191 protein-coding genes and 1 other RNA gene (2 of these 192 only partly in view) are annotated in these 230,686 nt (G+C 32.3%); 75 read left to right on the top strand and 117 right to left on the bottom strand.

Annotated features, from left to right (window positions below; translation table 11 throughout):
• The 3 genes in view from U0D62_RS09575 to U0D62_RS09565 are tightly spaced (at most 4 nt apart) and all read right to left on the bottom strand, a layout consistent with a single transcriptional unit that may run on beyond the window.
• Positions 1-765, bottom strand: the 5' portion of a protein-coding gene (locus U0D62_RS09575; protein WP_322287050.1) for a hypothetical protein. 396 nt of this gene lie to the left of the window's left edge; the window shows 765 of its 1,161 coding nt (coding positions 1-765); it begins with the start codon at positions 763-765; the stop codon falls past the left edge of the window.
• Positions 762-2,678, bottom strand: a complete 1,917-nt coding sequence (locus U0D62_RS09570) for a vanadium-dependent haloperoxidase (RefSeq protein WP_322287049.1) — start codon at positions 2,676-2,678, stop codon at positions 762-764. The genes U0D62_RS09575 and U0D62_RS09570 overlap by 4 nt, the downstream gene beginning before the upstream one ends.
• A gap of 4 nt (positions 2,679-2,682) precedes the next feature.
• On the bottom strand, positions 2,683-4,827 hold the full coding sequence (locus tag U0D62_RS09565) for a tetratricopeptide repeat protein (RefSeq protein WP_322287048.1): 2,145 nt from the start codon (positions 4,825-4,827) through the stop codon (positions 2,683-2,685).
• Positions 4,828-4,987: 160 nt separating this feature from the next.
• Here U0D62_RS09565 and U0D62_RS09560 point away from each other — a divergent pair, with 160 nt between their 5' ends.
• The 5 genes from U0D62_RS09560 to U0D62_RS09540 are packed head-to-tail and all read left to right on the top strand — an operon-like array spanning position 4,988 to position 10,591.
• Entirely contained in the window at positions 4,988-7,093 is a 2,106-nt protein-coding gene (locus U0D62_RS09560) for a tetratricopeptide repeat protein (RefSeq protein ID WP_322287047.1), read from the top strand.
• A complete protein-coding gene (locus U0D62_RS09555; RefSeq protein ID WP_322287046.1) occupies positions 7,077-7,949 on the top strand; it encodes a UbiA prenyltransferase family protein in 873 nt (290 codons plus the stop codon). The genes U0D62_RS09560 and U0D62_RS09555 overlap by 17 nt, the downstream gene beginning before the upstream one ends.
• On the top strand, positions 7,946-9,253 hold the full coding sequence (locus U0D62_RS09550; RefSeq protein ID WP_322287045.1) for an FAD-binding oxidoreductase: 1,308 nt from the start codon (positions 7,946-7,948) through the stop codon (positions 9,251-9,253). Before U0D62_RS09555 ends, U0D62_RS09550 begins: the two co-directional genes overlap by 4 nt.
• 25 nt (positions 9,254-9,278) lie before the next feature.
• Positions 9,279-10,010 carry an SDR family oxidoreductase gene (locus U0D62_RS09545; protein WP_322287044.1) on the top strand — a complete coding sequence of 244 codons (732 nt, stop codon included), beginning with the start codon at positions 9,279-9,281 and terminating at the stop codon, positions 10,008-10,010.
• Entirely contained in the window at positions 10,007-10,591 is a 585-nt protein-coding gene (locus U0D62_RS09540) for an HAD family hydrolase (RefSeq protein WP_322287043.1), read from the top strand. Before U0D62_RS09545 ends, U0D62_RS09540 begins: the two co-directional genes overlap by 4 nt.
• Positions 10,592-10,594: 3 nt before the next feature.
• Here U0D62_RS09540 and U0D62_RS09535 read toward each other — a convergent pair whose 3' ends face one another.
• Positions 10,595-12,538, bottom strand: coding sequence for a tetratricopeptide repeat protein (locus U0D62_RS09535; protein WP_322287042.1), 1,944 nt, complete (start codon positions 12,536-12,538; stop codon positions 10,595-10,597).
• 164 nt (positions 12,539-12,702) lie between these two features.
• On the opposite strand from U0D62_RS09535, the gene U0D62_RS09530 reads away from it, so the two are divergent.
• The 4 genes from U0D62_RS09530 to U0D62_RS09515 all read left to right on the top strand — a co-directional run bounded on the left by U0D62_RS09530 (position 12,703) and on the right by U0D62_RS09515 (position 21,839).
• Positions 12,703-15,927: a T9SS type A sorting domain-containing protein gene (locus U0D62_RS09530; protein ID WP_322287041.1), complete on the top strand. Its 3,225-nt coding sequence runs from the start codon at positions 12,703-12,705 to the stop codon at positions 15,925-15,927.
• A gap of 444 nt (positions 15,928-16,371) precedes the next feature.
• Complete coding sequence (locus U0D62_RS09525) at positions 16,372-20,127, top strand: beta strand repeat-containing protein (RefSeq protein ID WP_322287040.1); 3,756 nt, start codon at positions 16,372-16,374, stop codon at positions 20,125-20,127.
• Between the two features lie 68 nt (positions 20,128-20,195).
• On the top strand, positions 20,196-21,209 hold the full coding sequence (locus U0D62_RS09520; protein WP_322287039.1) for a hypothetical protein: 1,014 nt from the start codon (positions 20,196-20,198) through the stop codon (positions 21,207-21,209).
• Positions 21,210-21,410: 201 nt separating this feature from the next.
• Positions 21,411-21,839: a hypothetical protein gene (locus U0D62_RS09515; protein ID WP_322287038.1), complete on the top strand. Its 429-nt coding sequence runs from the start codon at positions 21,411-21,413 to the stop codon at positions 21,837-21,839.
• A gap of 67 nt (positions 21,840-21,906) precedes the next feature.
• Here U0D62_RS09515 and U0D62_RS09510 read toward each other — a convergent pair whose 3' ends face one another.
• Together U0D62_RS09510 and U0D62_RS09505 are read right to left on the bottom strand one after the other, a co-directional pair.
• Positions 21,907-22,518, bottom strand: coding sequence for a hypothetical protein (locus U0D62_RS09510; protein WP_322287037.1), 612 nt, complete (start codon positions 22,516-22,518; stop codon positions 21,907-21,909).
• Positions 22,519-22,523: 5 nt separating this feature from the next.
• On the bottom strand, positions 22,524-23,012 hold the full coding sequence (locus U0D62_RS09505) for an RNA polymerase sigma factor (protein WP_322287036.1): 489 nt from the start codon (positions 23,010-23,012) through the stop codon (positions 22,524-22,526).
• 200 nt (positions 23,013-23,212) lie between these two features.
• Between U0D62_RS09505 and U0D62_RS09500 the strand changes: the two genes are divergently transcribed.
• The gene (locus U0D62_RS09500) at positions 23,213-24,493 is read left to right on the top strand and encodes an MFS transporter (RefSeq protein WP_322287035.1); all 1,281 of its coding nucleotides are present in this window, start codon (positions 23,213-23,215) and stop codon (positions 24,491-24,493) included.
• 5 nt (positions 24,494-24,498) lie between these two features.
• On the opposite strand, the gene U0D62_RS09495 is transcribed toward U0D62_RS09500, so the two are convergent.
• Positions 24,499-25,152, bottom strand: coding sequence for a hypothetical protein (locus U0D62_RS09495; RefSeq protein ID WP_322287034.1), 654 nt, complete (start codon positions 25,150-25,152; stop codon positions 24,499-24,501).
• A gap of 402 nt (positions 25,153-25,554) precedes the next feature.
• Here U0D62_RS09495 and U0D62_RS09490 point away from each other — a divergent pair, with 402 nt between their 5' ends.
• The gene (locus tag U0D62_RS09490; protein ID WP_322287033.1) at positions 25,555-26,784 is read left to right on the top strand and encodes a response regulator; all 1,230 of its coding nucleotides are present in this window, start codon (positions 25,555-25,557) and stop codon (positions 26,782-26,784) included.
• Here U0D62_RS09490 and U0D62_RS09485 read toward each other — a convergent pair.
• On the bottom strand, positions 26,777-27,727 hold the full coding sequence (locus U0D62_RS09485) for a peptidoglycan DD-metalloendopeptidase family protein (RefSeq protein WP_322287032.1): 951 nt from the start codon (positions 27,725-27,727) through the stop codon (positions 26,777-26,779). The two genes, U0D62_RS09490 and U0D62_RS09485, sit on opposite strands and share 8 nt — an antisense overlap.
• A 342-nt stretch (positions 27,728-28,069) precedes the next feature.
• Between U0D62_RS09485 and U0D62_RS09480 the strand changes: the two genes are divergently transcribed.
• The 3 genes from U0D62_RS09480 to U0D62_RS09470 all read left to right on the top strand — a co-directional run bounded on the left by U0D62_RS09480 (position 28,070) and on the right by U0D62_RS09470 (position 30,036).
• On the top strand, positions 28,070-28,903 hold the full coding sequence (locus U0D62_RS09480; protein ID WP_322287031.1) for an OmpA/MotB family protein: 834 nt from the start codon (positions 28,070-28,072) through the stop codon (positions 28,901-28,903).
• Positions 28,904-29,095: 192 nt separating this feature from the next.
• A complete protein-coding gene (locus tag U0D62_RS09475) occupies positions 29,096-29,542 on the top strand; it encodes a hypothetical protein (protein ID WP_322287030.1) in 447 nt (148 codons plus the stop codon).
• Between the two features lie 83 nt (positions 29,543-29,625).
• Positions 29,626-30,036: a DUF2541 family protein gene (locus U0D62_RS09470; protein ID WP_322287029.1), complete on the top strand. Its 411-nt coding sequence runs from the start codon at positions 29,626-29,628 to the stop codon at positions 30,034-30,036.
• 60 nt (positions 30,037-30,096) lie between these two features.
• Here the strand turns inward: U0D62_RS09470 and U0D62_RS09465 are convergent, their stop codons facing one another.
• Positions 30,097-31,311, bottom strand: coding sequence for a class I SAM-dependent rRNA methyltransferase (locus U0D62_RS09465; RefSeq protein WP_322287028.1), 1,215 nt, complete (start codon positions 31,309-31,311; stop codon positions 30,097-30,099).
• A gap of 173 nt (positions 31,312-31,484) precedes the next feature.
• Here U0D62_RS09465 and U0D62_RS09460 point away from each other — a divergent pair, with 173 nt between their 5' ends.
• From U0D62_RS09460 to U0D62_RS09440, 5 genes are all read left to right on the top strand, one after another.
• Entirely contained in the window at positions 31,485-33,029 is a 1,545-nt protein-coding gene (locus U0D62_RS09460; protein ID WP_322287027.1) for a M20/M25/M40 family metallo-hydrolase, read from the top strand.
• A gap of 506 nt (positions 33,030-33,535) precedes the next feature.
• The gene (locus tag U0D62_RS09455; RefSeq protein ID WP_322287026.1) at positions 33,536-33,847 is read left to right on the top strand and encodes an ArsR/SmtB family transcription factor; all 312 of its coding nucleotides are present in this window, start codon (positions 33,536-33,538) and stop codon (positions 33,845-33,847) included.
• 40 nt (positions 33,848-33,887) lie between these two features.
• Entirely contained in the window at positions 33,888-34,487 is a 600-nt protein-coding gene (locus U0D62_RS09450; protein WP_322287025.1) for a short chain dehydrogenase, read from the top strand.
• A gap of 40 nt (positions 34,488-34,527) precedes the next feature.
• On the top strand, positions 34,528-35,313 hold the full coding sequence (locus U0D62_RS09445) for a PhzF family phenazine biosynthesis protein (protein WP_322287024.1): 786 nt from the start codon (positions 34,528-34,530) through the stop codon (positions 35,311-35,313).
• 15 nt (positions 35,314-35,328) lie between these two features.
• The gene (locus tag U0D62_RS09440; RefSeq protein WP_322287023.1) at positions 35,329-36,021 is read left to right on the top strand and encodes an aspartate/glutamate racemase family protein; all 693 of its coding nucleotides are present in this window, start codon (positions 35,329-35,331) and stop codon (positions 36,019-36,021) included.
• Between the two features lie 4 nt (positions 36,022-36,025).
• Here U0D62_RS09440 and U0D62_RS09435 read toward each other — a convergent pair whose 3' ends face one another.
• Entirely contained in the window at positions 36,026-37,546 is a 1,521-nt protein-coding gene (locus U0D62_RS09435) for a DEAD/DEAH box helicase (protein WP_322287022.1), read from the bottom strand.
• Positions 37,547-37,720: 174 nt separating this feature from the next.
• On the opposite strand from U0D62_RS09435, the gene U0D62_RS09430 reads away from it, so the two are divergent.
• The 5 genes from U0D62_RS09430 (at position 37,721) to lpdA (ending at position 41,723) form a co-directional block, all read left to right on the top strand.
• A complete protein-coding gene (locus U0D62_RS09430; RefSeq protein ID WP_322287021.1) occupies positions 37,721-38,590 on the top strand; it encodes an alpha/beta hydrolase in 870 nt (289 codons plus the stop codon).
• Between the two features lie 67 nt (positions 38,591-38,657).
• Entirely contained in the window at positions 38,658-39,149 is a 492-nt protein-coding gene (gene msrB, locus U0D62_RS09425) for a peptide-methionine (R)-S-oxide reductase MsrB (RefSeq protein ID WP_322287020.1), read from the top strand.
• A complete protein-coding gene (gene msrB / locus U0D62_RS09420; protein WP_322287019.1) occupies positions 39,150-39,545 on the top strand; it encodes a peptide-methionine (R)-S-oxide reductase MsrB in 396 nt (131 codons plus the stop codon).
• 114 nt (positions 39,546-39,659) lie between these two features.
• A complete protein-coding gene (locus tag U0D62_RS09415) occupies positions 39,660-40,133 on the top strand; it encodes a hypothetical protein (protein ID WP_322287018.1) in 474 nt (157 codons plus the stop codon).
• 198 nt (positions 40,134-40,331) lie between these two features.
• Entirely contained in the window at positions 40,332-41,723 is a 1,392-nt protein-coding gene (gene lpdA, locus U0D62_RS09410; RefSeq protein ID WP_322287017.1) for a dihydrolipoyl dehydrogenase, read from the top strand.
• Positions 41,724-41,806: 83 nt separating this feature from the next.
• On the opposite strand, the gene U0D62_RS09405 is transcribed toward lpdA, so the two are convergent.
• From U0D62_RS09405 to U0D62_RS09390, 4 genes are all read right to left on the bottom strand, one after another.
• Complete coding sequence (locus tag U0D62_RS09405) at positions 41,807-43,642, bottom strand: hypothetical protein (RefSeq protein WP_322287016.1); 1,836 nt, start codon at positions 43,640-43,642, stop codon at positions 41,807-41,809.
• A 33-nt stretch (positions 43,643-43,675) separates the two neighbouring features.
• On the bottom strand, positions 43,676-44,092 hold the full coding sequence (locus U0D62_RS09400; RefSeq protein ID WP_322287015.1) for a hypothetical protein: 417 nt from the start codon (positions 44,090-44,092) through the stop codon (positions 43,676-43,678).
• A gap of 196 nt (positions 44,093-44,288) precedes the next feature.
• A complete protein-coding gene (aroQ, locus tag U0D62_RS09395; RefSeq protein WP_322287014.1) occupies positions 44,289-44,705 on the bottom strand; it encodes a type II 3-dehydroquinate dehydratase in 417 nt (138 codons plus the stop codon).
• Between the two features lie 2 nt (positions 44,706-44,707).
• Positions 44,708-45,334 (bottom strand): porin family protein, encoded by a 627-nt coding sequence (locus U0D62_RS09390; RefSeq protein ID WP_322287013.1) that lies wholly within the window; start codon positions 45,332-45,334, stop codon positions 44,708-44,710.
• Between the two features lie 241 nt (positions 45,335-45,575).
• Between U0D62_RS09390 and xerD the strand changes: the two genes are divergently transcribed.
• The 3 genes from xerD to U0D62_RS09375 are packed head-to-tail and all read left to right on the top strand — an operon-like array spanning position 45,576 to position 48,364.
• Positions 45,576-46,472 (top strand): site-specific tyrosine recombinase XerD, encoded by an 897-nt coding sequence (gene xerD, locus U0D62_RS09385; protein WP_322287012.1) that lies wholly within the window; start codon positions 45,576-45,578, stop codon positions 46,470-46,472.
• A gap of 1 nt (position 46,473) precedes the next feature.
• Positions 46,474-47,430: a hypothetical protein gene (locus U0D62_RS09380; protein WP_322287011.1), complete on the top strand. Its 957-nt coding sequence runs from the start codon at positions 46,474-46,476 to the stop codon at positions 47,428-47,430.
• Complete coding sequence (locus tag U0D62_RS09375; protein ID WP_322287010.1) at positions 47,423-48,364, top strand: leucine-rich repeat domain-containing protein; 942 nt, start codon at positions 47,423-47,425, stop codon at positions 48,362-48,364. The genes U0D62_RS09380 and U0D62_RS09375 overlap by 8 nt, the downstream gene beginning before the upstream one ends.
• A 75-nt stretch (positions 48,365-48,439) precedes the next feature.
• On the opposite strand, the gene U0D62_RS09370 is transcribed toward U0D62_RS09375, so the two are convergent.
• Positions 48,440-49,303, bottom strand: coding sequence for an anti-sigma factor (locus U0D62_RS09370; protein ID WP_322287009.1), 864 nt, complete (start codon positions 49,301-49,303; stop codon positions 48,440-48,442).
• A 111-nt stretch (positions 49,304-49,414) separates the two neighbouring features.
• Positions 49,415-50,950 carry an NAD(P)H-hydrate dehydratase gene (locus U0D62_RS09365; protein WP_322287008.1) on the bottom strand — a complete coding sequence of 512 codons (1,536 nt, stop codon included), beginning with the start codon at positions 50,948-50,950 and terminating at the stop codon, positions 49,415-49,417.
• A gap of 427 nt (positions 50,951-51,377) precedes the next feature.
• Between U0D62_RS09365 and thrA the strand changes: the two genes are divergently transcribed.
• The 3 genes from thrA (at position 51,378) to thrC (ending at position 56,266) form a co-directional block, all read left to right on the top strand.
• Positions 51,378-53,822, top strand: coding sequence for a bifunctional aspartate kinase/homoserine dehydrogenase I (thrA, locus tag U0D62_RS09360; RefSeq protein ID WP_322287007.1), 2,445 nt, complete (start codon positions 51,378-51,380; stop codon positions 53,820-53,822).
• A 61-nt stretch (positions 53,823-53,883) separates the two neighbouring features.
• On the top strand, positions 53,884-54,807 hold the full coding sequence (locus U0D62_RS09355; protein WP_322287006.1) for a homoserine kinase: 924 nt from the start codon (positions 53,884-53,886) through the stop codon (positions 54,805-54,807).
• A 169-nt stretch (positions 54,808-54,976) separates the two neighbouring features.
• Positions 54,977-56,266 carry a threonine synthase gene (thrC, locus tag U0D62_RS09350; RefSeq protein ID WP_322287005.1) on the top strand — a complete coding sequence of 430 codons (1,290 nt, stop codon included), beginning with the start codon at positions 54,977-54,979 and terminating at the stop codon, positions 56,264-56,266.
• A gap of 37 nt (positions 56,267-56,303) precedes the next feature.
• Here thrC and U0D62_RS09345 read toward each other — a convergent pair whose 3' ends face one another.
• A complete protein-coding gene (locus U0D62_RS09345; protein WP_322287004.1) occupies positions 56,304-57,203 on the bottom strand; it encodes a M28 family metallopeptidase in 900 nt (299 codons plus the stop codon).
• A gap of 81 nt (positions 57,204-57,284) precedes the next feature.
• Here U0D62_RS09345 and U0D62_RS09340 point away from each other — a divergent pair, with 81 nt between their 5' ends.
• On the top strand, positions 57,285-57,863 hold the full coding sequence (locus U0D62_RS09340; RefSeq protein ID WP_322287003.1) for a hypothetical protein: 579 nt from the start codon (positions 57,285-57,287) through the stop codon (positions 57,861-57,863).
• A 317-nt stretch (positions 57,864-58,180) separates the two neighbouring features.
• Here the strand turns inward: U0D62_RS09340 and U0D62_RS09335 are convergent, their stop codons facing one another.
• From U0D62_RS09335 to U0D62_RS09300, 8 genes are all read right to left on the bottom strand, one after another.
• Positions 58,181-59,305, bottom strand: coding sequence for a hypothetical protein (locus U0D62_RS09335; RefSeq protein WP_322287002.1), 1,125 nt, complete (start codon positions 59,303-59,305; stop codon positions 58,181-58,183).
• Between the two features lie 18 nt (positions 59,306-59,323).
• Complete coding sequence (locus tag U0D62_RS09330; RefSeq protein ID WP_322287001.1) at positions 59,324-60,721, bottom strand: RagB/SusD family nutrient uptake outer membrane protein; 1,398 nt, start codon at positions 60,719-60,721, stop codon at positions 59,324-59,326.
• 10 nt (positions 60,722-60,731) lie between these two features.
• Complete coding sequence (locus U0D62_RS09325) at positions 60,732-64,082, bottom strand: TonB-dependent receptor (protein WP_322287000.1); 3,351 nt, start codon at positions 64,080-64,082, stop codon at positions 60,732-60,734.
• Positions 64,083-64,164: 82 nt separating this feature from the next.
• A complete protein-coding gene (locus U0D62_RS09320) occupies positions 64,165-65,139 on the bottom strand; it encodes a FecR family protein (protein WP_322286999.1) in 975 nt (324 codons plus the stop codon).
• A gap of 67 nt (positions 65,140-65,206) precedes the next feature.
• Positions 65,207-65,779, bottom strand: coding sequence for an RNA polymerase sigma-70 factor (locus U0D62_RS09315; protein ID WP_322286998.1), 573 nt, complete (start codon positions 65,777-65,779; stop codon positions 65,207-65,209).
• 312 nt (positions 65,780-66,091) lie between these two features.
• On the bottom strand, positions 66,092-67,216 hold the full coding sequence (locus U0D62_RS09310) for a metallophosphoesterase family protein (RefSeq protein WP_322286997.1): 1,125 nt from the start codon (positions 67,214-67,216) through the stop codon (positions 66,092-66,094).
• Between the two features lie 183 nt (positions 67,217-67,399).
• Positions 67,400-67,804, bottom strand: coding sequence for a lipocalin family protein (locus tag U0D62_RS09305; RefSeq protein WP_322286996.1), 405 nt, complete (start codon positions 67,802-67,804; stop codon positions 67,400-67,402).
• A gap of 94 nt (positions 67,805-67,898) precedes the next feature.
• Positions 67,899-68,309, bottom strand: a complete 411-nt coding sequence (locus U0D62_RS09300) for a DUF3052 domain-containing protein (RefSeq protein WP_322286995.1) — start codon at positions 68,307-68,309, stop codon at positions 67,899-67,901.
• A gap of 276 nt (positions 68,310-68,585) precedes the next feature.
• On the opposite strand from U0D62_RS09300, the gene gcvT reads away from it, so the two are divergent.
• From gcvT to U0D62_RS09285, 3 genes are all read left to right on the top strand, one after another.
• Complete coding sequence (gene gcvT, locus U0D62_RS09295) at positions 68,586-69,668, top strand: glycine cleavage system aminomethyltransferase GcvT (protein WP_322286994.1); 1,083 nt, start codon at positions 68,586-68,588, stop codon at positions 69,666-69,668.
• 127 nt (positions 69,669-69,795) lie between these two features.
• Positions 69,796-70,611, top strand: a complete 816-nt coding sequence (locus U0D62_RS09290; RefSeq protein ID WP_322286993.1) for a sugar nucleotide-binding protein — start codon at positions 69,796-69,798, stop codon at positions 70,609-70,611.
• An 86-nt stretch (positions 70,612-70,697) separates the two neighbouring features.
• On the top strand, positions 70,698-71,111 hold the full coding sequence (locus U0D62_RS09285; RefSeq protein ID WP_322286992.1) for a thiol-disulfide oxidoreductase DCC family protein: 414 nt from the start codon (positions 70,698-70,700) through the stop codon (positions 71,109-71,111).
• 22 nt (positions 71,112-71,133) lie between these two features.
• Here U0D62_RS09285 and U0D62_RS09280 read toward each other — a convergent pair whose 3' ends face one another.
• Complete coding sequence (locus U0D62_RS09280) at positions 71,134-71,319, bottom strand: hypothetical protein (protein WP_322286991.1); 186 nt, start codon at positions 71,317-71,319, stop codon at positions 71,134-71,136.
• Between the two features lie 235 nt (positions 71,320-71,554).
• Between U0D62_RS09280 and U0D62_RS09275 the strand changes: the two genes are divergently transcribed.
• Positions 71,555-73,426 carry a mucoidy inhibitor MuiA family protein gene (locus tag U0D62_RS09275; protein ID WP_322286990.1) on the top strand — a complete coding sequence of 624 codons (1,872 nt, stop codon included), beginning with the start codon at positions 71,555-71,557 and terminating at the stop codon, positions 73,424-73,426.
• A gap of 89 nt (positions 73,427-73,515) precedes the next feature.
• On the opposite strand, the gene U0D62_RS09270 is transcribed toward U0D62_RS09275, so the two are convergent.
• Together U0D62_RS09270 and U0D62_RS09265 are read right to left on the bottom strand one after the other, a co-directional pair.
• On the bottom strand, positions 73,516-73,920 hold the full coding sequence (locus U0D62_RS09270) for a hypothetical protein (protein WP_322286989.1): 405 nt from the start codon (positions 73,918-73,920) through the stop codon (positions 73,516-73,518).
• Positions 73,921-74,040: 120 nt separating this feature from the next.
• Positions 74,041-75,510: a pyridoxal phosphate-dependent decarboxylase family protein gene (locus tag U0D62_RS09265; protein ID WP_322286988.1), complete on the bottom strand. Its 1,470-nt coding sequence runs from the start codon at positions 75,508-75,510 to the stop codon at positions 74,041-74,043.
• A 66-nt stretch (positions 75,511-75,576) separates the two neighbouring features.
• Here U0D62_RS09265 and U0D62_RS09260 point away from each other — a divergent pair, with 66 nt between their 5' ends.
• Positions 75,577-76,458 carry a LysR substrate-binding domain-containing protein gene (locus U0D62_RS09260; RefSeq protein WP_322286987.1) on the top strand — a complete coding sequence of 294 codons (882 nt, stop codon included), beginning with the start codon at positions 75,577-75,579 and terminating at the stop codon, positions 76,456-76,458.
• Between the two features lie 3 nt (positions 76,459-76,461).
• Here U0D62_RS09260 and U0D62_RS09255 read toward each other — a convergent pair whose 3' ends face one another.
• The 5 genes from U0D62_RS09255 to U0D62_RS09235 form a co-directional block, all read right to left on the bottom strand.
• Positions 76,462-77,787 (bottom strand): dicarboxylate/amino acid:cation symporter, encoded by a 1,326-nt coding sequence (locus U0D62_RS09255; RefSeq protein ID WP_322286986.1) that lies wholly within the window; start codon positions 77,785-77,787, stop codon positions 76,462-76,464.
• Positions 77,788-78,012: 225 nt separating this feature from the next.
• A complete protein-coding gene (aroC, locus tag U0D62_RS09250; protein WP_322286985.1) occupies positions 78,013-79,083 on the bottom strand; it encodes a chorismate synthase in 1,071 nt (356 codons plus the stop codon).
• A 138-nt stretch (positions 79,084-79,221) separates the two neighbouring features.
• Entirely contained in the window at positions 79,222-80,568 is a 1,347-nt protein-coding gene (locus tag U0D62_RS09245; RefSeq protein ID WP_322286984.1) for a GntP family permease, read from the bottom strand.
• A gap of 4 nt (positions 80,569-80,572) precedes the next feature.
• A complete protein-coding gene (gene gndA, locus U0D62_RS09240; RefSeq protein WP_322286983.1) occupies positions 80,573-82,495 on the bottom strand; it encodes an NADP-dependent phosphogluconate dehydrogenase in 1,923 nt (640 codons plus the stop codon).
• A gap of 5 nt (positions 82,496-82,500) precedes the next feature.
• Positions 82,501-84,768, bottom strand: a complete 2,268-nt coding sequence (locus U0D62_RS09235) for a glycoside hydrolase family 3 N-terminal domain-containing protein (RefSeq protein WP_322286982.1) — start codon at positions 84,766-84,768, stop codon at positions 82,501-82,503.
• A gap of 320 nt (positions 84,769-85,088) precedes the next feature.
• On the opposite strand from U0D62_RS09235, the gene U0D62_RS09230 reads away from it, so the two are divergent.
• Both U0D62_RS09230 and U0D62_RS09225 read left to right on the top strand, forming a co-directional pair.
• Positions 85,089-85,931 (top strand): UDP-2,3-diacylglucosamine diphosphatase, encoded by an 843-nt coding sequence (locus tag U0D62_RS09230; RefSeq protein ID WP_322286981.1) that lies wholly within the window; start codon positions 85,089-85,091, stop codon positions 85,929-85,931.
• A 224-nt stretch (positions 85,932-86,155) separates the two neighbouring features.
• Positions 86,156-87,445 carry a hypothetical protein gene (locus U0D62_RS09225; protein WP_322286980.1) on the top strand — a complete coding sequence of 430 codons (1,290 nt, stop codon included), beginning with the start codon at positions 86,156-86,158 and terminating at the stop codon, positions 87,443-87,445.
• 1 nt (position 87,446) lies between these two features.
• Here U0D62_RS09225 and U0D62_RS09220 read toward each other — a convergent pair whose 3' ends face one another.
• Both U0D62_RS09220 and U0D62_RS09215 read right to left on the bottom strand, forming a co-directional pair.
• Positions 87,447-90,371 carry an FAD-binding and (Fe-S)-binding domain-containing protein gene (locus U0D62_RS09220; protein ID WP_322286979.1) on the bottom strand — a complete coding sequence of 975 codons (2,925 nt, stop codon included), beginning with the start codon at positions 90,369-90,371 and terminating at the stop codon, positions 87,447-87,449.
• The gene (locus tag U0D62_RS09215; protein WP_322286978.1) at positions 90,364-90,846 is read right to left on the bottom strand and encodes an Lrp/AsnC family transcriptional regulator; all 483 of its coding nucleotides are present in this window, start codon (positions 90,844-90,846) and stop codon (positions 90,364-90,366) included. Before U0D62_RS09215 ends, U0D62_RS09220 begins: the two co-directional genes overlap by 8 nt.
• Positions 90,847-91,005: 159 nt before the next feature.
• Between U0D62_RS09215 and U0D62_RS09210 the strand changes: the two genes are divergently transcribed.
• The gene (locus tag U0D62_RS09210; protein WP_322286977.1) at positions 91,006-91,818 is read left to right on the top strand and encodes a DUF1338 domain-containing protein; all 813 of its coding nucleotides are present in this window, start codon (positions 91,006-91,008) and stop codon (positions 91,816-91,818) included.
• Between the two features lie 138 nt (positions 91,819-91,956).
• Positions 91,957-92,445, top strand: a complete 489-nt coding sequence (locus U0D62_RS09205; RefSeq protein ID WP_322286976.1) for a hypothetical protein — start codon at positions 91,957-91,959, stop codon at positions 92,443-92,445.
• A 53-nt stretch (positions 92,446-92,498) separates the two neighbouring features.
• Here the strand turns inward: U0D62_RS09205 and bshA are convergent, their stop codons facing one another.
• Both bshA and rnpB read right to left on the bottom strand, forming a co-directional pair.
• Positions 92,499-93,626 carry an N-acetyl-alpha-D-glucosaminyl L-malate synthase BshA gene (gene bshA, locus U0D62_RS09200; RefSeq protein WP_322286975.1) on the bottom strand — a complete coding sequence of 376 codons (1,128 nt, stop codon included), beginning with the start codon at positions 93,624-93,626 and terminating at the stop codon, positions 92,499-92,501.
• Positions 93,627-93,836: 210 nt separating this feature from the next.
• An RNA gene (gene rnpB / locus U0D62_RS09195) (RNase P RNA component class A) lies at positions 93,837-94,145 on the bottom strand.
• Positions 94,146-94,273: 128 nt separating this feature from the next.
• Here rnpB and U0D62_RS09190 point away from each other — a divergent pair.
• Positions 94,274-96,085 (top strand): DNA polymerase III subunit gamma/tau, encoded by a 1,812-nt coding sequence (locus U0D62_RS09190; protein ID WP_322286974.1) that lies wholly within the window; start codon positions 94,274-94,276, stop codon positions 96,083-96,085.
• Between the two features lie 322 nt (positions 96,086-96,407).
• Entirely contained in the window at positions 96,408-96,989 is a 582-nt protein-coding gene (locus U0D62_RS09185; protein ID WP_322286973.1) for a MiaE family protein, read from the top strand.
• Between the two features lie 82 nt (positions 96,990-97,071).
• On the opposite strand, the gene U0D62_RS09180 is transcribed toward U0D62_RS09185, so the two are convergent.
• The 3 genes from U0D62_RS09180 to U0D62_RS09170 all read right to left on the bottom strand — a co-directional run bounded on the left by U0D62_RS09180 (position 97,072) and on the right by U0D62_RS09170 (position 101,792).
• Positions 97,072-97,800, bottom strand: coding sequence for a DUF6733 family protein (locus tag U0D62_RS09180; RefSeq protein ID WP_322286972.1), 729 nt, complete (start codon positions 97,798-97,800; stop codon positions 97,072-97,074).
• 39 nt (positions 97,801-97,839) lie between these two features.
• Entirely contained in the window at positions 97,840-98,628 is a 789-nt protein-coding gene (locus U0D62_RS09175; protein ID WP_322286971.1) for an enoyl-CoA hydratase-related protein, read from the bottom strand.
• Between the two features lie 122 nt (positions 98,629-98,750).
• The gene (locus U0D62_RS09170; RefSeq protein WP_322286970.1) at positions 98,751-101,792 is read right to left on the bottom strand and encodes an amino acid adenylation domain-containing protein; all 3,042 of its coding nucleotides are present in this window, start codon (positions 101,790-101,792) and stop codon (positions 98,751-98,753) included.
• Positions 101,793-102,143: 351 nt separating this feature from the next.
• Between U0D62_RS09170 and U0D62_RS09165 the strand changes: the two genes are divergently transcribed.
• Positions 102,144-102,788: a Crp/Fnr family transcriptional regulator gene (locus U0D62_RS09165; protein ID WP_322286969.1), complete on the top strand. Its 645-nt coding sequence runs from the start codon at positions 102,144-102,146 to the stop codon at positions 102,786-102,788.
• A 76-nt stretch (positions 102,789-102,864) separates the two neighbouring features.
• Here the strand turns inward: U0D62_RS09165 and U0D62_RS09160 are convergent, their stop codons facing one another.
• The 4 genes from U0D62_RS09160 to U0D62_RS09145 all read right to left on the bottom strand — a co-directional run bounded on the left by U0D62_RS09160 (position 102,865) and on the right by U0D62_RS09145 (position 107,025).
• Positions 102,865-103,413, bottom strand: coding sequence for a porin family protein (locus U0D62_RS09160; protein WP_322286968.1), 549 nt, complete (start codon positions 103,411-103,413; stop codon positions 102,865-102,867).
• Positions 103,414-103,529: 116 nt separating this feature from the next.
• On the bottom strand, positions 103,530-104,429 hold the full coding sequence (locus U0D62_RS09155) for a Ppx/GppA phosphatase family protein (RefSeq protein ID WP_322286967.1): 900 nt from the start codon (positions 104,427-104,429) through the stop codon (positions 103,530-103,532).
• A 5-nt stretch (positions 104,430-104,434) separates the two neighbouring features.
• Positions 104,435-106,540: a polyphosphate kinase 1 gene (ppk1, locus tag U0D62_RS09150; protein ID WP_322286966.1), complete on the bottom strand. Its 2,106-nt coding sequence runs from the start codon at positions 106,538-106,540 to the stop codon at positions 104,435-104,437.
• Positions 106,540-107,025: a SixA phosphatase family protein gene (locus U0D62_RS09145; protein ID WP_322286965.1), complete on the bottom strand. Its 486-nt coding sequence runs from the start codon at positions 107,023-107,025 to the stop codon at positions 106,540-106,542. Before U0D62_RS09145 ends, ppk1 begins: the two co-directional genes overlap by 1 nt.
• Positions 107,026-107,418: 393 nt before the next feature.
• Here U0D62_RS09145 and U0D62_RS09140 point away from each other — a divergent pair, with 393 nt between their 5' ends.
• Complete coding sequence (locus U0D62_RS09140) at positions 107,419-109,608, top strand: OmpA family protein (protein WP_322286964.1); 2,190 nt, start codon at positions 107,419-107,421, stop codon at positions 109,606-109,608.
• A gap of 2 nt (positions 109,609-109,610) precedes the next feature.
• Here U0D62_RS09140 and pdxH read toward each other — a convergent pair whose 3' ends face one another.
• From pdxH to pyrR, 6 genes are all read right to left on the bottom strand, one after another.
• On the bottom strand, positions 109,611-110,261 hold the full coding sequence (gene pdxH / locus U0D62_RS09135) for a pyridoxamine 5'-phosphate oxidase (RefSeq protein ID WP_322286963.1): 651 nt from the start codon (positions 110,259-110,261) through the stop codon (positions 109,611-109,613).
• 59 nt (positions 110,262-110,320) lie between these two features.
• The gene (locus U0D62_RS09130) at positions 110,321-111,226 is read right to left on the bottom strand and encodes a ribonuclease Z (RefSeq protein ID WP_322286962.1); all 906 of its coding nucleotides are present in this window, start codon (positions 111,224-111,226) and stop codon (positions 110,321-110,323) included.
• Positions 111,227-111,290: 64 nt separating this feature from the next.
• Complete coding sequence (locus U0D62_RS09125; RefSeq protein ID WP_322286961.1) at positions 111,291-111,743, bottom strand: thioredoxin family protein; 453 nt, start codon at positions 111,741-111,743, stop codon at positions 111,291-111,293.
• A gap of 51 nt (positions 111,744-111,794) precedes the next feature.
• Positions 111,795-112,127 carry a ribonuclease Z gene (locus U0D62_RS09120; protein WP_322286960.1) on the bottom strand — a complete coding sequence of 111 codons (333 nt, stop codon included), beginning with the start codon at positions 112,125-112,127 and terminating at the stop codon, positions 111,795-111,797.
• Between the two features lie 3 nt (positions 112,128-112,130).
• Entirely contained in the window at positions 112,131-113,060 is a 930-nt protein-coding gene (locus U0D62_RS09115; protein WP_322286959.1) for an aspartate carbamoyltransferase catalytic subunit, read from the bottom strand.
• A 29-nt stretch (positions 113,061-113,089) separates the two neighbouring features.
• Positions 113,090-113,629 (bottom strand): bifunctional pyr operon transcriptional regulator/uracil phosphoribosyltransferase PyrR, encoded by a 540-nt coding sequence (pyrR, locus tag U0D62_RS09110; protein WP_322286958.1) that lies wholly within the window; start codon positions 113,627-113,629, stop codon positions 113,090-113,092.
• Positions 113,630-114,035: 406 nt separating this feature from the next.
• On the opposite strand from pyrR, the gene U0D62_RS09105 reads away from it, so the two are divergent.
• From U0D62_RS09105 to U0D62_RS09095, 3 genes are read left to right on the top strand one after another with little or no spacing between them, the layout of a single operon-like run.
• Entirely contained in the window at positions 114,036-114,566 is a 531-nt protein-coding gene (locus U0D62_RS09105) for an N-acetyltransferase (RefSeq protein ID WP_322286957.1), read from the top strand.
• A complete protein-coding gene (locus tag U0D62_RS09100) occupies positions 114,545-115,726 on the top strand; it encodes a Pycsar system effector family protein (RefSeq protein WP_322286956.1) in 1,182 nt (393 codons plus the stop codon). The genes U0D62_RS09105 and U0D62_RS09100 overlap by 22 nt, the downstream gene beginning before the upstream one ends.
• A 7-nt stretch (positions 115,727-115,733) precedes the next feature.
• Positions 115,734-116,789 carry a DUF2652 domain-containing protein gene (locus U0D62_RS09095; protein ID WP_322286955.1) on the top strand — a complete coding sequence of 352 codons (1,056 nt, stop codon included), beginning with the start codon at positions 115,734-115,736 and terminating at the stop codon, positions 116,787-116,789.
• Positions 116,790-116,917: 128 nt separating this feature from the next.
• Here the strand turns inward: U0D62_RS09095 and rpsA are convergent, their stop codons facing one another.
• The 5 genes from rpsA to U0D62_RS09070 all read right to left on the bottom strand — a co-directional run bounded on the left by rpsA (position 116,918) and on the right by U0D62_RS09070 (position 130,730).
• Complete coding sequence (rpsA, locus tag U0D62_RS09090) at positions 116,918-118,744, bottom strand: 30S ribosomal protein S1 (RefSeq protein ID WP_322286954.1); 1,827 nt, start codon at positions 118,742-118,744, stop codon at positions 116,918-116,920.
• Positions 118,745-119,040: 296 nt separating this feature from the next.
• Positions 119,041-127,956 carry a LamG-like jellyroll fold domain-containing protein gene (locus U0D62_RS09085; protein WP_322286953.1) on the bottom strand — a complete coding sequence of 2,972 codons (8,916 nt, stop codon included), beginning with the start codon at positions 127,954-127,956 and terminating at the stop codon, positions 119,041-119,043.
• A 12-nt stretch (positions 127,957-127,968) separates the two neighbouring features.
• A complete protein-coding gene (locus U0D62_RS09080; protein WP_322286952.1) occupies positions 127,969-128,514 on the bottom strand; it encodes a hypothetical protein in 546 nt (181 codons plus the stop codon).
• Positions 128,515-128,734: 220 nt separating this feature from the next.
• Entirely contained in the window at positions 128,735-129,706 is a 972-nt protein-coding gene (locus U0D62_RS09075; protein ID WP_322286951.1) for a hypothetical protein, read from the bottom strand.
• Positions 129,696-130,730 carry a hypothetical protein gene (locus U0D62_RS09070; RefSeq protein WP_322286950.1) on the bottom strand — a complete coding sequence of 345 codons (1,035 nt, stop codon included), beginning with the start codon at positions 130,728-130,730 and terminating at the stop codon, positions 129,696-129,698. Before U0D62_RS09070 ends, U0D62_RS09075 begins: the two co-directional genes overlap by 11 nt.
• Positions 130,731-131,646: 916 nt before the next feature.
• On the opposite strand from U0D62_RS09070, the gene U0D62_RS09065 reads away from it, so the two are divergent.
• Both U0D62_RS09065 and U0D62_RS09060 read left to right on the top strand, forming a co-directional pair.
• On the top strand, positions 131,647-132,261 hold the full coding sequence (locus U0D62_RS09065) for a Crp/Fnr family transcriptional regulator (protein ID WP_322286949.1): 615 nt from the start codon (positions 131,647-131,649) through the stop codon (positions 132,259-132,261).
• A gap of 144 nt (positions 132,262-132,405) precedes the next feature.
• Positions 132,406-133,023: a Crp/Fnr family transcriptional regulator gene (locus U0D62_RS09060; protein WP_322286948.1), complete on the top strand. Its 618-nt coding sequence runs from the start codon at positions 132,406-132,408 to the stop codon at positions 133,021-133,023.
• Positions 133,024-133,040: 17 nt separating this feature from the next.
• Here the strand turns inward: U0D62_RS09060 and U0D62_RS09055 are convergent, their stop codons facing one another.
• The 15 genes from U0D62_RS09055 to hisG all read right to left on the bottom strand — a co-directional run bounded on the left by U0D62_RS09055 (position 133,041) and on the right by hisG (position 149,037).
• Entirely contained in the window at positions 133,041-135,119 is a 2,079-nt protein-coding gene (locus U0D62_RS09055) for an OmpA family protein (protein WP_322286947.1), read from the bottom strand.
• 91 nt (positions 135,120-135,210) lie between these two features.
• Complete coding sequence (locus tag U0D62_RS09050; RefSeq protein ID WP_322286946.1) at positions 135,211-136,125, bottom strand: PorP/SprF family type IX secretion system membrane protein; 915 nt, start codon at positions 136,123-136,125, stop codon at positions 135,211-135,213.
• A 3-nt stretch (positions 136,126-136,128) separates the two neighbouring features.
• Positions 136,129-138,798 (bottom strand): gliding motility-associated C-terminal domain-containing protein, encoded by a 2,670-nt coding sequence (locus U0D62_RS09045; RefSeq protein ID WP_322286945.1) that lies wholly within the window; start codon positions 138,796-138,798, stop codon positions 136,129-136,131.
• Between the two features lie 310 nt (positions 138,799-139,108).
• Positions 139,109-139,675 carry a hypothetical protein gene (locus U0D62_RS09040; protein ID WP_322286944.1) on the bottom strand — a complete coding sequence of 189 codons (567 nt, stop codon included), beginning with the start codon at positions 139,673-139,675 and terminating at the stop codon, positions 139,109-139,111.
• Positions 139,676-139,903: 228 nt separating this feature from the next.
• Positions 139,904-140,500 (bottom strand): bifunctional phosphoribosyl-AMP cyclohydrolase/phosphoribosyl-ATP diphosphatase HisIE, encoded by a 597-nt coding sequence (gene hisIE / locus U0D62_RS09035; RefSeq protein ID WP_322286943.1) that lies wholly within the window; start codon positions 140,498-140,500, stop codon positions 139,904-139,906.
• 92 nt (positions 140,501-140,592) lie between these two features.
• A complete protein-coding gene (gene hisF / locus U0D62_RS09030) occupies positions 140,593-141,348 on the bottom strand; it encodes an imidazole glycerol phosphate synthase subunit HisF (RefSeq protein WP_322286942.1) in 756 nt (251 codons plus the stop codon).
• Between the two features lies 1 nt (position 141,349).
• Positions 141,350-141,691, bottom strand: a complete 342-nt coding sequence (locus tag U0D62_RS09025; protein WP_322286941.1) for a tRNA-binding protein — start codon at positions 141,689-141,691, stop codon at positions 141,350-141,352.
• Positions 141,684-142,415 (bottom strand): 1-(5-phosphoribosyl)-5-[(5-phosphoribosylamino)methylideneamino]imidazole-4-carboxamide isomerase, encoded by a 732-nt coding sequence (hisA, locus tag U0D62_RS09020; protein WP_322286940.1) that lies wholly within the window; start codon positions 142,413-142,415, stop codon positions 141,684-141,686. Before hisA ends, U0D62_RS09025 begins: the two co-directional genes overlap by 8 nt.
• Positions 142,416-142,461: 46 nt before the next feature.
• On the bottom strand, positions 142,462-142,806 hold the full coding sequence (locus tag U0D62_RS09015) for a four helix bundle protein (protein WP_322286939.1): 345 nt from the start codon (positions 142,804-142,806) through the stop codon (positions 142,462-142,464).
• Positions 142,807-142,825: 19 nt separating this feature from the next.
• A complete protein-coding gene (gene hisH, locus U0D62_RS09010; RefSeq protein WP_322286938.1) occupies positions 142,826-143,413 on the bottom strand; it encodes an imidazole glycerol phosphate synthase subunit HisH in 588 nt (195 codons plus the stop codon).
• A 185-nt stretch (positions 143,414-143,598) separates the two neighbouring features.
• Positions 143,599-144,735, bottom strand: coding sequence for a bifunctional histidinol-phosphatase/imidazoleglycerol-phosphate dehydratase HisB (gene hisB, locus U0D62_RS09005; RefSeq protein WP_322286937.1), 1,137 nt, complete (start codon positions 144,733-144,735; stop codon positions 143,599-143,601).
• A gap of 51 nt (positions 144,736-144,786) precedes the next feature.
• On the bottom strand, positions 144,787-145,833 hold the full coding sequence (gene hisC / locus U0D62_RS09000) for a histidinol-phosphate transaminase (protein ID WP_322286936.1): 1,047 nt from the start codon (positions 145,831-145,833) through the stop codon (positions 144,787-144,789).
• Between the two features lie 68 nt (positions 145,834-145,901).
• Entirely contained in the window at positions 145,902-146,756 is an 855-nt protein-coding gene (locus U0D62_RS08995; protein ID WP_322286935.1) for a DUF3667 domain-containing protein, read from the bottom strand.
• Between the two features lie 51 nt (positions 146,757-146,807).
• A complete protein-coding gene (gene hisD, locus U0D62_RS08990) occupies positions 146,808-148,094 on the bottom strand; it encodes a histidinol dehydrogenase (protein WP_322287605.1) in 1,287 nt (428 codons plus the stop codon).
• Between the two features lie 85 nt (positions 148,095-148,179).
• Positions 148,180-149,037 (bottom strand): ATP phosphoribosyltransferase, encoded by an 858-nt coding sequence (gene hisG, locus U0D62_RS08985; protein WP_322286934.1) that lies wholly within the window; start codon positions 149,035-149,037, stop codon positions 148,180-148,182.
• A 342-nt stretch (positions 149,038-149,379) separates the two neighbouring features.
• Between hisG and U0D62_RS08980 the strand changes: the two genes are divergently transcribed.
• Positions 149,380-150,306, top strand: a complete 927-nt coding sequence (locus U0D62_RS08980) for an OmpA family protein (RefSeq protein ID WP_322286933.1) — start codon at positions 149,380-149,382, stop codon at positions 150,304-150,306.
• Positions 150,307-150,318: 12 nt separating this feature from the next.
• Positions 150,319-150,822 (top strand): hypothetical protein, encoded by a 504-nt coding sequence (locus U0D62_RS08975; protein ID WP_322286932.1) that lies wholly within the window; start codon positions 150,319-150,321, stop codon positions 150,820-150,822.
• Between the two features lie 197 nt (positions 150,823-151,019).
• On the opposite strand, the gene U0D62_RS08970 is transcribed toward U0D62_RS08975, so the two are convergent.
• Entirely contained in the window at positions 151,020-155,621 is a 4,602-nt protein-coding gene (locus U0D62_RS08970) for a fibronectin type III domain-containing protein (protein WP_322286931.1), read from the bottom strand.
• Positions 155,622-156,236: 615 nt separating this feature from the next.
• Between U0D62_RS08970 and U0D62_RS08965 the strand changes: the two genes are divergently transcribed.
• Positions 156,237-157,172, top strand: coding sequence for a hypothetical protein (locus U0D62_RS08965; RefSeq protein WP_322286930.1), 936 nt, complete (start codon positions 156,237-156,239; stop codon positions 157,170-157,172).
• A 111-nt stretch (positions 157,173-157,283) separates the two neighbouring features.
• Here U0D62_RS08965 and U0D62_RS08960 read toward each other — a convergent pair whose 3' ends face one another.
• From U0D62_RS08960 to U0D62_RS08925, 8 genes are all read right to left on the bottom strand, one after another.
• Positions 157,284-158,099 (bottom strand): prohibitin family protein, encoded by an 816-nt coding sequence (locus tag U0D62_RS08960; RefSeq protein WP_322286929.1) that lies wholly within the window; start codon positions 158,097-158,099, stop codon positions 157,284-157,286.
• 83 nt (positions 158,100-158,182) lie between these two features.
• A complete protein-coding gene (locus U0D62_RS08955; RefSeq protein WP_322286928.1) occupies positions 158,183-160,213 on the bottom strand; it encodes a VWA domain-containing protein in 2,031 nt (676 codons plus the stop codon).
• A 78-nt stretch (positions 160,214-160,291) separates the two neighbouring features.
• Positions 160,292-161,038 (bottom strand): 3-oxoacyl-[acyl-carrier-protein] reductase, encoded by a 747-nt coding sequence (fabG, locus tag U0D62_RS08950; RefSeq protein WP_322286927.1) that lies wholly within the window; start codon positions 161,036-161,038, stop codon positions 160,292-160,294.
• A 123-nt stretch (positions 161,039-161,161) separates the two neighbouring features.
• On the bottom strand, positions 161,162-164,146 hold the full coding sequence (locus U0D62_RS08945) for a M16 family metallopeptidase (protein WP_322286926.1): 2,985 nt from the start codon (positions 164,144-164,146) through the stop codon (positions 161,162-161,164).
• A gap of 241 nt (positions 164,147-164,387) precedes the next feature.
• Positions 164,388-165,305 carry a hypothetical protein gene (locus U0D62_RS08940; protein WP_322286925.1) on the bottom strand — a complete coding sequence of 306 codons (918 nt, stop codon included), beginning with the start codon at positions 165,303-165,305 and terminating at the stop codon, positions 164,388-164,390.
• A gap of 164 nt (positions 165,306-165,469) precedes the next feature.
• On the bottom strand, positions 165,470-165,712 hold the full coding sequence (locus U0D62_RS08935; protein ID WP_322286924.1) for a hypothetical protein: 243 nt from the start codon (positions 165,710-165,712) through the stop codon (positions 165,470-165,472).
• Between the two features lie 172 nt (positions 165,713-165,884).
• The gene (locus U0D62_RS08930; RefSeq protein ID WP_322286923.1) at positions 165,885-168,626 is read right to left on the bottom strand and encodes a CHAT domain-containing protein; all 2,742 of its coding nucleotides are present in this window, start codon (positions 168,624-168,626) and stop codon (positions 165,885-165,887) included.
• A gap of 11 nt (positions 168,627-168,637) precedes the next feature.
• A complete protein-coding gene (locus U0D62_RS08925; protein ID WP_322286922.1) occupies positions 168,638-169,012 on the bottom strand; it encodes a hypothetical protein in 375 nt (124 codons plus the stop codon).
• Between the two features lie 111 nt (positions 169,013-169,123).
• On the opposite strand from U0D62_RS08925, the gene U0D62_RS08920 reads away from it, so the two are divergent.
• Both U0D62_RS08920 and U0D62_RS08915 read left to right on the top strand, forming a co-directional pair.
• The gene (locus tag U0D62_RS08920) at positions 169,124-169,687 is read left to right on the top strand and encodes an RNA polymerase sigma factor (protein ID WP_322286921.1); all 564 of its coding nucleotides are present in this window, start codon (positions 169,124-169,126) and stop codon (positions 169,685-169,687) included.
• The gene (locus U0D62_RS08915; RefSeq protein ID WP_322286920.1) at positions 169,684-170,475 is read left to right on the top strand and encodes a hypothetical protein; all 792 of its coding nucleotides are present in this window, start codon (positions 169,684-169,686) and stop codon (positions 170,473-170,475) included. The genes U0D62_RS08920 and U0D62_RS08915 overlap by 4 nt, the downstream gene beginning before the upstream one ends.
• Positions 170,476-170,562: 87 nt before the next feature.
• Here the strand turns inward: U0D62_RS08915 and sucD are convergent, their stop codons facing one another.
• The 8 genes from sucD to U0D62_RS08875 form a co-directional block, all read right to left on the bottom strand.
• Complete coding sequence (sucD, locus tag U0D62_RS08910) at positions 170,563-171,435, bottom strand: succinate--CoA ligase subunit alpha (RefSeq protein ID WP_322286919.1); 873 nt, start codon at positions 171,433-171,435, stop codon at positions 170,563-170,565.
• Between the two features lie 91 nt (positions 171,436-171,526).
• On the bottom strand, positions 171,527-171,934 hold the full coding sequence (locus tag U0D62_RS08905; RefSeq protein ID WP_322286918.1) for a nuclear transport factor 2 family protein: 408 nt from the start codon (positions 171,932-171,934) through the stop codon (positions 171,527-171,529).
• Positions 171,927-172,865, bottom strand: coding sequence for a UDP-3-O-(3-hydroxymyristoyl)glucosamine N-acyltransferase (locus tag U0D62_RS08900; protein ID WP_322286917.1), 939 nt, complete (start codon positions 172,863-172,865; stop codon positions 171,927-171,929). Before U0D62_RS08900 ends, U0D62_RS08905 begins: the two co-directional genes overlap by 8 nt.
• 39 nt (positions 172,866-172,904) lie before the next feature.
• Positions 172,905-173,471 carry an elongation factor P gene (gene efp, locus U0D62_RS08895; protein WP_109437552.1) on the bottom strand — a complete coding sequence of 189 codons (567 nt, stop codon included), beginning with the start codon at positions 173,469-173,471 and terminating at the stop codon, positions 172,905-172,907.
• A gap of 26 nt (positions 173,472-173,497) precedes the next feature.
• A complete protein-coding gene (lpxA, locus tag U0D62_RS08890) occupies positions 173,498-174,280 on the bottom strand; it encodes an acyl-ACP--UDP-N-acetylglucosamine O-acyltransferase (RefSeq protein ID WP_322286916.1) in 783 nt (260 codons plus the stop codon).
• A gap of 26 nt (positions 174,281-174,306) precedes the next feature.
• On the bottom strand, positions 174,307-175,710 hold the full coding sequence (locus U0D62_RS08885; RefSeq protein WP_322286915.1) for a bifunctional UDP-3-O-[3-hydroxymyristoyl] N-acetylglucosamine deacetylase/3-hydroxyacyl-ACP dehydratase: 1,404 nt from the start codon (positions 175,708-175,710) through the stop codon (positions 174,307-174,309).
• Positions 175,703-176,731 (bottom strand): UDP-3-O-(3-hydroxymyristoyl)glucosamine N-acyltransferase, encoded by a 1,029-nt coding sequence (lpxD, locus tag U0D62_RS08880; RefSeq protein ID WP_322286914.1) that lies wholly within the window; start codon positions 176,729-176,731, stop codon positions 175,703-175,705. The genes U0D62_RS08885 and lpxD overlap by 8 nt, the downstream gene beginning before the upstream one ends.
• 24 nt (positions 176,732-176,755) lie before the next feature.
• The gene (locus U0D62_RS08875) at positions 176,756-177,985 is read right to left on the bottom strand and encodes an HD domain-containing protein (RefSeq protein ID WP_322286913.1); all 1,230 of its coding nucleotides are present in this window, start codon (positions 177,983-177,985) and stop codon (positions 176,756-176,758) included.
• A 216-nt stretch (positions 177,986-178,201) separates the two neighbouring features.
• Between U0D62_RS08875 and porX the strand changes: the two genes are divergently transcribed.
• From porX to U0D62_RS08845, 6 genes are all read left to right on the top strand, one after another.
• On the top strand, positions 178,202-179,752 hold the full coding sequence (gene porX, locus U0D62_RS08870; RefSeq protein WP_322286912.1) for a T9SS response regulator signal transducer PorX: 1,551 nt from the start codon (positions 178,202-178,204) through the stop codon (positions 179,750-179,752).
• 82 nt (positions 179,753-179,834) lie between these two features.
• Entirely contained in the window at positions 179,835-180,239 is a 405-nt protein-coding gene (gene tsaE, locus U0D62_RS08865; protein ID WP_322286911.1) for a tRNA (adenosine(37)-N6)-threonylcarbamoyltransferase complex ATPase subunit type 1 TsaE, read from the top strand.
• Between the two features lie 265 nt (positions 180,240-180,504).
• Positions 180,505-180,693, top strand: a complete 189-nt coding sequence (locus tag U0D62_RS08860; RefSeq protein ID WP_322286910.1) for a hypothetical protein — start codon at positions 180,505-180,507, stop codon at positions 180,691-180,693.
• Between the two features lie 118 nt (positions 180,694-180,811).
• A complete protein-coding gene (locus U0D62_RS08855) occupies positions 180,812-181,141 on the top strand; it encodes a hypothetical protein (protein WP_322286909.1) in 330 nt (109 codons plus the stop codon).
• 160 nt (positions 181,142-181,301) lie between these two features.
• Positions 181,302-182,504, top strand: coding sequence for an alanine dehydrogenase (locus tag U0D62_RS08850; RefSeq protein ID WP_322286908.1), 1,203 nt, complete (start codon positions 181,302-181,304; stop codon positions 182,502-182,504).
• A gap of 281 nt (positions 182,505-182,785) precedes the next feature.
• Positions 182,786-183,160, top strand: a complete 375-nt coding sequence (locus tag U0D62_RS08845; protein ID WP_322286907.1) for a hypothetical protein — start codon at positions 182,786-182,788, stop codon at positions 183,158-183,160.
• Between the two features lie 34 nt (positions 183,161-183,194).
• Here the strand turns inward: U0D62_RS08845 and U0D62_RS08840 are convergent, their stop codons facing one another.
• The 7 genes from U0D62_RS08840 to U0D62_RS08810 all read right to left on the bottom strand — a co-directional run bounded on the left by U0D62_RS08840 (position 183,195) and on the right by U0D62_RS08810 (position 189,293).
• Positions 183,195-184,640, bottom strand: coding sequence for a pyridoxal phosphate-dependent decarboxylase family protein (locus U0D62_RS08840; protein ID WP_322286906.1), 1,446 nt, complete (start codon positions 184,638-184,640; stop codon positions 183,195-183,197).
• Between the two features lie 78 nt (positions 184,641-184,718).
• Positions 184,719-185,258 carry a hypothetical protein gene (locus U0D62_RS08835; protein ID WP_322286905.1) on the bottom strand — a complete coding sequence of 180 codons (540 nt, stop codon included), beginning with the start codon at positions 185,256-185,258 and terminating at the stop codon, positions 184,719-184,721.
• 138 nt (positions 185,259-185,396) lie between these two features.
• On the bottom strand, positions 185,397-185,924 hold the full coding sequence (locus U0D62_RS08830) for a GNAT family N-acetyltransferase (protein WP_322286904.1): 528 nt from the start codon (positions 185,922-185,924) through the stop codon (positions 185,397-185,399).
• A gap of 16 nt (positions 185,925-185,940) precedes the next feature.
• Positions 185,941-186,246, bottom strand: coding sequence for a DUF1272 domain-containing protein (locus U0D62_RS08825; RefSeq protein WP_322286903.1), 306 nt, complete (start codon positions 186,244-186,246; stop codon positions 185,941-185,943).
• Between the two features lie 50 nt (positions 186,247-186,296).
• Positions 186,297-187,025, bottom strand: a complete 729-nt coding sequence (locus U0D62_RS08820) for an alpha/beta hydrolase (RefSeq protein WP_322286902.1) — start codon at positions 187,023-187,025, stop codon at positions 186,297-186,299.
• A 117-nt stretch (positions 187,026-187,142) separates the two neighbouring features.
• Entirely contained in the window at positions 187,143-188,522 is a 1,380-nt protein-coding gene (locus U0D62_RS08815; RefSeq protein WP_322286901.1) for an exonuclease domain-containing protein, read from the bottom strand.
• A gap of 108 nt (positions 188,523-188,630) precedes the next feature.
• On the bottom strand, positions 188,631-189,293 hold the full coding sequence (locus U0D62_RS08810; protein ID WP_322286900.1) for a pyridoxamine 5'-phosphate oxidase family protein: 663 nt from the start codon (positions 189,291-189,293) through the stop codon (positions 188,631-188,633).
• Positions 189,294-189,383: 90 nt separating this feature from the next.
• Here U0D62_RS08810 and pdxR point away from each other — a divergent pair, with 90 nt between their 5' ends.
• Entirely contained in the window at positions 189,384-190,883 is a 1,500-nt protein-coding gene (pdxR, locus tag U0D62_RS08805; RefSeq protein ID WP_322286899.1) for a MocR-like pyridoxine biosynthesis transcription factor PdxR, read from the top strand.
• An 11-nt stretch (positions 190,884-190,894) separates the two neighbouring features.
• Here the strand turns inward: pdxR and U0D62_RS08800 are convergent, their stop codons facing one another.
• The 8 genes from U0D62_RS08800 to U0D62_RS08765 form a co-directional block, all read right to left on the bottom strand.
• Entirely contained in the window at positions 190,895-191,905 is a 1,011-nt protein-coding gene (locus tag U0D62_RS08800; RefSeq protein ID WP_322286898.1) for a S41 family peptidase, read from the bottom strand.
• A 129-nt stretch (positions 191,906-192,034) separates the two neighbouring features.
• Entirely contained in the window at positions 192,035-193,153 is a 1,119-nt protein-coding gene (locus U0D62_RS08795; protein ID WP_322286897.1) for a helix-turn-helix domain-containing protein, read from the bottom strand.
• Between the two features lie 27 nt (positions 193,154-193,180).
• Complete coding sequence (locus tag U0D62_RS08790; RefSeq protein ID WP_322286896.1) at positions 193,181-193,828, bottom strand: CPBP family intramembrane glutamic endopeptidase; 648 nt, start codon at positions 193,826-193,828, stop codon at positions 193,181-193,183.
• A gap of 51 nt (positions 193,829-193,879) precedes the next feature.
• Positions 193,880-194,371, bottom strand: coding sequence for an SLATT domain-containing protein (locus U0D62_RS08785; RefSeq protein WP_322286895.1), 492 nt, complete (start codon positions 194,369-194,371; stop codon positions 193,880-193,882).
• Between the two features lie 137 nt (positions 194,372-194,508).
• On the bottom strand, positions 194,509-195,249 hold the full coding sequence (locus tag U0D62_RS08780; protein ID WP_322286894.1) for a phosphodiester glycosidase family protein: 741 nt from the start codon (positions 195,247-195,249) through the stop codon (positions 194,509-194,511).
• Between the two features lie 94 nt (positions 195,250-195,343).
• Positions 195,344-195,913: a pentapeptide repeat-containing protein gene (locus tag U0D62_RS08775; RefSeq protein WP_322286893.1), complete on the bottom strand. Its 570-nt coding sequence runs from the start codon at positions 195,911-195,913 to the stop codon at positions 195,344-195,346.
• 87 nt (positions 195,914-196,000) lie between these two features.
• The gene (locus tag U0D62_RS08770) at positions 196,001-196,387 is read right to left on the bottom strand and encodes a VOC family protein (protein WP_322286892.1); all 387 of its coding nucleotides are present in this window, start codon (positions 196,385-196,387) and stop codon (positions 196,001-196,003) included.
• 107 nt (positions 196,388-196,494) lie between these two features.
• On the bottom strand, positions 196,495-197,667 hold the full coding sequence (locus tag U0D62_RS08765; protein WP_322286891.1) for a proline dehydrogenase family protein: 1,173 nt from the start codon (positions 197,665-197,667) through the stop codon (positions 196,495-196,497).
• Between the two features lie 167 nt (positions 197,668-197,834).
• Between U0D62_RS08765 and aroB the strand changes: the two genes are divergently transcribed.
• From aroB to U0D62_RS08750, 3 genes are all read left to right on the top strand, one after another.
• Positions 197,835-198,905 carry a 3-dehydroquinate synthase gene (gene aroB / locus U0D62_RS08760; protein WP_322286890.1) on the top strand — a complete coding sequence of 357 codons (1,071 nt, stop codon included), beginning with the start codon at positions 197,835-197,837 and terminating at the stop codon, positions 198,903-198,905.
• A gap of 140 nt (positions 198,906-199,045) precedes the next feature.
• Positions 199,046-199,978 carry a zinc metalloprotease gene (locus tag U0D62_RS08755; protein ID WP_322286889.1) on the top strand — a complete coding sequence of 311 codons (933 nt, stop codon included), beginning with the start codon at positions 199,046-199,048 and terminating at the stop codon, positions 199,976-199,978.
• A 121-nt stretch (positions 199,979-200,099) separates the two neighbouring features.
• A complete protein-coding gene (locus U0D62_RS08750; protein ID WP_322286888.1) occupies positions 200,100-200,813 on the top strand; it encodes a hypothetical protein in 714 nt (237 codons plus the stop codon).
• An 18-nt stretch (positions 200,814-200,831) separates the two neighbouring features.
• Here U0D62_RS08750 and U0D62_RS08745 read toward each other — a convergent pair whose 3' ends face one another.
• From U0D62_RS08745 to U0D62_RS08735, 3 genes are all read right to left on the bottom strand, one after another.
• Positions 200,832-202,274, bottom strand: coding sequence for an SLC13 family permease (locus U0D62_RS08745; RefSeq protein ID WP_322286887.1), 1,443 nt, complete (start codon positions 202,272-202,274; stop codon positions 200,832-200,834).
• Positions 202,275-202,799, bottom strand: coding sequence for a hypothetical protein (locus U0D62_RS08740; RefSeq protein WP_322286886.1), 525 nt, complete (start codon positions 202,797-202,799; stop codon positions 202,275-202,277).
• Positions 202,800-202,928: 129 nt separating this feature from the next.
• Positions 202,929-205,019, bottom strand: a complete 2,091-nt coding sequence (locus tag U0D62_RS08735; RefSeq protein WP_322286885.1) for a M12 family metallo-peptidase — start codon at positions 205,017-205,019, stop codon at positions 202,929-202,931.
• A 627-nt stretch (positions 205,020-205,646) separates the two neighbouring features.
• On the opposite strand from U0D62_RS08735, the gene uvrA reads away from it, so the two are divergent.
• The 5 genes from uvrA (at position 205,647) to U0D62_RS08710 (ending at position 215,900) form a co-directional block, all read left to right on the top strand.
• Positions 205,647-208,487, top strand: coding sequence for an excinuclease ABC subunit UvrA (gene uvrA, locus U0D62_RS08730; protein WP_322286884.1), 2,841 nt, complete (start codon positions 205,647-205,649; stop codon positions 208,485-208,487).
• A 13-nt stretch (positions 208,488-208,500) separates the two neighbouring features.
• Positions 208,501-209,190, top strand: coding sequence for an LOG family protein (locus tag U0D62_RS08725; protein ID WP_322286883.1), 690 nt, complete (start codon positions 208,501-208,503; stop codon positions 209,188-209,190).
• 27 nt (positions 209,191-209,217) lie between these two features.
• Positions 209,218-210,465 carry a hypothetical protein gene (locus tag U0D62_RS08720; RefSeq protein ID WP_322286882.1) on the top strand — a complete coding sequence of 416 codons (1,248 nt, stop codon included), beginning with the start codon at positions 209,218-209,220 and terminating at the stop codon, positions 210,463-210,465.
• The gene (locus U0D62_RS08715; protein ID WP_322286881.1) at positions 210,462-213,284 is read left to right on the top strand and encodes a gluzincin family metallopeptidase; all 2,823 of its coding nucleotides are present in this window, start codon (positions 210,462-210,464) and stop codon (positions 213,282-213,284) included. The genes U0D62_RS08720 and U0D62_RS08715 overlap by 4 nt, the downstream gene beginning before the upstream one ends.
• 201 nt (positions 213,285-213,485) lie before the next feature.
• Positions 213,486-215,900: an alpha-ketoacid dehydrogenase subunit alpha/beta gene (locus U0D62_RS08710; RefSeq protein ID WP_322286880.1), complete on the top strand. Its 2,415-nt coding sequence runs from the start codon at positions 213,486-213,488 to the stop codon at positions 215,898-215,900.
• 37 nt (positions 215,901-215,937) lie between these two features.
• Here U0D62_RS08710 and U0D62_RS08705 read toward each other — a convergent pair whose 3' ends face one another.
• The 5 genes from U0D62_RS08705 to U0D62_RS08685 all read right to left on the bottom strand — a co-directional run bounded on the left by U0D62_RS08705 (position 215,938) and on the right by U0D62_RS08685 (position 221,379).
• Positions 215,938-216,555 carry an SPOR domain-containing protein gene (locus U0D62_RS08705; RefSeq protein WP_322286879.1) on the bottom strand — a complete coding sequence of 206 codons (618 nt, stop codon included), beginning with the start codon at positions 216,553-216,555 and terminating at the stop codon, positions 215,938-215,940.
• Between the two features lie 32 nt (positions 216,556-216,587).
• The gene (locus tag U0D62_RS08700) at positions 216,588-217,412 is read right to left on the bottom strand and encodes a hypothetical protein (RefSeq protein ID WP_322286878.1); all 825 of its coding nucleotides are present in this window, start codon (positions 217,410-217,412) and stop codon (positions 216,588-216,590) included.
• Between the two features lie 23 nt (positions 217,413-217,435).
• Entirely contained in the window at positions 217,436-218,278 is an 843-nt protein-coding gene (locus tag U0D62_RS08695) for a 1,4-dihydroxy-2-naphthoyl-CoA synthase (RefSeq protein WP_322286877.1), read from the bottom strand.
• A gap of 100 nt (positions 218,279-218,378) precedes the next feature.
• Positions 218,379-219,491, bottom strand: coding sequence for an NAD(P)/FAD-dependent oxidoreductase (locus U0D62_RS08690; RefSeq protein ID WP_322286876.1), 1,113 nt, complete (start codon positions 219,489-219,491; stop codon positions 218,379-218,381).
• Positions 219,478-221,379 (bottom strand): LodA/GoxA family CTQ-dependent oxidase, encoded by a 1,902-nt coding sequence (locus U0D62_RS08685; RefSeq protein WP_322286875.1) that lies wholly within the window; start codon positions 221,377-221,379, stop codon positions 219,478-219,480. Before U0D62_RS08685 ends, U0D62_RS08690 begins: the two co-directional genes overlap by 14 nt.
• 245 nt (positions 221,380-221,624) lie before the next feature.
• On the opposite strand from U0D62_RS08685, the gene U0D62_RS08680 reads away from it, so the two are divergent.
• From U0D62_RS08680 to U0D62_RS08670, 3 genes are all read left to right on the top strand, one after another.
• The gene (locus U0D62_RS08680; protein ID WP_322286874.1) at positions 221,625-222,050 is read left to right on the top strand and encodes a hypothetical protein; all 426 of its coding nucleotides are present in this window, start codon (positions 221,625-221,627) and stop codon (positions 222,048-222,050) included.
• A 3-nt stretch (positions 222,051-222,053) separates the two neighbouring features.
• Positions 222,054-222,518 (top strand): hypothetical protein, encoded by a 465-nt coding sequence (locus U0D62_RS08675; protein WP_322286873.1) that lies wholly within the window; start codon positions 222,054-222,056, stop codon positions 222,516-222,518.
• Positions 222,519-222,864: 346 nt separating this feature from the next.
• Entirely contained in the window at positions 222,865-223,056 is a 192-nt protein-coding gene (locus tag U0D62_RS08670) for a hypothetical protein (RefSeq protein WP_322286872.1), read from the top strand.
• A 195-nt stretch (positions 223,057-223,251) separates the two neighbouring features.
• Here the strand turns inward: U0D62_RS08670 and U0D62_RS08665 are convergent, their stop codons facing one another.
• The 5 genes from U0D62_RS08665 to U0D62_RS08645 all read right to left on the bottom strand — a co-directional run bounded on the left by U0D62_RS08665 (position 223,252) and on the right by U0D62_RS08645 (position 227,919).
• Entirely contained in the window at positions 223,252-224,085 is an 834-nt protein-coding gene (locus U0D62_RS08665) for a CvfB family protein (protein ID WP_322286871.1), read from the bottom strand.
• A 102-nt stretch (positions 224,086-224,187) separates the two neighbouring features.
• On the bottom strand, positions 224,188-224,529 hold the full coding sequence (locus U0D62_RS08660; protein ID WP_322286870.1) for a DUF2853 family protein: 342 nt from the start codon (positions 224,527-224,529) through the stop codon (positions 224,188-224,190).
• A 106-nt stretch (positions 224,530-224,635) separates the two neighbouring features.
• Positions 224,636-226,360, bottom strand: a complete 1,725-nt coding sequence (menD, locus tag U0D62_RS08655) for a 2-succinyl-5-enolpyruvyl-6-hydroxy-3-cyclohexene-1-carboxylic-acid synthase (RefSeq protein WP_322286869.1) — start codon at positions 226,358-226,360, stop codon at positions 224,636-224,638.
• Between the two features lie 46 nt (positions 226,361-226,406).
• On the bottom strand, positions 226,407-227,492 hold the full coding sequence (locus tag U0D62_RS08650) for an isochorismate synthase (RefSeq protein WP_322286868.1): 1,086 nt from the start codon (positions 227,490-227,492) through the stop codon (positions 226,407-226,409).
• A gap of 1 nt (position 227,493) precedes the next feature.
• Entirely contained in the window at positions 227,494-227,919 is a 426-nt protein-coding gene (locus tag U0D62_RS08645) for a PaaI family thioesterase (protein ID WP_322286867.1), read from the bottom strand.
• 88 nt (positions 227,920-228,007) lie between these two features.
• Between U0D62_RS08645 and U0D62_RS08640 the strand changes: the two genes are divergently transcribed.
• The 3 genes from U0D62_RS08640 to U0D62_RS08630 are packed head-to-tail and all read left to right on the top strand — an operon-like array spanning position 228,008 to position 230,064.
• Positions 228,008-228,568 carry a TetR/AcrR family transcriptional regulator gene (locus U0D62_RS08640; RefSeq protein ID WP_322286866.1) on the top strand — a complete coding sequence of 187 codons (561 nt, stop codon included), beginning with the start codon at positions 228,008-228,010 and terminating at the stop codon, positions 228,566-228,568.
• A 5-nt stretch (positions 228,569-228,573) separates the two neighbouring features.
• Positions 228,574-229,422, top strand: coding sequence for an alpha/beta hydrolase family protein (locus U0D62_RS08635; RefSeq protein WP_322286865.1), 849 nt, complete (start codon positions 228,574-228,576; stop codon positions 229,420-229,422).
• 15 nt (positions 229,423-229,437) lie between these two features.
• A complete protein-coding gene (locus tag U0D62_RS08630; protein ID WP_322286864.1) occupies positions 229,438-230,064 on the top strand; it encodes an alpha/beta hydrolase in 627 nt (208 codons plus the stop codon).
• A 4-nt stretch (positions 230,065-230,068) separates the two neighbouring features.
• Here the strand turns inward: U0D62_RS08630 and U0D62_RS08625 are convergent, their stop codons facing one another.
• Positions 230,069-230,470, bottom strand: coding sequence for a nuclear transport factor 2 family protein (locus tag U0D62_RS08625; protein ID WP_322286863.1), 402 nt, complete (start codon positions 230,468-230,470; stop codon positions 230,069-230,071).
• A gap of 37 nt (positions 230,471-230,507) precedes the next feature.
• Positions 230,508-230,686, bottom strand: partial view of a DinB family protein gene (locus tag U0D62_RS08620; RefSeq protein ID WP_322286862.1) — the 3' portion only. It continues 334 nt past the right edge of the window; 179 of the gene's 513 nt are visible here — the last part of the coding sequence; its start codon lies off the right edge, out of view — the gene reads right to left on this strand; it ends in the stop codon at positions 230,508-230,510.

Below are 230,686 nucleotides of genomic sequence, written 5' to 3'. Positions count from 1 at the left end.
AAGAGCATTACCAAGAAAAGAATTAAAAGTAGAGGCTTTCATATGATCTGCAAGTTCTGGAGTAACATCATATTTCAGACTATCCTCAAGTCGTGACCAGGGATTTGTTTCATTTGGTACAGCAGGCAAATAAGGTTGTTTATTTTTAATCCATCGAAAACGTAGTGGACCATACTTTTTTGATTGGTTAATAATTTCGACCAATCTAGGAACGTAAGGATTAAAATACTCTGGTTCTAGAAAAAATTCAGGTATTTTAGGTGGTTTTTTACCTAAATCATTAGCATAAATACATAAAAAAGCTACATCTGGTTGGTATACGGGGATCATATCTGCAGCTAGCTGCAAGTAAGAATCCAGTCCGCATCCTAATAACCCACCATTTAGCGATTGATAAGTATTGTTACTGGCTTTTTCAAAAGCTCTTGGAATAGTTTCATCTTGTTGCGCCATTACTCCTTCTACAAAACTATCTCCTATAAAAAGAACTCGTTTTTTATTTTTTGGCTTTTCTATGTACCATTCATTATCTCTAAAACCATATAGATTCATTTTATGTTCAAAAGAGGCTGAAGTATCCGGAAAAGATCTCCACTCCCATGTTTGATCTCTAGAATGTGAAGAACCAGCACCATCAAAATATAACTTCATGAAATTGATCCGGTCAAAGTTCTGAATCTCTCTAGTTGGAAAGAAATATCGAAATACCATTTCCTGAAAAATGAATACTACAACAATATATAATATAACTTTTACTGGTTTCATTTATTAAAAAACTGTTTGGCAAACTCTATAGTATTTTGTGCAACCTTCTTCCCCATTCTTCTACCTTCAATATCATCTGCAGGAGGATGAATACCGCCCCATACACGAGACAAGCAAGTTTCTATAGCTGCGTCATAAAAAGTAGCCCATTGTAATGTGATTTCTTCTGAAGGGCCATCTTCAAAAAGAAGAAACTCATTTTTTTTAGCAGTAAATACTTCTAATCCATTTGGGAAATAAGGAGATCCAGTCATGTAATCCAAAAGAATTGCTCCTGTAGTTGAAAAAGTCGAATGTCCAGATGTATATCCTGCAAACGGTGGCGTCGCAAAAGTATATCGTTGGTAAGGCCACCAGTTTTCTGCCAAAACCCATCCCGTACCTGCGGTATCGTTATAAGGATCATTAACAGCATCAGGGCCTTTCCAAGAGTATATTTTTATTTTATTGAGGTGTTCATCATCTTTTCCAACAAGAGGGTCGTCTTTTTTTACCAAAGCAACACTTCCTTTTTGTAGTTTTAATCCTTGTGGATGATAGTTTGGTAACTCTGGATTTGAGGATTGTCCTAATCCACCAAGATATCGAATTGCAGAAATAGGACGAATATAATCATAATGTGATTTTACACTCCAACAAGCAATACCTGCATCATGCAACGCTCCTGTCATTAAAAAATAACTTTTGATATCCCATTCTAATTGTGATAATATTTCACCTTTTCCATTCCATTTTCTATTAAAATCAGGGTTATAAGAAACCTTATTTAGAAATTGCAACCAATGCCCTGGAGGAGATGCTGTATTTGGTCCATCCACCCAGAATTCTGCAATTACTCTACAATAATCCCCTTGCTTAACCAGGTTTTTGGGATATTTCTTTTTTGTAAATGGATTTTTTTCAACTTTACCTCGTTTGTTGTTTTTAATAGAAGAATAATAGTTCTGATATTCTTCAAAGGTAGTAGGTAAATGTTCCTCTATACTTGTTATACCTTTTGGAGAAGTATCCCAAATTTCAGGATTTTTTGGATCTAAATAACCAGACATGTTCTGTACTAATTGGAATCCCCATCGATATTCTTCGGTACTTATAGAATCATTTAAATCAAATAATGGTGGCGCTCCCGGATCAAAATGCAGGTTGTTTTCTGAAGGAGGTAATGCAAAAGGTAAAACCTCTCCCCAATAAGAAGTTAAAAACTGGGTATTTCCATCAATAAGTAAGTAATTCCATTCCTTTAAAGTTTTATCATACCCTTTAGAATCAATATAGTATTTAATATCTATAGGCTGCCAGCGATTGGGATCGTTTAATCCTTTTGCACCAGGCAGCTCTGGTCTCAGGTTTTTATTAACACCAAAATAATCTTCAGATTCATGACGATCATCTTCTCTGGAGTTATCATTTGCACCTAATTCAATAATATAATTAGCTATATAATTTCCAAGTGCTTCAGGAGAGCCACTTTGATAATCGTCTTTTCCTTTATGTATTCTATAACCTAAACTATCCAATTGATCGTGCAGATAATCAATAGTTCTTCCTTTACTTCCATATTGATTATAACGTCCAAATAACACTCCATAAGCAGCGTGGTAAATTGCAATTTCTCTAAGACTATCAATGTTTTTTGACACCTTTTTAAAATCAGGGTCAAAAGCAAGCTCAAATCCATGATAATTCTTACCCAAAAAATAAGTTTCCTGATTAGGATCATATGCAGCCCAAGCGTCATACATAGCTACTGAAGTGTGAAAAAAATTACGAGCCTGAACAGTTGGTCCTTGACCATCTTCAACAACCATCCCTAACATTATATCCACCATTTTTCTTGCAACGCTTCTAGAATCTTGTGCAATACCATAATGAACAGAAAATAATAGGAACAAGTAGAATAGTTTATGGTGCATGAATTTATTTTTTTGCAAATTTATATTTTAATTCTGATACAGAATCTTCATTTTTTAGACGATCATAAATCTCCTTCATAAATAGATCTTGAGTCCAATAATTAATGTATTCCTGTGCATATTGTAAAGCAATTTGATATTCTTCAGCTTCCAGTGCACAATGAACACCAAACCGTAACGCATTTTGCTTAGAAGGGTATTCAAGATCAATTAATCGTTCTGTTTGTACTAATGCTTTTTTATATTTTTTTTGAAAGAAATAGGTTTCCATCCTATATAAAAAAACATCTTTTGCATATGGGTTATAATAAGAAGCTCGCTGAAAATCTCGCAAAGCTTTATTGAAAAATTTGTTTTTTCTGGAAGCTTCAAGACCTCTGTTAATAAGAGAATCTGCGGTCATTTTGTTCTTATTAGAAATAGGTAGCTCCATCTCCATCCAAATAGGGTTAACTTTTTCGAGAAATTCATGAGTTAATTTTAAATATGGAGCATAAGATTCTGCAATAAGTAATAACTCTCTTGACTTTTTATAATTTTTATTTGCAAAAGCATTAATTCCTTCATCTAATAAAAGAGCTGCATAATTTTGGTCTATTCTCCCTCGTGTGTACGGTTTTAGTTTTTTAAGTAAGTTATTCTTTCTGGCAATATATCGGTCTTTTCCTTCCAACATCTGTAAGGCATATAACATAAACGAATCCGAATGTTGATAATATGTTTTATATACCCGTACTCCAACACTTTCAATACGATATGAATGCATTGTTTTATTCATTAATACTACAAAAATCGGAATCGATAATATCTGCAATAATAAAGAGAAGGATGTTATTTTCTTTGTCATCACAGTCTCTTTTTGTTGATTAAATATGAGTATCAACAACATCAATATCAAAGGGAATGATTGGGTGTATAAATCCCAATCCATTGGAAGAGACATCAATGGATTGATCATAAACAAAAAACCTGTTATCAAAATAAATGTAAATACTATTACATTAATCAACGGAGTATTCCATTTTAATTTCTTTTGGTACACTAAAACGATACTTATTAAGAACAATATACCTGGAGACCAGAAGAAAAAAACCATAAAGAAATCAGAAATATGATTCCAACTAAACAAATTATAGGTATCTAATGGAGGGTCTGGAGATAGTATAGGTAAAAACAAACGATCAATGTCCTGATCATTTGCATTTAATGATCTTGAATCATTATAGTCTTCTAAAACAAAAAAGTACATAAAAAACCCTATTAGGACTAATGGTATTAAAATGTAGAAGAATAGTTTTTTTGCAGTAAATAATGAACGAATCTTAGAGTTGTCATAAAAATAATGATGGATAAAACCCAAGATTAAGGCTGGAGCTAACAAAAAAGATGGAGTGTTATATCTTATGCATATAATAAGTAATGGTATAAGTACGTACAGAAGAATTACTTTTCTTTCCTGAAATGCTTTTACATATAAATATATCCAAGTTAATTGCAAAAAAAGCACAAGCCCATATGTCTCAATATGACCGCAAAAAATCACAAGCAAAGGAGCTGTACAAATTAAAAGAATTAATGTAATCGCCAATCTGGAGTTTTTAATATATGTTTTAATTGCAGTAATTGATATTAAAATAAAACCTGCCCCAAAAAGAGCATCCATTAACTTAAAAGTTTGAAACATATTAATTTTCAATATATATGCAATGGCACTATATAAATTGAAAACACCCCATCGAGCATGACCTGTTTTAAATTGAATAGAAAATAAATCTTTCCAAAAGCCTTCTTTAAATGAAGTTAACTTCTGATCCAAATAAGGAGCAAAATTCTTTGCATCACCATAATAATCATTAACAATATCCAAATTATAGAATATGATAAAACTTATAAGTGAAATGATTACTGTATAAGTATTAGTAAGTTTAAAACTCCTTATAGAATTTTTATCCTTTTTGAAGTAGATATAAAAAATTATAATAGCTACAACTAAAGGAATACCATATTTTAATCCTGAAGGAAGAAAAAATAAAAAATGTATACTCCAAAAAGTATCAGGCCATATCAATCCCAAAACATAGATCAACAAAAACCCTAGAGCTATAATTAGAGGTATATATATTGAAATTTTATGATTATGGAACTGCATATTTCGTTTTATGATTCAAAACTATTGAATACCAAAAGTAAGTTAAAATAGGTACTCATAACAAATTGAAAACGATCATATAAAAATATCTTTTCAAAACCAATAGGTGATTTTTATCAATTACTATTATTTTCGTTAGTATTACGATAAATATGAGTTAATGAGTAAGCCGTATAATTTCTTAGTATTAGTATTAGCAATCACCTTTTTGGTGTTGTTACCTACACTAAGAAATGACTGGACTAATCTGGATGATCCTGCCTATATCCTTGATAATCCCATCATTCAAGATTTATCCTGGAATGGTATACAAAAAATGTTTACTACACTACAAGTAAATGGTTCGTATAACCCAATTGTACTAATTTCTTGGGCAATAGATTATAGTTTTGTAGGGTTAGCTCCTTCCCTATACCATACAACCAATTTATTACTTCACTTAATAGTAGTTGCATTAGTTTTCTTTTTGGCTTTAAGGCTTTCTAAAAATAATTGGGTCGCTTTTGGTACAGCATTATTATTTGGTATCCATCCTATGCATGTAGAATCTGTTGCTTGGGTTACTTCTAGAAAGGAATTGCTTTATACGTTGTTTTATATTGGAGGATTAATTGCTTATCATTTTTACCTTGAAAAAAATACCAGGTACTCTAAGTTATATTATCTAGTACTATCTTTCATTTTATTTCTTTTGTCGTTATTCTCAAAAGGATCTGCCATAACGTTTCCTTTGATACTATGGGCTTTTGATTACTTATCCAAAAGAAAAGATATTACTAGATTACTAATTGAAAAAATCCCTTTTATACTATTAAGTGTAGTATTTACATATCTCTCAATTAAGGCTCAAGATGAAGGAAACGCCTTACTTTATAGAGAGTTTTATTCGGTTTTTGATTCTTTAAGTGTTGGTTTTTTTGGATACTTAACATACTTGATTAAGGTATTAATTCCTTATAACTTAAGTGGCTTACATCCGTATCCAACTCCTTCAGGAACTCCTGTGCCTTGGTATTTTTCGGTCGCTGCAATACCAGTATTGGCAATCGCAATCTATTGTTTTTATAAAATAAAAACTACCAGAAATCTGGTTTTTGGGTTTGGATTTTTCTTTATTACTCTTATTCCTGTAATACAGGTATTATCTTTTGCTGTTTCAGTAACTGCGGATCGATTTACATACTTACCATATTTTGGATTGTTTTATTTATTGTCTTTAGGGGTTTTTGGACTTATAAATCATAAACCAAAACTTAAAACTACAGTTAAGATAGTTTCTTTTGTTTTTATTATCACCTTTGGCGTTACAACCTTCTCTTATGCACAAACCTGGAAAAATTCAGAAACTGTATGGAGTCGGGTCATCAAATATTATCCTGAATATTTTATCTCTTACATAAACAGATCTGAATACAGAATTAACAATGGACAATTAGATAAAGCTCTACAGGATTGTAATAAGGCAATACGATTAAAAAAAGACTATTTTCTGGCTTACTATAACAGAGGATATATCTATCAAAAAAAAGGTGACATAACAAAAGCCATACAAGATTACACACTATCAATTGCATATAATGATCAATCTTTTCAAGCATATCAGAATCGTGGTATCTTATATGCTCAACTTAATCAATTGGATAAAGCTCTGAACGATTTTGATGTTTCAATAGCTATAAAACCAAAAGATCCCTACGCATACCTAAATAGAGCTTTTCTTTTTGAAAAAAAAGGAAAATATACAGAAGCCATATCAGATGCCACACAGGTAATTTCAATAAATAACAAAATAAACAGAGCTTATTTGTTACGAGGTTCATCGTATCAAGTTCTTGGGCAAACTAATAATGCTTTACAGGATTATACATCGGCTATTAAACTCAACCCAAAAATGGTAAAAGCCTATACCCAAAGAGGTTCTATTTATTTTAATCAGAAGAAAATTCCTGAAGCTACAGACGATTTTCAAAAGGCTATTCAAGTAGATAGGCATAACGTTGATGGTCATATTAATTTGGGGGTTATTTTGATGAATCAATCATTATATGATAAGGCTTTGTTTCATTTTAATCAGGCACATAGATATGACTCTACCAATTATCTAGTGTATTTTAACCGAGGAATAGTATATAAATTGATGGAAAATTATACAGATGCTTTAAAAGATATTGACAAATGCCTCGAGTTGCAACCAGGCAATAAAATTGCAAATGATCAAAGGGTACAAATATTAAAATTGATACAAGCTCTTGAAACAAACAATTAGAACATACTCCTCCTTGTTAAGGCTTGATAATTATATCAAAAACTTATTCGTTTTTGCTCCATTATTCTTTGATTTTCAATTTCGTAACGAACTGATAATAAATTCATTTATTTCCTTTATCCTTTTTTGCTTTCTGGCCAGTAGTATGTATATTTTTAATGATATTTTTGATTTCAAAGCAGATAAGCAACATCCTGTTAAAAAATTCAGGTCGATCCCTTCAGGAAAAATCTCTATTAACAAAGCAATAATAATCGGGACTGCACTTTTATTTATTGTTTTAGGTATTTCTTTTATAATTAGCCTTCAGTTATTTTATGTTTTTTTATCATATGTATTCATTAATATCTCATACAATATTGTTCTAAAGAAAATTCCGATAATAGATGTATTAGTGATATCATTTGGATTTGTTCTTAGGATTCTTGCCGGGAGTTATGCTACTCATATTCCAGCTTCAGGTTGGATATTGATCATGACATTCTTACTATCATTATTCTTAGGGTTTACAAAACGAAGAGCAGATATTGTTTTAGCTTCTAACAACGGAATAAAAGTATCTAACATTCAAATATTTTCTATTTCTTCTATCAATAAAATTGTTTATTTTTTATCAATTACAATAACAGTAGTTTATATAATGTATACCTTGAGTAAAGAAGTTGTAGAAAGGATTGGAAAACCCTACGTCTTTATAACTGCTATTTGGGTACTGTTGGGGATTATGCGATATTTGAAGATCATTATGTCTAGCAAAAACTATAAAGATCCTACTGCCATTGTTATCAAGGATTGGATATTGCAAAGTATTATTCTTTTATGGGTATTGACCTTTGTAATGCTTAAATATTTATGAGTACTATTCCAAAACATATGGTCCAATTAAGATCCTGGGGAAATTATCCTAAGGTGTTATCTCAATTACATTATATAAATTCTGAAAAAATCCCATCTTCGTTAAGTAATAAAGAGTATGTTCCTTATGGAAATGGAAGAAGTTATGGGGATTGTGCTTTGCAAATAGATTCAATACAAACGATAAAATCCAATAAAATCATTTCTTTTGACTTAGAAAAAGGAATTTTTAGATGTCAATCAGGGATTTTATTATCTGATATTTTAAAAAGAATAATACCTGAAAAATGGTTTCTACCAGTTACTCCGGGAACCAAATATATTACCATAGGAGGCGCTATAGCTTCAGATGTACACGGTAAAAATCATCATAAAAAAGGATGTTTTAGTGATCACATCATAAGCCTTCAATTATTGTTACCAGATGGCACTATTATTACTTGTTCTAAAACCAAAAATATTGAAATTTTCAAAGCTACTTGTGGCGGAATGGGACTTACAGGGATAATTCTGCAAGCTACTATACAGCTTATTCCGATCAAAAGTGCTTTTATAGATCAACAAGTTCTACAAGTCAAAAATTTAGAAAATATTTTTGAAACTTTTGATAAATATAAGAATGCCACTTATAGTGTTGCGTGGATAGATGCAACTACTAAAACTTCAGAATTAGGAAAAGGGTTGTTTTTCATAGGAGAACATGCTAACGACCAAAATTTTTCATTTTCGTTTAAACAAAAGATAAGTATCCCAAAGTGGTTTCCTTCATTTTTGTTAAACCCTTTTAGTATAAAGTTATATAATAAATATTATTATAGAAAATTTCTTCAGGTTTCTGAAAAAATATCCATAGATACATTTTTCTACCCTTTAGATGCTATTAAAAACTGGAATCGTATCTACGGTACAAAAGGGTTTTTACAATATCAGGTTATAATTCCTAAAGAGAATAGTTTTAAAGGAATGGGAGAGCTTTTATTGGCCGTGGCTAGTAGTCAACATACATCATATTTAACAGTACTGAAATCTTTAGGTAAGGAAAACGAAAATCTTTTATCTTTTCCTCTAGAAGGATATACCATTGCAATGGATTTTAAAATAAAGAAAGGATTATTAGAATTTTTGGAGCAACTAGATAAAATTGTTTTGCAATATGGCGGACGAGGATATATGGCAAAAGATGTTAGAATGAGTAAAGATTTTTTTGAAGCTGGATATTCGAAAATAAAAAAATTTAAAAACCTTAGAAAACAATACAACCTGGAGCAATTACAATCCTTACAATCAAAAAGGTTAGGCTTGTAATATCTGGAAGATTGGATTAATCAATATGAAACACATTCTTATTCTTGGAGCTAAAAGTGATATTGGCAAAGCTCTAGCAGAAATTTATGCCCAAAATGGGTATCATTTGATATTGGCTGGTCGTGAAATTGAAGTATTATCTCAATTCAAAACTTCTATTGAAGAAAAGCAAGGAGTCTCTGTTCAATTAGTTCATTTTGATGCTCTTAAATATGACACACATCAATCATTTTTTAGTAATTTAAAAACCAAACCCTTTGGGATCATATGCTGTGTAGGATATCTGGGGAATCAACAATTGGCTCAACAAGACCCCAAAGAAGCCAAACGAATTATAGATACCAATTACACGGGTTGTGTACATATCCTGGATATATGCGCAACATATTTAGAACAGGTTGGTGATGGGTTTATAATGGGAATCAGTTCTGTTGCCGGAGAACGAGGGAGAAAAAGTAATTATTTTTATGGTAGCGCCAAAGCAGGTTTTACTACATACTTAAGTGGTCTAAGAGCTAGATTTGTGAATAAAGGTGTACATGTAATTACGGTCAAACCTGGATTTGTGAATACCAAAATGATAGCACATTTAGAAACACCAAAATTGCTTTCTATTGAGCCTGAACGACTAGCAAGTATTGTTTTTAAAGCTCAACAACATAAAAGAAATGTGGTTTATGTTGGATGGAAATGGAAATATATTATGTGGTTGATTCGATCAATTCCTGAGTTTATTTTTAAAAAGACAAATTTATGATTATTGCTTTTTTTGATTTTGATGGTACCATTACAAAAAAAGACAGTTTTCTTGATTTTGTAAAGTTTACTCATGGCAAACGTAAATTACAACTAGGTCTACTATTATATTCGATTCATATACTATTCTATAAACTTAATTGGTTTCCTGGTCAACGTATGAAAGAATTATTTCTTAAACACTACTACAAAGGATTGTCAAAAAATAAATTTAAGCAATTAGGTGTGGATTATTGTAACAGACAATTACCTAACATTATACACGCTAAAGCTTTAAAAAGAATCCAATGGCATAAAGAACAGAAACATAAAGTAGTGGTTATAACCGCTTCTCTTTCTCAATGGATACAGCCTTGGTGTGATGATTTAGATATTGACCTTATCTCAACTGAAGCTGAAATCATAGATGGAAAAGTAACCGGTAAACTGAATGGTAAAAATTGTAATGGTCCTGAAAAAGTATCTAGAATCAAGGAAACGTTTGATTTCAAATCCATTACATACAGTTATGCTTATGGTAATAGTAGTGGAGATAAAGAGCTTTTGGCAATTGCCAATGAGAAGTTTTACCAATACTTCTAATTTTTATTTCCTAAAAGAATTTGCAAACAAAAACTTCAATTCTTTTATGCGATCATTACTTTTTAAACGTTGATATACTTCTTGAGAAGTTTCGTCATTTGGCCAATTTTTTAAAATTATGGTACTTGTTTCGAATGCTTCTTGATATAAATCTGCTTCAAGCGCACAATGCAAATTCATTTTCAATGCCTTTTTAGCATCAGGAAATTGCACTTTCACTAGTTCTTTAGAAATTTTGAAAGCTTCTTCATACTGATTAAGCATAAAATAAGCTTCTAATGATAATAATTTAGCATTGTTAGCCTTCGAATATTCCTGAGCTGATTTAAACAACTTAAGAGCTTCTCGAGGTTTCTTTTGAACTCTTAAAAGATATCGCCCCTGATCAATAAGAAGAGCACTGTATTCATAATCGATTCCTTTTTGAGCTTTGGAAGTTAGCTTGTTGATAAAAGCCTCTCCACGTTCTAATCGATTAATATTATGTTCATTATCAAGAGAAAAAGCATTGTCAACTGTTTGGGCTGTCCATTCATAATAAGTATTATACATTCGTACAGCTACACTTTCTAATCGATGAGATAAAGAACGTTCTGATTGATGTACCAAAAAAGAAGGAATACTTAACAATGCTATTATTCCAGAGGCATACAGTACTTTTTGAGGTCGCAAAGAACTTTCTAATTGAGAAGTTAAAACAACCGTAAACACAAGTAAATAAGGTGCTGGTAACGAAAAAAGATCCCAATCAATGGGCATTCCTAATAAAGGATTCACTACAAAAAAGAAAGCTATAAACAAAAATAAACAAAGCCCAGATATTAATATTTCAGGAGCCTCCCAGTCAATTTCATTTCGTTTTAACACTAAAAACAAGGTAATAATAAACAAAGCAATGGGAGACCATAACAGGATTACCTGGAAGTAATCAAAAAAATGATTAAAACTGAGTAAGTTATACTGATCCAAAGGTGCTTCAGGTGTAAACAAAGGAAGAAACATGTGCTCAAAAGCCATAGCCGTTCTTTGAAGACTTCGATCATCAATATGATCTTCAAAATAAAAGAAATATAGTATGGCTCCAATCACAAAAATCGGAACAATTATAAAATACCCTATCTGCTTCCAACTAGGATATGATTTTTTAAAATGCTTCCAAACAATAACTAATAGAGCAGGAATGCATAAAACTGCAATGGAGTGAAGTTTCAAGCTTATTAGTAGTATCAGAACCAATAGCCAGATCAACTGTTTTTTATCAGTTTTTATATATAGTAATGCAACATAAATCCAGAGTAAATTAATAAAAAATACTGGCGCATAAATTTCTATATGACCAAAGAAAACCAATACAAAAGGTGCAGAAAGACCTGCCAGGACTAAAACGATTTTCCATCCTTGATTAGTAACAAATCTACTAACAAAATGTAACCAGGTAAAGACAAAAAGACCTCCAAAAATAGCATCAAAAATTAAGAAAGCTGTTTTGTAGGTAACCTGAAAATAATATGATATATAAGTAATAATAGCTAAAACGGTTCCCTCACCTGCCCAGGGAGCTAAGCTGAAATTAAAAAACTTATCATGAGTGCCTTTAGGAATAACTGAAGGTATTTGAGGTAAAAAACTGTTGAACTTATACGCATCTCCATAAAAATCCTGAACCATGGCAAAAATAAGACAAGCCAAGGTAAAAGAAATACTTAGAAAAATAATCGATTTAGATTGAAGATGTAAAGTATATTTCTTAGAATGTTTTATTTCGTTGAATCTAATCAATTTAAATAAACACCAAATAACAGTAAATACAATTACTATTAGAAAAATTGGCGAAATAAATGCCGAAAAATTTGTGCTCCACCAATAATCGGGAAAAAAATAACCAAAAACATATACACTAACAAAAACAAATAAGAGAATAAGAGATGGTTTGGTTGGTATTTGCATCAGTTAAATTATTGGGTTGCCAATATAAGTTATAATTTGTAGAGACAAAAAACAACTTTAAGAAAAACAGGTATTTTTACCTATAAAATTGTTAATGCTTTATTAAAAAAATATATGTATTTTTACTTAAATTATAAATGCTGATAACCTAATTCCCCCTTACCATGAAAAAACAACTACTATGGAGTTTAGTTGCCTTGTTTCTTGTTGGCAACACTTTTGATTTACATTCTCAAACAGCAAATGAATCCCTAGGAACTGCCGCTGGAGGTAATATTACTTCTGGAGACTATAATGTAATGTTAGGAGATTCTGCTGCATATTCTACCTCTTCCGGTTCTAATAATACGATGATAGGAGGAGCTGCAGGATATAACAATACTTCTGGACAAGAAAATACTTTTATTGGTAGACAAGCCGGTTTTACAAATAGTACCGGGCAAGATAATACGGCTATTGGTGATGGTGCTGGATATTTTAATACAGATACCGATGGTACTTTTATTGGTACCCATGCTGGATATAATAATACTATAGGATCAAATGTAACCTTTATTGGTGAGGAAGCTGGTTTAAACAATACTACGGGAGATGATCTTACTTTTATTGGTGAAGATGCAGGATATAATAATACCACAGGTAGTGATAACACTTTTGTAGGTCGTACAGCAGGTAGGACGAATACCACTGGATATCGTAATGCTTTTTTTGGCACCGAAGCTGGATACGATAATCGTGATGGCCATCATAATACTGCTGTTGGAGATTCTGCAGGGATTGATAACTCTACCGGTCGATGGAATACCTTTATAGGAGCAGGTTCAGGAGCTGGATCTGAATATTCAACAGGCGTTACCTTTATTGGAGCTTACGCAGGATATGATAATAATAGAACGAATAATACATCTACAAATACAAGAGCTTGGTTTAATACCTATGTTGGAGTTGGAGCTGGATCTTCTAATCGAGAGGGGTCTTACAACACTGCTTTGGGATATGGAGCAGATCAATTAGCAAGTACAGGTTACTATCCAGGAGATGGAAATGGTCCTGTAGCTGGAGGAGGTTCTAATCGTAATTATGATCGAGGTACCTATATAGGAACATTTGCTAATAGTGGAGGTGATGATATTGTAGCACTTGGATACGACGCAGAAACATTTGGAGCAAGAGCTATCTCTATAGGAGCCTATGCTGATGCCGACAATACTGATGGTATAGCTGTAGGGTATTTGGCGGATGTAACAGGAAGTAATTCTATTGGAATAGGTAGAGAGGTTAATACAACTCATAACAATGCGGTTGCGATTGGCCGGGAATCCAGTACAACATATACCAATGCGGTTGCAATTGGTAGAACCGCTGTGGCAGATACCAGTTCAATTGCCTTGGGTTATGAAGCCAATGTTTTAGGGCAATATGGTTTGGCCATTGGAGAATCAGTAACCATTGGAGAAAATATTAAATACTCTGCAGCAATAGGATATGGTGCTAGTGCCACCACTAGCAATAGCATGGTCTTAGGAGGAGTAACCAGTACAGATCGTGTAAGTGTGGGGATTGGTACCACAGCACCTAATCAAAATGCTTCATTAGAACTAGCAGACACAGATAAAGGATTACAAATCAATAGACTTACCAATGCGCAACGTACTTCATTAGAAGGAAATCTTGGGACTACAGATGAGGGACTTATCGTTTATGATAACGAAGACAATTCTCTCTATACCTGGGATGGAGCAGCTTGGATAAGTAGTAACTCTGATAATCTGGGGAATCATACGGCTACCACTACTTTAGATATGAATACAAATAATATTGATAATGTAACTAGGTTAAGTCTTGAGCAGGGAGGAGATTTGGACGGAATTCGTTTTACTAGTAATAGTGTTTATAGAATTTCATTGAGCGATGGAGTTAATTTTAAATATGGATCAGTTACAGATTTAAGTATTAAGAACACTATGAGTGGCATTGCTGGAAGAGGATGGACTTGGGGTGTAAACAATGAACTTCCTATTGCCGCTTTAGACAATACAGGTAAATTACAAATTGCTAATAGCTTAAATATTGCAGGAGCGTACGAGTTCCCGATTACTGATGGTACTTCAACACAAGTATTAACCACAGATGGTTCTGGAGCATTGACCTGGGCCACACAAACAGATAATCAGGATTTGAGCCTATCAACCAACACCCTTAGTTTAACTAATGATGCTACTTCTGTAGACTTATCAGGATATTTAGATAATACAGATGCACAATCTATATCACTCGCTACTAACACTTTGAGCATATCAGGAAATGCGTCTACAGTTGATTTATCAGGATATCTAGATAACACAGATAGTCAAGAATTATCAATAGCGACGAATACATTAAGCCTTTCAGGAGGAACTAATACGATAGATCTTTCTGGGTATCTTGATAATACGGATGCTCAGGATTTAAGTTTATCCAGTAACACTCTAAGTCTAACTAATGATGCTACCTCTGTGGACTTATCAGGATATCTAGACAATACAGATAGTCAAGAATTATCTATTGCAACCAATACATTAAGTATCTCTGGAGGAACTAATACAGTAGACCTTTCTGGGTATCTTGATAATACCGATGCTCAGGATTTGAGTTTGTCTAGTAACACTCTAAGTCTAACTAATGACGCTACTTCTGTTGACTTATCAGGGTATCTCGACAATACAGATAGCCAAGAATTATCTATTGCGACAAATACATTAAGTATTTCTGGAGGAACTAATACAGTAGATCTTTCTGGGTATCTCGATAATACAGATGCTCAGGATTTACAGTTATCGGGCAATACTTTAAGCTTGACTAATGACGCTACAACCATAGATCTTTCGGCCTATGTAAATACCGATGGACAAAACCTTACTGCTGCTACCCTAGCTGGAACTGATCTTACAATAGAAATCCAGAATGGAACTTCTGTTTCAGTAGATTTAGCTCCGTTAATTTCAACACTACAATCAGATCTGAGTACAGCACAAGGCGAAGTATCAACTTTACAAACTCAGATGACCGATGTATTGACTCGATTACAGACATTAGAAGATTGTGCTTGTGATCCTTTAGGTGTAGAGGAAAACCCAGATCAAAAAGCCAATGTTCCTATATTATATCAAAACATTCCGAATCCATTTAACCGAACCAGTTCTATAAAATATTATTTACCGCTAGGAATAAGCAAAGCAGCGATTGTATTTAGTGATGGTAGTGGTAAAGTAATATCTAATATTCCTCTGGAGGATCGAGGAGAATCGGAGTTAAATATAAATAGCGATGGCCTCGCTACTGGTGTATATTATTATACATTATACGTCGAAGGTCAAAAAGCAACAACCAAACGGATGGTTATAGAATAAGTTAGAACAAGGAAAATGTACTAAAAGTGCCGTTTTTCGGTGCTTTTTCCTTTTTGTGCCACTTTTTGACACTCCTTCCATTGTGAAAATCGTTTGCAAATGATGTACTTTTGCCAAAGTAATACCAATTCTGATTTAAAAATACTCAAAATTAAAACGTGGAGATTGTTTTTGTTTAGACAAAAAAGAAGGCTTGTACTCAGCTTGACTGGGTACGTAGGTATTGTCTAAACTACAATAAAATTTTGTTTTGAAGCATTAGTGAAAAAGAACAAAACTTAGCGAATAATTTTAAGTCAGAATTGGTATTACTGATATGACTATTTTGAATTTGATATGTTGATTTTAGGCCTTTAAGATGGATTGTCCGGTTTTTGTCCGGTATTTTTTATCAGTTCTTTATAGCAAATCAATTTCTTTGTCAAAACTTTTAAAAGCCCCCTTATGAATAAACGACTACTATGGAGTATCGCTACCTTATTCTTTTTTGGTAGCATTTACACGCAAGCGCAAATAGCTAATACCAGATTAGGTACTGCAGCCGGAGCAGCAATGACAACAGGAGATTATAATACAATGCTAGGTGATTCTGCAGCATACTCTTTATCCACAGGTTCTTTAAATGTAATTATTGGGAATGCAGCGGGGTTTAATACAACTTCATCATCAGATAATGTATTTATCGGTAGACAAGCAGGATTTACGAACACTACAGGTACTGATAACGTATTTATTGGTAAATGGGCTGGTTATTATAATACTAATACCGATAATATTTTTATTGGTACAGAAGCAGGGCGTTATAATACTACCGGTAGGGATAACGTCTTTATTGGTGAAGAAGCAGGAAGGTATAATATAGATGGAGAAGACAATGTCTTTATTGGTGAAGATGCGGGGTATAACAATACAACCGCAGATGATAATACCTTTGTGGGGAACAATGCAGGTAGAACAAATACTACAGGCTTTAAAAATGCTTTTTTTGGAAACTTCGCAGGATATGATAACAGAAATGGATATAGAAATACAGCTATAGGAGACTCTGCAGGAGTGGATATTGGTGAAGGATATTACAATGTTATGGTTGGACAGGCATCTGGAGCAGCCACAGAATATGCAGATTTTAATACGTTCATAGGTACGAGAGCTGGTTATGATAATAACCGAACAAACAACCGGGATGATGCCAATCGTAATACCTATGTGGGAGTACTTGCGGGTTCCAGTAATCGTGAAGGAGAAGATAATGTTGGTATGGGAGCTTTTGCAAGTTTTGGAGCATCTGGACAACCTACCCCTACGGTATCAATCTCGGTAGGTTCTAGAACCAATACCAGTAGAGCTACTTTTATAGGTGCCAATGCAGATGCAGGTAATCATGATGTAACCTTGATAGGATATAGTACCCGAGTAGATGGTCAATATGGTATTGCTGTGGGTACAGAAGCAGATGTTGGTAATGCAACTGCGGCCATAGGAATCGGATATCAAGCAACTATAAATGCCGCAGGAGATAACTCTATATTGATAGGTAGGCAAGGAAATATGACCGATGATCTTTCTATAGGAATTGGATATCAAACCAATGTGAGTGGAAATCAAGCCATTGCCGTTGGAGGGAATACCATAGCCCAAAACCAAGGAGCCATAGTGATTGGAGAAGGAGCGCAATCCAACGATCTTATAGACAATACTAATGGAGATCCGGATGCAATTAATAATATAGCTATTGGTACAAATGCCATTGTAAGTGCAAACAATGCCATTGCCATTGGATATGGAGCTCAGGCTACAGAAGATGACACCATGATATTAGGAGGTGCTACTAACTCTGTAAGAGTAGGTATAGGGACCAATAGCCCAAACGCATATGCTTCATTAGACCTTACAGGAAATGATAAAGGTTTGTTTATAAACAGATTGACAACAGCCCAACGTACCGGGTTAGAACCTAGATTTCCTGATTTCCCATCATCTAGAGGTATTCGTGAAACCGAAGAAGGACTAACGGTATATGATACTGATGAAAAAGCGTTATATTTTTGGAATGGTACCGAGTGGAATAGCGCAATTAAAGATAACTTAGGAGATCATACAGCTACTACTACCCTAAATATGGGGGATAATATTGTACGCTTCAATTTTGGAGAATCTAATGGAATAGAATTTAATTCTAGTGAACGATATAAAATTTCATATGGTGGAGGAACCAATTTTGACTACGGACCTGTTACTGGGGTGAGTATTAAAAATACCATGAGTACTTCTACAAATAATGGTTGGACCTGGGGACCTTATAATGCTGCTCCGGTAGCTGCGATTAGCATAGAAGGAAAAATGCAAATTGCCAATAGCCTTAACATTGCCGGAGCCTATGAATTTCCGATTACTGATGGTACAACAACACAAGTATTAACTACAGATGGCTCTGGAGCATTAACCTGGACAACACAAATAGACAATCAGGAACTTTCTTTAGCAACAAATAGCTTAGGTATTTCTGGAGGGACAACAACAGTTGATCTTTCAGGATATCTTGACAATACTGATGCTCAAGATTTGAGTTTATCCAGTAACACATTAAGCTTAACAAATGATGCTACTTCTGTAGATTTATCAGGATATTTAGATAATACAGATAGTCAAGCATTATCGTTAAGTTCAAATACCCTAAGTATTACAGGAGACACTGGAACCATTGATCTTTCAGGGTATCTTGACAATACAGATAGCCAAGAACTATCTATAGCAACTAATACTTTAAGTCTTTCTGGAGGAACAAACACTGTTGATCTTTCAGAGTATCTTGATAATACAGATACACAAGATTTGAGTTTGTCAAGCAACACCCTAAGCTTAACAAATGATGCTACTTCTGTGGATTTATCAGGATATTTAGATAATACAGATAGCCAGGAACTATCTATAACAACTAATACTCTAAGTATTTCTGGAGGAACAAATACTGTTGATCTTTCAGGATATCTTGATAATACAGATGTGCAAGATTTGAGTTTATCAAGCAACACCCTGAGCCTAACAAATGATGCTACTTCTGTAGATTTATCTGGATATTTAGATAATACAGATAGTCAAGAATTATCTGTAGCTGCAAATACCCTTAGTATTTCAGGAGGAACTAATACTGTTGATCTTTCAGGGTATTTAGACAATACGGATGCACAAGATTTGAGTTTGTCAAGTAACACATTAAGCCTGACAAATGATGCTACTTCTGTGGATTTATCAGGATATTTAGATAATACTGATAGTCAAGAATTATCTGTAGCTGCAAATACACTTAGTATTTCAGGAGGAACTAATACCGTTGATCTTTCAGGATATCTTGATAATACTGATACTCAAGATTTAAGTTTATCAAGTAATACCCTAAGCTTAACAAATGATGCCACTTCTGTGGATTTATCAGGGTATTTAGATAATACAGATAGTCAAGAACTATCCATAGCGACTAATACGTTAAGTATTTCGGGAGGAACAGCAACAGTTGATCTTTCAGGATACCTGGATAATACTGACTCTCAAGATTTGAATCTTTCAGGAAATACTTTAAGTTTAACAAATGATGCTACCTCTGTGGATTTATCTGGCTATACCAATACTGATAATCAAGAACTTTCTTTAAGTGGTAATACATTAAGTATTTCTGGAGGAACTAATACTGTTGATCTTTCTTCTTATCTTAGTTCGGACAGTCAAGATATTACTGGAGCTTCCTTATCTGGAAATGATTTAACTATTCAAATTGAAAATGGAGCGTCTGCAACCGTAGATCTCTCCCCTATTCTATCAGCTTTAGAAGCAGAAAATACAAATCAACAAGCTCAAATAGATGACTTATTAACCAGACTTGCAGCATTAGAAGATTGCGCCTGTGATCCTCTAGGTGTAGAAGAAAATCCTGATCAAAAAGCCAACGTTCCAATACTATATCAAAATATTCCTAATCCATTTAATGGCACCAGTTCTATAAAATACTACTTGCCACTTAATATAAGTAAGGCGGCTATCGTATTTAGTGACGGAAGTGGTAAAATAATTTCTAATATAACACTTGATAATCGTGGTGATAGTGAGTTAAACATCAATAGTGATGGTCTTGCTGCTGCGGTGTATTACTACACTTTATATGTAGAAGGGAGAAAAGTAGATACAAAACGAATGGTTATTGAATAAATTTCTAACTATAAAAAAATATAAAAAGCTTCCGAAGATTTACGGGAGCTTTTTATATTTTTAATCTTATGAAAGTTAACAAAATAGATTACCTCAATACTTTTTTAATTCTTCTATCTTTTGGATTAGCTTACTTCCTACCCTTTCAACTTTTTCTTTTTGCCTATGCAATTCTAGGTCCACTACACTACTTTACAGAAATTAATTGGATTCGTGACAAAAAATATTTTGTAAACAATACAAACTGGATTTATATAACTTTATCATTTGCCTTTTTACTATCCATTCCTTTTTTATTAAAATTACCATTTTTTGACACTTTACAAGATGTCCCGATTATACAAAAACTAAGGTTCACAGTCCCAAGATATCTAAATGCATTGTTTCTAATTGGTATTATTTCAGCTTTTTCATTTGTTATATTTCAAAATAAAAGACATCAATATATTATCATTTCTTTAGCTGTTATTTTGGCTATTTTGTTACACGAGATTTCAATATATCATATCATTATAGGTGTTTTTCTTCCTACTGTTATTCACGTGTATATTTTTACTGTATTTTTTATGTGGTATGGCAATCTTAAATCTAAGAGCTGGATAGGTATTTTTAATATCATATTAATGATACTCATACCTGTGATAATTATTTTTTTAACTATTGACCAAAGTATTTACAAGTTCTCAGATACCATAAAAGCTACTTATATCGGAAATAGTTTTCATCTTTTGAATGTTAATCTATCTAAAATTTTAGGGATATCTGATGGCACTACCTTCTTTTTTTATGAAAAAGCAGATCTCAAAATCCAGATGTTTATTGCATTTGCATACATGTATCATTATCTTAATTGGTTTTCAAAAACTACAGTTATAGGCTGGCACAAAAAACTAACAAAAAAAAGATCAGTTTTTATCTTAATCCTTTGGGTAGGTTCTGTTGGGTTATATTTTTATGATTACGGAGTAGGTCTATCCATATTGTTATTTTCTAGTTTCTTGCATGTATTTATGGAATTTCCTCTAAACATTATCTCTATTAAAGAAATTAGTCGCCATATCTTCTCTACCAAAAAACTCTAAAATGCCTCTCATTTTCAATTAATATTTCTCTTTTTTTTAAAACTTAAACAAACCATTATATCAAAAAAATGAAGATCTAAAATCTACATTATTAAACATATATATAGTTTATCTCAAACAGGTTTATTTGTTTTTTATTAGGTTTCTGGCTACATTGTTATACACAAAACAACTTTTTATATATAAAACAAACCAAATATTATGGAAACAACTAACAAAACACCTGTATGGTATTGGATTATTAGTATTATCGGTTTAATATGGAATATTATGGGCGTTATGGCCTATTTAGGACAAGCTTACATAACAGAGGAAGCTCTTGCCGCACTTCCTGAAGCTGATCAGAATTTTTATAATAATGCACCAGCTTGGGTTACTGCTGTTTTTGCAATAGCTGTATTTTCAGGAGTTTTAGGATGCTTGGGATTACTTTTAAGAAAAAAATGGGCAATTCCTCTTTTCTTAATTTCTCTTATCACAGTAATTGCCCAACAAGTATATAATTTCTTTATACAAGATTTTGTAGAATTAACCGGAGAAAGGTTATATATGCCAATTATAATATTTGTTTTTGCAATTTTCTTGCTATGGTTTTCCAGAAATGCAAAATCTAAAGGATGGATCTCATAGTTACACTAACTATTATACTTTTTTAAACCAGAATCATCATGATGATTCTGGTTTAATTTTATTAAAACTATTCCTCTCCGTGGATTTCTTTGATAAGGTTTTCAGCCTCTACAATATTTCTATTATAGCATTTATGTACCCATTTACTAAAAAATACCAGGAAAGCTACTCCTAAAGGAATAAATATTACTAATGGCCATATATTCTTGACTCCCGTAAACATATCCTTATCTCCTAATATTTTTGATGTTACGGGAAGAATCAAAAACATTAATATAAAACTAAGATAATATGCCACTTTTTGTACTGATTGAAACTGTTTTTTACTTTTAGCATATACCAACAATGTGTCTTTATAGCTTTTTTCTGCAAAATTAATTCTACTCATTTTAGTAATGGATTTTAGAGATAATATTGGTAATATCAAAAGGATAATTGCTGAAGCAATCCCAAATGTTATATTATACCAAGTCTCAAGTGTTTTCATATTTATTAAAATAAGTAAAGCCACACCAAAACAAATTATACCACCCATTATTTCAGGATATGCTATTCTTTTCCACTTACTTCTGTATTGTTCTTCTGTCATCATAATTATCATTTTATCTGTTAACTTTTTTTGTTTCTCTAATTGATCACTTAGATCTGACCAAACAGCCTGCATTTCTTCTAATTCCATACTCCTTATTTTTTTACAATTTGTGTCTTCAGTTTTTGTTTGATTCTAGAAATTCTCGTTCCTACATTACTAGGTGATAATCCGGTAATTGAGGCAATTTCTTCATACTTCTTACCCTCTAACAGTAGCAACATTAATCCTTTCTCTAATTCATTAAGACCTTGGATATGTGTATACAACACTCTTAATTTTTCTTCAAACGCTGTATCATATTGCTCAGTCTGTTTCATTATTACTTTATCAATTCCCACCTTATTCCCCTTTCGTTTTTCTTTTTTTAACCGGGTAATTGCGGTATTTAAAGCAACTCTATACATCCAGGTACTAATTTTAGCATCTCCTCTAAAATTATCATAGGCTTTCCATAACTGAAATACTATTTCCTGATATAGATCCTTTTGATCCTCCTGGTTATCTGTATAAATGGTAGTTATCTTAAAAATAACACCCTCATTATCTCTTATGAGCTTTGTAAATAGAGATTCTTTACTCATTCTACCTTCTTTTTCTTATTAGTATTCTCGCACTAAAAAAAATCACATATAATTTTGAATAAATTTTAAAATAACATTTTTTTCAATCAGAATTACCTTATTGTAAGGTATAGTTAAACTAAGGTTAAATACAATTTTATACTTAAAGATAACTAAGCAATCCAGGATATTTGTTTTTTAAATCCACCAAAGTTTTTTTAATGAAAAATGATCCATATGCAGCGTTACGATATAGAGAGTTCAATATTTTTTTAATCGTACGTTTTGCCATGGTATTGGCGTGGACCATGCAATTTATTGTTATTGAATGGGAAGTCTACAGTCTTACAAAAAATCCTTTATCTCTTGGTATAATTGGGCTTATGGAAGTAATTCCGGCTGTTTCGCTTGCTTTGCTCGCTGGTCATGTTGTAGATCAAAAGGAAAAGAAAAGCCTCTTGGTTAAATGTATTATTGGTTTTTCTGTTATTAGTACGGGGTTATTTATTCTTACCTTACCAAGCATTACCTCTTCTTTACCCAAAGGGATTACATTATATGGTATTTATTTTCTGGTATTTCTTGGAGGTATCGTAAGAGCGTTTTTAGGGCCAACTATTTTTTCTTTATTAGCTCTGATTGTTCCAAAAAAATTATATCCAAATGCCGCTACCTGGAGTAGTTCTACTTGGCAAATTGGTGCGGTATTAGGACCGGCTTTAGCAGGTTTTGCTATAAACCTAATAGATGTTCATTTGTCTATGTTGTTGGTTCTTGGTTGTGCAATAATTGCACTTTTTGGGACATCTCTAATTCCTAAAAAACCTATAATGAATCCTAAAATTGGTGAGCCAATCCTCATAAGTTTAAAAGAAGGGTTAAAATTTGTATTAAATACAAAAGCAATTTTAGGAGCTCTTACTCTAGATATGATTGCAGTACTATTTGGTGGAGCTGTTGCATTATTACCGGTTTTTGCACAAGATATTCTAAAAGTAGGGCCTCAAGGTTTTGGAATCCTAAGAGCAGCACCAGCAGTAGGTGCATTTATCATTATGTTCACAACGGCATATTTTCCGATAAGTAAAAAGGCAGGAATGAAATTACTGGCAGCTATATTTGGTTTTGGGATATGTATTATTGTTTTTGGAGTTTCTACAATATTTTGGGTATCCGTAATTGCATTATTCTTAAGTGGTGTAACTGATGGTATTTCTATGGTGATTAGACAGACAATTTTACAGCTTAAAACTCCTGATCATATGCGTGGCCGCGTTGCTTCTGTTAATTCTATGTTTGTTGGTTCTTCAAATGAATTAGGTGCTTTTGAGAGTGGAATAACAGCGCGATATATGGGAACCGTTACCGCAGTAGTATTTGGTGGTAGTATGACGTTACTAACAGTAGTGTTAACTGGTATTTTTTCTCCTGATTTTAGAAAATTAGATCTTACCAAGGACGTTGAAAATCAGAATGAAGAGTCAGAAAGTGATATCCCTTAGAAGGTTTATTCTTTAATAACAATCAGTGTAGCTTTTACACCGGTAGTTAAATTCCATTCATTTGCAGTAATTATATTGCCTTGATCATCATATAGATGAAACTCTGCAGTATTAGGTCCAGAAGTTCCTTGATTAAGAGCTTCTATATCAATTTTATTAAACCCTTTTACTAGGTTTATCTTGATACCTTCAAAGCTTGCTCCAAGAAAAACATTTGACCTGATTACATCATCATTTACATAAATACGAACCAAATCTCCATCTACATATTCATGATCTCTATATACTAGCTGAACAAATAAACCTCCACTTTTAAAATCTCCTAAGTATTGATCACTCTTATATTCTTCTCTTATCTCTTTATCTTTTTTAAACCATTTTGGCGTTGCCTGTGCCTGAGGAGATAAAAGACCATTATCGTTAATCATACTAAATGGTTTCTTTTCAGGATAAAGCTTTAATGAATCTCTAATCGATTTATAAAAATTAAATTGTCTATCAGGATTAGGAGTAATAAGGCTTTTGGATAAACCTAGCTCATTAGTCTTGAGATTACTATCCGCATCAATTCGAAATGAATTAGAGGTCTCTACCTGAGCCTGAATGAAGCCTCTGGTAGAAAATAATAAAACTAATATTATAATAAGTTTCTTATTCATTTCATTTTTTATGATATTGTAAAGATAAACAATCTGTAATTTCCTTACACTAGTTACTTCCAAAATCATTGTATTCTATTCGATTATAAAACAAAGACTATACCAGCAATTAGATATTACAAATCATAAGTCGATATTTTCTTTAAAAACCTACATCAGTACTTAATACCTCTAAATATACTTCATTATCAATGACATAATGTAAAATCAATATTAATACTATTTAATGTTAATAATACCCTGCTACAAAGTAATTATTTCTCCACCAAAAACATTTTTAAACGATGTTATACCTAAGAGCTATAATTTTAGGCCTGAAAATTAACAATCTGATAAAAAAAGCCCGAATATGCTTGTAAGATAATCCTTATATTTCTTACTTTGTTCCCATAAAAAATTGCTATGACCTATTATATAATTGGAGGAGTACTGTCGGGGATATTTCTTTTTTTATGGATACGTGCAACCATTGCTCTTAACCATAAAAATAAAGAATTAGAATCATTACGGACAAAAGCAGAAAAACGTGCTCAATCACAAAGAGAATTCGTTTCATCTTTAAGTCAGGAATTGAGGACTCCTTTATATGGTATAATGGGATTAACCAATCTTTTGGTTGCAGAAAATCCAGATCTTAAAGAAAATAAAAAACTGAAATCTTTAAAATTTTCTGGGAATCATTTATTATCACTGGTCAACAACATTCTACAAGTTAATGATATTGATTCAGAAAAAATCACACCACAAAATAGTGCATTTGATTTAAAAGAATTAACACAAAACTTAATTCATTCTTTTAGTTACGCTACTGAGAATAGTGATAATACGCTTCATTTTGAGTTTGACCCAGATATCAATACTTTAATTAAGGGAGACTCCCCTATTTTATCTCAAATTCTTATTAATCTAATCGGTAATGCATTAAGGTTTACAAGAAACGGAAATGTATACTTTTCAGTAAATCTTATAAAGAAAAAAGGGAATCATTATAATATCTCTTTTAAAATTAAACACGATGGAAATGAAGTTTCTGAAGAAGATGAAAGGTTCATTTATCAGGAATTCGTTAATATCGAAAAAATAAAAAAATCTTACCTAGGGAACGGTATTAACTCTTCAATTGTAAAAAAATTATCTAAAGCTATTAACGGAGAAATTGTCATTGAAGCTAATTCAAATGCTGGATCAGCCTATGCCTTTGTAGCAGATTTTGAGATACAACAAAGTAATAATAATGAAACTACTTTTTCTGATGCTAAACCAAAAGCATTAATCGTTGATGATAATAAACTTAATTTGTTGGTAGCAGACAGAATGTTATCCAGAGAAAATTTTGATTGTACCACAATTGATAATGGTTTTGATGCAATCGAATTAGCAAAAGAGAATAATTACGATATTATTCTTATGGATATCAATATGCCAAAACTAAACGGAATTGGAACTACTAAAAGAATCCGCGAGTTTGATCTTCATACTCCTATAATCGCTTTGACAGCTGTTGATGTAACCCAACTAAATCGCCAGATCATCCAAGCCGGTTTAAATGATTATATTCTAAAACCGTATGACAAGGATCACTTATTAGAGATGATTCATAAATATCTAAAAGAAGATCCTGTAACTAATTAATCAATATTCGTTGTCCTATTTTGAGAACAGAATTGTAGCGAATAGAATTGAGTTTACAAATTTCGGAAACAGCAAGACCGTGTTTATTTGCTATACGATGAAGAGTATCTCCTTTTCTTACTGTATATATCTTCTTACGCTGTTCTTTAAATTTTTCTGCATCCTCAAGAGTAGTATGTACCACAACTTTACTCTTGCGAGTAGATCTATGATATCTTGGGTTCATCCATTTTTTTGTAACATACAATTTATCCGACCTTACTTTTGTGTTTTCAATAAAATCGAATAGATATTCTGGGTGAATACTTTTACCATGATATCTCACTTCAAGATGCAAATGACTACCTCTAGCATTACCAGAAACACCTCCTATACCAATAGCCTGTCCTTTTTTTACTTCATCATTTTCTTTTACCAGATATTTTGATAAATGTGCATAAACAGTTTCTAAACCATTATTATGTCTAACAACAATAGTTCTTCCGTGACCACCATGATAGCCAACATATCTAATTTTGCCATCCAAAATGGTTTTTACCTTATCCCCAGTCACAAGATCAATATCTATTCCTTGATGTGGTCTTCCTCTTCTCCATCCATAACGAGAAGTTACAACCATTTTTCTATCCACAGGAGATGAAAAACTAGTATCCTTAAACTCTAATTGAAAAGGATACTGCAGGCTCTCATTTTTAAACGGGTTAAATTTATTATTGTCCCAGTTTACTGTAAATACTGTATTTTTTTCTTCACTTATTTTACCGTTCAAAGTTTGATACGTTTGATAAATGGGCAAATAAATCAATTCTCCGTTGACCATTAATTCTTTATATTCAATAGGTGCATCATTTTGCTCTGTAGATAATTCTTGAGCATTGATAGCTATAAATGAGAAGAAAGTAAATATACCGGATATTACCAGCCTTTTTTTTACAAAAAACATTAATTATTATTCATTTTAAAATTTCAAAGTAGGTATAGATCCGGGTGTCTTTTTATCTACAATATGACGGTAAAAATAATATGTTGTTACAATAAATTACTATTACTTAACCAAAAAATATAAAATAACTGTATAACAAAGTGCAATATATAATTGAAAATCAATTAATTAAACTCTGTAAAAAAATACAGTATTCCAGTAAGTCACTTACGGATAACTTTTTTGAACCAAAAATTATTAACATATTTTAAGAATTTGATGTGAAAAAATTAGTAAGTGCTATAACAATAATTGAAATATCTTAAAGTTTATCATGGCGTAATCAAGAATAATTAAATAACCATGAAAAAATCGTTCACACTAATCGCTTTATCAGGAGTTCTGATAATGACCTCATGTGTATCTAAGAAAAAGTATGTTGCTCTTGAGCAAGAACTACAGAATACTAGAGGTACACTACAAAAAACTACAGTAGAAAAAGAGGAATTGGAAGCTAAATTTGCTAAGATCGAATCTCGAGTAGCTGATTATAATGCTAAAATCAACTCTTTATCTGAAGCTAATGATCAAAAAATGGTCATGGTAGATGATCTTGCCGTTATCTCTAATAATACCAAAGAGAAAATGAAAGCCACTTTGGCAAAAGTAGATCCACAAAAATTGCAAGGAGCTAAAACATTACAAGATTCTATGAATATTGCAGTTTCTTATAACTTAAAAAGCTCTCTTGATGATAATCTTAAAGAAGATGAGGATATTTCTATTGATATTGACAATACAGTAGTTATGATCTCTATTTCTGATAAGATGTTGTTTAACAGTGGTAGCTACCGTGTAAGCAATAAAGCTGATGGAGTATTACAAAAGTTAGCTGATGTAATTAACTCTGAGCCAAGTCTTGAAGTTATGGTAGAAGGTCATACTGATCCTAGAACTATTAGTACTCCTGTTTTAGAAGATAACTGGGATTTAAGTGTTAAAAGAGCAACTTCTATTATCAGAAAATTGCAAAGGAGTTATGATGTAGATCCTGCAAAACTGATTGCATCTGGAAGAAGTAGTTATAAACCTTTAGTAGAAAATGATACTAAAGAAAATATGGCTATTAACAGACGTACCAGAATCGTATTATTACCAAATCTGGATAAATTCTTCGCTTTACTTTCTGCGAATTAATAAATACTTTAGTTTTTATAAAAAGAGCAAATCTTATCGATTTGCTCTTTTTTTGTTACAGATATTCATTCAATTTTCTGTTCTAGATTCTATATATAATAAATCACAAAATCATTTTAAAAAGAATTCAAAACAAAATAATCTCACAAAATTTTCGTAAATTATTGAATCACAGATTAAAACCTCTCTATTATGAAAACCTTTGTATTAATTTTAGTAGGGATGTGCTCTATTTTTATAATTCCAGAAAAAAGAGATTCGGCATCCATTGAGCCTTATAACCTAGAAGGTGTTTGGGAACTTAAGCATCATTTTCTTTATGAAAATGATAAAGTAGCAGATACAGTCCTTAATCAAAATGGGTATCGCCAGGTAAAAATGTATAGTAAAGGAAGAGTAATGTGGACAAGATTTGACCCAGAAGATAGTAATGAATGGTTTGGATATGGTACGTATACCATTAAAGATGGTATGCTTGAAGAAAGATTGGAATATGCTTCAGGGCCAATGATGAAAATTGTAGATACTACAAAAGTATTTAGGTTTGAATTGGTAATGGGTAAAAATTCTTATCAACAAATCACTCTTGACGAAGAAGGGCATTACGCACAGTCAGAAAATTATGATAAGATTGAATAAGTCTATCAAATAATTTTATGATTACGGATTAAACCTTTTCAAAATTGTTAAGTCTAACTAACAAATCAATACATTTAAAAACCATGAAAAACATAACACTACAAAAGCTATCGCTCCCATCGCTATTAATTGTATTATTTATTATATCCAGTAGTTTTACAACAAACACTGTTAAATGGGATCACCTGGGATCAAGAACCGTTAATTATAGACTTGATAAAGATGTGATTAAAGTAACAGCTAAAGAAGGAGGTTTCACAAAACTCAAAGTTAAAGTAACAGGAGGTTCTCTCAATATGCATAAAATGATAGTTCAGTATGGAAATGGTAAAAAAGATGTAATTAAATTAAAACATAATTTCTCTAAAAGAAGCTCTACAAGAATTATCGATTTAAAAGGAGGTAAAAGAGTGATAAGAGATATTACATTTTTTTATGATACCAAGAACTTATCTAGAAAAAAAGCCAAAGTACATGTATTTGGTAAGCATTAACAAATAAAAAAATTCAATAGTAGTAAACCATAAACAATCCTTATCATAGGATTGTTTTTTTTATGAAATACGATAATAACCACATTTTAGATACGCCCCTTCGGGAAAAGTAATAGGATGATCAATGTCATGATAAGTTTTACTCAATTCTTCAAAAGATTTGCCAGAACCTAGAATATTCTCTTCAGAAATAGTAAAAAACTCTTCAGCATTAACTCTAGAAGAACAAGACGCTAATACTAAAATTCCTCCTGGCATTACTAATTGCGCTCCAAGTTTTGCTAAACGAGCATAGCTGTTTTTAGCTTTTGAAATTTCACTTTCTCTCTTTGCAAATGATGGAGGATCAATTACAACAATGTCAAATCGTTTTTTTTGATTTATCAAGCTTTGTAATCCTTCAAATGCATCAATAGCCATAGTAGTATGAATACCTGTATGTGTATTTAACAATGCATTATTTTTTGCCATCTCTAAGGCATGTTTACTGATATCTAAACTAATTACTTCAGTTGCTTCACCAGCTAATGCATGAACAGAAAATCCCCCTGCGTATGAAAAAACATCTAAAACCGTTTTTCCTTGAGCAAGCTCCCCCACTCTTTTTCTATTTTCTCGATGATCCAAAAAATAGCCTGTTTTATGTCCTTTAATAACATTAGCAGAAAATGAAACACCGTGTTCTCTAAATATTACTACTTCGTTTTCCAAAGTACCATAAATTACTTTTCCATCATACAAACCATAAGATTCTCCTTTAGATTGAAGCAATCTACTTAAACGAAGCACCACTGTTTTACAACCGGAGACTTCAATCAAATAATCAATTATCCAATTAAGATAAGGAAACCATATATGAGAATACAATTTTACAACTAATACAGTATCATAAACATCTGCAATAAATCCAGGTAGGTTATCATTCTCTCCAAATAACAATCGATAGCTATTAGTATCTGTTTCCAATAACGGTTTTCTTAACTCATATGCTTCGTTTATTTTTATAGAAAACCATTCTTTATTAATCTGTGTTGGTTTTCCTGCATGTATTAATTTAACCCGAATAGGAGAATATGGATCATACAAACCACAAGCCAAAAAGTTATTCTTTTTTGCATCGTAGATAATAACTAAATCTCCTGCTTTCGCCTCAGTATTTTGTTTAATTATGCTATCTTCAAAAACCCAAGGATGTCCTCGTTTCACCATCTTCTCTGCAGTGGGCCTCAATTTAATCGCAATACGATTTGTCTGTATATCCGGAATAATATTCATTGTTTGCAAGAATAACGATTATTTTACTCTCCTTAAAGCATACACTCTTTAATATTTACACTTAAGAATATTTTAATCCCAATATTGATGACTCTGATTACATTAAGGTTTTGTTAAATAAAAACTCTTAGCTCTTGGATATGTTTACATTGTACAAATAAAATCCATCTATAATGAAACACATATTCACACTTATCTTAATTTTGGTATGCTTGTCTTTATCTGCTCAGGAAAAAGACCCTGTAATCGAAAAAATAATTAATGAAGCTACTGATCATTCACAATTAAAAGAGCTAGCACACGAGCTTTTGGATGGCATAGGTCCTAGATTGGTAGGAACACCCCAAATGCAAAAAGCACATGAATGGGCTGTTGCCAAATATAAAACATGGGGAATTGATGCCAGGAATGAAAAATGGGGAGAATGGCGAGGTTGGGAACGAGGTATTACACATATTGATATGGTATACCCTAGAATAGAATCCCTCGAAGGGATGCAATTAGCCTGGAACCCAAATACTGGAAGTGAGGGTGTAACTGCCGAACTAGTTGTTCTTCCGGTTATAACCGATTCAATAGCATTTCAGAATTGGTTGCCTAAAGTAAAAGGCAAATTAGTTATGGTTTCTATGAATCAACCTACAGGAAGACCTGATTATAACTGGGAAGAATTTGCTACAGAAGAATCTTTCAAAAAAATGAAAGAACAAAGAGAAGAACAAACCAAAGCCTGGAGAGAAAACATTAGAAAAACAGGTTACAATCGTCGCACATTAACGCCTGCTCTTGAAAAAGCAGGAGCAGCAGGTATTGTCCAGAGTAATTGGTCGAGAGGATTTGGAGTTAATAAAATATTCAGTGCAAGGACTAAAAAAATTCCAACTGTCGATATTTCACTAGAAGATTATGGAATGCTATATCGTTTAGTTGAACATAAGGCAAAACCAAAAATAAAAATTGTGGCAGAATCCAAGGAATTAGGAATGGTACCTACATTTAATACAATAGCAGAAATAAAAGGAACTGAAAAACCGGATGAATACATTATCCTTTCTGCTCATTTTGATTCTTGGGATGGAGGAACCGGAGCAACTGATAATGGTACCGGAACCATTACCATGATGGAAGCTGCCAGGATTCTTAAAAAAATATATCCCAACCCTAAAAGAACTATATTAATTGGTCTTTGGGGAAGTGAGGAACAAGGACTTAATGGGTCCAGAGCTTTTGTAGAAGATCATCCTAAAATAGTTGATGGTGTCCAGGCACTATTTAATCAAGATAATGGTACAGGTCGAGTGGTAAGATTATCTGGACAAGGATTTCTTCACTCCTACTCTTATTTAGGCAAGTGGTTAGAATCTGTACCAAAAGATATCACAAAACATATAGAAACAACATTTCCTGGTGTTCCTGGTGGTGGAGGATCTGATTATGCATCATTTGTTGCTGCTGGAGCACCTGCATTCTCCTTAAGTTCGCTAAACTGGTCATATTGGAATTATACCTGGCATACCAACCGTGATACTTATGACAAAATAATATTCGACGATGTATTAAACAATGTGATTTTAACTGCAATTTTAGCGTATAAAGCTAGTGAAGACGCAGAAAAAACATCAAGAGAAAAAAGTGTATTACCTATCAATCCCAGAACAAAAAAACAACGTACCTGGCCAGAACCAAGAAGCCCTAGAAGAAAAGGTGGTGTTAATTAACTACTAAACACTTAAGACAAAAAGCGAGATCATAGTTATGGTCTCGCTTTTAAATTATCTAGTATACCATTAAACATGAAAAAACGTCCATCCCAAGTGTATCAGGATAGACGCTCTATAGTAACGTTCAAACTGTTTTGTAAAGAAATTTTAGTCTTTTTGATCGATGAAAAGCAAAAGGTGTTTTCGTTTTTAAAAGCACTCATCCCAAGAAGTATCAGGATAAAAGCTTTAGAATCACTATTGACAAAATACTTATCTTCAATTAATTATCAGTTTCTCTACTGCTTATACTTACTAGACGAACATATGTAAATTTTGTTACAACAAATAAGATGTTTTTTTTAAAAAACATTAATTTCAATAGGTTTTAAATAGTATATACTCATTTCCTAATCTCATAAAACTATATATAATTCAGGCATTCAGAGAGCTTTTAAAGTAGAACAACAAATAATTTACATTTTTAACATATTCATATAATTAAATATGTATATATTTGTATTATGGATAAAGATAAAATCCTTCAGATAAATAAAGCGTTATCGAATGCCACTCGTTTAGACATACTAGGTTGGCTAAAAGATCCCGATGCAAATTTTCCGCCTCATAAAGAATTAGGTCATTTTAATGATGGTGTTTGTGGTCAGCATATAAAGGATAAATCTGGTTTATCACAACCTACGATTTCTCATTACCTATCCGGAATGCATAAAGCCGGACTGTTGATAACAACAAGACACGGAAAGTGGACATATTTTAAAAGAAATGAAAAAGTAATCAAAGAATTTCTTAACTCAATTCAACAAGAGTTATAAAAATTTTAAATAATATATTTATAAAATTAAATATATAATTATGAAAATATTAGTTATAGGTGCTACTGGTACCATAGGAAAAGAGGTATATAGTAGCTTAAAAAATGATTATACTGAAGTATATGGTGCACATAGAAATAGTGAATCCTTCCCTATTGATATTACGGATTCAACTTCAATTATAAAATTACTTAAAGGTTTACCACAACTAGATGCTATTGTTAACGTAGCTGGTACCGCCGCCTGGAAATCATTTTCTAAGTTAACCGAGGAAGATTATTACAAAGGCATTCAAAGTAAATTAATGGGACAAGTAAATCTTACACATATTGCTCAAGATTATTTAAGCGATAAAGGTTCAATAACATTGACAACTGGTATCCTTGCTGAGCACTATGAACCCGATACTGTTGCTTTATCTTTAGTCAATGGAGCCATTCATAGCTTTGTAAATGCAGTTTCGCATGAATTAGACCGCAACATCCGTATAAATGTAGTTGCTCCCGGAGCCATTTCAGGAAGTTTTCCTAAAGACAAAAAATTTGCAGGTTATTATCCTGTGGATATCACTGACGTTACTAGTGTATACAAACAAGCTTTAACTACTAACATTACTGGCAAAGTTCTCAAAATATATTAAGCAAAATTTATAACTCTCAATACAACAAAAATTCAGACAGATGAAGATTAAAATGTATCAAATAGATGCCTTCACCAAAAAACTTTTTGGTGGCAATCCCGCAGCGATATGTCATTTACCACACTGGTTAAATGATGAGACATTACAAAACATAGCCATAGAAAATAATCTTGCAGAAACCGGATATTTTGTAAAAAACAATGATCATTATGAGATTAGATGGTTTATGCCATATGCTGAAATTGATTTATGTGGTCACGCCACTCTGGCATCAGCTTATGTTATTTTTAATTATATAGACACTACATTGAATGAAGTAACCTTTTCTTCTAAAAGTGGAGTCTTAAAAGCCAAAAAAGAAGATAATGGATCCATAACTCTTGATTTTCCATCTCGTCCTCCAAAAGAAGTTGAAATCCCAGCACAGGTTTATAAAGCTTTCAATTCAAAACCTATTAAAGCATATGGAGATAGGGATTTGATTATAACTGTATCTTCTGAAAAGGAAATACTTTCAGAAAAACCGAATCTTGAAGTTCTTAGAGGACTCCCCTATTTATGTACTATAATAACATCTCCAGGAGAAAATGTTGATTTTGTATCTCGCGTGTTTGATGCTAATCCTGAGATTCCTATGGAAGACCCGGTAACAGGTTCTGCGCACTCATCATTAGTTCCTTTGTGGGCAGAAAAATTAAATAAAAATAAGCTTAAAGCACTTCAATTATCAGAACGTCGTGGGGAGCTAGATTGCAGATTAGAAGGAGATCGCGTTTATTTAAGTGGATATAGCGTTCCTTTTTTAATTGGTGAAATTGAAATATAACTAAAGATAATTAATATGAAAACTATTGGATTAATCGGAGGAATGAGTTGGGAGTCATCAGCCGTTTATTATGAGTTAATGAATAAAAAAGTTAAAGAATTACTTGGAGGTTTTCATTCTGCCAAGTGTATTCTAAATTCAGTAGATTTTGCTGAAATCGAAAGTCTACAGCATAAAAATGACTGGAATAGCCTTAATCAAACAATGATAGCATCTGCTAAACAATTAGAAAATGCAGGAGCTGATTTAGTAATTCTATGTACTAATACAATGCACCTATGTAGTGATGAAATCATTAAAAATACTTCTATTCCTTTTTTACATATAGCAACTGCAACTAGTAAAGAAATTGTATCTCATAAATTACAAAAGGTAGCACTCTTAGGTACCAAGTTTACTATGGAAAAAGATTTTTATAAAAATATCCTGAGTGATCACAAAATCGATTATCTAATACCAGATAAAAAAGATAGAGCCGTTATCCATGATATCATTTACAAAGAACTCGTTCTAGGAGATCTTAAGAACATATCTAGAGAAAAGATCATAGAAATCATTAAAAACTTACAAAGCAAAGGAGCTCAAGGTGTAATTCTAGGATGTACAGAATTACCTTTACTTATCAAATCTACTGATGTAGACATCCCTATCTTTGATACTGCAAAAATCCATGCAGAAAAAGCTATAGAAATGGCCCTTAAAAATTAGTAAGTTATTCTTCAACAAACAACTGATTGATCTTAGATCTAAGTTTACGTTTGTAATCTTCTTCTAACCAATCTCTATAATTTTTTGTGCTTTTACTTATACAATAAGAATATCTACGTACTCTATACTGGATATCATCATCAAGCTGCCTGCTAAGAATACGTGCATCAAAGACGTCCTCACTGTTCTCTATGCACATCTTAGCATGCTGTTCTATCGATTTTTCCAGAACAGTCATACTTCTAAGGTTATACCTTTTAGTTTTAGAGTACTCTTCTTCGATATCAAAATCTATATCTGTTGAATTGATAAATTCTTTTCGTATCTCTTCAGGCATTACATACTTGAAGTTTCTTTCGATTTCTTCATCACCAACAAGGTTGTCATAGTAAAAGTCAGGAGATCTAAAAATAGACTGCCAATCAACATTAGCATTCCATAAACCAAATCTAGCAGTATTATTTCCTAAATCAAGAATAGAAAATTCAGGTTTATTAGGTAAGATCCTGGATCCCCTACCAATCATCTGAAAATATAACGTTAATGATTTTGTAGCTCTGTTAAGAATAATAGTCTCAACAGTAGGTTCATCAAAACCAGTAGTCAAAATACTAACCGAAGTAAGAATGGCATTCTCTGTTTCTTTAAACCATTTTAATATATCTGCTCTCTCCTGTCTACTATTTGTATTATCCAAATGTCGAATTGGATAACCCGCCCTTAAAAAAGTGTCATATACATAAACAGATGTATTAATACCATTATTAAAGATCAATGTTTTCTTGCCTTTTGATCTTTGCTCATATGCATGTAAGAGTTTATCCTGCATTAAGTTATTGGTATACAACTCTTCAGATGATTTTACTGTATAATCACCATTCATACCTATTTTAAGAGAGCCCAATCCAACATCAAATGTATATGTAACTGGCTTTGCCAGGAACCCTTTTTTTATCAAAGAAGTAATCGTATCTCCAACAATTAATTCCTGATAATTATCCTTCATAGGAAGTTTCATATTAGAACTAAGAGGTGTTGCAGTAACTCCTAAAATAAAACAGTGCGAAAAGAACTTAAAAAGCTTCCTGAATGAGTTATAATGTGCTTCATCAATAATTACCATCCCAACATCAAACAGTTCCAGCTGATCATCATTAAGCCTATTATTCAAGGTCTCTACCATTGCAACAAAGCACATGTATTCTCCCTGATCCTCAAGCTTTTTAACCGAACTATTAACGATTTTGTTTTTAACCTGAAACTCTGTAAGCATATTGGATGTCTGATTACAAAGCTCTATACGATGCGTTAAAACCACTACCTTTTTCTTAGTAGTTTCTATGTATCTTCTAACAATTTCTGAAAATATAACGGTTTTCCCTCCTCCTGTAGGTAATTGATACAGCAGGTTGTATTTATTAGGAAACTCTTCTAAACGGCCAAATATTTTATCGATATCCCTTTTCTGGTAATCGTATAATACTTTTTGCTCTTTTTTATCTATCTCTGTGGGGGGTAGTCCCATTAAGGTCTCAATTAAAAATAAGCTACAAAATTAAACACTTTAAGAGGTTATACGAAGCATTTATGGAAATATATTTTCAACAATCATCATTTTTTTTATGTTAATTAATCATAATTTTTTCACCTAACTCCAATGATAGCTTAATTTTAAACCCAATAATCAGAGCTAATATTAATGACCAAAATTGACAAAGATTTAATTCCGGTTCAATCACTTTTAGTACCAAAACCAATACTATATACCGGAAAAATATTAAATTGGATTTCTCCCTTTCTTGCCTCGAGGTTTGCGGCCCGAATTTTTTTAACTCCTTTCAAATATGATATGCCAGAAAGAGAAAAGAAGATGTATGACGAGAGCAAAAAGGAAAACGCTTTTATAAAAAAAATTAACCGAAATGTCGTAGTCTATAATTACGGAAAATCAGATAAAAAAATTCTATTAGTTCACGGCTGGTCAGGTACAGGTACCCAATTATCCAAAATTGCAGATCAATTATTAGCACAAGGATATAGCACCGTAAGTTTTGATGCTCCAGCGCACGGAAAATCACCAGGAAAACGTACCATACTTCCGCATTTTATTGAAACAATTAATCAACTTGAAGCCACCCACGGTCCTTTTGAAGCTGCTATAGGACATTCTTTAGGAGGAATGTCATTACTAAGATCAACAAAGCACGGACTTTCTATAAAAAAACTAGTAATTGTTGGTACCGCTAATAGCATTACAGCTGTTACCAAAAACTTTGCAAAAAACTTACAGTTTACTAAAAAAGTAGCCCAGCTTCTGAAAGCTTACTTTGATAAAAGGTATGGAGAAAATCTTGATAACTATTCTGGAGCTGTTTCTGCTAGTGGAGTTCAAATACCAACACTAGTAATACATGACAAAAATGATGTTGATGTTCATTACAGTGCTGCTCTTGAGATAACAGATAATTTAAAAGAAGGAACCCTGTTAATTACTGAAAGATTAGGGCATCGAAAAATTTTAGGTGACAAAAAAGTAATTTCTGAAATCTTAAAATTCATTAATAAATGAACCTTATATTAGTCATGTTTTAACTGTTTGTTCGACTATATAATAGAATTCAATATAAATGAAACAAATGAAAAGACTTATTTTAATACTTATCAGCATTTTAGCGATAAGTTGTACAAGTACAGCGCAACAAGAGACTTCTAAAAAAGAAAAGAAAACTTATAAGGTCACCAAAACAAATGCTGAATGGAAAGAGATACTGACATCAGAACAATACTATATTCTACGTCAGGCAGGAACTGAAAGACCATTTTCCAGTCCGCTAAATAAACTATATACTTCAGGAACATTTCATTGTGCAGCCTGCAATACACCCTTATATGAAAGTAAACATAAATTTGATAGTGGTACCGGTTGGCCAAGTTTTGATAGAGCGGTAAAAGGGAATGTGGATAAAGATGTTGATTATAAAATTGGATATGCTCGTACCGAATTATTATGCGGTACGTGTGGAGGTCATTTAGGTCACTCTTTTAATGATGGTCCTAGAGAAACTACTGGTGTGCGTCATTGCATCAACGGTGATGCATTAGTATTTGTAGAAAAAAAATCTAAATAAATGAGTAAATACCCATTACAAAAATCTGATACTGAATGGAAAAACCAGCTAAACGAAGAACAATATAGAGTTCTTAGAGAAAAAGGCACTGAACGACCATTTACAGGAGAATACAACATGCATTTTGAAGATGGAATATATTCTTGTATGGCTTGTGAAGCTCCTTTATTTGAAAGCAGTACAAAATTTGATTCTGGTTGTGGATGGCCCAGCTTTGATAAATCAATTGAAGGGCAAGTAGAGTATATTAAAGATACATCACACGGAATGATACGTACCGAAATATTGTGCTCAAATTGTGGAAGTCATCTTGGACATGTCTTTAACGATGGTCCTACTCAAACTGGTCAACGATATTGTGTAAACTCTATAAGTATTGATTTTGATAAGTCTTAAGTCAATTATTCTTATTATTTATAATTTTATTAATAATTCATTCCTTTAATAGATTTATTTTTGGAACACTTATTGATAAAGTAAGTACATATCGAAACAATATATACACACATTATGAAAAAGATTTTCGCATTTTTATTCTTATCCACAGTTTTATTTACTTCTTGTTCAGATGATGATCCGGATTTCGACACCATTGGACAAACATTTGAATTTACAACAACATTTAATGCCGCCAATAATTTTGCCCATCGTTTTTTCTTCGGACAAAACATATTTGATTCTGATGTAGTATTAGTATATCGTTTAGAAGCGGTGGATAATGGTTTGGATGTATGGGAACCGTTACCAACCGTAACTATATTCCTAAATGATGCTGCAGATACTTCAGTTCAATACAGGTTTAATTTTACTTCAGGAGATGTTGATGTTATTATGGAAAGTAATAATCCCGATTTGGTCCCTGCTGATCTTACAAATAATCAAACATTCAGAATTGTAGTAGTTCCTTCATCTTTTGCAGAAAATACAGATGTTGATTTAAAAGATTTGAATGCAGTACAATCAGCACTAAAATTAGATTTCTAAAATTTATTCACATTTAGTATGGCTTTGGTATAATTTTACACCAATTAGACATATAGATATAAAAAAATTAACACTATCCTTGCGATAGTGTTTTTTTATGTCTTTTTTTTAGCATACACTATACTTCACGGAATCCATAATTCCTTTTTAGGTTCGCCGAATTATCCGTAAATTCGTGACTTCAAAAATTTGACATTTATGAGCACATATGATATCATCGTTTTAGGAAGTGGTCCTGGAGGCTATGTAACAGCTATTAGAGCTTCTCAATTAGGTTTCAAAACTGCAGTTGTAGAAAAAGAAAGCCTAGGAGGTGTATGTTTAAATTGGGGATGTATTCCTACAAAAGCACTTTTAAAAAGTGCACAGGTATTTGATTATTTAAAACATGCTTCAGACTACGGACTTACTGTAGAAAAATTTGATAAAGATTTTGATGCCGTAGTAAAACGTAGCCGTGGTGTAGCTGATGGAATGAGCAAAGGAGTTCAGTTCTTAATGAAGAAGAATAAAATTGATGTTATTAATGGATTTGGAAAATTAAAATCTGGTAATAAAATCACCGTAACTGATGCTGAAGGAAAGGCAACTGATTATGAAGGTAAACATATAATTGTAGCAACTGGAGCTAGATCACGTGAACTTCCAAATTTACCGCAAGATGGTAAAAAAGTAATTGGATATAGAGAAGCTATGACTCTAGAAACTCAACCAAAGAAAATGATTGTAGTAGGGTCTGGTGCAATTGGAGTTGAGTTTGCACATTTTTATAATTCTATGGGTACAGAGGTAACGATCGTAGAATATTTACCTAACCTAGTTCCTCTTGAGGATGAAGAAGTATCTAAACAATTTGGTCGTAGCTTTAAAAAGGCAGGAATCAAAGTAATGACGAATTCTTCTGTTGAAAGTGTTGACACAAGTGGTGATGGTGTTAAAGCAACAGTAAAAACTAAAAAAGGAGAAGAAATCCTTGAAGCTGATATTGTATTATCTGCCGTTGGAATCAAAACTAATATTGAAAACATTGGTTTAGAAGAGTTAGGTATTGCTACTGATAGAGATAAAATTGTAGTTAATGACTGGTATCAAACTAATATCCCTGGAGTATATGCTATAGGTGATGTAGTTGCTGGTCCCGCTCTTGCACACGTTGCCTCTGCAGAAGGTATTACTTGTGTTGAAAAAATTGCGGGAATGCATGTAGAACCTATTGATTACGGAAATATTCCTGGATGTACTTATGCTACTCCAGAAATTGCAAGTGTGGGTATGACTGAAAAACAAGCTAAAGAAGCTGGTTATGAATTAAAAATAGGTAAATTTCCTTTCTCTGCGTCAGGAAAAGCAAGTGCTGCTGGAACTAAAGATGGTTTTGTGAAAGTAATTTTTGATGCTAAATATGGCGAGTGGTTAGGTTGTCATATGATTGGTGCCGGAGTTACTGATATGATTGCTGAAGCAGTATTAGGTAGAAAACTAGAAACTACAGGACACGAAGTACTAAAAGCTATCCACCCTCACCCAACAATGAGTGAAGCTGTAATGGAAGCTGTAGCTGATGCTTATGATGAAGTGATTCATTTATAGTATAAGCAGAATATATTTATAAATTATCAAAAACACCTTATCTGCTGGATAAGGTGTTTTTTTATATCTAAAAGAGATTATTTTTAATTCGAACTTGGAATAGAGCCTATATTGAATGAAGGTACAGGTAAACGTAAACCAAAAAACCAATATGGATCCCCGGTAAACACATTAATTGCCGCTCCTGACTGAACATAATCATTAAGAATAGAAACTACGATACCTGCTCCTAATTCTGGAACATCATCACCGTCAAAATCCGGTGCAGAAATATGCAGTCCTATTCCCCAATCAAAAATTCGGTTATAAGCCACACTTTTTCTTCGTAGTTTTTGATCCCATAAACCTTTAAGTATCAAATTATAATAAGGCGCCATCTGAAACTGCGTTTTTACTTCGGTTCTTGCCAAAGGATCGGCAAAAATAACTCCTACCGTTCCTTCTATATGAGGTAAAACTCTGAACATAAACAATCTTCTGTTTTCAGTATATACCATTCCATCTTTTGAATTTACTTCTAATTTAAATCCTAACTGATCTCCATCAGCACGTACTCCAGAATTAATCAAATCAAAAGATGTAGATTCTGGTAAATCATCCAGGGAGAATTTAAACACTTCATCACTAAATTTTAATGCAGCAAAATCAAATTTTTCTCCATTCAAAAACTCTTCTATTTGACCAGAAATCGTATTTTTTACCTCATTAAACCTCTTTGTATACTCAGTTTTTAACTCATCAAACTTAGTTTTAAGTGTAGCTATAGTAGTAGATAAACTACCAACCACTGCACTTATTGAATTAGCTACTGCATTAATCTGATCCAAAAGTTTCTTCCCTTCAACCTTAAAATATTGTATATCACTCTGAATTCTTGCCAAAAACTCATTTACATTTATTGATTGATCTCCAGATACAACATCTATATAATATTCTTTACGGATATTAAATTCGTCTGAGATTTTTTTAATAGAGTCTTTTATTTCATTAATTTGATCAACTAAGGCGTTAAAACGATTTTGATTCACTGCACTTAGACCTATCCCCTTAATCTTTTCTATTTCTTCTTCAATTTTATTTTCTAGTTTCTTTATTTTTTCATCTATTATATTGCGTAATTGATCTAGGTGATTCTTTGCTATACTTTTTAAAATCTCATCTTCTTTCCCTCTGTTTTCTATAGCCAGGTTTTGTAATTTCTTTAGTTCTTCTAATTGCTCTGGAGTGGGCATAAGTCTCCATCGATCAACTTCAAAAGGATCTTGAGGGGTGATATTATCAAACCCGGGAACGTGTAAAGGTGTTTGATTTCCATTAGCAATAATCCAACCTCCAAATTGTATATAGACCCCATTTTCGTCTGCCATATTCCCTACTTCTTCTGTTAACTCATTTAATACTTCTTCTGCAGCAGCGTAAACAGAGGCATATGGTCCCATTTCTGAAAATTGAAAATCAGCGATATCTTCAATTCGATCATCTATCTCAGTTATTTCATCTACTTTTTGAACAACATTACCCAAAGCAGTAAAATAATTTTGAGCATCTTGTGATTGTTTTTGAAACTTTTCAAAATCATATGTATCTATCAATTTTTGTACCTCCTCCATATTTTTATTCCTATTTTCTAAGGCATTATAGATTTTGGTAATTTTATCTGATAGTTCAGTAGGAAATAAAGAATCATCTCCAATTTTTTCAATCAATACTGTTTTATTTAGCTCTATATCTAATACACTATTGATATCAATAATCCTGTTGTTTACATATTCTTCTTTTACTTCTCCAGTGGTGCGATCAAGAGATCTTCCATCTTGATCAATTTCAGAAATTTTAATAACCGTTTGTTCTTGTGCAGTTACAAATGAACTAATACACAAGGCAATAATTATGGTATAAACCTTATAATAGATTTTCATGACATATTATTAAAATGAGTAAAAAATTAAAAATTAGCTTGCATCACAAGCTACAGCCTTGCGTAGGATTCTGTTAATATATCCTCTTGGTTGATTAGGGAATTTAGATTTCAAAACGATCGCGGCTATCATATCTGTATTTACAGAAATAGAGAGTATTACATAATCATCCAGATCATTCCACTTAATCGATGTTCTAAGTTTGGGGTTTACAGTGAGGCTTTTTAGCTTATCTAATAATAAAGAAGGGTTTGTTGCATGTATCACCCTGGAACTATGGTAAACAGATTGATCCGAGTTTATTAATTCTTCGGCCTTGGCAACAGCCATTTTTGCAATTGGGTCAGTCCCCAAAACGACCCATAAAACGACAGGCTGAGTTAACCAATGTTCAAATACTGATTTAGCTTCTGAAGCATCTGTATCTGATAAAATGATAGGCTCTATCATAAGTATAATTTTAAGAGTAAATGTGAATTCTTAAAATTATACAAAATAACCATCACAAAAAAGGGGAAAAACACCTTAATTTTGGTTTTTCTCACAAAATTTAAAATACATAATATCAACATAGTAGGCTATACATATAGAATAGAATTCTATACATACAGGTGTCGTATTCCTACGAATTAAATTTGACCTTTATTTAGCTTAGAAAACTTTGGATTCCTAATTCATAGCTTTGCATTCCAAAACCTAAGATAACACCTTTAGCATTTGGCGAAATGTAAGATTGATGTCTAAACTCTTCTCTTCCAAAAGTATTAGATATATGAACTTCTACAACAGGCACGGTTACCGCTTTTATGGCATCCCCTATTCCAATAGAAGTATGTGTATAAGCACCAGCATTTAGAACAACACCGTCAAACGAATCATCAGCCTCCTGTATTTTAGTGATAAGCTCTCCTTCTATATTTGATTGAAAATATGACAACTCAACAGTTTCATACTTTGATTGTAACTCAGCAAAGAATTCTTCAAAAGTTTGGTTACCATAAATCCCTGGTTCTCTTTTTCCTAATAAGTTTAAGTTTGGACCATTTAATATTAAAATCTTCATACCTATTGTTCCTGTATAATTCTACGGTTATTTTTGGTTTTAAAAAGATAGCCAACAGAGAACTGTGCTATTGCATTTTTATTGGTAACATCTGCAATACTAGTATTATTAATATTACTTAACCCTAGATTATATCGTAGCTGAAAAAACAATCCACTCTCTAACTTATATCCTACTCCAAAATTCCAACTAAAATCTAGGCTTTCAAAAGAATCAAAAAATTCATCTGATTCATCTCCTATAGAATTAGCTGTTGTTGCCAAAGTAGCTAATTGAGGACCTGTCTCTAAACTGAATTTATTAAAATACAACTTAGCGATTATCGGTAAAGCAATATAATTAAGGCTAATTTTATTCTCAGTTCCGTTTACATCAAATTTATAACCTTGTGCAGAGTACAATGCTTCTGCCTGAATATAAAAACGTTGAGACACAGGAAACTCTATAACTGCTCCCAGATGAACTCGTTGTCTAGCATCGGTATCATCCAGATCACCAGTAATATTAGAATAGTTAATTCCTAATTTAAACCCTGCTCTTGTATACAAAGGGTTTTCATCCGTATCTTGAGCAGATGCTGTAAAAAAAGTAAAAATGGATATGGCTACTATAAAAATGTTTCTTTTCATCTTTAAAAATAAGTTCTTACTCAAAAGTAGTTTTATTTTTTAAAAAACACTTCTCAAAAAACAAAAAAGCAGTACCATCAATAACTGATAAAGTATTTAGACATCTATAACCTGTAGTATAAAAATCTATAGCGCTTAATTATCAAAGTTTTACAAAACCATTTAATTTTCAAAGAATATTATAAAAATGATGTTGTTTTAGATGGTTTTGGAAATGGTTTTCTTTTTTATCTTAGTGGCAATGAAATGGGAACATGCTATAAAAGATTATAAACATTATCTTCAAATTGAGAGAGGGCTTTCTGAAAATTCTGTGGTTAGTTACGGTCTTGATTTAAAACGATTATTAAACTTTCTTGAGGAACAAGAAATTAACACCTCTCCCATATCAATCAAAAAAGAGACGTTACAACAGTTTATTTTTGAAACGGCTAAACTGGTAAATGCCAGATCTCAATCTCGTATCATTTCAGGATTAAAAAGCTTCTTTAATTATCTGGTATTTGAAGATTATAGAGAATCTAATCCTATGGATCTTATTGAATCTCCTAAAATAGGAAGAAAATTACCCGATACATTATCCATAGAAGAAATAGATGCCATCGTAGCTCAAATTGATCTGGGAAAACCAGAAGGTGAAAGAAACAGAGCTATTATAGAGACACTATATGGATGTGGACTTCGCGTAAGCGAAGTAATCACCCTAAAACTGTCAGATCTTTTCTTTGATGAAGGATATATTAGCGTAACAGGTAAAGGTAATAAACAACGATTTGTTCCTATAGGGGATACTACTCAAAAGTTCATCAATATTTATAAAGATGAGATTCGTAATCATATAAATATTCAAAAGGGAGATGAAGATACTTTGTTTTTAAACAGAAGAGGAAAACAACTCACTAGAGCTATGATTTTTACTATCGTTAAACGATTGGTTGAAAAAGCCGGAATTCATAAAAATGTAAGTCCACATACGTTCAGGCATTCTTTTGCTTCCCATTTATTAGAAAATGGTGCTGATCTAAGGGCTATACAATTAATGTTAGGTCATGAAAGTATTACGACTACAGAAATATATATGCACGTAGACAGGAGTCATTTAACAGAAATTATACATAATTTCCATCCCAGAAGATAATATGGAATACAACTATTTAAGAAAATATCTTGTTTATACAATCTTCTTAAGTTATGTTGTAACATCTGCTCAAAAGCTAACTGCTAAAGGTGGTGTTTTACTCAAAGCAGAAATCACCTTAGGTAATCAAAATCAATGGTTAAAACTAGGGGTTTCTGGTTTTGGAACGCTCAATTATGGTGATATTTCTGCAGAAAGTGGGGTTTCTATTGCATCATATCAATTTTTAAAACGGCATACTATAAAAATGCAAGGATTAGGGTATTCATATAACTTTTTTGCTTTGGGTGGTATAGGAAAAAACAGTAACCTTCTGGGATCCTCGTTTTCTGATGCAAATACCACAATATTATTTGATCCTCAAGGAAAAGGAGGGTTTAATGGGCTAGGTTTTGGTTTTGGTAAAGATTTTTTACCAAAAACTTTAAAAAGTTATGGATTGCGTCGTGGAGCATTGCTATTACGTTTTAGCAATGCAAATCATAACATTCATTTTATGTTTAAAAATGATCTAAGAATAGGATGGTTTAACGGAGCAGGTACAGATTATGGCCTCACTGGATCATTAAACATTGGTTTTACAAGAATTTATAACAATACTACCATTCATCAATTAGGCATAGGCATTGATTTATTTACTCCAAGACCAGATTATAGCCGTTCTCCCAGAAATCCAATAAATTCTGACGATGGGAGAAAAAATGTTTGGTTTACCTTACCTCCTTTTAAGGAGCTATTTTATGGCAATTTGTATGCATATGCATTATATCAGGAAGATCATATTTCAATACACGCCAAACTTGGAATCAATAGCCAAAAAGCAGGTGCTTATATCCAAAATTTGTTACATGACGGTCTAGGATTGAATCCTCGTTTCCCTTGGTTGGTAACTGAAAAAGACAAAATTTATCTTGAAATAACAGGTAATGCACTTATTAAAGAAACATCCAATGAATAATAGAAGGTATATCTATATAACAACTATTATCTTATTACTTTTAAGTAGCTGTAATACCTATACAACATTCTATAGTAAAACATATAATGATATATCCTCAAATAACAATAGCAAAATATACCGTCTTAACTTAAGTAATACGCTGTCAGATTCTTCCTTTTCATCAATAGAAAAATTAAAGAGTCTTAAGATGCTTAATCTTAGTAATAATGAGAATATAGATATAAATAGTGTTTTGATGAAACTGCCAAATCCAAAATATTTGGAAGTTCTCATTCTTGATAGTTTAAAAATGTCGCAATTACCAGAATCGATTAAACGATTTTCGAATCTTAAACAACTATCCTTAGCCTATAATCCAAAGTTAGATCTAGATAATACCATCAATCAGATTTCAGGTTTACCTATTGAATTTTTAAATTTAAAGGGAAATAAAATTAAAAGACTCCCTGAAAATATTATTAAAATTTCATCCCTAAAAGATATAAACCTATCTCATAATTATATTAATGATCCTTCTGACTATATTTTATTAGGTCAACTCCCAAAACTTTATTCTTTATGGATTGATCATAATGAATTAGAATCACTTCCATCTACCATTGGTTCTTTAAAACAAATTAGGTTTTTATACTTAGATCATAACAAATTAAAACATTTACCAGATGCATTTTCAAATATGAAAAGCACTTGGGTGGTTCATGCAGGATATAACAATTTTGAAGAGCTCCCTTCTGTATTTGCAAAAATGAAATCATTGCTTATGATTCATGTAAATAATAACAGAATCAGTAGCATTCCTAACGCTTATTATACCGAAAAATATTCATTAGCTGGGATTATTCTAGACAATAACCCTATCCCTGAAAAAGAAAAAAATCGTGCAAAGAAACTTTTCAAAGATTTCTTTTTACTTTCTTTTGAACAGAAATAAAAAATATAAAGCCCATAAAGCTTAAAGAACTTTATGGGCTTATATTATAATTTTGGAATAAATCTGAATTTCAAATTATCTCAAAACTCTTCCAAAAGGCGCATTATTAGTTGCGGTCAATGTATTTATTGCAGGAGCCGTATTCTGTCCTGCTGTTCCACTTAATGGTTTTACAAAAAATGGTGTCGCCTGATCATAATCAGGAGATGGTTCTATGGAAATAACCACTGTTTTTCCTCTTACATCTCCATCTTGAGGAAATGTTAAACCTTGAGGAGCGCTATTTAAAAAATCTTCTCCCGGATAATTTGGCGCTGTACCGTTACCACTAAAAGGCGATGCATCATCAAAATTATCAACATCGGTAAATGTACCCGTAGTAACCGGAATATTATTAAAAACTACCCATCCTTCATACTTCCAGCCATCTGCAAGCGCAGGTAAATTTAATCCCGGAACCACCTGAACACCACTTGGGTCTTCAAACCAAATTCCAAATTCGTCATTGTCTGCTGTAATATCTGTTGGAGTGGCCATAATAAATTTACCAGATATTCCTGAGAAATCACCAATAACTGTATTTGCATTTACCTGTGCTACATTACCGCTAAAGAGTCCGCTCAACAATTTTGTTTTTGAAGGCAATGGATCAGAATCATTAGGTGGTTCAATTGATAATATAAACTCTGTAGCACTTTCCAGATTTGAGGCAACCACAGGAAACGTTATTGAATTTGCAGCTATATTGAATTTTCCTGTAGAAACAGGGTTTCCATCAACAATAAGCCATCCTTCATATGTCGCTCCATTGGTTAACGTTTCTAACCCTACTATTTCTAAGGTTAAATTAGCCACTGGAGGTCCATCATCACTTGAGCAAGAAACTCCTAAGAATCCCAAGGCAATAGTAAATATTGCCATCATTTTTTTTGTCATCATTTTTTTGCTTTTTAATTCATGAATAATTTAATATGATCATCATTCATTATAACTATAAAAAACAAACAAAATTGTACGCTAAAACCGCTATTTTTCAAGGGCAGTAACTTCTTATTGAGCGTTATCTGCAGGAGGTTGTGGGGCTTTTATTAATTCTACAAATGATGCTCCAATATGATCAACAATATCTCCTGCCATCATACCTTCATAACCAGTTTTTTGCAGAGCTAAATCACCAGACGTTCCATGCAAATACACTCCAAAAATCGAAGCATACAATGGATCATATCGTTTAGCTATCAATCCAGTAATCATTCCTGTAAGTACATCTCCGCTACCTGCTGTAGCCATACCGGGGTTTCCAGAGCTATTAATGTATAATTGATCTTTAAACACTGTAATTGTATTGGCTCCTTTAATAACAATAATAAGGTTATACTTTTCAGAAAAAGATTTTACTTTTTCAATTTTATCAAAATCATCATTCCACTTTCCTATTAATCTTTCTAATTCTTTAGGATGCGGAGTAATCACGGTCTTTTCTGGCAGATATTTTAAAAATTCTGGTTGTTTAGCTAATATATTAATCCCATCAGCATCAATTACTAAAGGCGCTTTATTGCCCTTTAAAAAAGTTTCAAATCCTTTAATTGTATTTTCGTGTGTTCCCATCCCCACACCTATTCCTATTGCCGTTGGTTCAAAATCAAACCTAATTTCTACCAACTCATCCTCATCATCCGTAATCACCATAGCTTCAGGAACAGCAGTTTGTAAAATATCATAGCCACAATCAGGCACATATGCGGTAGCTAATCCAGCACCAGTTCTTAAAGCTGCTTTTGTTGCCAGAACCATACTACCCATTTTACCATAACTCCCTCCTACTATTGCGCAATGTCCATATATTCCTTTATGAGAAAACTTATGTCTAGGACGATACAAGGTTTTAACTTCATTTTTTGTAATTAACTCAGCGACACCAGGAGTTTGTAATAAAAAGTTACGATCCAGTCCTATATCTATTACCTCAAGGTTTTGAGTATATCCTCCTGTACCAGGAAGGAAAAATACTAATTTCGGAAATTGAAAAGTCACTGTTACAGAAGCTAATATTACCCCATTAGGATCATCTGGTGCTTTATCTGCATATAATCCGGATGGAACGTCAACAGAAATTGTAAAGGAATCTATAGTATTGATATGTTTAATTAAATTGATTACCCATGGTAATAATGGACGATTAAGTCCTATTCCAAATATTGCATCAATTATAATTTCCTCTCTTCTTAGTTCCGGAAAATCATCTTCACCTTTTATTTGTGTAGGCCATTCCTTAGAAATTGCTTTAAGTCGATCATAATTTTCTAAAAAGTCCTTAGATCTATTATCGCTAAAGTTTACTATATAAGTTTTTACCTGATACCCATATTCTAATAATAAACGGGATATGACCAGACCATCTCCTCCATTATTTCCTAAACCACAAAAAACGTGAATAGTTATCGGTGCACCTTGTAACCGATTATGAATTAAATTAAAAATTTGTGTTGCAGCGCGTTCCATTAAATCCAAAGAACTAATTTGTTGTAACTTCATGGTCGCTTCATCCGCCATACGCATCTGTTGTGCCGAAAATATTTTCATAAATTTTTATAAACTTTTAATACCCGAACTACGTTTTTATCAAAATATAATGTCATTTTTAATCATTTTGAGCTTCTTTTCAAATTTGTTAAGAATTTCATAATGAATCTGTCACTAAATTATAAAATCAACAAAAGTTAAGGTATAGTATTGCTTTTATTTTTTCTAAAAGTAAAAAATTATACCTTTGGCTCATCATATAAAGCAAACTAATGTTTAGTACCATTTTCATATCGGATTTATTTACCTTTTTTGGGGTAGTAACTACACCGGTTATTGGAATTACTTCTATTACAGGTACTATTACAATTATTACCCTTAGGGGTTAATTCTTTTATATATCACCACCGGAACAAGTACGTAGTTAATTACAAAAACACTACCGAAAAAAAGCTTTATCAATAAACTATCAATTAAAAAATATATCATGAACGTTCTAAAATTTGGAGGTTCTTCAGTTGCAAATACAACTACTATAGAAAGCGTTATTAAAATTATAAAGAAGCAATCCAAAAAAGATACACTATATATAGTTGTTTCTGCTTTAGGTGGAGTAACTGACTTATTACTACAAGCTGGTGAAGAAGCTTCTTCTAATAATGAAAATTATAAAAATACTCTTTCAGAAATTGAAAGAAGACATCTGGAAACGGTAAAAAAATTAATCCCTGTTGTTTCTCAAAGTGCTATTATTAGTAAAGTAAAAGCAGAGTTAAACACCTTAGAGTCGTTATGTGAAGGAGTATTTTTGCTAAGCGAGTTATCTCCAAAAACAGCTGCCGTTATTGCTAGTTTTGGAGAAATGTTATCCTCTTATATCATTGCAGAAGCAGCAAAAGAAAGAGGACTTGATCTTGTTTTAAAAGACTCTCGTGATTTTATAATTACAACTCCGAACTCTAAAGTTTCTATTGATTATAAAGAAACAAATGATAGAATTAAAAAGTTTGCAGATACCAATACTAATAAAGTAGCTTTATTTCCTGGTTTTGTCGCTAGTACACAGGGCGGAGAACCAACTACTTTAGGAAGAGGAGGATCTGATTTTACCGCTGCTATTCTTGCCGCTGCGTTAGATGTTTCTGAATTACAAATATGGACCGATGTAAGCGGAATGTATACAGCAAATCCAAAATTGGTGAAACAAGCAAAACCAGTACCTCATATTTCCTACCAGGAAGCTATGGAGTTATCGCATTTTGGAGCCAAAGTTATATACCCTCCTACCATACACCCCGTTCTTGAAAAAAATATTCCTATTGTAATTAAAAATACTTTTGAACCAGAAGATGTTGGTACACTAATTACAAGAGAGGTTGATAACAGACAAAAAGCTGTAACAGGAATCAGTCATATTGACAATATTTCAATTATATCTCTTGAAGGAAGTGGAATGGTTGGAATACCAGGATTCTCAAAACGCCTTTTTGAAGCATTATTTCTAGAAAATATCAATGTTATCCTTATTACGCAGGCTTCTTCTGAGCACTCTATTTGTTTAGCCGTAGAAGCTTCAGAAGCTGAAAGAGCAAAGAACATTCTTGATGCTACTTTTGAGTATGAAATTGCAAAACATAAAGTAGATCCGGTAAAAATTGAAACTGAGGTTGCAATCGTAGCACTAGTTGGAGACAATATGTATCATCATCAAGGACTTAGCGGTAAAATGTTCAGTACATTAGGTAAAAACAATGTTAATATTAGAGCTATTGCGCAAGGTGCTTCAGAAAAAAACATTTCTGTAGTTATAGAAAAGAAAGATATTAAAAAGGCTTTAAATACTCTCCACGAAAGGTTTTTTGAGGTTAAAACTAAACAGTTAAATCTATTCATTACAGGAGTTGGTAACGTAGGTGGTAAATTGTTAAGTCAGTTAGAACAACAGAAAAAATATCTAAAAGAAAAGTTACGACTTAAAATTCGTGTGGTTGCTGTTTCTAACTCAAAGAAAATGGTATTTGATGAAAACGGAATATCTTTAGACTCTTGGAAAGAAAGCTTGGAAAACGGACAAAAAGCTGATGCTCTTGACTTCTTCAATAAAGCAAAAGAAATGAATCTTCGTAATTCTATATTCGTCGATAACACTGCTAATCCACAGATTGCCAAGATTTATAAGCATTATCTGGCAGAAAGTATGGCAGTAGTGACTTGTAATAAAATTGCTTGTGCCGATGAATATGTCAATTATGAGGAGTTACAAGATTTATCAAGAAAATTCAACGCATCATTTTTATATGAAACCAATGTTGGAGCTGGATTACCAATTATTGATACTTTAAACAATCTAATCGCCTCTGGAGATAACGTTCATAAAATACAAGCTGTCTTATCAGGAAGTTTAAACTTTGTATTTAACAACTACAAAGAAGGATTCACATTTCATGACATTGTAAAACAAGCTCAAAAAGAAGGATACACAGAACCAGATCCCAAAATTGATTTGAGTGGTGTTGATGTTGCTCGTAAAATATTAATTCTAGCCCGTGAAAGTGGAAATATCATGGAATTAGATAATATCAAAAAAGAAGCTTTTTTACCTGAAGAAAGCTTAGCTACAAAAAGTGTAGATGATTTCTTTGAATCTTTAGAGAAAAACGAACAACATTTTAAACAAATTCTTGAAGAAGCAAATAAAAAAGATTGTCGATTAAAATATGTAGCACAATACGAAAATGAAAAAGCAAAAGTAGGTTTACAGCATATACCAAGTGATCATCCATTTTATAATCTGGAAGGAAGTGATAATATTGTTCTTTTTTATACAGATAGGTATCCTGAACAACCTCTGATTGTTAAAGGAGCTGGTGCCGGAGCTGATGTCACTGCCTCTGGTATTTTTGCGGATATTATAAGAATAGGCAAAAAATAAATAAGATATACAGAGTCGGTAAAACAATCTTCTCTAATTCTTTATAACACAAAAATGTATAATGAAAAGTATTAAAATATTTGCTCCCGCCACTGTTGCCAATCTCTCTTGTGGGTTTGATGTGTTAGGTTGTTGCCTGGATAATGTAGGGGATGAAATGGTGATTTCTATCACTTCTGGATCAGGAGTAAAAATCACAAAAATTGAAGGAGCAGATCTTCCTCTCGAAACTAATAAAAATGTTGCAGGTGTGGCAGTTGAAGCCATGCTTAAATCCTATAACCAAGAAATTGGTGTTGAGATCGAGATTCATAAAAAAATTAAAGCTGGTAGCGGTATTGGAAGCAGTGCCGCAAGTAGTGCCGGAGCCGTTTGGGCGGTTAATCATTTACTTGATTCTCCATTTTCTAATCAACAGTTAGTACAATTTGCCATGGAAGGTGAAAAATTAGCAAGCGGTAATGCTCATGCAGATAACGTAGCTCCTGCTCTTCTTGGCGGATTTACTTTGGTAAGAAGTTATAATCCACTAGATGTTATTAAACTTCATACTCCAGAGCATCTGGTAATGACGGTTATTCATCCTCAAATTGAAGTTAAAACTTCTGATTCAAGATCTGTTATCAAACACAAAGTTAATTTGAAACAAGCTATACATCAGTGGGGAAATGTAGGAGGACTTGTAGCAGGTCTATTTACTGAAGATTATAACCTTATCGGGCGTAGTTTGGAGGATGTGATTATAGAACCTTTACGGTCTATACTCATTCCTGAATTTAAAAATGTTAAAGAAGCTGCCATAGTTAATGGAGCTTTAGGTTGTGGTATTTCTGGATCTGGCCCTTCTATTTTTGCTCTAAGCAAAGGAATGGAAACTGCAAATAAAGTTGCTGAAGCTATAGACAAAGTGTATCAAAAAACAGGACTTGATTTTGATATTCATATATCTAAAATTAATGACCAAGGTGTCAAAATAATCAATTAAATAAATAAAGAAGTAAAAAACAATTAGAGCACCTTGGGAGAAGAGTCTAAGATATAACAGGCCTATAAATCTGTATCTACAATAGTAGAAATATCAAAACTAATTTCACCCGATGTTTATGTAGAGATTAAATTTTCTGCTATACTCTAATCAACTTAAAGAATATATAATGAACTATTATAGTCTAAATAATAATGCACCAAAAGTTTCTTTTTCTGAAGCTGTTATCAAAGGGCTTGCACCCGATAAAGGATTATATTTTCCGGAAAACATAACACCATTACCTCAATCTTTTTTTGAAAATATTGAAACTACGGATAATGTAGAAATTGCATATCAAGCTATCCAACAGTTTGTCGGAGATGAAATTCCTGAAAATGAATTAAGAGATATCTTAGCAGATGTATTAAGTTTTGAATTTCCAGTTGTAGAAATCGAAAAAAATATAGGGACGCTAGAACTTTTTCACGGCCCAACGATGGCTTTTAAAGATGTGGGTGCTCGATTTATGGCCAGATGTCTTGGATATTTTAATAGGAATAATAAAAATCATGTTACTGTTCTGGTAGCCACTTCTGGAGATACTGGTGGAGCTGTTGCAAATGGTTTTCTTGGGGTTAATGGTGTGGATGTTGTTATCCTATACCCTACCGGAAAAGTAAGTAATATACAAGAGAAACAATTAACCACTCTTGGACAAAATATAACCGCTCTGGAAGTAGAAGGTGTATTTGATGATTGTCAGGATATGGTTAAAACCGCTTTTCTAGACACTAGTATTACGAACTACAAACAATTAACCTCTGCTAACTCTATTAATGTTGCAAGATGGCTCCCACAATTATTCTATTTCTTATTTGCTTATAAACAAGTAAAAAACAAAGGAAAAGAAGTTGTTTTTTCAGTACCTAGTGGTAATTTTGGTAATATTTGTGCGGGGATTGTGGCTCACAAATTAGGACTGCCTGTTAAACATTTTGTGGCTTCTACAAATATCAATGATACTGTAGTTCGCTATTTGGAGACTTCAGAATATGACCCTAAACCTTCTAAAGCGACTATTTCTAATGCAATGGATGTTGGTAATCCAAGTAATTTTATCAGGATACAAAAATTATTTAACAATAACTTTGAAGGGTTAAAAGACAAGTTCTCTGCTTATAGCTTTGATGATGACCAAACCAAAAAAGCTATGAAAAAAATATTTGATGAGAATAAATATATTGCAGACCCTCACGGAGCTGTTGGATTTTTAGGGTTAAAAAAACAAGGGCTTAATGAAAATGACTATGGTATATTTTTGGAAACAGCACACCCTGTTAAGTTTTTAGATATTGTAGAAGAAACGGTAGCAACCAAAGTAGATATTCCTGTACAAATACAGAAAGTAATTAACAAAGAGAAAAAAAGTATTGCGATTAAAGACTATAAAGAATTAAAGGAGTTCTTATTAAAATAAGAACTCCTTTATTATAATTTTTCTTGTATTATTTATTTTATTCCGTTGCCAGAGATTGCATCACTTTAAATACGATATCCGTAGTAGACGCCAAATATTTAAAATTTACTGTAGTATATTTATCCATACTTTGTCTAACGAATGGTGAGTTATCTGCATTTTTCAATTCTGCAGTTAACGTTACAGTTTCAAAACCAAAGTTTGCAAAAAATCTACTTTCTGGTGTAGCAACTGTTCTTTTATAAATTGGTACAGGTGATTCATTTCTATAAACAGATTCTAGGCTAATATTTGAAGCTAATAATTCAATAGCTCTATCTTCATCATTATCCCATCCCATATAATCAGAACGATGCATAGAATGTATATTGTACTTATCATCCTTTAGTTTTTTAGTAAATCTGCGACAACCAATCATATTGCTTTTCCAGTGATCAAAAAACACTACTATAAAATTACGTTTACGTTCAGGTAGTTTTGCCAGCTTTGACGCTACATAAAAAGCTATTGCAACACCAGTAGCATTATGTACAGCTCCCGGGCTATCTTCAACAGTATCATAATGTGCTCCAATAACTATATATTCGTCACTGTCATTCGTAGCAGGAATCTCGGCATAAATGTTAACTCCATTATACTGGGTTCCTTTTTTATCCTGTACGTTATAGGAATGTTTTTTGGCTTTAAGTCCAACATCTTTAAGACTATTGAACAAATAATCCGCAGTAATCTTTCGTTCAGAATTACTTGAACGACTTTTTAGCTTCTTCTTTCCTTTAATCGGTAAGTGGCCAGTAAGTTTAGCCACAACATCTTTCTGTACATTAATTATCTCCGCCTCCTTTCTATCATATTCTGATTGAGCAATGGATAATTGGGGCGTAATAAATAATAATAGTAATAGTACTCTATAATATCTCATTTTAAATGTTTGCATTCTATTTTCCCTTTAACACAAATTTATGAAAAATTCATAATAATACAATTTTAGTATTTTTACTAAAATTTACACGTCAATATGTCTTTTGCAAAAACCATACCTTTTCTACTAATAACGCTTTTATTCATTAAATGTGGCAAAGATGATTCCTCAAAAAACTTATTACTTGCTCCTAATGATGATTGGCGAGGCGAAGTTATTGAATTTCCTTTAAAATTCGCACCTTCATTACAATATTCTGGTACAGAATTTATACGTTTCGCTCCTGGTTGGGGGAAAGAAAATGCAAAAGACTACTTTTCTTACGCCTTTTTGTGGGATATTAAAGACAATCCCAAGTTATCTGCAAAAAAATTAGAGTCAGAGATGGAAATCTATTTTAATGGAATTATGAATATGGTTTCAAAATCTGGCGAAAAAATCCCCGAATCCAAAGCCTTTTTTGAAAAAGTAAATGAAACCACCTATGCCGGTAAGGTTTTAACATATGATGCTTTTATCACAAAAAGAGACTTACAACTCAATTTAATTGTTGAACAGAGTTTTTGTAAAAGTCGCAATAAGCATTTTGTTTTATTTCTGTTATCGCCACAACCTACAGAACATTCTATTTGGAAAAAAATGAAAAAAATTGATTTTGATGTACAATGTAACTAATCATCTATATAAATTTCTTTAATAAGAACCGAATTGAGAATAGCAAACAAAAGCATTCAAATACAAATTCTTTTGTACAAAACTTGAATCACGATACTAAACCAGATTTTATATTAGATAATCCTTAATAAAAAGGGGAATGAAATTACTAACCTTCCCCTTTTTCTACAGAAACTTTAAAAGAAAAGCTTCCGCACAAACGCTATATTGTTTATTAGACTGTATTATTTTTGATAAATAATTGACCAAATGAACTTGGTTCGAGAGTAAAAACCAAGTTCATAATAAAATTGGCCAACTCAAAATCAAAAATGTTACTATTGAATTCCTTTAATAGAAATAGAGTCTAATATGATCATTTCGGTACCAGCTCCATTTCTAAATGTAACAACCAATCGACCTGTTGCTAATCGATCATCTGGTAATGGTATTCTTAGTTCTTGCCAAGTTCCTTCTGCTGCTTCTACATCATCATCAAATATTGAAAGAATTGGATCACCCAATCCATCAGCTGTTTCAAAATACACAACCATTCCATCTTCTGTTTCCCAGGAAGTTGTGCCAAAAAACACCTTTACATCTAAAACCGCATTTGTTACATCTGGGGTTAATCCTACAATCTCATCAAATCTTAATGTCAAAAACCCATCAAGGTCAGAAGTTATATATGCTTGATTGCCATCAATTAACCCAGGAAGTTCTGCAGGAAAAGAATCTGGATTGGCAGAAATAACTGTACCATTATACACTCCCATTGTTTCTTGTTCAATTGCACTCACACTAGCTGCCAAAAAAGATGCTGTAAATCCTAGTTCATTGCCAGAACTTACATGACTTACTAAAGGAGCTTCAGAAGCAGAATCAGAATCTTGTACATTAGGCAGCGGATCAACAGTACCTGCTGGTCTTGGATATCTTGTAAATGTTCCAAAAGTTTGTACATCTTCAAAACTACTATATCCAAATTCAAATAGATCATCCTCTCCTACTGTGACGGTAACACTAGCGGCTTCTCTATTATCTGGTTTTCCTAACATTAATCCATTGGCTGATTGTAAATTAAATATTACGGATCTTGACCCAACAGAAAGATTGTCATTAATTAATGATTCTATAAGAGTAACTTCTGCGGTAGTTTCTCCAGCCGGTAACACAAAACTACCTGATCCAGAAGGAAGTACATAATCCACTCCTTCTTGCGCTGCATTCTGATCAGGAAATGAAATCGTGTAGTTAACGGTGAGATCTTGTGATAAAAGGGGGCCAGAATATACAAATGATACTATTATGGCTCCTGTATCAGATTCAATTACATTGATAGCATCCGTTGTAAAAGAAATATAATTAAAACTAGGAGGTAGTATTACGTCATTATCGTTAGAGTCGCAACCATAAAATAAGCCGATTATGATAGCGATGATACTATATTTAAAAATTTTCATGATCTTCTTATTTATTGATTAATACCCAGGGTTTTGTTGACCAGCAATATTAGGATTCACGTTGATTTCATCAATCGGAATTGGAAGTATTGTACGGTTCTCTGGTGCTGAGATGGTTATTGGATCTGCATCTTGCCTAAATTTATTGAAAGTCATTCCGTACCTGGTCAGATCATACAATCTAAACCCTTCATAAGCCAGTTCTTTTCTTCTTTCAAGAATAATTTTATCCAATAACGCCTGACCTGTTTCTGCTGAAGGGCTAGCAGCTGGATCTGCTCTTTGTATAATAATATCTAAAGTAAGTCTTGATTCTAATTCCTCGCTTAATTGTGCATGTGCCTCAGCTTTAATTAAATACATTTCAGAAAGTCGAAGTACCTGAATATTATCATCTTGCACATCATTTCTTGGAAATTTCGTAACTAAATTTACCGAACCATCAGCAGGATACAATCCTTTTCTCACATCTGTATCGCTAAGAGTGTTTACAAAATTATCTGTAGCAAAGGCATCTTCATAGGTTAGATAAAAATAACCTATAGAATTAGTTCCAGAATTATCAGTTTCATTGTTTACAATAGTAAATAGAGTTTCGTCATTAGAATCCAATGCCCAGCTACCAAGATATTCTTGATTTTCTAATAATTCATTACCGCTATTAAGAATTACATCTGTTGAAATATCTCTGGCCTGTGTCCAGTTTTCCATATGTAGATATACTCTTGCCAATAATGCTTTTGCCGCGTACTCATCAGCTCTAAAGGGAGAGGATTCTGATCTCATAAGATCTATTGCCGTTTCTAAATCACTCACTATTTGTGCGTATACTTGGGCTGTAGTGCTTCTACCAGGTTCTTGGATGGTATTACCATCTCCTAAAAGATCAAAATCAGGGATTGGTACTCCCAAATGTGAAGCATCTGGAGTAAAATTGTATGGCTGCGCAAACAATAATTGAAAATTATGAAATGCTAATGCTCTTAACATATACATTTCTCCTATATATTGATTGGCATCTTCCTGAACGGTTTCAGGAAAAGTCAATTCATTAGCTCTACGAATAATTATAGATGTATTAGCAATGATACTTGTTAAGTTGTTCCACATAGGGTCTACAAAATTATCATTGGCATTGACCGTATAAGTATCATAATCCAAGTATCTACCTGTGTTATCAAATGCATCTATAAATGCATTATCAGACATAATTTCTGGTATCAATAATACGGAACGATTATAATTATTTGAGCTAGCAAAAGGACTATACGCTCCATTTGCAGCAAGATTTAAAGAATTGATATCTACGATTGCTTCATCTACTTCTACTGAATTGGAAAGCCTTTGTTCCAATGTGTCTTCACAAGCAATTAATGTGAATACTAAAGTTATTATTATATATATTTTCTTTTGCATGATAGTCTCGTTAAAATGTTATGTCTAATCCTAAAAATAAAGCTCTAGAAATCGGAATTTCCTGATTTAACCTACCGTCAGATCCAGCTTCAGGATCTCGTTCTAACCTATCATCTCTAAGAAATGTATAAAGGTTATTTCCTTTTACATATACTCTTGCTGTAGAAAGTCCAATCAAGCTTATTGCAGAACTAGGTAACTGATATGTTAAAGACACTTCTCTTAATCTTATATATGAACCATCATAAATAAATCTACTAGATCGTTGTGACGAACTTCCTGTTTGAGTGTTTCCATATACAAAAGCAGGAACATCTGTAATGTCTCCAGGTCTTTGCCATCTTCTTTCATAAGTACCTCTACTTACATTTCCTGTACTGGATAATCTTCTAGATCCATCACTATTTGTAAATCGATTCCAGGTATCATAAACTAATCCTCCCCAAGCCGTATATAGTTGAAAATCTAATGATATCCCTTTATAGGAAATTGTATTTCTAAGACCTGCATAAAAATCTGGTGTTGCTCTACCTATAATTGCCTGATTTGCATTATCATAGTCTGCTGTCACCTCTGTTCTCGTTCCATCTGTATACCATAAAGCATTACCATTGGCAGGATCTACTCCTGCGTATACTGGCAAGTAAAATGTTTCAAAATCCTCACCTACCGCTATAATACTTGTTGTACCTATGATAGGTTCATCATTTCCTGAAAGTCTGGTTACCTTATTTCTATTAATTGTTACATTAAAATTCGTAGTCCAACTAAATCCATTATCAACAGCTACAAAATTTCTTGTTGTTATATCAAGTTCGACACCTGTATTCTCCATAGAACCTATATTTTCTGCTATACTAGTATCTCCATTACTAGCAGATATAGGGCGGTTTCTAAGAAGATCTGTTGTTTCTCTTTTATACCAATCAAAACTTCCTTGAATTCTACCATTAAAAACAGAGTAATCTATTCCTACATTTAGAGGTTTATTTACCTCCCATTTTATATTAGGATTACCAACATCAGAAAATATTAGACCAGGACTTCCGTCATAATCATTTACAGAGAATAAATTAAATATTCCTGAAACAGGGTCATTACCATTAGCACCATAACTAGCTCTAAATTTCAAAACATTAATAAAATCAATGTCACTCATGAAATTTTCATTTGCGAGATTCCAACCAATACCTACAGACCAAAAATTAGCAAACCTATTATTTTCACCAAAACTAGATGAACCATCTCTTCTTACCGATCCACTTATCAGATATTTATCTGCATATGAGTATTCTGCGTTTAGAAATACAGAATTTAGACCAGATTGCGCTTTATTGGTAGAAGCCACAGTAGGTAAACTACCGTTGTTTAGATCTTCAAAACCATCTGGTATATTCTCTACAGTTAGATCACTGAATTTATTTCTTACTTTTTGTAATTCATATCCTCCAAAAGCTGATATATTATGATCGTTCCAGGTTTTATTATATTTTAACAAGTTTCTAAACAACCAGGAAAATAAAAAGTCAGAATCTTGTTCTCCTCTACCTGTCGGTCTTCCATCTCCAAAACCAGCTGGTAGTCTAATAAAATTATCTCGAAAAGTCTGATTCATATTAATCAGAGATTCGTACGTAAGTCCTTCTAGTATTTCATAAGATAAATTAGCACCGGCCAAAATTCTATGAGTAATGTTTCTTCTTGTCTCTGCTTCTGCTTGAGCCAACGGGTTATGCGTACTATTAAAACCAAAGTTAAATGTACCATCCTCATTAAATGGTGATATATCCGGACGTATTCGATATATAGAACGAACTGGGTTTGCGAATGCTCCACCATCCGGCCTAACATTAGAAATTGATTTGTTATAAGAAATATATGCTCCTGTTTTTAATCGATCTGTAAAATAATGATCAAGTTTAAGCCTGGAATTCATACGTTCAAAACCAGATGCCAGAATAACACCCTCCTGGTTAAAATATCCTCCAGAGATAAAAAACCTGGTTTTTTCTGAACCTCCTGTAACAGAAAGATCATGTTGTTGATATAATCCATCTCGAGTAATTAAATCAAACCAATCGGTATTTACATCTGGATTAAAACCATTACTGATCAAAAAATCCAACGCATCCGCATCATTATTTCGTATTCCGGCATTTTGTACTCCTTCTACCAGTAATTCCTGAAGTTCTGGTGTACTTAAAGCTTTAAACCGATCGGCAACTGTAGCTGAAGAAAATCCAGATTGCGTACTATATGAAACTTTTGTCTTACCATCACGGCCAGATTTAGTTTGTATTACAATTACACCATTCGCTCCTCTGGTACCATAAATTGAGGTTGAGGCGGCATCTTTTAAAACAGAAATAGCTTCAATATCATTAGGATTAAGAGAAGCTACTACTCCTGCGTCTGTTGTTTGAAATCCATCAATAACGTATAATGGAAATGCCGAATCAAAGGATCCTACTCCACGTATCCTTACATTAGGTGTTGATCCTGGTTGTCCACTACTTGAGGTTACCTGAACTCCTGCTACATTACCTTGAATACTTTCCTGAACCGCTGCTCTTGGAACTGCCGTTATTGCTTTAAGATCCAAGTTTGTGGCAGAACCAGTAACCCTAGATTTTCTTTGAACTCCATATCCAGTAACAATAACTTCATTAAGCTGATTTACACTCTCTAACAATGTAACATTGACACCACTCTTAACAGCGGTTACTTCTACCGTTTCAAAACCAATATAAGATATCACCAAAATATCTCCCGGCTCTGCATTAATTGAGAAAATACCATCAAAATCTGTTTGTACCCCAGTATTTGTGCCTTTTACAATCACAGTCGCTCCAGGAAGCGGAAATCCCTTTGCATCTGTTATTTTACCCGTAATCGGGTCTTGCATAATAATTTTTGTAAGGGTTTCGACATAGTTATTTGCTTCTTCATTGTTTATGACAGAATCGTTCTCTGGTATCAATTCTTCTATCTCTTTCTTGATATCCTCATTATCTCTGGGAAATAGAACAATTTGATTTTTAACAAATGTAAAATCAATGTTTGTTGGGTGAAACAAAAGCTGTAGGGTTCTTTCTAATTTTTCATCACTTACATTAATAGACACTTTTTGTGAGTTATCTATTAGATTGTTACTATAAAAGAAGCTATAATCACTTTTAACCTCTATTTCTCTAAGAACTTTTTCTAATGCTATATTCTCAAAATTAAGAGAAACATTCTGCGCATAACCTCCTGAAGAAAATACCCTGGTTATGGTGATAAAAAGTAAAAGAATGTATGACTTCATAACTTTAATTAGGAAGGATTTAGGTAGAAGCCTTCCAAAATTATTTTTTTTCATAATTTTGTAGTGTTTAATTATTTACTGTACTGTTAATGATTAATGTTTTTAAAGAGAGTGTTGCCGCACTCTCTTTACTTTTTTACTCTATTTTCAACATGACTTTATCGTTTTTTAATTCGTAATTAATTGGAGAGGATACTTTTAACAACTTTAAAACTTCTTCAAGGCTTAAATTATCAAATGTACCCGTGTACTTGTATCGAAAAAGTGTATCAGATTCAATCACAAATTCTTTATTATATTTTCTATTCAAATCCAATACTACTTGTTTCAAAGGTGTTTGATCAAATATTAATTTACCTTGTTTCCAGGCAATTATAGAATTGGGTTCTACCTTATCAACTTTTAAGTTCTTCTTTGCTTTTTCAAAAACCGCTCTTTGAGAAGGTTGTAAAACCACCAGGTTTTCGTTAGTTTGTTGAATCACTTCTACTTTTCCGGTAACCAGCGTAGTCTCTATATTTTCATCTTCTGGATATGATTTTACATTAAATGATGTTCCTAAAACTTTTATATCCAGATGTTCTGTTTTTACAATCAACGGTCTTTTAGGGTCTTTTTTTACATCAAAAAAAGCTTCTCCTATTAATACCACGTTACGAGTACTATCTGAAAATTCTGTAGGATAAGTAAGACTACTTTCTGAATTCAAAATTATCACAGATCCATCAGGTAATATTACTCTTTTACGATCTCCTTGTTTTGTTGTAATCTCAATTGTTTGATGTTCTGATATCAAGTTAGAATCAGTTTCTATTCTATTCTCTGGAAAAGTATCATATATCTGCCATAAAAAAAATGGTATTATTACCGCTGCAATGATTGCAGAATAATAATGTTTCCTTTTTTTAGTACGCTTATTAGAAAAATTCTGGTATTCCTTATTAATATCTACCTTCTCTGAAGCATTTAATGTATTAGCTACATAATTTGCCTTTAATAGATTATACTGCTTTTGATTATCAATACTTTCTCTAATCCAATTAATTACAGCTTTTTGCTCTTCTTCATTAGCTTCTCCACTAATATATTTTAGAATCTCTTTTTCTTGCATTAATAATAGGTCTTATAATATTAAAGACGTATAAAAATGCAATACCCCCTAATGGTTATCAATTTTTTTAGAATATTGATAAAAACTCGCGAAGATGCACTCTCATATGTCTAAGTGCTTTGGACATGTGATTTTCTACTGTTTTAATTGAAATATCTAATTCATCAGATATTTCTTTATTCTTTTTACCCTCTATTCTACTTTTGACAAAGACATTTTTACATTTTTCGGGTAATAATTGAATACTGGCCTGAATTTTTTCTTCTATTTCTTTTTCTATAATAGACAGTGCTATTTGATCACTAAGTGCATTATGATTAATGTAGGCCTCTAATTGAACAATATTATTATGACTACTTAGCTTATACCTTTTAGATCTTAAATAATCTAAACAGGCATTTTTAGTCATTTTAAACAGGTAGCCATTAATATTAGTAGTAATGTTTTTTCTTTTGTTCCAAGCTTTTAAAAATACATCTTGAACAATTTCTTCTGCATCTTCTTTTACGGCAATATAATTTCTGGCAACATATAGTAATTTGCCATAATAGAGTTCAAAAAGAATTTTGAAGGCATCTTCATTTCCTTCTCTTATATTCTCAATGAAAAACTCATTTTTTATATGTAGTCCCCGTTCCAATGATGCAATAATTCATCATAAAGGTAAATATTTTTTTTCAAGTATTTAACAATATATTGATAATGAATTAACGGAAAATTAGTTTTTAGTTTAATTAATATATCTTATTAAACCACTACTTATTGACTGTCACAAGGTTGGTTACCAAAACTATAGGGGAATAATATCTTTATAAAAAAATCAAATTTATACTATCGATAATCACCTTTTTTATCTAGTTATTTTTTTGACTTCTATTAATTGCATCATAATTAAATAGAGTTATCAATAGTCTTTATAAGTATCTTTTGCTCTATTAATGAATAGATACCTCTAGTTATATTCATATGGATTTTTATTCTTGGCCCAAGTTAATATAGTACTGTCTCGCACTTTAAATAAATTATTAGGAACATCTTTATAATATGGTTTTCCTTTGTCAAATCCTCTCGAAATTAATTGCACTTCTCCATTATTTAAAATATTTATAACACTATATCCAAAAAACTTTGCAGGACCATCACTTCCAGCGTTACCAGCAATAATCTGATATGTTCCTTTGCCCTCTGGTTGCATACGTTCATAATCATGGACATGAGCAGATAGCATCGCAATAACTTCTGAATTTTGAAGCTCTGGCCATAATATTGGTCCTTCAGGGAAGCCTTTGTGTCCTGTTTCTGGTTTACCATTTACATAATATGGTTTATGCCCTAATACAAAAACATGATCGATATTAGAATCTTTTCTATATTCTTTAATTTTATTAATAATCCATTGAGTAGGTATGATTCCTTCTAATCCATAAGGGTTTTCTTTTGTAGGTGGATTATAGGTATCCGTATTCATTACTACAAAACCTACGTTATTTCTTGTAAAAGAAAAAGTCATTTGATTTATCAAACTATCTTTTCCTGTAATGTGTTGACGATCTTTTGGCATATACGATTTCATATGCTTCATCCATATTTTTGTTGCTCCTCCTAATGGCCATTCATCATGTCCTTTAACACCATAATCTTTATAATATAACATTTCATGGTTTCCAGGAACAGCTACCAGTTCAATTCCAGAATTACTAATATTGCTAAAAGATGTGTCTTCATAGAGTTTTACCCAGGCTTCTAATTGAGCATCTAAGTTATCAGTGTTTGATTCTGCAAGTACCAAATCTCCCAAAAAAAAGAAAAGAGAAGGTTTTTTCTTCAGGTCAATCATATCATTGTAGATTCTTTTTAATGCAGATAAATTTGCTGTTGAAGCATTTGTTGCAGAATCATTATGCCAATCAGAATATTGTATGCGATTGCAGCCTACAAATGCAAAACTGTAAAGAACAGAATCTTTGATAGTTTTACTATTTTCATAAACGGATTCTTCTTTCTTTTTACTAGTAGGGTTACAACTGAATACTATTAAAAGCATTGATATTAGTATCAAGAAAAAGTTAGTCTTCATAAAAGTTTTATTAATTGATTTAAACTTTTAAATATATGAAGAGTAGGTTAGTTTATTATAAGTATAAACACGTGATTATTTAATCAGTCGATTATTGTGTAAAAAATCCATCTAAGAAATATACGAGGAATTGTATCTATAAACTTAGTTAATAAAATACTTAGAATAAAAGTCTGTTTAATATTACGGAAAGAGTGTTTTGCGATATTTCTGAGAACATTCTTCAATACATAAGAAATGTAAGATCAATTCTGAACCTATTTGTTCAAATCCAATTCTTATCTCATTTTCTCCACAATTGATAAGAATAGTTTTATCACTAAAGGAATACGTTCCTGAACTGCTATCTGTAGAAGGGTGTGTAAAATTACATAAAGTACCATTAGAAGAAGTGATGGTTCCATTCACAAAAAACTCAATAATCATATCACTATCTACTGATTGAAATGTACCACTACCATCTCCTGGATCAACAAGTTGTTCTTTTAAATTCCATTTACCTATTAATGACGTATTATCTAATGAATCATCGTCATTACAAGAAATTAATAAACTAAATAACAAAAAAAGATATACGTAATTCTTCATAACTGATCGTTTACTATCTAGATGTTTAATTAAAGAAAAGGTTGCTTTAAAACTTAACCCTCATTAAAACTACCAGAACCATAAACATATACATTTATCTATCCTTTATCCGGTATACAAATTTGAGTCCGCTCCAATCTTTATCTACCGCACAAACCTTAATATCTACTAAACCTATATCAATGAGATGTTCTCTGATGATTTCACGTTTTAAATCTGTTTGTATACTAGAGCTTCCTTTGGGCCAGCTTACCCATAACATCCCATCCTTTTTTAATGCTTTTTTATAAGTCTTTGCTACATTTTTCAACTCTTCATAGGTAGTACAAAAAATATGTATAAAATCTATACTTTCAGGAACGGCTTCTTTAGCTTCGATAATACCATCTGGCATATCTATAAAAAGATCAAAATAGTGAGCAGGTTGATTATATAGATGTATTGTAACCCCTTCTTTAATTCCTAATTTTTTAGCTAATGGTGTGCCCGAATATCCTTCTGCCATAATACTTAATAATATGAATTATCTATAAATGTATTAAAAAGCCCCGAGTCGTAGTAAAATTGTTTAGAACTAAAAGGAATTATCACTAGGCGATTGATACCATTTTCACATAAATATTAATTTTTAACCCTTAAATTATTAAATTAATAATACTCTGATCTATAATGGTAAAGAAACTAATAATTTCTCAGGATTATCTTATAAAACCGTTGTATAGCAATCCAAAGTTTTTTACTTTCGGCGTCAATTTTGATAATATATTAAAACCCACGCACAATGAAAAACACTGCTTTAACAGAAACTCATACTGCCCTTGGTGCTAAAATGGTTCCTTTTGCCGGATATAATATGCCTGTATCATATGAAGGCGTAAACATTGAACACGAAACCGTTCGTAATAGTGTTGGTGTTTTTGATGTGTCTCACATGGGTGAATTTTTGATTACCGGTCCTAATGCTTTAGACCTTATTCAAAAAGTAACCTCAAATGATGCTTCAAAGCTAGTAGATGGTAAAGCACAATATAGTTGCCTACCTAATGACAAAGGTGGTATTGTAGATGATTTAATCGTATATAAAATCGCTGACGAGAAATACTTATTGGTAGTCAATGCTTCAAACATCCAAAAAGATTGGGATTGGATCAGCAGTCATAATTCTATGGGTGCAGATATGAAAGATTTATCCGAAGAATATTCTTTATTAGCTATTCAAGGACCTAAAGCTTCTGCAGCTATGCAATCCTTAACATCTGTAGATCTGGAAGCTATGAAGTTCTACACTTTTGAAGTAGCTGATTTTGCAGGAATAGAACACGTTATTATTTCTGCTACAGGATATACAGGAAGTGGCGGTTTTGAAATCTATTGTAAAAACAATGAGGTTAAACAAATATGGGACAAAGTAATAGAAGCGGGTGCTGATTTTGGTATAAAACCAATTGGATTAGCCGCTAGAGATACTTTAAGACTTGAAATGGGATATTGCCTATATGGTAATGATATTAATGATACTACCTCTCCTATTGAAGCTGGTTTGGGATGGATCACTAAATTCTCAAAAGATTTTGTGAATTCAGAAGAACTTGCCAAAGAAAAAGAACGTGGTGCTGAAAGAAAATTAATAGCGTTTGAATTAGATGAACGAGGGATTCCTAGACATGATTATGATATTGTGGACGGAAATGGTAACACTATTGGTATTGTAACATCAGGAACGATGTCTCCTTCTTTAGGTAAAGGAATTGGTTTAGGATATGTTCCTACGGTTTTTGCTTCTCCAGGAAGTAAAATTAATATTCAGGTTCGTAAAAAAGCGATTCCGGCTACAGTTATAAAATTACCATTTTATAAAGGTTAATTTTTACAATAAAAATAGTATAGTTAAGTTTCAGAGGTTACAAAAGTAATCTTTGAAACTTAACTTTTTTTAAAAGAAATTTAGTTTTATATTTTTTACACTTATACTGTTTTAAAATATCACAATATTGAGAAAAATTTTGATCATAGGAGCCAGTGGGTTTATAGGGAATGCTCTTTATAAAGAGCTTAATTCTTATTATGATACTTATGGTACTTATTGCACGGATAATGCTTTTTATGATAAAAATCAAAAATTCTTTCAATATGATATGGAGCTAGAGGATATTTCTATTTTATTGGATAATCTAAAGCCTACTATTATCATATCTACGATTAGAGGAAATTTTAATTCGCAATTAGATGCTCATCTACGCATTATTAAATGGATAAAGAAGCACCGATCAAAATTAATATTTATTTCGAGTGCTAATGTATTTGATTCTTTTAGTAACTATCCTTCTTATGAATATGATAAAACTTTAAGTGATAGTGTATATGGTCGATTTAAGATCAAGATTGAAAATGCATTAATGAGGTTACCTACTAATAAATATATTATTGCCAGAGTTCCTATGATTTTTGGATCAGGTACGCCTAGAGTTCAGGAATTAAAAACATTGCACGACTTAAAAGCTCCTATAGAGGTATTTCCTAATGTAATCATTAATGCTACTTCAATATCCAAATTAACTCAGCAAATACATTATATGATTAATCGTAGTAAAAAGGGTATCTTCCATCTTGGCAGTACAGATCTTATATATCATCTGGATTTGATTAAAGAAATTTGTGATATTCTTCAACTTGAAGATCCTATGTATAAACAGGTATATGATTCTAATAACGATCGATATCTAGCTGTATTACCTAAAAACAATAAACTACCAAAAAATCTACAGATTACTACTGCTCAAGTTATTGACTCTGTAATTGCCAAATAATAATATCATCTATTTGACACTCCACTATTTCATAACAAATTCATAATTCTCATCATTGTCTTTATAAATCATTATATCTTTGTAGTATGATTCAAGAAGGGAAAAAAGTTATTTTATTTGACGGTGTATGTAATTTGTGTAACAATGCAGTCAATTTTATTATTAAACATGATAAAAAGGATAGTTTTCGTTATGCTTCTTTACAGAGCAAAATAGGCAAACAACTTATTGCCGAAGGAAATATTGATACATCCCGATTGGATTCTATATTATTGATTACTCCAAAAAAAGGATATTTTCATAAATCAACAGCTGCCTTACATATTGCAAGACAGCTGTCTGGTGGTTATCCGTTACTTTTTGTTTTTCTTGTTTTACCTAAGTTCATCAGAGATCGTATCTACGATACCATTGCCAAAAACAGATATAAATGGTTTGGCAAAAAGGAAAGCTGTATGATTCCGACTCCTGAACTTAAGAATCTTTTTATTGATCAATAATAAGTGAATCATTTTTTGCTCTTCATTTAGTTTCTGGTGTACTTTCAGTGTTATTAGTATCTTTTTTCTTCAATTCAAAATGAGATTGATGTTTCTCTCTCAGTTTAGTTGATTCTGCGTCAAGCTTATTTACATTATCTATATGCACGATTCCTAAACAGATCACGGCAAAAGAAATTAAAGCTATGGGTAGAAAAAGCCTTTTCATATTCATTGTGTTTTTGTGAGATAAGTGATGTTTCAAAAGTATGCCTAATAGCAATGCAATGTAAGGGGACTTCAACTAAAATTAAACAGGTGTTTTCCCCCCTTTTTATACGTTATAGCCCTTTATTAGGTGTTTTTAAACCTTTTACTCAATCAAAACAGGGTTTCACTCAATTATAATTTTCTTAGAAATACACGGGTTTTACATTCGTATAAATAAAACAACACATATCTATATGAAAACCTATACTTCTTTATTTCTGTTATTATTTATAGCCGTCGCTACGGCCCAAGAAAACAAAATACAATCGACTATAGATGAAGTAACCGTATACCTCACTGGTGCACAAGTTAAACGAACAGCTTCTATAAATGTTAAACCAGGAACCAATGAAATTCTATTGAATGACCTATCATCAAATATAGATGAGAACAGCATTCAGGTTTCTGGATTAAAGAACACTTCTATTCTATCTATTAATTTTTATATCAATTATCTAGAAAAAAAAGAGAACTCTTCAACTTTAAAATCCTTAAAAAAAGAATTAGATCAATTATTACTAAAGAAAAATAAATTAGAAAATTTGCTTTCGGGCCTTAATCAGGAAAAGAATTTATTAGATAACAATCAGCGTATCAGCAGTGATAATCTGGAACTTTCTCTGGAAAAAGTAAAACAAATTTCGACTTATTATCGCCAACGAGTCGTAGCAATACAAAATGAAACATATACTGTTAGACTTCAAATCAATAAACTAATGGAGTCTATTAAAGATCTAAAAAATGAGATTAGCAAATTAGGTGATCATACAAAAGAAGAACGTGGTGAAATTAAGCTAAAACTAGATGCTCCTGATTTAACCAATTTAGTATTAGAAATAAGATACAATGTCACTAATGCAGGATGGTTTCCTTTGTATGATATTAAATCAAAAAATATAGAAACACCCCTTAACATTGCTTACAAAGCCAATGTCTATCAGCAAACCGGAACAGAATGGAACGATGTTAAAATAATTTTATCAACCGGAGATCCCAATACTAACAACTTGAAACCTGATCTAAATCCTAAATATCTAAATTTTAGTTATGGTAATCGAAAAAATATTCGTGCAGTCAAACAATATGCTTATAAATACAATCCTACCATAAGAAAAATTACCGGAATTGTAAGAGATGAAAATGGGTTGCCTTTACCTGGTGCCAATGTTATGGAAAAAGGAACTGCTAACGGAGTACAAACCGATATAAACGGAAGATATTCATTAGATGTTCAAGGAGGGCGAGAACTATCTATTTCATTTATTGGGTTTTCTAATCTTATTCTACCAATACATTCATCTACTATGAATATTAAACTAGAAGAAGATTCTCATACATTAGAAGAAGTGGTAGTTTCTGGATATGCTGTATCTTCTAATGTAGCTGGAAAACCTAGTAGTTATCAAAGAAGAGAGAAAAAAGAAGATTATAATCGGGTTGTTGAAACCAAGGAAGAAGGTGTAACAAACACTCAATTTAAGATCAAAAAGAAATATAGTATAGAATCTAGTGCAGATATTACAGTAATCCAAATTGATAAATTTGATATGAAAGCAGATTATCAATATTATGTAGCTCCCGAACTAAACGAAAATGTATTCTTAACTGCAAAATTGGGTAACTGGGAACAGTTCAATTTATTAGCAGGTGAAGCTAATATTTATTTTGAAGGTAGTTATGCTGGAAAAACTCAGATTGATCCTTTAGCTACCACTGATAGCCTAACTATTTCTCTAGGAGTTGATCCTAATATCATAGTAAAAAGAGAACAACTCAATAATTTTAAAAGCACTTCTTTTACTGGAAGTAACAAAATCCTAAATCGTGGTTATAAATTAAGTATCAAAAATAACAAACAACAAAAGGTATATATAACTCTTGAAGATCGAATTCCTATTTCACAAAACAAAACAATCAAACTAGATGATATTGAAACTTCAGATTCTGTATATGATTCTAAGACGGGGATTATGAAATGGAAAATAAATATTTCTCCTAATCAAAAAACAGAAAAACAATTTTCTTATCAAGTCAAATACCCCAGATATAGCAGGATCAATCTTTAATTAGGATAGCAATAAAGTAAATTACAAAACGACTTATAAATGATTATAAGTCGTTTTTGTAATCAGATCATCTAATATTTAATTTTTCTCTAACGCCTAAAAGTAAATTTAAAACCGTCGCGTAATTGTTGGTCTATAACAAATTCATTATTACTATTAACTCCAAAGTTTCCAATAATCATTTCATTAATTATAAATTCTTGTCCTCCCCCAAATGCAGTTACAGAATATGGATATGTTCCTGTAGGGAGAATCGTATAAATCTCATCATTAGTATTGTTATTGGTAATTGTAACCGTAAAATTGGTTTCATCAAAATCCCAAATGATCGTTCCATTTGCAAAGTCCTCATCGATTCCTAAAAAACCTCCATTAACGTTTACCATATCCCAAGTACCATCTAGGCTAAAAAAATTAATAGCATCATCATCATTACTACATCCAGAAAAAACGAATAAAAGTAATAATATAGAAACAAGAGTATAAGGCTTCATTACTTGTATATTTTATTGGTTAAATATTAATATATAGATGAAACTTTTTATTATACGTTGCGTGATTATATCACAAAATCATGCAGAAGCTTTTAAAAATCAATATATTTTACTGGAAAACTAAAGGTTATTACCTATTCTCTCTATCTCATCCAAAAGCACAATTAAATCATTTTTTTGAGTCAAAGGATTCATAATTGTACACCTCAAATATCGTTTCTCACCTATCATAGTCTGTACAATGTAAAATTTTCCTGAAGCTATTAAAACCTTTCTTATCTCTGCATTAAATGTATTGAGGTCACTATTGTTACTTTTAGTATATCTAAAATTAATAATATTTGCTTGAGGATCTAATGCAAGTTCAAAATTTGATCGATCTTTAATTATTTGTGCAAAAACTAGAGATAGATCATATAATCTATCAATGTTTTTTTCAAAGATATCATTTCCATGCGCTTTAAGAATTGAATACACTTTTATTGACATCATTAATTTAGTACATTCAAAAGTTCTTTTTCCTGAATTGTACCACTCTTTAGTCTTTTGACTATCCCATAGATATTGAGCTTTTTGCTCAAAGGTTTTATAAGCATCCTCTGCCTTTCTAAAGATTAATGCAGTATTTAATGCAGGAGTCATTAACATTTTATGAAAATCAATTACAACAGAATCTGCTTTATGTATTCCTTTAACCAAATCCCTATACTTCTCAGAAAAAACAACTCCTCCTCCATGAGCTCCATCTACGTGAAACCATAAATCATGTTGTTCAGAAAAATCCGCCAATTTATCAAGGTTATCATAGGATCCGGTAGAGGTTGAACAAGCACTGCCGACCAAGGCTATTACATGATATCCTTCAGATTTTGCTTTAGTAAGATATTCATCCAATAGATCTACTCTTAATCCAAATTGATTATCTACAGGGACTTTTATAATTCCTTCATTACCAAATCCCATAATTCTAGCTGCACGATCAATACAGTAATGTGCTTCTTCTGACACCAATACAGCAAGTTTTTCTTGATGACCATGTTCCCAAACCTCAGATGGGGCTTTTGCTTTGCGTGCTGCAAGTAATGCAGTTAAGTTTGCTAATGTTCCTCCAGATGTGATTAATCCAGATGCTTCATTATCATAACCTATTTTTTGTGCTACATGGTCAGTAACAATTTTTTCTAACGCATTAGAAGCCATTCCCATTTCATAGACACCTGTACCATTATTCAGTACATCTGATAATAATCCTGCTAAACTTGAGGTCAATGCAGGTACCGAAACCTGATGACCAATATATCTGGGATGATGCACGCCTATCGAGTGCCCTATGATATTTTTGAAAACATCCATTATTTCAGAATCAGAGGCAAAATCCTGTTTCCAAAAATCCAATTCTGTTTCTGGATCTCGATAGACTAAAACAGGTTGTTCTTCATTGGTTTGAACTCCTTCAAGGTGATCTGCTAATAAATCAATTAGCTGATGTCCTAAACTTCTAAAATTACTTGGGTCGTATGCCTTTTCTAGTTCACTTGATTTAATTACCGCCTCTTCCATATCCTTTCTAATTAAAATAATTTCTTTCAAAATTAAACATCATTATTTATAATAAAAAATACTTAATTTTGATTTATTTATAACAAAAATGCATTAATGAATATTCAATTATTTAGAAATATTATAGTCCTTGCTGAGAAATTAAATTTTACCAGAGCTGCTGAAGAATTAAATATTGTACAACCAGCTCTGAGTAGACAAATCAAACAGTTAGAAGAAGAAATAGGTGCTGTTCTTTTTAAAAGAGATAAGCGAAATGTAAAACTGACACCTGCTGGAGTATATTTTATTAAAGAAGCTAAAAAGCTAGTTTCTCAAGTAGAACAAATGTCTAAACACACAACACATATTCATAATGGTGAGGTAGGTGAAATCAGGATAGGGTTTACACATTCAATTATGCAAACTATATTACCTGAGATTTTAAAAACAGTAAATCATCATATGCCAGGGATTAAGACAGTACTTAAAGAAATGAATAATCGAGATCAATACTTAGCATTGCAACAAAATGACCTTGATATCGGTTTTGCTACGAATCCTATGGTACCTTTTAATTTGAAAAGCAAAATTCTACACATAGATAATTTTGTGGTATTGCTTCCGGATAGTCATCCTATTCAGGAAAGTAACTATTCTAATTTCTCAGTTTTTTCAAAGGAAGAATTTATATTTCCATCGGTTGTAGATGGACCTAATTATGTACACACCTTAGAGTCTATATGTATTGATGCAGGATTTAACCCTAAAGTAGTTCACGAAACCGATTCTGCTACTACCAGTTTTAGGCTAATAGAAGCAGGATTAGGGATATCTTTAGAACCTATTTCTTCTTTGCAAGGGCATCAATTTCCTATCAAGAGTATTGAACTCAAAAATATCAAGCAAAAAGCTAAACTTACCATGATATGGAATCCCGATCGAGAACCAGAATATCCTGCTTTATTTAAGCTTCTTAAAAACTGGAAAGTGGATTAACCTTTATTCTCCTTCATAGTGATCATCCCAATCTTTTACCTTAGGATCTCCGAGCTTACCTACAGATTTTGCTACAATCATAGACACTGTGGCGTCACCGGTTACATTAATAGTAGTACGTAACATATCTAAAGGTCTGTCTACCGCAAAAATTAATGCTAATCCTATTGGTAATTTATCAGAAGGAAAACCTATCGCTTCTAATACTATTACTAACATTACCATTCCTGCTCCTGGAACTGCAGCAGATCCTATAGATGCTAATAAAGCCGTTAATACAATTGTAATTTGATTGCTAAATGTTAGTCCTTCTGGCCAAAGTACTTGCATAATGAATACAGAAGCCACTGCCTGATACAAACTGGTACCATCCATATTAATGGTCGCACCAACTGGTAATACAAAACTTGATACTTCTTTATCAACTCCAATATGCTCTTCTACCCTTTCCATAGTTACTGGTAATGTAGCAGCACTAGAGCTTGTAGAGAAAGCTAATAATTGTGCTGGGCTAATTTGTTTTAAGAACCAGAAAGGTGATTTCTTAGTAATGAAAGCAACCAAAATACAGTAAAACACTACCATTAGTAATAATCCTGCAAATACTACTCCTGCATATTTTAGTAAAGCATATAAGATATCTGGATCATCAGAGGTTACTACTACTTTTGCCAAGAGTGCAAATACAGCATATGGTGCTGTCAACATTATGAGGTCTACCATTTTTAATACTACCTCATTTAAACTATCAAAAAAGTTCTTTAGCGGTTCTGCTTGTGACGGTTTAACTAATAGCATACTAATCCCTATGAAAATAGCAAAAAATATTACCTGAAGCATTAACTTATTGTTGCTCATCGCTGCAATAGCATTCTGAGGAACCATATCAACTACAAACTGTAATGGACCGCTCTCTTTTTGCCTTCCAGCTTCAGCTATTCTTTCTGATATCTTAGCATTACTGGCATATTCTGATGTAAGTTTTTCAATAGTTTCAGGGGTAATACCGTCTCCTGGTTTAGTAACATTCACCAATAGTAATCCAATAGTTATTGCAATTACTGTAGTAAGAATATAGATAATAATTGTTCTTCCTCCAATGGTTCTAAACTTAGAGATATCTTTAAGATCAGAGATTCCTTTTATTAGAGATGCCAGAATAAGTGGAACTGCTATTAATTTTAAAAGGTTTACGAAGATTGTTCCAAAAGGAGCAATCCAATCACCTGTAAAACCTTTGCCCCAGGAAAATGAGGTCATTAAAAAACCGAATAGTATACCAGCTACCATTCCGATTACAATTTGCCAATGCAGTGCTATTTTCTTCATGTGAATATTTTACTTTTTAAGCCAAACAGCGTCGAAGATATAAATTAAAAACAATAAAAAGGTTGAGAAATTACGAAATCAGAAGTCAAACAATCGTTTTTTGGCGAATACTTAAGGTTTTTTATAAACATTACACACAATAAATCTTTACCTAATCCACAGTTATCGTGAATTTTGTCGTTTTAAATCTTGATGACTTACATGATTTTGAGCACCTACTCTGAATTAAATATTAGCTTTGATAGTTCTATTCATTAACCAATAATCTACTAATACTAATGCAGCCATAGCTTCTACTATAGGTACAGCTCTTGGTACAACACAAGGATCATGTCTTCCTTTACCTTGCATGTTTACAATATTACCGTCTTTATCTATGGTTTCCTGATCTTGCATAATGGTAGCAACAGGTTTAAAAGCCACATTAAAGTAAATATCCATTCCGTTAGAAATACCTCCTTGTATTCCTCCCGACAGATTTGTTTTTGTAGTACCATCGGTATTAAATAGATCATTGTGCTGGCTACCTTTTAAAACCGCACCATCAAAACCACTACCATATTCAAATCCTTTTACAGCATTGATTGAAAGCATTGCTTTACCTAACTCAGCATGTAATTTATCAAAAACAGGCTCTCCTAATCCTACAGGAACTCCTGAGATAGCACAACTCACTATTCCTCCAACGGTATCTCCTTCTTTTCGGATTTGCTTGATATATTGTTCCATCTCCTGCGCTTTATCAGTATCAGGGCAACGTACAATATTACTTTCGGTTAATGAAAAATCTAATTCTGTATGGTCTTTTTCTAATTTTATAGAACCTACTCCACTCACATAGGCATTAAAACTAATTGTAGGAAGTACTTGCTTTGCAATAGCTCCAGCTACTACTCTACTGGCAGTTTCTCGAGCAGAAGATCTTCCTCCTCCTCGGTAATCACGTACACCATATTTTTGATCATAGGTATAGTCAGCATGTGATGGTCGATAAGAATCCTTAATATGCGAATAATCTTTAGATTTTTGATTTGCATTTTTAATTGCAAAACCTATTGGAGTTCCAGTCGTTACTCCTTCAAAAATACCAGAATAAAACTCTACGGTATCAGGTTCTTTACGCTGAGTAACAATTGAAGATTGACCCGGTTTACGACGATCTAATTCTGCTTGTATAGCTTCTAAATCTAATTTTACACCTGCTGGACATCCGTCAATGATCCCTCCTATAGCTACTCCATGTGATTCTCCAAAAGTGGTAAGTTTAAATAGGTTTCCAAATGTATTTCCTGCCATTGCAATTAATTTTCAGCAAATGTAATTGTTAATCTTTAAATACGCAGTAGTAATATGATATAAAAAAAGCCGTTTCAGTTATAAAAATTCAATCATACATATTTTTTCAGTAATAGTGATTTTGATTTCTAATTGAGTTTAAAATATATACCATAAAATCAATGAAGTTAATACTCCTGTAATTGCAATTAATGTAGTCATTACAGTCCAGGAACGAAATACTTGTTTTTCTGTTAAACCCAAATACTGACCTACCAGCCAAAATCCGCTATCATTAACATGTGATAATATTGTAGCTCCCGAAGCTATAGAAATTACAAAAAGTGCTATTTGAGCTGCACTAAAATTACCTGCAAGTATTATTGGTGATGTGATTCCGGCTGCAGCAATCATTGCTGTAGTTGCTGATCCTTGTAAAATTCTTATCAGAGCAGCTATAATAAAAGCAAAAATTAAAGGATGTATCGAAGAATTTTGTAATGATGAAGCTAATAATTCGCCTGCTTTGGTATCTACTAATATTTGTTTAAAAGCTCCTCCTGCCCCAGTTAATAATATTATTGCTCCCGCAGGTTTAAAGGATCGCATCGATAATTTTAACAGATCATCTCTGGTTACACCTCTTCTTATTCCTAAAAAATACCACGCAATTAGATTTGCTATGATCAAAGCTGTAAAAGGATGTCCTAATAAGGTAATTATATAAATAAATGATTCTGGAAAAGAAACATCTTTAAACCAATCTCCCAGCATAACCGTTTTTAATACAATTAATAAAATAGGTAGCGCTATAATTGCTATGATTCCAATAGGATTAGGTACATCCTTAATTGAAACCGTATCTGGTTCTGGAGTTTCCGGAACGGATATATTTATTCTTCCAGAAAGATATTTACCTAACATAGGTCCGCTTATAATTGCAGCAGGAATACCTGCCAGAAACCCAAATACTATGACCCATCCTAAATTAGCTCCTAGTATATCTGCTACGGCGACCGGTCCTGGTGTTGGAGGAATAAAACTATGTGTAATTGCCAAGCCTGCTAATAACGGAATTGCATACAATAACAATGATTTTTTGGTTTTACGTGCTATTGCATATACTAATGGAACCAAAATAATAAATGCTACATCAAAAAATACAGGAATGGCTATAATAAAACCAGTAATCATTAACGCCCAGGAAGCATTTTTTTCTCCTGCAATTCTTAAAATATATGTTGCTAACCCTTGTGCGCCACCAGAGTTTTCTAACAACCTTCCAAACAATGCACCTAAACCTACTACTGTAGCTACAAAACCAAGAGTGCTCCCCATTCCGTCTTTAATACTGTTTAATATGTTTTCTGCAGGTAATCCTGCTATCATACCTACGAGTATACATACAATCAATAACGCAATAAAAGCTTGCATTCTTAATTTTAAAATCATAAAAAGTAAAGCAATAATGCCTATACCAACTGCAATTAATAATTGAAAATCCATACAGCTACTCGTTTTTCCAGTTAGAATGAAAATATTCATCTTCTGATCGATCAATTCGTTGATATGTATGAGCTCCGAAATAGTCACGCTGTGCCTGTATCATATTTGCTGAAGATTGTGCTGATGAATATGTTAAAAAATAATTGATCGCTGCAGAGGCAACTGGTAAAGGGCAACCCGCTTTAAATGCTGTAGATACTACTTCTGTTAAAGAACTAAAGTGCGCTTTAAGAATATCTACTATCTCAGGAAACAATAATAAGGAGGTATTGTTTTTACTTAAAAACAAGATGGAAATCTTTTCCATTAATTCACTGCGAATAATACAGCCATTTGTCCAAATTCTTGCTATTTCGGATAAATTGAGATTCCAATTATATTGTTGTGATGCTTTTTGGATAAGATTAAAACCTATATGATGATTGATAATACTTGTTGCGTAAAAAGCGCTTTCAAGGTTTGCAATAAGCTCTTTTTCATTATAAATATTTATTGATGAAATATGAGAATATAGTTCTGAGGCTGCTACTCTATTAGATTTCATCCCCGATAAGTTTCTTACCATTACTGCTTCTGAGATTGTTGATAGTGGTACTCCCAAATCTAATGCAGAAATTGTAGACCATCCTCCTGTACCTTTTTGTCTCGATTTATCTAATATTTTATCTATTAAATAACAATTACCTTCTTTTTTCTTAAGTATATTAATCGTAATCTCTAATAAATAACTATCCTTTCCTTTTTTTCTCCAGGATTCTAAAATCTCAGAAATTTGAGCTGGGGTTTTCTTTACATAAAATCTTAAAAAATGATAGGTTTCTGCTAATAATTGCATTTCAGCATATTCAATACCGTTATGAACCATTTTTACATAGTGTCCAGAACCTTCTGGACCAATATAATTACAACAAGGTCTTCCTGTTTTATCTTTTGCAGCAATAGCTTCTAAGAAGTTTCTTATTTTTATATAAGCATCTTTTGAGCCTCCTGGCATGATCGAAGGGCCTTTTAATGCTCCTTCTTCTCCACCAGAAATACCAGCTCCTATAAAATGGACCCCAGATTTTAAAAGATTTTTCTCTCTTTCTGATGTATCTTTATAATTGGAGTTTCCACCATCTATTAAACAATCTCCAGATGATAAAAGAGGAGTTATCTCCCGAATAACCATATCCAAAGGTTTTCCTGCACTCACCATAACCAAAATAACTCTTGGTTGTTCTAAAGACTCCACAAACCTTTCTAACTCATCAAATCCTAATACTATGTTGGATGTTGATTGTTGCTCCACAAATTTTTGGGCAACATCAACTTCTTTATCTTCAACTTGTCTGTTATATACTGAAAGGTGGAAGTTTTTAGATAGTAAGTTCTTTGCCAGACTTTTACCCATAACTCCCAATCCTATCAATCCTATTTGTGATTTTAAAGTATTCAATTTTGACTTTATTTCAGTTATAATTTCTGTTATGTTTTTATCTATGTTTACAATAATCCCTTCTTTTGGTTTTTCTAAGGTTTGGAACTGAGAATTAAGTAATTCTTTTTTAAAGAAGTGTTTATCTCTGGACGCCATCCTCTCATATATCAATTCATAACTTCCCTCAAGAAAAATCCATTTTATATACTCTGCATCAACAGATTGTAATACTTTCCTATATTTTTGCTTCAAAGCAGAACAAGCTAATACAGCTCCAGATTTGTTATGCCATTTCTCGATTTCTTTTGCTAATTCTTGCAACCAAGGATTTCTATCATTATCATTTAGTGGCATACCATCAGACATCTTTTTTAAATTAGCTTCTGGATGAAAATCATCGGCATCATAAAAAGGTATCCCTAGATTCTCAGCAAATGCCTTACCAATTGTAGTTTTTCCGCTTCCGGAAACTCCAAATATGATATAGATAACCTTTAATTCTTTCATAGCATTTATTCTAATGTAATTTGAATCTCATTAGATTCATCGTGTGCATGTTTTGCTATCCAAAACCTAAAATCTCCTGGTTCAATTATCCATTTTTTATCTGGTCCATAAAATGAAAGATCTTCTGTTGTGAAAATAAATTCGATTTCTTTAGAATTACCAGGTTCAAGCGTTACTCTTTCAAATCTTAATAACTCCTTAATAGGTCTTGTTAAGCTACCTACTACATCCCTAAAATATAATTGTACAACCTCTGTTGCTTTTACACCTCCTGTATTAGTAATTTTTGTTTTTATACTAATCGTATCATCAATTTTGGGAGTATTATTTGAAATTGATATTTCTGAGTATTCAAAATTGCTATACGTAAGTCCATAACCAAAAGGGTATTGTGGCAAATAACCGATATCCAGATAATGCGATGTATTACCCAGAGAACTTTGCCAAGCTCCAATAGGTATAGAATCTATTCCTACGTATTCATCTGGTATCACTGGTCTTCCGGTATTTTTGTGATTATAATGAATCGGTATTTGACCAACTTCTTTTGGCCAGGTAATCGGTAATTTTCCTGAAGGTGAAATTTTTCCGGTTAGAATATCTTTTAAAGCAGGACCTCCCATTGTACCTGGGTGCCAAGCCATTATTATTCCATCTACTTTATCAATAATATTATTCAATGTTATTGGTCTACCCGCCATTATGACTAATACTATTGGTTTTCCGGTTTTATAAAGTTCTGAAATAAGCTTTTCTTGTACTCCAGGAAGGTCAATATTAGCTCTACTATGTGCTTCTCCAGACAAAATTGCCTCTTCTCCTGCAAAAAATAAGATAACATCTGATGTTTTTGCTATTCTGATAGCATCATCAAAACCATTTTCAGATGTATCTCTACTGTAAGATACCCCTTTACTATATTCAAATTTATATTGTTTATCTGAACCAAATGCATGTAGCGGAGTAATTGTATGTTCTTTTTCTCCATCAAAAGTCCAGGTTCCCAATTGCTCGTGTGGAGCATTTGCCAAAGGGCCTACAATAGCAATTTTTTTATCCGTAGTAATTGGCAATATATTATTCTGGTTTTTTAATAGCACTGTACTTTGTAGAGCAGCCTCTTTAGCAGCTGATAAATGTCTTTTGGCATATAACAATTCTGAATCAGGGTCAAAATAAGGCTCTTTAAATAATCCTAATCTAAACTTGATTCTAAGAATATTTCTTACCATTTGGTCCAATTGTTCTTCTAAGAATTTACCTTCTTTTATTAAACTCATCATATGATCTTGATATGAAGTGCTTGTCATTTCCATATCTAACATTGCATTCGCAGCTTTTTCTGCAGCTTCCTTTTCATCCTTGGCATATCCATGATTTACCATTTCTATTATAGAGTTCCAATCACTTACTACAAAGCCATCAAAACCCCATTCATCTCTTAATATATCTTTAAGGATATATTTATTAGCTGAAGCTGGAATACCGTTTAAATCATTAAAACTGGTCATAAAAGTTGCCGATCCGGCATCTACTGCAGCTTTAAAAGGTTTTAGATAAACATTGTGGAGTAAATGATCATTAATATTAGCAGTATTATAATCTCTTCCTCCTTCTGCCGCTCCATAACCTATAAAATGTTTTGCACAAGCTGCTAGGCTCTGCGCTGAAGACAAATCATCTCCTTGAAAACCTTTGATATATGCTTTAGCCAATATACTTGTGAGATAAGGATCCTCTCCAGATGATTCTGCTATTCTACCCCAACGTGGATCTCTAGAAATATCGATCATAGGTGCAAAAGTCCATCGAATACCATACGTACTTGCTTCTATCGCTGCAATTCTAGATCCTTGTTCCACAATTTCTGGATTGAAAGTTGCTGCTTGCCCTAAAGGAATAGGAAAAATTGTTTTAAAACCATGAATAACATCTCTGGCGAATATTAATGGAATTTTATTAGGACTTTCTTCTACCGCTATTCTTTGTAATTCTTTCGCATCTTCCTTATTCATAATATTTAAGAATGATCCTATATGTCCTTTTTTAACAGCCTCTTTTAGTTCTAACGGTAGTTCTTTTACTCTACTAGATTTACCTCGTTGAGCCGTTTGCCCTATCTTTTCTTCAAGAGACATGTTAGAAAGAATACTATCTATTTTTGATTCTAATTCATCTTTAATCGCAAATTCTGAGCTTTTCTTATCTGTTGTACATCCAAAAAGAAAGAATGTAAATAATAAGATTAAGTAAAAGTTATGCATCCTTATCATCAAAAATATTTTTATAAAATTAACTTCAAATTAAAGTGTCTTCATTGCCTCTTACGTAATAAAAACCGTAAGATTATTGGTGTGAATTTAGGTATACTTTGAGATAAGAAAAAAACAATACAATCGAATAAAAGTGTTGTTAAGAAAGTTTATAGAACAGTTTTATCTACTATATTTCTGAATTTTCGATTTAGTTTAAATAATAAGTACGGGAAAAATGGTACTTCACGTATTTAAAACTTTTTAATAATGATATGCTCATAATCTCTTAATTATTTTTTAACCCTAGAGTAGTTTATTTGTAGGAATAATTCATTTTTATGAAAAAACGTACTGTTGATCTTGTTGTTATTTCTGATGTTCACCTCGGGACTTATGGTTGTCACGCCAAAGAACTCCTAAATTATTTACAAAGTATAAAGCCAAAAACATTAATTCTAAATGGGGATATCGTTGATATTTGGCAGTTCAGGAAGCGATATTTTCCAAAATCTCATCTTAAAGTCATTAAAAAGATCATTTCTTTTGCTTCTAAAGGAACCGAAGTAATATATATTACAGGAAATCATGATGAAATGCTTCGCAAATTCAGTGATACCGAAATGGGTAATTTTAAACTGGTTGATAAACTGGTTCTAGAACTCGATGGTAAAAAAGCCTGGTTTTTTCACGGAGATATTTTTGATGCTTCTATCCAAAATGCCAAATGGCTTGCTAAGCTTGGCGGATGGGGATACGATATGTTGATCCTCTTAAATCAGCTTATTAATTGGTTTTTAATACGAATGGGAAAAGAAAAATTTTCTCTATCCAAAAAGATTAAAAACAGTGTAAAGAAGGCTGTCAAATACATTAATGATTTTGAAGATGTTGCAGCAGAATTAGCAATTAAAAATAAATATCAATATGTAGTTTGTGGTCATATCCATCAACCACAGATGAGAGAAGTTAAAAATAAAAATGGTTCCTGTTTTTACCTAAACTCTGGAGATTGGATTGAAAACCTAACGGCTTTAGAATATCATAATTCTCAATGGAATATGGTTCATTATGAAAATGAACAGATGGAAGCATTTACAGACTCCTCTGATGAAATCGAGAACGTAAAAATAGACCTTGAAGGACTCCAGGCATCATTTATGGCCAACTTTCTTTCTCGTTAATCACATCCTTTTTGGATATCTTAAAACCAACTCACCCTTCATTTTAAGATATCTAAATTATTTTACCCCTGCTTTTTCTTTTAAGAAGCTTTCTTCTATTGGGTAATGAATTTTGAATATCCACACTTAATAATGATAGATCAGTTAAAAAGTATAGCTGGATCTATTCAAAATCATTATGACTGGAAAAGCTCCAGTATTCAATATTCATTAAAACCTTTAATATGAAAACAAGTCAAATCATCCTCTCACTAACATCAAAAAGAACCTTTACCAAGTTTCCTTTGGTATTTTTATTATTAGTCTTTATGATAATAGTATCTGGTTGTGAAAAAGAAGAAACTATTTATAATGAAGATGCTCAAATTAAATTTGAATCAGTTAAAAATTATACTCTTGATAAGATTTCCTTAATTGAGAATAAACAAGATATTCATAGATTGATGCAAAACTCTAATGATAAAGATGAAGAAAAGTTGAATAACTATTTATATCAAATTGGTCTTGCGACAAGAGAATTAATTAAAAATGAAGATTTTAATAGAACTATTATACATCTGGCAAAAGAATCCAAGAATCAAACTGCTTATTTACTAGACCTTAAAGAAGTTGCTCCTCAATACTATAATAAAATAAATGATGAACTAAGAAGGAACGGTTTATCCTTGCAAAGTATCGCCGATGATATGACTCACGCTCCTATCTTGCCTAATTCTGAACATCCAGAAACTTCAGAAATTGAAAAGTATGTACCTGCCATATTTATTCCTAATCTAAATCAAATAGATAGCCGTAAACAACCTTTATTATCTCCTAATATTGAAGTAGACAGTAGTAATAATGAACGAATAGAAGATTATATTGTGTCCTGGTATTTTACACAAAATGGCGAATTAAAAGAAATCATTCTTGGTGAAGAAACGGCTCTTACTACTACCAATCCTCTTTTTATTGTTGATCATGCTACTGTATTTGATACGAGTAATGGTTTAGTTGTATTAGACTCTGAGCAATCAGAAATTAACGCTGGAAATAAATCCATTATAAGATATGATTCTCGAAACATAAAAATAAAGAACGGGTATCGATATGAATCTGGATGGGGTAACAAATCAGAATATGCTATTATAGGATATCGTGTTCAAAATTTTGCTACGTATGATTTGATATCTGGTTATACAAAAGATTTAGCAAAAGTTAAACCTAACCAAATCGGTAGTACTTTATACAAACCATCATTACACGCATATAATTGGTTACCACATGCAACTAATAAATTTTACTGGAATACTTACGAACGTGATTGGAACAGATCTTTTAAACCACTAGGGTATTTTACCAGTCCTATAAATAGTTATGTTTTTAACTCAAGAAGACGTTACACTAATGATTGGTATGCCTGGATCCCCAGCACTGTTAACATTCATAATACTCCTTTTGAATGGTACGGATGGTTAGAATGCGTGAATTTCACAAGTTGGAAAGCAGAATATCAAGTATGTAAAGTCGAATAGTTTAACCTATTAAACTACTTCGTAAAATACTAATGGGATGCAACGCATTGCGTTGCGTTCCATCTTTTATTTGATGTCTACAACTTGTTCCTACTGCGGCAATCACAACATCTAAGGCCGCTTTCCTTACTGAAGGAAACAAAGTTTGTTCTCCTATTTTCATACTGATCTCATAATGCTCTTTCTCATATCCAAATGATCCTGCCATACCACAACATCCTGATGGAATAATAGTTACTTTAAAATTCTCAGGTAAATTAAGATATACAAACGTTGTTTGAATATTAGATAATGCTTTTTGATGGCAATGTCCATGCAGTTTTATAGTCTTTTCTTCTTTTGTAAATTGATCAGAACTAATGTTTCCTCTTTCTATTTCAGATTTTAAAAACTCATCAACCATAAAAACATTAGATGCCAATACTGTTGCTATATCACGATCATCAGCCAATCGTAAATACTCATCTCTAAATGTTAGAATGGCAGAAGGTTCTAATCCAATTAGTGGAGTTTCCGTAGTAATCAAATCCTTAAAAACCTTAATGTTATGGTTAGCTAAGCCCTTTGCCTGTTTTAATAAGCCTTTAGAAATAAAAGTTCGACCACTTTCTTTATGACCTACTATTTTTACTTCATAATTTAAAGCTACTAACAATTCAATCGCATCTATTCCTATTTGAGTATCAAGATGATTAGTAAACTCATCTACAAAGAAATAGATAGTTTTTATTGGATTTTCTGGTTGTAGGTTCTTAAGATTATTTTTATACCACTTTCTCAAGGATAAATCACTTAACTCTGGAAGGTTACGTTTTTTAGCAACTCCTAACGAAGATTTTAATATTCCTGAAGTAACTTTATTTCTAAAAAAGAAATTAGCTAACCCTGGCGCTATACTTCCTAATGAGTTTAATCGATTATTATATGCAAAGAGCTTGGTTCTTAAAGAAATGCCATTTTCTTTTTGATATTGATATTCAAATTCTGCCTTTAAAGTAGCAACATCTACATTTGAAGGACATTCACTTGAGCATCCTTTACAACTTAGACAAAGATCAAAAACTTCTTTTAACTCTTTAGTATTAAACCTATTTGGTTTTTCTTCATTTGTCAAAAATTCACGCAAAGCATTTGCTCTACCTCTGGTAGTATCTTTTTCATTTTTAGTAGCCCTATAGCTTGGACACATGGTTCCTCCAGCTTCTACAGATTTACGACAATCACCACTACCATTACATTTTTCTGCCGCTCTTAAAATTCCCATAGAGTCACTAAAATCCAGTAGTGTATCTATTTTTGGTTCTTCTCTATCAATAACATATCGTAATTTCTGATCCATAGGAAAAGCATCTACGATTTTACCTGGATTAAAAATACAATGAGGATCAAAAGTTTGTTTGACCCGTTCCAAAATCTTATAATTCTCTTCCCCAATCATATACGGAATATACCCTGCTCTAACAATACCATCGCCATGTTCACCACTCATTGATCCCTGGTATTTCTTAACCAAAACAGCTACATCATCTGTAATTTTCTTAAAAAGTTGTACATCTTCATTTTTTTTAAGGTCAAGAATGGGTCTTAGATGTATTTCTCCAGCTCCAGCATGAGCATAGTATACAGCATCCTGATCATAGGATTTCATAATTTCTGTAAACTCTTTAATATAATTTGCTAAATCTGGAATAGCAACTGCAGTATCTTCTATACAAGCAACCGCTTTTTTATCTCCTACAATATTTCCTAGAAGTCCTAATCCAGCTTTACGTAGTTCTAAAGCCTGATCGATTTCTTTTCCTTTTAATACAGGATTAGCATAACTTAATTTTGAGTTTTCTAATGTTTGTAACAACGTTTTTTCCTGATCTTCAAGGTTTTCAAGATTATCACTTCGTAGTTCTAACATCAAAATAGCCTCTGGATCATCTACAATAAAGAAACGATTTTTAAACTGTTCTATATTATTTTTCGTGCAATCCAAAATAGTTTTATCCATCATTTCACAAGTAAACAATGTATGTTCCATTATTGGTGCAACAGCATTCATACAATCATCTATTGTTCTAAAATGTGCTGCGATCATCAAAGACTCTTGAGGCGGTAAATCATCTAATTGCAGTGTGATTTCTGTAGTAAAAGCTAAGGTCCCCTCACTACCAGATAATAAAGAGCACATATTAAAAGGTGTAGATGTATCTGTAAACACATCTGAGTGTATCAATTCATCAATTGCGTATCCAGTATTTCTCCTGTGGATTTCTGGTTTTGGAAAGTTTGCTATTATATTTTCCTGAACTTTTTTGGGAGAAAGTTCAGTATATATATTTTGGTAAATCTTACCTTCTAATGTATCAAGATTCTTCTTAGAATCAAATTCATCTGATGTGATTTCAGAAAAAACAGCTTCACTTCCATCAGATAACACAGTACTCATTTTAAGAATTTTATCTCTGGTAACACCATATTGAATCGAAGTAGTACCACTACTATTATTACCAACCATACCTCCAATCATACAGCGATTAGAAGTAGAAGTATTAGGGCCAAAAAATAACCCATAAGGTTCTAAAAAACGATTAAGATCATCTCGTATAACACCTGGTTGTACGGTTACTGTTTTTTTATCTTTATTTATTGAGAGTATTTGGGTAAAATACTTAGAAACATCTACTATAATTCCATCTCCAACACATTGTCCGGCAAGAGATGTTCCTGCAGTTCTAGGAATCAATCCAATAGCATGTTTTGATGCAAAAACAATTAATGTTTTAAGGTCATTAATAGATTTTGGAAATACTACGGCCAAAGGAATTCTGCGATATACAGAAGCATCGGTAGCATACAACGACTTAGTAAGCGAGTCAAACTGTAGTTCTCCTTCTAATTGACCTTTAAGCAAAGTCAATATATCTCTTTTATTCATAAGAATTATTCTTAGCTAAAAAATCTAAAGAAACTTGTCTTCTAAAATTAGTGTCAAAACAAATAAAGCTGTCTGTTCCAGCTACTCCATCAATCTGATGAACCTGCTCATATAAGATTTTTCGTAAATGATGATTGTCAAAAGCGTAAATAAGAATAAAAATAGCATAATGCCCTGAAACATAATTACATTCTTGAATTTCAGGAATTTTTTTTAATCCTTCAACAACAGGTTCTGCATATCTCGCTTCTCTAAGCTTAATACCAACATAGGATTTTGTCTTAAACCCTATTTGTTTTTCATCTACAACAAATTCTGCTTTATTTATTACTCCTAATTTCTTCAACTTTTTAATTCTCTGATGAACTAAAGAGTTAGAAATTTTAAGATCCTCAGCAATTTGCGAAAATGGTTTTCTGGCATCTTCACGAATCTGTAATAATATCTGCTGGTCTACATAATCAAAATGATGCATAACTACTAAAAATTAAAAGGTCGGATATCAAAATGATTAACACAATTCTGAATTAAATCAATTTGACACAAAAATAAAATATATCTAATTAATAACCATTATTTGAAACATAATTATAATCAAATTTAATAATTTTGCTTTAAATAAAACACAATAAATATGGAATCTACGTTTTTTTTTGAACAACTCTGGAAACAATACACTATAAAGACCCCATCTGCAGAGAAGGTAAAATCATTATTTGAAGCTGAAGGAAATTTAGTTTTTAATGATCATATTGCCATCAGAACTTTTGATGACCCGCGCGTAGATATTGATACTTTATCAAGAGTATTTATAAAAATGGGATATGAACCTAAAGGTGAATACAATTTTGAAGCCAAGAAATTGTTTGCCAGGCATCTTGAACATCCATATAACCCAGATGCTCCAAAGATATTTATTAGTCAATTACTAACAAATCAGTTTTCATCAAACTTACAAGAAACGGTTCAAAACGTTTTAAACAGTGTTGACCCTGAAATATTCGAAGACGAAAACCTAATATTAAAAGGTAGAATTTGGAATACACCTTCTTTTGAGGTATATCAAAATTTACTTCAGGAATCAGAGTATGCAGCCTGGATGTATGTTAATGGTTTTTGTTCTAATCACTTTACAGTAGATGTAAATAAATTAGAAACTTTTAGCAATCTACAAGAAGTAAATATATTTCTTAAAGAAAATGGATTTAAGATGAACATCTCTGGCGGAGAGATAAAAGGTACACCTTCTCAATTACTGGAACAATCTAGTATTCTAGCAGACGTAGTTGAAGTAAATTTTGAAGAAGGAAGTAAAGAAATTACTTCGTGCTACTATGAATTTGCTTACCGCTACCCTCAAGATAACGGAATGTTATTTACCGGGTTTATTGCAAATTCTGCTGACAAAATTTTTGAAAGCACCGATATGAAACTTCAACTACATTAAACAGTGATAATTACTAAGAAAAACGATCATTTGGGTAAGTTTAATAATTAGGAATTAACAAAAATTTAAGGATTATACTTACCTATTACGGCATTTGTGACGTTATATTCGATACTAAATATTTAAAATCTATTTACTATGACTAAACGTATCTTAATTATTGTAGCTTTCGTATTCGGAACAATTAGTACTATTCAATCGCAAGAAGTTTCTAAAAATGCTCTAGGTGTTAGATTTGGAGATAATGATGGTTTTGGAGCAGAAGTTTCTTATCAAAGAGGACTTAATAGTGGTGATCGATTAGAATTTGATCTCGGATGGAGAGATTTTGATGCCGGTAACGCTATAAAAGTAACAGGGTTATACCAATGGATTTTTAATCTTGATAAAGGCTTTAATTGGTATGTAGGTGCAGGTGGAGGTGTTGGAACTATTGATTTTGATAGTAATTTTCCTGGTGGTGATGACAGCGACAGCTTTTTCTTCCTTGCCGGCGATATAGGAATCGAATATAATTTTGATATTCCTTTACTAATATCTCTAGATTTACGACCTGAAATTGGCTTTGGAGATTATAACGATGATCTAGATTTTGATATAGGACTTGGGATCCGTTATCAGTTTTAAATAACAAGTTTTTAAAGTGTTTATAACAGAACACTTTATCATTAAAATTGTTCTTAAGTTAAGGCTAATGCATTCTCGTATAGGTCTATATACTTAGGAACAATTTTATTTATATCAAATTGCATCGCTTGCTCAAAAGCACCTTGTTTAAATTTATTTAATACTCTATCATCTTTTAAAATACGTATTGCATTTTCAGACATTTCCTGCACATCTCCTACATCACTTAAATATCCTGAAACTCCGTGAATATTTACTTCAGGAATACCTCCTGTATTACTTGAAATAACCGGTACCTTATTTACCATTGCTTCTAATGCTGCCAAACCAAAACTTTCTCGTTCTGATGGTAAGAGAAATAAATCTGTAAAGCATAAGATTTTATCAATCTCATTACTATTCCCCAAAAAGATCACCTTTTCTTTTAAACCTAATTCTTTACATTTTTTCTCAGCCTCTAAACGCTCAGGACCATCACCTACCATTAATAGTTTTGCCGGAATCTCTTTCTGTACAAGGTAAAAAATATCAACAACGTCGCTAATTCTTTTTACTGGTCTAAAATTACTGATATGTGTTAAAATACGCTCATGAGGTTCTGCCATCAATTCTCTTTGACAATCTGTAAAACTAGTCTTTAACAAACTAGCATCTATAAAATTAGGAACAACCTCAATTTCTTTTTTGATATCAAATAATCGTAATGTATCTTCTTTAAGGCTTTGAGATACTGAAGTAACAATATCACTATTGTTAATACTAAAAGTAACAGCGGTTTTATAAAAAGGATGATTACCAACCAGTGTTATATCAGTACCATGTAACGTTGTTACCATTGGTATATGTATCCCTTCTTCTTCCAACATTTTTTTAGCCATATATCCTGCATATGCATGCGGAATAGCATAATGTACGTGCAATAGATCTATATCATATTTTTTAATAGAATCTACTAATTTACTTGATAAAGCTAATTCATAAGGTTGGTAATGAAACAGCGGATACTCAGGCACTGTAACTTCATGAAAATTGATATTAGGATTAAGTAAATTTAATCGTACTGGTTGCTTATAGGTAATAAAATGAACCTTATGATTTAATTTGGCCAGCGCTATTCCTAACTCGGTAGCCACTACTCCACTTCCTCCAAAAGTAGGATAACATACAATAGCAATATTCATGAAAATATAATTTCTTTGGGTGACAAGGTACAAGAAAATTAGCATTGCTTGCTGTTAAAGGAGTTTTAAAAAACGCAGCTGATTCTTAACAAAACCGCTCCTTTAAAACTTATCTTTCTAATTCAAAACAGCTTAGCTACTAAAAAAATGTAGAGAATTCTTTTTACAAACTAATAGTATCTTACCTTATGATATGATAAATTATAAAAATTAAAAAGCAGATCATAAGCCGGATTCTGTAATCTATCAAATAGATCCTTATCATTTATCTAGTCTTGATATTACTATCAAGATCAAACCGCCTACCCTCCAACATTGGGCGCGCAACCCTCAGACGCTGGTTTACATGACGTTGCACCGCATAGAGTTTACCTGATTTCACTACAGCATTACCTGTACATACTTTCTGTTGCACTTGTCCTCATCTCACGACGGACGGGCGTTACCCGCTATACTGCGCTACGGTGTCCGGACTTTCCTCCAGTTGTATAAACAAATGGCGATAAGGTGATCTGCTTGGCGCAAAAGTATCATAATTATAATTTTTTATTTCTTAATTCAGGATTATTTTTTCTTCTGTTAATAACTAAAAATAAAAACCAAAACTTGAGATTCTATATTTCAGAGCAATTTTTAACTTTGTAGCCATGGAACATTTCATTGTATCAGCACGTAAATACAGACCGCAAACTTTTAAAGATGTTGTGGGGCAACAAGCTATTACTAATACGCTGCTTAATGCAATTGAAAACAATCATCTTGCCCAAGCTTTATTATTTACCGGGCCTCGTGGAGTAGGAAAAACATCTTGTGCTCGTATATTGGCAAAAACCATTAATCAGGATGGTAACGAAAATCCTGATGAAGATTTTGCATTTAATATTTTTGAGCTAGATGCCGCTTCTAATAATTCGGTTGACGATATCAGAAGTTTGATCGATCAGGTACGTATCCCTCCTCAAGTTGGTAATTACAAAGTATATATAATAGATGAGGTTCATATGTTATCACAAGCAGCTTTTAATGCTTTTTTAAAAACTTTAGAAGAACCACCAAAGCATGCTATTTTTATTCTTGCAACTACCGAGAAACATAAAATCATTCCTACTATTTTATCTCGTTGTCAGATTTTTGACTTTAAAAGAATCACGGTGACTGATGCAAAAAATCACTTGATAGAAGTAGCAAGAAATGAAGGAATAACTGCGGATGAAGATGCTTTACAAATCATTGCTCAAAAAGCAGATGGTGCTATGCGTGATGCTTTATCTATTTTTGATCGTGTTGTAAGTTTTAGCGGTACAAATCTTACCCGACAAGCGGTTACAGAAAATCTTAATGTATTAGATTATGAGACCTATTTTAAAACAACAGATCTAATACTTCAAAATGACATTCCTCAATTGCTTCTTGAGTTTAATCAAATTTTAGCTCAGGGATTTGATGGGCACCATTTCATTGCAGGTTTAGCATCTCATTTTAGAGATTTACTCGTATGTAAAAATCAAGCTACAATAAATCTTCTTGAGGTAGGGCAACAAACAAAAGCAAAGTATTTAGAACAATCACAAAAATCATCTCATGATTTTCTTATTAAAGGCATAGAGTTGGCTAATGATTGTGATCTCAAATACAAAACCAGTCGTAACCAAAGACTGCTCGTTGAATTATGTCTTATGCAACTTGCCTCTATCCTTCATCAGGATGGAGAAAAAAAAAATGATCAACCCTACATAATACCTCCTTCTTATTTTAAAGAAAAAGGTATTAATCCTGTTAAGATATCTCCTGAGGTTAAGGAAAAAGCTCAAGAGAAAATAATAAGTAACAAACAAGGGGCATCTGCAGATGGCGATCAAAACACATCTGAATCTTCTAACATTTCTTCAACTCAAAAAACCGAGGAAAAAACTCAAGAAAAAGAAGCTTCTTTCTCTCAAAATGAGACTCCAAATGAAGTTGCAATATCCGCTCAAAAAAAACCACTTACTGTAAAACGAGAGCGCACATCTGGTTTATCACTTAGTAGTATTAAAAGAAAAAAAGCTCACGAAGAAAAAAAGGTTGATAATGTAGTAGATCCTAAAAATCTTCCTATGGAAGAGTTTACAGAATCTGAAATGCAAGCCGCTTGGGTTGAATATGGTAAAATGCAGGATAAAAAAGGAGAGAGAATTCTTGGATCTATGTTTGCCATGAATATCCCTGTAATGGAAAATGGTAAAATACATCTCGAGTTACCCAATCAATCCATGAAAGCTGACCTTGAAAGTGCTCTCTCTGGGTTATTTCAGTTCATGTATAAGAAACTAAGTAATTACAGTGTAGAGCTTGAAATAAAGGTTAATGAGGAAGCTTCAAAAAAATATGCATTTACTCCACAGGATAAATATGAAAAACTTCGAGAGAAAAATCCTTTAATTGACAAATTAAGATCTTCTTTTGATTTGGATATTTAATTCCTATTACTTTTTCCTCTTATCAGAAGGTCTTTTGAAATAATTTCTTGTCTTAATCTTATTGTATAAAACAACCAAAACAACGAATAAACCCAAAATTAGTATTCCTCCTCTACCAGTTAAGTAATCAAATATTCCTCCTATCATCAATTTATTTTTTTGAATTAGTTGTATCGAATAAAAAAAGCTTACAACATGATTCAATTGGTTTTTGTTTACGTTAAGATGGTAAACAAAAAGCTAATAAAACGATTACCCTATAACCAAGTTTATAATATCTTTGCAATATCAATTGCTAAAAGGAATTGTAAAAACAGAATATATGCTAGGCTTAAAATTACCGACAGATCCAAGATGGGTCAATATCGTTGAAAAAAACATAAAAGAAATTCTTATTGATCATGCTTTTTGCGAACAAAAAGCTGCTTCTACTGCTATCTCATTAATTGTAAGTTTTCCAGAGTATACAGAACTGGTTCAAGAGATGATCAAACTTGTAAAAGAAGAAATGAGTCATTTTAAAATGGTTCATGATAAAATCGTAGAGCGAGGTTGGACATTGGGTAGAGACAGAAAGGATGAATACGTAAATAAATTAATAAAGTTCTTTCCTAAAGGAGGTAGTAGAGAAACTCATCTCGTACATCGTCTTCTCTATGCTGCTCTTATCGAAGCAAGAAGTTGTGAACGTTTCAAACTTCTTTCAGAAGAATTAGAAGATCAGGAATTATCCAAGTTTTATAGAGATCTTATGGTTAGTGAAGCTAATCATTATACGATGTTTCTCAATTTTGCTCGTAAATATGGTGACCGTGAAGAAGTTGATAAAAAATGGCAAGATTTATTAACTTTTGAAGCTAAAATCATGAAAGATCTTGGAACAAAAGAAACCATTCATGGATAGTTAGAAATTATATTTCTAAATTTAAAAACAAAAACAAGGCTATCCAATGGATGGCCTTGTTTTTGTTTTTAAATGATTTCTTTTATAACGGAATAAATGCAGAAACTTTATAAAACTCATCAGACGCTCCTACATCTGTTACGAGATTTGCTCCAGCAGAAAAACGAAAAGCGATTCCGTTATCCATTTTTAATTTAATAGAACCTCCTAAAAAACGATATACCTGTATGTTTTTATTTATATCGTCATCCTCAAGTCCCATAAAAGCTAATTCTTCAAAAAAACCTCCTAAAACAAGACGGTCACTAACATTAATACCGGGTGCTGCCCAGAAAAGAAAAAGATCTCTTGTAGAAATATCTTCTCTGTTTCTTAGGGATTTGTAGTATGCTATATACGCTTCTACATCAAAAATATTATCATGATAATGAGTATAGGTATTTGGTATTACAGCTTCACCAACTTTTGTTCCTCCAACTGTTGAAAAGAATTTACCATGAGCAAATCCAACTCCAGGATTTAAAAATAGTTTTCCTCCTGCTAATTTAAATCCAAGCCCTATTCCAGTTTCTAATAATTGATCACTACCCGATTCTAGAGTACCAAAAGAAGTATTGGTCCAGAATACGCTGTAAAATGTGATGTCAAAATTTTTATTGGTTTCAAAACTACCAAAAAAAACGGGTGAAAAACCGGCTACACTGTTCTGAATAATCTTTGTAGCAAACTTCGTTTTTTTCTTTTCTTCTTCTTCCTGACTATAGGAGTTTATAGTACATATAGCCATTATTAATATGAGTACTTTTTTCATAATTGTGTGTTTAAATTTTAGATTTATTGGTTTTAGTATTTAAATATTTAGTATTTGTTCTCGACCTTCGGTATTGAAATTAGGGTCTCGTTTTTGGATAAAAGCATTCATCCCTTCTCTTTGATCTGCAGTATTAAATAATGCGTGAAATGCTCGTCGTTCAAATAAAACTCCTTCTTTTATTCCTAATTCCAGAGCCATATTTACCGTTTCTCTTGCAGCCATAACAGCAGTTTTACCATATGAAGCTATAATCCTTGCTATTTCTTCGGTTTTTTTCGCCATCTCATTAGCTGTAAAAACGCGAGCTACTAAACCAGCGTTTTGAGCTTCCTGAGCATTCATAATACGTCCAGTAAGTATTAAATCCATAGCCTTGGATTTTCCTATCATTTTGGTAAGACGTTGGGTTCCTCCTATTCCTGGGATTACTCCCAGTTTGATTTCAGGTTGCCCAAATTTTGCCGTTTCAGAAGCATAAATGATATCACACATCATAGCCAATTCACAACCACCACCCAATGCATACCCTGACACCGCTGCAACTTTTGGGGTACGAATAGCCGTAAAAGCTTCCCATCCAGAAAAATAATCCTCGTGATACATATCCATATAGGATTTTCCTTCCATTTCTTTTATATCAGCTCCTGCAGCAAAAGCTTTTTCCGATCCAGTAATTAGAAAACATCCTACATTAGGGTCTCTATCAAGTTTAGTAAGTGTCGAGATCATTTCCTGCATTAATTCGCTATTAAGCGCATTTAATGATTTAGGGCGATCCAGTGTGATTTTCACAACCCTTTCTTTTTGTTCTATTTTAATATTCATATGTATATTTTTTATACAATACCTTTGATAAGTAATCCATTAATAAAGGATTATTATCTGTGTAGTATTGAATGATTATTTTTTAAGATTTACTATGTAAGGCTTAATTTGAAGAGGTTATTTTAGGAATCCCAAATCGCTCCATAGGCCGGTATTCCTCTACTTTCCATACCATACACGACTTTCCAGGTTAGTTTTTTATTAGAGATACAGATTACGGCTTCTGCATCAAAATCTTTATAAGCTTTATAGGCTAGTTTAACCATATCTGGCTTTCCATGAGCATCTGTATCCCATATGATAGCATTAGGTTGTACTTGAAGGATTTCTTCAACGAGTTCATCTCCATAAGTCTTTCTTGGGTTTCTGGTTGCCCAGATCAAACGTGATGCTACTTCCATTGATAGAAGGTGTGGTAAACAGGGTCCAATACCACTACCTGTAGCAACCCAAATAACTTTTTTGAAAAGTTTATCTATATTTCCTACACCTGCGGTGGTTATTCCTTTCACCCAAACATGCTTGGGCATATCATCAATAAGCGCACCTGTCCAATCACCTGCACGTGAGATTGTTAATCTAAAGCCATCTCTTCCTGGTTCGGGCACATTAGCAAAAGAATGCCACTCCATTAAAGGATCTCTGCTAATCGCAGTAGATGATCCGGCAAATGGTGTTTCTCCATAATTAAACCTTGCTAACACCACATGATTAGAAGGCCTAGTCAGGTTTACTTTTACTTTTTTTAATCGCAACCAAGGCATAATAATACTGGTTGTAATTAATACTAACATCCAAAAACTAAACGAATTAAATAATGCTTCTGTAAAACTAGATGATGGATTTTGAGCTTTTAGAATTAGTATCATTTGAACCCAGAACAATAGTAATGCAGACCAACCTCCAAAACGATGGGTTTTCTCAAAATTGTTATGGTATTTGGCTCTTAATTTTGGTAAAGCCATAATAATCATATATATCAATATACCTGTGAGAAAAGATGTTACCCATAATATAGAGATGTTAGCTAAAGCGCTTTCAGGCTGATTAAAGAAATTATAATATAACGATCCCATAAAAATCATAAACCATAGGGTGCCGCTAACATTACCTCCTATATGGATTCCTCCAAAATGATATACTTTCCCGGCTTTTCTTCTTATCGAAAGAGGCCAACTTGTCGGAATACTTGTTGCAACCCAAAAGAGAAAGTTTACGATATATTGTTGCCTTATCAATATCCCTATAGTAAAGTTTATTAACGAAATTTTTGCTATAAGATCGAACCTAATGTTTCCTTCTGCCCACCAGTTTCCAGTAGTTGTCCCATAAATCATTAAGATGCTATTCACTATTAGAAATAAGACAAATAGACGATAATAATGCATGAGTTTTTCTCCTTTCCAAATTCTGCTAAAGTATTTTTTTTGTTTAGGTAATTGTACTTTATCCAAATCTGGAATATCCGTAGGATTATTTGCTGATTGTTCAGATTCTTGGTCGATCAAATCTTTAATTTGAGGACATTCTTCTTTTGATTCCATATCCCTTTCTGATAATAAACTCAATAACTTCTTTTTATCAATTTTACCTCTACTTGTCATCGGTAGTTCTGGCAGAGAAATTACAACTCCAGGAACGCAATAGTATGGCAAAACATTTGCTACTTCTTTTTTTACTTCTTCTTCTTCTAAAGTATCAGGACTTGTAAATACAGCTAATGTATTATTATCCACTTTTAGTGTCACCGCACGTTTACATTCCTTCATTTTTTCTATTACAGAAGATACCGAGTCGAGTTCTACCCTAAATCCACATATTTTTACCTGATCATCTGTTCTTCCTAAATGTTCTAATTCTCCATCCATGGTCCATCTTCCTAAATCTCTGGTTCTAAACATTTTATTTCCTTTACCTAAAAAGGGATCATCAGCATATCTTTCTTTATTTAATACCTCATTATTAATGTAACCTTTGGATACACAATAACCTCCTGCCCACATCTCTCCTGGTTCTCCTATCTTACAAGGCTTTAAATTTTCATCTAGAATATATACTGTATTGTTTGGCATTGGTTTTCCTATGGAGAGTACATCATCGGTAGGAAAAAATCGTTGAGCGGTATTTATAATTGTAACCTCGGTTGGTCCACAAGAATTATAAAAAGCACAAAACTCAGACCATTTTTCTGCCAAAATTCTTGGACAAGGTTCTCCAGCAACAGCGGCAACTTTAATATTTTCACATTGCTTAACGTCTAAAGAACTAAGTATTGTAGGGGTAGAAATAACAATATCCACTTCACTAACCGTTTCCTGGATATTTTTGCCTCTAATAAATAATGACGCTCCATTAGCAAGGGCTCCCAAAATTTCCCAAACAGACATATCAAAAGCAATACTTAAAATTTGTCCCACTTTAAGTCCTGGTCGCATTCCTAAATTACCAGGGGCTGTTAAAAGCATATTGCATAAATTACCATGAGTCACCTGAACCCCATTAGGCATTCCGGTAGTTCCTGAAGTAAAAATGATATAACAAACATTATGTTGATTAACTTCTCTTTTTGGTAGTTTAGGGATTTTACGTACCGTTTTGGTTTGTTCTATAAAATCATCAACATTTAGCGTTTCAAGATTAGGGGTTTCTGGCACTAACTCCTTATATTTAGATTCGGTTAGTACAATTTTTATTTCTGCTTCTTTAATAACATATTTGAGTTGGTTTTCTGGCGCTAGACCTATGTGCTGTGGTACATAAGCTGCCCCAGCTTTAAGGATTCCAAGAATACCAACTAACATAGGAATAGAACGCTGGATAAAAAGACCAACATTATCGCCTTCTTTGACTCCCTTTTTAATAAGTTCTAATGCTAAAAGGTTTGCTTTATCATTTAGATCCTTATAAGTAATAGATGTATCCAGGTGATAAGCAGCTATACCATTGGGGTTAGCTTTTACCTGATCTTCGAAGGCAAAATGAATGCATCTATATGGTATTCTTGTAATAGGTCCTTGACCAAATCTCTGAAAAAGATATTGCTCAGACAACGAAAGGTTTTTAATCGCTTTTTTAGAAAAAGTATCGCCCTGGATAATGGTTGAGAATCCAGAGCCTTCGGGAACTCCTGCTTCAGAGGTTCCCGGATAAACCGTAGCTTCCATAAATAACAATGATTTTAATTGAAACTATGCAATGGAAATTCTAGAAATAACTTACAGAATAACAGGTAACTACTAAAAGGTTTTAAGTGTTTAGGTTTCATGAGTTGTGTGATTATTAGATTTTATGATTCTATGCTAGCTAGCGTTAAAACCAAAAGTAGACCTGCATAAAAATTATTCGTATAAAAAATCTAACATCAAATCATATATATTTTAATTATGATAATCTCAGTATTACACAAAAAACACAGAAAGATTATGTGTTAATCACAATAAAACACATAATTATTCGTAACAATTTTACATATTTAACAAACCATTAACCTAACAAATTATTAAAAAACTCACCAAATGAAAACTACATTGCTGAATCTGCTTATAAAACAAGATAAGTACGTTAGTACTTTCTATAAGCAAAATGAAATCATCTTAGAAAACAGAAGCTTTTTTGAAAAAATCTATTTTATAATAGAGGGTAGCGTTAAAATCACTCATATTACTGACACAGGTGAAGAGATCATACCTATGATACTAACCAAAGGACAAATCTTTGGAGCTGATATAATTTACGGAAATTTTTATGCCTCTTTCACCTATAAAGCTATGAATGAGCGCACTATACTATATGAATTTGATATAAGAGATGTAAAAAAAGCCATTGGTAAAGATATTGGTTTGTATAAAGATCTTCTATTATTACTAAAGGAAGAGTATACTGAATTAGAGAAGAGAATTAAAGTTCTAAGTATTCGATCAGCCGAGCAAAGGTTTATTGAGACTCTTATGGAGTTTTGGGAAAAGTTTGAATCATCTAGCTCAGATACAGAAAATGTTCTCATAGACTCTCCTTTTAACCAAAATGAGCTATCAGATTATATTAGAACTTCTAGAGTTACAACCAATTGTATTATTAATAAATTTAGAAATAAATCTTTATTAAGGTATAGAAATAAAAGGATTGTTATAAAAAAAGGAGCTTTTGACTTTTTTGAGTAACTAATTATTAAAAACATAATAGCCGTTGAAAAATTTAAATTTTTCAACGGCTATTTTTATATTTTATCTCTGTAGGTTATAATCTATATCCAACAGAAATTTGAATATTTCTGCTATTACCATCAATACTTGTAGGCAATCCTTCATCATCAAACACATTTGAGAGTCCTAAGGCATAACGAGCATCTACAAAGAAATTATCCGTTATATTAACTCCTATTCCACCCACTACTGCAAAATCAAAAGTATTATAGTTTTCATTATTTTCATACTCCCAAATTTTAATTCCAGCTTGGGGACCAAGTTGAACATTAAATATATCAGTGAAGTTATATTTTAAAACTACTGGTAACTGAAGATAGTTAACTCTTAGATTATCATCTTTATTACCTTGAGAAGAATATTGAAGCTCTGGTTGAATACCTAGTTTTTCTGTAAGTGCAAACTCTGCCAAAAAACCGACAACTACTCCTATCCTATTATCTTCAAGATCTTCTGGAATATCATCAGAGCTAATAGAACTAATATTTATTCCAGCTCTGATACCATATCTAGCTTCTTGAGCCTGAGTGTTTATTAATCCTGCAATTAAACATATTATAGCAAATAGTAATGCTTTTTTCATAGTACAATTATTTGGTTATAAGGACAATTTAGTATAAAAAAATGATTTTTTAATATTATTTTATTTCAAATAAGGGAAAATTCCCTCATTAATTTAATTAAAAAAATGATTCAAACCTACAAACCATTTAGTTTATCGTTATATAGTGATTTTATAATTCCATCAGACAATCCAATTTTTGGCACAAATATTTTACGCGCTCCGCTCCATTTCATAGCAGAAAGATAAATACGAGTAGCTGGTATAATAACATCGGCTCTATCCTGATTTAGGTTAAGTTGCCATATTCTTTGCTCATAACTCAAAGAGTTGAGTAATTCATAATAAGAACTGAGATATAAAAATGATAATGGTTTTCCTACACTCTTTCCGCTATTCTTAAAAATGTTATTAATATTTCCACCTGAACCGATTAGTGAAATCCGATTATAACCTTTAATATTATCTTTAATCCATTCTTCAACCTCTTTCCATATTACATCGGTCACCAAATTATTAAGTATCCTTACTGTTCCTAGTTTAAATGATTTTGAAACAATAGTTTCTCCATTATGGTATAATGTAAACTCTGTACTACCTCCTCCAACATCTACATATAAATAGGTGGCATCAGAATTAATAAGTTCATGAAGATCTGTCATAGCAATAATTGCTGCTTCATCACGACCATCAATTATATCTATTTGTATTCCTGTTTTTTCTTTTATTAAGGCAACTACATCTTTTCCGTTTTCTGCTTCACGCATAGCAGAAGTGGCACAAGCTTTATATCTAACTACTTTATGGGTTTTCATTAATAATTGATACGCTTGCATGGCATCAATCATTCTAGTTATATTTTCTTCGGATACTTTTCTATGCTTAAAAACATCTGCTCCTAAACGAATAGGTACCCTAACTAAACTAGTTTTCTTAAACCTTGTAGTTTTTCCTTCTTCTTCATGGATGCTACTGATTAATAATCTAACTGCGTTGGATCCAATATCAATAGCTCCGTATTTTTCTATAGTTAACAAAATATCTAATTTCCTAATTTACTTAAATAATAATCATAGGTTGCAACCTGAGATCTTACTTTATTTTTATCATTTCTAACGTACTCGTTGTTTTGATCTTTTGAAAGCTTTCTCGCTTTAATATTATCATTCCAGCAAATTTCAAAAGTATCCATTAGCTCTTGTTTTATGTCTTCATCATAAATTGGACAAGAGATTTCTACTCTTCTATCAAGGTTTCTTGTCATCCAATCAGCCGAGGAAATATAAACTTTTGGGTTTCCTGCGTTTTTAAAAATGTACAATCTCGGGTGTTCCAAAAACTTATCTATTACACTGATAGCCTCAATATTTTCACTCATTCCTGGTATTCCCGGGACTAAACAACATATTCCTCTAATAATAAGATAAATTTGTATTCCTGCTCTACTAGCTTCATACAATTTATCTATCATATCATAATCACTTAAACTATTCAATTTAAGTTTTATTCCTGCTGGTTTGCCTTCTTTTGCATTTTTTATCTCATTATCTATCAATTTAACCAAAGATGATCTGGTATAATGTGGTGAAACCAACAAGTGTTTATATCGATTGATTTTATAGTTTATTTCAAAAAACTTAAAAACCTTATTGGTTTCTTTTAAGATAGATTCATTTGTGGTAAATAAAGTATAATCGGTGTATATTTTTGCTGTAGATTCATTAAAGTTACCTGTACTTATGAAGCCATACCTTTTTAGTTTCCCTTTTTCTTCACGTTCAATCACACAAGCTTTACAATGAACTTTTAAACCTGTTACTCCAAAAATTAGATTTATACCTTCGCGTTGCATCTGCTCTGCATAACTAATATTAGCAGCTTCATCAAATCTTGCCTGAAGTTCTATTTGTACAGTTACTTTTTTACCATTTTTAGCAGCGTTAATAAGAGAACTGGCTATATGAGATATATTAGCCAATCTATAGATAGTAATCTTAATACTCTTAACCTTAGGATCAATAGCAGATTCTCTAAGAAATTTTACGGTATACGAAAAAGTATGGTAAGGAGTATATTGTAAATAATCCTTCTTAGCAATTTTATCCAGCAAACTTCCTTGAAGACTCAACCCAGGTATTTCTAATGGTTGAATCGATTGGTAGATCAAATCATTTATACCTAAATCTGGAAAATTCATATAATCTCTTCGATTATGATACCTACCACCAGGTATAATACTATCGGTATTATCAACTCCCATTTTTTCCATTAGAAAATCCAGAGTGTCTTTATCAATCTCTTTATCATAAACAAATCTTACCGGTTCTCCATCTCTACGTGATTTTACGCTACTAGAAATCTTTTGTATAAAACTCTTACTCAAATCATTATCAAAATCTAATTGAGCATCTCGAGTAATCTTAATCATATGAGCAGAGGCACTAACATAATCAAAAATACTAAAGTTAATATGCATACAGTACCTTATAAGATCATCCAGGATAATTATATATTTCTTCCCATCTTTTTCTGGAAGTACAACAAATCGATCTGTGTTTTTAGGAATCTCAATCAGTGCATATATCTTTTCTTTGGTGGTTTGTTGGAGAATTTTTGAAATTCTACCCTCTTTAGGTATTTTATCTTTTAAAACCAATTTAACTGCCAGATAAGCAACACTATCTTTAAGATGTGGTAACTTATCCAGGTCATTTAGAATATAAGTCACTAGTCCAGGACTCACTTTGGCAATAAAATATTTACGAATAAAATCATCCTGATCAGGTGTCACTTCATTTTCATCGATCATAAAAATATTGTGACTTCCAAGCTTATCCTTTATCGTATCAATAGTTTTTAAACTCTGAGTCTGTTGTTTAATAACTATCTTGGTTATCTTATCTAATAACTCACTAGCTGTAGTGCCTTTTAGAACATTTTTACCATCTCTTCCTGCCAGATCAATCCTCTTTATTGTAGCATATCGTACTTTAAAAAATTCGTCAAGATTATTTGAAAATATTCCTATAAACCTCAATCTTTCTAATAAAGGAACCGTATCATCAGCTGCTTCCTGGAGTACTCTAGCATTAAATTGCAACCAACTCAATTCTCTATTAATATATTGATTATTAATGTTTTCTGACATTATTTTAAAGATTTAGGGAATAATTTTAATAAGGTTTTTCCTACATTTATGTTTTTCCAGTGATTTACATCAAATTCGATACCTACCACACCTGTAGTAGGTACATTATCAATAATTTCGCTCCCATAAAGATTTGCTATTGAAGTAAATGCATGATTATGTCCAAAAATCAATAATGTACTTATACTATCATCACAATTTTTAATCACTTCGGTTACTTGTTGACCGCTAAAATCATAAAGATCTGGTTCTAAACTAAATACATCATCAGAAACGTCAAGATATGGTAAAATAATCTTTGCTGTCATATGCGCTCTTTCTGCCGGACTACACAAGATTTTATCTATAGGTTTGATTAGTGTTTTCAGGGCATTCCCTATTAAATCAGCATCTTTGAGACCTCTACTATTAAGTGGTCTTTTATCGTCAGTTACGTCAAATTCCCAAGAGGATTTTGCATGTCTTATTAAATACAAAGTTTTCATGACCTGGATAATATTATTGTGGATATGAAGTTATATGATACAAGTTTAAGAATTAGCATTTACAATTCTTAATAATAGATTATAAAAATTGATTTTTAACTGGAGACATAAAGAACTAATAAGTACAAAATGTATTCATTTTCTAGATGTAACCAAAACGTGTTATTTTTAAAAATACAGCTAAATCAATGAAAATGAAGGTGATATAAGTATGGTTTTAATCGGAAAAATTGATGTTTACATCGAAAACTTTCTTTTTTTCTCATAAAATCAATTGTTAAAATTTAAATTTACATACGGTTTTCCCCTATAATCAGAATGTTCACCCCAACATTGTAAACACAAATTTATCATAATTTAAGTTATATGATAGGGTAGTAAAGAATAGTTAAAGTGGAAAAAGTTATTAAAAAAAGAAATGTTGCCAGATTTCAGAATATAAGCCTACTTATCTTCATATGCATTTTTTGTTCTTCAATAACATATGGTCAAGTAGAAGTTCCTCTTGAAAAGAGGTCTGAATTTACGCTTAAAGGCGACTTCAAGTTTGTATCTAATACTATATTAGGAAAAGTCAGTAATGATGATGGGACCGGTGTGTTTAATCCTAATGAAAGCTATAATGATGGAGGTTTAAACAACCAATTTAGAATGGGATTCATCGATATTGATGATGATCCTTCAACATTTAATTCAAGTAGCGCTGACCTTATTACTGAATCAGATTGTAACGCAATCAAACATGTAGGTTTGTATTGGACTGCTTCATACGCAGATGAAAATAGAGAACACGATATTACTTCAATTAAAATTAAGTACCCTGGAGATTCTTCCTATTCTACTATAAGCAATGGACAAGTTATACATGATTATTATAACGACCCTGATGCATTATTCAAACAATACTCTTGTTATAAGGATATTACAGAAGAAGTTTTAAATCTTAAAAACCCTAATGGAACATACACTGTTGCCAATATACCAGCTACTACTTCTGAAGTTAATGATGATAAAGTTTTAGGTAATGGATTAGCAGGTGGATGGACAATGATCGTAGTATATCAGGATGATGCTAAGCCAAGAAAACGTTTTTATATATATGATGGTTTCGTAAATATAGACTCTAAGGCAAAACCGGTAAAATTCTCTTTCGATAATTTTCAAACCATTCCTAAAGGTGCTGTAAATGGAAAAATTGGTGTAATCTCATATGAAGGTGATAAGGGGATTCGAGGAGATCGTTTCCAGGTATTATCTAATCTGTCTAATTCTTATAAAAGTATTACAGACAGCACTAACCCAATGAATAATTTCTTTAATGCCAATATTACTGAGAATGGTAGAAATATAACTACAAGAGTTCCTGCAAGTCAAAATACTTTGGGATATGATGCCGATTTATTTAAGATTAAGAATGTTCGTAATAGCATTATTGGTAACAATCAAAGTAAAGCCGGTTTTAGATTATTAACCGATAATGATGGGTATTCTGTGATGGCCGTAGCATTTAGTATCGAAATATACGAGCCAGCTATTCATATGATAAAACGATCGTTATATGCAGATCATAGCTACGTACATCCTAATGATGTTGTTTCTAATGATCAGGAAATAACATATAGTCTTAAAATATACAATGATGGAAATGATGATGCAAAGAATACTATAATTAAGGATCAACTTCCTGAAAATGTAGTTTTCTTAAAAGAGTCCATTGATCTACCATCTAGAAAAATCAAAGTACAATATGATAAGGATTCAAGAATAGTAAACTTTGTTATACCTAATAAAATGGTAAAAACAGATAGTGAACCTTTTGAAATCAGATATAATGTAAGAGTAAATACTGATTGTGATTCTGTTGATGAAAATGGAGAAGTATTGATCGTTGATCGACCTGTAACAGCAGAGTTTAACGGTTCTTTAAACGAAACTAAAAAATATTCTGAAGGATATAATCATATCAACAAATGTAATCTTCCAGATTATTATCGTATCAAATTAGCTGTTGATATGAGTGGATTTAACTGTCCTAACTATATTAGTATTGCTGCTACTCCAAAAAAAGATTTGGATAAAAATAGAAAAGAAATTAGTGATTCTAATAGAACTAATAATACAGAAAGTGCAGGTCTTGACGAGGCAGATATCGTTAAAGTTGATCCTCCACTTCCTCCAGCCAATGGGTTATTGACAAATAATAATATAAACAGAACATTAAGAGATCTTATTGATCTTAATGAGATTTACTTTGAATTTGACAAATGGGATATTACTTATAGAGCAGAAATTGAGCTCAATAAGATTGTTGAATTAATGTCTCAAGATTATCCAAAAATGGTCATTAAAATAGAAACCCATTCTGATAGTCGAGGAAATCACGATTATAACCTAAGTTTATCTCAAAAAAGAGCTGAATCTATTTATCAATACCTAATTAGTAAGGATATATCTAAAAACAGGATTCTTTCATATGTTGGTTTTGGCGAAACAAAACCAGTAAATGATTGTTTAGATGGTCAGGATTGTTCTGAAGATGAATATAGAAAAAACAGAAGATCTAGTTTTGTTATAATGGACTAGAATTAAGGAGATAATCGTTCAATTTTCCAAGTATCATTACCATTTATTTTTTGAAACCTGATACGGTCATGTAACCTATTAGGTCTTCCTTGCCAAAATTCAAATTCTATTGGTTCTACACGATATCCTCCCCAGAAATCAGGCTTAGGTATTTCTTTGTTTTCGAATTTATCTGCAAGTTCTGCTAATCGTTCTGCTAACGCTTCTCGAGAATTTATTACTTTACTCTGATCAGATGCCCAAGCACCTAATTGACTACCTCTAGGTCTAGATTTAAAATACTCTGTACTCTTTTCTTCAGAAATTGTTTTAGCAATTCCTTTAATAATAACCTGCCTTTCGAGATTAGGCCAAAAAAATGAAATACAAACTTTATTATTTTCCTGTATTGCTTTTCCCTTTTCTGAGGTGTAATTTGTGTAAAAAACTAAACCCTTTTGATCAAAGTGTTTTAATAATACTATTCTTGACTTTGGAAAACCATCCAAACCAAATGTAGTTAATGTCATTGCATTGGTTTCATCCACTCCCCCAGCGTCTTCTACTTCTTTAAACCAATTAGAGAAAAGTTCAACCGGAGATTCTGGAAGATCATTTTCCTTTAATTCATTTCTTTCGTATGATCTTCGATAATCGGTAAGGTCTCTATTCATATCAATAAATTATTATACAAATTTACCTAATTTGAATGACAGATATTATAGAACATCTTCTAAAACTCAAATATTTTGCCATCATCTCCTGCCTTAACATTTTTAAAAACTGTTCTGGCTTCATCGGCAAATAATTCAACATTATCATAACGTGTTGAGTAATGACCAAGAATAAGAGTTCCTACATTTGCTTTCTTTGCTATAGTAGCTGCCTCTATAGCAGAACTATGACCCGTGGTTTCACACAAATGTTTATGGCTCTCGAGAAAAGTAGATTCGTGATACAATGCCGTAACATCTTTAATTAAAGGTATTTTATCCTCATTATATTTTGTATCACTACAATATGCATAACTTTGTGTTGGACTTGGGTTGTCGGTAAGTTCTTTATTAGGAATCAACGTACCATCTTCTAAGACGACATCTTTTCCTTTTTTGATCGATCGATAATACGCTTTATCAATATCATAATTAAGCACTTTACTCATCAATAGTTTTCTATCACCAGGTTTCTCTTCAAATAAAAAACCGTTACAATATACTCTATGATGTAATGGGATTGTTTTTACAATTACCTTTTCATCTTCAAAAACAACTTCTGATTCAGTATTAGTAAGTTCATGAAAATGGAGTGGGTAATCTGTCCAGGAATTAGATAATTTTAATTGTAAAGTTATCACTTCCTTTACTCCTTTAGGTCCATGAATATGAAGCGGTTCTTCTCTACCCAACATCTTAAGCGTAGAAACTAAACCAATTAAACCATAGAAATGATCTCCATGAAGATGTGAAATAAACACATGTTTAATTCGGGAAAACTTTATTTTATTACGTCTTAACTCTACTTGTGTCCCTTCTCCACAGTCAATTAAAAAGATATGGTTACCTATTTCTAATACCTGAGCACTGGGATTCGTAAATGTTCTTGGGGTTGCGGAGTAGCAACCTAATATTGTAAGTTTCAAAGCTGTTATTTCACTTAATTTTTAAAAACGTGAATATACCTTAATAAAATAATATAGACACAACCTATTTACCAAAAGAATTAATAGTAGTAAGCAAGCTTATGTATCCATCAACTGTCATTCTTTTTCTATAGCCAGTTGCTCCTAACACATTACCATCTTTGTTTATTACCAAAATCACAGGAAATACCCATTTCTTATTATATTTATCGGCCAAAGCTTCATTTTTTTTCCTTTGATCTTCAGGAAGTCTATTTCTTTTTCTCTTAGGGAAATCAGCTTTTACCCAAACGAAGTTACTGTCGGCAAATTCCTTAAACCTGTCTTTAGATAGTATATTTCTTTCCATCTTAATACAAGGAGGACACCAGTCAGAGCCTGTAAATAGTAGTAAAATATTTTTATTTTCTTCTTTTGCTAAAGTTTTTGCTTCTTCAAAATCGTATTTCCAATTTTGAGCTGAAACGTTTAAACATAGGAATAGCGCGATAATAGGGATTGGGGCTAGTTTATTCATAACTAGTAAGACGCAAAACAAGCTGATAGATTACAAAAAAATATTATTTTTTTAAAAATCCAGATCCCGTTCGATTTCTTCCATTTCAACCAAATCATAACCTTCTTGTAAAGTAGGAACAATTGTAATCTCTTCGCTCACCTCGTCATAAGATATTTTGTCAGTTACGATCACAAAAGAACGTCCAGAAGCTTTATGCTTATTTGATACTAACAGAAATTCATTAATATCGTCGACAGAAATTTGTTTTAAAGAAAAAAGGTTAACAATAATGTTATCATTTTTCAATGAATCATATTTGTTATCAATCCCCTTAACAAATTCTACTATCGTCGTCTTTTCTTGTGTAATTATGGTTGTAGAACCATTTTTATTAAAAATCATAAGTTATTGTTTAATTTTAGAAGCTAAAAGATATATCACAGCCATTCGCACTGCAACTCCATTCTCTACCTGATCCAATATAATGGCTTGATTAGAATCGGCAACATCACTCGTGATTTCTACTCCACGATTGATAGGTCCCGGGTGCATAATTACAATCTCTTTATCTAAGTTATCCAATAATTCTTTATTTACACCAAATTGTTGTGTATATTCTCTAGTTGAAGGAAAATAACTTATTTCCATTCGCTCGTTTTGTACTCTAAGCATATTGGCAATATCACACCATTGTAATGCTTTTCTTAAATTAGTTTCTACTTGAACCCCAAGTTTTTCAATATATTTAGGAATCAATGTTTTAGGTCCACAAACTTTTACCTCTGCTCCTTGAAGTTTTAAGGCAAAAATATTGGACAATGCAACTCTAGAGTGTAATATGTCCCCAACAATTACTACTTTTTTTCCTTCTACACCTCCTAATCTTTCTCTTATAGAATAAGAATCTAGTAATGCTTGCGTAGGATGCTCATGAGCACCATCTCCTGCATTAACAATACTAGCATTTACATGTTTAGAAAGAAATACTCCGGCTCCAGGATTAGGATGTCTCATCACCACCATATCTACTTTCATAGAAAGTATATTGTTTACGGTATCTATAAGAGTTTCTCCTTTTTTAACAGAAGAAGAAGCTGCAGAAAAATTAATCACATCAGCAGAGAGCCTTTTTTCTGCCAACTCAAAAGATAATCTTGTCCTTGTACTATTTTCAAAAAACAGATTTGCAATAGTAATATCTCGTAGCGATGGAACCTTTTTTATCGGACGATTAATAACTTCTTTAAAATGGTCTGCTGTTTCAAAGATGAGATTAATATCATCATTGGTTAGATATTTTATTCCTAATAAGTGATTTACACTTAACTCGCTCATTCTTTTATATTCTTTAAACTATTTCTAGATCATTTGCTAATTAGATATACTGCATCTTCTCCTCCATTCTCAATCCAATTCACTTTTACCTTTTCTTGATTAATTGCATCCACTTGTCTCCCTCTGTAATTGGGTTGTATAGGTAGATGTCTGCTAAAACGTCTATCAATTAGTGTTAATAGCTCAATTTCTTGTGGTCTACCAAAAGATTGCATGGCTGTTAATGCTGCTCTAATACTTCTTCCTGTATATAATACATCATCTACAAACACCACTCTTTTGTCTTCTATCACAAAATCAATATCAGTTTTATTGGCTTCTAATGGCTTTTCTCCTCGTCTAAAATCATCTCTATAAAAAGTAATATCAAGGTATCCCAATTTTACATTTTTTAACTGATAATCATCAACCAAAATTTTCATAATTCGATCTGCCAAAAAGGTTCCTCTAGGCTGAATCCCAATCAGAACTGTATCTTGGAAATGAGTATGATTTTCGATTAATTGACAAGCCAAACGGTGCAGAATTATATTTATCTCTTTTGCACTAAGTAGTAATTTTTGACTCATAATCTCCAAATGGATCTCTGGAATACAAAAGTAATGAAATTTTGGAATTATTATAGTAGGAGCGGATTATAAGTTTTTAGTATTTTAAAAAAAATCCTTTGCAATACTATTCTTAGCAACATATTTATAGAATTGAGCTCTATTTTATCGTAGTTACATAAAAGTAATATGTACAAGAATAAGGGTAATATCTGTACTTTTTAATGCACAAATCTTACATAATTTTACAATTGATGAATAGAAGTATTGTTCATAGAATTTAAGGTAATAATTAAGTATTACTCTTATGCCAATTTATACATTATAGAGATTTGTATTCCTTGTTTTGAAAGAAATAAATCTTGACGAAATTGAAAAATGTCCAGTTAAATTAAATTATAAATCCACATTATTGATAAATAAAAGAATGGAAAAAATCCCTATTATAAAATTATATGGAGCCAAAGGTTGTCATAAGACTCATTATTATCAGCTTTTATTAAGTGAAATTGGTCTTTCCTATCTTTTTTTAGATGTTGAAACTAATAAAGAATATGCTGAAGAATTAAGGAATTTATATGAAAACAGAAAATTAAACTTTCCAACTATTACTATTGGAAACAAAAAGTTACGTAATCCTACTTCTGAAGAATTACAAAAATGGATTAATAAATTGATACCACAAATATTAAAAATACACCATGATAAAGACAACAACAGGTATACACTGGATATTAATGGAGAAATTGCCAAAATAGAATATGTTATAACAAATGATAAAATGCATTTAGTGCATTCTGAAGTCCCGTACAATTTAAGAGGAAAAGGTATTGGTAAAATTTTAGTAGAAAAAACATTCGAAGAACTTACTGAAGAGGGATATAAGGCTATTGCAATATGCAGCTATATTAAAGCAATTGCGAAACGAAGTAAAAAATGGAGCAAGATCATAGGGTAAAAAAAGAACAAACAATAGATGATTTACTACCTAAGGTAGAAAGTTATGTGTTTAATTTCTTCTCTTCAAAAGATAACTTATTGTTGTACCATAACTTTGATCATACTATGCGAGTAGTAAAGAGTGCAGAAATGTTATCAAAAGCTGAAAATTTATCTCCTGAAGATTCATTGATTGTTATTATCGCAGCTTATTTTCATGATACTGGTTATGTAATCTCTCCTCAGGATCATGAAGAAAAAAGCGTTGCTATATGTAATGAATTTTTAACCGATCTACATTTAGATGAAGTCATTGTTAACAGGGTTTGTTCTGTAATCTTAGCATCCAAAATGGATAGCAAGCCTAGTACGACTCTCGAAAAAATAATGAGAGATGCTGATTGTGCGCATATAGTACATAAAGATTTCTTAGGTTATACAGACTTATTACGTAGAGAGCAAGAATCTTTAAACAATATCAGTATTGATGTTGATCAATGGATGAATGATACATTAACCTTCTTTAACAGTCATAGGTTTTATACTTCACATGCTCAAAACAACTGGCAAGAATTAAAGGATAAAACATTGTTCAAGGTTTTAAGAGAAAAGGACAAGGTTACTAAATCTATAACAAAAAATGAAAAACCAGAAAAAGGTGTAGAAACGGCATTTAGAGTAGCTTTAAAAAACCACACAAAATTAAGTGATATCGCAGATGCTAAGGCAAACATATTACTATCCGTAAATGCTATCATTATTTCTGTAGCATTATCTATTTTGGTACCAAAATTAGACAATCCCACAAATGGTCATTTAATATTGCCATCTATTGTATTAATTAGTTTTAGTGTACTTACAATTATATTTTCTATTCTTTCGACAAGACCAAAAATAACCCGCGGTTTTTTTACAAAAGAAGAAATAAGACAACGTAAAGTAAACCTGCTGTTCTTTGGTAACTTTCATAATGTCGAATTAGACGATTATATCTGGGGGATGCATCAAATGATGGATGATAAAGAATACTTATACAATTCTATGATTAAAGACCTTTATTTTTTAGGAAAAGTATTACATAAGAAATACAACCTATTACGGGTTTCTTATAATGTTTTTCTGGTAGGAATACTTATTTCAATAACCGCTTTTGCTTTAATGTTTCAAATTTCGATTTAATTATATTATGAAAAACTACGCATTATATTTTATGCCTGATATCAGTGGATTTACAAATTTTGTAACCAATACTGAAGTTGAACATAGCAAGCATATTATTTCAGAACTTCTGGAAATATTGATCGACTCTAATATCATAGATCTCAAACTTGTAGAAATAGAAGGAGATGCACTCTTTATGTATACTACAGAAATACCACAGTTTGATCATCTTATAGAGCAGTCCAAAAAAATGTTATCTGCTTTTTCTACATACCTTAATCTTTATAATACAAATCGTATTTGTGAATGTGGAGCTTGTACCACAGCTCATAATTTACAAGTTAAGTTCATAATTCATTATGGTGAAATTGCATATATAAGAGTAAAAGATATTGTAAAACCCTATGGAGGAGATGTAATTAAAATTCATAGATTTTTAAAAAACAGCATTCCATCTAATCAATATTTACTAATCTCTAAAGAAACCATTGATTATTATGAACAAACACTTGATAATTCTGAATTCGAAGAAAAAGCAGATCACTATGATTTTGGAATTTCTCACTACTATTTTAAAGAGTTAGAATCAGAAAAAGCTATTAAAAGACCAGCACTTAAAAAACCTGCATACGAACCTCAAATTGATATGCAGATTACCATTCCAGGAAATGTTAACCAGGTATATCAATTTATTAGTGATTTTAAAGTAAGAACCTCTTGGTACAAACTTATTGATCGCCTGGATTATGACGAGTTTCGTATTAATCGAATTGGCACTACTCACAATTGTATTTCTGGATCAGATATATTTAAAGTAGAAACATTAGGAGATAGAAGCAAAACTAATAATAGTTTGGTATATGGAGAAAGAACTGCAGATATCAAAAACTTAGATCTTTATTCATACTATCTAACCGTACAACAAAAAGAACAAAATTATAGTGTACTAAAAGCAGAGGTATATTTGGATTTCAAACCTATAGAAGAAGTACAGAAAAAAGAAATCATCAAAAACCTTGAAGAAGCCTGGAAGCTAAGCCTATCCTGTCTTGAAGTTGAGATGATAAAAGAGAATTTTTAACTATTGCCTTAATAGTTTTAAATATTTTGTGATTATTTACTATGGTATAGTTATCCCAACTATGTCAATAAAAAAACTGTCTATAATTACTTATAGACAGTTTTTAATATTATAAAAAGTATTGAGAACTAGTTCCCTCCTTTTTCCATTTTAGCTTTAAGATCAGCTAGAGCATCGATATCTCCAAGCGTAGTCTTTTCAGCAGCACTTGATGCAGCTTTCTTAGCAGCTTGTTTTACGATTTTAGCCTCTTCTTCTTTAAATAAAGCAGTATGAGAAGCAACTACTCTCTTGAATTCTTTACTAAATTCAATGATTTGGAATTCTGCTTCATCACCTTTCTTTAATTTACTTCCGTCTTCTTTTTCAAGGTGACGAGAAGGAACAAAAGCAACGATATCTTCGTTGAAATCTATTGTAGCACCTTTGTCTACGATTTCACCGATTGTAGCCGTATGCTTAGTACCTAAAGCAAACTCAACTTCATACTTATCCCAAGGATTCTCCTCAGTTTGTTTGTGACCTAGACTTAATTTACGTCCTTCTACATCTAATTCAAGAACGATTACATCAAGAGTATCACCAACATTAGTAAAGTCTGATGGGTGCTTAATTTTCTTAGTCCAAGAAAGGTCTGAGATATAAATAAGACCATCAATACCTTCTTCTAACTCTACAAATACTCCGAAGTTAGTGAAGTTACGAACGATACCATTATGCTTAGAACCTACAGGGTACTTAGAAGTAATATCTGTCCAAGGATCTGGAGTTAATTGCTTAATACCAAGAGACATTTTACGCTCTTCTCTATCTAAAGTAAGTACAACAGCTTCTACCTCATCACCAACTTTTACAAAGTCCTGTGCAGAACGTAGGTGTGTAGACCAAGACATTTCTGATACGTGAATTAATCCTTCTACTCCTTCTTCTACTTCGATAAATGCACCGTAATCAGCAATTACAACAACTTTACCTTTAACCTTATCACCTACTTTAAGCTCTTTGTCAAGTGCTTCCCACGGGTGAGGTTTCAATTGCTTAAGACCTAACTGGATACGTGTCTTAGCCTCATCAAAGTCTAAGATTACTACGTTTAGTTTTTGATCTAATTCAACGATCTCATTTGGATGGTTGATTCTAGACCAAGAAAGGTCTGTAATATGGATTAATCCGTCAACTCCTCCAAGATCTACGAATACACCGTAAGAAGTAACATTCTTAACAGTACCTTCTAATACTTGACCTTTTTCTAATTGACCAATAATTTCTTTCTTCTGCTCTTCGATATCAGCTTCGATAAGTGCTTTATGCGATACAACAACATTTTTGAATTCGTGGTTGATTTTCACAACTTTAAATTCCATTGTTTTACCAACGTAAGCATCGTAATCACGAATTGGCTTAACATCAATTTGAGAACCAGGAAGGAAGGCTTCGATACCGAATACATCAACGATCATACCTCCTTTAGTTCTACACTTTACAAAACCGTTTACGATTTCTCCAGTATCATGTGCATTATTTACTCTATCCCAAGCTTTAATTACACGAGCTTTACGGTGAGAAAGTATTAATTGACCTGTAGCGTCTTCACGCACATCAATTAAAACCTCAACCTTATCTCCTACTTTTAGATCAGGATTGTAACGAAATTCATTTAATGAAATAACACCTTCACTTTTTGCATTGATGTCAATAATAGCATCACGATCTGTAATGTTAATTACAGTTCCGTCAACTACTTCATCATTTAAGGTGTCAACAAAGTTTTCTGCAACTAGCTTTTCAAACTCTTCTAATTTAGAATCTGCGATAGGATCGATTCCTTCTTCGTAGTTGTGCCAGTTAAAATCTTTTAAAAATTGCTCAGGGTTTTCTTGTTGAGGAGATACAGCAGGAGCTGCTTTTGGAGCCTCCACTTCCTGAACGTCAGTGTTTTTTGTTTCTTCAGACATTGAAGATAAAATTTGTATCCTGTATATATTTGAAAATCAAGGTGAAAATTATACAGAAGAGTTAAAATAAATTAAATACTACCTTTTTTATTTTCTTACTCACCAAAAAGGAGTGCAAAAGTACAATTTAATTTATTAGAAAACAAAACATTATCTACTTCAAAATTAGAAAATATGAGTTTTTTCAACTGTAATATTTGAAGTGATTTTTTATCTATCCTATTTTCTTTGAAATATATAAAAAAAGAACTCCTCTTTTATGAGGAGTTCTTAAAAAATCTATATGAGTTCTTTTATCATTTAATAACTAGTTTACGTTGTATTCTTTGATCGCCTGCAACCAATTGATATACATAAATCCCACTCGATAACCTTCCGTTATTAACTGTACCATCCCAATCAATTGTATGTCTAACATTGCCTTTAACTTCTTTGGCCATAAAAGTATGTACTTTTTGTCCTAAGAGATTATAAAGACTAATATCTACATATTCGTCGTTTGGTGTACTAAAACTAATTACGGTACTGCTTGTCATCGGATTTGGAGCATTCTGTGATAACATATACCCTACTTGATTAGTTTGGATATTGTTTTCTACTACTTCTCCAGCAGCATAGTTAAGCTCATAAGGTTCGTTAAAGTTACCAACAGTCTGTAATCCATCAAAATCAACTACATTATCCAATAGCAACATCTTTTCTCCATCAAAAAGTTTAAAAGTTACTTTTCCTTCATTCGTTCCTCCAACACCAACAAAATAATGATAATTTCCTTCAATGTATTGAGGTTTTGTTATACCACTAATCTCTCCATTTACAAAAGCTGCTATCATATATTCTTTATTAGCATTCAAGTGATCAGGATTAACAATCATTGTCATATACATAAATCTAGGATAATCACCCGTATCAACTGTCCATCCTAAATCTCCAGCTTTATCAAGATATGACACTTCTTCATCTGCACTCTCATTTACAGCACTTCTTGCCGTATTCGCAATTCCGCTATAATTAAGAGTTCCTGCATTTGTTGCTGTGTATAAATACCCTAATCCTGGTGTAAGATGTGTTAAACTCCCTACCCATCCATTTGCCGTACTATACTCTGCACTTAAACCTCTACGCTCAATACGATCTCCTTCACTTATAGTAGTTGATCTAAGCGAACGTAAAGCTAGATTAGTCGTTTGCAATTCATTTGGAAAGAACGGAATCGCGTTAAAAATATTACTTCCTTGAATTTGAATATTTGTATCTACAGGCACAGGAATACCAGATACTTGTATTGTTCTATTTGCACTGGCATTTCTTTGAACCAAATATGATCTGCGTACATCTATAGTAGACACATTACTGGTATAACTTCCATCAGAAGAAACTGTAGCTATTACACTAAGGTTTATAGGATCAAGAATTCTATCTCCCGTTTCTAAACCAGTAATCGATGCTAATGATAGTTCAAAAGAAGTCACATTATCACGAACATTAAAACTCACTTCCTGATTTCTACCAGATAATGGTATTCTTCGGGTTAATCTGTCCCCTACCGTAAAAGTTACCGGTACTGTATTAGATCCAAAACGGCCTCTGAATGAATATGGATATGTTTCTGTTATACCTTGATATTCTGTACATTCAGACACATCCCAAACTCTGAAATCAAGTGCTCCTGATTCATCATTATTACCAAATACTGAAAGATTTACCAAACCATTGCTACCAACAGATGCAGAACCTCTGAATTCACCATTAAGATAAGCTGCTACTATATCTCCTGTATCCAGAGATTGTGCTCCATCAATTTTTAGTTTTCCAACAAAAATCATATTTCCTAAGAAATCTCCCGAATTAAATCCAGCTGTATATGCTGGCGCCTCACAAAATACCTCAACTTCTAATTGAAATGTCTCTACTCCTAGCGGAATTCCTGTTGCTGCATTAAAAGTTTCAATATTTACATTTGCAGTATGGATACCAGGGTTTAAAAATGCTGCTACTTCAAATACTAAATTTCTATTGGTTTGTCCGGCAGAAATACGATTCATATCTGTTGGATTTGCTCCTTCAGCCACCGACAACCAAGCTGGTAATTGTACAAATCTATAATTGATATCTGTACCTCCTTGTTCATTAACCAAGTCAATATTCTCAATACGAGTTACTGACCCTTGTGATTGTCTTACAGATAGATTGTTCTGACTCCATCGCAATGCATTACGATTGATAATAAAATCCCAGGAAGCACCTGCAATTAAATTTCCTGCAGGATCTTGCATCTTACGATCACTAATCATAGCTGTCAATCGAGCTCCTTCTAGTTCTCTAGCTGTAAATACCGGTACAATATTCAATACTGTATTTCCTTCTGAAGGTGTAATCGTGAATTGTAGATTTTGTACCATACGAGTTACATCCAGAGGTGCTGCATTTCCTTCTCCTCTGACAAAGCTTAATCCTGTTTCGGTAGTTCCGATAGCATTTCCTGTAAAATCACGAATTGCCTCATCAGGTATTCCGTTTCCTCCTTCTAATGCATTATCATCAAATACAAAATACGCCATCAGATTTGTTTCGTTTCCTAATAACTGTCTATCCAGATTTGTGGTTATTTCCAACGGGGAACGTGCTTCTGTCCAAATACGTACCTCATCTAATAATCCCACATAAGAATCACCATTACGAACTCCTGCAATTTGGATTGGATCGCCATTGGTTACTAAACCGTTAAAAGTTCCTGACCCAACTGGTGTACCATTATAATAAACCTGAATCGTATTTACTCCATCATATACTGCCGCGACATGAGTCCAGGTAAATGGTTGCAACGATGCTGTAGTTTCTACAGCCTGATTTACACGAATTCTTCCTTGCGGAGTTAATTCTATTTTATAGTTTCCGTTTTTCTTTAGAATAGGTACATTACTTGTCTGAGGAAAACGAGATGGGTTTATCCACGCTTCTATTGTAAAAGCTCCTGTAATATTAAACTGTGATTGATGCGGTATGGTTACCTCATCTGATATTTCTGCAAACTCTGCCGAAATTAAATCTGCAGGAACTCCGCCTAATATACCTCGTAAAGAAACCGTACTACTATTAGCTGTTGCAGGGTTGAACGCTGATGAAAAAGTAGCAGAGATCGTTTCTCCAGTAAGAACACCTCCAGCTTCAGGATTTGTACTAACTACAATAGGTGCATCTCTACTGATAGTACCGCTAACAAATGGTGTCGGTGTTTGTCTACTCGCAGGGATATTAGCTCCTCCATCATCACAAACAGGAGTTACTCTAAAACTATAAGTACCATTGGTCAGTGCAGACACATCTGCGCTATAGGTAATAAATCCATCAGATTGTAAATTATCTTTCAATTGTACTAATGACAATGATTCTAATACATTTGGCGTATTATTTCCTTCTATCGCATATTCAATATCTACAGTAAATCCATCTGGAGCTGTATCAGTTGCTACTTCAGGAATTCTAAATCTAAAATCTAATTCATTATTATCTGTATTATTTACAACCCAGTTTTCTTGTGGTAAATCTGGTATCACTTCTTCAATACAAGGGCCACTAAAATGAGCTGTCACCAATATTTCTGATAAAGGAACTACTCCTACTTCTTCAAATTCATCTCTTCTAAAAGACTGGAAATTAAAATCTTCAAATTCACAGGCTGCATATACCCGCATAATAATATTTTCATACGAAATATCAGATGGAGCATCAGTTCCTCTACCAATACGTAATTGTGCGCTTACCTCTTGCCGAACTCCAGTTGGAGAATTACCGTCCAAAGCAAAGGTAATCGGAGATACTGTAGCTGGTTCAAAAATCGGGGATTCATTTAAGAAAACCGCAGCTCCTAACGGGTTTGAAGCTCCATCCATAGCAACAATATACTGTTTTGGTGTATTATCAGCTGCACGCTGTGTATTACGTAATGTAATATTATACAATATAGTTTCATCACCTGTGCCAAAACCTACATTTTTATCAATAGAAATCTCTACTCCTTGTCTAGGCACGGTGCCAGATTCAAAAGGACACATACTTTGTCCTGCAGTAGTTAAGAACATAGGAGTATCGTAGGTAGGATGACGACGGATTCTTACATTAAACTGATCTCCTGTGTCATCATCGGTCAAAGTAAAACTATCGGTTCTAGAATTAGCGGTTTCAGTTCCATCACTTCCTCCTACTACTGTATGAACCTGAATTTGGGTGTTTATACCTAAATTAGCTCCAAATAAGCTACCTCCAAAATTAAATCCTCCTCCAGTAGTACTTTCTAGCGTACCATTTGTCAATTCACTACTACCTCTATCTCTTCTTAGATTATATGTAATCGAAGGTCCAGAAGAAAAAGCAATTTCTTGATCTAATTCTGTAACAGTCATTCCTAAATCGTTTCCGTCTACCGTAGTTAGATTAGTGGTTGTATTTGAAAATGTGTTACCTTTTTCAAATTCTGCAATTCGTTCATCTCTATCTTTAGGTCTTTTTATAATTTCTTGCCAATTCCCTATTTCAAATAAGTAATCGACAAGTTCTCTATCTGCATTTGAATCATTAACATCAATATTAAACCCATCAATAGTTACATCAAGTTCTAATGAACTTCTGGCATCCAATTGTTCTTGGGTTGGAGTTATTAACTGATCATGTCTTGCAATCAACAAACGCTGTAAATCCGGAATTACTTCGTCTTGAATCTGCTGTCTTGTAAACATAAATGGTGTTTGCTCATCAGCGGTCATCACTGTAGCATTATTATCAATTACCGGTTGACAGTTCTCAATATTTAATGTACGACCTGTACCAAAAGTTAATACTTGAGATGTACCAATAAATACGTCTGCATCTTCACCAACATAATCATCAAAAGTAGGAGTAGAAATACTTTGATCTAATGTTACTGTAGAAGTAGTACCTGTACTATTACGTAATGTGGTACTTATATTAGTATTAAATTCTGGAGATGTTGTCAAATTAACCGTTTCTGTAGATACTCCAGCAGCCGCACCCACTCCTAAAGGAGCTGCAATTGTTAATGCTACGGTACTTACGCTTGTACTTGATCCAGCCACAGTACTAAAACTTGTGCTTGAATCGATTCCTCCTTCGACTGTTTTAGTAAATGTAAAAGAACTACCTCTTTCTAATGTAGATGAACTTCCATCGCCTGGTGGGTCAAATAATACAAACCCAACTTCTGGATCAGTAAGTGTAAAATCAGAATTACTACGTTGAGCTCCTGCTAAATATGCAGATCTGGTTTCATTAAGATTTCTTCCTCCTTGATTAACAGCTATATTTAGGTTTCTTAAAAAATCTTCCAGAAAATTAGGGGTTCCTAGGTTTACTATAAAATTAGAACGCCCAATACTATTAGATTTCATATTAAACCCAGTAATATCGTTAATCATATCTCCAGCTAAACTTATTTCTGCACCTTCAACAGGGCAAATATTATCTCCGTAACGCTCAAATACTTTTACTGAAATAAGCACACCTTCACCGGCTACTAAGTTGTATATATCACTTTCTGTTCCACAAGTTGGATCAATTTGTCGGCTTCTTAATTCTGCTTCATCTAAAACAACCTCGTTCTGAGCTTCAACTGAACTATACCTGTAAAAAGTCGTTTCTATTTCTATATCGTTTCTAAAGGAAAAATCAAAACTCTGATTTCTTGCTCTTAAATCAATAATAGAGGATTGTACCTGACGGCCAGAATCCATATTTGTTAGTTCTACCCGATACTGCCCTGGTAATAAATCATTCACCGTAAACACCGTACGATCACGGTTAAAATGAGTTCCATTAATATCTACTGTAAATTCTGGAAAAGCAATGTCTGTACGTGTAATGGTACCTGTCCATTCGCCCACATTATTATCACAAGGCACTACAATATTTCCTATAAAAGATCTTCTTGAAGTGTTTTCAAAATTTAAATCTGAAATTGGTTCAATAACATTAAGCACATATTCACCACTACCTTGCTCAGGATTAAACTGCTGACTAATTGCCAAATAATCAAACTCAAAATCTCTATTATAACCAGAAGAAGATGCATCATTAAAAAAAGCTCCTGGTAGTAATGACAAAAAGTTATTTTCTGTAGTTTGATTATCCACAGAAAAATTAATAGCTCTCGTTCCTCTCCTATGTTCAAAAGTATAAGATAATGCTAATACATCTTCATCATCAGCAATAACATTTCCATTTTGAATTTCTCTTAATTGCTCTTGAGAATATGCTTCAGTTCTATATTCTAAAATATCTAAATTAACATTAGAAAAGTTAATTCTTGGCGTATCCCCAGTTCCTATATTTTGAGCACCTAAATATGTTTTAGAATTTATAGTGATTCCAGAAAACACATCTGTTTGATAATCATTATCTACATACAACGCAATTGTATTATTTGATGGATCTACACTTACAGCAAAAAAACTATATTGTGCTTGCTGAGTTACACTGGCATTTAATACATCTGTATCGTTAACGACTACAAATAACCTATCATTATTACGTACTTCTATACGTAAATCTCCCCAATGCAAAATTGTTTGTATTGGAGAAAAAGTCTCTCCTGGATTTGGCATCAAATCTGGACGTATAAATCCTGACCAAGTAAAAGCATCTGTATTTTCTGCGCGAATTACTTCGCTTGATACTGCATATCCTGTTTTACCATCAAAATCAAGACTTACTCTATCAAAAGCATTACTATTTGTATTTCCTCCTCCACTATTCTGTGAAGATGTATTGGTATTAGGATCTACACCAAATCGATGTCTCCCTGGAGCTGCGGTAATGGCATATACTCCATCAGCATTTGTTGTAACGGATATATCGGGGTCTGAACTATTTACTCGTACGCCATCTAACTGAATAGATGTATCCTGAAGGCTTGGAAAAGTTGCAAAACCACTAGATTCACTAGGATCCGGTACTCTATATACAATTCTACCTGATACTGGTAATGCAGAAATATCAGTAAAACTGGCCGTTACTGCATTTGGTTCTAATACACGATCAATATCAACTACTCTGTTTGCTGGAGAAAACTCATGATTAGGTCGAGAAGGTACTATCTTAAATTCAAATGAATTTGCATTATTGGTAATTCCTTGTCGGCCTGTATTTAATGCAGTATGTCTATATCTTCCTGCTTCATCTGTAAAAGTAATATAAGATATTGGGGTTCTTACTTCTGGTTGTCCTACAGGGTCTCGTTCTACAGTTGGTTGCTGATCAGCAGACAAGTGGATCAAATTATTTGCACTCTCTCCTCTTAGCATTCCTCTTGTGCCGTTAACCATTCCTTCTAATGCCGAAGTTGCCTGGTTATAAATATGAGTAGGATCATTAAGATCTAATCTATAATATGCTAGTAAATCATCTACTTCTCCACCCAAAACATAATCGGCATATTGATCTATCTCTTCTCCTGTTCTCCTTCCTTTCCAGATTCTAATCTCATCAAGATGATAGGTTATTCCTGTTTCTTGATTAAAAGAAAATTCAGAAGTTCTACTCAATCCTACTATAAAAGGTAAGGTGGTAGTTGCATTGGGTCTAATACCTACTTCTCCTAATGGAGGCAGCATTCCTCCATCAATAAATATATCTCCTCCACTTGCTCCAAAGGTAACCGCATAATGATGCCATTCTGTATCATTTGGACGAGGTGCTTCAAGATAAGTACCTCCATTTAATTGTACATTAATTGAGTTATTATCTAATCTAATTTCTCCCGAATCTAATTTAAAAACTGTATTACTTCCAGATCCCGAGGTTGGAGTTTTGTACCAAAACTCAATTGTTCCTTCTCCTCTAGCGGATCTAAAAATTTCTACATTATTAATGATAATCGGAGTAGATGTTTCTGGTCTAAATTCTAATGCACTTCCTGGAATAACACCTGTATTAGCAATTACCTCTACTCCGGCATCTTGTGTTGCTACATTCAAGGCAGTTTGTATAGTTCCTTCTACTATTCCATTTGCAAAAACAAAACCTATATCCCTACCAAGTGCTCCTCTAGTACCATCTTCATTAATTGCCTGTACACTGTATTGATATAATTCGTTGGGCAGAATATCACTATCAAAGGCTCGAATTAATTCTGAAACTACATTGTTCTGAACATTATCTACTACTTCTATTTCAATACTACTTGTTCCTTCATCAGAAAGATTTCGTCTTAATACTCGATATCCGGCAGCTCCTCTTATATGTGGCCAATTTAAAGCCACCCCATTTCTTCTTCCAGAATTAGGAGCATCTACTCCATTTCCGTCTGAAGCGCTTAATAATATATCTTCTAAAGAAAAAATTGGGTGATCCACATCAGTCCTTAATTTTGCTAATCTTGTGGATGCTCCTACATACTGTGTTGTTATTCGGGAAGATTCTATACTATTATTTAATGAAAATAATATATTATCCCAGCTTGCACTTTGCAGTTCTGGAACCGTACTAATAGGTGCTTCTTCAAATTTCTCATTAACATATGCAGTTACTAATCCATTCTGAACAAATTCTGACAGTGAATTGGTATCATCTCTAAATAAAGATCTGAATTGTGTTTCCTGTATTTGCTCTCTGGAGCGGGTACGGCTCCAGGCTCTAAATTCGGTAACAAACAAATGGTCTTGTGCTCCAACGGTCATATATAGATTTTCTGGAGGTATTGTATTAACAGGAGCCAGTGTCACTAATCGTACTATACCATCAATATACACCGCAACGGTAGATGCTTCACTAGTTACTACAATGGCAAAATGATGCCAGTCATCATCAAATAATCTGGCATCTCCTAATAAACCCGGGCTCTGAATTTGATCTCCAACTTTGAGTGTTAATTGATCTCTTGTTGCCGTAAAGGAAAACTCTTCACTTCCTGTGAGAAGGTTTGAGATCGTCCAGCTATCAAAGTTTTTTTGCTCGCCATTTTCTTGCACCCCACTTCTTCCAGCTTGAGCCCAAAATTCAATAGTTGCTTCACCTGTTCTATCTTTATCAAGTAAATCACTAGTTAGTCTAATAGAAGTATCATAGTGAGTCGTATAATTATTATCGCCTTTGATATGCAATACTGCAGGACGATTATCTTGTCCTTTACTACCTATACTGTATAACATCAGTAATAGTAGCAAGGCACTTTTTATATAGTGTTTTATAAAATTTTGCATAGATTTTCTTTTTTAAAATACATTAGTAACACGTTGTATGGTAAATCGATGTTGATCTCCAACCACATTGTTTTCTGTAATCAATCCTCTTGAATTATTTTGTAAGTTTTGTATACTTATGCTATTGTTAGAATCAATTGTTAATCCTTTGTTTGGATCATTTAAGGGAGTTATAACTGCTGCTAACCTAGCATAGTTTATTTGCCAGGTATATGCATCTAGTGCATTTTCATCTGTTATAGGAATAAAACTAATTTGGCTTGTAGAGTCATCGTAATGTAAAAAATGATTGTTTTTTTTTGCCGAAGCAATCAATACTTTTCCCGGACTTAAGCGTTTTAATATAAATGCCTGTAAATATCCATCTCTTGCATTAAATACCGTATTAGATATTGGTATCACATTTACACTATTATCTTGAAGATTATGATGTAAGACTTTGTTAGTCCCACTTGTTTCTGCAACATTAACAAACCGAAACAATTCTGAATCTTGTGCTATAGCACTCACTATTGTGAAGCAATAACACAGTAATCCTATCCATATATATTTTTTCATATTTTAATATTTTAATATTTATATCATTTCTTTTATAAGCATAGTAATCCTGTATAGCAGTATTTCTATACTGTATATCATATCTATTTAGTTATAATGATGATTATAGTACTACGTGATATAGCCTGACATATCTGTTGTAATTAAGATATTCTTTCGGGAATTTAAACTTAAATTTCAGCAATTATTGGTAGTACTTTCTAAGAAAAATATAAAGAGTTTAGTTGTTCAATTGGGTTTCAATTATTTGAAGTTTTTTGAGTAAATGGTCTATTCTTTCATTCTGATCTTTAACTTTTTTCCTTAGATCATCTATCTCATTTTCTTGATCAATGGTATACAAAGTAAGTTCCTCGACCTTTTCCACCAATATTGTATTAATCTGTCCAACACTCATACCATTTGCAACTACTTCTGCCTCTGATGGCATATTAGGTAAGTGTTTGTTTTCTTTGATATACTCAGAAACCTTTACTAATGGCATTAAATCATAACTAGCATCAAACACATAATCCGGAAACGAACCAATATCAAGAATTACTCGACTAAGAGTTAATACTCCGTCTTGTAAGGTAGCCATATCTTCATCTTCGGTATTTTTAAAAATAATGCGATCATCGTCTCCTGAAGAGTTAAAATCCGGCCGAAATATAAGGTTTCCATTACTAGATATCCGCTCTCCGTTTATCATCGTCAAATTATTGGCAAACAAATCTCCTGTTAACACCCTATTATTAAACAAATCCCCGTTAGATCTTATATCGCCAATTGTTAACTCTCCATCCTGGATTGATGCCATTTCACCATTTCGACTATTTCTAAAAGAAATGCTATCATCTCCTGTGTTATCTACATCTGGATGTAATATTATTGGTCCAAAACTTTGGTATTGCCCTCCATCAACTCGTATGTTTCGATTTAATAGATGTATCCCTTCTGATGGATTACTTATACCAGAACCTATGTTGCCATTAAACACAGTATTTACAAACATCGTGTTTCTAAACGGTCCAAAATTGACAGAGCGTCTTTGAGCTACATTAATATCCATGGATTCATTACCCGAAGCATCTGTATCTACATTAACGACTAATCCTGATCCATGATTTTGAATCGTGGTTTGTGCATTTATAGTATATATACCTAATAGCAAGATTAGGACTGTAAATGATTTAGTTATTTTACTTTCCATGATGTAACTGCTTTAATTCACTCTCTAATACCTCAAGCTTTTTAATCAATAGTTCTATGCTCTTTTGTTGTTTCTGCATTACTTGATGTTGTTGAGATGTTTTCTCTTCTAAAAGTTTAATTTGATCTTCCTGATCAATAGTATATAAAGTAAGTTCTTCAACTTTTTCTACTAAAACCGTATTGATTTGTCCAACACTCATACCATTTGCAATCACTTCGGCTTCTGACGGCATATTAGGTAGATGTTTGTTCTCTTTTATATAATCAGAAACATCCTCTAATGGCATCAAATTATAATTAGTATCAAATACATAATCCGGAAACGAACCAATATTAAGGATCACACGACTTAATGTTAAATCTCCGTCTTGTAAGCTAGCCATTTCAGTTTCTGAACCATTTACAAAGCTTATTTTATTATTAGTATTGTGGCCTATTACTAAATTCTCTCCAGAATATCTAATAGTTCCTAAAAACCCTCCATCTATTCTTGCATCTCTAATATTGGCCGCTCCAACATTCATTGCGGTGTTAAACGTTCCAAAATTTGCTCTAACTTCGTTCAACTCAATTCTTCCATCTTGTATTGAAGCCATTTCACCGTTTTGACTATTTCTAAAAGAAATTTTATCGTCACCAGTATTATCTACATCTGGATGTAATATTACCTGTCCAAAACTTTGATATTGCCCATTATCCACTCGTATATTTTTATTGCTTAGATGTATAGCTTCTGAAGGAGATTCTGTGCCTATTCCTATATTTGCTCTAAAGCTTGCGATACCATCAAAAAAAGTTTTATCCTGAAAAAATGTTCTTTTGATCATAACATTATTTGAAGGATTAAAAAATGCTAATTGCTGATTAGCTGCAAATAAAGCGATCCCTTCTCCACCAGAATTATCCGTATCCGCTTTTATCTGATATGCCCTAACTGTTGAAAATACCTCTTGCGCTTGTGAAGTGTAAGCACTTACTGATAATCCAATTATCGTAAACAATTTGATTGTTTTATTTTTCATAATCTTAAATTTTTTATAATTAAAACTGTACCTGCATTATCACAGAACTAGTATTTGGATAATGATCTCACAAATTTGAAGAGAAAAAAAAGTTTAAGATTTGACAGTGATCACGAATACACAAGGATCACAATTTGACTTTGATCACAATTTGACTTTGATCAAGTTCAAAATATCTCTAGAATATCCACAAAGGTTTTCTTTTTATTAAATACTTAAAAAAGTCAATATTTGTAAAGGTTAAAAAAGGTTTTTTTTATTTGGAAAATTGTAAAAAAAACAAATGTCCTAAAAACCAGTTTTTTACAAAAAATTAACAACTACAAACAGCATAAACTACCTTTTAACAATGTTTTTTTAATAAAAAATTAACAAAATCAAACACATATTTTTAGCTTTTGGCTGGATTTTACCGTTTTTTATCAATTGTAAATCCTTGAACTTTTTACGCGTATTCCGTAATACAATCATTTGTAGATTAATGCTGCGTGAATATTCTATTTCAAAATTAGGGTTTAAAACATTTCTTTTTTTTTAATTCTATTACACCTTCTTTTTTACAAAGAACAATTTTAACAGAAAAACCCTTATCGTTTAGCAGTGTATTTTTTTGATAAAATAAAAAATTGAAATATAAAGAGTTAGCTATACAATCAAAAACTAATACTTCAACCAATCATTTTTATAAGTACTCATTTAATCTCAAATTTAAATCTTGTGTAGTTACTCTCTTTTATTTAGAAACAGTGTATTTATAAGAGTTAAAAATAAATCACAAATAACCTTTAATTATATCCTACTCTAATATTTATTTTTTCCTCTTAGCGTTTTCTTCTGTAAGGAATTATCAAACAACTTCACTAAATTGAACAGGGAATTTGCGCCTATAAAACAGAATACATTAAATTACATTTTTATGCAGTTAGAACCAATGTTGAATATAGAAAATGATTTACTCTCTTTAATTACATCTAATGCTTCTCAACAGAAATATGCAGCTGGTGATATTGTAGTTTCACAAAATATGAAAATCGATCAAACCGCTTTTCTTACCAAAGGTTTATTAAAAGCTCATATTGAAGAAGCAGATAATTCATTGATGCTATATCATATACAAATGAACAATAATCCTGTTCTTAATTTTATAAAAACAAAATATCAATTTTCTGTTCCTGTTTCTGTAACGGCTGTAGAAGAGAGTACATTATTGTGGGTGTCTAATTCTAAAATCATAGAATGGTCTGAACAATATTTATCGTTAAAAAAAACAATTGTCAATTCTCACGAATATAATCTTAGACAAATGTTATTAGCAGTCAAAAATCTAGCTATTCATTCATTAGATGATCGTTTATTTGATTATCTAAAAACTAAAGCTTCTATATACAACGATATGAACATAAAGATTTCTCGAACAGAAATAGCAAGTGACCTCAATACTTCTAAAGCTACTATATCCAGAGTGCTTAAAAGGTTAGAAAATGAAAACAAAGTTATAGGAAAACCAAGATCAATAGCTTTGATTGCCTAAACTTTAATTCTCTTTTTAAAGAACGTATTCTTAAATATCATAACTAAAACTTATAGTTCTAGTTTTAAAAAAAATAACTTTTTAATGACCTGAAAATCATTAGATCGTATTTTGTCCATTCTTAAAGCCCAAAATAATTGCAATATGACCAACTTTGCCAACAATACCCCATTTTCAAAAGAATTAATAGCCGTTTTAAAAGAACACGGAACTACTTATCACCATTCTAGTGGAGAACAACTTCTCTATCATGATAATACTCATACTGAAACTTATATTTTGTTATCAGGATTGGTTAAATTATTTATCGAATATGAAAATAAAAAAATACTCCTTTATCACCTAGAAGGTAGTAAAGCCTGTATTGTAAGCCATGCAAATTTATTTAATGATTATCTCCTGGAATTTTCTAGTGTTGTAATTCAAGATTCTGTTATAATTACAATTTCTAATGAAAAAGCTGTAGAACTACGCAATACTTATCCTGAATTTGAAAAAGTGATGATTTGCTCATATTCATTGCATTATACATCTATACTAGGTGTAATTAAACAATTTATAACTGAGTCTCTAGAAAGTCGATTATTTAATTATTTAAAATTAAAATCTTCTTTTTTAAATAGTTTAGAAATAAAAATTCCGATACAAGAAATATCTACAGATCTTAATTTCTCACGAGAAGCTATCTCCAGAGGACTTAAAAAATTAGAGTCTAATAATCAAATCATCAGAAAAACCAGATCTGTTGTATTAGTAACTTAGGTTTAATCAATAATAAATTAAAATTTGATAATCTCGAATTCACTCCTCCTATTGGTTTGGTGTTCTTTTTCTGAGCACACTTTGTTATCACAATCGATAAGAGGCTTTGATTCTCCATGACCTTCAAATTTCATTCTTCTGGCATTAACATAACCAATTAGAGCTAAGTAATTACGTGTTGATTCTGCTCTTTTTTCTGATAAAACCTGATTATAACTATCCGTTCCTCTACTATCTGTATGAGCACTTATTTTGATATATACTGTTTTATATTTATCTAGTTTTAATGCAAATTCATCCAGTACTTTTTTAGAATCAGCTCGAATATTCCACTTATCATAATCAAAATAAATTGGAGGTAAGTCAAAATAAAGTTTACCATTTCTCTCTATTACTGGCGGGCCAGTTTTATCTGCTAGAAGTGCTGCTCTAAGTTTTGCTTTTGTCAGCTCTTCTTTATTTTTACTTGTTTTTACATTATTAGCTTTATCTCTGCTCTTAGGATTATCTTTATTTACTGCTATATCATCATTTTTTTCATCAGAAGGTTGTATCTCTTCTTTTTTCTTTTCTAGATATACAATATAAGTTTCATTATCCTTTTCTTTTACTTCTATGGATTTGATCTTTGTTTCATATCCATTTGCAGATGCTTTAAAATCATATCTTCCTGGTAATATATTAAATTCAAAAGCTGAAATAGAGTCTAATTGATTTTCATAAACTACTTCCTTATCTCTGCTATAGATTATTGCTTTTGCATTAGAAATATAATTATCTGTAGCAAAGTCTTTAATCTCAAAGCGCGCAATATATTCTTTTATAAAAATTTCTCCGGTTTGACTGAATGTATAAATATTATCATCTAATTTTTTCCTGTTAGAAGCAAAAAAACCATCCGTCTTATTATAATAAGTCATAGAGAAATCATCAAAGCTAGAGTTTATAGGAGCTCCTAAGTTAACTGGAGTTGTGAACTGTTTTTCCTTTGATTCTGAAACAAAAATATCCATCATTCCTAATCCTAAATGTCCATTTGAAGAAAAGAATAAATGTCCTTCTTCTGAGATAAAAGGAAACTGCTCTCTATTAGCCGTATTTACTTTATCTCCAAGATTAACTGGTTTACCATACGTACCATCAGAGTTTACAGCTACATAATAAATATCAAAATCTCCATAACCACCTGGCATATTGGATGCAAAATATAACTTGGTTCCATCAGAATTTAATGATGGGTGTTCTATCGAATAATTAATATCATTAAAATCTAGTTTCTCTGGTTTTGTCCATTCTCCATCTGCTTTATTTGCTTTGTATAAATGAATGGCATTATTTCTAATACTATCAAATTTCTTTTTACCTCGTTCTGAATTACTTTTGGATATATATATCGTATTACCATCAGAAGAAAAACAAAAATTTCCTTCGTGTAGCTTAGAGTTAATTTCTTTAGAAATTGGTGTAGCTTCTCCTGAAGATGTATTTTTCCTATCCACTTTTATTTTATAAATATCTAAAAAAGGACGATGTGTCCATTTATAGTTCTTATCCATAAAACCATTTGGGTTTCTATCTGTAGTAAAATAAATAAGACTATCTCTTTTTACCGCTCCAAAATCTGATCGTTTAGAATTAAAACCCCATTCCTTTATCGCATAATCATCTTCTTTTAATTTAAACCTTTCTATAGTTTCAATAACTTCAGATTTGTTGATATCTAGTTTTGTTTTATTCTTTTCATACACCGCTAAAAACTCAATCGCTTTTTCATACTCACCCAAAGCAGAAAGCGTTTGGTACATCATAAAATTAAACCTATTATGATATGATTTATCCTTCTCATAAAATCTACCAGAAGTCAAAAGTTTTAGATATCGATATGTCTTTCTGAATTGAAAAGTATTATAATAAGAGGTAGAAATATTTTTTAATATATCCTTTTCATACCCTTCTCTATTTAACTCTTCTTCGTATTGTATAATAGCATTAATATAGTCTCCTTTTTCAAAGAAACGATCTCCTCTACTCTTTTTTTGTGATAATGAAACTTGTGTGATTAGCAATGCTAATACTATAACTATTTTAGTTTTCATCTGTTTGTTTTATTTTTTTAGATGTCAGATGAAATTTGCCAGTAATCCTTTTCATTAATATCAACTTCTTAGATATGGCACATTTCATAATTTAGTAAAATCTCGGAGACGTATATTTATTACCGAACTTTAAGAAGTCAAAATTGTATAGTAAAATAACTTCATGACTTCCGTTATTAAATCCACTCAGGTCGCTCACACTAAAATCATAAGAGTAACCAATCTTTAGGTTATTAGTAATATTAAAACCTGCTAATGCTATAAAAGAATCATCATAACGATAAGAAACTCCTAATTCGAACTTATCATAAATCAAGGAGTTTAAAGAAACATCAAATGTTAACGGAGAATCTAAAACTTGTTTAATTACTAATGATGGTTTAAGCTTAACTTCGTCTACTAAATCAAAAATAAATCCTGAGACAGCGTACAAATGTGTTTTTGATTCTGAAACTCCAATATTACCAACACTAATATCGCTAGGTAATAAATTGGGCGAAGATATACCTGCATAAAAATTATGACTAAATAAAAACAATCCAGCTCCAAAAGTTAGTTTTGTTTGAGAAGTGCGGGCAAATGCCGGATCATCAGCCACATCAGATCCAGAAGCATCAATTCTAAAATTATTTATTCCCGCTTTAAGACCATAAGACAATTTAAATTGCTCAGAAATTCGAGTAATATATGCAAAATCAATATTAAAGAAATCATTATTTACAGGTATGGCATCCCCAGTTCTATCATTTACATAGTTAACACTTAATTCTATTTTTTCTCCCAACGGGATATTACCAAAAACATTCGCTGTTTTGGGCGACCCCTGTATACCGGTCCATTGTTGTCTGTATAACACACCGGTAGATATCATACCGCTTTGATCTATAACATAAGCAGGATTAACTGTACTCATGTTATACATATATTGTGAATATTGTGGTTCCTGCTGAGCATAGGCTACTGAGCAGAAAACAATTGCTATAATTATAAAAAAACTTGATCTCATTGTTTATCTGCTTAGGTAAAAACTTCCTTGGATAGGTAGATTGTTCTCAAAATTGGGAGTAAATATATAGAAGTACGTTCCTGAAGGAAGGTCATCTCCTAATCGAAGTGACACATTACTTTCTCCTCTAAATTCTTCAGTATTGCGATTACCGTTATATACCAAACCGCCATATCGATTATAAATTTTTAATTCAAAATCAGGGAGTGCCTCTGGAATGTTATAAACACCTTCTATAAGTAGATCAAAAGTATCATTTTGATTGTTTCCATCCGGCGAAACACCATCCTGAAAATCAAGGGTACAAAACTCACCATTAGAAAATCGCTCTCCAGTATTAAGAATATTAATAGATACTGCTAATCTTTCAGATTCACAATTATCGGCATCTACATTAGCAATGTAAAATATCTGGTTATCCAAAAGTATAGGATTATTAATAATGGGTATATCACTCTCCAAAGAATCATACCAATTATAATTTAATACATCTACTTCGATATCATCAAGGCGTTTAGCATCTAGAATACAAAACTCCTGATCTGGAACTACTGGAATTGGTAAGTCTACAATTTGTACGGCAACGTTTAGCGCAGATTCATCGCAGGGTAGTTCATTGGCCACTACATATCTGAAATTATATATATTATTGGTTAATGTTTCAAATTCAAGTACACCTTCAGGGCTTAGAGCTCCGGTATTATCAGTATCCTCAAAAATTCCAAACCTTACCGTATCTACGTCTAATAATGAATATAGGTTTACACGTCCTTCTAACTTACAAAAGGTAAAGTTTCTATCACTTCCAATTTCAATTGGATCTACTATTTCGATTGTAACTGTAGCGCTATCAGGATCTGGACATCCTTCATTACCAGGTACTGTATATACGTATTCTCCAGGACCCAAAATTGGTAATGTATTATCATTAATATCAAAAACCCCTAAATGACCTTCTGATTCATATCCAAAAGGTCCAATCCAAGTACCTGTTGGATCAGGATCTCCTTCTAGTTGATCAAATAAGGTTACTATTAAACTATCTGAACAAATTGGAGTTACTACATCTATTCCTGCATTTGATTCTTTAAAAATCGTAATTGTCAAATCAGCAACATCAATACAATTATCAGCACTTGTTGTTGTATAAGTAAATGTAAATGTTTGTGATATTTCACTATCCGGAAAAACGAATGTGTTATCAATTATATTTCCATCTTGATCTGTCCATACTCCAGTATCTACAACGGTATTACCACTATTAGCTCTTAATAAACTTCTAAGATCAACTTCTTCTATGGATTCACAAAGACTAACTGTTGTATTTTCTCCTGCATAATCAAAACCTAACACAACGATTGTAATTTCTGTAGTTAACACTGCACAAATTGAAGAACAATAATCTGATTCTCCCTCTACTGCAAAAGGGTTACAATGAACTCCTGGTATTGGACAATTAATTGATGGATGAACTCCGTATTCAAAAACATAAGTTCCTCTTTCTGCATTAGTCAGGTTAATTGTTCCTCTATAAGCGTTTATTGCAGGTTGTCTGGTAACATTAAGATCGGATGGTCCTGAAACCAATCTCCAGTTCACATAATCATCATTATTATACTCAAAACTTTGATTGTTTTCTTCAGCAAATGCTATTAAATCATAAAGATCAAATTGAGCATCTTCTCTATTAGCACATAATTCTGGTACTTCTGGTTTTTGTTCAAATTGCCTAAGTTCCTCATAAATTGAAAAAGTAACCGTTTCACTATCATCAGAACATACTGCTGAACGTTTTTTTACTTCATACGTAAATTCATAATCTTGGCATCCAAAACGAAGATTATTACCATTATCAATTAAAACATCATATATTTCTCTAATATTGATCATAGAATCTCCTGGGTCAGAAATTTGTCCAGTTATATCTAAATCAGAAAGCCATCCTCCTTCAATATCTTCATCTGCAAGATATTGATCATCTCTCAGGTCAATATCATCATCGTATAAACCAGCTCTAATGTCTGATTCACATATAAATGTTCTAGTAGCAGTTCCTGCTTCAACCTGCCTTACTACTGAAACCTTAACTGTTGTTTCCTGGAAAGGGTCGCAAGGAGCAATACCAGGTACTACATATTTTAATTCAAAAACTTCCTGATCCACAAGTGGAAGCCCTTCTTGATATGGTATTGAAGCTGAAAAGGAAGATCCGTCCAAAATAAAACTCCCTTCAAATCCTGGTCCAGAGCTATTTCCTACATAAACCCATTCTCCATTTAAGTGTGGAGAAGGTATCGTTTCATCTGAAGCTAACGCTTCATATAAGTTTAAACCTTCTTCATCACATATTTCTATATTAGCGTCATTAGGTCCTGGAGGAAGTGCTATTCCAGAAAAAGGACCAAGAATTAGATTGACTGTTAGGGCCACTACATCACCACAATCCCCATTACGAAGTTGAAAAGTGTATTCATCGATAGTATCATTTTCTGTTGAAAATTGTAATGCCCATAAAGAAACATTACCTGTATTTGGATCTAATGCAATAGTGTAGTTTGGATTTACGGACCATACTCCATTTTGAATTGTTAATCCAGTTGCTGCTGTATATTCATCATACAAATTAATAATTCCGTCTGGTGTTGTATCGTTATCGAAATCTATGTTTTCCATATTACAAACAGATATCGTCTCTGTAAGATCACATTGTGAATAGATAATCTGAAAGTTGAAAACAATAATTAGTAGTGAAAATAGTTGTATTTTATATTTCAAAATTATTTGGTTTACTGTAAGTGTCGTTGTTCAGATATTTGTTACCCGAAAACTGCACTTTTTTAAAAAAAAATTGTTTTAAAGTTTTTTTGAAAATTAAAGTATATAGAAAAATCAAATCGAAAGAGTAAAACTTCATAGAAGAGAAGATTATCATAAAAAGTATATTCTTTTAATTTTTGAATAATCTATAATCCTTTATATTAGGCTATCCGCGTATTTGCTTAATAAATTTGTTTATGTATATCATATAAATATAATCTTCTTCAAAGCCATAAATAGTTCCGCTTTCTATATCTTGAATTGCTAAAGAAAAATACTGCTTCCAAGATGGAATACTTGTGATATTTACAGCTGGATCTTTTTCAAACATGTGCCAGCTAGAATTAATAAGTAATCGATACTTAAAACCTTTATCTAGAAAAAAGTTTTTGGTTTTGGATTGATATTCTTTTGGAAAGGATTCAAACTCATAAGGATACTTTTTCTTTATTTTTTTTATTAGATTTCTATTTATCCCTCTATAAAAAGGACCAAATAATACAGAATATTGACCTCTAATATCATCTTTATCAATCTCGATGAAAAATAGTTTTGAAGAACTTAAGTCTTTTGGAAACCCATTGAAGTCATCAACTTCAAATCTTTTTTTTGAATTATTTCCATTCAATCCTTCTTTAAAACTAATAGATGAAAATAAGCCTTCTTCCTGTGTATACCCCAATACACCAATAAACAAACAACCTACAATTAAAATTGCTTTTACTTGTTTCATTTTAATATATAATTTGAAATTTTAATAACTATACTTTTTGTTTTCCCCAGATAGTACCCTAACCAGCAATTTGCTCTTCTAAAAAGATGCTTTTAAAAAAAATATCTTTTTGATTTCTAACCAAATTGAAGAAACGATAAATCTCGGCAAATCTATATATTTAGTAGTCAATACCACCTACCCATTTCGGGTGGTTTTTAGTTATTAATTAATCTGAATTATATTTTTTTAGCTTCTTGATTTCAATACGTTTACAACATCTTCCAACTTATACCCTTTTGCCTGAAGTAAAATCAAGTAGTGAAATAACAAATCTGCACTCTCGTTTAAAAACAGTTCTTCGTTATCATCTTTTGCTTCTATAACAACTTCTACAGCTTCTTCTCCTACTTTTTGAGCTACCTTATTTATTCCTTTCCTGAATAAAGAAGCTACATAGGATTTTTCGTCTTCTTGATTTTCTTTTCTGCTTTGTATAACATTTTCAAGTTCTGATAAAAAACCAAAAGATGGATTGTTGTCTTCATTCCAACAAGTATCCGATCCTGTATGACAAGTTGGTCCTACAGGATTTACTGTAATTAATAAAGTATCCTGATCGCAATCATTTTTTATATTTACCAGACGTAAAAAGTTACCACTTTCCTCTCCTTTGGTCCATAATCGCTGTTTTGATCGACTAAAAAAAGTTACATTTTTAGTTTCTACCGTCTTTTGATAGGCTTCTTCATTCATATAGCCTAACATTAATACATTTTTAGTAGAAGCATCCTGAATAATTACAGGCACCAATCCGTCGTTATTTTTATTGAAATTTATTTCCATCTATATTGTTATTCCAGAGTGAGCTAGAATCTTTTTAATTCGATTTGTTATTTTTTTCTCAATTCTGGCATAAGCCAGAATATTATAGATTTTTACAATCTAACTGGTATATTATTGTTTTTTAGTTCTTCTTTTAAATCTTTGATTTCTATCTCTTTAAAATGAAAAACACTGGCTGCTAAAGCTGCATCAGATTTTCCTTCCTTAAAAGTATCTATAAAGTGTTGAACGTTACCTGCTCCTCCCGAAGCTATGATCGGTATATTTAATTCTGTAGAAAGTCTGGCCAAGGCTTCGTTTGCAAAACCATCTTTGGTCCCATCATTATCCATTGAGGTAAACAAAATCTCTCCTGCACCCCGCTCTTCTACTTCTTTTGCCCAATCAAATAGATTTAATTCTGTAGGTACTTTTCCTCCAACCAGATGTACTTTCCATTCTTCATCAATTAGTTTTGCATCAATTGCAACGGTTATACATTGACTTCCAAATTTGGCTGCCAGATCATTGATTAATTGTGGGTTTTTTACTGCTGAAGAATTTATAGATACTTTATCAGCACCATTCTGTAATAAAATATCTACATCTTCTATCGAAGAAATACCACCACCAACGGTAAATGGTATATTCACTTTCTCTGCTACCTTAAGTACTAAATTTGCTAATGTTTTTCTTCTTTCTTCTGTTGCCGAAATATCTAAAAACACCAACTCATCTGCGCCAGCTTTAGAATAAATATCTGCCAACTCTACTGGATCTCCAGCATCTCGAAGATCTACAAAGTTAACACCTTTTACAGTTCTTCCGTTTTTAATATCTAAACAAGGTATGATTCTTTTAGTAAGCATATTAGGCTATTTGTGTTCCGTTAGTAACTTTTCTTTCTGGTTGAAGTAATATTACTTCTTTATCTTCTCCTAATCCACCAAGAATCAAGCATTCACTCATTATAGTGGCAATTTGTTTTGGTGGAAAATTAACTACTGCTACTACTTGTTTACCAATAATATCATCTGGTTGATACAATTTAGTGATTTGAGCAGATGACTTTTTAATTCCTATTTCTCCAAAATCAATAGTTAACTTATATGCAGGGTTTCTGGCTTCTTTAAAGATCTCTGCTGTAAGAATGGTTCCAATCCTAATATCGATCTTTGCAAAATCACTCCAAGTTATTTCATCTTTAACCATTATTACTAATTATAAAGTTTTCTAATTGTTTTAAACTAATTCTATTTTCATAAATAGCTTTACCAATAATAGTTCCTTCACAACCTATTTCTGCTAATTTTGGTAACTCATCAAATGTCGAAATTCCTCCAGAAGCTATTAGTTTTAAGTTATTTGTTTCTTTTAGAATTCTCCTGTATAATTCAAACGACGGACCTTCTAACATACCATCTTTACTTATATCAGTACAAATCACATAACTTACCTTTTCTTTTTGATACTCCTGGATAAAAGGAATCAGATCTTTATCGCTTTCTTCTTGCCATCCACTTACTGCGATCTTTTCATTGTTAGCGTCTGCTCCCAGAATGATTTTATCCGAACCATATTTTTGCAACCAGGATACGAATGTATCCGAATCTTTTACGGCGATGCTTCCTCCTGTTATTTGATCTGCTCCAGATTCAAAAGCTATTCGTAAATCTTCATCTGTTTTAAGGCCTCCACCAAAATCAATTTTCAGGTTTGTTTTTGTTGCAATCTGTTCTAAAACTTTATGATTGACAATATGTTTTGACTTAGCACCATCCAAATCTACTAAATGTAAATATTGAATTCCGGAATCTTGAAACTCCTTTGCTACTTCAAGTGGATTTTCATTATATATTTTTTTGGTATTATAATCTCCTTTAGACAGGCGAACACATTTACCGTCGATGATATCTATTGCAGGAATAATTCTCATATTATAAATTAGAAATTTAGAAAGTTGAAATAAGAGTTTTTAATTATCAGTTATTTTTTGCTGTTTTAATAGAAGCAACTACAATTCTTAATAGTTCATCAGATTCTTTCCATAGACGTTTTGCTTCGGATGTATCTTGTTCCATAATTTCAATTAGAACTTCTAGCCAAAAACTAGATTCATCTGTTTCTTCTTCTACTATTTTTAGTTTATTAATAAAATCTGCTGTTGATTTTGGTCTTTGTGAAGCTCTCCAATTAGCACCTACAGAACTGGAGCTTTTCAACAATTGAAATACTAGATTATTATATTCTCTACTTTTAGGTAATTGTGAACATAGCCTCCAACAATCTATAGTAAAACGTTTTGTCCTTAATTTCATATCTTCCATAAATTCAAATTTCGTTTTTCTAATTTCCCATTTCAAGAAAATTTCTTAGTATTTGTTCCCCAGCTACACTGCTTTTTTCAGGATGAAACTGAGTTCCATAAAAATTATCTTTACGCAGCGCAGTACTATACGCTACTCCATAATTTGATCGAGCAATCGTTTCATTGGTTAATGGTGCATAATAACTATGTACCAGATATATATATTCTTTTTCGCTAATATCTTTGAATAATGAAGAATCTAATGATTCTATTTGATTCCATCCTATTTGAGGCACCTTAACACCGCTATTAAATTTTATAACATTGGTATCAAAAATCCCTAATCCCTTTGTATCTCCTTCTTCTGTATAATTGCACATTAATTGCATCCCAAGACAAATTCCTAAAACGGGTTGCTTTAACTGTGGAACTAAAGCATCTAATCCTGACGCTCTCAGTTTTTTCATAGCACTACTTGCTTCTCCTACACCAGGAAAAATTACTTTATCTGCTGCTTTAATTTCTTCTGGGTCATCACTCAACACCGCTTCATATCCTAATCGCTGTATAGCAAACTTGATAGATTGAATATTTCCCGCTCCGTAATTTATGATTACTATTTTCATCTGTTTATATTTATTTTTTTAGAGGTCAGATGTAATTCACCAATAATTATTTCAGTCAATATCAACTTCATTATTATGGTTCATTTCATAATATAAATACGAAAAATAAAATCGGAAAGTAGAAATTTTGAGAATCACATTTTTTACTTTCCATATTTCAAATTTCTGTTTTCTAATTTCAAATTTTATAATACTCCTTTTGTACTTGGTAAAATCATTTTCTCAGGATCCCTTTTTACTGCTACTTTAATAGCTTTTGCAAAGGCTTTAAAAATTGCTTCGATCTTATGGTGCTCATTAGTTCCTTCGGCTTTTACATTTAAGTTGGCCTTGGCTCCATCTGTAAATGATTTAAAGAAGTGAAAGAACATCTCTGTTGGCATCTTGCCAATCATTTCTCTTTTAAAATCAGCATCCCAAACTAACCAATTGCGACCTCCAAAATCAATTGCTACTTGTGCAAGACAATCATCCATTGGTAAACAAAAACCGTAGCGTTCTATACCTAGCTTATTGTCTAATGCCTTACTAAAAACCTCTCCAAGAGCAATGGCCGTATCCTCAATTGTATGATGCTCATCTACTTCGAGATCTCCTTTTACTTGAACATCAAGATCCATTTGCCCATGACGTGAGATTTGATCTAGCATATGATCAAAAAATTCTAATCCTGTACTGATATTACTTTTCCCTGTTCCGTCCAGGTTAAGTTTTATATAAATATCTGTTTCGTTCGTCTTTCTTGAAATTTCTGCTATGCGATCTTTTAACTTTAAGAATTCATAAATCTTTTGCCAATCATTACTCTCTAAGGCGATGTAATCACCCAATTCTTCCTGCTTTATTGTAATTTCTCCTGTTCCAAGGTTTGTATTATCGTTGATAAAAATTCCTTTTGATCCCAGGTTTTTTGCAAGTTCCATATCGGTTAATCGATCTCCAATTACAAAAGAGTTTTCAAGATCATACTCGTCAGAAAAATATTCGGTTAATAATCCTGTTCCTGGTTTACGCGTATTCGCGTTTTCATGAGGAAAAGTTCTATCCAAAAACACTTTATCAAATGTCACTCCTTCGTTTTCAAAAGATTTCATGATAAAATTGTGTACTGGCCAAAACGTTTCTTCTGGAAATGAATCTGTACCCAAACCATCCTGATTAGTAATCATCACTAGTTCATAGTCTAGTTCCTCGGCGATTTTTCCTAGATATGTAAATGCTTTTGGATAAAATATCATCTTTTCAAATGCATCTATCTGCTCATCAACCGTTTCTTTGATAATGGTTCCGTCTCTATCTATAAATAAAACTTTCTTTTTCATTGCTTTATTAGTATCTATGGATTCCTACTATACGTTACGTTAGAATCTCTTTTATATATTTTTTAATACTGTTATTAATTTTTCATTCTCCTTTATTGTACCAACTGTAAAACGTAGTGTATTCTCACATAAAGGTTGAGTACTACGATTACGGATAACAATACCTTCTTTCAACAACTGCTCATATCTTGTATTTGCATCATCTACTTTTGCCAAAATAAAATTAGCATCACTTTGATAAATTTCTTTAACAAAAGGTATTTTTGACAACACTTTAGATAGGTTTTCTCTTTGTTCTAATATTTTTGAAACTTCTAGTTTAACCTGTTTTTGATCCAGTACTCTTTCTAACGCTCTGCTTTGGGTTAATTCATTTACATTGTAAGGAGGCTTTATTTTATTTAAAATCTCTATCGCTTCCTCAGAACCATAACATACTCCTAATCTAATACCTGCCAGACCATATGCTTTTGATAATGTCTGTGTTACAATTAAGTTAGGGTATTCATTAATTCTAGCTAGCCAACTATTTTTATCAGAAAAGTCGATATATGCTTCATCGATCACTACTAATCCATTGAACTCTTCTAAGATTTTAATAATACTCTCTTCAGAAAAAGAATTACCTGTAGGATTATTAGGAGAGCATAGAAAAACAATTTTCGTGTTATTATTTGCAGCTGCCAGAATACCTAAAACATTAGGTTGAAAGCTTTCTGTTAATAGAACTTCTCGCTCTTCTACATTATTAATGTTTGCCAACACTTTATACATACCATATGTAGGTGGTAATGTAATTACATTATCTATTAGGGGTTCGCAAAAAGCTCTAAACAAAAGGTCTAAGACTTCATCGCTCCCGTTACCTAATAATATATTTTTCTCTGATATCTTATTTTGTTGTGCCAGTACTGCTTTAAGATTACGTTGTTGAGGGTCTGGGTAACGATTTACACCATTTTCATATGGGTTTTCATTAGCATCCAGAAAAATCATCTCTGATCCATCACTTATATATTCATCTCGTGCTGAGGAATACGGTTTAAGTCCTCTAACATTTTCTCTTGTTATTTGATTTATGTCGAATATAGTTTTCATCAACTATTTATTTCTATTTAATAATAATGTTTATAAATTCCTTTTTGCAACAATTACTTTATATCTCATTAAAAAAATCTACCAACAAGGGCTACTAAAACACCAACAATAAAAGCTATTATTGATACAATAATAATAGTTGCTAGTAAGATTCCTAAAAATTTTAAAAGCCTTAAAAATGATTTAGTCCATGAAATTTCATACAACTTTTTGTACGTTAACATGTAGTAAAAAAATGTTACCAAAATACTTAATGGATATAATGAAGGGCTTACTAAGAAGCTCAATCCGAAAAATAGCATAGCAGAAATCATTGAGAATCCCTGTATATATGAATTTATAACCAAATGCTCTCCATAATTAAAACGTTTTCTGCCGAAGGTCAAAAATGCCATATATGTGTACAAAGGCATGGTTAAGAGAACCATAATATTAAAATATGTTATAGTAACTCTACTATAATTCTGACTAATTTGTATTTGTTCCTCTCTATATTCTGTATACTTTTTTTGGTATTCATCAGAACTGAAATAACTTTCAGGTTTTTCTTTATCTAATCTTTCTATAGAACTAAACATTGTTTCATAAAAAGAGTCATTTACCATTCTGGAAGATATCTCGGCATATTCATCTGAAAAAGAATTGAAAAGAAATGTAACTAACCCTACACCAATAGCCAGGAAAGTAAATGGAGCTATAAATTTTTTTCTTGTTCCTTCAATATACGGATTAATAACATTTTCAGGATGTATTAAAAAAGTTCTTAATGTTTTAAAATATTTATTATCCCACCCTAAAAAATCATTAAAAAAATTCATTCTTAATTTCTTGGCAGTAATCCGTTCTTTAACCACTTTAGCACCACAAGCATAACAAAAATCCGCACCTTCTACTAAACGTTTATTACAATTTTTACAATTCATATATACAATTTTGCCAAATCATTTATTATTTACTTCAGTTTAAAAGAACACTCATTCTTTTAAACTTTGTAACCTTAACGTCACAGCGTTTTTATGTGCTTGCAAACCTTCGGCTTCTGCCATTAACTCTATAGCCGTTCCTATAGTTTTGATTCCTTCTTTAGATATTTTTTGAAAAGTCATTGATTTCATAAAACTATCAAGGTTTACTCCACTATATTGTTTTGCATATCCATTTGTTGGTAATGTATGATTTGTTCCTGAAGCATAATCTCCTGCGCTTTCTGGGGTATAATTACCAATAAATATTGAGCCTGCATTCATTATACCATCAACATAAAAATCTTCATTTTCTACACAAATTATAAAGTGTTCTGGACCATACTCATTAATTAATGCCAGGGCTTCATTATTATTTTCTATATAAATCAACTTAGAATTTGCTATAGCCGCTTCTGCAATTTCTTTTCTTGGAAGCACTTTGAGTTGTTTAGCAACTTCGTCTTCTACATTCTCTATCAACTCTTTAGACGTAGAAACTAATATTACCTGGCTATCTTTACCGTGTTCTGCCTGGCTTAATAAGTCTGATGCTACAAAGCTTGCATTGGCTGTGTTATCTGCTACTACTAGTAATTCGCTTGGTCCAGCAGGCATATCAATAGCTACTCCAAACTTAGTTGCTAGTTGTTTTGCAACCGTTACATATTGATTTCCTGGGCCAAATATTTTATATACTTGTGGTATACTTTCTGTTCCAAATGTCATTCCTGCAATAGCTTGGATACCTCCTACTTTGCATATTTTAGTAACACCACATAATGAAGCTGTATATAAAATCGCTGGATTTATTTTTCCTTTGTCATCTGGTGGTGTACATAATACAATCTCATTACACTGCGCAAGATTAGCAGGAACTGCTAGCATCAAAATTGTAGAGAATAATGGTGCCGTTCCACCAGGAATATACAATCCTACTTTTTGGATAGGGCGTTTCTCTTGCCAACACTCTACTCCATTAACCGTCTCAACAAAAACTTTATCCGTTTTCTGAGCATTATGAAAAAGTTCAATATTACGCTTGGCTAATTGAATAGCCTCTTTTAGTTGATCATCTACTAATTTATTAGCTTCTTCAATCTCTTCTGGAGATACTAGAATATTTTCTAATGTAACCTTGTCGAATTTTTCAGTGTATCGTTGTATGGCAGTATCTTTTTCATTTTTAACTTCGTTAAAAACTTTCAGTACTGTACTTTCTATATCAGCTACTGTTTGAGTTGGTCGCTGTAATAGTGTTGACCAGGTATCTTTATTTGGGTTATATATTTTGTTCATTTTAATTAGCGTCAAGAAATAAGGATCAGAACAAAGTTTTACATTATTAGAAATGTCCTGATTCATAATTAGATTAATTCCTTTTTTATAAAACCATTTTTTCAATTGGACATACTAGAATTCCTTCTGCTCCTTCTGCTTTAAGTTCATCAAGGATATCCCAAAATTTATTTTTCTCGACTACTGTATGAATTGAACTCCAACCTTGTTCTGCCAATGGAAGTACTGTTGGACTACGCATACCTGGTAAAATATTTACGATACTACTAATTTTATCATTAGGAGCATTAAGTAATACGTATTTTGAATTTCTTGCTTTTAATACTGCATTTATTCTGAATTGCAATTTTTTAAGAATCTCTCTATTTTCTTGGCTTATTTTTGGAGATACTGCCAATACAGCTTCTGATGTAAGCATAATCTCTACCTCTTTAAGGTTATTCTTAAAAAGTGTGCTTCCGCTGGAAACAATATCACAAATTGCATCTGCAAGCCCTATATTTGGTGCTATCTCTACAGATCCCGATATTTGGTGTAACTCTGCAGAAATTCCTTTCTCTTTCAAATATTCATTTACTGTATTGGGATATGAAGTTGCAATTCTTTTTCCATTTAAATCCTCGATAGTATTGTATTCAAAATCTTTAGGAACAGCAAGAGACACTTTGCATTTAGAGAAGTTTAATCTTTCTGCTATGGCAATGTCTTTTCCTTTTTCTACTAATACGTTTTCTCCAATAATCGCTATATCTACAACGCCATCTCTAAGATATTGAGGAATATCTCCGTTACGCAAGAACATAACTTCCATAGGAAAATTGCGAGTTTGAGCTTTTAATTGATCTTTACCATTATCAATTGAGATTCCACAATCTTTTAAAATTTTGACAGAATCTTCATTGAGTCTTCCGCTTTTTTGAATTGCAATTTTAATTTTTGACATTTTATTTTGTTGTTGTTGTGTTTGGTCAGTTCAAAACAAGCTTTAAAACAAAAAACCCGTTTGATCTGCTCAAACGGGTTTTTATATATGATTAATTTATACACATATCAACTTACCACGCTTGTGCGAGTTTGTAAGAATGATGATGTATAGATATGTTTTTCATTGATTTCTTAAATACTTTGCGAATGTATAAATTTTTTTTCTATTGGTATGTTTTTCTACTTTAATTTTTTTTAATCGTTTTCCTATCAATATGTAATTTACTAGATTTTAAGCTTTTGAATAGGTTCGTATTAAACATTTTTTTAACTTTAAAAGAACAATACTAATCATCTATATATGAAAAATTTAATTACTCTATTTATTTTTCTACTCTTTTCATGGCTAGGAATATGGTGGTATTATTCCTGTAGCTGGTGCGAAAAAGATGGAAATAGTGGCACTTTTGTCACAAAAGATAAAGTCGATTCTGAGGCTGAAGCTCTAGCTAAAAAAGCATATGATGATAGCATTGCACATGCTAAACTATTAGAGAACGGCCTTGCAGCAATTGATGATCAAAATCGATATGTATTTAGGTATCCAGCAAATTTTCAGATTAACAATGCAAATGGCAATGTATCTATCCCTAGTGCGCTAGATGGTTTTAATGATAAAGTTGCTACCTATTTAAGAGATAACCAAGACAAGGAATTAATAATCACTGGTTATGAAACTCGTCCCGAACAACAAAGTGGAGTTTCTCTAGGGCTTGCGAGAGCTAATTTTATTAAAAAAGTATTAATTGATAATGGAATTAACGGCGATCGAATTGTTTCTAAGGCCACCATCAATGATTATAAGTACAATGCTGAAGGAACTTATAATGGTGGGATTCTATTTAACTTTAATAGATTTGATGAATCTCGATTAGCAGAAATAGAAGAAGGAATTGCTAATAAGACATTGTATTCTGGGTTTGGAGAAAAAACTTTTAAACCAGATGCCACTTTATCAAATTATGCACAAGAACTAAAGAACTATCTAACAAAATATCCTGATAAAAAAGTTCAGATCGTTGGGCACACTGACGATAAAGGTCCAGAAGATGCTAACCTTTGGTTTGGGCAACAGCGTGCAAATAATGTAAGAAGCTATTTAATTTCTCAAGGAATTATTTCTGAAAGAATCGTAGCAACTTCAAAAGGAGAAACGGATCCTATCGTTCCTAATAGTTCTGATGAAAACCGAAGCAAAAACCGAAGAATAGAAATAATTGTAAACTAAATAACCGTAACTATGTTAGATTTTTTAAATGAAGCAAATTGGTGGTGTCTATTACTACTTTTGTTATTAGCTTTCTTATTAGGATGGTTTTTATCAAGATGGGCACTCAAAAATAAATATAAAACCGCTTTAGAAAATTGTGAAAAAGAAAAGGCTAAACTTAGAAATACAAATTTCACTAAAGCAAATACTACTTTTTCTTCACCATCGACTGATATTAAAGCTATTAAGACGCGTGAACGTGACGGCGCTCCAGCAAATGAAGAAATACCAAAATTAGATTTCTCTAGTTTCGGAAAAGCAGATGCCTCTGAAAAGGATGATTTGAAGCTAATAAGTGGTGTTGGACCTTTTATTGAAGAAAAACTTAATGGTATTGGTATATATACTTTTGAACAAATTAGTAAATTTACCAAAGAAGATATAGATACGGTTACTACATTGATTCAGTTTTTTCCTGGAAGGATCGAACGAGATAAATGGACCAATCAAGCTAAAAAACTTATGAAAAAATAGTAATCACTAACCATTTACTATTTATTTAGACCCTTGTAATATTTTTATATTGCAAGGGTTTTTGATTTAGATAATATATAAAAGAATCAATTTAAGTAGTTATAAAACTACTAACCAACCAAAGAAAAAAACCCCGAAACAATATTGCTTCAGGGTTTTAATCACGGTAAAATCTAGTATGATATTTGGGGGAATAATTATTTTTTAATAAAGCGCTGGAATTGCCCATCTACATTAAGCATATAGACTCCTGCTTCAAGTTTTGATACATTAATTGTATTAGTAAATTTTCCTTGTGCTACTGTTTGACCTAACATATTTACTATTGAATAAGGTTTAGATCCAGAATTAGCAATAGAAACATTAAGGATTCCTACAGTAGGATTAGGATATACATTAAATGGTACTGGAGGTCCTGCTAGGTCGATTACCACTTCTTGTGTAGAAGTAGTCGTACCACAAGCACCTAAGTTGTTCCAACCAGTAGCCGTTCTTTCATAAAGTGTACCCTGAAATGTTACTCTATCTCCTGCCTGATAACTTTGCGTACTATCATAAGCTACTACGCCTGCACAAATATCAGTAGGAGTTCCTCCTGTATTTCCAGAAGTTAAAGCAATTGTATCCACAGCCATATCTCCTTGCCAACCACTACCTGATGTTCCTGTAAAACGTAACTGCATAGAGTTTCCAACATAACTTGCAAGATCTATATCTGCACTATTCCAAGAAGCTCCTTGATCTCCGGATCTACTCCAAACCTGTGTCCAAGTATTTCCGTTATCATTACTAGCTTCTAATTTAAGTTCTCCTACAGCATTTCCTGTCATGTGATATCTAAAAGTAAATGATGCTGATGTAATGCTACTTAGATCAAAACAAGGCGAATTTAATATTGTTGTTTTACTAGGGTTATTAGGGTTTGAAGTTTCTACATATACATAGAAGCTTCCTGCATCAGCTGTCGCTGGACCTGTACTACTTGAAGGTGTAGCTCCAGAAAGACGTAACCAGTCAAAATCATCTCCTGATCCCTGAGTCCAACCTCCAAAATCATTTTCAAAACTTTCGTTATAAGGGAAAGTAGTGATACCTCCTGTACATCCTGAACCACTAGATCCTCCAGTAGTAGTAGTTACATTTAATGTACTACTGAATCCTGATTCATTACCTGCTGCATCCTTAGCTTTTACTCTAAACTGATATGCAGTATTTGCTGTTAAGGAAGTAATATTAGTACTTGTTCCTGTTACAGAACCTAGGTTTGTATTTCCTTGATAAACATCATATCCTGTTACTCCAACATTATCTGTAGCTGCATTCCAAGATAAAGTTAAAGAAGTTTCAGCTACATTAGAAGAAGTTAACCCTGCTGGAACTGAAGGAGCTTGAGTATCTGCATTTCCTGAACCTCCTGCGGTTAACGAAATTGTATCTACTGCCATATCTCCTTGCCAACCACTACCAGAAGTTCCGGTAAAACGTAACTGCATAGGGTTTCCAACATAACTTGCCAAATCTATATCAGCACTATTCCAAGCAGCTCCTTGATCTCCGGATCTACTCCAAACTTGTGTCCAGGTACTTCCATTATTACTACTCGCTTCTAATTTAAGTTCTCCTACAGCATTTCCTGTCATATGATATCTAAAAGTAAATGATGCTGATGTGGCACTACTTAAATCAAAACAAGGTGAATTTAATATTGTTGTTTTACTAGGGTTATTAGGATTTGAAGTCTCAACATATACATAGAAACTTCCTGCATCTGCTGCTGCTGGACCTGTACTACTTGAAGGTGTTGCTCCAGAAAGGCGTAACCAATCAAAATCATCTCCCGATCCTTGAGTCCAACCTCCAAAATCATTTTCAAAACTTTCATTATAAGGGAAAGCTGTGATACCTCCCGTACATCCTGAACCACTAGATCCTCCAGTAGTAGTAACATTTAATACACTACTGAATCCTGATTCATTACCTGCTGCATCTTTGGCCTTTATTTTAAACTGATATGTAGTATTAGCAGTTAACGAAGTAATATTAGCCGATGTTCCTGTAACTGATCCTAAATTGGTATTATCCTGATATACATCATATTCGGTTACTCCAACATTATCTGTAGCTGCTGTCCATGATAAAGTTAGTGTCGTATCTGTAATATTAGAAGAGGTTAACCCTGTCGGAGTTGAAGGTGCTTGAGTATCCGCTACTGTATTAGCGGTAAACGAACCTGTAAACACTCCTCTACCATAAGTAGATGCTATAATTGTATTATTATTATCGTTACCATTTATTGCCCAATAATCAAAGGATGTTACACTAGCATCACTCATTCCATTATAAGACTGACTCCAAGTTGGATTAGTGGCATCAAAATCTTTTGTTACCCATACTCCTAATTGAGTAGCTAGAATTACTTCAGTTCTATCCAAAGGGTTTTGTAATATATCTCTAACTGGGATGTCTGGAAGGTTTCCTTCTTTATTTACCCAATTGGTTCCTCCATTAGATGAATACCAAACACTGGTAACTCCATAGTTATGAATCGTTACCATAATATCATTAGCAGTTGCTCCATATCTTACTGCAGAAATTGATCCTACAAAAGGAGTTGCTATTTCTGCCCAATTTGCTGAACCTACTCCTACATTTGTTAATCTAAGCATTCCTCCTGTAGCTGTTCCTACAAGCCAACTATTGTTAGCAAATGGAGATGCTACAAACGCAGTAGGCTTACTGGTTAATAAAGCATTTGTTATATTGGATTTACTATTACTAGCAACATTAATTGTTTTAATTGAAAAGTTAGTTCCAGAAGAAGCATTAGATAACAGGAAGTTGGCATTATCATCATATCCCATCTGGTTTACAAAATCTCCAGTATTTCTTTCATTTAGAATGGTAGTAGCTCCTCCTTGAATTCTGCTTACACCATTCCAAGGTAAATTAAATCTATAAATAACATTATTGGTATAGGTGGCTAACATATACTGACCATCTTTATCAACAAATGTATAGAATCCATCTCCTCCTGTCAGTTCTTCTGAACCATTAATTCCAGCTACTGCATTTCTAAAAGCCTGAGATCCATTATCCTGAGCTCCAGCAGAAAATATACCTGTAACATCTCCTGCTCCATCAGGACCAATAGCAGCTTTTACATATTGAGTAACATTATAATTATTATTTCTAGCTCCAAATACGTTTGAGTTCTGAGCAGATGATAAATTACTAGCATAGTAGATACCTCCATCATTTCCAAAAATTGCCTGATTAGAATTTCCAGGTCTGAAGGTCATTGCATGTTGATCTGCATGTACTAAAGATGCTCCTAATCCTGCTAAGTTATTATTGTTTGACCATTTAGAGATTTGGCTCCATCCATTACCACTATTTGAGGATCTAAAAAGATCGATTCCTCCAACATAAACAATATTATCATTGCCTGGATCAGCTTCAATCATTAAATCATAAAATGCTTGTCCTCTGGTAAAATCATTCGCTGGAATCCCGTTATCTACATCATTAGGAAGTGCTGTCTCTGTTGGAGCTGTTGCAAAACCGTCTAGTGTTCGGAAAATATGAACAGGTTCTATTGTATTATTACTAGCATCTTTTGCAACACCTTGTGTTAAAGCATATAGTTTGTTTCCATTAGTAGAAGACGTTTCTATCTCTACTCTATTTGAATCTCTTAATGGTGAAGAAGCAGCTTCTGTCCAAGTACTTCCGTTTTGACTACTAAAAACGTGTCCTCCTCCACTTCCAAGAGCAGAACCAATAGTACCCATCCATAATCTATTATCAGCGCCTATTTCAAAATCATTAGGAATATAAAAATAGTCGTTACCACTAAAGTCGTATTTCATATTAGCTGATTCAATTCTACTCCAGGTTGTTCCTCCATCAGTAGAATGATATAATCCTGCTGTTTGCAACCCTAACCAATTGGTTGGACTTGACGAGTCTCCATATACATGAGCTCCTACTCCAACAAACAATTCTGTACGATTTTGTGCCGTATTATTCCAGGCGATCACGTCATTAACATAAAAGATCCCTGATAAGAAAAGGTTACTTGCATTAAAATTAATGTCTCCTCCACCTGCAGGCGGTATATTAATTGCTTGCCAGCTATTTCCTCCATCAGTGGTACGATATACTCCATTACCAACTACTGCTCCCGCAGTATATTGTTCTCCAGTACCTATATACCAGGTATTAGAATTTCTAGGATCTACAGATATAGAAGTAACAGAAAGGTTTCCTGGTACATTCTGCACACGACTCCACTGTGAAGCCGAAGAAGTAATGTCATTGTTAACCCAAAGACCACCACTAACTCCTCCTGCATATACCTTTCTGTTATTTGCATCATTAGGGTCAAACAAAATGGCTCTGGTACGACCTCCTACATCATTGGGTCCTCTTTCGATCCAAGGATTATTAGCCGCATCGCCAGGTGCTTTGTTAGCTAAACCTTGCTGTAATTGTTTTTGAAGTTCAAAAAGTTTTTCAGGTTCTGTACGACCCGTACTTGGGTTCATAGTCAGTTCCCACATTTGTTCAAAATACCTATTAGGAGGAAGGCCTTTGGCTTTTCTCTCTTTTTTGGTAAGTTTTAATGATTCTTTAAATGGACTTTGTTTGAGTTGATCAGCGTGTTGTTCTCTTAAATCGCTAATTTTGTTGTTTTGTGAATTTCCTGATTTATCATTATTTAGATAAATAAATGAAATAGCCGATAATGTTACTATACTTAACCCTAGTAACACCAATCGCATAGATTTGGTCTTCATATTTTGAGGATAGTTGAGTTTATGGTTTAAAAGTAGTTTAATTACGGTTTACTAACTAATACTAAATTAACATTATTTAATACTATATTAACTGTAAATAACATTAAATGTGCAAATAAACCATTACAACAAGTATTTTTGTATGAATTTTAAGATTTTTTTATCAAGAATTGTATTACAAATACATGTTTTAAAGTACAATTCTACCTTTTTTACTTAATAAATTAAAAACTTGCTAATTATTCCTTATGAGTTTTTAACTCAATAATTCTTATTTTATACTTTATATAAACGAGTTACATCAACTAATTTTAATAAAAAAGCAACTAAAAGATAAAACCATAAAAGCTTTTTATGATTCATAATAATTGATTTCTCTGAATTAATGGGATCTCGTCTTTTACTTCACCTGCAATTACCACTTTGACACATTGGTTTTTAAGTAATTATACTACAATCTCAATTCTCTTTTTTTAATAAATTCAATACACACTAAGTTTTTCCAAGATAATATTTGCAAATGAATGGGGAAAAATCACCCTTTAAGGGTGAAAAATCATAAGAGGGGTATCGTAATTTTGGGGTTGAATTTTTAAAAATATAAAAACAAGTATTATGAAAACAAAACTTTTAAAACCTATTTACCTTCTAGTTATGTTACTTCTTTTAGGAGCATGTTCTAACCCAGAAGATGAGTTTACAGACATTTCTTCTGAAATCAAGATTCCTGAAGTTATAAATGGTCGGTTAGTCTTTTCGAATAAAGAACAAATGGAAAAATTAATGACTGATAAAACAATCTTAAAAAGTTTTGAAAAAGAACTTGATAAAGAACAATTCACTCAATTAAAAAAACTACCTGAAGCTATTAATTATGAATATCCAGATTTCGTTTTAAATTTTTACAATGTTGATGGTGAAATACAGATGGGTGAAGATATTATAATAATTAAAGGATTAACACAATATATCATTAAAGATAATAATGAGATACTATTTGAACAAGTGAAATCAGATTTAGAAAATGGAATTAAACCTGAATACAAAGGTGTATTCACACATAATATTGAACACATAGTACCAGTTGAAGAAAATCAGGATAGGTATAATTGGCTGGATGCAAGATATCAACATGAGTTTCCCAATTCTGGTGGTGGATATTATAAATACGTTTTTGAAGCCTATCTTAATGCTTTCTATTTTTGGGGGACGGTAAATATCCAGACAGGTGTTAGAGCAAAGTTAGAATGGTTACACGGTAATACTTGGAAACCAGCAGCAGATATTGTTTATAAGAGCATTTCTAACTTAACGATAAAGGTAACTCCAAGTTATGGGAACGCCCAGGTTAAAAATGTTTCTTTTATCTCTCAAACCAATAACCAAAACCTAGTTGTAACGGGGCCTACAAACCTTAATTCTCTAATAGGACCGATGAATTACTACCTTGAGATATCTGGTAAATTTCATGCAGAAATGGACGACCCTAGACAGACATCTAATTATCCTTGGACAAAAACCTGTAACTGGCAGGCTTCTTTTACTCTTTAACCTAATTGAAAACAGTTGAACTAAATCAATATAAAAAACCCTTCAAGGAAAATCTTACCTTGAAGGGTTTTTTTATTATTTTACTAAATCACAAAATTTTTGTGAAAGGTATTATTGATTTCCTAGAATCAATGGCATCCCATCTTTTCCTGAACCTACGATTACTACTTTAGAGTTTGGAGATTCTGCTAGTTTTAAAGTTGCTTCAATACCTTTTTCTTTAAGGATTTTATCTGTTAATGAAGCACTAAGGATTTGATTTGCTACTGCCTTACCTTCTGCATCAATCTTTTGTCTTTCGGCTTCTTTCTTAGCTTTTTCTAATCTAAACTCATACTCCAGCGCTTCTTGTTCTTGCTTTAATTTACGCTCAATAGCTTCTTTAATTGTTGGAGGTAAGGTAACATCTCGAACTAATACTTCATTAAGCTGAATATATTGATTACCAACAATTTTTTTAGTTTCTTCATAAATCTCTTGCTGGATCGCATCTCTTTTACTTGAATATAATTGCTCAGGAGTATAACGACCTACTACACTACGAGCTGCAGATCTAATTGTAGGAAGTAGTACTCTTGCTACATAATTCTCTCCTTTTTGCTGGTGTAATAAACCAAGATTGGTATAATCCGGCTGAAACCATGCAGATGCATCCAATTTAATTTCTAATCCATTAGATGACAAAACTTGCATTTTCTCAAATACTTCTTGTTGTCTAACTTCATAAACAATTACTTTATTCCAAGGTGCTACTAAATGAAATCCTTCTCCTAAAGGAGGTTCATCTGTTACAACTCCTCCTCCAAAAGTTTTATATAATACTCCTGCTTCTCCTGAAGCAATAGTTTCTGTTGATTTTGAAATAAAAACAATCCCTATTATAATGAGAATAAGAATAGGTAAGCCTATTTTTGGTAATTTTTCCATGATATTTCTATATTAATTGTGTGTCTGAATTTATGTTTAAGTCTTTTTTGATTTCTATGAGATAAGAATCTTATCTTCTTAATTTAAATAAGTCCATTATATTTTCTGGCAAACCACTCTATCGCCAAAACCAAAACAAGTAATGCCAAAAGATATTTCCAGTCTATTAAAGATACTACATTTTCTTTGCTTTTTTGTATGGTCTGATATCGTTGATCTTTTATTAAATCTTGAACTAAAGCTTCTTTTTGATTAAAGTAATATGCCTTTCCTTTAGTATTAGTAGCTACTTGATTCAATTTTGTTACATCTGCATTCAAAAATTGTTGTTCTACATTATATTCTAGTACAGAAAAACTTCCCGATCTTGAAATATTTTCGTCAACAACAGTAACCGTATAATCATAATTACCAGCTGATAAACTACTAAGATCAGCTTCATATGAATTATTTTTTAATATCATAGGTATTGCCAAAGTTGCGTCTGTATCTTTATTCTTAACTGCAATTCTTAGGTTACCTCTTCTATCAAATTCATAATTCTTAGTAAAGTATTCTGCTTTAATCTTTATACTAGCATTGCCATAATAAAAAGATTCTGAAGTGGTATTTAATCTACTTTTTCTTTTATTTGAGGCCAAATATTGAATTAGTTTTCCGAAGAAATCATCAAAGCTTTCAAAGTTTTTATTATCCAGATAATCATTAGCTCTCCATCTCCATATTCCTTCTCCTAAAAGTACTGCTTCTCTAGTACCGTTCTCTTCAATAGTTAGTAATAATGGTTCTTCTGTAGTGATATTACTAATCGTTCTATACAATAAAGGATCATATGAAGTATTTATAAATACCTCTCCAAAAGTACCGATTAAAGGTGGATATCCTCCAAAACTTATATCTTCTGCCAGAAATGTGCCATAATTAGGGTTAAACCTAGGCAAATAATATTCTGTTTGTCGGGTAATCTCGTGACGATATTTATTTTGAATTTTATTTAAAAAAAACCAATCAGTTTTGGAACCCGTAATCGTAAAGTAGTTATTTCTTAAAGTATTTAATTTTTCATAAACACCTGTAAATCTGCTATTAGGTTGATATAAGATAATCAATTGATAATCATCAAAATTTTTGACCTCTGAAGGTTTGCTGATTGTTAAACTTCTTCTTTCATTACTCTCTACGCTTTTTTTGATGGCACCCAAATCAGGGTGTACTATTTCACTTATAAGTAGTACACTGGTTTTTTGATCAATGACTTCTACTGCAAATGCTTTATTATTATTAATTTTATTTTTTTCATTATCTACTGGAACCAATCGAGCATTATATTGTAGGACTCCTGCCCTTGATGCTGGTAGTGTAAAATTAATAACTCTGGAATTTTCATCAAGTGAAAAAGAAATCGATTGTGTATACACAACATTACCGCCAGAAGTAACCTCGAACCTGGTATTAAGATTTTGATTTCCCGAGTATGTTAGAATTGCTTCTACCGGAAATTTATTCTTTAAATACGCATATCTATTTACATTAAGCTGTTGAACCTTTGTATCTACTACAGTTGTTGTATCTCCCGAAATAATTGGATATACTTCTTGCTTATGCCTAATGCTACTAAACTGATAATCTTTTCCGTAAGTTTGGTTTCCGTCTGTAACTAAAATTGTTGGTGCTACAGCGTTTTTATAAATTTGACCAAGGTCTTCTAACGTTTTGGAAATATTAGTTTGGTTTTGATCAAATGTAAGATTTAATGAATCTTTTAATCTATCCGAAAAAGAGAAATAAGCTATATCAAACCGTTCATTGAGTGCTTCATTTTCTCCTATTTCATTTACAAATTGTGTAACAGATATATCTTGTTTAAGATGTTTTATAGATGATGAATTATCAACTGCTACGACTAATGTAGGTTTTTCTTCATAATAGGTATTTTGCTTAAAGGTTGGATTAATCAGTAATACCAGAAGAATAAATATGCTTAAAAAACGTAAAAAAGCAAAAAGAAGATTTTTTTTAACTCCTCTTTTTGCTTTATACATGTATTGATATAACGCTACTATCAATGCGATTATACCAGCTGCTATTATCAATACTATAGTTTCTGTTTGCATGTGTTGAAATTAGAAGTACTAAGTTAGTTGTATAAAAAGAATTCGAAATAACTTTTTACTAACTTTTAACTCCTTATTCTAAGTTAGCATTCCTCCATCGACATTTAGCACTTGTCCAGTTACATAAGCACTTAAATCACTTGCTAAATACAAACAAGTATTTGCTATATCTTCTGGAGTACCTCCTCGTTTAAGTGGGATAGCTTTTCTCCATTCATCTACTACTTTTTCATCAAGTTGTCCTGTCATTTCAGTCTCAATGAAACCTGGAGCTACAACATTACTTCTAATATTTCTAGATCCTAATTCTAAAGCTACAGATTTAGAAAACCCAATGATTCCTGCTTTTGAAGCAGCATAGTTTGCCTGTCCGGCATTTCCTTTTACTCCGACAACAGAACTCATATTAATAATACTTCCTTTGCGTTGTTTTAACATCGTTCTTTGAACCGCTTTAGTCATGTTAAAAACACTCTTCAGATTTACTTCGATTACTTTATCAAAGTCTTCTTCTCCCATTCGCATTAATAAATTATCCTTAGTAATACCTGCATTGTTTACTAGAATATCAATACTTCCAAACGTTTCAAGAACATCTTTTGCTAATTCTTGTGCCTGGTCATAACTTGCTGCATTACTTTGATATCCTTTTGCTTTGATACCTAGATCATTCAGTTCTTTTTCTAATGCTTCTGCAGCTTCTACCGAAGAACTGTATGTAAAAGCAACATTTGCTCCTTGTTGTGCAAAGGCTTGTGCTATTCCTTTACCAATTCCACGAGTTGCCCCTGTTATTATAGCTGTTTTATCCTGTAAGAGATTCATCTGCTCTATATTGTATTTGTTGTTTATTAATTGTGAATCCAAATATAACAATTACTAATAGCCTACCAACAATAAACCCCGTGATTTCTCACAGGGTTTATAAACAAAATCAATGAAATGATTTTATAACTTAATGTCTTCTTTTTTCTTTTCGTAATTAAAAAGGTTGTCAATATCCATTTCTTTAACTACTCCAAGTTTTGATAATGCTTTCATATCAACATCTTTCTTATTACCTATAACTAATACGTTATAGTTTTCGCCTTTTATGTTTTCATTAAAAAAGGCACTAAGATCTGCAAGAGTCATGTTTTTAATAGTGTTATACATTTCCTCTCTATTATCATTATCAATACCTCTTTTCTTTAAACCTTCATATGTCCAGAAAATATTTGACTTTGTAATTCTTTGCGCTGCAATCTTTTTTAAAGTAGCTTCTTTGGCTTGATTGAACTGCTCTTCTGCTTCTGGCATATTAGTCATAAGCTCCATCATAGCATCAACTGCCTGTGGCATTTTATTTGCCTGTGTACCTACATAAGCCATCACATAATCAGATTGCCCCACTTCTCTAGCTTGACTATAGCTTGAAAAAGCTGAATATGCCAAAGATTTTGATTCACGAATCTCCTGAAATACAATAGATGATAATCCACTACCAAAATATGTATTGAATAGTCTAGATGCTGCCATTTTTTTAGGATCAAATTCTGCTCCCTTTGCTAACAATAACATCTCACTTTGCACCATATCATAATCTACAAAATATACATTACCTCCTGTTTCTTTTTCTACATAAGAAGTTTTTTCTGGATAGTCCTGAAGGTCATTAGTTACTATATGATGCTTGTCTAGTGAAGCTATTGCTGCATCTAAATCTTTACCGTAGTAAAAAATACGTTGTTTGTAGTTACGAATTTCTTTTACTTTATCAACTAATTCCTGAGGGTTTATTTCCTGAAGTTCTGACGCAGAATAAATGTTACGTAATCTAGAGTTCTCTCCATACTTACCATAATTCATTAATCCATTCCAAAAGATATTTCCTTTTTGCGTTTTACCGTCTTGCCTTCCTTTTAAGATTTTATCTACATACTTATTGTACGTATCCTGATTTGCTGTTGCATTATTCCATAAATCTTCTAATAAGGCTAACCCAGCATCAAGATTCTCTTTCAATCCAGAAAGACCTACATACGTTTTATCATTTGCTGTAAATACATTATAACTTATCCCTATCTTATAAAACTCTTGTTTTAATTGTTCTGGAGTATACTTATCTGTTCCTAAATAATCTAAATAACCAGCTGCCAGGCTCATTTTTTTATCATGGTCTCTACCCATATCAAAAATGATATTAAGGCTAAAAATATCATTATTAGGATTTTCTATATGAGAAATTGGTAAATCGTTACCTGTCTTACCCTCATTAATAGCGGATTTATAATCAATAAATTGTGGAGATAATGCAGTTGCTTTTAAAGCATTAAATTCTTTTAAGAACTCTGATTCTTTATCTCTGTTAAGTTCGATTGGAGTGATTCCTGGGTTTTCAACTTTTACAATACTCTTATCTTCTCCTTTGATTTTATGTACTTCTACATAATTATCTGCATATAAAGTATTCGCAAAATCAATTACTTCCTGTTTAGTAATGTCTTTCATTTTATCCAACATTTCCAAACGGTTTTTCCAGTCCTGGAAACCAATAAAAGCATCTAAATATGCGTATGCTGTAGAAGATGCATTCTCATATTCTCTTACTTGATTTAAACGTAGATCATTAACAACTGCATCTAACAACCAATCTTCAAACTCACCTTTTTTAATCTTTTCGATCTGAGCAAGCAATAAAGCTTTTACATCATCTAAAGTTTGATCTGCTTTTGGTGTTCCATATAATAGATGGAAACCATAGTCATTATCAAAATTAGTAAAAGAAGATGCGTTCTGTACTAACTGTTTTTGATTCAGATTAAGATCAATTAAACCAGCCTGAGAATTCGCAAGCATATAATCAATCAAAGTAACCATAACCTCTTGATCTGTACCTTTTCCTTTTGTTCTGAAAGCAACGTAAATAGATTCAGCTGTTGGTCCATACACCTCTTTTTTAACCGGTGCTGCAAGCGGAGCTAATTCTGGAAATGTTGGATGCGTTACTTCTTTTTTCTCATATCCTCCAAAAGCGTCATTTACTTTTTTGATAGTAGCATCAAAATCGATATCTCCTACTAATATTACCGCCATATTGTTAGGCACGTAATACTTATCAAAATACCCATGAATTGCCTCCATAGAAGGATTCTTTAAATGTTCTGATATACCTATAGTAGATTGTGTACCATATGGATGAGTAGGATATAATCCTTGTAAAACAGCATCGTATTGTTTCCATCCGTCATTATCCTGACCTCTGTTAAACTCTTCATATACTGCTTCAAGCTCTGTATGAAATAAACGAAGTACTAATTGACTAAAACGCTCACTTTCTACAGTAAGCCATTTGTCTAATTCATTTGACGGTATTTTATTAACATATACCGTTTGCTCGTTTGAAGTAAAAGCATTGGTACCTTCTGCACCAAGAGAATTTACCATTTTATCATACTCATTAGCAATTGATAGTTTTGAAGCTTCTTGAGAAACTTCATCTATCTTTTTATAAACGGCTTTCTTTTTCTCTGGATCTGTTTCTTTTTTATGTTCTTCATACAAATCAGAAATTTGCTTTAAGAATACATTTTCTTTTTCAAAATCCTGAGTACCTATCTCATCGGTACCTTTAAAAACCATATGCTCCAGGTAGTGAGCCAACCCTGTATTGTCTGCTGGATCATAGGTAGATCCTGCTCTAACCGCAATAAGAGTTTGGATTTTAGGTTCTTCTTCGTTTTTTCCTAAATAGACTTTAAGTCCATTGTCTAAGGTATACAAGCGTAAACCTGTTGGATCATTAGACACAGTCTCATAGTTAAAACCTGCGGGACCTGTGTGTTTTTCTACTGTAATTTCTTGAGACGTGTCTGTCTCAGATGAGGGTGAATTTTTACAATTACTGAGGGAAACGACCAACAGCAAAAGCAAAATCGATTTGAATAGCTTCATAAAGTTGTGATTAATTAATTTTTAGTTACGGATCATATCGTTAATTGAGATTCATTGATATAACTCACTATAATACGTCAGGATTTAACATATGTTACAATTTTTAAGTTTTTTTTAACAAGTATTTTACTTACATATACAAAAATACCCCTCGGAAATTCATCCAAGAGGTATTTAAACTTTATTTCATTAATACTTCAAATTAAATATTCAAAAAGAAGTTTTTAATTTTTAAACTATATTAATTCTCTAAAAGCCAATACATTCCAGCAGCTGCAGAGGTACTTACCCCAGTACCTAATATTGCTACAGCATAAGCTACTTGTCCGGGTCCTATAACAAAATTTACAGCCGCTGCTCCAATAGCTCCAGCCACAGCTCCTATAATATCAGCAACTGCTATAGTACTTGCTAATTGACCAATACAACTATTTGGACCAGAAAACTCCAACCAACTACAGTCATTATTACTAGAAACTCGATTTTGTACATTTACTATACCCCTAGGTGTATTTAAATTTTGAAGCCAAGAATTACTTTCTTTAGACCAATATCGAAAAGACGACTCACCAACTCTAGTGGCTGAAAATAAAACATACAAGTCTTTATTAGATAATGTTAAATCTTTTTCAATATTATTCTCTAAATCTTTTATTCTAGAAATCACATTTCGTCCACTTCTAATGATATCTTCAAGAGAAAATAAGTAATTTTTCACTTTCTCATTATTTATCTTTAGATCACTTATTTCTCTAATTTCCGCAGAAATTTTTAATCCATTATCAATAGAGTTATTTAACAATTCCAGATTAGTGTTATTTGCTTCATAATAATCCTGGGGTTTGGAGAGTTCTTTTTTTAAGAAATTAGATAAAGTTTTTCCATCCGTTATGGTAAAAATATTATTTTCTTTATTCTCTTTTAATTTTTGGTACAATCTCTCAAGTGCTTTATTATGCTTTACACCAATATCATTAAATTGTATAGGTTTAAATCTAAAATCACTCTCGTTGATTTCTTTGGATGACTTTTTTTGTTCATTCATAACAACTTGTGATTCTTCAAAATCAAGATTGTCATTGGAACAACTTATTGCAACTAGTGACAAGCAAAATACTAAGATGAATTTGTGTAAAATATTTAAGTTTAATGTTTTCATTATTTTTTCTGTTTTATATAATTACTGTGAAGATCAATCAACCTTCACAGTTTTAATTTAATTTGTTTTTTGTTAATTTATTATAGCCCTGGAGTTATTCCTTGATTGGGTATTTTATTTAACATGTTCTATTATTTATTTTTAAAAAAAACGTAAACGATTTTTTAAAGCCCTGAACAGGTAATTCCTTGCCCTCCACAACTTGGTCCAGCACTATTTAGAGCTGCAACTACATCATCTGCATATACAATAAATGGTGTTTGATCAATACCTTCGCTATTGTGAAAACCGCAATAACAAACAAATGCTTGATGTTCACCTATTAAACCACTTTTTCTACCTCCTGCAATTTCTTTTTGTTCAGTTTTACTAAGTGGTTTCCCTATACTTGAAAATTTTTTTAACATGATTAAAATTTTATTAATTGATATAAATACTATGATCATTTACAGACACTCACAGTTTATGTCCATTCTTCGCGAAAGAATTTTTATGTATAATTAGAAAAGAGCACTGCAGTTAACTTTTATCAATTATGCTGTCTTGTGACCAAAAGCTGGATTTTGTTACCCAAGAAAATTATCTTTTTTTAATAAAAAACAATAAGTAACTGACTATCAGAGATAAAAAAATGAATAAAATAATTAAATAGAGAGAATTATTAGAAGCGAATAGAGAAGTTTCTGAATCTCCAATCAGTACAAATGTCGCCCAATAATAAGGAGATGCATCGGATAAAGAAGAAGATTTTAAATATTGAATTTTAGCATTATGAAGTGCTTTTGATTTGGTTTGACCACTATCGAGATTTTGATAAAAGCTCTCCATAATCTGTGAAGTAGATTTATCATTTGCGTTCCAAAATGAAGAAATTACTGTATTAGAACCTGCGTAGAAAAAGCCTCTGGCGAGGCTCATAACTCCTTCTCCTTTTGCAATTTCTCCAAGAGAGGTATTACAAGCGCTCAACACAACTAACTCTGCTTGATTTTTAGAAGTATACAATTCATGGTATTCTAAATTAGTATCATAAAACGCTATCTGTAGATTCTCCGAAAAATTAGCGTGTGTGGCCAAATGAATTATAGAATAATCTGTAGCTTTTGATAAAAAGTTTTCTTTAGAAGCTTCCTTTTCTAAATAACTATCAATAGAGACATATTCACTGATTTTTTTAACTTCATCGGTACTATAATTAATCTCTTCCAGGTTGTCATGAGTAAAGGTTATTGGAGCAAAACTTACCATATTCTTAGAAGGGTTTCTATCGATATTAGTGTTATGGTATAAAAATGACATCGAATATGCATAACTTATTTCGTTATTCTCTATAAGATATTTACCATTAATAGAGTCTACTACCAATGATTCGAAAGGGATATATTGCAACTTACCATCAGGAATGATTACTAAATGTTTATGATCTAAAACTGTTTGTATTTTATTTTTTGGAAATAATATAGCATATAACCTTGAAGCCGTTTTCTTAAAAAGTATTTGATCTTCATCTGTTTCAAAAGGTTTAGACAATAGTTTTCTATAATCTATTATTAAATCTTCAACAGCACTAAGCTTTCCAATTTTAACGAGCTCTGTAGTTTTATTTGAAACTAAAACAGCATAAAGAGAAGAAAACCGATCATCTTGAGGATCATCATTACTAATATACGATACTATTACAGTTTCTGGATTTAAGGTTTTTTGTACTTTTTGTAATGTAATTGTTTCCGTTTTGACTCTCTGATTATAATAACCCGGAAACGAAATCTGTAATGAATCTTTTTGATTTTGATACTCTTGTTTTAGTTTAAAACGTTTATCTCTTAGAATACTAATTGTATCTATATTCTTTTCATTAGATATTAAACTCTCCAGACTCAAGATTTGTTTTTTAAGCTCATTTTCTCTCTTAAGTATTTTACTTGGCAATTGTATTTTTTCTGCATTTTCAAGAATATCTTCGATTAACAATAACGCCCTGTTTTTTTCTGAAAAATAAAATGATCTTTCTTTTTCATCCAGAAGTTCACAGATTAATATTCCTTTTAAGTAAATCTGGGAGGCCTCCTTTCTCCAATAAAGTTTTGACCCCTCTTCTGTACTGTTTTCTACAAGGATATCAACTAATTCATCTGCTACTAACAATGTTTTTAGAGCTAATCTTATCTTATCTTCGTTTTTTTCTTCTTGATGCAGTTGTATTAAAATGGTAGCTTTTTGTATCAAAGCTAATAAAACACCATACTTATCTTCTGAAACTAGTAAATCATCATAATCAGGAGAACTATTAACACTTTCATCAATATTAATATTAGTACTCAGTGATTTCTGAATACTCTGTAAAGCTTTACTATATTGATTTTTATATTGATAAAATGCACTTAACTGATGATATCCAATTGATATATTACTTTTCTGACGGCAGTATTCTAAACCTTTATTTAGATAATTAAGCGTACTATCTTTGTTTGATGAATTCTTTGGGTTAAGATATAAATCACTCATATTTATGCAAGAAGCGCAAACAAGGGTTGAATCGTTACTTTTTAAAGCTTCTTTTAAGTTTTTTGCGTAATACTCTTTTGCCTTGGTAAAATCTAATTTAACGTTATAATAATTTGCGTAACTATTATTGAGGCTATAGAAATCTCTTAACGAATATGTAGGTACTTCTTCAAAAAGTTTAGCGGCTTTATCAAGGATTTCTTTCTTTTTCTCTAGGCTCTCTTTTACTTCTATTTTATCCAGAACCAGAGCAAAGGCCAAATATTTTTTTATCAAAAGTTTTTTTCTACCCAATTTCTCGAGTATAAAAATACCCTGTATGTAATAATCCTCTGATTTAAAAAAATCTCCTTTTTGACCATAATACTTCCCTATTTCGCAAAAAGCTTTGGCTGTACTATATTCATCAAGATTTAATTGAACTACTTCTTTATAACAAGTTATTGATTTATTAAAATCTTTATTTTTATAATAAAAGAAACCTAAGTTATATACGGCATTTACATATGCTTCATTTTGTAATCCTAACTTTTGGTATGTAGTTATTTCTTTTTGAGCATATTTTATGGCTTTCGAATATAATTTTCCCTTATATAACTCTTTAGAAAAATCATGCGCTACTTTTATAAAATCAAGATATTTTTCTTCTCTTTGATAAACACCTATGATACTATCCACCGCACTCTCTAATTGTTGTATCGTAACATCATTATCATCTAACATAGATTGATAATACTCAAAGAGATGTTGTGCTTTAACTGTATCAGTCCAGCAAACTGAAACAATCAAAACAAAGAAAAAAATAAATTGTTTCAATATCTATACACTTATAATTCTAGATTCGGACAACTTGCGTATGGAATATCTCTTTCTACATCTTCATTAGACTCTCCTACTTCTATTCTAGGTCTTGTGTAGTGCATTTCCCAAATCTCAATATATTCTGTTGTTCTACAACGTCTCCAATTAACTAAAACTCCCAAATCCAGATACCGCTCACGTACTACACTTCTTTCGTTTTCTGTTGTACCTACACGATATTGTATCAAAACTTGCATTGTAGTCCCATTTCTACTTTCTTGTAATTCTAGTTTATTTAATTCTTCATTATTATTTATGGTTATATCATCTGAAGTGCAACCTACAATTAACATCAAAGATATCATCAACACAAACTTGTAAAAACCTTTTATACTTTTCATTCCCTTTTTTTAATTTGTAACAATTTTATTTTATTAGTTCCCAAAACACCATTTTTGTTACCCAAACGAAGATAAAAAATTTATATTCGCATACGGAATTATAGTTCTCTAATGACGGAAAACACTCAACATCTTACAAGTTTATTAAATAATGACTCTAAAGGAATTATGAAGATCTATACAATAGTTTTTCCTAGAGTTAAAAAATTTATACTTCAGAATAAAGGTAAACAACAAGATGCTGAAGATATTTTCCAGAAAGCACTATTACAAATTACGGTAAGGTATCGAAAAGAAAAGTTTAAAATCAATAGTAGTTTTGAAGCGTATTTATTTACAACTTGTAAAAATTTGTGGCGTAAAGAATTAAAAATTGCAAAAAACAGGGTAACAAATAACGACATTATAGAACTAATACCTGCTGAGCGTGACATTGCACTAACAATATTAGAACAAAAAAGATGGGAATTGTTTGCAGAAAAATTGGAGTTGATCTCAGAAAATTGCAAGAAAGTACTAACCATGTTTTTTAATAATTGCTCTTATGGAGAAATCGTAAAAAAAATGGGATATAATTCTGAAACTGTTGCAAGACAGCGGGTTTTTAAGTGTAAGACAAAATTATCTAAATTTATTCAGGAAGATCAACGCTATAATTCGCTCAAAAAATTATGAGTTTAGAAGAAGACATATTAATTCAAAAATTCCTTAAGAATAAACTTTCTGAAAAAGAAAGAAATGAGGTATTGCTTAGAATAGAAAACGATGAAGTCTTCTGTGAAAAAGTAAACTTTGAAAAACAATTGATCCTTAATCTGAATGATAATGAATGGAGCATTAGTACAAATACGAATCATCCAGAAGTTACAGAATATGAAGAGCTACTACAAAGTCAATCCACTCAAGAATTAAAAAGCACTTTAGAAAAAGTTAATTCTGATTATCAAAACAAGAGAAAGAAAACCTGGTTTTTGTATTCTAGTGCGGCGGCTATTATTATAATAATAGGGCTTACAATTTTTTCTTCAATTAATACTTCAACTGACACATTGTATGCAGAATATAGTAATTTTTCTGAACTGCCATCACTAGTAGATCGTGGGAACAATGAAGAGCGTGCTTTATTAATCGATGCTCAAAAATTCTTTGAAACCAAAGAATATGATCAAGCTTTACATATCTTAACTACCAATTTTAATGATCCTCAAGATAATAAAGCGGCTATATTTCTATATACTGGTATTGCTCAAATGGAATTAGAGAGGTATGATGCTGCTGAAAAAACATTTAACACACTCATTAACAGCAAATTGATAGATGTTCCCAAAGCTAGATGGTATAAAGCACTATTATTTATAAAAAAGAGTGAAATTTCTAAAGCAAAAGAGGTGCTATCAAAAATAGCTCGATCTCCTAGTAATTATAAATATAAAGAAGCTTCTGAGCTTTTAGATCAGCTATAAAAAAAACTTACAATAAATTCATATTGTAAGTTTTTAAATCTTTATAGTAAAATCCCAAATTCCTCTTAGAATTTGGTTAAGTATATATTATCCTAATACTTCTGCTACTTTTTTACCTATTTCTGCTGGAGAATCTACCACGTGGATACCACATTCTCTCATAATAGCTTTCTTTGCAGCTGCAGTATCTTCACTACCTCCTACAATTGCTCCTGCATGTCCCATAGTACGTCCAGCCGGTGCAGTTTCTCCTGCTATAAATCCAACAACTGGCTTAGAAGTTCCACTTTCCTTAATCCACTTAGCCGCATCTGCTTCTAGTTGACCACCGATTTCGCCAATCATTACTACACATTCTGTCTGAGGGTCATTAATCAATAACTCTACTGCTTCTTTGGTAGTAGTACCAATAATTGGATCTCCTCCTATTCCTATAGCCGTTGTAATACCTAATCCTTGTTTTACAACCTGATCTGCTGCTTCATAAGTAAGTGTTCCTGATTTAGAAACAATCCCTACATTACCTTCTTTAAAAACAAAACCTGGCATAATACCTACTTTTGCTTCTCCAGGAGTAATTACTCCAGGACAGTTAGGACCAATTAAACGACATCCTTTTGTTTGAATATAATCATAAGCTTTGATCATATCTGCAACAGGAATACCTTCTGTAATAGTGATAATTACTTTAATACCTGCATCTGCTGCTTCCATAATTGCATCAGCAGCAAAAGCTGGTGGTACAAAAATAATTGTTGTATCTGCTCCTACTTCTTTTACAGCATCTTCTACAGTATTAAAAACAGGCTTATCCAGGTGAGTTTGTCCTCCTTTTCCTGGAGTAACACCACCTACAACATTAGTACCATATTCAATCATTTGACCAGCGTGAAAAGTTCCTTCACTACCAGTAAATCCTTGAACTATAATTTTAGAATCTTTATTTACTAAAACACTCATTGCGTTATGATTTTATATTTTTTTTGAAGTCCTCAAAAGTAAGCTTTTGAAAAGTATCGTTAAAATTAAATTGAGATTATTTTTTATTGGATTATTTTGAAATAAAAGACTTCAAACTTTCAGGGTTTGTATCACCCTGTTGGCTAATTTGATACCCTTTATGAAGTTTATTCTCTTTCAATTCCCATATCGTTATAAAATGTGCAATTGCTTCTTCTTGATCAGGTTGTTCTATGGTTTTTACAAAATAGGTATATCGTATAGTAACCACATCCCCTTCTGTTAAAAGGTGACTAATTTCGCATCTCAATGATTCAAAAGAAACTGACATTTCTTTAAACATTGATTTTATAGCGCTATAATCTTTTTTATTAAATCCAAAACTACTATTCCAGTATAATTCGATTTCGGGATGTAAATATTCAGAAAAGACTTCAGAATTATGGATAAGATCTGTTTCATAAAAGGATCTTACAATATCCTTTGCAGTTTTACTCATTCTTTTTCAATTTTTCAATTAACTCCGGAATCTGCCGTATAGCAGCTATTTCTTTATATTTTTTTCTAAAATCATCAGCTGGAGTACCAAAATAGCTTTTATTACCCTCTAAAGATTTGCTGATTCCTGATTGAGCAGAGATTACAGCTTTTGTGCCTATAACAACATCACTTGTTACACCTACTTGCCCCCAAATTGTTACTTCATCTTCAATTACCACACAACCGGCAATTCCAACCTGAGAAGCTATTAAACATTTTTTTCCAATCACGCTATCGTGACCTATATGCACCTGGTTATCAATCTTTGTACCTTCTTTAATAGTCGTATCTCCCGTAACTCCTCGATCTATGGTACATAAAGATCCTAAATCCACATAATCCTCTATTACTACCCTTCCGCCAGAAATTAATTTATCAAATCCTTTGGGTCTTTTTTGATAGTAAAAAGCATCTGATCCAATAACCGTTCCTGAATGTATGATTACATTATTCCCTAGTACGGTATGGTCATAAATGCTTACATTCGCGTGGATAAGGCAATTATCTCCGATCACTACATTATTACCAACAAAAGCTCCTGGTTGTATAACCGTATTTTTACCAATTTTTGCCGATTCAGCAATTAATGAAGTAGCTTTCTGAAAAGGTCTAAAATATTTGGTGAGTTTATTAAAATCACTAAAAGGATCATCAGATATCAATAAGGCTTTGCCTTCTGGGCAATCGACTTTTTTATTGATTAACACAATCGTAGCAGCGCTTTCAAGTGCTTTGTCATAATATTTAGGATGATCCACAAAAACAATATCTCCTGGTGTTACTACATGAATCTCATTCATTCCTAGTACAGGAAAATCAGGATCACCAATAAACTCTGAAGATATTATGGTAGCTATTTGTTGTAATGTATGCGCCTGCGGAAACTTCATTTCTATAATTCAGGATTCAGAATAGCGAATTCTGAATTACTATTCTTTGATACGCTCTTTATACGTTCCTTTTTCGGTCTCTACTTTGATTTTATCTCCTTCATTAATAAAAAGAGGCACCATCACTTCTGCTCCAGTTTCTACTGTTGCAGGTTTTGTTGCATTAGTAGCAGTATTTCCTTTAACTCCTGGTTCTGTAGCTGTAACTTCAAGAATTACACTTGCCGGCATTTCTACTGAAAGTGGCATTTGATCTTCAGAATTAATAATAACCGTTACGACTTCACCTTCTTTCAATAACCCAGGAGCATCTAATACAGATTTCTCAAGTGTAATCTGGTTATAATCTTCAGTATTCATAAAATGAAACGTATCACCTTCTGCATATAAATATTGAAACTTATGTGTTTCTACACGTACATCTTCAATTTTATGACCTGCAGAAAATGTATTGTCAATTACTTTACCTGTGGTAACACTTTTTAATTTTGTTCGAACAAAAGCTGGTCCTTTACCAGGCTTTACATGTAAGAACTCAATAATTTTATAGATATCATGATTATATTTAATACACAATCCATTTCTTATATCACTAGTACTTGCCATTTTATTATTCTTTTTTCTTTATTCTATTAATTAGAGAAATATCCTTTCATGATTCCTCTTTGAGAGTTTTTAATAAATTCTAATACTTCATCCCTTTCTGGCGTTGCTTCCATCTCTGCTTCTATAAATGCAACTGCCTGAGTATTATTATAGTTACTTTGATAAAGTATTCTATAAATAGACTGAACTTCTCTTATTTTTTCTGTTGTAAACCCTCTTCTTCTTAAACCAATAGAATTAATTCCTACATAAGATAATGGTTCACGAGCCGCTTTTACAAAAGGTGGTACATCTTTACGTACTAAAGATCCTCCAGTTACAAAAGCATGATTACCAATACTACAGAATTGTTGTACTGCAGCCATCCCTGCTAAAACAACATAATCTCCAACGTTGATATGTCCTGCAAGGGTGCTATTATTAGAAAAAATACAATTATCTCCAACTATACAATCATGTGCTATATGACAATAAGCCATAATCCAACAATTATTACCAATTTTGGTTTTCATCCTATCGGTTGTTCCTCTATTGATTGTTACGCACTCACGAATGGTTGTATTATCGCCAATTTCTGTAACTGTATCTTCATCATTAAACTTCTTATCCTGAGGAATAGCAGAAATTACTGCTCCAGGAAAAATACTACAATTTTTTCCTATTCGAGCACCTTCCATAATTGTAACATTAGAACCAATCCAAGTTCCTTCTCCAATCACTACGTTATTGTGTATGGTTGTAAACGGTTCTATTACAACATTCTTTGCAATCTTTGCTCCAGGATGAACGTATGCTAACGGTTGATTCATCAGTCTATATTTGTTTTTTTATTTTATTATTTGGATTTAACAATTTGCGCCATCAATTCTGCTTCTGTCACCAATTTTCCATTTGCATAAGCAAATGCCTGCATATGACAAATACCTCTACGAATTGGTGTTAGCAATTCTAATTTAAATACTAGTGTATCGCCTGGTAGCACTTGTTGTTTAAACTTTACTTTATCTATTTTCATGAAATAAGTAAGGTAGTTTTCTGGATCCGGAACTGTACTTAACGCAAGTATCCCTCCTGTTTGTGCCATAGCCTCAACTTGTAAAACTCCTGGCATCACAGGTGCTCCTGGAAAATGACCTACAAAGAACGGTTCATTCATTGTAACATTTTTTAATCCAACTACATGTTTATCAGATAACTCTAAAATCCTATCAATCAATAAAAAAGGTGGTCTATGCGGTAGCATATCCATAATTTTATTGATATCCATTAAAGGTTCTTTAAACAAATCGAACTGAGGAACTTTGTTTCTTTTTTCGATCTTAATAATCTTGGATAATTTTTTTGCGAACTGAGTATTCACAAAATGTCCAGGTTTATTAGCAATTACTTTTCCTCGTATTCTTGTTCCTATTAAAGCTAAGTCTCCTACAACATCAAGTAATTTATGTCTAGCAGCCTCATTAGGATAATGTAAAGTAAGATTGTCAAGAATACCGTTGGGTTTGATCGCTATAGAATCTTTACCAAAAGCTACTTTTAGCTTTTCCATCGTACTAGGACTTAATTCTTTATCCACATATACAATGGCATTATTAAGATCTCCTCCTTTAATCAATCCATGCTCTAATAGCATTTCTAATTCATGCAAAAAGCTAAATGTTCTGGCATCTGCTATTTCAGTCTTAAAATCAGAAAGGTGTTTTAGTGATGCATTTTGGGTACCTAATACTTTGGTTCCAAAATCCACCATTGTGGTAATTTGATATTCATCTGAAGGCATTACAATAATTTCACTTCCCGATTCTTCATCAGTATATGAGATTACATCTTTTACAATATATTCTTCTCGTTCTGCCTCTTGCTCAACGATACCTGCCTCTTCTAATGCTTTTATAAAAAACTTACTAGATCCATCCATTATTGGTGGTTCTGAAGCATTAAGCTCTATTAACAGGTTATCTATTTCTAATCCTACACATGCTGCAAGTACATGTTCTGAAGTTTGAATACTTACTCCATTTTTTTCAAGGTTAGTTCCTCTTTGGGTATTTACCACATAGTTAGCATCTGCTTCTATAATCGGACTCCCTTCAAGATCTACTCTACAAAAAGCATATCCATGAAACTCTGGAGCCGGTTTAAATGTTAACGTTACTTCTTTACCTGTGTGAAGTCCTACTCCGGTAAGCTGTACCTCTTTTCCTATGGTTCTTTGTTTATTCACAACGGAGTCAGTCATTATTATTTATCTTTTTCTCTAGTTTGTATATTGTATCGACGATCTTAGGTAAATTTTTAAAATGTACATAGGATTTATTATAATCAGAATATCCTAATGCCGGAGAGCCCTGGATGGCCTCATCATCTTTAATATTTCTTCCTATCCCAGATTGTGCTTGAATTCTAACCTTATTACCAATTACAAGGTGACCAGCAATACCAACTTGTCCTCCTATCAAACAATGTTTTCCTATTTTGGTTGAACCGGCAATACCTGTTTGTGCAGCGATTGCTGTGTGTTCACCAATTTCTACATTATGAGCTATTTGTATTTGGTTATCCAGTTTTACTCCTCTGTGTATAACGGTAGATCCTAAAGTAGCTCTGTCTATAGTGGTTCCTGCTCCAACATCTACATTATCTTCTATAATCACATTTCCGGTTTGTGGCACCTTACTATATTCTCCTTTTTCATTAGGTGTAAACCCAAATCCATCAGCACCAACAATGGCACCACTATGAATTACACAGTTATCACCTATAATTGTTTCAGAATATATCTTGGCTCCAGCAAATACTACAATATTATCTCCAATCGTTACATTGTCTCCTATATAAACATTTGGATATATTTTAGCATTCTCTCCTATTTGTACATTATCTCCTAAATATGAAAAAGCTCCCAAATACATATTCTCACCGTATTGGGCAGATTCTGAAATAAAACTAGGTTGTTCTATACCTGTCTTATTCATCTTTACCATATTATAGTATTCTAATAGTTGAGAAAATGCTTTATAAGCATCTTCAACCCTTATCAGCGTGGTCTTTATATTAGACTCCGCTTCAAAAGATTTATCAACTATAGTAATTGAAGCATCTGTAGAATAAATATATTGGGTATATTTAGGGTTAGACAAAAATGTCAACGACCCTTTAGTACCTTCTTCAATTTTGGCTAATTTGGACACCTCTACGGTTTCATCACCTTCGATTTCTCCGTTGAGAATACCTGCAATTTGTGTGGCTGTAAAAATCATTTGAGCAAAAGTATAAAAAATGTACTAATCTTTATGCTTTGGGTAGCATATAAAATATTTGGTGACGGGTTTTGAGAGTGCTTTAAGATTAAATTGATCTGTTGCTCTAACAATATCTACTATTTTTCTAGATTTATACAAAATGTTTATGTTTTGTTTGTTTTGATGATAGGCTTGATTAGAAATGGTGCCTGTAAAAACAAAATAACGAGCTTCTTCTTCAGAAATTTTATAATGTGTTTCACATTTTTGTATATGATCGGCTATTTTACGCTCATCAAAAGGTTTCTTTTTAATTTTTACTTTTAATAAATCCCTGTCAATGATCATAGATGAAAGATTCCTTAATACAAAATCATCGCAAGTGGTCCACTCTTTCATAGCAGAAACGATATCGTAATCATCTAATCTTGAAAATGTTTCTAATACTTCTGTAGTAAAGTTATCCGAAGTTATTTTATGTTCCAAAAAGAAAGAAAGTGCTTTACTAGCTTTTAGTGGTACTCCTTGTTCAACCAATTCTTTGGCTCTTTTTAAAACCCGTATTAAGAGGTTTTCTGCTACCAAACTAGTTTTATGCAAATACACTTGCCAATACATTAAACGCCTGGCTAACAAGAATTTTTCTACAGAATAAATCCCTTTTTCTTCAACGACCAATTCATCATTTATAACCGTTAGCATAGTAATCAATCGTTCACTATTAATATTTCCTTCGGCTACACCAGTATAAAAACTGTCTCTTTTAAGATAATCAAGACGATCCATATCTAATTGACTGGATATCAATTGATGTAAAAATTTACGATGATACTCTCCTTTAAAAATCTTAATAGCAAGCGTTAAACTCCCGTTAAATTCGCTATTAATTTTTTCCATAAACAATAGCGATATTGATTCATGATTTACTTCATTTACAATACTATGCTCCATCGCATGAGAAAAAGGACCATGTCCTATATCATGTAATAAAATAGCCGCGCACAATGCCTCTTCTTCCTCATCTGAAACACTAACTCCCTTAAAACGAAGTACTCTCACGGCTTTTTGCATTAAATGCATACATCCTAATGCATGATGAAAACGAGTATGATGAGCTCCGGGATATACCAGATAAGAAAGCCCCATCTGCGTTATACGTCTTAATCGTTGAAAATATTTATGTTCTATCAGATCAAAAATTAGTTCATTAGGAATCGTAATAAAACCGTAAATTGGATCGTTTAATATTTTGAGCTTATTTCTTTTTTTCAAGTTTATTTTACTTTTACGGAAACAAATATACACAAATAGGCAGGAGGTAGTAAACCTGATGATGAGGAAATAAATTTGAAAACAAAAAACGTAACAAATATCTTTTATACCAGTTCTTATTATAAATTTACTATGCAAAGAAAACATAGGTATTTATATGGTACTTTTATATAAAATCACGGTATAAATAACAAACGAATATATAAAATCGAATAGATGAGCAAAATAAAGATACTTTGGGTTGATGATGAAATTGACTTATTAAAACCACATATATTATTTCTAGAAAAAAAGAATTATGAGGTAACAAAATGTCAAAGTGGTACAGAAGCCCTTGATATATTAGATGATAATAACTTTGACATCGTTTTTCTTGATGAAAATATGCCAGGGCTTTCTGGTATTGAAACGCTATCAGAAATAAAAGAAAAAGAAGATAGCCTACCAGTTGTTATGATTACCAAGAGTGAGGAAGAATACATTATGGAAGAGGCTATTGGTAGTAAAATTGCAGATTATCTTATTAAACCCGTGAATCCTAACCAGATTTTATTGAGTCTAAAGAAGAATCTGGATAACTCCAGGCTGGTATCAGAAAAAACAACTTCTAATTATCAACAAGAATTTAGAAAAATAGCTATGGATATGGCTATGGTGAATTCTTTTGAAGAATGGGTAGATTTATATCAAAGATTGATTTATTGGGAATTGCAATTAGAAAATATTGAAGATACAGGGATGTTTGAAATCCTTGAATCTCAAAAAGTAGAAGCTAATTCGCAATTCTGTAAGTTTATTGATAAAAATTATCCCGATTGGTTTGACGGAAAATCTGATGCTCCTGTAATGTCTCATATGCTTTTTAAAGAAAAAGTATTACCAGAGATCAGCAAAGATCAACCTACCTTATTTGTCGTTATTGACAACCTAAGATATGATCAATGGAAAGCTTTTGAACCTATTGTAAATAATTATTACAAAAAAGAACACGAAGCTTCTTATTACAGTATTTTACCTACGGCAACACAATACGCTCGTAATGCAATCTTCTCTGGATTAATGCCTTCTGAGATGAAAAAGAGGCATCCAGATCTATGGTTAGATGATACAGATGAAGGTGGTAAAAACATGAACGAGAATGAGTTTCTTACCGCACAATTACAACGACTAGGTCTTGACATTAAGCACGAGTATTATAAGATTACTAATGAGCGATCTGGAAAAACCCTGGCAGCAAACTTTAAAGGGTTAAAGGATAATGACCTTACTGTAGTGGTATATAACTTTGTAGACATGTTATCTCACAGTAAAACAGAGATGGAAGTAATTAAAGAATTGGCTTCTAATGATAAATCATATAGATCCTTAACTCAAAGTTGGTTCAAAAACTCTCCACTATTAGAGATGATACAACAAGCACAACAATTAGGTTTTAAATTGTTAATCACTACCGATCACGGAACTATTAATGTAAAAAACCCATCAAGGGTAATTGGTGATAAAAATACTAGCTTGAATTTACGTTATAAAACTGGTAAAAGTCTTACATATGAAGATAAAGAGGTATTAGCAGCTACAAATCCTAAAACCATACACCTACCCTCTATAAACATGAGTAGTTCTTTTATTTTTGCAAAAGGTGATTATTTCTTTGCATATCCTAATAACTATAATCATTATGTAAGTTATTATCGTAACACCTATCAACATGGTGGTGTGTCATTAGAAGAAATGATAATTCCTTTTGCGGTATTAAACCCAAGGTAGATAAGAGATATTCTTATAAAATTAACCAACAACTATAATATTTTAGTTACAAAACTGAAATCAGAAACTACGAATAACAATAATGACTATAACATATACGCTAGATCAACTTTCTGCAACTGCCCAGAAGGTAATTGATCAAGTTCAAAGCAAGGTATTGCTTTTTGATGCTGCAATGGGAGTGGGTAAAACTACTTTAATCAAAGAGATTTGTTTACAACTAGGAGTCAAAGATACAATCTCTAGCCCTACATATTCATTAGTTAATGAATATGAGGGTAATGAGAGTACAATTTATCACTTTGATTTCTATAGAATTACAGACGAAGAAGAAGCTTATAATATAGGATTTGAAGAATATATCGATAGTGACGCCTGGATTTTTATAGAATGGCCGGAAAAAATACCCAATTTACTCCCTGAAAATGCGATTAGCATCAAAATCGATTTGCAAGATGACGGAAAAAGATTACTTTTATTGAGGTAAAAAATGTTAAAAACTACGGTTTTGTAAAATTTTAACAATAATGCTCCTTTTCCTACACAAAAACTCAACTAAGCTTATTGTTTGTTTTTTACAAGTATTCTTATCGGTTATTTATAGTGTTTTGACATTATAAATACTTCATGAATACGTTTTTAAATTATAAAAAACGGCCCCTTACAGCCGGCAAAATTACAAGTTTTTTAATTGGGAATGTCGTTCTTTTTTCTTCTAAGTTTAGGGCTCAACTAATTAAAACCCTATAAAAATGAAAATCGTAACAACATTCTTTAGTCTTGTTTTTGCCACTGGTGCTTATTTTTTAATTGATCTAGACACTAATCAAAATAACGACGAAAACACCCCTTTAGAACAACATGACACCAACCAAGGAAAAGAAACCACAGCTAAAAAAATCATCGACAAATCCAAAGTCAAAGTACCTACTAACGGGTAGTATTATAATTTTAATTATAGCGTTTACACCATACCTTTTTTATCTATATAATAGTTTCCCAGATGGTCCTGTCTGGGAAACTTCTTTATTTACCTATGAAAGTAAATACTTTGAAAGCATGAGCTCATTCGTTTGGATGATTATGAGCAAATTAATTCCTTTAATATTATTGTTGATTTGGTTTTTCACTTGTAGACACTGGTGGTATTTAGTTATTTTAATTCCAATAGCTATGTTTGCTTTTCAATTAGTTTCATTAATTAATGATGATGTAAAATATTTTGATGAAATAGAAATTTATTTCGTTGCTCCAATTATAATAGTTATTCTCGGAGTACTATATACGTTAAGAATAAGAATATTTGATAGAATACATAACATAGATCTAAGTGAAATCAACAAGCTTTTAAAAAATAAAAAGAAATCCTGGTGGAATCGATTTAGATAATTAAATATTTTTCTGGCTTTTAAAACATCTAACTTATTAGTAAGCTTGTTCTTTTCTATTATTCAACTAGCATTATGATCATACAAACGAAGCTAATTTTTTCATGAATTTGCATGCTATGCATTTTTATTCGTAATTTGAGTTACCGAATTTCACACACATGACCGACAGACCTTCATCGCCATTCACTAAAGAACAATTATTGCCGCAGGAAGAAATGATAGAAGTGGCCCGTAAGAAAGGTAAACTCTTTATCGGAATTCCAAAAGAAACGCATTATCAAGAAAAACGTGTTTGCCTTACACCTGATGCCGTTGCTGCACTTACCGCTCACGGACACAGAGTATTAATAGAAGCTAATGCTGGTATAGGCGCAAGCTTTATTGATCGCGATTATAGTGAGGCTGGTGCAGAAATCACCAACGATAGAACCAAAGTTTTTGGTTGTCCAATTATTCTTAAAGTGGAGCCACCATCGATAGAAGAATTAGAACATATCAACCCACAAACGGTATTAATTTCTGCGCTACAGCTTAAAACGCAGTCTAAGGAATATTTTCAAACACTAGCCAAAAAAAGAATCACAGCACTTGGATTTGAATTTATTCGTGATTCAGATGGTGCGTACCCTGCTGTACGTGCTTTGAGTGAAATCGCAGGAACCGCTTCTGTACTAATCGCCTCAGAATTGATGAGTAGTGCTACCAATGGTTCTGGGTTAATGATGGGCAATATCAGTGGTGTTCCTCCTATCGAGGTTGTAATTCTTGGTGCTGGTACTGTTGGCGAATTTGCAGCACGTTCTGCAATTGGGCTCGGTGCCAATGTAAAAGTTTTTGATAATTCAATTACTAAACTAAGATGTATCCAGACCAATGTAGGTCGCCCATTATATACCTCAACTATACAACCCAAAAACCTTTTAAAAGCCTTGCTACGTTGTGATGTAGTAATTGGTGCTGTACGAGGTAAAAACCGAGCTCCGATCATTGTTTCTGAAACTATGGTAGAAAATATGAAAACCGGAGCGGCAATCATTGATGTCAGTATCGATATGGGTGGATGTTTTGAAACTAGCGAAGTGACATCTCATGACAACCCAACTTTTGTAAAACACGGGGTTGTTCATTATTGTGTACCTAATATCCCATCACGTTATGCACGTACCTCATCGTTATCTATAAGTAATATTTTTACACCTTATTTACTACAAATTGGTGAAGAAGGAGGTATCGAGAACGCTGTACGCTTTGATCGTGGACTTAAAAGTGGGTTATATTTCTATCATGGTATCCTAACCAGTAAACCAATTGCTGATTGGTTTGATCTTTCTTATCGAGATATCAACTTGCTTATTTTATAGCTATTGTTAGGTATCCGGTTTTGGATATCTTGTTCTTAGCTTTATGTGATTAACTTAATAACCTGAGTTCGATTAATCTCAAATGCGTCAGTTTGAGTGAAATTCTGTTAAGAATTTTGTGTCGAAAACAAGGATTTCGCTACTAAAAAGCTATTTTCGATTTCTTATTTTAAATTCTGAAACTTTGTTACCAAGTAACTCAGAAGCTTTGCTACTTTGTAGTCTATTAAAACAAAAAGTTTACTTACTTTTGACCCTATTATTTTAATTGTAGTTATTATATGAAACTAGCACAACGCTTGTTCTACTATTTAGGTGGATTTGGTATTGGTTTAATTCTATTGTTTTTCTTTTTAGGTGGTAAAAAAACTTCGTGTGATTATAGCCCTAATGCTAGAGTACTTAAGAACATACGGATTAAAGAAAGAGCTTTTTCTGAACAGGCTTTATATAATATGAATACTTATAAGATTGATACAGCAGATATCTCTGCTTTATTAAAAAACGGCAGTGTAGATTTTTCTAAGAGCAATACCAAACTAGATTCTTGCAACACCTATACTATTGAAGGTTTGGCTAAAGAAAAAAATATTAGTCTGCTTATTGAGAACTGTGATAGTATTGCAAGGATTACTACACTTGATATCATTAAGTAATTAGTAAGAAATCAAGTGAGTTTCTATTTATAGTTTACTGCAAAGCAGAAATTTTCTCAGCCTTTTCGTTTATAATTTTTAATAACAGATCTATTTGTTCTAAATGAGTTCTAAAGATTACAACGGCTACGCGTATCCAAAACACGTTGCTAATTGTTGTTGAAGAAAGAAATATCCGTCCATCTTTTTGGATAGCCTGAATTAGCTTTTTATTGAATGTGTTAGCCTCTTGATTTTCTGGAATATACCTAAACATAGCCACCGAAAGCTCAGGCTCTGGTCCTACCTCAAATCTATCGACTTTCTTAATTTCATTATAAAAATAACGAGCCAGGTGCAACTTTTCTTCTAATGCTGCTTTAAAAGGTGTCAAACCAAATAATTTTAAAGGTAACCATAATCGCATCCCTCTAAAATGTTTGGTAAGTTCTGGTGATACATCTGCCGGTGAAACTTCTTCTGTAGCATCAATTGTATCTTGCATATAATCTGCGAGATAGTGATATGCTTTCAATACCTTTTCTTTGTCCTTAATGAGAATAGTTCCTGTTCCAAAAGGTAAAAAAAGTGTCTTATGCGGGTCTAAAGTAATAGAATCTGCCTTTTCGATCCCTTTAAATTTTGAATTCATTTCTGATACCAACTTAAAAAAACCACCATACGCTGCATCTATATGAAACCATACATTATATTTTTCTGCAATGGCTGCTATTGGCTCTATAGGGTCTATAGCACCTGTATTAGTAGTGCCAAATGATGCATTAATAAAAAATGGAGTTAACCCTTTTTCTTTATCCTCAAGAATTGCTTTTTCTAATTCGACAACCGATAGTCTTAGTTTATCGTCTAAAGGAATGTATCTCAATTGAGCTTCAGATAATCCTGCTATTCTTATTGCTTTTTGTATTGAATGATGCGCTTGCTCAGAAAGATAAATTACGGATGTTTCGATATCTCTGGCTTTGATATTATATGCCTCTCTAGCCGTTACTATTGCAACTAAATTAGCTATCGATCCTCCTGAAGTTAAATTACCTATAGCTGTTTTTGGATATCCCATAATATTGCACATCCAACGTATTAGCATATTTTCTAAACGTACTGCTCCTGGTGCAGTAAAAAAAACACCTGCATAACGATTACTAACAGCAGCTATATAATCTCCCAAAGCCGATGGATACAATCCACCTCCAGGAATATATCCCATATGCCCTCCCGAAGCGGGGTTTACTCCTGCTCCATCAATATTTTTAATAGTACTTTTTAAAAGATCAGATAATTCTGTAGGTTCTTCGGTAATAGTAAGATCATAAATATCTTTCCCGTTTTCTTCTGAGTGATAAAAAGCTTTTGACTTATCTAAATCATTTATAAAGCTATTAGAATATTGTAAAACTTCGGTATTCCACGCATCTCTTTGATTCTGTTCTGGATCTAAAAGCCTTGATAATTTTTCAAGTTCTTTAATTTTCTCAATCATAGTGATGCTAAGGTATTGTTTTTATCATTAGACAGAAAGTGTTGATAACAGGATTTGACCTTACCTTTAATGTTTTCTTTATTGAGATCTATAATAGCTTAATGTTCGGTTTTCGAATTCATCTGCCAAATTTTTATATAATTCAATAATAGGCTCTATTACTTCTGTCCAATCACTGAACTCCAAATGATACTTTGCTATAATTTTTCTTTCCTCACTAGGGTCACAATAAATCAATGGACTAAAATCCTCTTTTTTAGCTATTTCTTTTAATTTATTTAGGGCACTATTATTTTTAAAAAAATGTTTGATGTTTTCATTTTCTGAAGTTATTTTTAATCTACTTTTCTTTCGAAGAAAAAAGTTTGTTAAGTGTGATATTGAAGATAATTCAAATTGAATTGGTCTTGAGGTAGAAGGTAATGTGCAGGTTATTTCTCCAACATAAGCTGTGCCAGTTCGATTTAAGATTGTTATTTGGTTTTCTTTATAGGTAAACTTAACGATAAAGATTACGTTTGGGCTTCTAACTCCATCTCCTATTGATATATCTTCATCCTGATAATAAATTTTCCCGTTCTCCTTTTCTGCTAAATTTCTAAAAAAAGTTTTGATCATTTAAAACGTATAATATAATTTTAGTTCTATAACCCTCTTATTGCAAATAAGAAGATCTATGGTTTCTAATAATATATGTCTTAACTGAACAAAACGTTACTACAATCACCTAATTATTATCCATAAACTATTCTCAAATCAAGATGTACCTAACTTTTTACTCATCACCCAAAAATTAAATCGATCGTTACCAATCATAAAAGGATGCTCTCCTACAATTTTATAATCATTACGTTCATAAAATTTTACTGCTCTATCGTTTTCTTTAAGAACAGATAACCACATAAAATCACAATAATTAGCAATTGCTTCTTCAAAAATCAATTGTTGTAGCTTACTACCAATACCCTTTGCCGAGAAGGTATTCAGGAAATAGATTTTTTGTAGTTTGCATACATTATTTCCCTTGATAAACTCTGAAGGTGAATTGAGTTGTAACTTAGCATATCCTATCGATTGATCCTGATCGGTTACAACCCAATATTTATTAGTATCTTTTTTTAAGCTATTCTTTATTTTTTCTACAGAAAAAGTAGTATCCAGATACTCTCGAAGTCCTTCTTTATCCTTAAAAAAATCACCAAAAGCCTGATCAAAAGTAGTAGTTCCCAGATAAGAAACAATTTCTGCATCCTCAACTATGGCTCGTCTTATTTCTATACTCATTATCCATGCAATTGCATTATCTTTTTGATGGTTCTATTGTCCTAAAAGTGTCAAAAACTTTTTTAAACTTAGTATCATCAATTGGTTTATAAACTACTCTGGTACCAACAGGGTATTTATCCACACAGTTACCCGTTAAGCAATTCACTGGTCGTGTGGGTCTTTTTTCAAAACCTCCTCCGCAATTAGGGCAAACATTATGAAATATATTATCCACACAATCTTTACAAAATGTGCATTCGAAGCTACAAATCATAGCCTCAGTACTATCATTCGGTAATGCTTTATTGCAGTTTTCACAAGTGGGACGTATTTCTAACATACTAATATTTTTTTGCTTGGTTAATGATATATAGTTGGTACTTTGAGTGATTATATAGTTTTTAAAAATGCTTTTACAGCTTTCCAATAGGCATCATTATCTGAAAATTTATTCCACAATGCTCTTGATCCATGATTTCCCTTTGTTTCTGGAAGGAATGATTGTTTTTTATTTGATGAAATGGCATCATAAATCCCTGACCAATTCCCTTTTTCATTCTTAGCAGAAGTGATAAAAACAGGAACCTGAATATTAGCAGCGCTCTTAGTGATAAAACCTTTTTTTCCAAAATACTCTCCTGGAGAAAAAGATAAAACTCCTTGAATTTGATCAGGATAATCTCCGGCATACTTAAGTACTAACGAAGAAGAATATGAACTCCCCCAAAGAATAATTTTCTCTGGATTGTATGTTTCTTTGACATATGCTACAGAAGCTTCTATATCTTGAAAAGCATCAATAAATTCGGTCTTTTTACCATTCTTTTTAGCTTGTACATTGGTTTTATTTTCTACACGATTTACAGCTCCACCAGATCGTTGATCAACTGCCATACATTGATATCCTAGGCTATTTAGCTTAGGTGCAATCTCCTGGTATTCTCCTCTGCTCCATCCTGCTTGATGAAATAGAATAATAAATTGGTTATTATTATTTTTTGTCGCTTCATAAACATCTGCTGTTATAGAAAGTCCATCTTTAGAAGTATAGTCAATTGTTTTTTGACCATAAGTACAAAGACATATCAAGGATGTTATAATAGTAAGTATACGTTTCATAGGTATTGTGTTTTTATTATTTTAATATGATGGTTCAAAATACTAAATAATGTAAATGGCAAATACTATTATTTTGTTATAATTTAAGAACTGGTTTTTATATCGTACTCTTCTTGATTATATATATACTATGTTTTCCTTTTTATTTTTACGGAGATAACTTTTTATAATTTTGGTTGTGTAATAGGTATGTTTTTTAAGTTGTAAAAAATTCTCAATATCATCAAAATTGATAATTTTTTCTTCTTCTTGAACAAAGCCATAACCTTTATAAATTCCATCCTGGATCATCACAAAACTCTGTTCATCCATGGTTCTGCCTTTTTCACTTATCAAATAACTCTTCTGATTATCATTTAACAATGCCAACGCTTTATGAACTCGCATGTTATAGAGTGCGATAGACTCTTTACCATCACAAATACCTTTACAATTTTTAATTTTATAATGAGAACATCGTTCTGTTGTACTTTGTAAACTACAATAACGAGGACATAACTGAAAATCTTCACAAAGTTGTTCCAGTTTTTCAATAGCATCTGCCCGGTTATAAAAAATCTCAAAAGAATAATTCGTAGTGTGCGATCTATCTATCGCTAATTGAATAACCCCTTTTCTATTAACATACGAGATAATCCTATAAGGTGCTACAGGTCTTTTCTGAGCACTATTAAACTTAGGATAATGCTTTTGTATCTTTTCTGCCTCTAACAACAAAGCTACCAATTCATTACCTGTAACCTCATAATCAATAGAATAAGTTGCCTGACAAAGTGCATACTCCTTATTTTTCTTATTATAAAAATGACTGATTACTCGTTGTTTGATATTTTTAGCTTTTCCTGCATATATTACTTTTCCTTTTTGATCTTTAAATAAATAAATACCTGTTTCTGTTGGTAAATCTTCTATAGCTTTTACTTCAAGATGTGGCGGTAACGTAGCTTCTTTTGAGCGAACATTCAGAAACTTATTAATCAATTCAAAGTCAGGATCCAGGTTTAGAATGTGCTTAAACAAAATGACTGTTGCATCTGTATCTCCCTCTGCTCTATGTCTATTCTCTAATGGAATATTTAACGACGTACATAATTTTCCTAAACTGTAGGAAAGCATTCCAGGTATTAGTTTTCGTGATAGCCGAATTGTACATAGTTTTTTACGAATAAAAGAATATCCTAAACTTTTAAACTCTTCTTTAATAATATTATAGTCAAAGTTCACATTATGAGCTACAAAGATAGCCCCTGTAGTCATCTTAATAATCCGTTCTGCTATTTCCTCAAATCTTGGAGCATCTCTAACCATATTATTATCTATACCAGTAAGTGCCGTAATAAAATGAGGGATATTACAATCAGGATTAACCAGAGAAGTAAACTTATCTATAACCTTATCTCCTTTGAGTAAAACAATACATATTTCTGTAATGCGAATACCGTTAATGCCTTTGCCTGCTGTTTCTATATCTATAACGGAATATAAGTTTTCTGACATTACATTTCTTTTGGAATGCAAATCTAAAAGAAAAATATGAAAACTGGAATTATTCCAATCAAAAAGGAAATATTCCAACAACTTCTATTACCACTTGGACTTACTACATTAGTGACTATTTTTTTCTACATATTTTAATACAGCTTCAGGAATTTGAACGCCTTCTTTTAAATCCTCATCTGATATAGCGTTATAAGCTACCTGTTTGATAGGAACTACTCCCGCCCAAATAGGGCTTTTATGATCCTCTGCTTCATCATTTACACCTTCTGCTCTTACTTTTGCCGAAGCAGTTTCAATACATATCTCTAACACCAAAGTCGCATGAAATTCCTTATCATTAGGTTGTCTCACATTATCCCAATGTCCGGGTACCATATGATTTAAAATATATTTTAAAGCATTCATCTTTTCATTAGGGTCTTCTATTTTTTTTACTTTACCAAACACGTTAACAGAGCGATAATTAGCCGAATGATGAAATGCAGATCTTGCTAATACTAATCCATCCAGGTGTGTTACCGAAATACTAGCTTCTCCTGCTTCTAAAAGACTAAGCATCATACGGTTTTTTAAAGATCCATGGATATAGATTTTATCATCTTGCCTTGCATAAGCAGTAGGGATTACAATGGCTTTATTTTGCCAAACATATCCTACGTGACATAAAAAAGCATCATCCAGAATTTTATAAATACTTTCTACATCATAATCAGCTCTTTTTGGCCCTCTAACTACTTTGTTTAACTGTGAAATTGGATATTCTGACATAATTAAATACTTATTGGTGTTATTTCCCTTTTACTTTCTATTCAAAAATAGTAGTTTTATGGATCGTTTAAATCATCCAGTTTGTAAATAATGAATAGTCCAGTTGTATTTCCTTTTAAGAATAATATCATCCTCGATAGAAATATAAACCGAAGTTTATATCTACAGTTATGTGATCAGATCATTGGATTTATCAAATCTGGTAAACTAACTCCTTCTTCTAAACTTCCTGGTTCCAGAAAGCTGGCTGAAGATTTTAATATTCATCGCAAAACTGTTATAGCAGCCTATGAAGAACTTATAGCTCAAGGGTGGATAGAGACCATTCCTGCCAAAGGCACTTTTGTTACGGCTTCCTTACCCATTATACATCCTAAAAAGTTGAATAATGATCCTACAAAAATTGATTCTAATGATAAAAGTGGTTTTTCTTTTATAAAACGCCCTCATTTAATTCGAGTATCCCAAAAATCCTCTACATTAAATGCTATCAAAATGAACGATGGCGTTCCTGATAGCAGGCTTGCTCCAATTGAAGAGATAGCAAAAACATATCGTAATATCACCAAAAAATCGCATCATAAAAAATTACTCAATTATGATTCTATTTATGGCAATTTAGAGCTTAGAAAAACTCTTGTTACCTATCTTAACCAAACAAGAGGGTTACATATTGATGTTGAAAACATCTTAATCACCAGAGGTAGTCAAATGGGGATTTATCTGGCTAGTCAACTTTTACTTCTTCCAAAAAACAAGATCATTACTGGTAACACTAATTATATGACTGCAGATAATACTTTTCAGAATGCAGGAGGGGTTATAGAACAGGTATCTATTGATGATCAAGGATTAAATACTGATGATGTAGAAAAGTTATGTATTTCTAATAACATTAAGGCTGTATATACAACCTCTCATCATCATCACCCTACAACAGTAACGCTTTCTGCAGAAAGGCGGATGCATTTATTACAATTAGCTCAACGATATAATTTTGCAATCATTGAAGATGACTATGATTATGATTTTCATTACAGCAATGCTCCTATCCTGCCATTGGCCAGTAACGATTATAACGGTAATGTAATTTATATAGGCGGTTTTACCAAGATTATTGCTCCTGCAATGAGAATAGGATATTTAATCGCGCCTAAAGATTTTGTGAATGAAGCTGCAGAATTAAGGCGGATTATTGATCGACAAGGAGATATGCTCTTAGAACAAACGCTCGCAACCCTGATCAAATCTGGCGATGTACAGCGACATTCTAATAAAGTCTTGAAGATCTACAAAACGCGGCGTGATTTGTTTTGTAGATTGCTACAAGAAAAACTAGGGAGCTATTTTGATTTCGAAATCCCTAAAGGCGGAATGGCTGTTTGGATAAGATTAGATAAGAAATATCATTGGGATGATGTGATTACCAAAGCGCATAACCTTAATCTGGAAATCAATCCAGAATGGCGCCGTTATGACAATGATCATTCTGGTCATAACGGAATACGGCTGGGGTTTGCTTCTTTAAATGAAGTAGAGATTCAGGAAGTTATAAATCGATTATCAAAAGTATTTGCGATGTTAAATTAATATAGTTCAATTTATTTCTTTGAATTAATAAACTTAATTGCCTCTATTATATTAGGGTCTTTTGTAAGGTCATCAAAATTATCTTGTTTTTCTATAACAACATCAGGAATAATATTTTTAGTATAGACATTATTTCTATCGGCAATATATTCTGTGGTCATAGCCATCACGGCTTCAAATGGTAATTCGAATTTATCATTTCCTGTTAAAAATCCATACGTAGGTTCTCCTATAAAACTAATATTGTCTCTACCTTTAAAAGCGACCAGTATATCTTCTCCTGCACTTGCCGTAAGTTTACCTGTTATAAATGTAACAGGAATTGTAATATCTGGTTTTTGACGAGCTCTAACAGTAGCTTCTATTTTTTTTCCAGCATAAAAATTTCCGTTTTCTAATCGATGAATCAACTTCACTTCTCCATTAAGATCTAATCCATTATATACAACAGTGTCTCCCAGAAGATGATACAATGCTGCTATCATAGCATATGCATTACCTCCACTATTAAACCTTAGATCAATAATCCAGCCTTTTAGAGATGTAGATGTATCCACTTCTATAATTTTATCATACATCTGTTGTGATTTGGCATTTAATGAATCCTGAGAAACGTTCATTAAAAGAATTCCAGGAATTCGAACATACCCATATTCTTTTTTAATGACTTTAGCTTCAAAACCTGCACCGGCTTCATACCTGGTTATAAACTGTTCGCTAAAATCATCTGCTGTAAATTCTCTATTATGAGAATTTGTAATATGTAAATCTTTATAAAATATCTGAGTATGATCATCTTGTATGGTATCAAAAAGAAATGTACTTACCCTAAGAGATTCTTTAAAACTTTTACTCTGCAAAGCTCTTTCTTGTATTATAGGTTTTAAAGTTTCCCAATTAGTTTTACTCTTAAAGAGATATTTATTTTCAAGATCATTAAAAAGACTATCATAAAAAGTTATTATGCTATCATTAAGAGTTTGGCTTTGAACATAGCTATTCATTGAAATAAAAAAAGCCATTGTCAGTATAAGGAAGAATCTATTATTCATTTTGTCATTGCATTTCTTGCTGCAATGATACTGTACCTTGCTAAAAAATAAATCAAGAATAAAGATGAATATGTCCAGAAAAAGAAATCTTGGACTTTTTTAATCTGTATTCATTCTTTTTCTATAAGCAGATGGTGTCTCTCCCACTAATTTTTTAAAGATTGCATTAAATGATGATTTAGAACTAAATCCTGCCTTTTCTGCTATTGCCAAAAGTGTAAATTTTTGAGACTCTTGAGCTATCAACAATTTCTTAACTTTTTCAACCCGATAATAATTCAAATACTCAGAAAAATTCATGTTAGATTCTTCATTAATATAATTAGAGAGATCTTTTGAATTAACATTTAATTGACTGGCAAGTTCAGAAATAGTAAGGTTAGGGTTCTTATAAACTTGCTCTATCGCTATTGCTTGATGCAATTTTTCTTTTAATTCTTCTGTTAAAGTATTAATCTGAAGATCTGTTTTAGATTTAAATTCTGTAATTAGCAATCGTGATTTTGTATACCCTATATATCCTATCCAATAAATAAAAGTAGAATTAAGTATTAAGTTAGGGTAATAGAACAACAAGCTTTCTTTTCCATTGTGCATTATTAAATCTGTACTAAATAGCACTAAATGTGTTATGATAATACTTAAATACACTTTAGAAAATCGTTTTAGCCATTGCAGATTTTTATGCTGTCTTCGATGTGCAGAAAACGTTTGTTCTTTTGTTTTTAAAAACTTTAGAATAACCAGAATCAATATCATTGTAAATACTAGATACACTATTTCATTAATTCTAAAAAAATTAGAGTCTACCACCACTTTTGTAATACGAAAACTATTTTCTTTTACCGCAATAGAGAACCAATAACTTCTTAAAAGTGCATATACAATAGCTGGTATAAACAAATAAAATTCTTTTATATGGTATCTCTTTTTTGTTGTTTGTTTAAAATTACTTTTTACATAAAAATAAAAACCTACGCCTATTAAATATTTATAAGGAAACGGAAAAACATGTAAAGGCCTGTATAGTCTAAACAAATCCATATCCATTAATGCATACGTGGCATTAAAGAAAGCTAATGAGAAGAGAAATAGTATAAAGAAATTAGTTGCCCAAAAGTTTATCTTTTTCTTTTGATACAAAAACCAGCATAATGTAAACCCTTGAATGGCTCCAAACAAGATTATTATATTGATAAAACTAAAATTAAAATTCACTGGTAAAGTTTTTTATCTAAATAGCAACTACCACCCAGATTGATAAAGATCTAAAAAAGAAGGAACAGATAGATTGAAAAAATCTACTAAAAAATGTGCAAATATCACCCACCTCAAGCTTTGTGTTTTTTTAAATACTACTCCCCAAACAACACCCATTATAAAAGTAGAAATGATTACTGTAACTCCACTATTAAGCTCTGAGTTCACTCCAAAAACCGCATGATTGGCTGCAAAAACAAAACTGGTAAATAGAATAGCTTTCCAATTTGACCATTGATCTGTATATTTTAATAAGAGTCCTCGCCAATAAAATTCTTCTATCCAAGGGTTTATTAAAGCCAAGATGATCCAAGGAACCCATATTTCCCAAGGAGCAAGTAAATCAGAATGCATTAAAAAAAGTGGTAATGGAAGTAATCCTATAAATATTGCTAATACTGCCCACCAAAAAGATCCTTTAGATTTGCCTAACCATTTTATAATAGATTCTTTACCCCCATATTTTAGCACAAAAAACACAAACAACACCCATTCTATAAGGATTATAGGAACAAATGCCCATTTACCTATTATGTTTCCAAAGATAATGGCTATCGCAAAATTGATTCCTATTATCAAAAAAGGAGATATTAAAACAATGTTTTTACTTCGGTTATCCATAAAAGAGCTCATTCTTAATTATTGTTGAAAACAATTGTGTTCTGTAAATTTTCAACAATAATACTACTTTTTGGGCTTCTTTTTATTTTCAAAAAACTTACTAAAATTATTTCTTGAGATTAAAGGAGCTTCGTTGATAATCTCGTCCCATTTTTTTCTGATATAGATAATAAACTCATTCAAGTTCTCTGGAGTTCTTTCTAATGTAATCAGGTTTTGTTGGATTTCTTTTTTAAGAGAAGAAAGTTTTCTGGCGGCGTTAAGGTGTTTTTCGGATTTTTCAGAATAATTCAAAAACGTTTGTAATGAAGCAAAAATTGCAGCCAAAAGACTTAACATTCCAATAATTATTGGATGAATATACATCCCACCAGTACTAGAAGAATCAGCCAATGATGCAAAAACACTTGTTCCTACTAATGTTGATAGTATAACCGTAGGGAGACCTAAGAGTTTTTTATTCCTCTTTAACCCTTCTGCGTCTTTGTAATGTCCTCTTTGAGCATTTCGAATTCTCTTATACCATTCTTCAAGAAGTTCTATTTTTTCTTCCATAATGTTAAAATTAAGCGTGATTTATGTGCAAGAATCTTTATAAATTTAAAGAAAAACTAATAGAAAGCTAGAGTGAAAATATATACCAATGCATACAAGTCTTATTTACTTCTTCTTTAGGATAGGAATTATATAGTTTATTTAATCAGTTTAGTTTCAGCAATAATTACCCCAAAATTACCCTCTAATTGCTCCCAGTTTTTAGATGGCAGATAAGCTCTGGAAACAAATCCATCAAGATACAAAGCGTTTTTACAACCTTTTCCCTTAAAGTAAGAAGCAAAATCATAAAAGTTTATTTTCTCTTTGGATATCGCAAAAAGTAAGTTACCATTCGGAAGAATCCCTACTCCATTCCTAATATGTTTGTTAGCAGACCCTTTATTAAATGCTGAATGCAAGGATCCATCAATGATTAGCATAGGTCCCGACTGAGTTGCATACCATATATTTTTATCTACTATAAAATCCTTTGTAGTACAAATTACAGGCAACTGTTCTTTTGTAATATAAAACACTCCATTAGGCTGAAGGTAGAAATTACCATATCCTTTATCAATGGTATCAATATTTTGTTTTACAACTCCTTTTTCTATATACAATCCTTGAGGTGATAAATCTTTTGTATACATACCTCCATTCATGGCAAAAATCAATTCTTTATTTTCTTTTCCAAGAATAGATTTTAAGTTTTGAAAACTCCTATAGTTTTCATTACTATTATCTTGCCAATAAAAGTCAAGATTCTGATGTTTTAAATCAACCTCATAATTTAATATTTTTTCATCCCAAGAATTTTCAGGTTTATCTATAATCAAAGTAAAACTTAATACACTAATTGATAGTATGAAAAGTATTAAAAAGTTAGTCTTTTTCATCGTTTTTAATTGTATTAAAACTTATAATGAATACACAAATGTTGATCATAAACATATAACAAAACAAGGTAAAGACTTTAAACGTATTCCTTACCTACTCTATATCCAGATCATACTTTGTCAATAACCCTAAAAGACCAGATACTTTAAATTTTGCTTTCTTTATGTTATTGGATTCTGGGTCAATTGTATAATTTACAGCTGTTCTAAAATCTGCTTTTTGCAGTATAGTATTACTAAAAACAGCTTCAGATAAATTACAATTATTAAATGCTGTACCACTAAGATCAGTTTCTGTAAAATCAACTATTTTCAGACTACAATCATTAAATATTGTATTCTTCATTTGAAAATTATAAAAAGTAGCGTAATCTAAATTACAAGAATCAAATTGTACAGAAAACAGGAAATCATTACAATTACTAAAATCCAATCCTAACATCTTGCAGTCTATAAATGTTACTTCTTGAAATGAAGTTTTCTTCATCATTAATGATCCAAAATTACAGGTCTCAAATCTACATTCCAGAAATGTAACTACCGATATATCTGTATTAGTAAAGTCGCAATTCGTAAATACACAATTATCATATTCTCTAGCAGGTAACTTCTTACCTGAGAAATTATAACTTTCAAAAGTTTGATCTATAATGGGTTCATTCATCCTATGATTTAGATTTATTGTTTATAATCATATAGCTAACGATCTATATCCTTATAACACTCAAGTTAAAATCTCACAGTTTATTTCTCAAACTGTTTTATCAACTCTCCAAGGTGGATTTTTGCGATTATTCCCAGCAAAATACAAAATGATAGGGTTTCCGTCTGGATCTTTAAGGCGTGCTTCTCTCCAAAGCCAGGTTTGGTCTTTTGGTAAATGATCAAACTTTATACCTTCATTTATAAGACGTTCTACTTCTTGATCCAGTTTTTCTGTTTCAAAATACACATATACTCCATCACTTTGCGGTAGTTTTTCTACTTGATGAATCGAAAATGTAGCATTTCCCTCCAGACACTCAAACCGCGCATAATGTGGTAACGCCTCTACTATTAATTGTAATCCGAGTTTTTTATAAAAAGCTATAGATTGAGCTACATCAACAGAGGGTACAGTTACCTGATTAAGATTCATTATGGATATAGTTATATTTTAATTTATATATGCGATATTGATGTTATTAATCATTATTATAAAAACTCTTATAATAACAAGAAATGTGAGCTATACCAAATTACTACTTATAGCTTTCTTCTTTTCTTTTCCTGTGACAGTAAATTTAATTCTCGACTTGTTTGCCCTGATACAGAAGTATTTTCTTCTGCTCGACGAATCAGATATGGCATTACATCACGAACAGGTCCAAAAGGTAGATATTTTGCTACATTATATCCTTCTTCAGATAAGTTAAAACTAATATGGTCGCTCATACCATATAACTGACCAAACCAGACTCTGGAATCGTTCTTAGCAATGTGTAATTGTTCCATTAAATCCATAGCCATATAGCTACTGTTTTCATTATGCGTTCCAATAAATACCGAAATATCATCTATATGCTCCAGAATATATTTCATAGTATCATTAAAATTCTGATCAGTATGCTCTTTATCTCTACAAATCGGCGTTGGATATCCTTTTTCTTTGGCGCGATCGTTTTCTTTTTCCATATACGCCCCACGAACAATCTTTACACCAATCTTAAAGCCATATACTTTTGCTTCTTCATGCAATCTCTTCAAATATTCCTGACGATCATGACGATACAACTGTAATGTATTATAAACAATAGGTTTTTCTTTATTGTATTTACGCATCATTTTGGTTACCAACTCATCAGCAGCATCTTGCATCCAGCTTTCTTCTCCATCAATTAAAAGAGCTACATCACAATCATATGCTTTTTTACAGGCAATATCGAATCGCTCTTCTATTCTATTCCATTCTACTTCTTCTTCTGGTGTTAAAGGCGTTCCTTCAGTTTTCTTTTGCCATACTAAAAAACGACCAAAACCTGTTGGCTTAAACACACCAAATGGCATAGCATCTTTTTTATCCGCAAATTCAAGAATCTCTACCGTTTTCTGTAAAACTGCATCAAATTGAGTCTCTTCTTCTTTTCCTTCTACAGAATAATCTAATACAGAACATACTCCATTGGTAAACATTTTATCTACAACTGGCAGACAATCCTCTTCACTCACTCCTCCACAAAAATGATCAAATACTGTAGCTCGAATCAATCCTTGCACCGGTAAATGTGCTTTAATAGCAAAATTAGTTACCGCAGTTCCAATCCTAACTAACGGTTCATTAGAAATCATCTTAAATAAAAAGTATGCTCTCTCTAGTTCAGAATCACTTTTTAAGCCAAAAGCAGTTTCTGTATTATCAAACAAATTGCGTGGTTGCATTAAATGTATTTTTTTAAAAATCCTCAATTACAAGAACAAATAGACAAAAAAAATGAGTATTCTTCAAATACTCACCAATCATTTTACTATTTATACAAATATAGAACTTGCAAGTTTATTTTATTATAAATTCTACTTATTTTCACGCCCTGTTAATTCACTATTATATGAAGCCCATAGTTTCTAAAGATTCCATTGTATATTTTGGACAAAATTGTTACACTGCTCTTAATTCTTATTTAGAAAAAGCCAATCATTCTAAAATATTTATTCTGGTAGACACCAACACTCATGAACATTGTCTTTCATTATTACTAAGTAGTATTGAAAAAGAATATGATATTGAAGTTATTGAGATAGAACCTGGTGAAATTCATAAAAATATAGAAACCTGCAGTGGTATCTGGAATATCTTATCAGAACTTGGTGCAGATCGTAAAAGTCTTATGATTAATCTAGGAGGTGGTGTCGTTACTGACCTGGGAGGTTTTATAGCTTGCACCTATAAACGTGGGATCAATTATATTAATATCCCTACATCCCTGTTAGCTATGGTTGATGCTTCTGTTGGTGGAAAAACTGGTGTAGATCTTGGTAACTTAAAGAATATGGTTGGTGTCATTAGTGAATCAGAAATGGTGCTTGTGGATACTGAGTACTTAAGTACTTTACCTGTAAATCAAATGTGTAGTGGTTTTGCCGAAATGCTAAAACATGGCCTGATACAAGATAGAGAATATTGGGACAAACTGGGAGATCTTTCTCAACTGACCTTTGATGACCTGGATCAGTTAATTTATGAATCTGTGGTAATCAAAAACAACATCGTATTTGAAGACCCTACAGAACAAAACATTAGGAAATATCTCAATTTTGGCCATACTTTGGGTCATGCAATAGAATCATTTTATCTTACCCATCCTGATAAACCCACTCTGTTACATGGAGAAGCCATTGCTATCGGAATGATCATGGAAGGTTTTCTTTCTAAAAAATTACTTTCTGTAACCGAAGAAGATCTTGAACATATGAGCAATGTTATTCTTGCCACTTTTCCAAAAATTGATATCAATCCAGTCGATCACCAGGCAATCATGGATCTTTTAATTCATGATAAAAAGAACGAAAAAGGTAACATATACTTCGTTTTACTAGAAACCATTGGTGCTGCTACCTACAATTGTACCGTATCTGATGAATTAATAAAAGAATCTTTTGATTATTATGCTTCTTTATAGCTATTTAAGTTTTATAAAACACGAATATGAAAAATCAATAATAAGTTAAAGAAAATATAATTGTGAGTACCAGACGCAGCCAATAAGTCAGTTTTTGATCTATACTATATATTCAAAAAAATATTGACTTAAAAATCACAATGAAATCAAAACTTAAACTTACTTTAGTCCTATGTGTTAGTATATTATGGGGCTGTTCTAATGATGACAACATCACAATTGATTTACCTGTTTCAGAAAACGAGATCATCACAATTCCGGTGGTGATACACGTTATCAATAATATCGAAAGACCTTTTAACATTAGTGATGCTAAAATTCGATCTCAAATTGATGTTCTCAATCAAGATTTCAGAAAAAAGAATCCAGATCATCAAAAAACTCCTGATGAGTTCAAACCATTTATTGCAGATGTAGGGATTGAATTTAAAATTACCACAAAAGATCCTAGCGGAAATCCTACTTCTGGAATCATACGAACCGAAAGTACTGTAACAGGGTTTCATGGTATGAGCGGAGTCGGTTCTGATATTCCGGTAGAAGAGTTACCTCTGTACTTTGATGATCAAGGTGGGCAAAACGCATGGCCATCTGATAATTATTTAAATATTTGGATTGCAGATATGACAGATAGATTAGGGAATATTCCTCTTCCAGGATATGCTAATCCGGTAAATGCAGATCCAAGAATGGATGGAGTTGTTATAGACCCTAGAGTATTTGGAACCATCGAACCGTTGTTATCAGGTCATAAACTTGGTAGAACTGTAACTCATGAGATCGGACATTGGTTAAATCTTATACACATTTTTGCCGGTCAAACCAGTTGTGAAACCTCTGATTTAGTTGATGATACACCAACCCAATACTCGTCTTATGGTGGTCACCCTCAGTACCCTCAATCATCTTGTGGTAGTAATGATATGCATATGAATTTTATGGATTATGTAAATGATGATTCTATGTACATGTTTACCAAAGGACAAAAACAACGTATGCGGAACGTTTTTTACCCTGACAATCCAAGAAGAGCATTATACTTGAATATTAGCAAGTTATCCACAAGTTCTTAAAGTTAAATGAGTAATTAAAAGTCTATAAGTAAAACTTAAATAAACCCACTGATTGGTTCTAATTATGATAATATATCTAATTTTATAAAAATAAATTAAGATTAATTAAAACAAGTAACCTTTGAAAAAGAAACTCTTCAAGCTCCTTAAAATTGGTATTATCAGTTTTTTGCTGCTATTGATTATAGTTGTTACCACACTATACTTTTCTTTAAATGAAAAAATACCTGAAGGAAAACCTGGTAGCGAAGCTGATAATTTTGCTTTAAAAATTCAGGAAGCCGTACATCACAAGGAATATCTTGACACTCAGTATTTACAATGGACTTTTAGAAAAAAAAATCATTATACCTGGAATAAGAAACTAAATACAGTTGAAGCTGAAATTGGGGAAGACAAGGTTTTTCTAGATCTCAATTATCCTGAAAAAAATAAGGTTTTAGATCCTGGCAACCTTTCTGATAATGAAAATAAAAAGGTCATCAGTAATGCTCTTGCTAATTTTAATAATGATTCTTTTTGGGTAGTTGCACCTCATAAATTATTTGATAATGGTACTACTCGTAAATTAGTTGATTTTGAAAACGGTTCTAAAGGGTTATTGGTTACTTATATCTCAGGAGGTACTACTCCAGGAGACACCTATCTATGGAAAGTAGACACTAATTATCGTCCTATTAGTTATCAAATGTGGGTGTCAATTCTACCAATAGGTGGTATTGAAGCCACGTGGGAGAACTGGACATCTACAGAAAGTGGAGCCTATTTATCTCAGCAACATAAATTATTAGGTTTTGGAATTCCTATATCAAATCTAAGAGCCTGGAATGAGTAATTAAAGCCATTCCTTTCTTTAAAACAATAAAGAAACATAGAACTTAAACAACAAAACCAATAGTATTACTGATATAATATTGAGTATCAATCCCACTTTTACCATTTCGGATACTTTTACATGACCGCTTGCAAATACAATAGCATTTGGCGGAGTAGCCATTGGTAGCATAAATGCACAACTAGCAGCCATTGTTACAGGAATCAACATATGTAATATAGGTACATTTAACCCTAACGCTATCCCTGCCACTACAGGAACAAAAATTGCAACCAGGGCCACATTACTCATCAATTCTGTCATAAAAAGCATAAAAACAATGAGTAATAATGTAACTATGACCAAACTTAACCCTTTATTTGCTGCAATGGTATTTGCTACCAGCTCTATAAGGCCTGCGTGGGATAAACCACTGGCCAAAGCCAAACCACCACCAAATAATATAAGAATTCCCCAAGGTAATTTCTGCGTATCTTTCCAAACAAGGCTAAACTCTCCTTTATGAAGTCGAAATGGAATTACAAATAAAGCAAACGCTCCCATCATACTAATCCCTGTATCTGATAATTTTAAATCCGGAAAAAAACCGTTAATTGTAGTTCTGGATATCCACAAAAATATCACAGCACAAAAAATAGTAAGTACTCTGCGCTCTGGACCAGACACTTTTCCTAGTTTCTTAATCTCTTTATCAATAAGATCTTTTGAAGCAGTAAACCCTTGAATTTTATTAGGATAAATCCATTTAACAATTACAAAATAAATCACTCCAATCATTAATACCGAAAACGGAAATGCTAATAACATCCAATTTAAAAAAGAGATCTCTATTTGATATTCATTTTCTAGAAACCCCACTAACACAGAATTAGGCGGTGTTCCTATAATAGTAGCGACTCCTCCAACATTAGCAGAAAAAGCAATTCCTAACATAATACTTAACGCAAAATTTCTATCATTTTTAGTAAAACCGTCTTCATCATCTATCAACAGCTGAATTACCGATAATGCAATTGGTAACATAACAACTGTACAAGCAGTATTACTAATCCACATACTCATAAAGGCTGTTGCAATCATAAATCCTAGAATCACCCTATTAGGACTAGTACCGGTAATTTTGATTATTGTTAAAGCTATCCGTTTATGTAAATTGACTTTTTCTAACGCTAAAGCCATTACAAATCCTCCGAAGAATAAAAAAACGATGGGACTACCATAACTTTGAGATACTGTTTTAAGGTCCAAAATCCCTACCAAGGGAAATAATATTAAAGGGATTAAAGCTGTAACAGAAATTGACACAGCTTCAGTAATCCACCATACAATCATCCAAGCTGCTACTGAAACTACTTTATCAGCAGTTTCAGAAACCATTATAAAGGGTAAATTAATCAGTACCAAAAACAATAACGGTCCTGCAATCAACCCTATCTTTTTTACTAATGGGTATTTAGTCATCTATTTTTTAGAACTACTCCCTACAAATTGTTGGGATTTATTTTTGAAAAGCACATTAAAAGTAGTTAAACTTCCATAAATACGAGTTATATATTGCTGTAAATCTATTTTATCCTGTTCTTCAAGGTTAGAGCTATTAATTTTTTGTTCCATTACTCTGATACGATCTCTAACCATCACTATCTTATGAAAAAAAGTATCTATCGGTATTTCTTTTGAAGTCAGGTTTAAATCTCCAGGTTTCATGACCAGGGTTCCTCCTTTCCATTTATCCGCTATAGGTATTACTTCAGAAATATCACTATAACGTTTAAGGACTTCTCTAAGTGTTCTCTCTACTTCATAAAAACTTACCGTGTCTACTTCGTCTTCTACCCCTTCTATCACTTCAAAATCATCATCTACATCAATGGTTTCTAATCCATTATCAATAAATGTAACCCAATACATTTTCGCAGTTACATTTGTTACAACACCTAATCCAAATTTTGGATGTTTTATTCTTGAACCAATACCTAAGATCATATTTATATTTTTTTGATCTAAAATAATAACATTAGTGAATTATCAGAAAGAATAATTAAAAAAATAGTATTAAAAAGGGCGAAGTTGTTCACTTCGCCCTAGTGGCCATTTTAATCTTTTTTTTATTTATTACTTATCTACAAACACTTTTTGTGTTATTGTTTTCTTATTATGAGTAAGTTGTACAAAATACATTCCAGCTGCAAGGTTACTTAAGTTTACCGATTGCTCACCGCTTCCTCCTGGAGTTGTATCAAAATCAATAGTTCTTAAAGATCTTCCATTTATATCTTTAATTGCTAATTGATACGTTCCTCCTTTAATATTACCAACTTTTATATTCAATATATCCTTAACCGGGTTAGGGTAAGTAATAAAGTTTAATTCTGTTGATAACAAAGCAGAAACATCTGGAGAAAGTGCTTCTGAAGTTCGCGCACCACAAGGTCCAAGATTTGTCCATCCGCTACTTGTTCTTTCATACAAATTACCTTGATACGTCACTCTATCACCTACAGAGTAATTTGTTGTACTTGACCATTCACTAACTCCCGCACAAGGATCAGTAGACGGACACGCACCTAGAAAAGTCCATCCTGTACTAGTTCTTTCATAAAGATTACCTTGATAAACCACTCTATCTCCTACGGAGTAATTTGTAGTACTTGACCATTCTGCTACTCCCTCGCAAGGGTTTCCTCCAGAAGAACAAGACCCACTTGATGTATATGTTGATTGATTACATACAATCTGGAAACTATCTATGGTTTGGTCAGATGAGCTTTTTGCTACCCAATTTGTACCAACGGTTGTTGACACTTGTGCACTTTGTCCTGCATTTATTGAGGTTTGCGAAGTATTGTTTACAAAGTATTCTAAAGTACAATTAGCGTTATTAGTTAAGGTAACAGTTACCTGGTCTCCATCAGAGCATCCTCCACCATCACAAGTCTGCAAACAACTTTTTGAACTAATCGTATTACGTATTACATTGCTTGGTTGAGAGCCAAAACCTTTATTAAAATTAATCCCTACGTTAGTAAGATGGCAGTAACTCATAATAGTACCTCCTCCAGATGGTAATCCTGGACGAGCACAATTACCCTCTGTAGGATAACATCCATCTATGGCTGTATTATTTCCATTCCATACACATGCTTGTGTATGATTAGATCCTAAATTATGCCCAAGTTCATGAGCTACTACTTCTACAGACCAAGAATACGTAGGAACATTACTATAAGAACCATTTATTCCTGATACTGCATATTTATACGATGAGCATAAAGCATTCACCCAGGCAACTCCTCCAGAGAAGTTATAAGTTACAAAATGCCCAAGATCTCCATTAAAACTATTTTGATTTCTATAACTACGATAGTTATCCAAACCATTAAATGGAGTATTTGAAGTCCAGGCATTTACTCCAGACATACGAATACTTATATTATCATTAGCATATAATACAGCCACCTGATTAAATACCGCTTCTATATAATTAGAAGCACCTTGAGCGCCTCCTTTATCATTGACGATATCATTACCTATATCAAAAAAGACTCTTGGGCATTTTACAGCCGCTTTATTTTGATTGTCTGTAGATAACTGTTCTTTTGTATATTCTTTATAAGGACTATCAATCATTTGACAGGCAAAATCATTGAGATGATCAATCTCTTTATCCCTATAAATAATTTGGTTTTTACTTCCTTTAAGTTGCCCCAATACTAGATTTCCAGATTCTTCTCCAACACTTATAATACCAGAAATCTCGTTATCAAAAAAGCTAATTGCTGCAATAGAATTTGGATTGCCTTTAACAATTCCTCTATAATGCAGTGCTTTATTAGTTTGCTGAATTACTTTACCTGATGGCATTTCAACAATTCTAAAATCATCAGTTGTAATATCAACTTTAACTAATTCCAGCGACATTCCAGATTTTTGACCCGGCACCTGCAAATTCATAGTAACCGGTGCATTGGATTTAAAAGAAGTTAGTTTTTGTTGATTAAAAGAAAAAACAGTGTACTCTTTCAGTTCTGAAGGGATTTGCTGTTTAGTCTTTTGGTGATCAATAATAGTAAAAAGATTGAGGTTTTCAAAAGTGGCTCCAGAGGCTTTTTCTTGCTGTATCCTCTGACTTGGTTTGTGTGGTTGTGTTTGTGAAAAACCTATCATGGTAAAAAAGGCTATCACAATCATTAGTGTGTGTTTCATCGTTATAAGTTTTAGTTTTAAAGAATTTACCACTAATGCATATTGGCCAGATAGTCATTCTGATCATAAATTCTTTAATGAGTTTGTATTACATTAAGTTACAAACATTCAAAACACAGAAAACCCAACAACAAAAAACTAAACATTCTTCAACACAAGCATCAAAAAGCTAATGATTCTTCAAAAAAACACAGTAATCATTTTCATTTTATTTAATAATATTGAATTTTACTAGTAAATAATTTAGACCTAAAGTCATTTACACAAACCTCTAAAAGCTAAAATTCAGCTATTTTCCTTAAATACTAACCAAATTAAAAAGCCAAAACCAAACACCTACAAACATCTTACAACCAGTACTTTGAAAGAAAAATATTACTATGTACAACCCTTTTTCTCACAGTGTTTTTCCCCTAAAAAAAAATAATAATTAATACGATTTAACTTTAAAAAACTAAGAGTCAAAATTACTTTTATAATCAAATTTCGACAGTTATACTCTATGATACGTTATCATTTAATAATTTCTTTTTTCAGAAAAACAACAAGTCTTTAACAAAAGAGAAACAACAGCTATTTTACTATACGCAATCAAATAACTACATTTGCAATCTTGGTTAAAATTTTATGATAACATCAGAAGAAAATATTGAGGTTTTAGGCGCTAGGGTTCATAACTTAAAAAATATTGATGTCACTATACCTCGTGAAAAATTAGTTGTTATTACAGGCTTATCTGGATCCGGTAAATCCTCATTAGCTTTTGATACAATATATGCAGAAGGACAACGTAGGTATATAGAAACGTTCTCTGCGTATGCACGTCAATTTCTAGGTGGTTTAGAGCGTCCTGATGTGGATAAAATAGATGGTCTTTCTCCTGTAATTGCTATAGAACAAAAAACTACCAGCAAAAGCCCACGTAGTACCGTAGGAACCATTACAGAAATTTATGATTTTCTTAGACTACTATTCTCTCGTGGTAGTGATGCCTATAGCTATAATACCGGAGAAAAAATGGTTAGCTATAGTGATGAGCAAATCAAGAACCTTATTCTAAAAGATTTTAACGGAAAAAAAATCAATATACTTGCTCCTGTTGTTCGATCAAGAAAAGGGCATTATCGTGAATTATTTGAGCAAATTGCCAAGCAAGGCTTTGTAAAAGTTAGAACCGATGGAGAGATCAAAGATATCACCAAAGGAATGAAACTGGATCGATACAAAACCCACGATATCGAGATTGTTATTGATCGCTTAATGGTTACAGAAAATAAGGATAATTCTAAACGTCTTATGGAAACCATTAATACTGCAATGTATCATGGTGATGATGTATTAATGGTAATCGAGGAAGGATCTAAAGAAGCTCGTTTTTTTAGTCGTAGTTTGATGTGTCCATCAAGTGGAATTTCGTACCCTAATCCAGAACCTAATAATTTCTCATTTAACTCTCCAAAAGGAGCTTGTCCAAAATGTAATGGGATAGGAAATTTGTACGAGGTAAACCTAAAGAAAATCATTCCAGATGACTCTAAGTCTATAAAAAGTGGTGGTTTAGCTCCTCATGGACCGCAGAAAAACAACTGGATTTTTAAACAACTCGAATTAATTGCGCAAAGGTTTGATTTCAAACTTAGTGATCCAATAAAAGATATTCCTGAAGAAGCTATGCAAATCATTCTTCGAGGAGGAAAAGAGAAGTTTAGTGTTAATAGTAAATCTCTGGGTGTAACAAGAGAATATAAAATTGATTTTGAAGGTGTAGCTACATTTATAGATAATACGTATACTAATAATGATTCTACTTCTTTAAGAAGATGGGCAAAGGATTTTATGGATAACATACAGTGTCCAGAGTGCCAAGGGTCAAGGTTACGCAAAGAATCATTATTCTTTAAGGTAAACGAAAAAAATATTGCAGAACTTGCTTCTATGGATATTAGCGAGTTAGCTGATTGGTTTAGTGATCTTCCTGATTTATTATCTGAAAAGCAAAAACTAATTTCTGGAGAAATCTTAAAAGAAATTAATGCCAGACTGCAATTCTTGATCGATGTTGGTCTTACTTATCTTTCATTGAATCGAAGTAGCAAATCCCTTTCTGGTGGAGAAGCACAGCGCATACGATTAGCAACACAAATTGGATCTCAACTAGTTGGAGTACTATATATACTTGACGAGCCTAGTATCGGTTTGCATCAACGAGATAATGAAAAGTTAATTAATTCTCTTATACAACTTAGGAATATTGGTAATTCTGTTATTGTGGTAGAACACGATAAGGATATGATAGAACGTGCGGATCATGTAATTGATATAGGACCTTTAGCAGGAAAACATGGCGGTGAAATCATTAGTGAAGGAACTCCGTCAGAACTACAAAAACATGACACTTTAACAGCAGATTATCTAAGCGGCAAAAAACAAATAGAACTTCCTTCAAAACGAAGGAAAGGAAATGGTAAAACTATCTCGTTAAAAGGTGCGACTGGCAACAACCTTAAGAATGTTTCTATAGATATTCCTCTAGGAAAAATGATTGCCGTAACCGGTGTATCCGGAAGTGGTAAATCCACTTTAATTAATGAGACCTTATACCCTATTCTGAATGCACATTATTTTAACGGAGTAAAAAAACCAATGCCTTATAAAAGCATCAAAGGTTTAGAGCATTCTGATAAAGTGATTGATATTAATCAATCACCTATAGGAAGAACACCTAGATCTAATCCTGCTACTTATACTGGTGTCTTTTCTGAAATCAGAAGTCTATTTTCTAAAACTCCCGAAGCTATGATCAGAGGATACAAACCTGGTCGTTTTAGTTTTAATGTTGCTGGAGGAAGATGTGAAACCTGTAAAGGAGGAGGTTTACGGGTTATTGAAATGAATTTTCTACCAGATGTATATGTAGAATGTGAGACTTGTCAGGGAAAACGCTTTAACAGAGAAACACTGGAAATTAGATATAAAGGAAAATCAATTTCTGATGTATTAGAAATGACAATTAATGAAGCTTGTTTATTCTTTGAACATATCCCAAAAATTGCCAGAAAACTAAAAACCATTCAGAATGTAGGTTTAGGATATATCACGCTAGGACAACAATCCACTACGCTATCTGGTGGAGAAGCACAACGAATCAAATTAGCGACAGAATTATCAAAAAGAGATACAGGAAATACATTTTATATACTAGATGAACCAACAACAGGATTACATTTTGAAGATATTCGAGTATTAATGGAGGTGTTGAATGAACTAGTAGATAAAGGTAATACCGTTCTTATCATCGAACATAACCTGGATGTAGTAAAAATGGCTGATTACATCATCGATATAGGTTATGAAGGAGGAAAAAACGGTGGTCAGGTAGTTGCCAAAGGCACACCTGAAGAAATTATTAAAAATAAAAAGAGTTATACTGCCAAGTTTTTAAAGAAAGAACTGGGAGTTTTAAATTAAAAGAATACAATTCATGAGAAAAGAACAACGTCATAAAGGATGGAATGAAATAAAAACTAATGATTCTTGGGCAATCTTCAAAATTATGGGAGAGTTTGTCAATGGATTTGAAAAGATGAGTAAAATTGGGCCTTGTGTATCCATTTTTGGATCTGCTCGTACTAAAACCGATGACAAATATTATGAGCTTGCGGTTGATGTTGCTAAAGAAATTGTAGGTCACGGATATGGTGTAATCACCGGAGGTGGTCCTGGAATTATGGAAGCTGGTAATAAAGGTGCTCACCTTGGAGGAGGAACATCTGTAGGTCTAAATATCGAACTACCTTTTGAACAACACGATAACCCGTATATCGACAATGATAAAAGTCTGGATTTTGACTATTTCTTTGTTCGTAAAGTAATGTTTGTAAAATATTCTCAAGGGTTTGTAGTTATGCCTGGAGGATTCGGAACTTTAGACGAACTATTTGAAGCGATGACATTAATACAAACTAAAAAAATTGCAAAATTCCCTATCATTTTAGTAAGTACTGAGTTTTGGGGAGGACTGATAGATTGGGTTAAGAGTACCCTTTTAGATAAATTTAGTAATATAAGCCCTGGAGATTTAGATCTTATTCATGTAGTAGATACTCCAGAAGAAGTACTTAAAATATTAGATCAATTCTATGGAGAATACAATCTAAGTCCTAATTTCTAAAAGGACTTATCTTTACACAAACTCACTATGAAAAAGATTATTTCAATATTTATATTATGCTACATTGGTATAGGATATGGTCAATCCACTATCAAAACCATGTTTTATAATGTATTAAATTATCCTACAGCACCTCCAGATACAAGAGAGAAGGTTCTGGAAACAATTATTGATTCTTACGAACCTGATATCTTTATGATTTGTGAGCTTGAAACTGAAGCTGGAGGAGAAGAAATACTCAATGAATCTTTAAATGATGGGCACTCAGATTATTCTAGTGCTCCATTTTTATTTAATTTTTCTAATTCAGATATTGAATTACACCAGTTGTTATATTTTAATAACAAAAAGTTTACTCTTATTCAAAGTCAAAGATTAATTAATGCTATTCGTGATATTAATTGGTATACTCTTGAATTGATAACTGATGAACAAAATACAGATCCAATCAGGATAGAAATTTTTGTGGCTCACCTTAAAGCCAGCCAGGGAGCTGATAACGAGCAAAAACGCTTGGACATGGTCGAAGTTTTTGTTGATAATCAGATAAACCTTGATCAGGATGCATATGTTCTCTTTGCCGGTGATTTTAACTTATATTCTTCTAACGAACCTGCTTACCAGGCAATTCTTAACTCTGGTAACAGAATTGTTATGGTAGATCCTATAAATACCGATGGAGATTGGCATACAAACAGTACTTTTGAAGGCATCCATACACAAAGCACAAGAATTAGTAGTTCTGGATTTGATAATTTTGGAAGCGGTGGTGGTCTGGATGATAGATTTGACTTTATTATGATGTCAGAAAATATGAGGTCTGACACAAAATTAAGCTATATTCCCAACACGTATGCTTCTTATGGTAATAATGGAAATTGTTATAATCAACGTATTGATGATTCTAACTGTACAGGCATATATGATGCAGCATTAAGGAGTGCATTATACAATATGAGCGATCATCTTCCAGTTGTTATGGAGTTACAAACCAATCAAGAGTTTTTAAGCACTCCTGATTTTAATCAAATTACTAAATTAGTACAATTAAATAGTGGTACTATAGTTGATGATATATTGTCATTAACTATAAATAATTCCTTGGGGAGCGTGAATTTTAAAATATACAACACACTTGGGCAAGAAGTACAATCGTTTACTTCAAAAAATCAAAGCATTCTTAATGTATCCGTAGAAAGTTTAAGCGGTGGAGTATATTATATAATCCCTACTAATATTAAACATTCTACTATTAAATTTGTCAAAAGAGGGTGAAGACAAATAAAATTTCTCATATCATCCTTGTTTTTTTTGTACTAAATGTAGTGTCTGCACAGCATAACATTACCATTGATGGTATATTAGATTCAGAAGCAAAAACAATTACTATAGATCAAAAAATAGTCTATACTAATACTTCTGACGATACTTTATCCGAGATCTTCCTTCACGATTGGGCTAATAGTTTTTCTAGTAAAACCACACCTTTAGGAGAACGATTTTCAGAAGATTTTTTAAAGAGGTTTTATTATGCCAAGGATCATGAACGAGGAGCTACTGCCATAGAATCTATATCAGATACAAATTCAAATACTTTATTTTGGGAGCGTTATAATGATATACAAGATATTATCAAAATCCCTCTTACCAATAAGTTAAATCCAGGAGATCAATATACTATATTACTTAAATACAAAGTAAAAATACCTAGTGACAAGTTCACTCGTTACGGCTATCACAACAACGGAAATTATAGTTTAAGATATTGGCATATTGTTCCTGCGGTTTATGATACTAAATGGAACATATACAGTAATAAAAATCTTGATGATCAATACACAAATGTAGCTAACTACAACATTAACATCTCAATACCATCGGTATATAATATATATACTGATCTACAAAAAGAAACGATTTCAGAATCAGAAAACACTAAATTGATTCAACTCACCGGCAAAAACAGAAATACGGTTGAGCTATATTTAGAAAAGCAAAGCACATTTTATGCATTTCCTGCAAATGGAGTCCAATTCATTAGTAATATAGAAGATAATGATCTGTTACCTGCTATGAAATCGGTAGCAACTACGAGAATTATTAAATTTCTTGAAAAAAGATTAGGACCTTATCCTTTTGAAAAAATTTTAGTTTCAGAAAGTGATTATAAAAACAATCCGGTATATGGACTTAACCAGTTACCTGACATTTTAAGGCCCTTTCCTGATGGTTTTCAATATGAGATAAAACAACTTAAAACCATTACAGAAAACTACTTAGAAAAAACCATCCTAATTAACCCCAAATATGATTCATGGATAAGAGATGCTATACATATTTACTTAATGATGGCATATACTGAGCAGTACTATCCTGACATGAAGATTGTAGGTAATCTTAGTAAGATAATAGGTGTTAGATGGTTTCATGCATCCGAATTAGAATTTAATGATCAATATTTTCTTGCATATAAAAATATAGCAAGGCTTTTTCTAGATCAACCACTTAATACTCCAAATGATGAACTTGTAAAGTTTAATGCTAATATAGCTAATGCCTACAAGGCTGGTGTAGGTTTTAAATATTTAGAAGATTATCTAGAAGATGATAATATTGTTACAGAAAGTATTAAAACATATTATGATAACAACAAATTAAAGCTTACTAGTTCTGAGGACTATCGGGAAATACTTACATCTATCTCTCCTAAAAGTGTAGATTGGTTTTTTGAGGATTATGTATCTACCAAGGAACAGATGGATTTTAAAATTAAGTCGGTTAAAAAAGGTAAAGATTCTATAGAGGTAACTGTAAAAAACCTTCAAAATAACTCGATGCCAGTTTCATTGTACGGATTAAGAGATGATACTATTATTTCTAAAACCTGGGTGACTAATATTAATGGAAGTAAAAAAGTTACCATTGCTAATGATAACTTAGATAAGCTTGCTCTTGATTATGATCAAAATATTCCTGAAGTCAACAGAAGAAACAATTATAGAAATCTTAAGTGGATTTTAAATCGCCCAATACAATTTAGGTTTTTACAAGATGTAGAAGATCCTAAGTATAGTCAGATATTTTTTATTCCTGAATTTGAGTTTAATGTATATGATGGCTTTACTATTGGTTCTAAATTTTATAACAAAACGATTATACGACGACAATTTGATTATAAGATCACTCCTTTTTATGGTTTAAAATCCAATAAACTCTTAGGCTCTGTTTCTTTTACCTACAGACATCAAATAGCTGATCACGGCTTATATCAAATTAGATATGGAGCCAGTGGAAACATGTTCAGCTATGCCCCAGACCTTTTGTTTAAACGTTTTTCTCCGAACATCAATTTCTTTTATAGATCAAAAGACCTTAGATCCAACAAAAGACAAAGGCTTTCTATAAGAAGTGTAAATGTGTTTAGAGATCGGGATGAAAACAATCCAGTAAGTACTCCTGATTATAGCGTGTTTAATGTAAGGCATAGATATTCAGATTTTAACCTCACTGATTTTAAATCATATTTATTTGATTATCAAATAGCTAAAAACTTTAGTAAAATTTCGACAACGATTAATTATCGTAAGTTATTTTTAAATAACCGTCAATTAAACTTACGTCTTTTTGCCGGAGCCTTCATCTTTAATGATACCGAAAAAGATGGTGATTTCTTTAGTTTTGCACTGGATCGCCCAACAGATTATCTTTTTGACTATAATTACCTTGGACGTAGTGAAGATACAGGACTCACAAGTCAACAAATTATAATTGCCGAAGGAGGATTTAAGTCACAACTTAAATACCCTTTTGCCAATGAATGGATCACAACTTTTAATGCTAATACTAATATTTGGAACTGGATATATGCCTATGGAGATATTGGTTTAGTAAAAAATAGAGGCATCTCTCCTAAATTTGTATACGATGCTGGTGTTAGATTAAGTCTTGTTGCAGATTATTTTGAAGTATTTTTCCCAGTTGTTTCTAATAAAGGATGGGAGATCGCACAACCCAATTATGATGAACAAATACGGTTTATCATTACCCTAAGTCCAGAAACTCTAATCGGGCTATTTACAAGAGAATGGTACTGATCATAGTTCAAGTAACTATTATTTTTTTAAATGTGAAAATTTTGAATATTTGTTAACCAATCCTTAAAATACGGATATAAAACAATAATTCATCAATAAAAAGCCCTTTTAGATAAGATATATTCAAAAAATTTAAGAGTTTCTAACTTGCAAATGGTCTTCATTTTAATTAAATTTGCAATCCATAAAAACATCGTTCGTATGCAGCCTGAAACTATGACTACCCCAAATATTTCTTTTGAAGAATATAAAAATCAAATACTTAGAGATTATACAATCGCATTACTAAGTAGAGAATGTAGTTTATTAGGACGACGAGAAGTACTTACCGGAAAGTCAAAATTTGGAATTTTTGGAGGAGGAAAAGAATTACCTCAATTAGCAATGGCTAGGGTTTTCCGTAATGGAGATTTTAGATCAGGATATTATCGTGATCAAACTTTTATGATGGCCATAGATCAATATACCGTTGAACAATTCTTTGCCGGATTGTATGCACATACTGATATTGAGAAAGAACCTTTTGCTGCAGGAAGACAAATGGGTGGGCATTTTGCTACTCATAGTCTTAACGAAGATGGTACCTGGAAAAATCTAACTTCACAGAAAAACTCAAGTTCTGACATCTCTCCTACTGCTGGACAAATGCCTCGATTATTAGGTCTTGCGCAAGCATCTAAAGTATATAGAAACGAAAAAAGTGTTGCCAACAAAACAAATTTCTCTATTCAAGGAAATGAAGTAGCCTGGGGAACTATTGGAAACGCAAGTACTAGTGAAGGTTTATTTTGGGAAACCGTAAATGCTGGTGGTGTATTACAGGTACCTATGGTTATTAGTATCTGGGATGATGAATATGGTATTTCTGTTCATGCAAAACATCAGACTACCAAAGAAGATATCTCTATGATCCTTGAAGGATTTAGAAAAGATGAAGAGCATCCTGGTTATGAAATCATTAAAGTTAATGGTTGGGATTACCCAGCTTTGGTAGATGCATATCAAACTGCAGAAGACCTTGCTCGTGAGCAACATATCCCTGTGATAATTCACGTTAAAGAACTTACTCAACCTCAAGGGCATTCTACATCTGGTTCTCATGAGCGCTATAAAAGTGAAGAACGACTGAATTGGGAAAGAGAATATGATTGTATCAAGAAGTTCAAAGAATGGATTATTGAACATGAAGTTGCAACCACTGAAGAACTTTTAGATATTGAAAAAACGGCGAAGAAAAAAGTTAGGAAAGGTAAAAATGATGCCTGGAACGCTTACATATCTGAAATAAAAGCTGAGCAAAAAGAAGCAGTAGATCTATTAAGAAGTGTTGAGAGTCAAAGTCAAAACAAAAATTTCATCACACCACTTGTAAATACTCTTGCTTCTAAAGAAGAGCCAATACGTAGAGATATTCTTGAAGCAACAAGAAAAACATTGCGTTATCTTACTAAAGAAAATAGTTCTGAGAAATTAGCTCTTCAAAAATATGTAAATGATTATATTGCTTTAATTCAACCAAAATACAGTAAACACTTATATAGTGAATTTGATTCTAAAGCAATCAATATTGCTGAAGTTAAACCATTATATAACGAAGACACTCAACTGGTAGATGCTCGTCTTATTCTTAGAGATAATTTTGATGAAATATTTAGCAGAATCCCAGAGTCTCTAATTTTTGGAGAAGATAGTGGAAAAATTGGTGATGTAAACCAAGGATTAGAAGGCCTACAAGAAAAATTTGGCGAAATCAGAGTCTCTGATGCAGGTATTAGAGAAGCTACAATTATCGGTCAAGGTATCGGTATGGCAATGAGAGGACTACGACCAATAGCAGAAATCCAATATCTGGATTATATTCTTTATTGTGTTCAGGGGTTAAGTGATGATCTTGCCACATTACGATACCGAACTTTTGCTAAACAGAAAGCTCCATTGATTATAAGAACCAGAGGACATAGACTTGAAGGTATATGGCATTCAGGTTCTCAAATGGGAGGTTTGATTCATTTACTAAGAGGTATACATATTCTTGTACCAAGAAATATGACAAAAGCAGCAGGGTTTTATAACACTTTACTTGATAGTGATGAGCCTGCATTAGTGGTAGAATGTCTAAACGGATATCGTTTAAAAGAAAAAATGCCTTCTAACTTAGCAGAAATAAGAACTCCAATTGGTGTGACCGAAACTATCAAAGAAGGTAAAGATATTACTTTAGTATCCTATGGTTCTACGCTAAGATTAGTTGAGCAAGCTGCAAAAGAATTATTATCTGTTGGTATCGATGCAGAGGTGATTGACGTGCAATCATTGTTGCCTTTTGATTTATCTCATGATATTGTAAAAAGTGTTGCCAAAACCAATAGATTATTAATTATTGATGAGGATGTTCCTGGAGGTGCTACAGGATATATTTTACACAAACTTATTGATGAGCAAAATATATATCAATATCTTGATAGTGAACCACAAACATTAAGTGCTCAACCGCACCGACCTGCTTTTGGTACTGATGGAGATTACTTTAGTAAACCTTCTACAGAAGACATCTTTGAAAAGACATATGATATCATGCATGAATCTAATCCAGCTACATATCCTCAATTAAGATAAGAAAGAAGGATAGTTATCATCTCAGCTTAGGTTTAATTTAATTAGGGTTTTCTATTTTTATACGTTTTCCGTCTTTATAGGAGATCACAAATATCCTATTGCTAAAACCGGATTGAATCAATATATTTCTAAACTCCTGAGCTTCTGGCAATGTCTCAAAAACTCCTAAGCTAAGTTTATAAAAAGAAGTATCGCTATACACTCGACCATTAATATATTTTTCTGAAAGCGAGGAAGTAATTTTATCATTGTTAAAAGAATTGATCTGAACAGAATAAACCATTTCTTTATCAATCAAATTTCTATATAAATAAAGGTCTTTAATTTCTTCTATATCTGTCTTTTCTTTTTTAATTAAATCTAATTCACTTTTTAAAGAATCAAATTTTGTTTGTAATGCTAATACATTTTGATCATTTTCAGCTTGTTTCTTAGCCAATTGTGGTTTGTTCCAATAAAAAGAATATATAGCAACTCCGATTGTAGAGAGTAACAATACAAGACAGCTGATTCTTAATATTTTTTTAGCAGTATTACTTTTGTGAAGTTTTTCAGTTTCCCGATCTAAAAGATCTTCCAGTTTTTTCTGTTTTACTTCTGCCTTTTCAATTTGATAATGTAAAGACAAAAGATCTTCATTTTTGATATCCGGCATATTATGGGAGATTTGTGTGAGTTCTTGCAAATTTAAGGGAGTCTTTGTTTAGTGATTTTATACACAATTCCGTTATTAACTTCTAGTACCAATATAGGTTTTTCTTCTATCATCCGCTGGAATGCCTTGATAGGAAAACCATTAGAGATTTGATTAACATTACGGATTCTTACCTTATCATCCAACTCTAATATCCTCACTTTAGAATCCTTATTACTTATATAATAGTTGTTATACAAAAAATACAAAGTATCACCGTTTTTGTTTATATCATATTCAGCATCACCATTTTCTTTTGCTTTCTTTACTGCTTTTTTGCCTTGAAAATATTCAATTTCATCAACTTCAATAAATATCACACCATTTCTCCTAAACACCTCATTCACATAACAATACCTTCTTTCATATTTTTTCTTGGCTTTGTTAATACTATCCTCTTTTGAAATTAGAATTTCTGTTGATTCATTTTCTAGTTCATCAACAGAAATTCTATCATTCGTTAAACTTATCGAATCTTGATTCAAGTATGTTTCTCTTTTATACTTAGAAATATCAGATTTCAATTTGGTTATTTCAGCCTCTAATGAATCATTAACCATAGTCACCTGTTCTAAGTTTTTGGCCTTATCTAATTCTCCACTACTCTCTAATGAAACATTTTTATCATAAAGATAAAAAGACACTACGGTTAACATAACGGCAACAGCCAGAAAAAGCATGATTCGCAAATTTCTATTTCGTTTTTTTAATTCTTTAGAAATAGATGCTATATGATCTTCTAGTTTTTGTTGCTTTACACCTGATTTTTCAATCTGGTACTGTATAGATAGTAGTTCTTCTTTATCTTTATCTTTCATATTTCACATTAAGATAAAGAAAATTACGGAATCCACTTAATATTTTTAAAATCCGGTTTTCTTTTTTCTAAAAATGCATTCCTACCTTCTTTTGCTTCCTCCGTCATATAAGCTAGTCTTGTAGCTTCTCCAGCAAATACTTGTTGCCCTACCATTCCATCATCTGTTAAGTTCATTGCAAACTTCAACATTTTGATTGATGTAGGTGATTTTTCAAGAATTTCCTGTGCCCATTGATAAGCGGTATCTTCTAATTCATCATGTGGGATTACAGCATTTACCATTCCCATCTCATAAGCATCTTGCGCAGAATAATTTCGTCCTAAAAAGAAAATCTCACGTGCTTTCTTCTGCCCTACCATTTTTGCTAAGTATGCTGAACCATATCCTCCATCAAAACTTGTTACATCAGCATCTGTTTGTTTAAAAATCGCATGTTCTTTACTAGCTAATGTAAGATCACAAACCACATGTAAACTATGACCTCCTCCTACTGCCCATCCTGGTACAACAGCTATTACCACTTTTGGCATAAAACGGATTAAACGTTGTACTTCTAGAATATTAAGCCTATGCATCCCATCTGTACCTACATACCCTTGGTGCCCTCTAGCTTTTTGATCTCCTCCACTACAAAAACTATATACTCCATCTTTTGATGACGGGCCTTCTGCCGATAATAAGACAACACCTATAGAAGTATCCTCTTGGGCATCATAAAAGGCATCATATAATTCACTTGTAGTATTAGGTCTAAATGCATTACGTACATCAGGCCGATTAAATGCTATACGTGCTACTCCTTCAGATTTTTTATACGTTATATCTTGATATTCTTTTGCAGTTTTCCAGTTTATTGAACTCATTTATTATAATATTTAGTCTTCTCAAAAATACTATAATATATGTTATCTAACCATAAATACAGAAGAGTTAAAAACAAATAAGTTTACAAAACATCAGTGTTTAGGTTTCTAAATGCATATAAGTACTCAATCTCTTTTTCCAATACAGATTATTTTTCCATCTTTTCTCTGTTGTATAATGAGCAATCAACTTATTTTGATACGCTTCAAAAGCATTCTCTGTAATATACCTATAAGCAAAAAATGCATTATCTTTCCCTAAACAAGTATCTGCCAATGCATGACCACCATAATATCCTGAAGCTAATGCCGAAGTAATACCGTATGACGATATCGGATCATATGAAAATGCTGCGTCACCTACAGCCATCCAATGTTTACCATAAGGAATCTCTAGATTACTTGTACCTGCAGGCATTATTTTAATTTGCTCATTTCTAAATATTGTTTCCTTAAAGAGACTAGAGAGATGAATTGTAGTTTCAAATTCTGTTTTCAGAAAAGATTTGATATTATCTTTTTTTGGTAAAAGTTCTTTTAAAGTAAAAAACATCATCGAAACTCGATTCTTATGTAATGGAGCTATATACCACCAACCATTTGATGTTGCTTCTATAAATATCTGTTGCTCTGCATCATAAGGAAGATCAATTTCAGAGATCAATGCAAATTGCTCATCCCATACTTTCTTCACCACTCCAAAATGCCTACATACTGAAGCCTTTTTACCCGTTGCATCAACCACATAGTTTGCTATTAATTCAATAGTCTCATTTTCGTTTTGAATTTTAATGATTACGTTATTATTATTTTCAGCAACCTGTGTTAAACGATACCCAGAAAAAAAGGAGGCATCTGTACTTTTAACTTTAGATTGCAATTGCCATTCAAAATGAGATCTATTTACCAGGTAACCATGTCCATGGATGTCTGAGATAAAATTTTCTTTTTCCATTTTCTCTGAACCCCAACAGCTATTATTTCCATAATAAGGTTGATGCTGTTTATCGTCTAGCAAATGTGATATCCCTAACTGCCTTAATAGTGGTTTAGCATTTGGAGGTATCGCCTCTCCTGGTTTAAAAACAGGAGTTTGCTGTGCTTCTACTATACAATGTTTAATCCCTCTTGAAGAGAGTGTTAATGAGGTGGCGATCCCAGCAGGACCGCCACCTACAATAACTACCTGAAATTTATAATTAACGTTCGTCACGTCTAAAAGTTCTTCGTTCTCTTTTACGAGTAGGTTCTTCGCTCTTCAGTACTGTAATTTTATCTAACTCCTCATAATCTCTTGTTTCATCTTCAATATTCTCTGCATAAAGAACCTGCTTAAATGTAGGATCTTCTCCAGAAAAATGACGTCCAGTCTCTTTCCAAACCTTATCAGGAAGAAACTCGCTTTCATTGTTTTGTTTTGCTGGAGCGATAATTCCTAATTCATGCCACTCTAGTACCATTAAATTGATTTTCTTAGTATAATCACTTCCAAAATCACGTAACCAATCTTGTCTATAATCAAAATGTTTTAATCGTTGCCCAATGTTCAAACTATGTACTCCCATTCTCTCAAAACTATCCTCACTCAATACCTGGTTTGGTACACGAGCAGCCCAAAAAGAAGGTAATGGCAAATAAGTAGACGTATCATATCCTGATAGACAACTAGCTTCATCTGTTTGCCATGGCACTCCTAACCATCTGGTCAGAGATCCCGGTCCACTAGAAGAAAGTGGTCCATCCTGTCTTAAGACTATTGCTGTAGATAACAAAGGGCCAAAATTAAGCTCTGGTAACGCCCCTTCTTTCATAATATTAAGACGATAAGGTGATTTCCACATTAGTTTTACCCTCATTGGCCAGGTAAGTTCAATACCAGGATGAAAAGGTCCTCCTAAACACTCTTCTAAAGGAGCTTGATTAAGAGCATTGAGTTGTTCTGCAGCAGTAAGTTGATCAAATGGTGTTTCTACAGTAGGTTTCCCTTCTACAAAATCTCCATCTGCCCATTTTTTTAATCGTTCAAATTGCGTTCTTGTAATAGGAAGATCTACCAAAGCTATTTTTTCATATTCACCAAAACCATCTCCATAAAACGGAGGTACTTTTGCAGGTGTATATTCATTAGAGTCAGGATCTCTAAACCAATTAAATACTCGTTGTCTTTCTTCTTTATATTCTTTAGCGGGATTTGATAATTTTTTCAATAAATCAGAATTCGTAAAGTCTGAAGGCGAATTTTTACCAAATAGCATAAAAAACCCTTGATTTACCCATTGAGTATCTGTCATGCGCTCCAGAATAGGGTAAATATGATCCCAGAAAACCACTTGTTTTGCAGAAGGGTTAGGATATCCCAATTCTCTAATAAACAGATCTTGCACCACATCATTCATCGTTACAACTCCATACAATCCAGGTCCAAAATCTGGAGGAGTCACAGCTACCATTGCTGGTTCTGCCTCATACTCTTTTCCGTCAATACTAACTTTGGCTCTTACAACTCCATCACAGGTATCATCATGCCAACCATCATTATTAGCAAAAGTTACTGCTGGTTGATTATCTTTTGAAGCAGAATCCCCGTTTCCACCAAAAAACAATAATCGTCCTTCATCATCAGTACGAAGTTCTCCTAATGGCACTTTTTTGCCATAAAAAGTTCCTGAATCAAACTGATACTCTTCTCCTTCTTTGTTCTTTCCTGAAATTGTCCTTGTACCAGGATCAATAATCAATTGAGATCTGTCTTTTTCTGAATTATTACGAGGTGCCGACGGAATTGCATATCCATCCAAATCCAATGCATTATTAAACTGATACCACGCAGATTTTATGTTTGCTACATGCACTCGCCATTCTATTGAGTTTTTTGTAGAATCTGTAATTTCGTGTAATACTTCGCCATTAGCATTAAAAGCGTATACTCTAAAACGAGCTACTTGTTTCTTAACTCTTCCTTCAGAATCTTTAAAGCCTCCTTTAGGATCTGCAGGAATTCCCGGTAAATCTGAGGATAAGAAGTATTCTTCAGAGTTACCTACTCTTGAAATCCCTATTGGTGGATAAATAGCAACACTAGCAATTTGATCATCTTTCATTTTAGTAAGTTGGTTTAGTGAATTTTATAAATAAGCATTTGTACTTATTAGCATTTCAGATAATTTGTAATATTTCAAAGTTAGCGGTAACCATTGTATTCAATCAAGCGTAAAAACACCTGTTTTTTAATTATAATTTCTCAATTGATTATTAAACAAATACTAAAAACAAGAAAATTTATTCGATTTAACTTGACTTTTGCACGGTTTTTGATAACTTTAAAAGTGTTTAAACAATATTAATTATGCGAATTTTTGTAGGGTTACTATTAGGATGTGTGAGTTTTATTTCTTTTGGACAGGAAGCTAATTCTTGCGAATCTGCTTGGAAAAAAGTTCAGCAATCTATCGGAAGCTTAACACAGGAAAACACTGAAAGTAAAAAAATTTTTTCTTTTACATTGTCTGGTACCCAACCATCGAGTATGATGGATTATTATCTGGATCAATGCAAACCTGATCTTGATCAATTATCAACATCTATCACTAAAAACATATATACTAATCCTTATTCATATTCACCTAGTTTCTATTCTTATAATAGTGAGATTATACAGAATATACGAAATGGTTTTATTGTTGCTCAAGGAGGTATTGTTAATACTGTATATACAGACCCTACAACTACAGACATTGTATTTGACTATCGAGGATTAAAAGTAAAACATTAAAAAATGAGAGTATTTACCACCCTTTTCTTAGTTCTTATTTCTATCTATTCTTACGGACAAGATAACCCAACTTATATTGTTGACTGGGAAGAACTCAATGCTATATTATCTGAAGATAACATAAGTTATACTATTGAATTTGAAGAATCTATACCATCTCTATCATACGTTAGTAAAAATATACAAACTCAGAAATATGAATTAATGGAAATTGATCTTTCTGTTGATTTACGCAAACAAGAACTTGGTGATAAAGCTTCTATGTTAATACTTCCTAAGAATAATTTTATTCAACCAAATTATACAGTAGCTATCCCGACGCAATCACAACCGAATAGTAATTTTAGGATTACAGGTAATGGTGGTTTTGGTAGTTCTACCAGTAACGGAGGCGTAAGAAATACAGTTTATAAGGATGCCAGTTTATATAGTGGTGCTTTCTGCCCAATTACTGGGATCGTTTACTAGACTAATTATTCTACAAGACGGATTCCTTCTTTTTCAATAATGATCTTTTTGGCAACGAGAGTTCAATAAAATCTACAATATCTTTATAGAGATGCTTTTGTCTACAAAAGCAATATTTTGTTAATCTAAAGATTTCTTTATATATCACAAGTTCATCAATAATATTTTACCCCCTATTTTATTCCTTTCAGATTTTAAATAAAGACAACTAACTTCTTCACTATCAAAATGAACTATAAAACTAAAAATATTTATAACAAGAAATAAACAGTAATTATTCTGTGTATTTCATGTAAAATATTATCTGGAAATTAACTTATTATTGTACACACTAAATATTTTACACATGAAAACTATTTTAAATTTAAATGGAATAAAAACCATTGGGAAAGAAGAACAAAGTAAAATTTCTGGAGCAAGTCGATACGGTTGCGAACAAAGAGGTTGGCAATGTTGTGAACCTGGTCCTCATGGAGATAATTGTGGGGTAGGTGAATGTACTGGCCATGGGAGCTTTTCTGCATGTCTATGGTATTAAACAATCACTATTGAAAAGATCTTAAAAAATGAGGTGATAGTAACATTATCATCTCATTTTCTAACATTATTATTCTTTTTCACTCAAAATAGTACGATTTTTGACTTCTTTATTCTCTCATCAAAATTATATATCATGATGATAGTCTATATAGTTGTGCTTTTTATCCTATAACCAGAATTGTATACTATATAATTATTCTACAAGACGGATTCCATCTTTTTCAATAATAATCTTTCTAGCTTTATATAAAGATCCTATAGCCTTTTTAAAGCTCTTTTTACTTAATTGAAAAACTGATTTTATATCCTCTGGATCCGATTTGTCATTTAGATCTATAAACCCTCCACTAGCTTGTAATTCGTCTAGGATTTGTTGCGCATTAGGCTCAATACTTCTATATCCGTGTCTTTGTAATGTAATATCCATTTTTCCATCAGGACGTACTTTTTTCACAAAACCTTTTAATTGATCTCCAACGGTAATTTTCTGAAAAATCTCATCAGAATAAACCAATCCCAAATGTTTTTGATTTACAATCATGTTCCATCCATAAGGCGAAGGATGCGAAGCAATTAACTCGACTTCATCATAGGCTGATAATAAAACTAATGAATTATCCAGAAATGCATTTGTTTTACTAGAAGCTGCCAATCTATTGGTCTCTTCATCCAGATAGACATAAACCAGATACCAGCTATCTACTCGCATTTTTGTAGCCTGCTCTTTAAAAGGCACAAAAAGTTCCTTTTCTAGCCCCCAATCCATAAAAGCACCTATTTCTGATACACTTGTACATTTAAGATAAGCAAACGAATTAACTGTAGCATAAGGCTCTAATGTAGTTGCTATGATACGTTCTGCATTATCCAGATATAAAAACACCTTTAGCTTATCTCCTATTTCAAATACTTCTGGAACGTATTTGTTAGGCAGTAATACTTCATTTTCCTCATCATCAGAAAGATAGATCCCTTGATCTCTATCTTTAACAATCTCTAATGTATTATATATTCCTAGTTTGAGCATTTTTATATTTTTTGCAAATATAGGTCTTTCGCTCTGATAATAACATACAAAAAAGGTGTTCATAAAAATGAACACCTTTAAAAATGGTTTTAAAATCTTATTCTAATTATAAATAGATTCTTTTCCAAAATGTTTTGTAAGTAGATAATACACTACTGCTCTATATTTGTTACGGTTTGATTTACCGTATTGTTCTATTACTGATGCAATTCCTTCATCCAACTTGGCACTATCAGCAAGACCTAATTTTTTGATAAGAAAGTTTTGTTTTACTGTATTAAGCTCACTATCATCACTCCCAGATACGGTAGCAGCATCCGCATTGTAGATAGCAGGACCACAACCAATAGTTACTTTGGTTAATAAATCCATATCAGGTGTTTGACCTATTTTATCTTTAATATCAGCTGCATACTTAGTGATTAATTCGTCTCTTTTACTCATAAATAATTCGTTTTAGGTTTTTAGTTATTGTTTTTTGATTTCTATATCAAATATAGATCTATTATAAATGAATAATGAATCTATAAAGTATATTAAACTATAGAAATTAGACGAAATGTTTAAAATAACCGATTAACGCACTATCGTTTTCTTTTCTTGGGGTGAAAATCTCTAGTAACTGGGGTAAGTCGTTCTTTTGATATATTTTTTTAACTCCTTTTATAACTCCTTCAAGAGTATCTGCCTGGCTATATTCAAAACCATACATTGCACATAAATGTTCGGCAGAAAAACCGTGAGTAGTTTCAAAATACTTAGTAAAGTTACCACTTTCTTCTTTACCGGGCAAGATTCTAAAAATCCCACCTCCATCATTATTAATTAAGATAATTTTAAAATTAGATGGTATATAGCTATTCCACAACCCATTACTATCATAAAAGAAGCTTAAATCTCCTGTAATTAAAGTTGTAGAAATTTTTGAACTAAGGGCTGCTCCAATTGCAGTAGAGGTACTTCCATCAATACCACTGGTTCCTCTATTGCAAAAAACCTTAAAAGTGGAGTTTAAAGAAAATAGCTGCGCATAGCGAACTGTTGAACTATTACTTAGTTGAATCATCTGATGATCCGGGATTCCATCAAAGATAGCTTCATAGGCTTTAAGATCAGTAAAAGAACTTTGATCTAGATATTTTTGATGTTTTAATCTCCTTTGTTCTCTAACCGATAACCAAGATTCTTTATAATTACTTTCTACCAGTTGAGTATCAGGTAAAAAACCTTTAAAAAAAGTATCTGGTTTTAGTTTTATATGTTCGGTTAAGCAAAAATAAGTATCAAATGCTTTTTTAGCATCAATATACCAATGCGATTGAGGTTGATATTTTCTTAAGAATGCTTTAATTCTCTTAGATACTATCATCCCTCCAAACGTTAATAATATATCTGGCTGAAGCGATTCAAATTCATCATTATTCAAGGTAGATATTAACTGATCAATACAATTAATATGTGAAGAATGATGGATGTTTGAGGTTGTTTCTGTCAATACTAGTACAGATGGATCGTTTGCAAAATGAGTTATCCATTGTTGATCCAAAACTCCTGGTGAGTTTACACCGATCAATACCAACTTACGTTTTGCCTGATTCCACTCCTGGAGCATTTCTGAATGTAATTCATCAGAAACCTTATGTTGAGGGTATTCTACCGGAATATTTTTTGGAGAAATGGTTGGGGATTCGATCTTATCGTATAACGGCTCATAAAAAGGTACATTAATATGAACTGGACCTTTTTTTTCTATTGCTTTATTTAGGGCAAGGTTAATCTCTCGTTCATTATGCTTCTGAGCTTCTCGTTGTTTTTGTTGTATTTTACGATCTTCAATTATAGTTTCTGCTACTACCTCAGAATATAAATTAGCCGAATAAAGGATATGGTTTTCAAATACATTTTTTTGACGAATGGTCTGCCCGTCTCCAATATCGATTCTTTCAATTGGTCGATCGGCACTTAAAACCACTAAAGGAATATCACTATAATAAGCCTCAGAAATTGCAGGATAATAATTTAACAATGCACTTCCTGATGTACAAACCAATGCTACTGGTTCTTTGGTTTGTTGTGCTATTCCTAATCCAAAAAAAGCGGCACAACGCTCATCAACAATACTATAGCACTTCATATTGGGATGTTCTGTAAAACCGATTATCAAGGGAGCATTACGAGATCCTGGTGAGATAACTATATGACGGACTCCTTTTGCTTCACATAAGGCAACTATAGTCTGTGCTAAAGGAATTTTGGAATATAAGCGTTTCTTCATTCGAACCGCTAAATTATGCCTTTTCTATCATAAAATAAAGTAATATTTAAAGAACCCTTTTTATGGTCTCTGTTTTCTTTACGGTTTCTTCCCATTCTTTTTCAGGAATCGAATCTTTTGTAATTCCACCTCCTATATACAAATTTGCCTTATTCGCCTCTAATTCCATACACCGCAGATTCACAAACAAGTTAGAGATCAACTTTTTATCTCGCTTTAAGTTAAGTTCACCCAGAAAACCAGTATAAAACTTACGATCATATCCTTCTTGATTCAATATAAAAGTTTTTGCTTCAGATTTAGGAAGTCCACAAACTGCGGGAGTTGGATGTAAAGTTTTAATTACTTCTTCTATTTTTGAGTTCTCTAGATTTATAGTGGCTTTAATATCTGTGCGTAAATGCAAAAGGGTTCCAGCACGATGTGTATATGTTTCTGAAGTAGTTATATTATCTGATATAGCAGTAAGTTCTTTTACAATAAACTCTGTAACTAATCGCTGTTCTTCTTTTTCTTTTTCTTTCCATACTACATCAATACCTTCTTCAAATATTTGTGTACCTGCTAAAGCCATTGTAAAAATCTCCTGATTCTTAATCTGTAATAACGTTTCTGGTGTTGCCCCTAACCAAGTACCAACTTTAGGATGATACCATAAATAAACAAATGCATTGGAATAATTATTGAGTAATCGTTTAAAAGTCAATAAAACATCATCAGAAATAGGAAGAGATATCTCTTCTTTGCGAGATACCACAACTTTTTTCATATCACCCGATCGTATTCTATTAACACTATGTTCAACCAGTTCTATATGACTTTGTCTTGCGATAGAGTTATCAATTTTATCAACAAGGCTTTTTCTATTTTCTAAACGTAATTCTGGCTGATCATCAGTAATTAATTCTGCAATATATTCGCTTTCTGATTCAGGTATCAAAACTGCTTTTTGAGAAATATCAAAAGGGGCAAATACAAAACCTGAAGTAGAATAATCATCTACATTATATAATGTGTTATTTTTTTGAAGAAAAGCATTTAGTGATTCGCCTCTACTTTTTCTATAGATAACCAGAGGTAATTCGTCATCTAATTGTTGTTGAATCTTAACATAAAGATCTTTTGCTCCCATATTACTTTTGTTTAGGAAGCGCTATAGTAGTCAACTTAACAACAGAAATTAAGCGTTCTTCTTCATCACGTATTTTGATATCCCATAATTGAGTAGTTCGTCCCTGATGCACAATTTCTGCTTTAGCAAAAACATACCCTTCTTTAATGCTTTTTACGTGATTTGCAGAAATTTCAATACCTCTGATATAAAAATCTTTAGAATTTAAAAACATAAAAGAAGCAGCGCTCCCTACACTTTCTGCTAATGCCACCATGGCTCCGCCGTGTAATACACCATCTGGTTGATGCACTCTAGGTGTTACTGGCATTTTTGCAATCAGGTAATCTTTACCTACTTCGCAAAAAGTAATTTCAAGAGTTTCCATAAGTGTATTCTCACACATCTTGGCACATTGTTCCAGTATCTCTTTTTCTGTCAAATTCATGAAATTCTAAAATTTTGAGTAAAAATACGCAATGGCTTCTAAATTTTATAACTATATTTATTAATTATTTTAACGAACGTTCAATAAAATGCCAAAAATAAAAACATCCAAAGAAGAAGTTTTGCAAAAGGTGATTCCCGTTTTAAGAATACGAGGTGTAAGTCAAAGTAGCATGAGTCAACTTGCCAAAGCCTGTGGTATACAGAAATCCCATTTTTACTATTACTTTAAAAGTAAAGAAGAATTGATTAAGGAAGTTTTGTCTGTTGTATATAGCTATTTTAATTACAACTTTTTTAAAATTATTAAGAATGATACACTCTCCATTGAAGATAAAATCACCTTGATGAAACAACTGATGAGTAAAATATTTACTGTATCTGACGGAGGCTGTATTATGGCTAATACTGCTTTAGAAACCATTCATCTTAATCCGATCTATAAAAAAGAGATTAAATCCTTCTTTCAGGATTTTATTGATGGTCTACAGCTTCTTTTGCATAAAAAATATTCGCCTAAAGAATCTTTACTACTTGCAGAACAAATGGTACAAGATATTGAAGGTGGCATTTTATTAATGCGAGTTTATAATGATCAGCGATTTTTAAACAATGCTATTTCCAGAATGGAAAAAATAATTTTAAAGTAAAACTTATGCAAGCACATACAATACAATCATCTGATGGGTTTCCTATCTCGATACATGAATTTATTCCTTCATCGCCGATTGGTAAAACTATTGTTTTTGCACCAGCGGTAGCCGTGCCTCAAAAATTTTATTTTAACTTGGCCTCATACCTCGCTGAAAAAGGGTGTAATGTTTTTACATTTGATTACAGAGGTATCGGATCTTCTCTTTCGCAAAAGATACAATCTCTCAAAGACCATGGTTTTTTTGCTTGGTCGCAGGATTTTAAAGCTGTTTCTAAATATGCCAATTCTGTGTTTCCGGAAAATAAACAATATATGATCGGGCATAGTTATGGTGGTAACAGTGTAGGATTTAGTGATGCTTTTCAATATTATGATAAGTATCTCACTATAGGATCACAATTCGGGTTTTACAAACATTTTTCTACCAGAATCAAAATACTTATTTATCTCAACTTTAAATTCTTTGTACCTATAACCACTTCTATTTTAGGATACTATCCATCTTCTTGGTTTGGATTAGGAAGACCATTGACCACAAAAGCTGCTAAAGATTGGGCTATATTTTTATTGCATCCTGATTCTATGTTATATTTTACTAAAGGAAAAAAAACTACACATTATCAGGATATCAAAAAATCAATGCTCCTGGTTAGTATTGATGACGATAGTTTTGCTCCTAAAAAATCCGTTGATATTCTGGGAGAACGTGTTTATAAAAATGCTGATGTTACCAGAAAACATCTAAAACCTGCTGATTATAATTTAAAAACTATTGGGCATTTTGATTTTTTTAGAAAGAAAAATCAAGATATCTTGTGGCCTCTTGTGAATGACTGGTTTCAGTTATAATACTACAATATAATTATGCGAAAAGAAGCTTCATATCAAACTGTTAACACTTATGATACGCTTAACGAACTAACTCCAAAAACAAAAAATGTTTGGTTGGTTTTTCATGGAATTGGATATTTGAGTCGTTTTTTTATACGTTTGTTTGAAAGCCTGAATAAAGAAGAAAATTATTTTATTGCTCCGCAAGCTCCTTCAAAATATTATAAAGGTGATGACTATCGAAGAGTTGGGGCTAGTTGGCTAACCAGGGAAAACACAAAAACCGAAACACAAAATGTACTCAGATATATAGATGCTATAGTGGCATCAGAAAATTTACCAAAAGATAGAAAATTGATCGTTCTGGGATATTCTCAGGGAGTTAGTATTGCCAGTAGATGGATCGCTAGTCGTAAAATAAAATGTGAATCTATTGTTATGGTTTCTGGTGGTTTTCCTAAAGAATTAACCAAAGACGATTTCTCATTTTTACCTTCTACCACAAAAATAACTCATATTCTTGGTGAAAAAGATCCTTATTTTGAAATTGAAAAAGTAAAAGCTGAAAAAATAAGAGTTAAGGAGATATTACCTCAGATTGAATTTAGAACGCATTCTGGTGGCCATGAACTTGATTCAAAGACTTTAATAGATATCTAAAATTCTATTCATTTTTCATTTGCTCAACAGCTGTTCGACTATGAATTGTGTCGTAGATGATTGATAGTTTTTCAATTTTATTGTTAGTATCGAGTTCTATAATATCCACTACCTTAAATTGTACTTTTTTACCATCCTTTAGCCCCCATATATAATCAAATAATAATGAAATTCTATTGGAGTTTTTCTCATAAAACAATCCATCAAATTTTAACTCTGAAGTACTAGTATCTCCTGCTAGGATTTTATAAAACTCTCTTGCTGACTGAGTGCCATATAACGGAGAAACAACCATTCCGTTTTCAGCAAACAAATCAACTACTTTATTCATATTACCTTCTTCCAGATACAAAAGGTAATCTTTAGCAATTTGTTCTTTTATTGATTGATTATCTACTGCACTCATATATTACATTAAAACTTTAGAAAAATTGGATAAACCTTTATAAATAGCGTTCTTTTATTACTTCAAAATGATGTTTTTGATGACCAGATATAATATATCCCGCAGCTCTTGCACTCATAGGACTACCACTCGCCTCTCCTATCCTGGTTAGCATATCTTCGGTAAAACTCCTGAATAATGAAATCGAACTATTTCTTACCGCTTCAAAATCCTGAA

The organism is Aquimarina callyspongiae (assembly GCF_034322225.1).
Taxonomy (GTDB): Bacteria; Bacteroidota; Bacteroidia; order Flavobacteriales; family Flavobacteriaceae; genus Aquimarina.
Note: the sequence above shows the minus strand (reverse complement) of the source record. Positions and strands in the feature narration are given on the sequence as shown.

Excerpts from the sequence above, each read along its gene's own strand:
- U0D62_RS09060 (WP_322286948.1), top strand. The coding sequence starts at position 132,406 with ATGACCAACTTTGCCAACAATACCCCATTTTCAAAAGAATTAATAGCC.
- U0D62_RS09480 (WP_322287031.1), top strand. The coding sequence starts at position 28,070 with ATGAAAAAATCGTTCACACTAATCGCTTTATCAGGAGTTCTGATAATG.
- U0D62_RS08720 (WP_322286882.1), top strand. The coding sequence starts at position 209,218 with ATGAAAAAGATTATTTCAATATTTATATTATGCTACATTGGTATAGGA.
- hisIE (WP_322286943.1), bottom strand. The coding sequence starts at position 140,500 with ATGGAAATAAATTTCAATAAAAATAACGACGGATTGGTGCCTGTAATT.
- U0D62_RS08835 (WP_322286905.1), bottom strand. The coding sequence starts at position 185,258 with ATGATCAAAACTTTTTTTAGAAATTTAGCAGAAAAGGAGAACGGGAAA.
- U0D62_RS09565 (WP_322287048.1), bottom strand. The coding sequence starts at position 4,827 with ATGCAGTTCCATAATCATAAAATTTCAATATATATACCTCTAATTATA.
- U0D62_RS09285 (WP_322286992.1), top strand. The coding sequence starts at position 70,698 with ATGATTCAAGAAGGGAAAAAAGTTATTTTATTTGACGGTGTATGTAAT.
- U0D62_RS09210 (WP_322286977.1), top strand. The coding sequence starts at position 91,006 with ATGGAATCTACGTTTTTTTTTGAACAACTCTGGAAACAATACACTATA.
- U0D62_RS09340 (WP_322287003.1), top strand. The coding sequence starts at position 57,285 with ATGTCTTTTGCAAAAACCATACCTTTTCTACTAATAACGCTTTTATTC.
- U0D62_RS09260 (WP_322286987.1), top strand. The coding sequence starts at position 75,577 with ATGAATATTCAATTATTTAGAAATATTATAGTCCTTGCTGAGAAATTA.
- U0D62_RS08905 (WP_322286918.1), bottom strand. The coding sequence starts at position 171,934 with ATGAGTAAAACTGCAAAGGATATTGTAAGATCCTTTTATGAAACAGAT.
- U0D62_RS08955 (WP_322286928.1), bottom strand. The coding sequence starts at position 160,213 with ATGCAAACAGAAACTATAGTATTGATAATAGCAGCTGGTATAATCGCA.
- U0D62_RS09490 (WP_322287033.1), top strand. The coding sequence starts at position 25,555 with ATGACCTATTATATAATTGGAGGAGTACTGTCGGGGATATTTCTTTTT.
- U0D62_RS08830 (WP_322286904.1), bottom strand. The coding sequence starts at position 185,924 with ATGAGTATAGAAATAAGACGAGCCATAGTTGAGGATGCAGAAATTGTT.
- U0D62_RS09220 (WP_322286979.1), bottom strand. The coding sequence starts at position 90,371 with ATGAATAAAAGAGATATATTGACTTTGCTTAAAGGTCAATTAGAAGGA.
- U0D62_RS08660 (WP_322286870.1), bottom strand. The coding sequence starts at position 224,529 with ATGAGTAAAAGAGACGAATTAATCACTAAGTATGCAGCTGATATTAAA.
- hisA (WP_322286940.1), bottom strand. The coding sequence starts at position 142,415 with ATGAGAATTATTCCTGCAATAGATATCATCGACGGTAAATGTGTTCGC.
- thrA (WP_322287007.1), top strand. The coding sequence starts at position 51,378 with ATGAACGTTCTAAAATTTGGAGGTTCTTCAGTTGCAAATACAACTACT.
- ppk1 (WP_322286966.1), bottom strand. The coding sequence starts at position 106,540 with ATGTCAGAAAACATTAATAATCAATATATTAATAGAGAATTGAGTTGG.
- U0D62_RS09365 (WP_322287008.1), bottom strand. The coding sequence starts at position 50,950 with ATGAAAATATTTTCGGCACAACAGATGCGTATGGCGGATGAAGCGACC.
- U0D62_RS09500 (WP_322287035.1), top strand. The coding sequence starts at position 23,213 with ATGAAAAATGATCCATATGCAGCGTTACGATATAGAGAGTTCAATATT.
- U0D62_RS09475 (WP_322287030.1), top strand. The coding sequence starts at position 29,096 with ATGAAAACCTTTGTATTAATTTTAGTAGGGATGTGCTCTATTTTTATA.
- U0D62_RS08995 (WP_322286935.1), bottom strand. The coding sequence starts at position 146,756 with ATGAATTGTAAAAATTGTAATAAACGTTTAGTAGAAGGTGCGGATTTT.
- aroB (WP_322286890.1), top strand. The coding sequence starts at position 197,835 with ATGAAGCCCATAGTTTCTAAAGATTCCATTGTATATTTTGGACAAAAT.
- U0D62_RS09215 (WP_322286978.1), bottom strand. The coding sequence starts at position 90,846 with ATGCATCATTTTGATTATGTAGACCAGCAGATATTATTACAGATTCGT.
- bshA (WP_322286975.1), bottom strand. The coding sequence starts at position 93,626 with ATGAATATTGCTATTGTATGTTATCCTACTTTTGGAGGAAGTGGAGTA.
- U0D62_RS09415 (WP_322287018.1), top strand. The coding sequence starts at position 39,660 with ATGAAAAAGATTTTCGCATTTTTATTCTTATCCACAGTTTTATTTACT.
- U0D62_RS09165 (WP_322286969.1), top strand. The coding sequence starts at position 102,144 with ATGAAAACTACATTGCTGAATCTGCTTATAAAACAAGATAAGTACGTT.
- aroQ (WP_322287014.1), bottom strand. The coding sequence starts at position 44,705 with ATGAAGATTTTAATATTAAATGGTCCAAACTTAAACTTATTAGGAAAA.
- U0D62_RS08965 (WP_322286930.1), top strand. The coding sequence starts at position 156,237 with ATGAAAACAAAACTTTTAAAACCTATTTACCTTCTAGTTATGTTACTT.
- U0D62_RS09045 (WP_322286945.1), bottom strand. The coding sequence starts at position 138,798 with ATGGAAAACATAGATTTCGATAACGATACAACACCAGACGGAATTATT.
- U0D62_RS08755 (WP_322286889.1), top strand. The coding sequence starts at position 199,046 with ATGAAATCAAAACTTAAACTTACTTTAGTCCTATGTGTTAGTATATTA.
- U0D62_RS08845 (WP_322286907.1), top strand. The coding sequence starts at position 182,786 with ATGAAACTAGCACAACGCTTGTTCTACTATTTAGGTGGATTTGGTATT.
- U0D62_RS09520 (WP_322287039.1), top strand. The coding sequence starts at position 20,196 with ATGAAAGTTAACAAAATAGATTACCTCAATACTTTTTTAATTCTTCTA.
- U0D62_RS09470 (WP_322287029.1), top strand. The coding sequence starts at position 29,626 with ATGAAAAACATAACACTACAAAAGCTATCGCTCCCATCGCTATTAATT.
- U0D62_RS09380 (WP_322287011.1), top strand. The coding sequence starts at position 46,474 with ATGGAATACAACTATTTAAGAAAATATCTTGTTTATACAATCTTCTTA.
- U0D62_RS09070 (WP_322286950.1), bottom strand. The coding sequence starts at position 130,730 with ATGAAAAATAAAACAATCAAATTGTTTACGATAATTGGATTATCAGTA.
- U0D62_RS08725 (WP_322286883.1), top strand. The coding sequence starts at position 208,501 with ATGAGAAAAGAACAACGTCATAAAGGATGGAATGAAATAAAAACTAAT.
- U0D62_RS09085 (WP_322286953.1), bottom strand. The coding sequence starts at position 127,956 with ATGCAAAATTTTATAAAACACTATATAAAAAGTGCCTTGCTACTATTA.
- pdxH (WP_322286963.1), bottom strand. The coding sequence starts at position 110,261 with ATGAATAGAGACCTTACCGATTATCGAAGATCATACGAAAGAAATGAA.
- U0D62_RS08925 (WP_322286922.1), bottom strand. The coding sequence starts at position 169,012 with ATGAAAAGTATAAAAGGTTTTTACAAGTTTGTGTTGATGATATCTTTG.
- U0D62_RS08745 (WP_322286887.1), bottom strand. The coding sequence starts at position 202,274 with ATGACTAAATACCCATTAGTAAAAAAGATAGGGTTGATTGCAGGACCG.
- U0D62_RS09390 (WP_322287013.1), bottom strand. The coding sequence starts at position 45,334 with ATGAAAAGAAACATTTTTATAGTAGCCATATCCATTTTTACTTTTTTT.
- U0D62_RS09310 (WP_322286997.1), bottom strand. The coding sequence starts at position 67,216 with ATGAAGACTAACTTTTTCTTGATACTAATATCAATGCTTTTAATAGTA.
- hisC (WP_322286936.1), bottom strand. The coding sequence starts at position 145,833 with ATGAAAACTATATTCGACATAAATCAAATAACAAGAGAAAATGTTAGA.
- U0D62_RS09160 (WP_322286968.1), bottom strand. The coding sequence starts at position 103,413 with ATGAAAAAAGCATTACTATTTGCTATAATATGTTTAATTGCAGGATTA.
- U0D62_RS08670 (WP_322286872.1), top strand. The coding sequence starts at position 222,865 with ATGAAAACTATTTTAAATTTAAATGGAATAAAAACCATTGGGAAAGAA.
- U0D62_RS08775 (WP_322286893.1), bottom strand. The coding sequence starts at position 195,913 with ATGAATGAACCCATTATAGATCAAACTTTTGAAAGTTATAATTTCTCA.
- U0D62_RS09255 (WP_322286986.1), bottom strand. The coding sequence starts at position 77,787 with ATGAAGAAAATAGCACTGCATTGGCAAATTGTAATCGGAATGGTAGCT.
- U0D62_RS09120 (WP_322286960.1), bottom strand. The coding sequence starts at position 112,127 with ATGATTTTTAATAAAAATGGTTCTACAACCATAATTACACAAGAAAAG.
- U0D62_RS09515 (WP_322287038.1), top strand. The coding sequence starts at position 21,411 with ATGGAAACAACTAACAAAACACCTGTATGGTATTGGATTATTAGTATT.
- U0D62_RS08915 (WP_322286920.1), top strand. The coding sequence starts at position 169,684 with ATGAGTTTAGAAGAAGACATATTAATTCAAAAATTCCTTAAGAATAAA.
- U0D62_RS08815 (WP_322286901.1), bottom strand. The coding sequence starts at position 188,522 with ATGTCAGAAAACTTATATTCCGTTATAGATATAGAAACAGCAGGCAAA.
- efp (WP_109437552.1), bottom strand. The coding sequence starts at position 173,471 with ATGGCAAGTACTAGTGATATAAGAAATGGATTGTGTATTAAATATAAT.
- U0D62_RS08645 (WP_322286867.1), bottom strand. The coding sequence starts at position 227,919 with ATGAATTTGACAGAAAAAGAGATACTGGAACAATGTGCCAAGATGTGT.
- tsaE (WP_322286911.1), top strand. The coding sequence starts at position 179,835 with ATGACTATAACATATACGCTAGATCAACTTTCTGCAACTGCCCAGAAG.
- porX (WP_322286912.1), top strand. The coding sequence starts at position 178,202 with ATGAGCAAAATAAAGATACTTTGGGTTGATGATGAAATTGACTTATTA.
- U0D62_RS09330 (WP_322287001.1), bottom strand. The coding sequence starts at position 60,721 with ATGCAAAAGAAAATATATATAATAATAACTTTAGTATTCACATTAATT.
- U0D62_RS08920 (WP_322286921.1), top strand. The coding sequence starts at position 169,124 with ATGACGGAAAACACTCAACATCTTACAAGTTTATTAAATAATGACTCT.
- U0D62_RS09495 (WP_322287034.1), bottom strand. The coding sequence starts at position 25,152 with ATGAATAAGAAACTTATTATAATATTAGTTTTATTATTTTCTACCAGA.
- gndA (WP_322286983.1), bottom strand. The coding sequence starts at position 82,495 with ATGAAAGAATTAAAGGTTATCTATATCATATTTGGAGTTTCCGGAAGC.
- hisH (WP_322286938.1), bottom strand. The coding sequence starts at position 143,413 with ATGAAAATAGTAATCATAAATTACGGAGCGGGAAATATTCAATCTATC.
- U0D62_RS08810 (WP_322286900.1), bottom strand. The coding sequence starts at position 189,293 with ATGTCAGAATATCCAATTTCACAGTTAAACAAAGTAGTTAGAGGGCCA.
- U0D62_RS09370 (WP_322287009.1), bottom strand. The coding sequence starts at position 49,303 with ATGATGACAAAAAAAATGATGGCAATATTTACTATTGCCTTGGGATTC.
- U0D62_RS09305 (WP_322286996.1), bottom strand. The coding sequence starts at position 67,804 with ATGAAGAATTACGTATATCTTTTTTTGTTATTTAGTTTATTAATTTCT.
- U0D62_RS09405 (WP_322287016.1), bottom strand. The coding sequence starts at position 43,642 with ATGAAAATCTATTATAAGGTTTATACCATAATTATTGCCTTGTGTATT.
- U0D62_RS08850 (WP_322286908.1), top strand. The coding sequence starts at position 181,302 with ATGACCGACAGACCTTCATCGCCATTCACTAAAGAACAATTATTGCCG.
- U0D62_RS08640 (WP_322286866.1), top strand. The coding sequence starts at position 228,008 with ATGCCAAAAATAAAAACATCCAAAGAAGAAGTTTTGCAAAAGGTGATT.
- U0D62_RS08975 (WP_322286932.1), top strand. The coding sequence starts at position 150,319 with ATGTTAGATTTTTTAAATGAAGCAAATTGGTGGTGTCTATTACTACTT.
- U0D62_RS09485 (WP_322287032.1), bottom strand. The coding sequence starts at position 27,727 with ATGTTTTTTGTAAAAAAAAGGCTGGTAATATCCGGTATATTTACTTTC.
- U0D62_RS08825 (WP_322286903.1), bottom strand. The coding sequence starts at position 186,246 with ATGTTAGAAATACGTCCCACTTGTGAAAACTGCAATAAAGCATTACCG.
- U0D62_RS09205 (WP_322286976.1), top strand. The coding sequence starts at position 91,957 with ATGACTAAACGTATCTTAATTATTGTAGCTTTCGTATTCGGAACAATT.
- U0D62_RS08635 (WP_322286865.1), top strand. The coding sequence starts at position 228,574 with ATGCAAGCACATACAATACAATCATCTGATGGGTTTCCTATCTCGATA.
- U0D62_RS09145 (WP_322286965.1), bottom strand. The coding sequence starts at position 107,025 with ATGAAAACTTTGTATTTAATAAGACATGCAAAATCCTCTTGGGAATTT.
- U0D62_RS09050 (WP_322286946.1), bottom strand. The coding sequence starts at position 136,125 with ATGAGATCAAGTTTTTTTATAATTATAGCAATTGTTTTCTGCTCAGTA.
- uvrA (WP_322286884.1), top strand. The coding sequence starts at position 205,647 with ATGATAACATCAGAAGAAAATATTGAGGTTTTAGGCGCTAGGGTTCAT.
- U0D62_RS08740 (WP_322286886.1), bottom strand. The coding sequence starts at position 202,799 with ATGATCTTAGGTATTGGTTCAAGAATAAAACATCCAAAATTTGGATTA.
- U0D62_RS08800 (WP_322286898.1), bottom strand. The coding sequence starts at position 191,905 with ATGGCTTTTTTTATTTCAATGAATAGCTATGTTCAAAGCCAAACTCTT.
- U0D62_RS08970 (WP_322286931.1), bottom strand. The coding sequence starts at position 155,621 with ATGAAGACCAAATCTATGCGATTGGTGTTACTAGGGTTAAGTATAGTA.
- U0D62_RS09245 (WP_322286984.1), bottom strand. The coding sequence starts at position 80,568 with ATGGATTTTCAATTATTAATTGCAGTTGGTATAGGCATTATTGCTTTA.
- U0D62_RS09300 (WP_322286995.1), bottom strand. The coding sequence starts at position 68,309 with ATGGCAGAAGGATATTCGGGCACACCATTAGCTAAAAAATTAGGAATT.
- U0D62_RS09280 (WP_322286991.1), bottom strand. The coding sequence starts at position 71,319 with ATGAAAAGGCTTTTTCTACCCATAGCTTTAATTTCTTTTGCCGTGATC.
- U0D62_RS09225 (WP_322286980.1), top strand. The coding sequence starts at position 86,156 with ATGAAAACAAGTCAAATCATCCTCTCACTAACATCAAAAAGAACCTTT.
- xerD (WP_322287012.1), top strand. The coding sequence starts at position 45,576 with ATGAAATGGGAACATGCTATAAAAGATTATAAACATTATCTTCAAATT.
- U0D62_RS08675 (WP_322286873.1), top strand. The coding sequence starts at position 222,054 with ATGAGAGTATTTACCACCCTTTTCTTAGTTCTTATTTCTATCTATTCT.
- U0D62_RS09510 (WP_322287037.1), bottom strand. The coding sequence starts at position 22,518 with ATGGAATTAGAAGAAATGCAGGCTGTTTGGTCAGATCTAAGTGATCAA.
- U0D62_RS09540 (WP_322287043.1), top strand. The coding sequence starts at position 10,007 with ATGATTATTGCTTTTTTTGATTTTGATGGTACCATTACAAAAAAAGAC.
- U0D62_RS08695 (WP_322286877.1), bottom strand. The coding sequence starts at position 218,278 with ATGAGTTCAATAAACTGGAAAACTGCAAAAGAATATCAAGATATAACG.
- lpxA (WP_322286916.1), bottom strand. The coding sequence starts at position 174,280 with ATGAATCAACCGTTAGCATACGTTCATCCTGGAGCAAAGATTGCAAAG.
- U0D62_RS09170 (WP_322286970.1), bottom strand. The coding sequence starts at position 101,792 with ATGGAAGCTACGGTTTATCCGGGAACCTCTGAAGCAGGAGTTCCCGAA.
- U0D62_RS09180 (WP_322286972.1), bottom strand. The coding sequence starts at position 97,800 with ATGAAAAAAGTACTCATATTAATAATGGCTATATGTACTATAAACTCC.
- U0D62_RS09465 (WP_322287028.1), bottom strand. The coding sequence starts at position 31,311 with ATGAATATTATTCCGGATATACAGACAAATCGTATTGCGATTAAATTG.
- U0D62_RS09560 (WP_322287047.1), top strand. The coding sequence starts at position 4,988 with ATGAGTAAGCCGTATAATTTCTTAGTATTAGTATTAGCAATCACCTTT.
- U0D62_RS08885 (WP_322286915.1), bottom strand. The coding sequence starts at position 175,710 with ATGACTGACTCCGTTGTGAATAAACAAAGAACCATAGGAAAAGAGGTA.
- sucD (WP_322286919.1), bottom strand. The coding sequence starts at position 171,435 with ATGAGTGTTTTAGTAAATAAAGATTCTAAAATTATAGTTCAAGGATTT.
- U0D62_RS09095 (WP_322286955.1), top strand. The coding sequence starts at position 115,734 with ATGAAAAACTACGCATTATATTTTATGCCTGATATCAGTGGATTTACA.
- U0D62_RS09270 (WP_322286989.1), bottom strand. The coding sequence starts at position 73,920 with ATGAAGCCTTATACTCTTGTTTCTATATTATTACTTTTATTCGTTTTT.
- hisB (WP_322286937.1), bottom strand. The coding sequence starts at position 144,735 with ATGAAAAAGAAAGTTTTATTTATAGATAGAGACGGAACCATTATCAAA.
- U0D62_RS08630 (WP_322286864.1), top strand. The coding sequence starts at position 229,438 with ATGCGAAAAGAAGCTTCATATCAAACTGTTAACACTTATGATACGCTT.
- U0D62_RS08680 (WP_322286874.1), top strand. The coding sequence starts at position 221,625 with ATGCGAATTTTTGTAGGGTTACTATTAGGATGTGTGAGTTTTATTTCT.
- gcvT (WP_322286994.1), top strand. The coding sequence starts at position 68,586 with ATGAAAAACACTGCTTTAACAGAAACTCATACTGCCCTTGGTGCTAAA.
- U0D62_RS08935 (WP_322286924.1), bottom strand. The coding sequence starts at position 165,712 with ATGTTAAAAAAATTTTCAAGTATAGGGAAACCACTTAGTAAAACTGAA.
- U0D62_RS09530 (WP_322287041.1), top strand. The coding sequence starts at position 12,703 with ATGAAAAAACAACTACTATGGAGTTTAGTTGCCTTGTTTCTTGTTGGC.
- U0D62_RS09325 (WP_322287000.1), bottom strand. The coding sequence starts at position 64,082 with ATGAAAAAAAATAATTTTGGAAGGCTTCTACCTAAATCCTTCCTAATT.
- U0D62_RS09400 (WP_322287015.1), bottom strand. The coding sequence starts at position 44,092 with ATGATAGAGCCTATCATTTTATCAGATACAGATGCTTCAGAAGCTAAA.
- U0D62_RS08840 (WP_322286906.1), bottom strand. The coding sequence starts at position 184,640 with ATGATTGAGAAAATTAAAGAACTTGAAAAATTATCAAGGCTTTTAGAT.
- U0D62_RS08960 (WP_322286929.1), bottom strand. The coding sequence starts at position 158,099 with ATGGAAAAATTACCAAAAATAGGCTTACCTATTCTTATTCTCATTATA.
- U0D62_RS09275 (WP_322286990.1), top strand. The coding sequence starts at position 71,555 with ATGAAAACCTATACTTCTTTATTTCTGTTATTATTTATAGCCGTCGCT.
- U0D62_RS09430 (WP_322287021.1), top strand. The coding sequence starts at position 37,721 with ATGACCAAAATTGACAAAGATTTAATTCCGGTTCAATCACTTTTAGTA.
- msrB (WP_322287020.1), top strand. The coding sequence starts at position 38,658 with ATGAAAAGACTTATTTTAATACTTATCAGCATTTTAGCGATAAGTTGT.
- U0D62_RS09185 (WP_322286973.1), top strand. The coding sequence starts at position 96,408 with ATGCTAGGCTTAAAATTACCGACAGATCCAAGATGGGTCAATATCGTT.
- U0D62_RS09355 (WP_322287006.1), top strand. The coding sequence starts at position 53,884 with ATGAAAAGTATTAAAATATTTGCTCCCGCCACTGTTGCCAATCTCTCT.
- U0D62_RS09080 (WP_322286952.1), bottom strand. The coding sequence starts at position 128,514 with ATGAAAAAATATATATGGATAGGATTACTGTGTTATTGCTTCACAATA.
- U0D62_RS08820 (WP_322286902.1), bottom strand. The coding sequence starts at position 187,025 with ATGAAACGTATACTTACTATTATAACATCCTTGATATGTCTTTGTACT.
- hisF (WP_322286942.1), bottom strand. The coding sequence starts at position 141,348 with ATGCTTACTAAAAGAATCATACCTTGTTTAGATATTAAAAACGGAAGA.
- U0D62_RS08665 (WP_322286871.1), bottom strand. The coding sequence starts at position 224,085 with ATGCTCAAACTAGGAATATATAATACATTAGAGATTGTTAAAGATAGA.
- U0D62_RS09570 (WP_322287049.1), bottom strand. The coding sequence starts at position 2,678 with ATGCACCATAAACTATTCTACTTGTTCCTATTATTTTCTGTTCATTAT.
- U0D62_RS08860 (WP_322286910.1), top strand. The coding sequence starts at position 180,505 with ATGAAAATCGTAACAACATTCTTTAGTCTTGTTTTTGCCACTGGTGCT.
- U0D62_RS09545 (WP_322287044.1), top strand. The coding sequence starts at position 9,279 with ATGAAACACATTCTTATTCTTGGAGCTAAAAGTGATATTGGCAAAGCT.
- U0D62_RS09455 (WP_322287026.1), top strand. The coding sequence starts at position 33,536 with ATGGATAAAGATAAAATCCTTCAGATAAATAAAGCGTTATCGAATGCC.
- U0D62_RS09230 (WP_322286981.1), top strand. The coding sequence starts at position 85,089 with ATGAAAAAACGTACTGTTGATCTTGTTGTTATTTCTGATGTTCACCTC.
- U0D62_RS09115 (WP_322286959.1), bottom strand. The coding sequence starts at position 113,060 with ATGAGCGAGTTAAGTGTAAATCACTTATTAGGAATAAAATATCTAACC.
- U0D62_RS08625 (WP_322286863.1), bottom strand. The coding sequence starts at position 230,470 with ATGAGTGCAGTAGATAATCAATCAATAAAAGAACAAATTGCTAAAGAT.
- U0D62_RS09505 (WP_322287036.1), bottom strand. The coding sequence starts at position 23,012 with ATGAGTAAAGAATCTCTATTTACAAAGCTCATAAGAGATAATGAGGGT.
- U0D62_RS09375 (WP_322287010.1), top strand. The coding sequence starts at position 47,423 with ATGAATAATAGAAGGTATATCTATATAACAACTATTATCTTATTACTT.
- hisG (WP_322286934.1), bottom strand. The coding sequence starts at position 149,037 with ATGTCAAAAATTAAAATTGCAATTCAAAAAAGCGGAAGACTCAATGAA.
- U0D62_RS09445 (WP_322287024.1), top strand. The coding sequence starts at position 34,528 with ATGAAGATTAAAATGTATCAAATAGATGCCTTCACCAAAAAACTTTTT.
- U0D62_RS09025 (WP_322286941.1), bottom strand. The coding sequence starts at position 141,691 with ATGGTTAAAGATGAAATAACTTGGAGTGATTTTGCAAAGATCGATATT.
- U0D62_RS08650 (WP_322286868.1), bottom strand. The coding sequence starts at position 227,492 with ATGGGAGCAAAAGATCTTTATGTTAAGATTCAACAACAATTAGATGAC.
- msrB (WP_322287019.1), top strand. The coding sequence starts at position 39,150 with ATGAGTAAATACCCATTACAAAAATCTGATACTGAATGGAAAAACCAG.
- menD (WP_322286869.1), bottom strand. The coding sequence starts at position 226,360 with ATGAAGAAACGCTTATATTCCAAAATTCCTTTAGCACAGACTATAGTT.
- U0D62_RS09550 (WP_322287045.1), top strand. The coding sequence starts at position 7,946 with ATGAGTACTATTCCAAAACATATGGTCCAATTAAGATCCTGGGGAAAT.
- U0D62_RS09175 (WP_322286971.1), bottom strand. The coding sequence starts at position 98,628 with ATGAATATTAAAATAGAACAAAAAGAAAGGGTTGTGAAAATCACACTG.
- U0D62_RS09075 (WP_322286951.1), bottom strand. The coding sequence starts at position 129,706 with ATGGAAAGTAAAATAACTAAATCATTTACAGTCCTAATCTTGCTATTA.
- U0D62_RS09015 (WP_322286939.1), bottom strand. The coding sequence starts at position 142,806 with ATGGAAGATATGAAATTAAGGACAAAACGTTTTACTATAGATTGTTGG.
- U0D62_RS08945 (WP_322286926.1), bottom strand. The coding sequence starts at position 164,146 with ATGAAGCTATTCAAATCGATTTTGCTTTTGCTGTTGGTCGTTTCCCTC.
- U0D62_RS09450 (WP_322287025.1), top strand. The coding sequence starts at position 33,888 with ATGAAAATATTAGTTATAGGTGCTACTGGTACCATAGGAAAAGAGGTA.
- U0D62_RS08700 (WP_322286878.1), bottom strand. The coding sequence starts at position 217,412 with ATGAAAGATAAAGATAAAGAAGAACTACTATCTATACAGTACCAGATT.
- U0D62_RS08790 (WP_322286896.1), bottom strand. The coding sequence starts at position 193,828 with ATGAGCTCTTTTATGGATAACCGAAGTAAAAACATTGTTTTAATATCT.
- hisD (WP_322287605.1), bottom strand. The coding sequence starts at position 148,094 with ATGAACAAAATATATAACCCAAATAAAGATACCTGGTCAACACTATTA.
- U0D62_RS08780 (WP_322286894.1), bottom strand. The coding sequence starts at position 195,249 with ATGAAAAAGACTAACTTTTTAATACTTTTCATACTATCAATTAGTGTA.
- U0D62_RS09125 (WP_322286961.1), bottom strand. The coding sequence starts at position 111,743 with ATGAATAAACTAGCCCCAATCCCTATTATCGCGCTATTCCTATGTTTA.
- U0D62_RS09105 (WP_322286957.1), top strand. The coding sequence starts at position 114,036 with ATGGAAAAAATCCCTATTATAAAATTATATGGAGCCAAAGGTTGTCAT.
- pdxR (WP_322286899.1), top strand. The coding sequence starts at position 189,384 with ATGAATAGTCCAGTTGTATTTCCTTTTAAGAATAATATCATCCTCGAT.
- U0D62_RS09535 (WP_322287042.1), bottom strand. The coding sequence starts at position 12,538 with ATGCAAATACCAACCAAACCATCTCTTATTCTCTTATTTGTTTTTGTT.
- U0D62_RS09235 (WP_322286982.1), bottom strand. The coding sequence starts at position 84,768 with ATGATAAGGATGCATAACTTTTACTTAATCTTATTATTTACATTCTTT.
- U0D62_RS09190 (WP_322286974.1), top strand. The coding sequence starts at position 94,274 with ATGGAACATTTCATTGTATCAGCACGTAAATACAGACCGCAAACTTTT.
- U0D62_RS08765 (WP_322286891.1), bottom strand. The coding sequence starts at position 197,667 with ATGCAACCACGCAATTTGTTTGATAATACAGAAACTGCTTTTGGCTTA.
- U0D62_RS09320 (WP_322286999.1), bottom strand. The coding sequence starts at position 65,139 with ATGCAAGAAAAAGAGATTCTAAAATATATTAGTGGAGAAGCTAATGAA.
- U0D62_RS08735 (WP_322286885.1), bottom strand. The coding sequence starts at position 205,019 with ATGAAACACACACTAATGATTGTGATAGCCTTTTTTACCATGATAGGT.
- rpsA (WP_322286954.1), bottom strand. The coding sequence starts at position 118,744 with ATGTCTGAAGAAACAAAAAACACTGACGTTCAGGAAGTGGAGGCTCCA.
- U0D62_RS09040 (WP_322286944.1), bottom strand. The coding sequence starts at position 139,675 with ATGAAACAAGTAAAAGCAATTTTAATTGTAGGTTGTTTGTTTATTGGT.
- U0D62_RS09100 (WP_322286956.1), top strand. The coding sequence starts at position 114,545 with ATGGAGCAAGATCATAGGGTAAAAAAAGAACAAACAATAGATGATTTA.
- U0D62_RS08900 (WP_322286917.1), bottom strand. The coding sequence starts at position 172,865 with ATGAAGTTTCCGCAGGCGCATACATTACAACAAATAGCTACCATAATA.
- fabG (WP_322286927.1), bottom strand. The coding sequence starts at position 161,038 with ATGAATCTCTTACAGGATAAAACAGCTATAATAACAGGGGCAACTCGT.
- U0D62_RS09055 (WP_322286947.1), bottom strand. The coding sequence starts at position 135,119 with ATGAAAACTAAAATAGTTATAGTATTAGCATTGCTAATCACACAAGTT.
- U0D62_RS09345 (WP_322287004.1), bottom strand. The coding sequence starts at position 57,203 with ATGCAAACATTTAAAATGAGATATTATAGAGTACTATTACTATTATTA.
- U0D62_RS08770 (WP_322286892.1), bottom strand. The coding sequence starts at position 196,387 with ATGAATCTTAATCAGGTAACTGTACCCTCTGTTGATGTAGCTCAATCT.
- lpdA (WP_322287017.1), top strand. The coding sequence starts at position 40,332 with ATGAGCACATATGATATCATCGTTTTAGGAAGTGGTCCTGGAGGCTAT.
- U0D62_RS09440 (WP_322287023.1), top strand. The coding sequence starts at position 35,329 with ATGAAAACTATTGGATTAATCGGAGGAATGAGTTGGGAGTCATCAGCC.
- U0D62_RS08940 (WP_322286925.1), bottom strand. The coding sequence starts at position 165,305 with ATGAAAACATTAAACTTAAATATTTTACACAAATTCATCTTAGTATTT.
- aroC (WP_322286985.1), bottom strand. The coding sequence starts at position 79,083 with ATGGCAGGAAATACATTTGGAAACCTATTTAAACTTACCACTTTTGGA.
- U0D62_RS08980 (WP_322286933.1), top strand. The coding sequence starts at position 149,380 with ATGAAAAATTTAATTACTCTATTTATTTTTCTACTCTTTTCATGGCTA.
- U0D62_RS09460 (WP_322287027.1), top strand. The coding sequence starts at position 31,485 with ATGAAACACATATTCACACTTATCTTAATTTTGGTATGCTTGTCTTTA.
- U0D62_RS08710 (WP_322286880.1), top strand. The coding sequence starts at position 213,486 with ATGCAGCCTGAAACTATGACTACCCCAAATATTTCTTTTGAAGAATAT.
- U0D62_RS09435 (WP_322287022.1), bottom strand. The coding sequence starts at position 37,546 with ATGGGACTACCCCCCACAGAGATAGATAAAAAAGAGCAAAAAGTATTA.
- lpxD (WP_322286914.1), bottom strand. The coding sequence starts at position 176,731 with ATGATTTTTACAGCCACACAAATTGCAGGTATTCTCAACGGAGAAATC.
- pyrR (WP_322286958.1), bottom strand. The coding sequence starts at position 113,629 with ATGAGTCAAAAATTACTACTTAGTGCAAAAGAGATAAATATAATTCTG.
- U0D62_RS08685 (WP_322286875.1), bottom strand. The coding sequence starts at position 221,379 with ATGAAAGATGATCAAATTGCTAGTGTTGCTATTTATCCACCAATAGGG.
- U0D62_RS09065 (WP_322286949.1), top strand. The coding sequence starts at position 131,647 with ATGCAGTTAGAACCAATGTTGAATATAGAAAATGATTTACTCTCTTTA.
- U0D62_RS09525 (WP_322287040.1), top strand. The coding sequence starts at position 16,372 with ATGAATAAACGACTACTATGGAGTATCGCTACCTTATTCTTTTTTGGT.
- U0D62_RS08785 (WP_322286895.1), bottom strand. The coding sequence starts at position 194,371 with ATGGAAGAAAAAATAGAACTTCTTGAAGAATGGTATAAGAGAATTCGA.
- U0D62_RS08705 (WP_322286879.1), bottom strand. The coding sequence starts at position 216,555 with ATGCCGGATATCAAAAATGAAGATCTTTTGTCTTTACATTATCAAATT.
- thrC (WP_322287005.1), top strand. The coding sequence starts at position 54,977 with ATGAACTATTATAGTCTAAATAATAATGCACCAAAAGTTTCTTTTTCT.
- U0D62_RS09335 (WP_322287002.1), bottom strand. The coding sequence starts at position 59,305 with ATGAAAATTTTTAAATATAGTATCATCGCTATCATAATCGGCTTATTT.
- U0D62_RS08855 (WP_322286909.1), top strand. The coding sequence starts at position 180,812 with ATGAGCTCATTCGTTTGGATGATTATGAGCAAATTAATTCCTTTAATA.